The organism is Kitasatospora sp. NPDC088783 (assembly GCF_044750705.1).
GTDB lineage: Bacteria > Actinomycetota > Actinomycetes > Streptomycetales > Streptomycetaceae > Kitasatospora > Kitasatospora fiedleri.
On record NZ_JBIVKJ010000005.1, the window covers coordinates 278,010 to 507,011 of the forward strand.

A 229,002-nucleotide genomic window follows, 5' to 3' on the forward strand; every position below is an offset into this window, starting at 1 on the left:
CCGCCCGTCGCACCGTCCCCCGCCGCGGTGCGGGCCGCCCGCGGGCTGCTGGAACTGCCCGGCGGGACGTTCCTGATGGGCGGGCAGGACCCGGACGGCGTCCCGGCCGACGGCGAGGGGCCGGTGCGCGAGGTGCGGCTCGGGCCGTTCGCGATCGCCGCGACCACCGTCACCAATGCCGAGTTCGCGTCCTTCGTCCGGGAGACCGGGTACGTCACCGACGCCGAGCGCTTCGGCTCCAGCTTCGTCTTCGAGGGCTTCCTCACCGACCGGCTGCGCGCCGCCTCCCCGCCGGTCGCCGCCACCCCGTGGTGGCGGGCCGTCGAGGGGGCCGACTGGCGCGCCCCCGAGGGCCCCGGCAGCGGTTTCGCCGCCCGCCAGCAGCACCCCGTGGTGCACGTCTCCTGGAACGACGCGCAGGCGTACTGCGCCTGGTCCGGCACCCGGCTGCCCACCGAGGCGCAGTGGGAGTACGCGGCCCGCGGCGGACGCACCGGCACCCGCTACCCGTGGGGCGACGAACTCGCCCCCGGCGGACGGGAGATGCTCAACATCTGGCAGGGCGAGTTCCCGATCCGCCACACCGGCCGGCACCGCTCCACCGCCCCCGTCCGCTCCTACCGCCCCAACGGGCACGGCCTGTACAACGTGCTCGGCAACGTCTGGGAGTGGTGCGCCGACCGCTTCAGCCCCGACCACCACCGCCCCGACACCCCAGCCACCCGCCGGGACCCGCTCGGCCCGCCCACCGGTCCCGCCCGGGTGATGCGCGGCGGCTCCCACATGTGCCACGCCTCCTACTGCAACCGCTACCGGCTGTCCGCCCGCTCCTCGAACACCCCGGACAGCTCCAGCGGCAACATCGGCTTCCGGGTGGCTCGCTGACCGCCCGCCGGGGCGCCCCTGGGGCGCGGCGCGGCGCACCCTTGACCGGCCCTTGCCGGGCGGCGGGGGCATGTCGCGGGGGCGGTCCGCGGTCCTAGCGTCCTGCCGCCGAGCCGAACCCGGCCGCGACACCACACCCCATCGGTGCCGCGGCCGTCCCCCATCAACCCCGGCCCGGCGGGAGGAAACCCGATGAACCGCAAGACCGCGCTGGCGGCAGCCGTTGCGGCCGCCCTCACCCTGGGCACCGTGGTGGCGGCGAGTTCGCAGTCCCCCGCACTGGCGAGCGGCACCACCGCGAACGGTGCGGGCTTCCAGTCGATGACCGTCGTGGGCCGCCTCGCGGTCATGGAGCGGGCGGAGAAGGAGGCCGGGGCACTGGCGAAGACACTGGGCCTGGGCCCGGACGAGCGCCTGCTGCCCAAGGACGTGCTGGTCGAGAACGACGGCGCCCGGCACGTGCGCTACGACCGCACCTACCGCGGACTGCCCGTGGTCGGCGGCGACCTGGTCGTGCACTACGCCGCGAACGGCAAGCCCACCTCGACCACCTGGGCGCACGAGGGCGCCGTCAAGGTGGCCGGCGTGACCCCGAAGCTGACCGGCAAGGACGCCTCGGCCACCGCCGAGCGCAGCGCCAAGCACGTCACCTCGGCCCGCACCACCACCCTCGACACCAGCCAGCTGGTGGTCTGGGCGGTCGGCAAGGTGCCGGTGCTGGCCTACCGCAACACCGTCACCGGCACCGGCGACGCGGGCCCCGGCTCCCACGAGGCGGTCGTGCTCGACGCGGCCAGCGGCGCCGTCCTCGACCAGTACGAGGTCGAGCAGACCGTCACCGGCACCGGCAACGGCGTCAACGTCGGCCAGGTCGGCATCGAGACCAGCCAGGGCGGCAGCGGCTACACGCTGACCGACGCGGCGCACGGCGGCACCATCGTCTACGACTCGTACAACAGCCCGCAGTCGAACCCCGCGCAGAACGCCCGGACCTTCTCCAAGTCGTCCAACTCCTGGGGCAACGGCTCCACTTCGAGCCGCGAGAGCGCCGCCGTCGACGCCTCCTACGGCCTGGCCAAGACCTGGGACTACTACAAGAGCACCTTCAACCGCAGCGGCATCCGCAACGACGGCCGCGGCGCCCCGGCCTACGTGCACGTCGACAACCAGCTGCTGAACGCGTTCTACGACGACTCCTGCTTCTGCATGTCCTTCGGCGACGGCTCCTCGCAGAACGGCAACACCCCGCTGACCGCCCTGGACGTCTCCGGCCACGAGATGAGCCACGGCGTCACCGCCGCCACCGCCAACCTGAACTACTCCGGCGAGTCCGGCGGCCTCAACGAGGCCACCAGCGACATCTTCGGCACCATGGTCGAGTTCTACGCCGGCAACAGCACCGACCCCGGCGACTACTACATCGGCGAGAAGCTCCACATGGGCAACGGCTACCTGCGCCGGATGGACAACCCGGCCGCCGACGGCTCCTCGCTCTCCTGCTACAGCAGCCGGGCCGGCCAGGTCGACGTGCACTACTCCTCCGGCATCGCCAACCACTTCTTCTACCTCGCCGCCGAGGGCACCGGCGCCAAGACCATCGGCGGCCTGCCGCACAACGGCACCCCGTGCAACGGCGACAGCTTCGGCGGCATCGGCCGGGACAAGGCCGCCGCGGTCTGGTACCGCGCCCTGTCCACCTACATGACCTCCACCACCACCTACTCCGGTGCCCGCACCGCCACCCTGCAGGCCGCGGCCGACCTGTACGGCGCCAACTCGCAGGAGCGGTACCTGGTCTCCAAGGCGTGGGCCGCCGTCAGCGTCGGCACCGCCCTGCCCGACCCGGGCAACGGCACCCCGACCCCGTCGCCGTCCGGCTCGCCCAGCCCCTCGCCCACCTCCTCGCCCACCGGCAACCCCAACCCGGGCAACGCGCTGACCAACGGCGGCTTCGAGCAGGGCGCCACCGGTTGGACCCAGAGCGCCGACGACATCACCAACTCCACCCAGCAGCAGGCCCACGGCGGCTCCTGGTACGCCTGGATGATGGGCTACGGCTCCACCGCCAGCGAGACGCTGGCGCAGAACAACGTCGCGGTGCCGTCCACCGGCAGCCCCAAGCTCACCTTCTGGCTCAAGGTCACCACCCAGGAGTCCGGCTCCACCGCCTACGACACGCTCAAGGTCACCGCCAACGGCCAGGCCCTGGCGACGTACTCCAACGCCAACGCCTCCGCCGGCTACGTGCAGAAGACCGTCGACCTGAGCGCCTTCCGCGGCCAGAGCGTCAACCTGGGCTTCGTCGGCCAGGAGGACGCCTACCTGTCGACCGTCTTCCTGGTCGACGACGTCAGCGTCGGCTGACCGGAGCCGACCGCCGTAGCCGACCGGCCGGAGCCGACCGCCGGAGCCGGGAAGCGTCCGACCGGCTCCGGCCGGGCCGCCCCAACAGGCGGTCCTTAAAGGGGACTTAACGGCGGGTCGTGAGGGTGTCGCGTTCAGGTGACACCCTCGCGCAGCCGGTTCCGAGGCGGCACACTGACCGCCATGACCGGCATCCTCCCCGGCCCGGCCGCAGCCGCCACCACCCCGGCGGGCCCGACCGAGCCCCCACTCGTCGACCGCGCGCACCTGCTCGCCGACATCCGCGCCGCCCTCGCCGCCACCGGCGGCGTCCTGCTGCACGGACCGGCCGGCATCGGCAAGACCGCGCTGCTCGACACCCTCGCCCAGGACGCCGGCCCGGCGGGCGGGACCGTCCTGCGCAGCAGCCCCACCGCCGCCGAGGCGGACCTGCCGCACCTCGCCCTGATCGACCTCCTCGGCGAGGCCCTCCCCGGCCTCGCCGAGGACCTGCCCGACCACCTGCGCCAGGCCCTGGAGTGCGCCCTGCTCCACCGCGCCCCCCAACCCGGCACCCCCACCGACCCGTTGGCCGTCCGGGTGGCCGTCCTCGAAGCACTGCGCCGACTCGCCCAGCGCGGCCCCGTCCTCGTCCTGCTCGACGACACCCAGTGGCTCGACGAGGCCAGCCGCCAGGTCATCGCCTTCGCCGCCCGCCGCCTCACCGACCGCCGGGTCCGGATCGCCGTCACCGAACGCACCGAACACGCCGCCGCCGCACCCGAGCGGGGCGCGCTCTGCCCGCCCGGCGCCCGCGAGATCCCGGTCGGCCCGCTCGGCGAACGCGGCACCGGCGCCCTGCTGCGCGAACGGCTCGGCCTGCGGCTGAGCGGACTCACCCTCACCCGGGTGCACGCCGTCAGCGGCGGAAACCCCTACTACGCGCTGGAGTTGGGCCGCTCGCTGGCCGCCGGCGGCGGCGAGAGCGCGCTGCCCGCCGACCCGGCCCGCCCGCTCGACGTCCCGCACCGGCTGCGCGCCCTGGTCTCCGCCCGGCTCGGCGAACTCCCCGACACCGCACGGCAGTCGCTCACCGTCCTGGCCGCCGCCCGGACCGGCACCGGCCTGCCCGCCACCGTCACCGAACCGCTCGCCGCCGCCCGCCGCCACGGCATCGTCCAGCAGACCCCCGCCGGCACCCCCCAGTTCAGCCACCCCCTGGTCGCCGAAGTGGTCCTTGCCGACGCCGCCCCCGACACCCTGCGCGCCGCCCACCGGCTGCTCGCCGAACTCACCGCCGACCCGGTCGAACAGGTCCGCCACCAGGCCCTCGCCGCCGACGCCCCCGACCCCCGCCTCGCCTCCCGGCTGCACCGCGCCGCCGACACCGCGCTCACCCGCGGCGCCCCCGGCACCGCCGCCGAACTGCTCCGCCTCGCCGCCGAACACACCCCCGACCCCGACACCGCGAGCCGCCGCCTGCTCGCCGCCGCCCGCAACGCCGCCGCCGCCGGCCTGCCCGACCTCGCCCGCGCCTGCGGCGAACCCCTCGCCGCCGCCCCCGCCGCCGACGTCCGGGTGCACGCCCGCCTGCTGCTCGCCCGCCTGCTCGGCCCCGACCACCCCGGCGCCGAACCCCTGCTCACCGCCGCCGCCGAGGACACCGGCGGCCACCCCGCCCTCACCGCCGCCGTCCACCAGGAACGCGCCGTCCGCGCCCTGCACCGCGGCGACCGCGCCGAAGGACTCGCCGAACTCGCCACCGCCGAGAAGCACGCCGACCACGCCGACGACCCCGACCTGCTGGTCGAACTCCTCGCCCAGCGCGCCCCGCTGACCCTGCTCACCGACCCCGCCCTGGGCCTGGCCCAACTCGAACGCGGCTGCCGCCTCGCCGCCGGCCGGCCCCCCACCGCCGCCGCCGTGTTCTGCCGCGAAGGACTCGCCGTCGCCGCCCTGCGCAGCGGCGACCTGCCCCGCGCCGTCGCCGAGGTCGAGGCGCTGCGCGCCGAGGTCGAAGCCGCCGGCCGCACCGAGGACCTCGCCAACGTCCTCTACATCGCCGCCTCCGTCTACGAGCGGGCCGGCCGCTGCGCCGAGGCGTACGCCGCCGGCCGCGCCGCCCACGACCTGCGCGAACGCATCGAACCCAGCCCCGGCCCGGCCCGCGTCCTGGGCGGAGCCGCCGAACTCAACGGCGGCACCGCCGACCGCGCCGCCCACCTCCTCGACTCCGCGATCCGCGCCGCCGAGAGCGACCACGACCGCGAATGGCTCGCCTACGCCCACGGCCTGCGCGGCCGCGCCGAACTCCTGCGCGGCAACCACCCGGCCGCCGCCGACCACCTCGCCCGCTGCCGGCTCCTGCTGCGCCTGATGGAGTTCACCGACCCCGCGCTCTTCCTGGTGGACGCCGACCTGGCCGAGGCACTCGCCCTCTCCGGCCGCCCCGAGCAGGCCGCCGCCGCCCTCGCCGACGCCCGCGACCGCGCCGCCCGGCTCGGCCGCGACGTCCTCACCCTGGGCCTGCACCGCGCCGAAGCCCACCTCACCGCCGCCACCGACCCCCGCCGCGCCGCCGACACCCTGCGCGCCCTGCTCCCCGACACCCACCCCTACCCCCTCGAACTCGCCCGCGCCCACCTCGCCCTCGGCACCCTGGAACGCCGCGCCCGCCGCCGCGCCGCCGCCCGCACCGCCCTCCAGGAGGCCCACACCCGCTACACCGCCGCCGGCTGCCGCCCCTGGCAGCAGCACACCGCCGCCGCCCTCGCCGCCCTCGACGCCCTGGAGGCCGACCCCACCCCCATGCAGCAGCAGATCCTCACCCTGATCCGCTCCGGCGCCACCAACCGCGAGATCGCCGCCCGCCTCCACCTCTCCGTCAAGGCCGTCGAGGCCAACCTCACCCGCCTCTACCGCCAGTACGGCGTCCGCGGCCGGGCCGAACTGGCCCGCCACCGGGACTGACCCGGGGCCGGGCCGACCCGCGGCCCAGTGGCAGGATGGGCGGCATGAGCGAAGAAACCCGGCCCCTGCTCGTCGACCGCACGCCCTTCCCGGAGGGGCTGGACGAGCGGCTGCGCGCCCAGTTGACCTTCCTGGTGGAGGTGGACCGGCTCAAGACCGTCCTGCGCCAGTCGCCGCTGGCCGCCGCCGACCGCCGCGAGAACGACGCCGAGCACTCCTGGCACCTGGCGATGATGGTGACCGTCCTGGCCGAGTACGCCGACGAGCCGATCGACGTCGGCCACACCGTCCAACTGGTCCTGCTGCACGACCTGGTGGAGATCTACGCCGGGGACACCCCGCTGTACGACGACGCGGGGGCCGTCGACCAGGCGGAGCGCGAGGCCGTCGCCGCGGACGAGCTGTTCGGGCTGCTGCCCGCCGACCAGACCCGCCTGCTGCGCGCGCACTGGGACGAGTTCGAGGCCCGCCGCACCCCCGAGGCCCGGTTCGCCAAGGCGATGGACCGCCTCCAGCCCCTGCTGCTCAACTGGCTGGCCCGTGGCGGCACCTGGCGCACCCCCGGCGTCACCGCCGCCGACGTCCGGGCCCGCAAGGCCGTCATCGGCGACGCCTCCACCCCGCTGTGGGAGGCCGCCCGCCGGCTGATCGACGAGGGCGAGGCCCGCGGCTGGTCCCGCCCCGCGCCCTGAGTCCGCCGCCCGGGCCAGGGGTCCGCCGCCCGGGCCGGTGGTCCGGACCGGCGGCCGTGCCACGGGTGTTGACATGTTCAGTGTCGGTCGGGATGCTGCGGAGGAGCGCTCCTCCAACGTTGCAGAGCCCGACGAGCCGCCACCGGCCGGGCCGGTGCCCGGCCCCGGGCCCCACCACGGATCGGGACACCATGAAGCCTTCCCGCCGCCTGTCCGGCGCCGTCGCCCTCACCCTGTCCGCCGTCCTCGCCGCCGCGCTGTCCACCGCGGTCACCGCCCCGGCCGAAGCGTCCCAGACCGCCCTGCGGGCCGCGGACCCCAGCGTGCTGCGGGTCGGCGGCACGTACGTCTCGGTGCAGTCCACCGGCGCGGGCATCGCCGTCCGGCAGGCCGCCTCGACGGCCGCGCTGGCCTCGGCGCCCGCCCGGCAGGTCTGGTCGGACACCGCCGGGCGCGGCGAGGTGTGGGCGCCGGAGATCGTGGTGGACGGCGGCCGCTACTACATCTACTTCTCGGCCGGCCGCGGCGCGGCCCACCGGATGTACGCCATCAGCTCCGCCACCCCCGACAGCGGCTACGGCGCCGAGACGAAACTGGCCCTGCCGGACGACAGGTGGGCCATCGACGGCACCCTGTTCACCTTCAACGGGCAGCGCTGGTTCGTCTGGTCCGGCTGGGCCGGCGACACCAACGTCGAGCAGAACCTCTACATCGCCCGGATGAACACCCCGACCGCGCCGACCGGCGCCCGCTACGTCATCTCCCAGCCCCGGGAGGGCTGGGAGCGGGTGGTCGGCAACCCGTTCATCAACGAGGCGCCCGAGGCGATCAAGGACCCCAACGGGCAACTGCACGTCACGTACTCCGCCAACGGCAGCTGGAGCGACCAGTACTGCCTGGCCGACCTGCGGCTGCGGGCCGGCGGCGACCCGACGTACGTGTGGGACTGGTACAAGTCCAACGGCTGCCTGTTCGGCTCCCACCGCGAGACGATGATGTCCGGCTGGGACCCGACCCTGCACGTGGACGGCCCCGGCCACCACAGCTTCGTCCTGCTGAACGGCGACATCAACACCAGCCCGCCCGCCGGGCCGACCTTCCCCCTGATGTTCCACGCCGTCCCCAAGGGCACGCCCTACTCCTGGGCCGAACGGTACTGGTACACCGGCACGTTCGCCTGGTGGGGCGGCGCCACCTACCGCCGCGCCAACGTCCCCGGACCCACCGCCGACACCGGCTGGAGCCTGAAGTTCTTCGAGTGACCGGCCCGGGGCCCGGCCCTCCTCAGACGCGTTCGAGCGGGCGGTGCGGCTCGGGCGGCAGCGTGACGGTGACGGGGTCGCCGGGGCGGATCTCGCCGCCGGAGCGGACCACGCCCATGACGCCCGCCCTGCGGACCACCGCCCCGGTCTCGTCCCGCCCCACCACCTGCTTGAGCAGGCCGTGCCGGAAGCGGTCGATCTGCCCGCACGGGTTGCGCAGCCCGGTCACCTCGACCACCGCCTCGGCGCCGAGCCGCAGCAGCGTCCCGACGGGCAGGCCCAGCAGGTCCACGCCCCGGGTGGTGACGTTCTCGCCCAGCTGCCCGGGCCCGACGGTGTAACCGGCCTGCGCCAGCTCCTCGAACAGTTCGGCGTGCATCAGGTGCACCTGCCGCAGGTTCGGTTGGGTCGGGTCCTGCGCCACCCGGGAGCGGTGCCTGACCGTCACCCCCGCGTGCACGTCCCCCTCGACCCCGAGACCCGCCAGCAGGCGGATGCCGTCCCGGTTCGGCTTCGTGAACGAGTACTCCCCGCTGCTGCTGACCGCCACCACGCTCCCGGACACCCGGACCACCCCTCGTCGCACCGATGTTCCGTGCACCCACCCTACGGGCAGCCCGTCGGCGGCCCGCGGCGGGGGCCCGGCCGCGGCGGTCAGGGCAGCAGCCGGGTGCCGGGCGGGAGGGAGTCGGTGCGGTCGGCCTCGTGGAGGTGGGCGAGCAGGGTGTCGCGGAAGGCGCTCGCGGCGCGGGTCAGCGGGAGGTCGCGGCCGTGCGCGACGGCGATGGTGCGGCCGAGGCCGGGCGGGGCGAAGGGGGTGGTGGGGAGGTTGGCGCTGGCGGCGACCATGCCGGGGACGACCGCGGGCCCCAGGCCGGCCCGGACGGCGGCCAGGACCGCGTCCATCTCGCCGCCCTCGACGGCGTAGACCGGCTCGAACCCGGCGGCGCGGCAGGCCGCGAGGGTGGTCTCGCGCAGGTCGTAGCCCTCGCGGAACATCACCAGGCCCCGGCCGCGCAGGTCGGTGATCCGGGCCCGGCCGCGGGGGAGCGGGTCGGCCGAGACCAGCACCAGGTCCTCGTGCAGCAGCGGGGTGACGGCGAGCGGGGCGGGCGGCGCGGAGGCCGGGGTGATGACCAGCGCGAGGTCCAGCTCGCCGGCCTCCAGGTCGCGGACCAGGTCCCGGGAGCCGCCCTCGGTGAGGTGCAGGTCGACGCCGGGGTGCCGGGCCCGGTACGCGCGCAGCACCTCCGGGACCAGGCTGGCGCAGAGCGAGGGCGGGGCGCCGAAGCGGACCCGGCCCCGGCGCAGCTGCACGGTCTCGGCGACCGCCCGCCGGGCGCTGTCGGCGTCCGCGAGGATGCGCCGGGCCAGCGGCAGCAGGGCCTGTCCGGCGTCGGTCAGGGTCGTCCCGGAACGCGAGCGGTGGAACAGCTCGGCGCCCAGCTCCCGTTCCAGGGCGCGGACCTGCTGGGAGAGCGAGGGCTGCGAGACGTGGCTGAGCTCGGCGGCCCGGGTGAAGTGCCGGGCGTCGGCGACCGCGACGAAGTAGGCGAGCTGCTGCAACTGCACACCAGCCATCATAGGCACTGCCTATCGTGATCGGCGGTTCCATGTCTTGGACACCCGTGACACGCCCGGCTTACGGTCATGGCCATGGCTTCCGCACCCCCGGCGAACCGGGCGAAACGGACGGGCCGGGCCCCCGCCCCCGGCCGGCACCCGTCCTCCCTGGCGGCGCTCTGGCGCAGCTCCGTCGGCAAGAAGGCCGTGATGGCGGTCAGCGGCCTGGTGATGCTGGCGTACCTGGTCGCCCACATGCTCGGCAACCTCAAGATCTTCTTCGGTCCGGACGACATCAACGGGTACGCGCACTGGCTGCGCACCCTCGGCGAGCCGCTGCTGCACCACGGCTGGTTCCTCTGGCTGGCCCGCCTCGTCCTGGTGGCGTCCGTGGTCGCCCACGGCACCGCCGCCTACCAGCTCTCCCGCCGCGATCTGAAGGCCCGCCCGGTCAAGTACGCGCACCGGCGGCAGCGGGCCACGTACGCGACCCGGACGATGCGCTGGGGCGGGGTGATCCTCGGGCTGTTCATCGTCTGGCACATCCTCGACCTGACCACCCTCACGGTGAACCCGGCCGCCGAGGAGGGCCACCCGTACCAGAACGTCGTGGCCTCGTTCTCGACCTGGTACTCGGGCGTCATCTACTGCCTGGCGATGCTGGCGCTCGGCCTGCACGTGCGGCACGGCTTCTGGAGCGCCGCGCAGACCCTGGGCGTCAACAACCCGCGCCGCGACCGGGCGCTGAAGGTCGGCGCGAACGCGCTGGCGCTGCTGCTGACCGCCGGGTTCCTGTCGGTGCCGGTGGCCGTGATGGCCGGACTGGTCCGGTGACCCCGATGGACCCCGACACCGCGAAGGACGGAGCGGCCCCGATGAGCTACCTCGACTACACCCTCGGCGACCCGGTCGCCGACACCACCGCCCCGGCCGGGCCGATCGAACAGCGGTGGGAGCGGCGGCGGTTCGAGGCCAAGCTGGTCAACCCGGCCAACCGCCGCAAGCACACCGTGATCGTGGTCGGCACCGGCCTGGCCGGCGGCGCGGCCGGCGCCACCCTGGCCGAACAGGGCTACCACGTCGTCCAGTTCTGCTTCCAGGACTCCCCGCGGCGGGCCCACTCGATCGCCGCGCAGGGCGGCATCAACGCGGCCAAGAACTACCGCAACGACGGCGACTCGGTGCGCCGACTGTTCTACGACACCGTCAAGGGCGGCGACTTCCGGGCCCGCGAGTCCAACGTGCACCGGCTGGCCGAGGTCTCGGTGGAGATCATCGACCAGTGCGTGGCCCAGGGCGTCCCGTTCGCCCGCGAGTACGGCGGCCTGCTCGACACCCGCTCCTTCGGCGGCGTCCAGGTCTCCCGCACCTTCTACGCCCGCGGCCAGACCGGCCAGCAGCTGCTGCTCGGCGCCTACCAGGCGCTGTCCCGGCAGATCGCCGCCGGGAACGTCGAGATGCACCCGCGCACCGAGATGCTCGACCTGCTGGTGGTCGACGGCCGGGCCCGCGGCATCGTCGCCCGCGACCTGGTCACCGGCGAGATCCGCTCGTACACCGCGGACGCCGTGGTGCTCGCCACCGGCGGCTACGGCAACGTCTTCTACCTCTCCACCAACGCCAAGAACTCCAACGCGACGGCGATCTGGCGCGCCCACCGGCGCGGCGCCCTGTTCGCCAACCCGTGCTTCACCCAGATCCACCCGACCTGCATCCCGCGCTCCGGCGACCACCAGTCCAAGCTCACCCTGATGAGCGAGTCGCTGCGCAACGACGGCCGGATCTGGGTGCCCAAGGCCGAGGGCGACACCCGCCCGCCCGGGCAGATCCCCGAGGACGAGCGCGACTACTACCTGGAGCGGATCTACCCGGCGTTCGGCAACCTGGTGCCGCGCGACATCGCCTCCCGGGCCGCCAAGGTGGTCTGCGACGAGGGCCGCGGCGTCGGCCCCGGCGGGCAGGGCGTCTACCTGGACTTCGCCGACGCCGTCGCCCGGCTCGGCCGGGACGCCGTCGAGGCCAAGTACGGCAACCTGTTCGAGATGTACGAGCGGATCACCGCCGAGGACCCGTACACCGTCCCGATGCGGATCTACCCGGCGATCCACTACACGATGGGCGGCCTCTGGGTCGACTACGACCTGCAGACCACCATCCCCGGCCTGTTCGCGATCGGCGAGGCCAACTTCTCCGACCACGGCGCCAACCGGCTCGGCGCCAGCGCCCTGATGCAGGGCCTGGCCGACGGCTACTTCGTGCTGCCGCCCACCCTCAACGACTACCTGGGCCGCACCAAGCTCGCCGCCGTCCCCGCCGACCACCCCGAACTCGCCGCCGTGGAGGCCGAGTCCGCCGACCGGCTGAACCTGATCCTGGCCGTCGACGGCGACCGCACCCCCGACTCGTTCCACCGCGAACTGGGCGAACTCCTCTGGGAGGAGTGCGGCATGGCCCGCGACGAGGCCGGGCTGCGCCGCGCGCTGGCCCGCATCCCGCGGATCCGGGACGAGTTCTGGCGCCGGATCAAGGTGCCCGGCACCGGCGAGGAGCTCAACCAGGCGCTGGAGAAGGCCAACCGGTTGGTCGACTACTTCGAACTCGCCGAACTGATGTGCCTGGACGCGCTGCACCGCGCCGAGTCCTGCGGCGGCCACTTCCGCACCGAGTCCGCCACCCCCGAGGGCGAAGCCGCCCGCCGCGACGAGGAGTTCGGCTACGCCGCCGCCTGGGAGTTCACCGGCACCGGCACCGCCCCCGTCCTGCACCAGGAACAGCTCGTCTTCGAGCACGTCCACCCCACCCAGCGGAGCTACGCGTGAACCTCACCCTGCGCATCTGGCGCCAGCAAGGCCCGGACACCCCGGGCGAGATGACCGAGTACCGGGTCTCCGGCATCAGCGCGGACATGTCCTTCCTGGAGATGCTCGACACCCTCAACGAGGAACTGATCCTGCGCGGCGAACGCCCGGTCGCCTTCGACCACGACTGCCGCGAAGGCATCTGCGGCGCCTGCGGCATGGTCATCAACGGCCGGGCCCACGGCCCCGAACGCACCACCACCTGCCAGCTGCACATGCGGCACTTCGACGACGGCGACACCATCGACGTCGAACCCTGGCGGGCCGGCGCGTTCCCCGTGGTCCGCGACCTGGTGGTGGACCGCTCCGCGCTCGACCGGATCATCGGCTCCGGCGGCTACATCACCGCCCCCACCGGCTCCGCCCCCGAGGCGCACGCCACGGCCGTCCCCAAGGAGGCCGCCGACCTGGCCTTCGAGCACGCCGAGTGCATCGGCTGCGGGGCCTGCGTCGCCGCCTGCCCCAACGGCTCCGCGATGCTGTTCACCGCCGCCAAGGTGGTCCACCTCAACGTCCTCCCGCAGGGCGCCCCCGAACGCGCCTCCCGGGTGCGGACCATGGTGGAGACCATGGACGACGAGGGCTTCGGCGGCTGCACCAACACCGGCGAGTGCGCCACCGCCTGCCCCAAGGGCATCCCGCTGTCCGGCATCGCCCGCCTGAACCGCGAGTTCCTGCGCAGCTGAGGAAGCCGGACCCGCCCTCCCCGCCAGCATCCTGACGCCGCGTCAGATGTCGCGCGGGGAGGCCAGCGGCAGCGGGCCCGGGCCCTTGACGATCCGGATGGTCGGCGCGGTCTCCAGGTGCTGCACCCCCGGCAGCGCCGCCACCCGGCTGGTCAGGTAGGCGTACAGCTCCCGCACGCTGCGGGTGATCACCACCGCGTGCAGGTTGCTCGGGCCGGTGGTCGCGCAGGCGTACGCCACCTCCGGATGGGCGGCCAACGCCGCACCGGCGGCGGCGAGTTCGGACGGCACCACGTTCAGCCACAGCCAGGTGTGGGTGCGCAGCCCGAAGATCCGCCAGTCCACGTCCAGGTCGTAGTAGAGCACCCCCGAGCCGGCCAGCTCCTCCAGCCGGCGGCGCGCCGTGCTCTCCGACTTCCCGCAGGCGGCGGCCAGTTCGGCCAGCGGGGCCCGCCCGTCCACCGCCAGCGCCGCCAGCAGCCGGCGGTCCGCCGCGTCCAACTCCGGCACCGGGCCGTCCGGTTCGGCGACCCGCGGACCGGCCGCGGTCAGCTCCGCGACCTGCCCGGCGGTCAGCGCCCCGGACTTGACCGCCAGGCTCTGCGCGCCGCCGAAGAAGGTGTGCAGCACGCAGTGCGCGCTCACCCCCAGCACGCTCGGGGTGCGCGGCAGGTGCTGGAGCAGCAGCGAGTGGTCCGAGCGGTCCGGCGGGGTGCGGGTCGAGCAGGCGATCTCGGTGCCGCCCGAGTTCAGCGACACCCACACGGTGTCCTCCCGGCGGGCCAGCGCCGCGGCCACCGCCCCCGCCGAGTCCGGCGAGCAGCGCACCCGCAACTGCCAGCGCACCTCGCCCAGCCGCTCCGGGTCGGGCAGCCCCAGCACCCGGATCACCCCCGCCCCGCGCAGCCGCCCGTACCGGCGCGCCACCGTCTGGTCCGACACCCCCAGCACCGCCGCCAGCCGGCTGAACGCCGCCCGCGGCGCCAACTGCAGCGCGTGCACCAGCTGCCGGTCGAGCGCGTCGTAGCCGTCGGATTCCACCGCACCATCGTAGGACGTGTCGAGAACCGCCGCGAACCGCGTACCGGCTAGGGGAAAGCGGCGGTCCGGAGCGAGAGTACGGAAGGAAACGACAACCCCGTCCCGGAAGGACGACCCCGCCCGTGCGCAAGTGGATACCCCTGACGGCGATCTGCGTCGGCGCGTTCATGCTGCTGGTCGACGCCAGCATCGTGAACACCGCGCTGCCCGAGATGTCCGAGGACCTGCATTCCACCTTCACCGCCCTGCAGTGGGTGGTGGACGTCTACGCCCTCACCCTCGCCGCCCTGCTGATGGCCTTCGGCTCGCTCGGCGACCGCCTCGGCCACCGCCGCCTCTACCTGGCCGGCCTCGCCGTCTTCGGCCTCGCCTCACTGGCCTGCGCGCTCGCCCCCGACGCCGGTACCCTGATCGCCGCCCGCGCCGCCCAGGGCCTCGGCGGCGCCGCCATGATGACCTCCACCACCGCCCTGCTCAACGCCGCCTACCAGGGCCGCGACCGGGGCACCGCGTTCGGCGTCTGGGGCGCGGTCAACGGCGCCGCGGCCGCCGCCGGGCCGGTGCTCGGCGGGCTGCTCACCCAGCAGTTCGGCTGGCGCTCGATCTTCCTGGTCAACCTGCCGATCGCCGCCGTCGCCGCCTGGCTCACCGTCCGCCACCTCACCGCCGACCGCCCCCGCGCCACGGAGGCCGAGGCTGCGGGCCGGTCCGGAGCGGTGGCGGGCCGGTCCGCCGGACGCTTCGACCTGCCCGGCGCCGCCACGTTCACGCTGTTCGCCGCCGCCCTCACCTACGGCCTGATCGAGAGCGGCGAACGCGGCTGGAGCGACCCCCTGGTGGCCGCCACCCTGATCGCCGCCGCCCTCGCCCTCGCCGCCTTCACCACCGTCGAACTGCGCACCGCCCGGCCCCTGCTGGACCTGCGACTGCTGCGCAACCCCGCCTTCGTCGGCCTCGCCGCCGCCGGGCTGCTGCTCACCGCCGCCGCCTTCGCCCAGCTCACCTACACCGGCCTCTGGCTCCAACAGGTCCTGCACCTCAGCCCGTTGAACGCCGGACTGGCCGTCTGCCCGCTCGCCGCCGCCGCCTTCCTCACCGCCCCCGCCGGCAGCCGCCTGCTGCGCGGCGCACCCCCGCGGCTGCCGATCGCCCTCGGCCTGGCCCTGATCGGCGGCGGCACCCTGCTGCTCACCCTGGTCTCGCCCACCACCGGCTGGACGGCCCTGCTGCCCGGCCTGCTGGCCACCGGCGTCGGCGTCGGCCTGGCCACCCCGCCGATGATGGCCGCCGCCCTGGCCGCCGTCCCGCGCGAACGCGCCGGCATGGCCTCCGGCGCGTTCAACACCGCCCGCCAACTCGGCCTCGCCCTGGGCATCGCCGTCCTCGGCACGGTCTTCCAGAACACCCTGCGCGAACGCCCCGGCACCGATCCGCGCCACGCCTACGCCGCCGCCCTCGACCACGTCTACCTCACCGCCGGAGCGGCCGGACTGCTCGCCGCCGCGCTGGTCGTCCTGCTGGTGCGCCGCCCGGCCCCCGCCGCGCCTGCACCCGTTCCGCAGCCTCACGTCGTCAAGGAGCCGTCCGGGCAGCCGTCCTGACGGATCGTCAGTTCGACGGCAGGGAGTCGAGCCAGGAGGTCAGCAGCCCGTTGACCTCCTCGGCGCGCTCCTGCTGCACCCAGTGGCCGCAGCCCTCCAGCAGGTGGGCGGAGACCAGTCCGGGCAGCGTGGCCGGGAAGGCGTCGATCGCCTCCGCCATCCAGGTGGTCGAGGCGTCCCGCGTCCCGCCGACGAACAGCGCGGGCTGCTCCAGCGGACGCCCGGCGAAGGGGGCCAGCTCCGCCCAGTCCCGGTCCATGTTCCGGTAGCGGTTCAGCGCGCCGGTCAGGCCGGTGCGCTCGAACTCGCCCGCGTAAAAGTCGAGATCGGCCTCCGACAGCCAGGACGGCCGCACCCCGCGCGGGAAGCGCTCGCGCAGCGTCCCGCCCGCGGCCCGGGAGACGAAGTGCGGGTCCGGCGCGTCCGGGCCGGGCATGGTGTCGGCGGACAGCGCGGCGAAGAACCCCGCCAGCCAGCCCCGGACGTCCGGCTCGATCTCCGCCTCCGCCCGGCCCGGACGCTGGAAGTACGAGACGTAGAACTCCTCCGGCCCGCCCATCCCGGCGAACACCTCGCCCGGCCGCGGCCCGCCCGGCGGGGCGTACGGCACGCTCAGCAGGCCCACCGCGCGGAACACCTCCGGGTGCAGCAGGGCGGACGCGGCCGCGATGTTCGACCCCCAGTCGTGCCCGACCACCACCGCCGTCTCCGCGCCCGACCCCCGCACCAGCGCCAGGTTGTCCGCCACCAGCTCCCGCATCCGGTACGCCGCCGGATCGTCCGGCCGGCACGACCGCCCGTACCCGCGCACGTCCGGCGCCACCGCCCGGTACCCCGCCGCGGCGAGCGCCGGCAGCTGGTGCCGCCACGAGTACCAGGACTCCGGGAACCCGTGCACCAGCAGCACCAGCGGCCCGTCCCCCTGCTCCACCAGGTGCAGCGGCCCCGCGGGCCCGGCGACGGTGCGGTGCCGGGCCCCGGCGGCCGGGCCGGACCCGACGGTCTCCTGCGGTACGGACATGACGACTCCTCCAAGGGGCTGGACCGGGGACCGGACAAGGGGCTGGACGACGGGGGGAACGCCCCGGCGCCGGGTACAGGTCGATCATGCGCCGTCCCGCCCCGCCCGGGCGACTACTCTTGCCGGATCGGCAACACCGCAGCTGAGGGGAGTGCCCGGGATGACCGGCAACGAGGAGGTGGCGCACCTGCTGGCCACCATGGGCCCACGGCTGCGCGCCGCCCGGGCCCGCGACGGCCGCGGCCTCGGCGAGGTGTGCCGGGCCACCGGCCTCACCCCCAGCACGCTGTCCCGGATGGAGAACGGCCACCGCCACCCCACCCTGGAGGTGCTGCTCCTGCTGGCCCGGGAGTACCGCGTCCCGCTCGACGAACTGGCCGGCACCGCGCCCGCGCGACCGGCACCGCTGCGGGGCGCGGACGACAAGGCGGTGCTCCCGCTGACCCGCTACGTCGGCGGCCTGCACGCGCACAAGCACGTCCTGCCCGCCACGGCCGCCACGGCCGCCGCCACCGACACCACCGCCACCGCCGCCACCGCCGCCACCGCCGCCGACGGGCCCCCGCCCCGGCCGCGCCAGGTCTCCCACCCCGGCCACGAGTGGCTCTGCGTGCTCTCCGGGCGGCTCCGGCTGGCCCTCGGCGACCGCGAGCTGGTGCTGGCCGCCGGGGAGGTCGCCGAGTTCGACACCCGCACCCCGCACGGGGTCGCCAACGCCGCCCCGGACCGCCCCGTCGAGTACCTGGTGATGTTCGGCCCGCAGGGCGAACGCCTGCGCGTCCGCAGCTGACGCCGGGCGGCCGAAATCCCCTGTCGCCGAAGGGGGTTCAGGCCGCCCCGCTCGGCGCGCCGCTCGGCACCCCGCCCCGCAGGCCGTCGCCGGACAGCGCCTCGGAACGGCCCAGCTGGTAGGCCATCTGAACCCGGCTCTGGGCGTCGTACGCCTTGAGGATCTTGGCGATGTGGGCCCGGCAGGTGCGGACGTTGAGGCTCATCCGGCGGGCTATCGCGTCGTCCGGTTCGCCGTCCACCAGCATCCGCAGGATGGTCTGCTGGACTTCGTTCAGCCCCCGCCCGGCCGAGCCGCCGCGGTAGCGGACGTCGTACGGGCTGGCCCGTCGCCAGTCGCGCTCGAAGGCGTCGGCCAGGTAGGCGACCAGGGCGGGGTGGCGGACCAGCACCGCGCGGCGGCTGTCCTGGGCGGCCGAGACGAAGGCCGTCCTGCGGTCGAAGATCATCAGCCGTTTGGGCAGCTCGTCGAGGGTGCGGACCTCCGCGCCCAGCGAGGACACCTTGGTCACGTAGTCCCGGATCGGCTCGCTGAACCGGGCCGGGTGCTGGTAGAGCGTGCGCAGGTGGGCGCCGCGGGCCAGCAGCTCCTCGGCCTTGCCGAGCGCCCGGGCCAGCGCGTCCGCCCGGCGGCCGTTGCCGGGCTGGGCGGTGAGCGCCTCCTCGGTGCAGTCGCGCATCGCCTCGTCGATCGCCGAGGTGATCATGTCCAGGCCGACCAGGTCCTGCACGGGCGCCGCCTGCGGGCCCTCCTCGGACGCCTGGTCGTAGAGGTGCGAGAGCCGGGTCAACTCCCCGACCAGGCGCGAGCCGTACTCCTCGATCCGGGCGGACTGCAGCCGCACCCGGCGGCGCACCGAGGCCGCGGCCAGCTGCGGGTCCACCGGGACCAGGCGGGCGGGCTCGGCGGCGTCGGCGGCGAGCAGCCCGAGCCTCAACAGCTGTTCGCTGGCGGCCAGTTCGTCGGGGGAGAGGCAGGCGGCGGAGAGGCCGACGGGACCGCCGCCGACCGCCGGGTTGGGCAGGCTGCCGCTGCTCAGCGAGCGCACGTAGAGCCGCTCGGCGGCGGGGCTGAGCCGGGGGACGTCCTCCTGACCGGGATCACCGGTCCGGTGTTCGGTGTTCATGACCACCCTCATGTTCATGCTGTTCATCAACATGAGCCAGCTGATCGCTTGCTCGACTCGGCCGGTCGGCCAAGAATTGTGTGTGCGGACGGACACGGGTTCTCCGCAACCACCCACCTGACAGAAGGATGTGACCGATGATCAGCCATGCCTCCAGCCACCTGCGGCGCTGGGTCGCCCTGCTCCTCCTGCCGGCCGCCGCCGTGATCGGCGTGGCGGCGGTCGGAACCGGCGCCGGGCACCCCGGTACCGGGCACGGCACCCGGGTGGTCGCGGACCTGGAATGGGACGTCACCCCCACCGGCGGTCACTGACCTCCGGACCGGCGGACGCGCCCCACCGCCGACGGCTCAGCCGCCGTCGACCGATCTCCCGGGGCAGGAACGCCGACATCGGACCGGAACGCGCACGGTCGGCCCGCTCACGACCGGGACTCTCGCAGCCGGGACTCTCGCAGCCGGAACGCGCACGACCGGGACTCTCGCAGCCGGAACGCGCACGACCGGAACCCTAGGAGCCGGGACTCTCGCAGCCGGGGCGCCCACGACCGGGAATGCCGCCGCCGGGAATCCCGCCACCGGGAATCCCGTGCCCGCGGCGGGCCCGCGGCCCGCGTCGACACCGATGCCGTGGCAGACCGGTTGCCGGAGCGTCGAGTACGTCCCCGACCTTCCTGGCACACCGCACATCCCAGCTCCCCATGTAGCTGCCGCCCCCGGCGCGGCATGAACCGTCGCGCTCATGACCAGGGCTGATCGTAACCAATGGAACGGCCCGATGCGCCGTTGTTCGACACTTCCGCACGCCGATCTACGCGCGTTCACGTGCGGAAAGACCTGATGCACCGTCAATTGTCCATGTAATCAAAGCATTTGCCCCCATCGCCGCTCCGGCCTGCCCGTCCAGGAGGACATCCATGAAGAAACTGCTGCTGATCGAGGCCAACGGCATGGTCGGTGGTGACCTGCTCGACGCGGCGCGGGAGTTGGGCGTCGAGGTGCACGTCGCCACCCACGAGGAGCTGTACCGCGACTACCGCCCCGAACTGAAGGAGAGGATCGACGGCACGGTCTTCACCGACCTCGGCGACACCGAGACGGCCGTCCGCGACCTGCTCTCCTTCGCCCGCGAGCGGGGCGTCGACGGCGTCGTCACCGGCTGGGAGTTCTTCTCCCCGCTGGTCACCCGGGTGGCCGCCGAACTCGGCCTGCCCGGCCACGACCCGGAGAAGGCCGCCGCCGCCCGCAACAAGCGGGTGATGGCGCAGGTCTTCGACGCCGCCGGCGTCCCCGCGCCGCGCACGGCCGTGGTGGCCGGCCCCGCCGAGGCCGCCGAGGCGCTGGCCCGGACCGGCCTCGACTACCCCGTGGTGGTCAAGCCGTGCGAGAACGCCGGTTCGGTCGGCGTCTCGGTGGTGCGTGGCGAGCAGGAGCTGGCCGCGGCGGTCGAGTTCGCCCAGGGCTGGCCGCGGGAGTTCCCGCACGGCACGCCGCTGGAGACCACCGTGCTGATCCAGGAGTACATCGGCGGGAAGGAGTTCAGCATCGAGACGGTGGTCTTCGAGGAGAAGTACCACCACCTGGCGATCACCGAGAAGTTCACCACCGACGACGCCACCCGCGCCGAGGTCGGCCACACCGTCCCCGCGGCGCTGGACGCGGCGGCCACCGAGGCGGTGCTCGCCACCGTCGAACAGGGCCTGGCCGCGTTGGGCTTCCGGTACGGCGTCGCGCACACCGAGCTCAAGCTGCTGGAGGACAACACCGCCCGAATCATCGAGGTCGGCGCCCGCCCGCCGGGCGACCACATCGTCAAGCTGGTCCGGCAGGCGACCGGCGTCAGCGAGGCCCGCGCCTACCTGCAGGCCGCGCTCGGCGAGCACCCCGACGTGCTGCCCACCCACCAGAGGGCCGCCGCGATCCGCTTCCTCACCCCGCCGTCGGCCGGCGTGCTGCGCTCCGTCGAGCACCTCCCCGAGGGCCCGCACACGGTGGCCACCGCGCTGTACGCCGAACCCGGCAAGGAACTCGCCCGCCCGCAGGACAACATCTCCCGGGTCGGCCACTTCATCCTGACCGCCGAAACGGCCGAGGAGGTCAACCGGCTCGCCGCCGAGGCCCTGGCCGCCGTCCGCATCGAGCTGGCCTGAGATGGCCCGCATCGCGCTGCTGCGCTCCATCGAGATCCAGCAGACCGACCCCTACGTCCGGGAGCTGGCCGGCCCGGCCGCCGAGGCCGGCCTCACCCTCAAGCTGTTCCACACCGACGGCGAGTGCGGACCGGACGACTTCCCCGGCGAGTCCGAGAAGCTCCCGCCCGGCCTGAGCTGCGAGCAGATCGCCGACCGGATCGCCGCCTGGGGCGCCGACGGCGTCGTCTCGCTCTCCATACCCGACGAGAACGCGCTGCGCGACGCCGTGGTGCGCGAGAAGCTCGCCGCCCGCGGCATCCCGATGGTCATGCACAGCCCGGACGCCACCTGCGTGCTGGCCAACAAGTGGGAGACCAAGCGGCTGCTCGCCGCCCACGGCCTCGACACCCCCGACGGGCTGCTGGTCGACGGCGACCTGCTGCGCGGCCGCAGCGTCCAGGCCCCGGCCTACCAGGACCTGCTGCTGGCGCAGGCCGAGCGGATCGGCTACCCGCTGCTCTCCAAGCCGCTGTGGGACTGCCTCGCCACCGGCATCCGCTTCCTGCCCGACCGGGCGGCCCTGCGCGCCTACCTCGCCGACCCGTACGACGGCAGCACCGTCCTGGAGCACTGCGTCACCGGCGAACTCTGCTCGGTGGAGGTGGTCGGCCGGCCCGGGCACTACGCCCTCCAGCCGCTGATCTGGAAGGGGCCGACCGGCGGCGCCCCGTCCTTCGTCTTCGACACCGTCCGCTACACCGCGCCGCGCCCCGGCCCCGACCGGGACTTCCGGCCGGTCGCCGAGCGGCTGCTGCGGCTGTGCGAGGACCTCGGGATCGAGGGCGCCATCGAGGTCGAGATGATCCACGTCGACGGCGGCTACCAGGTCATCGAGATCAACCCCCGGGTCTCCGGCTCCACCACGCTCTCCATCGCCGCCTCCGGCGACAACACCTACGCCGCGCTGCTCTCGCTGCTGCTCGGCACCTGGGAGCAGCAGGCCCCCGGCTTCGGCCGCCGCCGCCGGCTCGCGCTGCAACTGCCGATCCGCCGGGCCACCCCCGCGCTCACCGCGCTGCTGCGCGAACGCCTCGACCTGGTCCGGGCCAGCGAGTTCCACATCGACGGCCAGGCGTACGCCAACACCGTGCTCACCTGCGAGTTCGACCGTCGGGACGAACTCGCGGCGACACTGCGCGAGTTGACGGCCGAGCACGGACTGCTCACCCCCGGCGTGCTCGAACTGGCGGAGCAGCTCCTGGCCGCCCCCGCCCCGCTGGCCGCCGCCACGGCCTGACCGGCGCACCACCGCGCACCACCCGTACCGCCCCGTCCCACCGCGAACCCACGAACCACGCGCACCACGCGCACCACGCGACCGAACCGAGAGGAACCGCCACCATGCTGGTCAGCGAGCAGGGCTCCGTCCTGGACACCGCCCCCGGCGTCGAACTGCGCAGCGACATCTCCGTCGAACTGGTCGACCACCGGGCCAGCGACGCCGGCGTCGTCCGGGCCGCCCGGGTCTCCACCATCGGCGAGGACGCCCAGATCGAGGACAAGGGCGAGGGCTACAGCGCCGGACTCCTCAACTACCTGATGAAGAGCCGCCACGGCAGCCCCTTCGAGCACAACTACATGACCTTCCTGATCACCGCGCCGATCTTCACCGTCCGCCACCTGATGCGCCACCGCACCTGGTCGTTCAACGAGGAGAGCGCCCGCTACCGGGAGCTGCGCCCGGTCTTCTACGTCCCGGACGGCGAGCGCCTGCTGCGCCAGAAGGGCAAGCCCGGCCACTACCAGTACGTCCCGGGCACCGACCAGGACCACGAGCAGATCCTCACCTCCGCGCACGCCGTCTACGCCAAGGCGTACGAGGAGTACACCGCGATGCTGGAGTCCGGCATCGCCCGCGAGATCGCCCGCATGGTGCTGCCGGTGGCCACCTACTCCTCGGTGTACGCGACCTGCAACTCCCGCGGCCTGATGCACTTCCTGAGCCTGCGCACCAACCGCGCCGACGCCACCTACCCCTCGCACCCGCAGCGCGAGATCGAGCTGGTCGCCGAGCAGATGGAGGACGCCTGGAAGGCCCTGATGCCGGTCACCCACGCGGCCTTCGAGACCTACGGCCGGGTCAGCCCCTGATGCGGGTCACCGTCTACGCCGGCTCCTCGGCGGGCCGGGACGAGGTGTACGCCCGGGAGGCCGCCGCCTTCGCCCGCGAACTCGCCGAGGCCGGGCACGAGATCGTCTACGGCGGCGGCAGCGTCGGACTGATGGGCGTGGTCGCCGACAGCGCGATGGCGGCCGGCGGCCGGGTCACCGGCGTCATCCCGCGCTCGCTGCACGACGCCGAGGTCGCCCACCTCGGCCTCACCGAACTGCACGTGGTCGACACCATGCACGAGCGCAAGGACCTGATGGCCCGGCTCGGCGACTGCTTCGTCGCCCTGCCGGGCGGCCTGGGCACCGTCGAGGAGCTCTTCGAGGTCTGGGCCTGGCTGATCCTCGGGCACCACGGCAAACCGGTCACCGTCCTGAACACCGACGGCTACTGGGACGGCCTGCTCGACACGGTCGAGGGCATCGCCCGGGCCGGGTTCATGCGGCCCGAGGAGAGCGCCTCGCTGGTCCCGGTCCGCAAGGCCGGCGACCTGCTCGCGCTCTGCGACAGCTGGCGGCCCCCGCCGCCGCGCTGGGCCTGACCGGCCCCGGACACCACCACGGGCACCCCCCACCGGCACCGCGGCACCACCCGCCGTCACCACCCACCGACCGAGAAAGGCAGTCCGTGCAGCAGCGCATGGCCACCCCCGCCTTCTCCCGACTGCCCCGCTCCGCCCGGCTGGACGGCGACTTCGACGTCGTCCGGCTGGGCGCGGAGCTGGCCGCGCTCCGCCAGGTCCACTGGCACCGCCGCCGGCGCTACCCGGCCCAGGCCCTCACCGCCGTCCCCGAGCAGTGGCGCACCCTGCCGCTGCGCAGCATCGGCGGCGACCCCGAGCGCACCGACGCCGGCGGCCCCGACCGGGACGACTTCGCCGACACCCCGTGGCTGGCCGGCGCCCCGTACCTCGCCGAGGTGCTGGGCGCCCTACCCGCCGCCAAACGGGCCGTCCGGCTGATGGCGCTCACCCCCGGGGCCAGCGGCGCCCCGCACCGCGACACCAAGAACGGCCTGGCCTGGGGCACCGTCCGGCTCTACCTGCCGCTCACCGCCCACCCCGGCGCCGGACTGGTCATCGAGGGCGAACCGCAGCAGTGGACGCCGGGCACCCTCTGGTACGGCGACGTCAGCCGCAGCCACCGGCTGCTGCACCCCGGCACCGACGGCACCCCGGTCCACCTGGTCGCCGACCTGCTGCCCAACCGCGCCCTGCTGGACCTCTTCCCGCCGGTCTTCCGCACCCCCGAGGTGCTGGCCGAGAGCATCCTGGCCCGGCCCCCGGCCCCGCTCGACGCCGCCGCCCGGGCCGCCCACGGCCTGCGCTTCGACGTCCCCGAGTCCTTCACCGACCGGGACGAGGCGGACGGCGCCTTCCTGCGCCACCAGCGCCGACTGCCCAGCACCGTGCTGCTCCGCGCGGACCGGCTGTTCCTGACCGCGCCCGGCGAACCCGAGCTCGGCCTGGTCCACCTCGGCGGCGGCGAGTTCCGCTTCGCCGGCTGGACGGAGGAGCGCACCCTGCGGCTGCCCCGCCCCGGCGAGGTCCCGGCCGTCGTCCTGCGCACCCGCTGCGGCAGCACCGTCCGCGAAACGGCGGTGCCCGCCCGGCACGACACCTGACCGACCCCGGGCCCCGGCCCGGCCGACCGCGGCCCCGGCCGCCCCACCGACAGCAGACAGCAGACAGCAGAGAGGTGAGAACCGTGCCGACCCTGGCAGCGACCGCCGCCCCGACGGGCACCCCGGTGACCCTGGTGGACGGCTACGTGCCGGTCATCGACCTGAGCGGCGCCCGCACCGACCCCCGCCGCCGCGCCGAGGTCGCCGCGGCCGTCGACCGGACCTGCCGCACCAGCGGCTTCCTGGTCATCGTCGGCCACGGCGTCCCCGAGCAGGCCATCACCGAGATGTACCGCGCCACCCGCGAGTTCTTCGCGCTCCCGCCGGAGGTCAAGGCCGCCCACCTGGCCGACCCCGCCGACCCGCTGATGCGCGGCTTCGGCCGCAGCGGCAGCCTCGCCGCGTCCAACCCGGACGCCTCGGTGGCCACCGAACGGGCCCGCCCCGACGTCTCGGAGACCTTCACCGTCAACCGGCTCGGCGAACCCGAGGGTGCCCGCGCCCTGCCCGCCGACGCCGCCCCGGCGCTGCGCACCCCCAACCCGTGGCCCGACCTGCCGGGCTTCGCCGACGCGTACCGCGGCTACTACGCCGAGATGGAACGGCTGGCCGGCGAGCTGATGCGGCTGTTCGCCCTCGGACTCGGCCTGCCCGAGGACTGGTTCGAGGACAAGATCGACCAGCACATGACCAACCTGACCGCCAACTACTACCCGGCGCAGCCCGTCCCGCCCGCACCCGGACAGCTGCGCAAGGGCGAGCACAGCGACTGGGGCAGCCTCACCATCCTCTACCAGGACAACGGCACCGGCGGCCTCCAGGTGCTCGACCGCACCGGCGACCGCTGGCTGGACGTCCCCGTGGTCGAGGGCTCCTTCGTCGTCAACATCGGCGACCTGATGGCGATCTGGACCAACGACGCCTGGGTCAGCACCGTGCACCGGGTGGTCAACCCGCCCCGCGAAGAGGCCCACAACGAGCGCTACTCGGTGCCGTTCTTCCACCAGCCGAACTACGACGCCCTGATCGAGTGCATCGCCACCTGCACCGACCGGGACAACCCGCCGCGGCACGCCCCGGTCCGCTCCGGCCCCTACATCACCGGCAAGTTCGCCCGGGCGTACGGAAACTGACGCCCCCACACCCAAGCGGCGGCCGCCACCGGGGCGGCCGCCGCGCGCCCGCAGGAGAGTCATGGACAACAGCGCACCCCGGCCGTCGCAGTCCGCACGGCCGCCGCAGCCGCCGCGCGGACTGCGACACCTCCTCGGCCTGCCCGACCTCACCGGCAACGGCCGGTTCCTGGCGGCCAACGTCATCGACAGCCTCGGCAACGGACTGGTCCTCGCCTTCACCGTCGTCTACTTCACCCGGACCACCGACCTGCCGCTGGTCGAGATCGGCGCGGCCCTGACCCTGGGCCACCTGCTCTCGCTGCCGGTGCCCGCCCTGGTCGGGCCGCTGCTGGACCGGATCGGCCCGCGCGCCGTGGTCGCGGTGGGCAACCTGGTGTCGGCCGGCGGCTTCCTCGGCTTCCTGTTCTGCCGCCAGGCCTGGATGATCGTGCTGTTCCAACTGGTCGTGCAGACCGGCTCGAACATCTACTGGACCTCCAGCCGCCCGCTTGTCGTGCTGGCCGCCCGCGAGGGCGAACGGCAGCGCTGGTTCGCGCTCACCAGCTCGCTGCGCAACATCGGCGCGGGCTTCGGCGCGGCCGTCGCCGCCCTGCTGCTCCAGTTCGCCGGCACCACCGGCCTGCGGGCCGTGGTGGTCGCCAACACCGCGACCTTCCTGCTCGCCGCCTGGCTGATCTCCTCCTGGCGCCCGACCGGCGAACAGCCCCGCCCCACCGCCGCCGCCCCCGCCGACCGCCCGGCCGGCAGCTACCGGGACGTCCTGCGCGACCTGCCCTACCTGCGCCTGGTCGCCGCCAACCTGGGCTTCGTGCTGGCCGCCATGGTGCTGCCGGTGCTGCTCGCCGTCTACGCCACCGGGACGCTGCACGCCGCCGCCTGGATCGTCGGCGCCCTGGTCGTGCTGAACACCGGCCTGGTCGCGCTGGCCCAGACCACCGTCGCCCGCTGGGGCGAACACCGCAACCCCGTACGGGTGCTGGCGCTGGCCGCGATCCTGAACGCGGTGGCGTTCGCGCTGTTCGGCGCGCTGTCGGCGGTGCCCGGCTGGGCGGTCGAGGCGGGCCTGGTGCTGGCCGTGCTGGTCTACACGCTGGCGGAGATGGTCGGCGGCCCGCCGTCCAACGAACTCAGCGTGGCGATGGCCAAGGAGCACATCCAGGGCCGCTACCAGGCCGCCTTCCAACTCTCCTGGACGATCGGCGGCGCCGTGTCGCCGGTGGTCCTGACCGCCCTGCTGGGGCGCGGCCCGCTGTGGCCGTGGGTGTTCCTGGCCGCGTTCAGCCTGCTGTCGGTGCTGCTGGTGCAGGGGCTCGGCGGACGGCCCGCGAAGTCCGCCGAGCCCGCCGAGCCCGTCGCGTCGGCCGAGCCCGTCGCGTCCGCAGACCCCGCCGCCACCGCCCCCGCTCCGGCGGCCCCCGCTCCGGTCGCGTCCGCGGAGGTGTCCGGTGCTGCGTGAACGGCTCGGCCTGACCTGGGAGTTGCACGGCGACGGCCGCGAACCGCGCCCCGGCGCCGCCGTCCGGCCCGACCAGCGACTCAGCTGGCCCCGGACGGTCGGCCTCGGCGCCCAGCACGTGGTGGCGATGTTCGGCGCCACCTTCGTCTTCCCGCTGGTGATGGGCCTCGACCCGAACCTCGGCATCATGATGTCCGGCATCGCCACCGCGCTCTTCCTGCTGGTGGTGCGCGGCCGCATCCCCAGCTACCTCGGCACCAGCGCCTCGTTCGTGGGCGCGGTCGCCGCGATCCGGGCGGCCGGCGGCTCCAGCGCCGTCGTCACCGGCGCGGTCGCGGTGTCCGGCATCGCACTGGCCCTGGTCGGCCTGGCCGTGCACCGGGCCGGCAGCGCCGTCGTCAACCGGCTCTTCCCGCCGGTGGTGGCCGGCGCGGTGGTGCTGCTGATCGGCTTCAACCTGGCCCCCGTGGTCGCCCGGATCTACTGGCCGCAGGACCAGTGGACGGCGCTGGCCACGATGGCCGTGGTGCTCGCCTCCGGCGTCCTGCTGCGCGGCTTCTGGGGACGGATCTCGGTCTTCGTCGGCCTGGTCTTCGGCTTCGCCCTCTCCTGGCTGCTGGACCTCACCACCGGCCCGATCACCGCCCCCGACGCCACCGGCGCGGTCACCACCCACTTCCGGGTCGACCTCGGCGCGGTGGCGCACGCCGACTGGATCGGCCTGCCCTCCACGCACGCGCCGGAGTTCCGGCTCTCCGCGATCCTGCTCGCGCTGCCCGCGGTGATCGCCCTGGTCGCCGAGAACACCGGCCACGTGCGGGCGGTCGCCGAGATGACCGGCAGCGATCTGGACGGCAGCCTCGGACGGGCCCTGTTCGCCGACGGTCTGGCCACGGCGGTCGCGGCCGGCACCGGCTCCGCCCCGACCACCACCTTCGCCGAGAACATCGGCGTGATGGCCGCGACCCGGGTCTACTCCACCGCCGCGTACTGGGTGGCCGCCGGCACCGCCGTCCTGCTCGGCCTGTGCCCCAAGTTCGGGGCGATCGTCGCCGCCACCCCCGGCGGGGTGCTCGGCGGCATCACCGTGGTCCTCTACGGCATGATCGGCCTGCTCGGCGCGAACATCTGGGTCCGGAACCGGGTCGACTTCGGCGACCCCGTCCACCTGGTCCCCACCGCGGCGGGCGTGGTCGCCGGGATCGGCGGCGTCTCGATCGGCGTCACGGGCGGCTTCTCGCTGAGCGGCATCACGCTGGGCACCCTGATCGTCCTGGTCGGCCACCACGCCCTGCGCCACCTCGCCGCCCGCCGCCGCACCGCCACCGGCCCGCACCCCGCGCCCGCCGCACCCGTTCCCGTCTCCGTCTCCGCACCCACCGCCGCGGACCCCCAGCCCGTCCCCGCCGCACCCGCCCCCGCCGCACCCGCCCCCGTCGCCGCCAGCCGAGGAGCAGCCCGATGACCAGCCCCGCGCCGACCCGCCCCGCCACCAGCACCCCCCCGGTCGCCGAGAACGCGCTGACCGCCGCCTACCTGGCCGGCCGCCCGAGCGCCGAGTCGCTGGCCCGGCGCTGCGCCGAGGACACCGCGCTGCGGGCGGCCCTGGGCGGCAACTACCTGACCCGCCCGGTCTTCCTGGAGGGCGCCACCGCCCGCGACCTCGGCGTCCGCCTCAGCGGCCTCTACGACCTGCTGCTCTCGCTGCCGCACCGGCTCTTCGACGGCGACGTCCGGGCGTTCGCCGCGGCGGCCGGCTGGTCGCCGCTCCAGATCGCCACCTCGCTGCGCCCGGACGGCAGGCCGCGCACCGTGCCGCGGATCGCCCGCTCCGACCTCTACCAGGAGGCCGGCGGCTTCAAGCTGCTGGAGCTGAACGTCGGGAGCCCGCTCGGCGGCTTCGACACCCCGCTGATCAACCGGGCCATGCTCGGCGACGAGCAGCTGCGCCGCTTCGTGGCCGAGCACCGCCTGGAGTACGCCGACACCCTGCACCTGCTGGTCGCCATGTGGCGCGAGGCGTTCCCCGAGCTGGACTTCGACGCCGCCCCGCTGGTCGCCCTGGTGGACTGGCCGACCAGCTTCCCCAGCCTGGAGCCGCGGCTGCGGGTGATGGCCGAGATGCTCGCCCCGCTGGGCATCGAGGCGGTCCCCTGCCACGCGGGCCAGGTCGAGACCCGCGCCGACGGGGTGTACGTGCACGGCCGGCGGATCGACCTGGTGCACCGCTGGTTCGTCAGCGAGGACCTGGTCGACCCGGCCGACGCCGCGCTGGCCGCCCCGATCCTGGCCGCCGCCGACGCGGGCCTGGTCGCGCTGTTCGCCACCCTGGAGACCGAGCTGTACGGCGCCAAGGGCTGCCTCGCGCTGGTCAGCGACGAACGCCACCGCCCGGCCTTCGACGCCGCCGAACTCGCCCTGGTCGACGGTCTGTTGCCGTGGACGCGGATGCTCGCCGACCGCAAGGTCGAGGCCGACGGCGAACAGGTCGACCTGCTGCCGTACGTGCTGGCCCACCGCGAGGAGTTCACCCTCAAGGCCACCGCCGGGCACGGCGGACTCGACGTCCTCCCCGGCTGGCAGACTGGGGAGGCGGAGTGGCGGGCCAAGGTGGCCGCCGCCGCGGGCGGCCCGTACGTGGTGCAGCGGCGGGTGCGGCCGGTGGTGGAGCGCTTCCCGGTCGGCGACGGGACGGGCCGCACCGAGCCGGTGGTGGTCAACTGGGGCGTCTTCATGATCGGCCACGGCTACGGCGGCGCCTTCAACCGCGGCATCGCCAACCCGGAACCCGGCGTGATCAGCCTCGCCAACGGCGCCAGCTTCACCACCGCCTTCCACACCCCGCTGGACTGACGCCCCGTCCGCCCCGCCCCGTCCGCCCCGCCCCGCCCCGTCCGCCCCGCCCCGCCCGTCCGCCCCGCTGCTCCCGTCCGCTACGCCGCCGCTACCCCGCCGCCGCTACGCCTCCGGCGCGAGCGCGGCGGCGGCGGCCCGGGCGAAGCCCTCCGGGTTGTCCAGCATGATGTTGTGCCCGCAGTCCGGGACGGCCACCACCGACACCCCGGCGGCGGCCAGCGCCTCCGCGCCCGGCAGCGGGGTGTCGGACGCCGGCAGCAGGAAGGTGCGCGGCACGGACAGGCCGCTCAGCACCTCCCGCACCGTCGGCGAGGTGTTGCGGGCCAGGTGGACGGCGCTGCGGTACAGCCCCTCCCGCCCGGCCAGCCGCATGGTGGACCACCAGTGCGGCCCCACCCGGTCCGCGACCTCGGCCCAGCCTCCGGCGAGGAACTCCTCCTCGGTGTACGCGGCGATGCCGCTCCCGCCGCCGTGTCCGGGCCGGGGCGGCACCGGGTCGAGGTTGGCGTCCACCAGCAGCAGCCGGGACACCAGGTGCGGGTGGCGGTCGGCGAGCACCACCGCCACCGAACCGCCCATGCTGTGCGCGACCAGCTCCGCGCCCGACACCCCCGCGGCGGTCAGCAGCGCGGCCAGCGCGTCGGCGTGCGACTCCAGGGTGTAGTCGAAGCCGGTCGGCCGGTCGCTGAGGCCGTGCCCCAGCAGGTCCACCAGCAGCGACCGCCGCCCGGCCAGCAGCGGATGGACCGCCGAGGCCGCGAAGTACGCGGGCGCGCTGGCTCCCAGCCCGTGCACGTAGACCCGGGCCGCCTCCCGTCCCTCGAACTCCACCCAGCGCATCTGATCGCCCTCGGGCGTCACGGTCGCGGTCCGCACCGTCCCAGCTCCCTCCGTCTCGCAGCCTGCCGACGGAGCAAGACCCTAGTGCGTCCCGACGCCCCGTCAGGACCGCCCGCGCTGATCCGGCACGATTCCGGAGCGCCGCACTAGGCTGACCGCCATGAGCCCTTCGATCGCCACCAACACCCGGGTGGAACTCGCCGAGTTGCTGGACTTCGTCCGCCCCCGCCACCGTGCCCTGCTGCTCACCCGGCGCGCCGACGGCAGCCCGCAGGCGTCCCCGCTGACCTGCGGCGTCGACGACGCCGGCCGGATCGTGGTCTCCACCTACCCGGAGCGGGCCAAGACCCGCAACGCCCGGCGCGACACCGCGGTCAGCGTGGTCGTGCTCTCCGACGAGTGGGACGGCCCCTGGGTGCAGGTCGACGGCGAGGCCGAGGTGCTGGACCTGCCGGAGGCGCTGGAGCCGCTGGTCGAGTACTACCGCACCATCTCCGGCGAGCACCCGGACTGGGACGAGTACCGCGCCGCGATGCGCCGCCAGGGCAAGTCGCTGATCCGGATCACCCCGCGCCGCTGGGGCCCGATCGCCACCGGCGGCTTCCCGGCCCGGCTGGCCACCACCGACTGACGCCGCGCCCGGTCCGTGCCGCCCGCCGGACCCGTTCCGTCCGGGGACGGGCACGGGCACGGGGACGGCCCCGGTCTCCGTGGGGTGGGACCGGGGCCGTCGGGGGAGTGGCGGTGCGTCAGCCGGTGAAGCCGGCCGTGATGGAGCTGAACTGCCAGTCGGACTGGGCGATGCCGGAGCAGGTCTCCTGCAGGCCGCCGCCCGCGCAGCCGCGGTCCCGGTTGACCGACCAGAACGCCAGGCGGGCGATGTGGTTGGTGTTGGCCCAGTCGCGGATCGCGGTCCAGTTGGCGACGGTGGTGGTCTCGTTGGTGTCGCTGAGGCCGTTCATGCCGGAGATGCCCAGGTGCGCGTAGGCGGTGGCGTCGTCCCAGCCGTAGACCGACTTGAGCTTGTTCTTCAGACCGGTGGCGGCGCTGACGGTGGCGGCGTACATGTCGGTGGACGCGTTGCCGAAGTCGAACGGCATGATGGTGAAGACGTCGATGTCCGCGCCGAGCGCCTTGGACTGCTCGATCAGCCGGTTGCCGGGGGCGGTCGGGCCGCTGGTGGAGGTGCCGAAGGTGACGATCGTCCGGATGCCGGGGTTCTTCTGCTTGACGATCTTCAGCGCGTTCAGGATGCGGTCCTGGACGGTGTAGTTCTCGAACTCGTCGGTGTTCTCGATGTCGATGTCGATCGCCTTCAGGTTGTAGGCGTCGATCACCTTCTGGTAGGCACCGGCCAGCGCGGTCGCGTCGGCGCAGTTCGGGCCGAGCTTGTTGCCCGACCAGCCGCCGAAGGACGGGACGACGTCGCCGCCCGCGGCGCGCACCGCGTTGATGGTCTGCTGGTCCACGCCGCCCAGCAGCGGGCGCTGGCTGTCCCAGGCCGGGTTGCAGCCGTTCTGCGCCAGCACGAAGGCCAGGGTGAACCACTTGACGCCGGTGGCGTTCATCACGGTGGTCGCGGCCGGCGGGTTGCCCCAGCCGTTGTACAGGTACGGCGCGGCCTGCTTGAAGCCGCTCGGGGTGGTGGTCGGGGGCGTGGTCACCGCCAGCGCGTTGGACGCGGCGGAGGCGTTGCCCGCCGCGTCGCGGGCCTTCACGGTGAAGGTGTACGCGGTCGAGGCGGTCAGGCCGGTGACGGTCGCGGCGGTGCCGGTGACGCTGGTGGCCAGCGTGCCGTTGCGGTACACGTCGTACGCGGTCACGCCGACGTTGTCGCTCGACGCGCCCCAGGAGAGCGAGACCTGGGTGGCGGCCGTCGCGGTCGCGACCAGGCCGGTCGGCGCGGTCGGCGCCTGCTGGTCCCCGCCCGAAGGCGTGGTCACCGAGAGGGAGTTGGACGCGGCGGAGGCGTTGCCCGCGGCGTCGTGCGCCTTGACGGTGAAGGTGTACGCGGTCGAGGCGGTCAGGCCGGTGACGGTCGCCGTGGTGCCGGTGACGGTGGTGGCCAGCGTGCCGTTGCGGTACACGTCGTAGCCGGTGACGCCGACGTTGTCGCTCGACGCGCCCCAGGAGAGCGAGACCTGGGTGGCGGCCGTCGCGGTCGCGGCCAGGCCGGTCGGCGCGGTCGGCGCCTGGGTGTCCGGCGTGCCGCCGCCCGGACCGTCCAGGCTGATGTCGTCCGCGTAGTACGTGCCCTGCCCGAACCAGCCGTTCAGGTACACCTCGGCGCTGGTCTGCGAGGCGCCGGTGGTGAAGCTGACCGTCAGCTGCTTCCAGTCGGCCGCGGCCGGCGTCCAGGTCGAGGCGCCGCCGGTGACGCCGAGGTACACGTAGTTGCCGCGCACCCAACTCGACAGCGAGTAGGTGGTGTTGGGCTGCACCGCGACGGTCTGCACGCACTTGGCGTTGTCCGAGGCGCTGGCCGCGCCGGCCAGCGCCTTCGAGCCGCCGTGGACGGGGGTGGAGACCACCGAGCCGAGGCCGCCGGAGCAGGACCAGCCGCTCAGCGTGCCGGTCTCGAAACCGGGGTTGGTCAGGATGTTCGCGGCGCTCGCGCTGCTCGGGACGGCGGCGACGGCGGCCGTCGCCAGCAGCAGCGCGGCGGCGCCGACCGCGGTGGCGCGGCGGTTGGGGGCGTGCACGGGGACCTCCAGTGGGGGATGGGGGCGGAGGTGCGTAGGGAGCGCGCACAACAAAATGGACTGGACCAATCCCGAATGTCAAGGCTAGGTCAAAACCCGGACACCCGGCTGACCCGCCGTCAGCCACCCGCCGACCACCCATCGGCCGCCTGCGGGCCTCCGCCCAGCACCCCCCTCGGCCCCCTTCGGCACCGCCCGGACGCCCCCGCGTCGCTGCTCCGTCCGGGTGTCTTGCGGCACGCCGGAGCCGGACCGGCGGCCCGGCTCGGGCACGATCGTTCAGCCCAGCTGTGGCACCCGTTAAGAATTCCTCGATGGACCGAACCCACCGTGACCGGGCAGATTTCACCCTGCCGGGCCGGTCACCGCCGCACGCCGGGCCGCCCCACCGGGCTGCGAACCGCCGCACGCCCGCACCCGGGCCTGCCGACCCGCAGGCCCGCCGAACCCCGCGTCAGGAGCGCTCGCCGTGAAGGCACTCGTCAAGCTGAACGCCGAACCCGGACTGTGGATGACCGACGTCCCGGAACCGGAGATCGGCCCCGGCGACGTCCTGATCAAGGTCCTGCGCACCGGCATCTGCGGCACCGACCTGCACATCCGCAAGTGGGACGGCTGGGCCCAGCAGACCATCAAGACCCCGCTGACCGTCGGCCACGAGTTCGTCGGCGAGGTCGCCGCCGTCGGCGCGGCCGTCACCGACGTCAACGTCGGCGACCTGGTCAGCGGCGAGGGCCACCTGGTCTGCGGCAAGTGCCGCAACTGCCTGGCCGGCCGCCGCCACCTGTGCCGCAACACCGTCGGCCTGGGCGTCAACCGCGACGGCGCGTTCGCCGAGTACGTCGCGCTGCCCGCCTCCAACGTCTGGGTGCACCGCGTCCCCGTCGACCTCGACGTCGCCGCGATCTTCGACCCGTTCGGCAACGCCGTGCACACCGCGCTCTCCTTCCCGCTGGTCGGCGAGGACGTCCTGGTCACCGGCGCCGGGCCGATCGGCATCATGGCCGCCGCCGTCGCCAAGCACGCCGGCGCCCGCAACGTCATGATCACCGACGTCTCCCCGTACCGCCTCGACCTGGCCCGCGAGCTCGGCGTCACCCTCGCCCTGGACGTCTCGCAGCACACCATCGAGGACGGCCAGCACCGGCTCGGCCTGCGCGAGGGCTTCGACGTCGGCCTGGAGATGTCCGGCCGCCCCGAGGCCATGCAGTCGATGATCGCCAACATGACCCACGGCGGGAAGATCGCCATGCTCGGCCTGCCCGCCGACGACTTCCCGATCGACTGGGCCCGGGTGGTCACCTCGATGCTCACCATCAAGGGCATCTACGGCCGCGAGATGTTCGAGACCTGGTACGCGATGTCCGTGCTGCTCGAGGGCGGACTCGACCTCACCCCGGTGATCACCGGCCGGCACGCCGCCCGGGACTTCGACGCCGCCTTCGACGAGGCCGCCGGCGGCAACTGCGGCAAGGTCATCCTCGACTGGACGACGCTCTAGGGACTGTCCTCGAACTCCCTTCCCCGGCAAGCCAGCTGATCCATCGTTAGGAGCGACACCCCGTGTTCGAGAACGTCCGCGACGACCTCGCCGCCACCCTCGCCGAGATCCGCGAAGCCGGCCTGTTCAAGCCGGAACGCGTCATCGGCACCCCGCAGTCCGCCGAGATCACCGTCACCTCCGGCAACGGCGGCCAGGTGCTCAACTTCTGCGCCAACAACTACCTCGGCCTCGCCGACCACCCCGCCGTGGTCGCCGCCGCCAAGGACGCCCTGGACCGCTGGGGCTACGGCATGGCCTCGGTGCGCTTCATCTGCGGCACCCAGGACGTCCACAAGGAGCTCGAGCAGCGGCTCTCCCAGTTCCTCGGGCAGGAGGACACCATCCTCTACTCCTCCTGCTTCGACGCCAACGGCGGCGTCTTCGAGACCCTGCTCGACGAGCGCGACGCCGTCATCTCCGACGCACTCAACCACGCCTCCATCATCGACGGCATCCGGCTCTGCAAGGCCCGCCGCCACCGCTACGCCAACCGCGACCTCGCCGACCTGGAGAAGCAGCTCCAGGACACCCAGGACGCCCGCCGCCGCCTCATCGTCACCGACGGCGTCTTCTCGATGGACGGCTACATCGCCCCGCTCGCCGAGATCTGCGACCTCGCCGACCGCTACGACGCCATGGTCATGGTCGACGACTCGCACGCCGTCGGCTTCGTCGGCCCCACCGGCCGCGGCACGCCCGAACTGCACGGCGTCACCGACCGGGTCGACATCATCACCGGCACCCTCGGCAAGGCCCTCGGCGGCGCGTCCGGCGGCTACGTCGCCGCCCGCCGCGAGATCGTCGCCCTGCTGCGCCAGCGCTCCCGCCCCTACCTGTTCTCCAACTCGCTCGCCCCGGTGATCGCCGCCGCCTCGCTCACCGTGCTCGACCTGCTGGAGACCGGCGACGACCTGCGTGACCGGCTGCGCGCCAACACCGAGCTGTTCCGGACGAAGATGACCGAGGCCGGCTTCGAGATCCTGCCCGGCGAGCACGCCATCGCCCCCGTCATGGTCGGCGACGCCGCCAAGGCCGGCCGCCTCGCCGAACTCCTGCTCGAACGCGGCGTCTACGTGATCGGCTTCTCCTACCCCGTGGTCCCGCACGGCGCCGCCCGGATCCGGGTCCAGCTCTCCGCCGCCCACAGCACCGAGGACGTCGAACGCGCCGTCGCCGCCTTCATCGACGCCCGCACCGCCCTGGACGCCTGACCCCGTCCCCTCCCGCCAGGGCGCGGACCGACCCTCGACCGCGCCCCCCTCCGGGCCGCCCCCCCCCCCCCCCCCCGGGCCGGGCCCCCCCGGGGGGGGGGGGCCCCCCCCCCCCCCCCCCCCCCCCCCCCGCCCCCGCCCCCCCCCGGGGGCCGCCCCCCCCCCCCCCGGGGGGGGGGCCCCCCCCGGGGGGGGGCCCCCCCCCGGGCCCCCCGCGCCACCCCCCCGCCCTCCGGCCTCCGCGCCGGGGTTCCCGAGCCGCCCGGCCGCCCCGTCCCGGCCGCCCCCGTCCCGGTTGGCTCCGCCGCGCTGGCAGAATTGACCCGTGATCGACGCACGACGGCTGCGGACCCTCCGGGCCGTGGCCGACCACCGGACCGTGACCGCCGCCGCGGCCGCGCTCTACCTCACCCCCTCCGCGGTCTCCCAGCAGCTCGCCGCCCTCGAACAGGAGACCGGCCACACCCTGCTGGTCCGCGCCGGCCGGGGCGTCCGGCTCACCGCCGCCGGGGAGATCCTGCTCACCCACGCCGACGCCGTCCTCGCCCAGCTCGAACGCGCCGAGGCCGACCTGGCCGCCTACAGCTCCGGCGCGGCCGGCGAGGTCACCGTGGCCGCCTTCGCCACCGGCATCGCCCTCGTCCTCGCCCCCGCCGTCACCGCCCTCGCGGACACCGCCCCCGACCTGCGGGTGCGCGTCCTGGACGCGGAGGGCGACGCCAGCCTGCCGATGCTGCTCGACGGGCGCGCCGACATCGCCGTCGCCGTCGAGTACCGGGGCGCGCCGCGCCCCGACGACCGCCGCCTGACCCGCCTGCCGCTGTACGCCGAACCCTTCGACGCCGTCCTCCCGCTGCGCCACCCGCTGGCCGCCGGGAGCGGGCCCGTCGCGGTCGCCGCCCTCGCCGCCGAACCCTGGATCGGCCCCTACCCCGGCAACCCCTGCCACGACGTGGTCCTGCTCGCCTGCGAGCACGCGGGGTTCCAGCCGCGGCTGGTCCACTCCTCCGACGACTTCCGCGCCGTCACCGCGCTCGCCTCGGCCGGCGCCGGAGTCGCCCTCGTCCCGCGCTCCGCCCTGCGCGGCGCCGAACTCGCCGCCGTCGCCGTCCGCCCCGTCGACAGCGCCCTCGCCACCCGCAGGGTCTTCGCCGCGACCCGGGCCGGGGCCGAACTCCACCCCCTGATCAGCCCGGTCCTCACCGCCCTCGCCGAGGCCGCCGCCCCCCTCGACCACCCGGCCTGACCGCCCCGCGCCCCCGACCCTCCCCGATAACCGGTCGAAAGCCACCCCTCCCACCTGCTAGTTTCCGTTTCCGAACCGACCGGGGGGAGGCCCGAGATGCCGCACGACCGCAACCAGCTCCAGCTCCAGCTCCAGGACCAGAACCAGGGCCAGGACCAGGACCGGCGATCCGACGCCGAGCAGCGCGCCGCACGACGGGCCGCGCTGGTGGCCCGGATCCGGGCCGCGAACGCCGAGACGCTGGAGAGGCTGGCCGAGCTGTGAACGCGCCCCACCAGCACACCACCGACCACCTGGACGAGGACGACATCGCCTACCTGCTGGGCGACGTCGCGGTGGTCCGCGAGCGCTCGCTGCTGCGCTCCGCGCTCGGCCGCCCGCAGTCCTCCGCGTTCGGGGCGGACGCGTACCCGGACGCGTGGACCAAGGCGGTCGCGCTCGGCGAGTCACTGGCCCGCAACCACCCCATGACGGACCGGAACAAGCGCACCGCCTTCGAGTCGATGCTGCTCTTCCTCGACTACAACGGACAGCCCTACACCGACCCGCAGCCGGACGACGCGGTGGCCTTCATGCTGCGACTGGCCCAGGGCGGCTACCGCGACCGGTTCGACACCGCGGTGGCCGACTTCCGCCGGATCCTCGGCGCCGCTCCCGACCCTCCGCTCCCTCGCTGCCCTCCTGCCGCACCGACGCGAATCGGCCGATCCACCACGTCCTGACTGCTCAACACCCGTCCTGGCATATGCTGCCGGGTGGCCAGGGACCACCACCACCCACCCTCGCAGGAGTGCCCGATGAGCGATCACCAGACCGAACCCGGCACGACCCCGATCCCGATCGGCGTCGTCGGACTCGGCGACATCGCGCAGAAGGCGTACCTGCCCGTCCTCACCGCCCAACCCGGCATCGACCTGCGCCTGATGACCCGGGACCGGGCCAAGCTCGACCGGATCGGCGACGCCCACCGCCTCCCGTTCCGCACCACCGACCTCGGCGAACTCATCGACTCCGGCATCCGCGCCGCCTTCGTCCACGCCGCCACCGACCAGCACGTCCCGATCGTCGAGGAACTGCTCACCCGCGGCGTCGACGTGTACGTCGACAAGCCGCTCGCCTACGACCTCGACGGCGCCCGCCGCCTGACCTCCCTCGCCGAGCGCACCGGCCGCTCCCTGATGGTCGGCTTCAACCGCCGCCACGCCCCCGGCTACCTGCTCGCCGCCGAGCGCCCGCGCGACCTGATCGTGCTCCAGAAGCACCGCGAGGGCCTCCCCGAACGCGCCCGCACCCTGGTCTACGACGACTTCATCCACGTCGTCGACACCCTGCGCTTCCTCGTCCCCGGCGAGATCGAGCACGTGGACGTCCGCTCCCGCACCCGCGACGGCCTGGTCGAGCACGTCGTCCTCACCCTCGCCGGCCACGGCTTCACCGCCCTCGGCATCATGAACCGGGTCTCCGGCTCCACCGAGGAGATCCTCGAAGTCTCCGGCGCCGACTCCAAGCGCGAGGTCCACAACCTCGCCGAGGTCGTCGACCACCGCGGCCAGCCCACCGTCCGCCGCCGCGGCGACTGGGTCCCCGTCGCCCGCCAACGCGGCATCGAACAGATCGTCCTGCACTTCCTCGACGCCCTCCGCGCCGGCAAGACCCTCGACGCCGCCGACGCCCTGCGCACCCACGAACTCTGCGAACTCATCGTCGACCGCATCGAAACCGACCCCAGCTGACCCCGCCTCGGGTCCGACCCGCCCGTTCGGCCGCCACCGACGCAGTGGCTGACGCCACGTCAACCACCCTGCGGAAAACGGGATGCGGACCACCGGAGACCCGGGCTAGGTTGATCCGATGCGCCTGACGAAGTACGCCCACGCCTGCGTCCGGATCGACTCACCCGACGGGGAGCGCTCCGTCCTGATCGATCCGGGCTGCTGGATGGAGCCGGAGGCGTTCCAGGGCGTCCGGGCGGTGCTCTACACGCACGCGCACGCCGACCACCTCGACGAGGGCCTGCTCGCCGCCGCCCGCGCCGCCGACCCGGGCCTGGAGGTCTACACCCACCCGGAGCTCGCGGCCGAACTCGCCGGGCACCCCGCCCTCGCCGGCCTCCCGCCCACCGCCGTCCGGGCGGGGGAGGGCTTCGAGGCGGGCGGCTTCGCGGTGCGCGCGGTCGGCGGACGGCACGCGCAGGTCATCGACGAGTACCCGGACTGCGCGAACCTCGGCTACCTGGTCGAGGGCGTCTACCACCCCGGCGACGCCCTGCACGTCCCGCACGGCCCGGGGGAGGACGTCCGCGCCCTGCTGCTCCCCGCGTCCGGCCCGTGGCTGAGCCTGCGGGAGGCGATCGAAATGGTGCGCGCCATCCGCCCGGAGCGCACCTTCCCGATCCACGACGCCAACCTGAGCGCGATCGGCGCCGAGAACTTCGACGGCTGGCTCGGCGGGGAGGCGGCCACCCGCTACGCCCGGATCGCGCTGGGGGAGTCCGCCGTCCTGGACTGACACCGGCCGTCGATCACCGGCCGTCGATCACCGGCCCCCGGTCGCCGGCTCCCGATCACCGGCCCGTCGACCGCTCGACCGCTCGACCGCTCGATCACTCGATCACTCGATCACTGGCCCATCACGTAGCGGACGGTCGGGCCGGTGGTCCAGCCGCCGTCCACCGCGAGCTCGGCGCCCGTGATGTAGGAGGCCGCGTCGGAGAGCAGGAAGACGGTGGCCGAGGCGATCTCGGGCGCCTCGCCGACCCGGCCCATCGGGGTGTTGGGGTAGTTGCCCTCACCGCGCCGGATGCCGGTGGACGCCGTCATCGGGGTGTAGGTCATGCCCGGGTGGACGGAGTTCACCCGGATCCGGTCCACGCCCAGCTCCACCGCGCCGATCTTGGTCAGCCCGCGGACGCCCCACTTGGACGCGCCGTAGCCGGCCGTCAGCGCCAGGCCCATCAGGCCGGCCGCCGAGGAGATGTTCACCACCGAACCGCCCCCGGCCTCCCGCAGCGCCGGGATGACCGCCTTCATGCCGATGAACACGCCGGTCAGGTTGACGTCCAGGACCTTGCGGAAGTGCTCCACCGATTCCTCGGCCAGGAAGCTCCCGGTGGAGATGCCCGCGTTGTTCACCAGCCCGTGCACCGCCCCGAACTCGGCCCGCGCGTACGCGACCACGTCCGCCCAGTCCTGCTCCGAGGTGACGTCGTGGTGGCGGTAGCGGACCCGCTCGCCCAGCGCCGCGGCGGTGGCCTCGCCGTCCGCGTCCAGGACGTCGGTGATCAGCACGTTCGCCCCCGCCTCGACCGCCTGCTTGGCGGTCTCCGCGCCCAGGCCCCGGGCCCCGCCGGTGATGACGACGGTCTTGCCGGACAGCTCGTTCATGACTTGCTCCTCGCTCACTCGCTCCGCGGGGCAGACGCCCCGCGGGCGCTCGTTCCAGTGGTACGTCCTCCGCCGACATCCGACATCCGGCGCCCGGCGCCCGGCGCTCGCCGCCCGACGCCCGGTACCCGGCGGCGGAGGTCAGGGCACCGGCGCGGTCAGCAGGCCGGTGCAGACGGAGACGAGGTCGGCCAGGTACGCGCGGTCCTCGCTCAGGGTGGGCTCGCCCTCGGCCAGCTGCCGGGCGCGCTCGGCGAGCGCGGCCCCGATCAGGGTCAGCGCCAGGTCGATCCGCTCCAGCCGGACGGGCTCGGGCGCCAGCGCGACCAGCGGCTCCTCCAGCGCGAGGATCAGCCGCCAGTACAGGGTGCCCGCGAGCCCGGCGTGCGGACGCCGCTCCCGGATGCCGCTGCGGTGGCTGACCTGGGTGGAGATCCGCAGGCAGTCCCGGCCGCGCTCGGTGCGCAGCTCGGTGGACTCCGCGTCCACCAGCGCCCCGAGCAGCTCGCCCAGCCCGCACCCCTCGGGCCGCGGCAGCCGCTCGGCGAGCGCCCGCTCGGTGCGCCGCTGCCGCTCGGCCATCACCGCGTCCAGCAGCCCCTCGCGCGAACCGAAGTGGTACTGCACCGCGGACGGGTTCGCCTGCCCGGCCCCCCGCACCACCTCGCGCAGCTGCGCCCCGTGCACGCCCCGCGCCGCGAACGCGCGCTCGGCGGAACGGATCAGTCGCGCCCGGGTGGAACCGCCGTCGCCGCCGCGGTCGTCATCGACCGGTTCGGGGCCGCTCCCGGCGCCCGTCGCCTTCCTCGTCATGCCACCACATTAATACTCGACATTATTAATGTCGAACATTAGGGCAGTTGGCGGAGCCCTCGACCCGTCCGTGTGCCGCCTGGGAACTCGCTGGGAACCCCGGCGCGCGGCAGGAGGAATCTCCAAGCCGCAGTTGCTAGCTTCGTGACGCATGATCGACTCGTCCCACCTGGCAGCCCGGTCACGCTCCCTGGCGCTCCACCTCCTGTCCCGGCTCAGACTCCGCCACCTCGCCTGGCCGCTGTTCGCCGTGGCGTTCTGGCGCTACCTGGTCGTCTACGGCCTGCCGTACGCCAACGACGTGGTCTTCCTCTGGCTGATCGCCGCCCTGATCGCGGCGTCCGTGCACAGCGGCGGTCGAAAGGGGTGGCTGTACGTCCTGCGCGACTGGGTCCCGGTGATGGCCGTGGTCTGGACGTACTCGCTGCTCCGGGGCTACGGCTCGCACACCCCCTGGAAGCCGCACTACGCCCCGCAGCTCGCCTTCGACAAGGTGCTCGGCTTCGGCGAGACCTGGACCGTCCGGCTCCAGGACTGGCTGTACCACCCCGGCCGGCCGCAGTGGTACGACTACGCGGCCGTCACCGTCTACATGTCGCACTTCTTCGCGGTGTTCGTGATCCTCGCCGTGCTGTGGAAGCGCAACCGCGCGCGGTTCCGGCACTTCCTCGGCTGCTACCTGGCGATCACCGCGATCGGCTTCGTCACCTACGTGCTCTACCCGGCCGACCCGCCGTGGCTGACCGCGCTGGAGGGCCACATGCCGGCCGTCAGCCGGGTCGTCTCCACCGTCCTCGACAGCAGCGGCCTGCACCGGGCCGGCACCGTCTTCGAGAACGGCAGCAAGTTCGCCAACGACGTCGCCGCGATGCCCTCGCTGCACGCCGCCTACCCGATGATGATCGCCCTGGTGTTCTGGCCGAAGGCCGGCCGCACCCTCCGCGTCCTGCTCGCCGCGTACCCGCTGGCGATGGCCTTCACGCTGGTCTACGGCGCCGAGCACTTCATCATCGACATCCTGGTCGGCTGGGCCTACGCCTGGGCGATGGTCACCCTGGTCAACCGCTTCATCGCCCGCCGCGCGGCGGCCCGGGCGGTGCGGGAGGCGGCGGCCGCCCCCGCCGTCGAACCGGCCCCGACCGTCCCGGTCGGCTGAGGCCGCTCCTCCCCGCTCCCGCGGGCCCCGGCCCCGGCCCCGCAAGGTGGCCCCGGCCCGGCAAGGTGGTGCCGGACCGGGGCCCTTCCACGTCCCCCGCCCGCCGCCGCCGTCCGCCGTCGCGCCCGGGGAGGTGCCGGCGAGACCCTCCGGAGGCGGCTGAGCGGATGCCGGGAACTCGCTGGGCGTTCCCTGTGAATCGAACTGTTCCGCGTTCGCGCTGATGGGCCGCCCGGGTGAACCTGACGTCCCGTCAGAGGTGGTGGCCCCGAGGCGATCCGGTGGGAGCGGGGAAGGCTTTGCCAATCCGTGGCGGAGTCTTGTTGCGCCCCCGGGTAGCGTCGTGCGGAACACCGCAGGAGGACCCGCCATGGCCGCACCCCACGCCCCGTCAGCGCCCGGCGCGCGCCCCCGACCCGCCGGCGGGCCGACCGGCCGATGATCTCCGGCCACCTCGCCGCCCCCGTCCTGTGGGCGGTCCTGACGCCGCTCGGCGTCCTGCTCTCCGGTGCGGGCCTGGCCTCCACCATCCGCATCCGCCCGGGCACCGACCGCCCCCGCGACCACCTGCTCGGCCCCCTGCTGATCGCCGCCGGCATCCTGGTCGCGGGCTTCGGCCTCTGGATGCTCTGAAACCCCGCCACCCCCGCACGCGCGCGAACGTGGCTCGACCGCAGCGACGGTACTCAGCCGCCGTCCGCGATTCGGTCACCGGTGTCCGTGCACCAGTGGCCGATGCCGGTCCAGTCGAACCCCGACCGCCCCTCCGGCTGCCCACGCGACCAGCCGACCAGCGCGTTCACCACCTCGGCGAGGGAGGGCGTCAGGGTCCGGTAGTGCTCGGCGGGGACGCCGTCGCGGTACTCCAACTGGTAGCCGCCGTTCTCCCGGAGACGGACCTGCACGTACCAGTCGCCCGCCGGCTCGTCCGCGCCGAACCGTTCGACGACCAGGTGGGATTCGCCCCGCTGCGTGTTCGCCACCAGCCGGCCCGGGGCGGCCGGCCCCGGGTCGCGCATCGACAGTCCGCGCTCGGTCATCGCGTGAAGCATGCCGCACCTCGCCGACAGCGGCCCCACCGGGGACCACGGGAACGCGCGCCACCCCGACCCGTCCTGCCCCGCGCCCCCACCCCTGGTCCGCTCGTCCTCCGCCGACCAAAAACAAGCACGCGTGCTTGATTTGTCTTCGGGATGCTGCCACGCTCGGTCCCGACCGGACGCGCTCCGTTCCCGGAAACCGCCGTCAACGGCAGCCGGGCGCGGCGGAGTTGGGGAGGTTTCGTGCTGCGGATCGGCAATGCTTCGGGGTTCTACGGGGACAGGTTCGGCGCGTTCCGCGAGATGCTGACCGGCGGACCGCTGGACGTGCTGACAGGGGACTACCTGGCCGAGCTGACCATGCTGATCCTGGCCCGGGACCGGCTGCGCGACCCGTCGCTGGGGTACGCGCGGACGTTCCTGCGGCAGGCCGAGGAGTGCCTCGCCGAGGCGCTCGACCGCGGGGTGCGGATCGTGGTGAACGCGGGCGGCCTCAACCCGGCCCGGCTGGCCGAGGCGCTCGGCGAACTCGCCGCCCGGCAGGGCCTCCGAGCCCGGATCGGCCACGTCACCGGCGACGAACTCCTCCCCAGGGCCGACGAGTTCGGCTGGACGGAGGAGTGGGACGCGCACCGTCCGCTGCTGGCCGCGAACGCCTACCTGGGGGCGTTCGGGATCGCCGCGTGCCTGCGCGCGGGCGCGGACGTGGTGGTGACCGGCCGGGTGACGGACGCCGCACTGGTGGTCGGGCCGGGCATCGCCCACCACGGGTGGACGCCGGACGACCTGGACGCGCTGGCAGGAGCGGTGGTGGCGGGCCACGTCCTGGAGTGCGGGGCGCAGGCGACCGGCGGGAACTACGCGTTCTTCACCGAGCACGACGTCGACCACCCGGGCTTCCCGATCGCCGAACTGCACGCCGACGGCAGCAGCGTGATCACCAAGCACCCGGGCACCGGCGGCGCGGTGACCGTGGAGACCGTCACCGCCCAACTCCTGTACGAGACGGGCGGACCGCGCTACCTCGGGCCGGACGTCACGGCCCGGCTGGACACCGTGACGCTCACCGCGCAGGGCGCCGACCGGGTCCGGATCGACGGCGTGCGCGGCGAGGCCCCGCCCGCCACCCTCAAGGTCGGGCTGAACCGGCTCGGCGGGTACCGCAACGAGCTGGCGTTCGTCCTCACCGGCCTGGACGCCGACGCCAAATCCGTCCTGGTGCAACGGCAGTTGAGCCGGGCGCTGGCCGCCGACCCGCCGGTCGAACTGCGCTGGACCGAGACCCGCACCCAGCACCCGGACGCCGACACCGAGGAACGCGCCAGCACCCTGCTCCGGCTCACCGCCCGCGACCCGGAGGAGCGCAGGGTCGGACGCGCCCTCACCGCCGCCGCCGTCGAACTCGGCCTGGCCGGCTACCCGGGCTTCCACCTCACTGCCCCGCCCGGCCGCCCCAGCCCCTACGGGGTGTTCGAGGCGAGGGAGTTGGACCAGAAGGCGGTCGACCACACCGCCCACCTGCCTGCTGGCCACCTGGCCGCCGCCGGCCTGCCCGTCGATCGCCCGGCCACCGGCCGACGTATCTCCATCCCGCCCCCGACGGCCACCACCATCCGCCAACCCCCGCTCCCGCCCGTGTGGTTGCCGCTACCCCCGCCCCCCGGCCCGACCCGCCGCGCCCCGCTCGGCCTGGTCGCCGGAGCCCGCAGCGGCGACAAGGGCGGCGACGCCAACCTCGGCCTCTGGGCCCGCGACGAAGCCGGATGGCCCTGGCTCGCCCACACCCTCACCGTCGCCAGACTGCGCGAACTCCTCCCGGAGACCGCCGAACTGGAGATCGAGCGCCACCTGTTCCCGAACCTCCGGGCGGTCAACTTCACCCTCCGCGGCCTGCTCGGCGAAGGCGTCGCCGCCCAGGCCAGGTTCGACCCCCAGGCGAAGGCGCTGGGGGAGTGGCTGCGCTCCCGCCACCTCGACATCCCGGAACCCCTTCTCCCGCCCGTCCGGCCCGAGCCCCCGGAGGCCCCGCTGTGACCGTCCTGCCCACCCGGCTCGACCCGGACGCGCCCGAGTACGCGGCCAACCGCGACGCGATGCTCGCCAGACTCGCCGACCTGGACGCCGAACACGCCAAGGCACTGGCCGGCGGCGGACCCAAGTACCTGGAACGGCACCGCGGTCGGGGCAAACTCGCGGCCCGCGAACGGATCGAGCTGCTGCTCGACCCGGACTCGCCGTTCCTCGAACTCTCCCCGCTCGCCGCCTGGGGCAGCCCGTACCAGGTCGGCGCGGCACTGGTCACCGGCATCGGCACGGTGGCCGGCACCGAGTGCGTGATCACCGCCAACGACCCCACCGTGCGCGGCGGTTCGTCCAACCCGTGGACGCTGCGCAAGGCCCTGCGGGCCAACGAGATCGCGCTGCACAACCGGCTCCCGCTGATCAACCTGGTCGAGTCCGGCGGCGCCGACCTCCCCAGCCAGAAGGAGATATTCATCCCGGGCGGCGCGCTGTTCCGCGACCTGACCAGGCTGTCGGCGGCGGGCATCCCCACCGTGGCCGTGGTGTTCGGCAACTCCACGGCGGGCGGCGCGTACGTGCCGGGGATGTCCGACCACGTCATCATGGTCAAGGAGCGGGCCAAGGTGTTCCTCGGCGGCCCGCCGCTGGTGAAGATGGCCACCGGCGAGGAGTCCGACGACGAGTCGCTCGGCGGCGCCGAGATGCACGCCCGCACCTCCGGCCTCGCCGACCACCTCGCCCTCGACGAACCCGACGCCCTGCGCCTGGCCCGCCGGGTCGTCCACCGCCTGCACTGGCGCAAGTCCGGCCCCGAACCGGCGCGTCGCCCCGAGCCGCCCAAGCACCCGGAGGACGAACTGCTCGGCATCGTCCCCGGCGACCTCAAGGCGCCCTTCGACCCCCGCGAGGTGATCGCCCGGATCGTCGACGCCTCCGACTTCGACGAGTTCAAGCCCCGCTACGGCACCAGCCTCGCCACCGGCTGGGCCACCCTGCTCGGGTACCCCGTCGGCATCCTGGCCAACGCCCAGGGCGTGCTGTTCAGCCAGGAGTCCCAGAAGGCCGCCCAGTTCATCCAACTCGCCAACCAGCTGGACCGCCCGCTGGTCTTCCTGCACAACACCACCGGCTACATGGTCGGCCGGGAGTACGAGCAGGGCGGCATCATCAAGCACGGCGCGATGATGATCAACGCGGTGGCGAACAGCACCGTCCCGCACCTCTCCGTCCTGATGGGCGCCTCCTACGGCGCCGGCCACTACGGCATGTGCGGCCGGGCCTACGACCCCCGCTTCCTGTTCACCTGGCCGAGCGCCAAATCCGCGGTGATGGGCCCCCAGCAACTCGCCGGCGTCCTCTCCCTGGTCGCCCGCCAGTCCGCCGCCGCCAAGGGCCAGCCCTACGACGAGGAGGCCGACGCCGCGATCCGCGCCGCCGTCGAGCAGCAGATCGAGGCCGAGTCCCTCCCGGTCTTCCTCTCCGGCCGCCTCTACGACGACGGAGTGATCGACCCGCGCGACACCCGCACCATTCTCGGCCTCTGCCTGTCCGCCATCCACAGCGGACCGATCGCGGGCACCAAGGGTTATGGCGTTTTCCGAATGTGACACCCCATCACAGTTGCAGCGTCCTGCAACCGTTACACCCCATCACCACCGCAAGGGCATCTCGCTGCTGCACCTACTCGCAACCGTGACACCCTCTCGCGATTGCACCGTCTCGCAACCGTGACACCCTCTCACCGCTGCACCGGCCTGCAACCGCGAGTACCTCTCACCGTCCCGCCCCACGACCTCTCCGCCCCCGCCCCGCTCCTCCCGCGAGAAAGCGAACTGACGGATGATCACCTCCCTGCTGGTGGCCAACCGAGGCGAGATCGCCCGCCGGGTCTTCCGCACCTGCCGCACCCTCGGCATCGCCACCGTCGCCGTGTACGCCGACCCGGACGCCGGTGCCCGGCACGTCCGGGAGGCCGACACCGCCGTCCGGCTGCCCGGCGCCGCGCCCGCCGACACCTACCTGCGCGCCGACCTGCTGGTCCGGGCCGCCCTCGACGCGGGGGCCGACGCCGTGCACCCCGGGTACGGGTTCCTCTCCGAGAGCGCCGACTTCGCGCAGGCCGTGCTGGACGCCGGGCTGCGCTGGATCGGCCCGCCGCCCGCCGCCATCGCCGCGATGGGCTCCAAGACCGCCGCCAAGCGGTTGATGGCCGCCGCGGGCGTCCCCGTCCTGGAGGTCGGCCCCCACCCCACCGAGGCCGACCTGCCGTTGCTGGTCAAGGCCGCGGCGGGCGGCGGCGGACGCGGCATGCGGGTGGTGCGCACCCTCGCCGAACTCCCCGACGCACTGGCTGCCGCCCGGGCCGAGGCCGCCGCCGCGTTCGGCGACGACGAGGTGTTCTGCGAGCCCTACCTGCCCGCCGGCCGGCACCTGGAGGTCCAGCTGCTCGCCGACGCCCACGGCACCGTGTGGGCGGTCGGCGACCGCGACTGCTCGCTCCAGCGGCGGCACCAGAAGGTGATCGAGGAGGCCCCGGCCCCCGGCCTCGCCCCCGAGTTGCGGGCCCGCCTGCACGCCGCCGCCGTCGCCGCCGCCCGCGCCGTCGGCTACCAGGGCGCCGGCACCGCCGAGTTCCTGCTCGCCCCCGACGGGCGCCTCGCCTTCCTGGAGATGAACACCCGCCTCCAGGTCGAACACCCCGTCACCGAGTGCGTCACCGGACTCGACCTGGTCGCCCTCCAACTCGCCGTCGCCGAAGGCGAACAGCTCCCCGCCGACCCGCCCCCCGTCCGCGGCTGCGCGATCGAGGCCCGCCTGTACGCCGAGGACCCGGCCCGCGACTGGCAGCCCGCCACCGGACCGCTGCACCTCCTCGAACTCCCCGGCACGGACGTCGAGTTCGCCACCCTCCCGAGCCCGGCCGGGCTGCGCCTGGACGCGGGGGCCGGGGCCGGTGACCAGGTCACCGTCCACTACGACCCGATGCTCGCCAAGGCCGTCGCCTGGGCCCCCACCCGCACCGCCGCCGCCCGCCGCCTCGCCGATGCCCTCGCCCGCGCCCGCCTGCACGGCCCCACCACCAACCGCGACCTGCTGGCCCGCGCCCTGCGCCACCCCGACTTCCTGGCCGGCCGCGTCCACACCGCCCTGCTCGCCGACCACCACGCCGAACTCACCGCCCCCGACGACAAATCCACCCCCCTGGCCGCGCTCGCCGCCGCCCTCGCCGACGCCGCCGACCGCCGCGGCCCCCTGCGCGAACTCCCCTCCGGCTGGCGCAACCTGCCCTCCCAACCGCAGACCAAGCGCTACCGCGCCGCCGACGGCACCGAGTACGACGTCCACTACCGCCTCACCCGCGACGGACTGCGCGCCGACGACCACCCCGACGTCCAACTCCTGCACAGCACACCCGAATCCGTCGACCTGGTGATCGGACCGCTGCGCCGCCGCTACCGGATCGCCCGGTACGGCGACCAGGTCTTCGTCGACGCGCCCACCGAGCACCACACCCTGACCGCCGTCGACCGCCACCCCGCCCCCACCGCCCCGCTCGCCCCCGGCACCCTGCTCGCCCCGATGCCCGGCACCGTCGTCCGGATCGACGCCCGGCCCGGCGAACGCGTCACCACCGGCCAAGTCCTGCTCAGCATCGAGGCGATGAAGATGGAGCACCGGGTCACCGCCCCCGCGGACGGCACCCTCACCGACCTCCCCGCCACCCTCGGCCGCCAGGTCGAAACCGGCACCGTCCTCGCCGTCGTCCGCCCCGACCACTGACCCGCCCCGACCACTGACCCGCCCCGACCACTGACCCGCCCCGACCACTGACCCCGCCCGCCGCCACCGCCGCGCCCCGCCGCCACCGCCTCGCCACCCACGACAGACAGGACCCCGCCATGTCCACCCCCCTGACCCCGTCGCGTCCGCCCACCCCGCCGAGCCCGTCGACCTCGCTCACCGACACCGAGGACCAGCGCGACCTGCGCGCGGCCGTTGCCGCCCTCGCCGCCCGCTACGGCCGCGACTACTTCCAGCAAAAGGCCCGCGCCGGAGAGCCTGTCCGCGAACTCTGGTCGGAAGCCGCCAAGTTGGGCTACCTCGGGGTCAACCTCCCCGCCGCGTACGGCGGCGGAGGCGCGGGCATCGGTGAACTCGCGACCGTCCTGGAGGAGTTGGGCGCGGCAGGTTGCCCGCTGCTGATGCTGATCGTCTCCCCGGCGATCTGCGGCACCGTCATCGCCCGGTTCGGCACCGACCCGCAGAAACAGCGCTGGCTGCCCGGACTCGCCGACGGCACCGCCGTCATGGCCTTCGGCATCACCGAGCCCGACGCGGGTTCCAACTCGCACCGCATCTCCACCGTCGCCCGCCGCGACGGTGCCGACTGGCTGCTCACCGGCCGCAAGGTGTTCGTCTCCGGCATCGACCAGGCCGACGCCGTCCTCTTCGTCGCCCGCACCGAGGACGCCCGCACCGGCAAGCTCAAGCCCGCCCTGTTCGTCGTCCCGCGCGACACCCCCGGCTTCGAGTACCGGCCCATCCCGATGGAACTCACCGCCCCGGAGAAGCAGTTCCAGGTCTTCCTGGACGACGTCCGGCTGCCCGCCGACGCCCTGGTCGGCGACCAGGACTCCGGCCTGCTGCAACTCTTCGCGGGCCTCAACCCCGAACGCATCATGACGGCCGCCTTCACCCTCGGCATCGCCCGCCACGCCCTCGACACCGCCGTCTCCTACGCCCGCACCCGCACCGTCTGGGACCGCCCCATCGGCGCCCACCAGGGCATCGCCCACCCCCTGGCCCAGTGCGCCATCGAGGTCGAACTCGCCCGCCTGATGACCCGCAAGGCCGCCCAGCTGTACGACGCGGGCCACGACCTGGCCGCCGGCGAAGCCGCCAACATGGCCAAGTACGCAGCCGGCGAAGCCTCCTGCCGCGCCGTCGACCAGGCCGTCCAGACCCTCGGCGGCAACGGCCTCACCCAGGAGTACGGCCTGGCCGCCCTCATCACCGCCACCCGGGTCGGCCGGGTCGCCCCGGTCAGCCGGGAGATGATCCTCAACTACGTCGCCCAGCACACCCTCGGCCTGCCGCGCTCCTACTGACCCGCCCCGCCCGCCCGGGCAGCACCACCCCGATCACCCGCCACCACCACCCGCCACCACCACCCGCCGCCGGCCACGCGGAGGGCGCCGCCGTACTCTTCCACCAGCCCCGCGCCCGGGGACCGGAAGCCCGGACGGACCCCCGACCGGGCCCGAGCCGCCCACCGACCGGAAGGATCCCCGTGCGTGACGCCGATCTCGCCCGCCAGGCCGCCGAGCTCGGGGCGGAGGTGGTGCGGAGCCGGGCGTGGCAGGGCGTCGAACGGCAGGACAAGGGCGGCGGCGACTTCGCGACCGCGGTGGACGTGGAAGCGGAGCGGGCCATCCTCGACCTCCTCCGTGCCGCCCGCCCGGACGATGCGTTCACGGCGGAGGAGAGCGGCCGCACCGGCGCGCCCGACGCCGCCCGCCGCTGGCTGGTCGACCCGCTGTGCGGGACGCTCAACTTCGCGGTGGGCACCCACCTGGTGGCCGTCAACGTCGCACTCCAGGAACGCGGCCGGACGGTCGCCGCCGCCACCGCCGACCCGTACACCGGCGAGACGTACTGGACCGACGGCGCCCGCGCCGCCCTCCGCCACCACGGGGAGGACACCCCGCTGGCACCGTCCGCGGGTTCCCGGCTGGTCGACCTCAACCTCGACCCGCCCTACCCGAACGCCCCCGCGCTGCGCGTCGCGCGCCTGCTCACCGACGCCGACTTCGAACGCGCCTTCCGCCCCCGGGTGGTCTCCAGCACCCTCGCGGTGGCCTGGGTCGCCGCCGGCCGCCGCGCCGCGTACCTGACGGACGGGCAACTGGCGGGCAGCGTCCACTTCGCGGCCGGCATCGCGCTCTGCGAGGCCGCCGGCTGCACCGTCACCGACCTGCGCGGCAGACCGGTCCACCACGGCGACGGCGGCCTGATCGCCGCAGCCGACGAGGAGACCCACGCCCGCCTGCTCGACCTGGTCACCCGACAGGAGAACCCCGGCGTACGCCGGTAAGCCGGGCACGCGCCCTGGTGGCGGCCAGCCATCCCCGGCACGCTTGCACCGCGACCGCGATCACGACCGCAACACCATATCTCAATCATTACGCCTTATTACTCATGCAGTAAGCACTCGTGTTCGTGATGCCCACTCACACTTTCAACAGCGCCTCACATTGGTAACGGCCTATCGCATGTGTGAGCAGCCATCGCGTTGGCAGTACCAACCCGCACCCCGCACCCCGCACCCCTCACCTGCACCTCGCGACCGCACCCCCGCGATCGCGCCCGCGCCCGCCGAGCCGCCCGGAGGCCCGCATGGTGTTCCACAGCGACTACCCGTCCGTCGCTCCGCTCGACCTGCCGATCCACGACGCCGTCCTCGACGGCTGCGCCACGGGCGAGCACGCCGACCGTCCGGCCCTGATAGACGGCCTGACCGGGCGCAGCGTCAGCTACCGGGAGCTGGAGACGGGCAGCCGCCGGGTCGCGGCGGGGCTCGCCGAGGCCGGGGTCGGCAAGGGTGACGTGGTGGCGCTGTTCAGTCCGAACTCGATCGCCTATCCGCTGGCGTTCTACGGCACCACCCGCACCGGCGCGACGGTGACCCCGGTCAGCGCGCTGGCCACCGCCGAGGAGCTGGCGGGGCAGTTGCGCGACTCCGGTGCCCGCTGGATCATCACCGTCGCCGCGTTCCTGCCGGTGGCCCGGCAGGCGGCCGCCGAGCACCCGGTCGCCGAGATCTTCGTCTGCGACGAGGCCGAGGGCCACCGCTCGCTCGCCGAGCTGGCGGCCGGCTCGGCCCCGGAGCCCGCCCCGTCGATCGACCCGGCCACCGACCTGGCGGTGCTGCCGTACTCCAGCGGGACGACCGGCCTGCCCAAGGGCGTGATGCTGACCCACCGCTCGGTGTCCACCAACCTGGCCCAGGTCGACGCGCTGCTCGGCCCCCGCCCCGGCGAGCGCACCCTGGCCGTGTTGCCGTTCTTCCACATCTACGGCCTGACCGCCCTGCTCAACCGCCCGCTGCGGGCCCGCGCCACCGTGGTCGTGCTGCCCCGCTTCGAGCTGGAGCAGTTCCTGACGGCCATCCAGCAGCACCGGATCGAGGCGGTGTACGTGGCCCCGCCGATCGCCCTCGCACTGGCCAAGCACCCGCTGGTCGACCGCTTCGACCTGTCCTCGATCCGCTACGTGCTGAGCGCCGCCGCCCCGCTGGACGCCGAACTGGCCGCCGCCTGCGCCCGCCGCCTGGGCCTGTCGCACCTGCTGCAGGGCTACGGCATGACCGAGCTGTCCCCGGTCACCCACGTCCTCCCGCCCGGCGACCCGAACCCTCCGGTCGGCACCGTCGGCCGCCTGGTCCCCGGCACCGAGCTGCGGATCCGCTCCCTCTCGGCCCCGCACCACGACCTCGGCCCCGGCGAGGACGGCGAACTGCTGTTCCGCGGCCCGCAGGTGATGCGGGGCTACTTCGGCAAGGAGTCCGAGACCTCCGCGACCGTCGACCCGGACGGCTGGCTGCACACCGGCGACGTCGGCCACGTCGACGACGCCGGCTACCTGTTCGTGGTCGACCGGGTGAAGGAGCTGATCAAGTACAAGGGCTACCAGGTCGCCCCGGCCGAACTGGAGGCCGTGCTGCTCACCCACCCGAGCATCGCCGACGCCGCGGTGATCGGCGTCAACGACGCCCACGGCGCCGAGCACCCCAAGGCGTACGTGGTGCCCGCGTTCGGCTGCGACCTGGCCGAGCAGGAGGTGATCGAGTACGTGGCCCGCCGGGTCGCCCCGTACAAGAAGGTCCGCGAGGTGGAGTTCCTGGACGCGGTGCCGAAGTCCGCCAGCGGCAAGGTGCTGCGCCGCGAACTGCGGGCCCGCGGCGCGCAGCCGGCCCGGCACCCCGCCGACGGCGCGCAGGGCGCGGGAGCGGCGTCGCCCGGGAACGGCGGCGCGTAGGAACGGCGGCGCACGGGGCGGCGACGTGGAGGAACGACCGCGCACGGGAACGGCGGTGCGCGAAACCGGCGGTGCATAGGATCGGCACCCGGAGCCCGCCCGCGCAGACCAGGAGCCGCCGATGACGACCAGCGCACCCGCCGCCCGCACGCCCCGGCAGGACCGCAGCCGCGCCACCCGCAGACGGCTGCTGGAGGCGGCGGTGGAGTGCCTGGCCGAGGTCGGCTGGCACGGCTCCACGGTGCTGGTGGTCGCCGAGCGGGCCGGGGTCACCCGCGGCGCCGCCCAGCACCACTTCCGCACCCGCGAGGACCTGTTCACCGCCGCCGTCGAGCACGTCGCCGCCGAGCGGCTGGCCGCCGCCCTGGCCCGGGTCGAGCAGCTGCCGCCGTCCGGCCCGGCCCGCACCGAAGCGGTGGTGGAGATGATCGTGAGCCTCTACACCGGCCCGCTGTTCCGCGCCGCGCTGCACCTGTGGGTGGCCGCCGCCACCGAGGAGCCGCTGCGCAGCCGGATCACCGGCCTGGAGAACCACATCGGCCGGGAGGCGCACCGGGCCGCCGTCGAGTGCCTGGGCGCGGACGAGTCCGCCGCCGGCGTCCGGGAGACCGTCCAGGCCACCCTCGACCTGGCCCGCGGCCTGGGCCTGGCCAACCTGCTCACCGACGACGGCCCGCGCCGGGCCGGCGTGGTCCGCCAGTGGTCCCGCCTGCTGGACGCCGCACTCGCCGGCTGACCCGGCCCGGGCCGCCGTTCCGGCCCGCCGCCCGCCCGGAGGTCCCACCCGGAGCGCCCGCCCGGCCGCCCCCGCCCGCCGCCCCCCCGCCCGACGCCGCACCGCGGACCGGCAGTTGGGAGTAGCACTCTTGCCCGAACCGGTCCGTATCCAGCACACTCGCATCTTCGGTCCGACCGCCCGCACGACCACCAGTCGCCAGCGTGCGGCGAGCCGTGCAGTCTGGTGGAAGCCGGAACGACCGGCAGAACCGGGGAAGGTACCGGGCAGGTGGCCAACTGAGCACGCACGGGTTCGAACAGAAGCCCGGCCGCGACGCGGCAGGTGCCGCTTCCGCGCGCCTGGCCGGGCACCGCCTGGTCCCGCTGGCCACCGCGCTGGTCCAGGAGGACGGCCGGATCCTGCACTGGAGCCAGGAGGCCGAGGCGCTCACCGGCTGGCCCGCCGACGAGGCGATCGGCGCGCACCCGGTCCGGCTGCTGCTGCCCGAGCAGGAGCGGGCCGCCGCCGAGCGGCTGTTCGAGCGGCTGGTCGCCGGACGCGGCTGGTCCGGCACCCACCCGGTGCGCCGCCGCGACGGCTCCACCGTCGAGCTGGAGTTCCACACCTACCCGGTGGCCGGCCCCGACGGCAGCACCCTGCTGCTGGCCACCGCCTCCGACACGCACGCCCTGCACGAGGTCGAGTCCGACCTGGCGATCCTGGACGGCTTCTTCGACCAGTCCCCGATCGGCCTGGCCGTCTACGACACCGACCTGCGCTTCGTCCGGCTGAACGCGGCGCTGGCCCGGATCAACGGCCTCAGCGCCGAGCAGCACCTCGGCCGCCGGCTCTCCGCCGTGCTGCCCGGCATCAACGCCGCCGAGATCGAGAACGTGATGCGGCAGGTGATCACCACCGGCAAACCGGTGGTCGACGCCCGCTCGTACGGCCGCGTCCCCGGCGACCCGCGCCGCGACCGGGCCTGGTCGGCGTCCTACTTCCGGCTGGAGGACTCCACCGGCAAGGTGCTCGGCGTCTCCTCCTCGATCATCGACGTCACCGAGCGCTTCCAGGCCGAGGCCCGCGCCTCCCGCGCCCAGGAGCGGCTGACCCTGCTCGCCTCGGCCGGCGCCCGGATCGGCACCACCCTCGACCTCAGGCGCACCGCGGAGGAGATGGTCGAGGCGATCATCCCGAAGTTCGCCGACTTCGCCACCGTCGACCTGCTGGAGCCCGTGCTGCGCGGCGAGGAGCCCGCCCCGATCCAGCCCGAGCGGGCCATCCAGGTCCGCGCCGTCGCGGTCGGCGAGGCGTACGGCTCCGGGCTGACCGGCGCCGCGGACGCCGTCGGGGGCACCACCGAGTACGGCCCGAACCGGGTCTACACCCAGTGCCTGCGCAGCGGCCGCCCGCTGCTCAAGCCGCACGTCGACGAGGAGGTGCTGCGCGGCCTGGTCCCCGACCCCGACCGGGTCGCCCCCGGCATCGCGGCCGGCATCCACTCGTACCTGCTGGTGCCGCTGATCGCCCGCGGCATGGTGCTCGGCGGCGCCGAGTTCGTCCGCACCCGCAACCCCGAGCCGTTCGGCGCCGCCGACGTCTCGCTCGCCGAGGAGCTGGTCGCCCGCACCGCCCTGGCCATCGACAACGCCCGGCTCTACCGGCGCGAGCGCGAGACCGCCCTCACCCTGCAGCGCAGCCTGCTGCCGCAGGAGATCCACCGCACCCTCGGCCTGGAGATCGCCCACCGCTACCTGCCCTCCAGCGTGGTCAGCGAGGTCGGCGGCGACTGGTTCGACGTCGTCCCGCTGTCCTGCGGGCGGGTCGCCCTGGTGGTCGGCGACGTGATGGGCCACGGCATCCGGGCCGCCGCCACGATGGGCCAGCTGCGCACCGTCGCCCGCACCCTGGCCACCCTCGACCTGCCGCCCGAGCAGGTCCTCGGCCGGCTCGACGAGACCGCCTCCGCGATCGGCGAGGGCCAGTTCGCCACCTGCGTGTGCGCCGTCTACGACCCGGTCGACCGCAGCGTGGTGATCTGCTCGGCCGGCCACCTGCCCCCCGTCCGGGTCGACCCCGACGGCACCGCCCAGGTCATCGACCTGCCGCCGGGCGTCCCGCTCGGCGTCGGCGGCGGCGCCTTCGAGTCGATCGAGTTCACCCTGCCGCCCGGCGCCACCTTCGCGCTCTACACCGACGGCCTGGTCGAACGCCGCGGCCGCGACCTCGACGAGGGCATCGACCTGCTCGCCCGCACCCTCGCCGCCCCCGGCCGCACCCTGGAGGAGAGCTGCGACGCCGCGCTGTCCGCCCTGGTCACCGACGGCACCGAGGACGACATCGCGATGATCATGGCCCGCGTGCTGCCCGTCCCCGCCGACCGGATCGCCACCCTGCTGCTGCCCAGCGAGGGCCCGCTGCCCGCCCGCGCCCGCCGCTTCACCCGCGCCACCCTGGACGCCTGGGGCCTGTCCGGGCTCACCGACTACGCCGAACTCGTGGTCAGCGAACTCGTCACCAACGCCCTGCTGCACGCCGACGCCCCGCGCCGCCTGCGGATCTTCCGCGACCGCACCCTCACCCTGGAGGTCTCCGACGCCGGCGGCCAGCCGCCCCGGCTGCGCACCTCCGCCGAGGAGGACGAGGGCGGCCGCGGCATCCACCTGGTCAGCGAACTCGCGCACCGCTGGGGCAGCCGCCCCACCCGGCACGGCAAGGTGGTCTGGGCGGAGATCGAACTCCCGTACCGGGCCGGCTGACCCGCCCGCCCGTACGACGGCCACCCCCTCGTACGACGGTCACCCCCTCGTAGGACGGCCGCTCGCCCGTACGACGACCACCCATCCGGACGACGGCCGCTCGCCCGGGTGACGGCCACCCGCCCGGACGAGGACCGCTCGCCCGGGCGGCGGGACTGACGGACAGTCGGAGGCAGTCCCCGCCGCCGACCGAAAGGCCCCCCGTGCCCGTCCGCCTCCTCCTCGCCGCCGCCGGCCTGCTCGCCCTCGCCGCCGCCGCCCCGGCCGCCGCCGCCGACACCCCCACCGGTACGCCCGCCGACCCGCCCGCGGCGACCGCCGCCGCGACCACCGTCACGATCACCGGCGCCGCCATCGACCCGAAGATCCCCAGCCGGGTCCGGGTCGCCCTCGCCTACACCTGCGCACCGACCGACCAGCCCCGCTCGCTGAACACCTCCGTCGAGCAGACCGACCCCGAGGACCCCGCCACCATCGCCTTCGGCTCCACCCGCACCGCACCGACCCAGGTGGTCTGCGACGGCACCCCGCAGACCCAGACCGTCACCGTCCAGTCCAAGACCAGCAACTGGCTGCCCGGCACCGACTCCGTGGTGATCACCACCCTCACCGACCTCGGCGCCACCCCGACCGCCGCCGCCGACGCCCGCCTGATCGCACTGGACCAGCCGCCCGCCCCCTGACCCGCCGTCAGCCGACCGGCCCCCCTCCCCGGCGCGCCGCCCGCCCGCCGCCGCCGTCGCCTCCGAGACTGGACGCCGGACGGAAGGGAACCCGGATGACCCAGCCCACGACAGCCACCGCACCGGCCCCCGAGGTGCGCCGCTGGCGGGCCCTCGCGGTGTGCCTGGTCGCCGGGTTCATGACCCTGCTCGACGTGTCGATCGTCAACGTCGCCCTGCCGTCCGTGCGCAGCGGACTGCACCTGTCCGAGGCCGGGCTCCAGTGGGTGCTCTCCGGCTACTCGCTGGCCTTCGGACTCGTGCTGGTCCCGGCCGGACGGCTCGGCGACGCGATCGGCCGCCGCCCGGTCTTCCTGACCGGACTGGGCCTGTTCACCGCCACCAGCGCCCTGGCCGGCGCCGCCCAGAACGAGACCTGGCTGGTGGTGGCCCGGCTGCTCCAGGGCATGGCCGGCGGACTGCTCGTCCCGCAGGTCTCCGGCTTCATCCAGCAGCTCTTCCGCGGCGGCGAACGGGCCCGCGCGTTCGGCATGCTCGGCACCACCATCGGCTTCTCCACCGCCGTCGGTCCGCTGCTCGGCGGCCTGCTGATCGCGGTGTTCGGCACCGCCGAGGGCTGGCGCTGGGTCTTCTACGTCAACCTCCCGATCGGCCTGGTGGCCCTCCCGCTGGCCCGCCGGCTGCTGCCCGCGCCCACCCCCGACACCTGCGCCCGCCGCGACTTCGACCCGGTCGGCGTGCTGCTGCTGGGCGCCGGCACCGTCCTGCTGCTGCTCCCGCTGGTCCAGACCCAGTGGCACGGCACCGGCAAGTGGCTGCTGCTGGCCGCCGCCGTCCTGGTCCTGGCCGCCTTCGCGGGCTGGGAACGCCGCTACGCCCGGCACCGCGAACCGCTCGTGCACCCCGAGCTGTTCCGCACCCGTTCCTTCACCTACGGCGCGCTGGTCTCCCTGCTCTACTTCGCCGGGTTCACCGCGGTCTTCTTCGTCTTCACCCTCTACCTGCAGTCCGGCCGCCACTACAGCGCCCTGCAGGCGGGCCTCGCCATCACCCCCTTCGCCCTGGCCTCCGCGGTCGCCTCCACCATCGGCGGACGCCTGGTCACCCGCCACGGCCGCCGCCTGATCGCCGTCGGCCTGGCCACCGTCGCCGTCGGCCTCGCCCTCGCCGCCCTCGCCGTGCACCTCTTCGACGGCCCCGAGGTCGGCTGGGCCACCGCCCTCCCGCTCCTGCTGGCCGGCCTCGGCAGCGGCCTGGTGGTCTCCCCGAACCAGGCACTCACCCTCAACGAGGTCCCGGTCGCCCGGGCCGGCTCCGCGGGCGGCGTCCTGCAGACCGCCCAGCGGATCGGCTCCGCCGCGGGCATCGCCACCGTCGGCGCCACCTTCTTCGCCCACCTGCACACCCCCGCCGACTACCCCACCGCCTTCCAGCTCAGCATCGCGGTGGTCCTCGCCTTCGTCCTGCTCGCCCTGCTCGCCGCGACCGAGCCCTTCGGCCGCAAGCCCCGCGAGAAGGCCGGATGAGCGGCGGGTCCGCGGCCGGGGCCGGTAGGACAGGTAGGACAGGTAGGACGGTAGACCGACAGGGCGGTGGGAACGGGGAACGGCGGAACGCTCCCGGCCGGTGGACCCCGGCCGTTCGCGCCCGCCGTTCCCCGTGCTCCCGGCGCTCCCGGTGCTACAGCCCCGCCACGCCGCGCGCGGCGACCCGCAGGGCGGCCACCGGGTCGCCGACCGAACTGCCGGCCCGCCAGCCGACGAAGCCGTCGGGGCGGACCAGGACGGCGCCGCCCTCGCGCAGGCCGTAGACCGCGGGCCAGCCGCTCGGCCCGGCCGGACGGGGACCGGCCGGGAGGTCGGGCACGGGCTCGGGCACCAGGTCCCCGTCCTCGCCGACCAGCAGGCAGCGGATCGGCACCCCGGTCTGCTCGGAGACCGCCCGCGCCGCCTCCGGCCACCCCGCCCCGCCCGCCACGGGCGCCAGCAGCACCGGCTCGCGCCCGAACAGGTCGAGCGTGGACAGCCGGACGCCGTCCGCGTCGCGCAGCCACAGGTGCGGGGCCCGGGTGCCGACCTCGCCGGTCGCGGCGAAGCGCTCCGGGATCACCCCGGCGGTGGCGTCCGCGCCGACCAGCGCGCCCTCGGTGTAGCGGTAGCCGAGCGCCACCGCCAGCACGTTGGTGCGCGGCCCGCCCACCGGCGCCGCGTCGAAACCGGGGTGCTGGTGCTCCACCGACCGGGCCGCCGCCCGGGCCGCGGTCTGCACGGCGACCGGCCGCCGCTCCGCCCCGTACGACTCCAGCAGGCGCGGCCCGCCCCAGCCGTCGAGCACCGCGGCCAGCTTCCAGGCCAGGTTGTGGGCGTCCTGGATGCCGGTGTTGGAGCCGAACGCCCCGGTCGGCGGCATCTCGTGGGCGGAGTCGCCGCACAGGAAGACCCGCCCGGCGCGGTACCGGTCGGCGACCCGCTCGGCGGCGTGCCAGGGCGCCCGGCCGGTGATCTCCACGTCCAGGTCGGGCACCCCGGCCGCGGCCCGGATGTGCGCCGCGCACCTGGCGTCGGTGAAGTCCTCGACGGCCTCGCCGCGCTCCGGGTGCCAGGGCAGGTGGAAGACCCACTCCTCGCGGTTGTCGACGGGCAGCAGCGCGCCCGCGCCGGCCGGGTCGGTCAGGTAGCAGGCGATGAACAGGCGGTCGCCCACCACCTCGGCCAGCCGCTTGGCCCGGAAGGTCACCGAGACGTTGTGGAACAGGTCGCCGCGCCCGGACTGCCCGATCCCCAGCTGCTCCCGCACCGGGCTGCGCGGCCCGTCCGCCGCGATCAGGTAGTCGGCCCGCACCTCGCGCTCCTCGCCGCCGGCCCGGTCCCGCAGCCGGGCCGTCACCCCGTCGGCGTCCTGCTCGAAGGAGAGCAGCTCGGTGTTGAAGCGGACGTCGCCGCGCTCGGCGGCGTGCCGCAGCAGCACCGGTTCGAGGTCGTTCTGGCTGCACAGGCACCACGAGGACGGGCTGAACCTGGCCAGGCCCCCGCCCGGGTCGATCTCCCGGAACAGCCACTCCTGCTCCCCGCCGGAGAGCGTCTCGGCCTGCAGGATGCCGTGGTTGTCGGCCAGCACGGACGCCGCGGCGCGGACGTCCTGCTCGACGCCGGCACCCCGGAACAGCTCCATGGTGCGCAGGTTGTTGCCGCGCCCCCGGGGGTGCCGGGAGGTCTCGGCGTGCCGCTCCACCAGCAGGTGCGGCACACCGAGCCGACCGAGGAAGAGCGAGGCGGACAGTCCGACCAGCGAACCGCCCGTGATCAGGACCGGGACCCGGTCGGCCATCTGTGTGTTCATCAGCTCTGCTCCATCCGTGCGGGGCGCTGGAAGCGCCAGACCCGACATCCATCCCCCGCCGCGGGCGGCCACGCAGGGTGCGTCGCCCGGATGGCCGTGAAGTCTCGCGCGGCCGTCCGTCCCGCCCTGACGATCGAGGACGAACCGCCGCCCGCTCCGCCGACCGGCCCGGCCGCCCGAGGCCCGTCCGTGAAACCGGCGAAGGGCCCTTCGCGGGCAGACCGCGGAGGAAGCGCGGACGAACCACGAACCGACGACAGGATCCGCCGCCATGACCCTGCTCTCCGCAGCCGAGGAGACCACCACCACCGGCCGGCCCACCCCGGGCCGGCTCCGCGTCGTCCTGATGCTGGACGTCCACGACGGCGCCCAGGACCGCTTCCTGGACGCCTACGAACTGCTGCGCTACCAGGTCTCGTCCGTCCCCGGCCACGTCAGCGACCAGCTCTGCCAGTCCATCGACGACCCGTCCCGGTGGCTGATCACCAGCGAGTGGGAGAGCGCCGAGCCGTTCCTCGCCTGGGTCGACAGCCCCGCCCACCGAGAGATGGTCAAGCCCATGCACGGCTGCGTCAGCGACACCCGCTCGCTGCGCTACACCGTGCTGCGCGAGACCCACGGCGTCACCGCCACCGACACCCCCGCCCCGCCGCTGCGCCCCGGCGAGCACCACCCCGGCGTCCCCGGCGTGCCGCGGCCCGGCCCGGACGGCGTGGTCCGGCACGCGCTCAGCTTCACCGTCAAGCCCGGCACCGAGGCCGAGGCCGCCGCACTGCTGGCCGGCTACCGCTCCCCGCAGGCCCGGGTCGACGACACCACCCGCCTGCTGCGCACCTCGCTGTTCATGCACGGCAACCGGGTCGTCCGCTGCGTCGAGGTGGCCGGCGACCTGCCCACCGCGCTGCGGCACGTCGCCCGGCAGCCCGAGGTGCGGGCCGTCGAGGAGGCGCTCAACCCGTACCTGGAGGAGAACCGCGACCTGGACGACCCGCTGTCCGCCCGCGACTTCTTCCAGCGCGCCGCGCTGCCCGTCATCCACCACCACGCCGGCCTGAAGAGCGGCCCGGTGCAGCGGCACGCCTACCGCTACCCCGTCCGCCCCGGCGCCGGCGCGGCCCTCGTCGAGCTGCTGTCCGAGCAGGACGAGCACGCCGCCGCCGACCCCGGCAGCCCGCTGGTGCGCGCCACCGTCCACCGGCACGAGGACCTGGTGGTCCGGCTGGTCGACCTGCTCGTCGACCCCGCCGACGACCCGGCCGCCGCCCTCGGCCTGGCCGGCCCGCTGGCCGCCGCCGTCCTCGGCAAGCTCACCGAGCCGGTCGAGCACACCCGCGAGGGCCTGCGCCACCTGCTCGCCGAGTGCGCGATGACCCCGGTCACCGACCGCACCTCGGCCGAGGACTGACCCGGCGGGTCCTCGCCCGCCCCGTACGACCCGTACACCCCGCACACCCCGCACGAGAGGAACCAGCACCGTGACCACCGAGACGCCACGAGTCGTCCACGTCGACGACGCGCCCCCCAACCGCAAGCGCGGCGGCGACCTGCGGGCCATGCTCACCCCGCCGGCGGTCGGCGCGACCAGCGGATTCATGGGGGTGGCGATCGTCGAACCGGGGGACCGGATCGGCGAGCACTACCACCCGTACTCCGAGGAGTTCGTGTTCGTGATCTCCGGCGAGCTGGAGGTCGACCTGGACGACGTCACCCAGCGGCTGCGGCCCGACCAGGGGCTGATGATCCCGATCGGGATGCGGCACCGCTTCCGCAACGTCGGCAGCACCCAGGCCCGGATGGTCTTCCACCTCGGACCGCTCGCCCCGCGCCCCGAGCTCGGGCACGTCGACACCGAGGAGGACGCAGCCGAGGCGGGCCCGCCCGAACCGGCGGAGGCCGCCTCGTGAGCCGCCGGGTCGCGGTGACCGGGATCGGCGTGGTCGCCCCCGGCGGCATCGGCGTCCCCCGGTTCTGGTCGCTGCTCACCGAGGGCCGCACCGCCACCCGCGGCATCACCCTGTTCGACCCGGAGGGCTTCCGCTCCCGGATCGCCGCCGAGTGCGACTTCGACCCCGCCGCCCACGGCCTGACGCGGGACCAGGTCGCCCGCAACGACAGGTACGTCCAGTTCGCGCTGGTCGCCGCCGCCGAGGCGGTCGCCGACGCCGGGCTCGACCCGGAACGCGAGGACCCCTGGCGGATCGGCGTCTCGCTCGGCACCGCCGTCGGCGGCACCACCCGGCTGGAACGCGACTACGTGCTGGTCAGCGAGCGCGGCGAGCACTGGGGCGTCGACCACGCCCCCGCCGCCCCGCACCTGGAGCGGGCCTTCTCCCCGTCCACCCTGGCCTCCGCGGTCGCCGAGCAGATCGGCGCGCACGGCCCGGTGCAGACCGTCTCCACCGGCTGCACCTCCGGCCTGGACGCCGTCGGCTACGCCGCCCTCGCCATCGAGGAGGGCCGCGCCGACGTGATCGTCACCGGGGCCTGCGACTCGCCGATCTCCCCGATCACCGTCGCCTGCTTCGACGCGATCAAGGCCACCTCGGCCCGCAACGAGGACCCCGAGCACGCCTCCCGCCCGTTCGACGCCGGCCGCGACGGCTTCGTGCTCGGCGAGGGCGGCGCCGTCCTGGTGCTGGAGGAGTGGGAGCACGCCAGGCGGCGCGGCGCCCGGATCTACGCCGAACTCGGCGGCTTCGCCACCTTCGGCAACGCCTACCACATGACCGGGCTCACCCAGGACGGCCTGGAGATGTCCCGGGCCATCGACCGGGCCCTGGCGCACGCCGGGGTCCCCGGCGAGGCCGTCGACTACGTCAACGCGCACGGCTCCGGCACCAAGCAGAACGACCGGCACGAGACCGCCGCCGTCAAGCGCTCGCTCGGCGAGCACGCCCGGCGCACCCCGATGAGCTCCATCAAGTCGATGGTCGGGCACTCGCTCGGCGCGATCGGCGCCATCGAACTCGTCGCCTGCACCCTCGCCCTGCACCACGGCGTCGTCCCGCCCACCGCCAACTACACCGAGCCCGACCCCGAGTGCGACCTCGACTACGTCCCCCGCACCGCCCGCGAACTGCCGCTGCGCCACGTGCTGTCGGTGGGCAGCGGCTTCGGCGGCTTCCAGTCCGCGGTGGTGCTGAGCAAGGTGGAGGCGGCCGCATGAGCGAACGAAGCGCGGTGATCACCGGCGTCGGCGTGGTCGCGCCCAACGGGATCGGCGCCGACGACTACTGGAAGGCCCTGGTCGAGGGCCGCTCCGCACTCGCCCCGATCGACCGGGAGGGCTGCGCGCACCTGCCGCTCAAGGTGGCCGGCCTGGTGCACGGCTTCGACGCCGAGGAGTACGTCGAGGCCCGCTACCTGGTGCAGACCGACCGCTTCACCCACTTCGCGATGGCCGCCGCCGAGCTCGCCACGGCCGACGCCGACCTCGCCGACCACCCCGACGACCCGTTCGGCGTCGCCGTGGTCACCGCGGCCGGCTCCGGAGGCGGCGAGTTCGGCCAGCGCGAACTGCAGCACCTGTGGGCCGAGGGGCCCCAGCACGTCGGCCCCTACCAGTCGATCGCCTGGTTCTACGCCGCCTCCACCGGCCAGATCTCCATCCGCGGCGGCTTCAAGGGCCCCTGCGGCGTGGTCGCCTCCGACGAGGCCGGCGGCCTGGACGCCCTCGCCCACGCCGCCCGGGCCGTCGCCCGCGGCACCGACGCGGTGCTGGCCGGCGCCACTGAAGCACCCATCGCCCCGTACTCGATGGTCTGCCAGCTCGGCTACCCCGGGCTGTCCACCGTCGAGGACCCCGAACGCGCCTACCGCCCGTTCGGCTCCGACGCGGCCGGGTTCGTCCCCGCCGAGGGCGGCGCGATGTTCGTCGTCGAGGACGAGCGCACCGCCCGCCGCCGCGGCACCCGCCCGCGCGCCCGGATCGCCGGCCACACCGCGACCTTCACCGGCGCCGCCCGCTGGAGCGAGAGCCGCGAAGGACTCGCCCACGCGATCCGCGGCGCCCTCGCCCAGGCGCGCTGCGCCCCGGACGAGGTCGACGTGGTCTTCGCCGACGCCCTCGGCGTCCCCGAAGCCGACCGGGCCGAGGCGCTCGCCCTGGCCGACGCCCTCGGCGAGCACGCCGAGCGCGTCCCCGTCACCGCCCCCAAGGCCGGACTCGGCCGCGCCCACAGCGGAGCCCCCGCCCTGGACGTCGCCGCCGCCGTGCTCGCCCTCGAACACGGCCTGGTCCCGCCCACCCCGCACACCGCGGACTGCCCGCACGGCCTCGACCTGGTCATCGGCCACCCGCGCGCCGCCGAGCTGCGCACCGCCCTGGTGCTCAGCCGCGGCCTGATGGGCTCCAACACCGCCCTGGTGCTGCGCCACCCCTGACCGTTCCGACCGCAAGGAGCACGACATGGCCTCCGAGATCACCTACGAGGAACTCGCCACCCTGATCAAGACCCGGGCCGGGGTGTCGGTCACCGTCGACGAACTCGCCGACCCCGGCTGCATGTTCCTCGACCTCGGTGTCGACTCGCTCGGCGTGCTCGGCGTCCTCGCCGACGTGGAGAACCGCTACGGCGTCTCCATCGACTCCTCCGACCTGCTCGGCCGTCCCGTCGCCGAGTTCCTGCAGACCGTCAACTCCACCGTGAAGGCTGGTGCCTGAGATGCCCGGACACACCGACAACACGATCGTCATCGACGCCCCGATCGACCTGGTCTGGGACATGACCAACGACCTGGAGAACTGGCCGGAGCTGTTCAGCGAGTACGCCTCCGTCGAGATCCTCGACCGGCAGGACCAGCTGGTGCGCTTCCGCCTCACCATGCACCCCGACGAGAACGGCCAGGTGTGGAGCTGGGTCTCCGAGCGCGAGGCCGACCGCGACAAGCTCACCGTCCGGGCCCGCCGGGTCGAGCCCGGCCCGTTCGAGTTCATGGAGATCCGCTGGGAGTACGAGGAGCTGCCGCGGGGCACCGGCATGCGCTGGATCCAGGACTTCGCGATGAAGCCCACCGCGCCCGTCGACGACCTCGGCATGACCGACCGGATCAACCAGAACTCCAAGGTCCAGATGGAGCTGATCCGCGCCAAGGTCGAGCACCGCGCCGGAGCGGCCCGATGAGCGACCTGGCCACCGACCTGCACCGCACCCTGATCGTCGCCCGGATGAAGCCCGGCACCGCCGACCACATCGCCGGCGTCTTCGCCGACTCCGACCGCGGCGACCTGCCCGGCCTGATCGGCGTCCGCGGCCGCAGCCTGTTCCAGTTCGGCGACGTCTACCTGCACCTCATCGAGTCCGAGCGCCCCGCCGGACCGGAGGTCGCCAGGTACGCCCAGCACCCCGAGTTCCGCGACGTCAGCGAACGCCTCGCGGTCTACGTCGACGCCTACGACCCGGCGACCTGGCGCAGCCCCAAGGACGCCATGGCGCACGAGTTCTACCGCTGGGACCGCTGACGCTGACGCTGCCGCTGAACCGCCGCGGCGCGGAGCGCAGAGCGGAGGGGCCGCCCGGAACTCCGGGCGGCCCCTCGGTGTCTGCTGGCGTCGGCGTCGGCGTCTGTCGGCGTCCGTCCGCGCGCGCCGTCTGCGGGGCTGTTTACGGGACGGTGCAGGAGAAGGCGTGCAGGTACGGGTTGACCGGGGCGACCGCGTCCAGCCGCAGGCCGGACTCCGCGATCAGGGCGGTCAGGCTGCCCAGGGTGTGCTTGGCGCCGCCGACGTTCAGCAGGAGCAGCAGGTCCATCGCGGTGGTGAACCGCATCGAGGGGGAGTCGTCCACCAGGTTCTCCACGATCACCACCCGGGCGCCCGGACGGGCCACCTGGCGCAGGTTGCGCAGCGTCCGGCGGGTGGAGTCGTCGTCCCACTCCAGGATGTTCTTCACCAGGTACAGGTCCGCCTGCACCGGCACCGCGGTGCGGCAGTCCCCGGGCACCAGCCGGGCCCGGTCGGCCAGCGACCCGCCGGGCAGCAGCCGCGGGTCCGCGTGCTCGACCACCTTCGGCAGGTCCAGCAGGGTGCCGTGCAGGTCGGGGTGGCGCTCCATCAGCTCGGCTAGCACCTGCCCCTGGCCGCCGCCGACGTCCGCCACCGAGGCGACGCCCGCCAGGTCGAGGAAACCGGCCAGGTCCTGCGCGGACTGCCGGCTGGACTGGGTCATCGCCCGGTTGAACAGGGCGGCGGACTCCGGCGCGTCGTCGTGCAGGTACTGGAAGAACTCCTTGCCGAAGGCGTCGCCGAAGACGCTGCGCCCGGTGCGCACCGCGTCGTCCAGCCGGGACCAGGACTGCCAGGTCCACGGCTCGGTGCACCACAGCGCGATGTCGCGCAGGCTGCCCGGCTCGTCGGTGCGCAGCAGGCGCGACAGCGGGGTGTGCCGGTAGCGGCCGTCGGCGTCCTCGGCGAACACCTCGTAGCAGGCCAGTGCGCGCAGCAGCCGCCGCAGCGGGCCGGGCTCGACGTCCAGCCGCCCGGCCAGCTGCTCGGCGGTGGCGGGCTCCTCGTCCAGCGCGTCCGGCAGCCGCAGGCTGGCGGCGGCGCGGACCGCGCCCGCGCAGGCGGCGCCGAACACCAGCTCGCGCAGCAGCATCGCGGGCGGGACGGCCGGGGCCGCGACCGACTCCGGCGGACTCTGCGGGCTCTGGGAGGTCTGCGGGCTCTGCGGGTTCGGCGAGGTGGTCGGGTTGGGCGGGGCGGTCGGGGCGGAGGTCACGGGGACGGCCTTTCGTCGGTGGGTCGGAGGATGGTCGGGGGACGTGCGTGGGGGCTGCGTGGGGGAGCGGGGTGAGAGTGGCTCAGCAGTGGCCGGCGGGCTCGGAGGTGCCGCAGACGTTGCCGGCGAACGTGTGGCCGGTGCCGTGCGGGTCCCGGTCGGCCAGGTCGGCGGGGACGTTGTCGCGCAGTGCGTTGCCGGTGACGGTGGCCCGGGCGTTGGGGGCGCCGACCACGCTCGGGTACAGCACGATGCCGCCGGACATCGGGGACGCCCCGGTGTGGTCGGCGACCTGGTTGCCGGAGACCGTGACGTCCTCGGTGCCGGTCAGCAGGATTCCGGTGCCCTGGACGAAGTCGAGCCGGGGATTGGGCGGGCAGTACCGGTTGTTCGCCCGCACCACGTTGTCCCGGAGGGCCAGCGCCCCGGCCCGGGGCACCCCGTCGTCGCCGACCACGAACAGGCCGCCGCAGTTCCCGGACGCCAGGTTGGCCTCCACCGTCAGCCCGCGCACCCGGCGCAGTTGCAGGCCGATCCGGTTGCCGGTCAGCCGGTTCTCGGACACCTCGGTGCCCAGGGTCTCCAGCGCGCCGCCCTTGCGGTCGTACCAGTTGGCGACGAAGATCCCCGCCTGGCCGTTGTCCCGGGCCTCGTTGTCGGTCAGCACGGTACGGGTCGACATCTCGACACTGATGCCTTGCAAGCCGTTGTCGTGCACCGCCACCCCGCGCACCGTCAGCCGGTCGGTGACGGCCGCGCCAACGCCGTTGCGGGCGAAGCCCGCCACCGTCAGCGCCTCCACCACCACGCCCGAGACCGGGTGCACCGGCACGCCCTGCGGGTCCGAACCGCCCGTCACGCACACGCCGTCACCGGCCTGTGCGCAGGCGCCGCGGTCGGCCGGATCGGGCACCAGGACGGTGCCGGTGCCCTGGCCGCGCAGGGTCACGCGGTCGGTGGTGAGCGTCACGCTGCCCGGGTAGCGGCCCGCGGCGAGCTCCACCACGTCACCCGGGGCGGCCGCGTCCAGGGCGGCCTGCACGGACGCGCCGGGCGGGACCCGGAACACGGTCGGACCGGTGGGCGCCGCCGCGGCCGGGGCGGCGGCCAGCGCGGCGGGCACCGAGGCGGCGCAGGACAGCAGAACGGCGGCGACCCGGATCAGCGGGCGCGTCGGAGCGAGGAGAGCAGTCATCGAGAGCAGCCGGCTTCCAGACGTCGCGGTCGCGGACGGCATGAGGAGCACGTCCGCCGCCTCGAAGCTATGGTCGCGCCCCCGGCCCGGCCAGCCGGGTTGGCTCGCACGGGTTGCCCGCACCCGCCGACCGGGTGGCGGCGGGCCGGAAGAGCGAGGCAGGTACCACCCGTACACCCGATCGGGGGCCTCTGCGGCCGGGCACCGGGCCCGCACCGGCGGGCCGAACCACTATGGACCCATGGACACGCAGAATGGACGAACCACCGAGCAGACCGAACTCCTGGCCGCCGACCTGCGCCCCACCGGCGCCGACGGCACCGATCTCCGCACCGGACCCTGGTCCGGCCTCCGGCTGGTGGAACCCGGCGCCGACGCCTTCGGCGGGCCCGACGCCGGCGCCTTCGCGGAGGCCATCGGCGAGGCGGCCGACGAGGCCGTCGCCGGGCAGGACGCGGAGGGCGCGGACGACCCGGCCTGGGACTACGAGGACGTCATCCTCCGCTCCGTCAACTGACCCGGTGCCGGGGCGGAGCGCGCACGGACATACGGACATACGGACATACGGACATGCCGGCACACGGAGATGCGGGCACGCGGATGCCGGTGGGTCCACCGCTCTCGACTCGTGCGGTGGACCCACCGGCATCCGCGTGCCCGGTCAGTAGCGGTAGGACTTCACCACCACCGGGATCAGGTTCACGCCCTGGCCCGCCTTGCTGAACGCCATCGGGTTGGCGGTCGCTCCCGCCGCCAGGTTCTCGATGCCGACCGCCTGGCTGTCCACGCTCTTGCCGGTGCTGTCGGTGAAGTCGACCTGGATCGCGTAGGAGCGGGTCTCGGTGGTGCTGTTGGTGACCGTGACCATCGCTGCCGTCAGGTCGCCGGAGGTCGAGTTCGGCACGCCGGTCAGCGTCACGTCCGAGATCGCGTTGCCCGCGTCCGGGACGGCCGCCAGGACCTCCGCCGCCTTCGCCCGGGTGGCCGCGAGCTGGGCGTTGACCGAGGCCTCGAACGAGGCGGCGCGCTCGGACGCGCTGGCCTGCGCGGCCGAGACCGAGGCCAGCGCCGACTCGTGCGCGGACGCGAAGGCGGACGGCGGCTCGCCCGAGAAGCTCGCCGTCTCCGGCGGACCGACCGTGAACGTCGACATCGCCGCCTGCACCGGGTTCTCGCCCGAGCTGCCGCCGCAGGCCGCGACCACCGAGATCCCGGCCACCGCGCCGGCCAGCGCCAGCGAGACCCGCAGGCCGCGCCGGACCGGCCGCCGACGCGCCGGGTGCCGCTGCGGCGGCCCCACCCGGCCCTGCCGGACCAGCCCCCGGCCCGAACCGTTCCGCTCCGCGTCTCGCATCGCGATGCACCCTTTCGCTCAGAACCGCGCCGGGCCCGTGCGCGCCGCGGTCGTTCCGGCAGGCCCACGGCCCGCGCCCGGACGTGCGGAACCGGACGTCCGCCTCCGCCCTACGCCCCCATCGTCCGAGCCCGGCGCCACCCGGGGCCAGCGGCGCTGCGCCATTGGGGGAGCCGGACGTCCCGTCAGACCGGCGGTGCGGGCGGCGGGATGGGTACGGCGGGCGCGCGGCGGCGGCCGCGGGTGGCGGTCAGCGAGTGGCGGTCAGCGGTGGGCGGGGGACCTGGCGGGTTCCGCTCCGGGCCGCGGGGCGGGGCGGTCGGCCGGCTGCGTGGGGCCGGCGGAGGTGGCGTCGGCGGCGGTGGCGCCGACGGTGCCGGTCGTGGTGCGGTCGGGCCGGTCGCGCAGCAGGTGGCGGGCGAGGGCGGCGGAGGCCAGCAGCAGGGCCGCCGAGACCCAGGCCGCGACCGTGACGCCGTGCACGAACGCGTCGTTCGCACTGGCGAGCAGTTGCCCGGCCGGGCCCGCGGGCAGGGCGGCCGCGGACTCCAGGGCGCCGCCCAGCGACTGGCGGGCCTGCTCCGCGAGCGCCGGATCGACGCCCGCCGGAACGGACAGCGAACCCGCGTACAGGGCCGTCACGATCGAGCCGACCAGGGCGATGCCCAGCGCCGCGCCCAGCTCGTACGCCGTCTCCGACACGGCCGAGGCGGCGCCCGTCCGGTCGGCCGGGGCGGCACCCAGCACCAGGTCCGAGGAGAGGGTGTACACCACGCCCTCGGCGGTGCCCAGCGCCAGGAAGGACGAGCCGAGCAGCAGGTACGCGCTGTCCACCCGGACGAAGCCCAGCACGCCGATGCCCAGGCCCATCACGAACAGGCTCGCCGTCAGCACCCGGCGGGCCCCCGCGCGCCGCACCAGCCGGGCCGTCAGCAGACCGCCCGCCACCGAGCCGACGAAGGCCGGCATCTCGGCGAAGCCCGCGTGGAGCGGGGAGTAGCCGCGCACCAGCTGGAGGTACTGCGACATGAAGAAGATCACGCCGGACAGGCCGATCAGGCAGATCAGCGAGGAGACCACCGCCGCCGTGAACCGCGCGTTCCGGAACAGCCGGACGTCCAGCAGCGGGGTCTCCAGCCGGAGCTGGCGCCGCACGAACACCACCAGCGCGACCGCGCCCAGCGCGAACACCAGCGGGGTCGTCCACCGCTCCAGGCCGTGCACGGCGAACTCCTTGACGCCGTACACCGCGCCGATCACCCCGGCCATCGACAGCAGCACGCTCAGCACGTCCCACCGGCCCGGACGCGGATCGCGGGACTCCGGCAGCAGCCAGCCGCCCAGCGCCAGCAGCAGCACCATCACCGGCAGGTTCAGCAGGAACACCGACCCCCACCAGAAGTGCTCCAGCAGCACGCCGCCCACCAGCGGGCCCAGCGCGGCGCCGGCCGCCGCGCCCGCGCCCCAGACGCCGATCGCGGTGGCCCGCTCCCGGGTGTCCGGGAACAGCGTGCGGATCAGCGAGAGCGTGGACGGCATGATCGTCGCCCCGGCCACGCCGAGCAGCGCCCTGGCCAGCACCAGCCAGCCCGGGCCCGGCGCGTACGCCGCCAGCAGCGAGGCCGCGCCGAACGCGGCCGAACCCGCCAGCAGCACCCGCTTGCGGCCCAGCCGGTCGCTGAGCGCGCCCATCGACACCAGCAGGCCGGCCAGCACGAAGGAGTAGACGTCGCCGATCCAGAGCAGCTGGGTGCCGGACGGGCGGAGGGTTTCGGTGATCGAGGGGATGGCGAGGGAGAGCACCGTCGCGTCCACCGCCACCAGGGTGACGGCGAGCACGAGGACGCCGAGACCGGCCCAGCGGTGGCCGGGCCGGGCGACGGGGGTGGGACTCATCAGGTATCAGATCTCCGTAGAGCACCGCCGAGGAACAACTCGGCGAGCGAGAACGCGCTTTCGCGGGGGGCGAGCCGGCCTTCCTGCACGGCCCAGCCGATGCCGGCCACCAGGTCGAAGAACGCCTCGCTCAGCCAGGCGGCCGAGAGCTCGACGCGGAACACCCCCTCCTGCTGGCCGCGCAGGAACAGCGCGCGGACCCGGGCGTCCTGCGTCTCCCAGAGGTCGTTGATCTCCTCGTGGTCGTACAGCTGGTTCTCACCGGCCAGGAAGGCGCACAGCGCGGCGTCCGGCACCACCGCGTCCACCAGCCGGCGCAGCGCGGCCTCGGCGTTGCCCTCCTCCACCCGTGCGGCATCGAGCGCGGAGGAGAAGCGGCGCAGACCGAGGGCGCCCACCTCCAGGATCAGCGCCTCGCGGCCCGGGAAGATCCGGTGCAGCGTGGCCCGGCTGATCCCGGCGGCGCGGGCGATCTCGTCGAGATGGGCCGTCGGGCGCCGGGACAGGATGCCCACGGCTGCCTCCAGGACGGAGTCGCGGTCGGTTGCCATGAGAAGAGGATAGCGCAACTGAGACATCCATGTCTCATAATTTCGATGTGCGTCTCACCGGCGGGGTGCGGATGCGGGCGCAGGAGGGGGCGGGGGAGTGCTTCCGGGCATGCCGAAGACCCCGCGCGGGGCGCGGGGTCCGTGGGTGTCGGTGGGGCTTGCGGCCGGGGCCGGGCGGTCAGCTCTGGTTGTAGAAGCCCGACTCGTCGAGCGGGCGGTCGATGACCGTCACCTCGACGTCGGCCGGGGTCAGCAGGAACACCCGGCGGGCGATCCGCTCGATGCCGCCGCAGGTGCCGAAGATCAGGCCGGAGGCGAAGTCGACCATGCGCTTGGCCTCGGCGTCGTCCATCTCGGTGAGGTCCATGACCACCGGGGTGGCGGCGCGGATGTGCTCGCCGACGGTGCGGGCGGCCTCGAAGCCCGTCGGTCGGAGCGAGACGATCTTGGAGGGGCCGGTCTGGACGCTGCTCGGCAGCGTCTCCTCGCCCTCCCACGGTTCCTCGTACATCGCGGCCGGGTAGCTTCCGGAAGGCATCAGCCACCCGTTGTGGTGCTCGTCGCGAAGTGCTCCCATTAGCCGCGCCTCCCTGTCTCGTTCCGTACTCGTCCCCCGGGGGACGACGGGTCGTTTTGACACGTCATCCACTTGTTGGAACTGTCCGAGTATCGCACTGATCACCGTGGATGTGCCCGCTTGTACCCGCTGGACGAGTTGTGGCGCGGGGGGAAATCCGTGGCTCCCCGGATGTCCGCAACGACGCCACCGGCAGGTGAACGGTTGCGCGGGACGACCCTATCGGTGCTACCCGGAAGCTAGTTGACTATGTGTCAACAATCATGTAACGGCTTCACCCGGGAGTGGCGGGTCGCGAACGGGGGGCGCGCGCGAGGGGGGTGGCGCGCGGCGCGGCGTGCGTCACACGGGCGTGGCGTCCCGCGCGGCGCGGGCGGGCTACTCGCCGGTGGAGCCGTCGATTCGTTCCCGAAGCAGGTCGGCGTGGCCGTTGTGACGGGCGTACTCCTCGATCATGTGCACCAGGATCCAACGGAGCGTCACCTCGTTGCCGCGCCACCGGCCCCTGCCGGCCGTGTCCAACGACGCACCGGCGGCTGCGGACCGGGCGAACGCCACCTCCTCCTGCCAGACCGCGGTGTCGGCGACCGGATCGGCCCCGTCCACCAGGTCGAAGTCGCCGTCCGGGAACTCCTCCGTCCAGTAGCGGCCGGACGGCCCCAGGTCCTGGCCGTCCAGCACCTCGCGGAACCAGTGGCGCTCCACCTCCGCCATGTGCCGCACCAGGCCGAGCAGGGACAGCGAGGACGGCGGACAGGCGCGTCGGCGCAGTTGACCGGGTGACAGCCCCTCGCACTTGAGGGCGAGCGTGGCGCGGTGGAAGTCCAGCCAGGCGCCGAGCATGGTCGCCTCGTCGGCGGCGAAGGGCGGGCTGGTGCGGGTGGTGGCGGGGGCCGTGTTCGTCATGCGGACATGGTGGAGCAGCCCGGGCGGGGCGGGCGAACCGTTTTCCGGCGGCCGTTCCCTTTCCCTTTCCCGTTTCCGTTTCCCGTTCCTGGGCCGGGCCGGGTGGGGCGGGGTTGTGGTGGGAGGATCGGATCATCGTGAGGGCTGGTGCCGCTGGTGTGGCGGGGAACGGGTGGAGGCGAGCGTGCGCAAGGTGGTGACGGGCACTCAGCTGGCGCTGCGCCTGCTGCTGGAGCTGGCCTCGCTGGCGGCGCTGGCAGTCGGCGGGTACGGGGTACGGGCGGACGGCCCGGTCGTGCTACGCACGCTGATCGCGCTGGTGCTGCCGGTGCTCGCGGTCCTGCTGTGGGGCCGCTACGCGGCGCCCCGGCGGCCGGTGCGCGACTCGGCCCTGCTCTGGTACGGGGTGCAACTGCTGGTCTGGGGCGGCGCGGTCGCGCTGCTGGCGGCCGGCGGGCACCCCGGGTGGGCGCTCGGCCTCGGCGTCGTGATGGCCGTCAACACGGTGGTGCTGTGGTCGCTCGGCGAGTGGTCGCCCGCGATCGAGCGCTAGGTGGACGGTCTGAGCCGAGGGAGCGGCCCGTTCCGGGGAGGGCGTGCCGTCGGCGCCGTACCGCGTCGTACCCACCGCGCGGTGCGCTGCCCGAGGACGGATTCGCTGCGGAGGGCCTCGGCGCGGGGGCTCCGGCGCGGCCGGTCCTGCGCGGCCGGTGAGACGGGCGTCGGGTACTGGGGTGCGGCGGCGGTCAGGCGGAGCGGCGGGGGCGGGCGCGCCAGAGCGAGACGGCGCTGAACACGCACATCGCGGTGATCACGCCTGCGGAGATCAGGAAGGCCGGGGAGGTGGGCGAACCCGCGCTCGCCCCGGCGACCACGTACGCGGCGGTAGTCGGCACCACGCCGAGGACGGTGGCCGCCAGGTACGGCCAGAACCTGACGCCGGAGAACGCGCACGCGAAGTTGCCGGCCTGGAACGGCGCACCCGGGAACAGCCGGATCAGCAGCACGCTGCGGAAGCCCTGTTCGGCCAGGCGCCGATCGATCTCCGTCAGCACCCGGCCGCGCACCAGCGGCCGCAGTGCCTCGCGCCCCAGCGAACGTCCGAGCGCGAACGTCACCGCCGCGCCGATCGCCGACCCCGCGATCGCCAGCGGCACGCCCCACAGCGACCCGAACAGCACCCCCATGCCCGCGTTCAGCGCCGGACGGGGCAGGAAGGCCACCGTCCCGAAGCCGTACGCGGCGAGTGCGATCGGGATCCGCCACGGCCCCGAGGCGGCGGACAGGACGGCGGACGGGTCCCACAGCAGCAGCGAGCCCGCGGCGGCGGCCAGCACGGCGAGCAGCGCGCCCAGGCGCAGCAGCGCCCCGCGGTGCGGGCGGCGCGCGGTCCGGTGCGGCGGGGCGGCGGCGGGGAATTCCGGGGCGTCGGCGCGGGGCGCGGGGGCGGTGGCGGGGTCCGCCGGGGTGCCGGTGCCGGCCTCGGCGGGGGTGGCGGTTCCGGCCGGGGTGGCGGGCGCGGCTATCGGCTGCGGAGCGTGCACCCGGGGAGCTTAACCCGCGCCGAGAGCCGTACCGCCCGGGAGGTACGCCCCCGGCCGGGTGGGCGGGCGCTCACGGGTTGGCCGGGCGGCGCAGTCGCTTGAGCAGGGCGATGTCGGCGGCGTGCCGGGCACCCTCGACCCGGGCGGGGTCGTGGCGGCCGTCCGGGGTCTCGATGATCAGGGGGACGCCGGCGGTGGCCGGATGCGCGAGCAGCGCCTCGAACGCGGCCGCGCCGATGTGACCGGCGCCGATGTTCTCGTGGCGGTCCTTGCGGGCGCCCGCGACGTCCTGCGAGTCGTTGGCGTGGATCAGCCGCAACCGGCCGGGCCCGATCGCCCGGTGCAGGGCGTCGAAGAGCTCGTCGGCCCCGTCCGGCGCGGCCAGGTCGTGGCCGGCCGCGAAGGCGTGGCAGGTGTCCAGGCAGACGCCGACCAGCGGGTGGTGGTCGAGGGCGTCCAGGTAGGCGGCGAGGTCCTCCATCCGGGAGCAGAGCGAGCTGCCCTGGCCGGCCGTCGGTTCCAGCAGCAACCACGGGGCGTCGGCACCGTACCGGTCGAGACCGTCCAGGATCGGCAGCACCTGCTCGCGGACCTGGGCGAGCGCCTCCGCGCGGGTGCCGCAGAGCGCGGACCCGGTGTGCACGACCGTGCCGAGGGCGCCGATGGCCGCCGAACGGTGCAGCGAGTGCGTCAGCGACTCGGCGGAACGCTCCCGGGTCGCGTCGGAGTCGGAGCCGAAGTTGATCAGGTACGGCGCGTGCACGTACGCCGGGACGCCCCGCTCGGCGCAGGCCGTCCGGAAAGCCAGGTCGTGCGCCGGATTCCCGGCCGGGGTCGCCCACCCGCGCGGGTTGGCGACGAACACCTGGACCGCCTCCGCCCCGACCTTCTCGGCGTAGGCCAGCCCCGTCCCCACCAGGCCCTTACCGGCGACGGGGACGTGGGCACCGATCGGGTTGCGCGGGGCGGAATCCATGACCACGAGCATCGCACGGCAGGACGGAGGCGCAGATCATCGGGTCGACGCGCTCTCGGTGGCAGGTGGCAGGTGGCTGGTGGCGGATGGGTGGCGGCGGTCGCAGCGGGCGGCGCGCGCGCCGGGGGCGGGGCGGTGCCGGGGCTCCGGACGTGTCGAGGGGCGCGGGAGTGGATCTCCCGCGCCCCTCGACGGACGTCCGTCCGCCCATGCTCCGGCCGTCCGTCAGTGGGTCGGCTCCAAGGAGCCGGAGGTCGCGACCGGGACGTCCACCGACTTGCGGTGGCGCATCGCCGTCGCGGAGGGGACCAGCGCGGCGACGAGCAGCGTGACCGCGACGAAGGAGACCGTGAGCGAGCTGGCCTGGGCGATGCCGCCGACCACGGCCGGGGCGACCAGGCCGGAGGTGTACGTGATGGTGGCGACGCCGGCGATGGACTGGCTCGGGTTGGTGCCCGCCCGGCCCGCCGCGGCGAACGCGAGCGGAACGACCACGGCGATGCCGATGCCGATCAGCGCGAAGCCCGGGATGGCCAGGTACGGGGAGTCGGCGAGCACCACCAGCAGACCGCCGACGGTGGCGACCATGCCGCTCAGCCGGACGGCGCGCACCGGGCCGAGCCGGCGGACGACCGCGTCACCGGCCAGGCGGGCCGCGGCCATGGTGGCGGCGAAGGCGGTGAAGCAGGCGGCGGCGACGGAGGAGGAGGCACCGGTGATGTCACGGAGGTAGACCCCGCTCCAGTCCATCGACGCACCCTCGGCGAACACCGCGCAGAACCCGACCAGGCCGATGACCATCGCTTCCTTCGGAGGCAGCGCGAAACGCGGCGGGGCTTCCTCCTCGGCTGCCTGCCGGACGTCCAGCACCCCGCGCGACACCACCTGGGCGAGCAGCGCCAGGACCGCCGCGGTCACCGCGTACTGCACCCGGGCGTCCGCGTGCTGATGGGCCGCCAGGACACCGAACGCGGAGGCGACCAGGCCGCCGACGCTCCACATGCCGTGCAGGCCGGACATGATCGACCGGCCGATCCGCTCCTCGACCTCGACACCCTGCGCGTTCATCGCTACATCCGACATGCCGGCCGTCGCGCCGTAGAGGAACAGCGCCAGACAGAAGACCGCCAGATTGGGGGAGAGTGCCGGCAGCGCCAGCGACAGGCACCACAGCGTCAACAGGCCCTGCAACGCCGTCCGGGCGCCGAGGCGGTGCACGATCCGACCGGCCAGCGGCATCGCCACCGACGCGCCGATCGCCGGGAACACCAGGGCGAGACCGAGCTGGCCCGGGCTCAGGTGGAGGTGGTCCTTGATCCACGGGATGCGGCTGACGAAGGTGCCGGTGACGGCACCGTGAACGGCGAACACCAGCGCCACGCTCATCCGTGCGCGCTGGACGTCCTTGAGAGTCTCGCCCATGCTGGGCTCCCCCTTGGGTCGGTCGGATGGCAATAAACTATCAGGGACCCTGCCTGATAGAAACCTCTGGAAGGATGCAGGCTCATGACGACCGCTCGCACCGCCACGCCGAGCACCGCCCGGGCCATCAACGACCGGCTTGCCCTCGACCTGCTGCTCGAACGGGGCCCGCTCACCGCATCCGATCTGCGCGCGCTGACCGGACTCTCCCGGCCCACCGTCGCCGACCTGCTCGAACGACTCCAGCGCAGCGGCCTGGTCGCCCACGCCGGCGAGAGCGCCGCGCTGCGCCGCGGCCCCAACGCCCGCCTGTACGGACTGGTCGCCGACCGCGCGCACCTCGCCGGCATCGACATCCGCGCCAACGGCGTCAGCCTGGTGGTCGCCGACCTGACCGGCCGGACGCTCGGCACGGCCACCATCGCCGCCTCCACTCCTGCCCCCGCTGTGGACGCGCCTGGGGGGCCGGCGGACGGCGACCAGCTGGTGGAGCGGACCGTCGAGGCACTGCTCGCCACCGCCGCCGAGGCCGGTGCCGGGGAACTGCACACCGTGGCCGTCGGCGCTCCCGGCCTGGTCGACCCGGCGACCGGCGCGCTCAACAACTCCGGCAAGCTGCCCGAATGGCACACCAAGCTGCTCGCCGCCCTGCGGGCGCGCCCCGGGACGGAGGTGATCCTCGAGAACGAGGTGAACCTGGCCGGGATCGCCGAGCACCGCATCGGCGCGGCCCAGGGCCGACGGGACTTCGCGCTGATCTGGCTCGGACACGGCGTGGGCGCCTCCGTGGTGCTGGACGGTCGCCTGCGGCGCGGGGCCTCCGGGGGCACCGGCGAGATCGGCTTCCTGCCCGTGCCCGGGACCATCGGGCTGCCGGACTCGAAGAAGTGCGACAACGGCTTCCACTCCACGGTGTCGAGCGCGGCGGTCTGCGAACTCGCCGCCCGCCACGGGCTCAAGGTAGATATCGGTGCCGGGGCTGGTGTCGGGAGCGCAGGTCGAACCCGAGCCGGGGGCGTGGCCAAGGACCAGGAACCCGCCGCCGAGGCGGTGGTCCGCCGGGCCGTCGAGACCGGCGCCGACGACTTCCTGGACGAACTCGCACTGCGGATCGCCGTCGGGGCCTCCGCGATCTGCGTCGTGCTCGACCCGGGATGCGTGGTGCTGGGCGGCGAGATCGGACAGGCCGGCGGCTCCGAACTGGCCGGTCGGGTCGAGCGCCACCTCACCCGACTCTCCCCGCTCGCCACCGAGGTGCGGGCCGGTACCGCGGGCGGCGGCGCCGTCCTGGCGGGCGCCGTGCTGACCGCCGGGGACGCGGCGCGACGGGAGCTGTTCGGGGGCGACTGAGAGCGCGACCTGGCGCGCGCCGCACGGAGCGCCGTGCCGGGTGCCGGGGCCGATGACCCGTCGGCGCTGCCGAACCGGGGCTCTGCCCTTCGCCGTGGTGGCACCGGGGCGTAGCGGCCCTGCTGCCGCGCGGCGCGCTGGTCCGCAGCTCGTGTCGGCCGAATCGGTCGTGTGAGGCGGGCGCGGTGAGTCATGGTGCGTTGAGGTGCGGTCGTGGCCAGGGCCGCAGCGGCGGGCGGCGGGCGGCGGGTCGGGGACGGGCCGGTTCCCGGTCGGAGGGTGGGGCGTGCTGGGGAAGTGGTGTCGGTACGGCAGGATGGCGGGGTCCGCCAGTCCGTTCTTGAATCGTCCGGGAGCCGCATCGATGGTCACGTCCGACCGGCCCGTCCACCCGTACCGCATCGGCGAGGCTGCCTCGATGCTGGGGGTGAGCGCCGACACCATGCGGCGATGGGTGGATGCGGGCCGACTGCCGGCGACGCGCGACGAGCACGGACACCGGATCATCGACGGGGCGCAACTCGCGGCGTTCGCCCGGGAACTCGCCCGACCGGAGAACGGCGAGGTGGAGGGGCGTTCATCGGCCCGGAACCGGTTCCCCGGGATCGTGACCGCCGTCGTCCTGGGCGACGTCGCGGCGCAGGTGGAGATCCAGGCGGGCCCGTTCCGGGTGGTCTCCCTGATCAGCCGTGACTCGGCGGAGGAACTCCGGCTCGTCCCAGGGGCGCCCGCCACCGCGGTGATCAAGTCGACCAACGTCGTGGTCGAACGGCGCTGAGGCCGGTTGAGGCCGAGCGGACCCTCGCGCAGCCTCAGGCAGGCTCCCACTCCCGCCCCTTCTTCCGCTCCGGTTCCTGCACCGATCAAGCCCGAGCCCGTGTGTGAACCCGAGCTGTGGCCCATAGCAGGGAGCGGGTCGTTCGTGCGGTACCGATGGCCAGCGGCGGGGCGTGAACTGACGCCGCCTAGGATGCGGAGACCTGCGGTCGACCGGTAGCGGGACGGCCAGCGTTGTGAGTGCCCTGACCGTGCGAGAGGACGATCCCGTTGAAGAGCCGCGTGCGCGCCGTTGCCCATCGTGGTGACCCGTACCTGCACCGCGAGAACACCCTGCCGGCGGTCAGCGCCGCCCTCGCCGCGGGGGCCGACGCCGTCGAGGTCGACGTCCAGCTCACCCGGGACGGGGTGCCCGTGCTGCTGCACGACCGTAGCCTTGAGCGGCTGTGGAACGACCAGCGCCAGATCAACCGGGTGACGCTCGACCAGTTGGAAGAGCTGGCCACTCCCGGGCTCCGGATCCCCACCCTGGCCGAGACCTTGCAGGCCGTCGCCGCGACGGACGGGGCGCGGCTGATGATCGACCTGGACGACAGCGCCCCGGCTGCCGTCACCTGGCAGGTCGTCAGCGAACTCGGGATGGAGTCCCGCGTCGCCTTCTGCGGACCGGTGGTGGCCATGCTGGCCGTCCGTGAACTCGCGCCCGACGCGGAGATTTCGCTGACCTGGAAGCGTCTCCAGCTGCCGAAACAGCGACTGCTCGCCGAGCTGCGCCCCAGCTACCTCAACCCGCCCTTCGGGCTGGTGGACGAGCGGCTGGTGGCCTCCGTCCACGACGCCGGCCTGGGTCTGGCCACCTGGACCGTGGACCTGCGCCGCACCATGCGACGGATGATCGCGCTCGGAGTCGACTCGCTGACCTCCAACCGAATCGCCTTGCTGCGCCGAACGATCGACCAGCAGCAGGCCTGATCCACCGGTGCTGACCGTCCGCACCCGCACAACCGAGACGGGGGAAGCGAAGGGCGCGCGGGGCCACCGGTGGCGGCGTTCCGACCGCGCCGGTCGGCTGCTCCGACCGCCACGCCACGCCGCCGGCTCCTGCCAGTCGATATGACCGTTATCTGTTGAAATAAGACGATCATGGCGACGGGTTGGCTGCGGAGGTGGCGGTGACGGCTGAGGGCTCTCCGAATCCGCAGGAACCGGACGACGGTCAGAACTCGTCGACGCCCTCCAGGGGCGGAGACGGCGAAGGGGCCGCCAGGGGCACCTCAGAGAAATCCGCATCAAGTGAGAGTCCTTTCACGGGGGACGAGAGAGCCTCGGGGACGGCGCCCGTGATCATCGCTGGTGGTACGCAGCCAGAACTGGACGATCGGCGGCCGGCCCAGATGCTGCCCGCGCCGGTTCGATCTGCTGCTGCCTGGTCCGCGGCGGTGATCCTCTTCATCACCGTGGCCGCGTTCGCCGTCTTCGTGGTGGTGGAACTGCGGGCCGCAACGATCCCGATGCTGATCGCCCTGCTGGCCACGGCCCTGCTCTACCCGGTGATGCCCTGGTTGGTGGACCGGGGCGTCAAGCGAGGTGTGGCGGCCGGACTGACCTGCACCATCCTTGTACTCGTGGTCACGGGAGGGATCGCGCTGCTGGTCAACTCCCTGGTGAGCAGCGCGCCGCAGATCGTCTCCGGGCTCCAGCAGGCGGGCGACCGCATCGCCTCCTGGCTGGGGCCGTTCGGTGACAAGATCCAGTACGCGCTCAAGGAGAGCTCGGGGTCCGGTAGCACCCTGGTGGATTCACTCGCGGACGGAGTCCTGTCCGGGCTGGGGCTGGTCACCCAACTGCTGACCGGGGGAGTGCTCGCCCTCGCGCTGGTCTTCTTCTTCCTTCGCGACGGGCACCGCTTCGGCGACGCTATGCACGAACTGATGCCGGGCAGGCACGCCGACACGGTGATCGCGTGCGGTCAGCAGGCTTTCACGGCGATGGCCGGTTTCATGCGGGGCACCACCCTGATCGCGCTGATCGATGCCACGTTCATCTCCATCGGGCTGCTGGCCCTGGGGGTTCCCGGGGCGGCCGGACTCGGAGCGCTCGTCTTCATGGGTGCCTACATCCCTTTCGTCGGTGCCTTCCTCTCGGGAACGGTGGCCGTTCTGGTGGCCCTTGCGAACGGCGGACTGGGCACGGCCCTGTGGACCCTCGGGGTGGTGCTGGCGGTGCAGGCGATCGAGGGGAACATCCTGCAACCCCTCATCCAGAGCCGGACCGTCGAACTCCACCCCGCCACCATCATGATCGCGGTGGTGGCGGGCTCCGGGATCGCCGGAATCATCGGTGCTCTGCTGGCGGTGCCGGTCAGTGCGGCCGGACTCGGCGTGGTGTCCGTCCTCCGGGGTGAGGCGGAGGGGCCGGGGCTGCCGGGTAGCCGTCGGAAGCGTCAACGACCCGAGTCCTGAGTGGCCGTGCTGCGGGTGCGGGTGCGCCCGGCTCCGGTTCGTGGCTGCGTCGGGTCCTCCGAATTCGGTCGAGCGGTCAGGGGGCAGGGAAGTAGGCGGCCATCCAGCGGTCCAACTCGGCGAAGACCTCGGCCCGGACCTGGTCGGCCGACAGGACCAGGTCGTGCATGCCGCCTTCGATCCGGATGGTGGTGACGTGCCGACCCAGACGCGGTGCGAGTGCGGCGATGTCGTCGGCGCGCAGGACCGCGTCGGTGCGCATCAGCGCCGGGTCCCACCGGTTGGTGACGGTGGAGGCGGTGGATGCCATCAGCAGGACCGGGCAGTCGATCGAGAGCCCTTGGCGCACCTTCCGTTGGCCGCGCTGGACCGCGGCCAGCCAGCCGGCGAACAGTGGAAAACCCTCGGCGGGCTTCAGGGCGAGATCGAACTCCCAACTGCCCCGGTGGCTCAGGTGGAGGCTGTGGACGTAGTGCGGATTGAGCGGGGCGGGCAGCTTCCGGGTGGGGGCGGTCCGACCGATGGCTTCGAGCGCGGGGGCGCCGAGGGCCCGTACGGCCGGGGCGGCGGGCATCGACAGGAAGGGACTGTTGAGGAACAGGCCGTCGACCACCCCGTGGCCGACCCGCCGGGCCGCCCACAGGGCTGCCACCAGCCCCCCCGTCGAGTGCCCGTTCACCAGGAGCCGGGTGTGGCCGTCGAGCTCCCGGATGATCCGGACCGCCTCGTCCACCTCCTCGTCGTAGGCGGCGAGGTCCGTCACGAAGTTGGGGGAGTGGTGCGGGCGGAGCGACCTGCCGTACTTGCGGAGGTCCAACGCGTAGAAGGAGAAGCCGGCCGCCGTGAAGTGGTCCGCGAGGTGGGTCTGGAAGAAGTAGTCGGTGTAGCCGTGCAGGTACAGCACCGCTTGGCGGGACCCCTCGACCAGTCGACGGACCAGGGTGGCACTGACCTCGCCCTCCTCGTCGGGGAGCAGTGGGAGCTCCGCCGCCTCGTACGGGGCGCCCAGGATGTCTTCACGGAACTCCACGCCAGCCACGTCCATTTCCTGCTCTGCCGTGCCGCCCGGGACCACCCCGCGCGGTACCACTCCCGCGACCATACCGGTCGGTAGGATCCTTCGTTTGGGAAGACTGCCCTGGTGGGGCCTAAGCTGCCCGCATGGCTGTCCCTTCGTCGATCGTTCTTCGCCCCGTCACTTCCCGGAGGCCCGGCCGATGAGCGGCATCACCGCCGACGGGGCGGATCCGCGGCCGGCGGAGCGCGAGGTGGCGCTCGGCACCGCCAAGCTGATTCCCGACATCGACGTCGAAGGCGGCTGGCTGCTCACCCTCGACGGCACCCCGCAGTCGTATGTCGACCTCCAGGACCCGACACATCTCGAGTTCGAGTACGTGCAGCGGATCGCGCACCTGCTGGACGTGGTCGCGGACCCCGGTGAACCGTTGGACACACTGCACCTCGGCGGCGGCGGGCTCACCCTGCCCCGCTACCTGGCGCGGGCCCGTCCCGGCTCGCGCCAGCAGGTGGTCGAACTGGACGGCCCGCTGACCGAGTTCATCGCCGAGCACCTTCCTTGGCCGTCCGGTATCGAGGTGACGGTCGGCGATGCCAGGGCCGCACTCGGGTCCGTGGCACCCGCCAGTGTCGATGTGGTGGTGGCCGACGTGTTCCGCGGCTCGCGGACGCCGGCTCACCTCACCAGCGTCGAGTTCGTACGGCTGGCTGCCGCCGTGCTCCGGCCAGGGGGCTGCTACGCAGCGAACCTGGCGGACGGCCCGCCGCTCACCTTCGCCAAGGCCCAGGCTGCCACGGTCGCGGCCGTCTTTGCCCACGTCTGCCTGGTGGCCGAGCCCGCAGTGTTGAGGGGCCGGCGCTACGGGAATGTCTTGCTGGTCGGCTCCGATGCGCCGCTCCCCACCGGGGAGTTGACCCGGCTGCTCGCCGCGGACCCGTTCCCCGCCAGGCTCACGGAAACGCCGGAGCAAGCGGCAGAGCCGGTCACGGATGCGACGGCCGAAGATTCGCCGCCCCCTCCCAACGGAGCTTTCTCGCTGGGCTGAGCCGGAACGGTGGCGTGGCGGAGCACTGTGCTGGAAGTCGTACCTGATGGGAGGCGCTCCTTTCGGTGACGGGACGGCAGGTGCCTTTCGGCCCTGGGCAGACCGCAGACCGGCAGTGGAAACGCCGGGCCGCTGGGCGGTCGGTCAATGCTGCTGCCGACATGGGCGGCGCGGCCGGTCAGACGGCGGAGAGGACCAGTCGGCGATTGCGGTTGCGGTAGCCGACCAGTTCGAGAGCGGCGACCACCGGGTGGTTGGAGAGGCTGGTTTCGGCGCGGACCACCTCGGCCTGGTTTTCGGCGGCCAGGATCCGGGTGATCTCGGCGATGATCTCGGCAGCGAAGCCCCGTCCTCGGAATTCGGGCAGGACTCCGAGGTAACCCACCACCGGCACGACGGAGTTGTGCGAGGGGATGGCGAAACCGGCCACCTGCCCCGTTGATGTCCTGGCTATTCGCCACCAGGAACGCTTGCCGTACATCTCCCAGCGGTAGAACGCGACCTCGTTCCTGGCGTGCGCTTCTGAACCGATCAGGAGAGCCTCCCGGGTGCACATCGCGTCCAGGCTGTTCGGCAGGACCCGGCGGAACAGGTCGACGAAGACTTCGTCGTCGGGCTCGGACGTGAAGAACAGTCGACCGGACAGGGAGGGGACAGGATGATCGGTCTCGCGTTCGAAGCGGAGCCGTTCGGCGGCGAGGCGCAATCCTGCGGCTTCGGCCGCGTGGCGACGCCACGCCACCGAAGCGGCGACCTCGGGGTGATCGCGCCAGTCGGGCGGTAGGAAGAGGTGGTAGTCGGGTGCGGGTACCAGCCCATCTGCGGCGAACACCTGATGGGCGGCGGTCAGCAGCGCGGCGGCGACCGCACTGCGCGGATCCACGGGCGGACTGGGCACCCGGGGCGTTCGCCTGCGCGGATCGATGGAGGGCCGGGCCGGATCGGACCGGGCGAACAACGCATCCAGATTGCTCGGATGGACGTCGGTGGGAGCGCCCCACCAGATGGCGACGGCCAGCGGTGCTCGGCCAGGGCCAGGCTCCGCCACCCAGATCCAGCCGGGACGGTACTCCCCGCTGGCCAGACGCGCGCGCACCATCTCTGCGGAGAGCGAGGTGGAAGGGTCGGGCCGGATCTGAGCCAGCACGGCGTTGAGTTCCTGCGGAACGATCGGACGGAAGATCACAGTGCCTCCAGGAAGGGGTGGGAGACGCTGAACCCGATCGTGGCGATCCGCCGCGACTGCTACGCGAGAACGGACCGGCGGGGTGGAGCAGCGATCGGGAGCGCCGCGGAACGGTCGCGGATTATCGGAACCATTGCGGGACTCCCTTCGAAGAGTGGCACTGCGAGACCTCGGTGCCCGGACGAGCGAACGCCGGGAGAACCAACGGCGGGACCTGATCCGCCGTCAGCTGTGCCCAAGAGTAGGAGGGACAGCGGATCGCCTGCAAATTATTATTCGAGGCCGGGATTCCTCGGATCCGCAGCACCGAGTGGAGAGACCGATGGGATCGGAGGACTGCTCGGAAAGCGAGGAATCGGGCTGATGAAAGGTGGCCGCAGGCGGGAGCCGGAGGTCCTTCGTGCCTTCAGCAGTGATGCCTGCTCCGCCTCGGAGACATACACCCTGGGGATGGATTGATCCGGCTTCAGCGGTGGTAACTAGATTCAGGCGAAGAAAGCGCCGCGCCCCTGCGAGGTGCGTGGCAGGAACGCGGCGGGATCGAAGGAGGGTGGGGCTTTCCGGGGCCGGTGCCCGGCCGGTGGATCAGACTCGACCGACCAGGGCGAAACCGGCGTCGGTGACGGCGGAACGAATCTGGTCGTCCTGGAGAGGTTCGGCGGATTCGACCGTCACCTGGCCGGACTTCGCGTCGGCGGTGACGTTGGTGACGCCGTTCAGCGCGGTCAATCCGGCGGTGACGGTTCGCTCGCAGTGGCCGCAGCTCATTCCTTCGACGGTGAAGACAGCGGTGGTGGACATGGATACCTCCAGAGAACATGCGGGACTGGGCGGGCGGCCGAGCGGGGCCGAAGGACGCCGTACAGCACAACGCACTCGATCGTGATGGGACACCGGGACACGCCGGTGAGTGCCCCCAACGGGTGGTGTGCTGAATGGGAGTTCGCCAGTGGCAGGCGCGGCCGGCCGCGGTTTTCCGGGGGGTGGCGTCGCGGTGCCGGGGTGGCGTCGCGGTGGTGCAGCACCCCGCTTGGGCCGAGCGGCGGGTAGGGCTGGCATCCGGATGTGCGCGGTGCGCCGCCTTGCCGTCGGCGCTCCCCGCCCTGCCGGGCGCCGGATTTTTCAGACTAAATCCGAATGGGCCGGGGAGGTTTATTTCTTGAATTCATAAAAATCTCTCGCTACGGTCGGCCGCGTCGATATCGCCGACGCTCGGTGGAGGGCTGTCGGCATGACCACGAGGGGGAAGCATGGCTGTGGAGTCCACGACCGCCATCGAGAAACAACAGCCCGTGCCGGCGTCACTGAACGTGTCAGCCGCGCGGTTCGCCGTATCCATCCTGCTCGGATTGGTAGCAGGGCTGGTGCTGCAGACCTGGACGGTGGCCTTCCTGGGGCACCTGGGCCCAGAGGCGCTCTACGTCCGCTCGGTGTACACCCCGGTCGGTTACCTCGTGCTGGCGGTGACCGAAGGGCTCGTGGTGGCTGCTCAGGTCTCTGCGGGCATCGCTGCTCGGAACGGCAGAGAACGGGACTCGCTCAAGTCCGTACCGACGTTCCTCACCATCGGCGCGGGCCTGCTGATACTGCAAGCCGTCACCGCGGTAGCGGCCTCGGGCCCCTTCCTGTCCGCTCTCGGGGTCGCGCCCGGCGCCCGGCACGAGGTGCTGGTCTTCGTCGTCGCCGTCGCTCTGACCGGAGTGGTCGGGCTGATCCCCTACCTCGGTACCGGAGTCCTACGCGGTCTGGGCCACACCGGTCCGGCCGCCTGGCTGGGGGTGCTGTTCACCGTGCTGTCCATCGTGGGCATGGTCGCGCTCCGCGCGGTCACGGGCCTCGGCGTACTGGCGGTGCCGATCGGGGGCCTGCCCGCCACCGTGATCGTCGGGACGGCTGTCGTGCGCGTTCTCCGGCGGAAGCAGGTGGCCTGGCCCGTGCTGACCCTCGACCGGGGTGCGATACGTGAACTCCTGGGCCTGGGCGCCCCGGTGGCGGGCACGTTCCTGCTGCTGTCCACCGTGACCTTCGGCTACCTGCGGGTACTGCACGAGGCCGGGCCGACCGAGGTCGCGGGATTCGCCCTCGGGCAGATGGCCGTCGGACTGCTGATGGTGATCGCGATGGCCGCCGGCTCCGGTGCGGCCGTCGCCGTGACCTTGCGACCCGGCGAGAACCGGCGAAGTCTCAACCACACGGGCCTGGTCACCGCCTTGCGGCTGGCGACCCCTCCGTACCTCCTGCTCGGGGCGGCGGTATTCCTGCTCCGGGAACCGATCGCCCGGGCGCTGACCACGGATCGGGCCGCGGCCTCCGTCACAGCCGACTACTTCGCCTGGGTCGGCCCCACCCTGGTGCTCTTCGGCGGAACGCTCGCGCTGCTCAGCTACCTGGAGCAGATCGGTCGAGCGGGGGTGGCCTTCCTGTTGAACGTCGTCTACTTCGCGGCGATGCTGGCCGCCGCGTTCCTCATGCCCGGGCCCGTACGCGCCGGGGACCTGTCGAAGCTGATAGCCGCAGGCAACGTCCTGGGACTCGTCGGGCTCTGGTTCAGCGCACGCTTCCTGGTGCTGCGTCGGTGACGCCCCGCCGTCGTGGCCGGGAGGGCTGAAACCGGCTGCGGCACTACGGGCTCGGGGCTGTCCACCACCGCGTTGACGGCTGGACAGCCCCGCTGGCGGGAGGCGCGGCGGGTCAGATTCCCGACAGGTCGTCGGGCACGAGCGAGAAGACGAACAGGTCGACCCGGCCGGTGCGGATGTAGCCGGCGTTTCGGAGGACGCCCTCCTGGAACCCCGCCTTCTCGGCGATCCGCTGGGAGGCGGTGTTGCCGGTGGCGGCAAACAGCTGCAACTGTTGGAAACCCCGCTCGCCCAACAGCCACTCACCGAGGGCCCGCGTTGCCTCGACCGTCACCCCGCAGCCCCGTGCCCACGGGGCGGTCCAGTAACCGACCTCGCTCACCCGGGCCGGCCAGTCGGTCTTCTTGAGGCCGCTGGTGCCGAGCAACTGCTCGGAGTCGCCATCGGTGACGGCGAAGTGCATGCCGTCGCCGGAGGTACGCAACCGGTGAGACACATCGGTGCACCAGGAAGCCGCGTGCTCGGTGGTGTACGGGTCGGGCAGTGGCAGCCACCGCTGGGTCAGCTCGTCGGAGCAGGCGGCCCGGGTGTCGTTCACGTCCTTCGCGGTGAAGGGGCGGAGCGGTAGCCGATCGGTGCGCAGGACAGTTTCGAGAAAGATCGGCGGCACAGGGGAGCTCCCGGTCGAGAGGCGGACAGAACGAGACGCGGCCACCGGCGGACCGGGCCGGAACGGACAGCCGCCCCGTTCGAACCGGCCGACGGAAGGGGACCGGACGGACACGGGCGAGTGTGGGCCGGATTCGGCACGCTCCGGTGTGCCGAAGCTTCGGGTGGGCGCGGACAACGGGGTCAACCTCATAGAACCCCAGAAATGTCCAATTGGTTGGTTTAGTACCTGTTATGCCCTTTTCGGGTGTGGGCTCAGTGAGGCTCGGGCATCTTCCGGATCGTCAGCTCGCGGCAGTGCGAGCCCAGATCCAGCAGGAGGCCGAAGTGATCGAGCAGTTCAGGACGGGACTTGACGCGCAGCGCGGTGTAGAACGCTGCGGCAGCCTGCTCGGGGGCCAACGGCTTCCCGTCAGCGGAACGAACCACGAACCGCGGTCCGCTCGCCAGGCCGACGAGGGCGCCGTCGGGCAGCGACACGGCGATCAGCAGGCAGACGTAGTGAGCCCGGAGTTCGAGGACCCGGTGGTGAGCCGCGTCGAGCGAGGCGGACGGGCGCCGACAGACCAGAACGGAGGCGCTGTCGATGAGGTGCGTATCGGGTTCCTCGGCATCACTCGCAAGATGTCAGAAGGTCTGCTCCGATTCCTCACCCGGCTCACGCGCCGCTGCCGGGTAACGGCGCACCGACACGCGGAGGGACGGACTGTCGGTGCCGAGAAGAGCCGTCTCCACGTAGAAGGAGGTGACAGGTGGGGCATCGGCCTGCGGTACGGGCGGGAAAGCCATCGGCCGGCCACCCGTCTCCGCCGGCGGAGCCAGTTTCAGCAACTGGTACAGCAGCCGACGGAGTTCCGGAAAGGCCGACCCGGGCTCCATGAATGCGCGCTGGGCGACAGCCATGAGCCGATCGGAGCGATGGCCCGAGACCGCCGCGTCGATCTGTGGGCGCAACGGAGCCGACCGGTCGAGCATCGGAACGGAACGGCCGAGCGTGTGTCCGGCCGTCCCGGGCACCATCTCCTCACCGAAGGCGGCGAGCACGACGGGCCCGCCGAGCGCAGCCCCCGTAGAGGGTCACCGAACCGTGGTCGCCGACCACCACGTCGGAGGCGGTCAGCGCCTGCTGCCAACCCGCCGTCGGATCGATCAGCAGAGCACCGGCAGCCAGTGCCGAACGCTGTGCCACCCGGATCTGCCACGCCCCGTGGCCGGACCAGACGTTCGGATGCAGCACCAGGACGAGTCAGTGCTCGTCTGCGGGCAGCTCGGCCAGCAGCCGGGCCGGCAGGTCCGGGTGACGGCCGATCAGCGCGCCGGGCCCCCAGGTGGAGGTCACGAAGACCAGCTGTTGGCCGGCTTCGACCCCGAGCGAAGAGCGGTAGCGGTCCCGCCAGCGCAGACTGGCGTGCAGACGGTCCAGGCACGGGTCGCCCACCAGGACGGTCCGACCCGCAGTGGCCGGATGGGCGGCGGCGAGCTGGCTCTCCTGATCGGGGTGCGACACGGTGAGCCAGGCCCGACCCGCCGACAACAACCCGTCCGGCACCAGATCGGAAAGCCGGGTATTCGAAGACGCCGAATCCGGAACGAGCTTCTGGAAACCGATCCCGTGCGGAAGGACGAGCACCGGGTAGTCGTCGGACGGAACGCCGATGTTCTCGCTCGCCGAGATCAACAGATCAGGTTCTGCCTCGGCGAGTTGAGCCCAGGGTAGGGTTCGGCAGCGCAGTGAGCGGAGCAGTTCCGGAACGCCTTCGCCGAAGGCGGAAGTGGGATCGTGGGCGAATACGATCGCCAACCGGGGATCATTGCCCACCAGATCCGGCAGGACTTCCAGAACACGAACGAGGGAGGTCACCGTTCGGGCCGCGACCGCTACGGTGCGCTCGCTGTCGAGGTGCGCCAGTGCCAGGCATCCGGACCGACCGGCACGAGGATGGGCCTATCGAAGTCCACCGGACACCTTCGCCCTTGCGGGCGATCGTACCGAATCGATCAGCGCCGGGCGCTCAATGACGCGGTTCGCGGCAAGGTAGATAGCGGATCGAAGGGGCTGAGACAAGGTACTCACCACCTGTTTCTCCGCATCTGCCGGGTCTGCTCTTGAAGGCTACTGGAGTGTGGAAGGTGGTTTCGACGGCCGGGACCGCAAAGGAAACGGACCGGAGAGCGGGCGATAGCGTCCGGGCAGGCGATGCGATGGGAAGGGGAGCCAATTGGTGCGGATACGGGTGGCAGCGGCCCAGTTCGAGTGCGTTGCGGGTGACGTGGTGGCCAACGTGCGGCGGATCGCCGGTCTGGCGCGGGAGGCGCGGGAGGCGGGCAGCGTGGTGATGGTCTGTCCGGAGTTGGCGCTCACCGGGTACGAGCCCGAGCTGATCGGTGCGGACCGGACGCTGTGGACCGAGGCGGAGGACGTACGTCTCGACCCGCTGCGTGAAGCGGGGATCACGGTGGTGGTCAACGGGGCTGCGGCAGGGCCGGGAGGCCGACCACGGATCACCAGCACCGTGTACGCCCAGGACGGCTCCGTGGTGGAGGTGTACACGAAGGAACATCTGTACGAGAACGAACAGGAGGTGTTCGAGGCCGGAAGCAGGGGTGGCCGCTTCTGGCTGGACGGCATCGGCTACTCGTTGGGGACGTGCTTCGACAACCACTTCCCCGAGGTGGCCGCACGGAACGCAGCCCGGGGCTGCCAGGTGCACCTGGCGAGTTCGCTGTACGGGACCGGAGGGGGACGTGAAGAACGCCGAGTCCTTCATCCGGCGATAGCGAAGGCCACCGGAATGTACGTGGTGCTCGCCAACCACGTCGGCCCCGCCGGACCGTGGACGGGCTGCGGGGGCAGCGCTGTGTGGGCACCGGACGGGACCGTGACGGCGGAGGCCGACGAGAGCGGACCCCGACTGCTGGTGGCCGACCTGGAGGTGGAGGTGAGCGGTTGAGGCCGGGGGCCTGGCGGAACCGAAGGGGCGGCTCAGCGGTAGTCGTCGTCGGGGACGCGATCGGCCAGGTCGTCGAGCACGGTGAACCTGACCGCCTCGCGCAGCGGCTCGTCGGGTTCGGCGTCGTCGAACTCGGCTTCGGCGTCCTCGTCCGGGTATACCAGGTGCACAGCGGCCTCTTCCGCGCTGGCGGCCCCGGCGTCCGGCCCGACGTCGGTGCCCTCGGTGTCGATGCCGTCCTCGACCAAGCGGCCGGACCGGGGCGAGGGCCCGTCGGCCCAGCGGTCGTCGACCGCCTCGGGGCTGTCGTCGGGCTCCTCCTCGGACAGCAGCTGGTCCAGGGACTCGCCCCGCTCGGCCTCCTCGGGCGTGGTGCCGTACGCGGTGGCCCCGCGGTAGCCGTCCGGCGGGATGACTCCAGTGTCGAGCGGGTCGTCGTCCAGCCGGTCCGTGAGCAGGGAGTCGGCAGGTTCGAGAACGCCGTCGTCCTCGGCGGGCTCCGGGTCCTGGGCGTCCCAGTCGGTCATGACAGCACCTGTCCTCGTCGCTCGGAGTGAGGTCGCACGCAGTTTCTTCATGCTCGCCAGGGAGTCACCCGGCCCGCAACACGGCGCGGCGCCGAAGCGCTCGGGGCAGGAGCCGGGACGGGCGGTCTCCGTGGGCCTGGCGGGAGCAGGTGGAACGGCTGTCAGCAGGGAAGTTGCCTGGCCGGGGCACGGCAGCAGGTGCGTTGCCGTGGAGCGGAAGTGTTGGCAGAAAGGCAGGACGGGAAGCGGTGCCGGGCCGTGGCCCAGGCCGGTGAGCAGGCAGGTGGGTGCGGTGGAGGGATTTCAGGTGGGAGAGGAGGTGGGAATGAAGGGTTCCGGTGAGGAGGCAGCCACGGGTGGAGCGTCGGCGGGCGGCTGCCGGGGTGTGCGTGCGGCACGGCATGATGGGGCGTATGGAACGTACGTGCTCTCGCCGGCTGGTGCGGTCGGGTCGGGCGTGCGGATGGGGCGTGCGGAGATGAGGCACGGCGGGGGAGCGCCGGGCTTCGTCGGGCGGCGGCGGGAAGTGGCGCGGTTGGTCGAGGTGCTGCGCACTGCGTCGGCGGTGATGCTGGTGGAAGGCGATGCGGGAGTCGGGAAGACCGCGCTGGTCGAGCGGGCGCTGGCGGAGGCCGGGATCCCGGGGGAACGGGTGCTGACCGCACGGTGCCACCCAGTGGCCGAGCCGCCGCCCTACGGGCCGTTGCTGGACGCCTTCCGGCACAGCCGCCCGGCCCTGGCGGAGACCGCCGGAGTACCGTCGAGCGCCGGTGCGCTCCGCGCGTGGCTGCCGGACCTGGCCGACCTGCTGCCGGCGGACACCGCCGGGCCGGGAGCCGACGAGCGGTACCGGCTGGCACAGGGCCTGCGGGCGCTGCTCGGAGCGCTGGGCGAGGTGGTGCTGCTGGTCGAGGACGCGCAGTGGGCCGATCGGGCGACCAGGGAGCTGTTGCTGCTGCTGGCCAGAGACCCGAACCCCGGCCTGTCGTTGGTGGTGACCTACCGGTCGGAGGAGCTGCCGGACGGGGTGTCCGTGCTGGGAGCGGCCTACCGCTGCCCGCCCGGGGTCTTCGGTGGGTTGCTCAGGGTCGAGCCCTTGGACGAGGCGGAGGTCCTGGAGCTGGCCCGTGCCGAGCTCGGTGCCAGTGGCGGGAGCGGTTCGGCCGCTGGTAGCAGCCCCGCCGCCGGGAGCGTGCCCGCGGTGGCGGCCCTGCTGCACCGGCGCTCGGGTGGGTTTCCGGCGGCGATCGTCGAGGACCTGGCGGTGCTGCGGGAGGACGATCGGCGGACGGACCCCGTCGCCCTCCTGGCCGGGGCGGACCTGCCGCGCAGCCTGCGGGACGCGGTGGCCGAGCGACTGGCAGGGCTCGGCCCGGAGGCGCGTGCGGTGGTGGAGACGGTTGCCGTGCTGGACGAGCCGGCCGGGGAGGAGCTGATCGCCGAGGTCTCCGCGCTGCCCTCCGAGCAGGTCTCCGCCGGGCTGGTGGAGGCCCTGCGCGCGGCGGTGCTGAGCGAGCCCGCCCCGGCCAGGTACGCGTTCCGCCGGGAGCCCGCCCGGCAGGTGGCGTACCGGCGGATACCGGGCCCGACGCGCTCCGCGCTCCACCGTCGGGCCATCGAGGCGCTGCGCGCCGGGCAACCGCGGCCACTCGCCCGGATCGCCGTGCACACCCGCGCGCTCGGCGACCGGGACGCCTGGCAGCAGGCCGCCGAGGCGGCGGCCGAACAGGCCGCGGAGCAGGGCCACACCGCGCTGGCGGGCTCGTTGCTGCGCGAGCTGCTCGCCGAGACCGACCTCGCGCCGGAGCGCCGCGGGCGGGCCGCCCGGGCGCTGGCCGGCCTGGCCGCGAACGCCGCCTACGACGAGGCCAGCACCGAGGTGCTGGCCGACATCATCGCGGACCCCCGGCTGCCGGTGGCCGACCGCGGTGAGGTCCGGCTGACCCTGGGCCTGCGGGTGGCCGTCCAGGGCGGCGACCGGGCCGGGTTCGCCCTGGTCGAACAGGCCGCCGACGAACTCATCGCCGAACGGCCGGCCCGCGCCGCCCGGGCCTTGGTCGCGCTTGCGATGAACGAACGCGACGGCGCGGGCGCGGCCGTCCGGGAGCGGATGGCCAAGGCCGCCGCCGCGCTGGAGATCGAGCCCGACGAGGAGGTCGCCGCCGCCTACCGCGCCACCAGGCTCACCTTCCAGGCCCGCGAGGGCGACCCCGAGCTGTGGCCCGAACTCGACCGGCTGCCGCGCGGCGCCTCCAGCCCGGAGCTCGTCCGGCAGACCACCAGGGCCCTGTTCAACGTCGGCGAAATCGCGATGGAGACCGGCCACGACCAGCGGGCCGGACGGCTGCTCGCCGAGAGCCGCGCCCTGGCCCGGCAGGCCGCGATCTCCTACCTGGAGTGCTACAGCCGGATCGCCCTGCTGCGCCTCGACGGCCTGGCCGGGCGCTGGCAGGGCTTGGAGGAGCGGTTCGAGGCGCTCGGCACCGAGTACCCGGACGTGGCGATGGCCCGGGTCGAACGCGCCCTGCTGTTCGGTCGGATGGCCGCCTCGCGGGGTCGGCTGGCGGTCGCCCGGGCCGAGTTCGAGTCCGCCGCCGGGTACGGGGAGCGGGAGTCACAGGTCACCACGGCGATCAGGGCCGCCGCCGGTCTGGGAGCGGTGGAGCTGGTGGAACGCGGGGCGGAGGCGGCTGCCGCGCTGCTGGCGCCGGCGGTGGCGATCCTGCGCCAGGCCGGGGCGTGGGCCCGTGCGGGGGAACTGCTGCCGATCGCCGTGGAGGTCGTACGGGGCGTCGGTGACGAGGGCGCGGCCCGGCACCTGGTCGAGGAGGCGGCGGAGGCGATCGGGAGGACGGACGCGCCCGCCGCCCACGCGGGGCTGGCCCTGGCCCGTGGCGTCCTGCTGGAGGGGGCGGAGCCGTGCGGTGCGATCGAGTCCTACCGCCGGGCCCGGGACGCCTGGCGGAGCATCGGCCGCCCCTACGAGGTCGCCAGGGCGGAGGAGCGGCTGGCCCGGGCACTCGCGGAGCGCGACCCGCAGACCGCGGCCGAGCGGTTGGCCGCCGCCGAAGCCACCTACACCACCCTCGGAGCGGCCTCCGACGCGGCCCGCTGCCAGCACGTCCGGCGGGACCTCGGACTCGGGCGGATGGCTTCGCCCGGACGGCGCGGATACGGCGAGGCGCTCTCGCCGCGCGAGCGGCAGGTCGCGGAGCTGGTCGGGCAGGGGGTCAGCAACCAGGACATCGCCCAGGCGCTGTTCCTGTCGCCGCGCACGGTGGAGCACCACGTGGCCAGCGTGCTGAGGAAGTTGGGTGTGGGACGGAAGGACGTGGCGGAGGCGCTGGCGGAGACCGAGAGCTGAGTTCGAGTGGAGGGGCGGGTGGTGGGTGGGCGCTCGGCGGGGAGTGCGGCCGGGGGCGCGGAGGGGAGGAGAGCTGCGGGTGGGCATCCGGCCGGGCTGGGCCCACCGGTTCGCGGCGGGATGGTGGTCGAGCGGGCCGGGCGGGCTCTGCGGCAGGTCGCTCCAGGGGCCGTTTCGGCGGGTGCTTCGAGTAGCGGTTCGAGCGGTGGGAGACACCGGGCAGCCAGGAGCGTTCGGCTGGGGGTGGGTGACGCCCGGGGGAGAGCGGTGGACGGCGTGTCAGTGGTGCAGGGCGGCGCGGGCGGCGGCGGTGTCGAGGCGGGCGCCGCGGCGGTGGCGGAGGGCCGGATGGGTGTGCGCGGTGGTGGCGGCTGCGGCGAGGGCCTCGACGTGGGTGAGGGCGCGGACGGCGAAGGTCTGCTCGCCGCAGGCGCCGGTGGGGCCGGGGTGGGCATGGTGACCAGCCAGAGCGGGAGGTCGACTGTGGGGAGACGTCGCGGGGTGGGGAGGGTGGCGGCCGGGGGCGGAGTCAGGCACGGGGGTGGTGGGTGAGACGGGGGTGGTGGGTGAGACGGGCGAGTCGGGAGAGCGTGGCGCGGCGGGTCTGGCGTTCGACGGTGCCGCGGCGACGTCCGATCGTGGGCCGGTCGGCGCGGGCGGTGAAGTGTTCGCCGGTGTGCAGGCGGAAGCGTTCGCGGTGGGTCATCCGGGCCTCCGGGTGAGGGTGGGCGGAGAGGGAGTGCCAGCCAACCGGGGGTTCATTACGGTGATCAATGCGTGGCGGTACCCATCGCGGCGGGCGAAGGGCAGGTGGTGGCCGGTCGGGGGTGGGGATACCCAGGGTTCGGGGCGGATGTTGGGTAGGGGATACGCATTGTTCGGCCCGCGGGAGTGGCGCTTTGCTTGGGGTGTTCCCGATGACGGCTGCCAGCCGGCCCCCGGCTGCTCAGGAGGTTTCGATGACCCGCCGTGAACTCTTCCGTCGTTACGCCGCCGAGCACTTCACCGCCCCGGACGTGTCGGCCGCCGGCCGGGCTCGCTGCCGGGGGGCGGTGGAGCGGCAGACCAGCCGGGCCCGGTTGGCCTCGCTGGCGCGGATCACCCCCCGCCACCCGCTGCCGGGGACGGCTGGGAGCGAGATGGCCGGTGCCGGGATGCCTGCTCAGCGCTGGTCGCCGGCGGTCGGGGGAGTCGAGGCTCTGCGGATTCCGGCGCAGCGTTCGCGCGGCAGCCGTCCCGGTACGTCAGACAGTTGAGGATGGGGGAGAGGGAAGAGAGAAAGACGCCCCCTGACGGACCGTCAGGGGGCGGGTGGGGGTGGGCTCAGCGGATCAGGTGGGGGAGGAAGCGGGCGCCCTGGTGGGTGATGGGGCTGTCGTCCGTCTCGCGGATGCCGAGGCCGGCGGATTCGCCGTCGACGACCCAGGTACCGAGGACGGGGCGGTTGCCGTCGAAGTCGGGGAGCGGGTGGTACTGCTGGTAGCAGTAGCCTTCGGCGCCGTAGCGGTCCGGGTCGCCGGCCCAGTCGGCGAGCCGGGTCTGGCTGCCGTCGGGTTCGACGATGCGGATGCCGGCGCCCTCCCGGCCGAGCAGCGGCTTGGCGGCGTAGCCGGGGCCGTCGGGGTCGGCGAGTTCGCGCGGGCCGTCGAGGTAGGCGGGCAGCAGGTTGGGGTGGCCGGGATTGAGCTCCCACAGCACGGCCAGCAGGGCCTTGTTGGAGAGCAGCATCTTCCAGGCGGGCTCGATCCACAGCGTGGAGCCGGTGCTGCCGCCGAGGTCGATGACGTCCAGCAGGTGGTCGGCGAACTCGTCGTCGACCAGCCACTCCCACGGGTAGAGCTTGAACGCGGAGCGGATGAAGCGGTGCTCCAGGTCGACGAAGCGGCCGGACAGCTCGTCCCAGCCGATGTCCTCCACGGCGATGCCGACGGTCCGCAGGCCGGCCTGTTCGGCGCACTCCTGCAGGTAGAGGGTGGTGAGCCAGTCCTCGCCCTCGGTGTCGCCACGGGAGTGGGCGAAGTGGACGGGGCCGGGCGGCAGGAGGTGCTTCTGGCGGGACCAGGACTCGATCAGCCGCTCGTGCAGGGAGTTCCACTGGTCGGCTTCGGGGAAGCGCTCCTCCAGCCAGAACCACTGCGGTCCGGCGGCCTCGATCAGCGAGGTCGGGGTGTCGGCGTTGTACTCGAAGAGCTTGGCCGGGCCGGTGCCGTCGTAGGCGAGGTCGAAACGACCGTACACGCTGGGCTGTTCGTCGCGGCGGCGCCAGGACTCGGCGACGACGGCGGCCAGGCGCGGGTCGGTGATGCCGAAGTCGGCGAAGCGGCCGGTGCGCACCACGTGCTCGGCGGCGGCGAGGGAGAGCTCGTGGAGTTCCTCGACGACCTCCTCCAGGGCCTCCACCTCGGGCAGCGAGAACTCGTAGTAGGCGCTCTCGTCCCAGTAGGCGTGCGGGCCGCCCTGGTTGCACGGGTCGGAGCACATCGCGTACACGAGGCCCTGGGACTCGACGGTGGCCAGCCAGTCGGGGCGCGGGGCGATGGTGTGGCGGCGCATCCGGATCAGCCTCCGCCCGAGCCGCTGCTGCTGCCCTTGGGGCAGCCGAAGCCGCCGCGCTTGGCGGCCGACTTGCTGAAGGTGCCGCCGCTCGCGGTGGTGGTGCCGGAGCCGCAGTAGTACCACTGGCCCGCGCCCGAGCCGCCCGCCGAACAGGAGTGCGCGTCGAGGACCTTGAGGGTGCCCGGATCGACGCAGCGGCTGGGGGTCTTGCTCGACGAGGAGCAGCCGGCCAGCGTCAGGGCGAGGGTGCCGACCATCCCCAGGGCGACGAAGCCGGAGCGGCGGCGGGCACCGGGGGTCGGCCGGTCCGGTCCGGTGGCGGGGGAAGGCGGCGGTGTCATGGCGGATCATCGTACGCGGGCCGCCGGACGGTGGGGGAGGTGCCCCCGGAAACTGACGGGACGCCAGTGCCCCGGGCCGTCCGTGGGATATCTTTTGCCGATCCTTGACCACGAGGCGGCCCGCACGGGCGCCCGACCTCCGGGGAGCCCCCGCAGATGAACGACATACTCCACGGCCTCGGCGCGGCCGCCGTCTACGGCCTGGTGGGCCTGGTCCTGCTGCTGCTCGGCTACCTGCTGATCGACCTGCTGACGCCCGGCAAGCTCGGCCGGCTGATCTGGGCCGAGGGCAACCGCAACGCGGCCGTGCTGCTCAGCTCCGCGCTGCTCGGCGTCGGCGGCATCGTCTACACCGCGATCCGGTACACCTACGACGACTTCGGCAAGGGCCTGCTGTCCACGCTCTGCTTCGGCGTGCTCGGCCTGCTGCTGATGGCGCTCGCGTTCTGGCTGCTGGACCTGCTCACCCCCGGGCGGCTCGGCACGATCCTGGTCTCCACCGAGCCGCACCCGGCGGTGTGGGTGTCGGCCAGCTGCAACCTGGCCGCCGCGGCGATCGTGGCCGCCTCGATCGCCTGAGCACCTGAGCGCCCCGACCCGGGCGGCCTCCCGGAAGCAACACGTCAGCGCCGTTCGGCCGGCAGCAGTTCGGCGAACAGCGGCGCCACCTGCCCGGCCTCCAGCAGGAACCCGTCGTGGCCGTGCGGCGAGGAGATCGTCCGCAGCGCGTCGGCGTCCGGCAGCAGCGCGGCCAGTTCGGCCTGCTGGGCGGGCGGGTACAGCCGGTCGGAGTCGACCGCGGCGACCAGCGCCGGGACGGCGGCCCGGCGCAGCGCCGCCGCGGTGCCGCCCCGGCCGCGCCCGAGGTCGTGGGCGTTCATGGCCTCGTTGAGGACCACGTAGCTGCCCGCGTCGAAGCGGTGGGCGAGCTTGGCGGCGTGGTGGTCCAGGTACGACTCGACGGCGAACCGCCCGCCCCGCCAGGGGTGTTCGCCGGACTGCGGGTCCCGGCCGAAGCGGGCGGCCAGCTCGGGCTCGCTGCGGTAGGTGATCTGGGCGAGGCGCCGGGCCAGGCCCAGGCCGCGGTGCGGGCCGCCGCCGGGCGGCAGGTGGTGGTAGTCGCCGCCGTGCCATCCCGGGTCCGCGCGGATCGCGTGCAACTGCGCGGAGGCGTGCGCGATCTGCTCGGCGGAGGCCGCCGCCGCGGTGGCCAGCACCAGCAGCGCCCCGACCCGCTCCGGGTGGGTCACCGCCCACTCCAGCGCGCGCATCCCGCCCATCGACCCGCCGACCACCAGCGCCCAGCGCTCGATGCCCAGGGCGTCGGCGAGCCGCACCTCGGCGGCGACCTGGTCGCGCTGGGTGAGGAACGGGAACCGGCTGCCCCAGGGCCGCCCGTCCGGCGCGGTGGCGGACGGTCCGGTGGAGCCCTGGCAGCCGCCGAGCACGTTCGGCGCGACCACGAACCAGCGGTCGGTGTCCAGCGCCCGCCCCGGCCCGACCAGTTCCGTCCACCAACCGGCCGTCCGGTGCCCCGGTCCGGCCGGCCCGGTGAGGTGGCTGTCACCGGTCAGGGCGTGCAGCACCAACACCGCGTTGGAGCCGTCGGGGTGCGGCGTGCCCCAGGTCTGGTACGCCAGCCGGGCCCCCGGCAGGGTGCCGCCCGCCTCCAGGGCGAGCGGCCCGGGCAGCGCGAACCAGCGCCGCCCGCCGACCAGATCGCCGTCCCGCCAGGCCCCGGAGGACGGCGGGACGGCGAGCTGCGGCAGGCCGTTCAGGACGCCGCGCCCTTCGCCGCGCGGAAACCCGCCTCCAGGTCGGCCCGCAGGTCCGTGACGCTCTCCAGCCCGACCGACAGGCGCACCAGGCCCGGCGCCGTCCCGGTGGCCACCAGCTGCTCGGCGTCCAGCTGGCTGTGCGTGGTGGACGCCGGGTGGATCACCAGGCTGCGCACGTCCCCGATGTTGGCGAGGTGGCTGAACAGCTCCAGCCCGTCCACGAACCGACGCCCCGCCTCGACGCCGTCGCGGAGCTCGAAGGAGAGCACCGCGCCCGCGCCGCGCGGCAGGTAGCGCTGGGCCGCCGCGTACCAGCGGCTGGAGGGCAGTCCCGGGTAGTGGACGACCGACACCTCGTCGCGCCGCTCCAGCCAGCGGGCCAGCTCCAGGGCGTTCGCGGTGTGCCGCTCCAGCCGCAGCGACAGCGTCTCCACGCCCTGCAGCAGCAGGAACGCCGAGTGCGGGGAGAGCGCGGGCCCGAGGTCGCGCAGCAGCTGGACCCGCAGCTTGGCGGCGAACGCGCCCGGGCCGAGGGCGTCCCAGAAGCGCAGGCCGTGGTAGCTCGGGTCGGGCTCGTTGAAGCCGGGGAAGCGCTCGGGGTGGGCGCCGAAGTCGAAGCTGCCGCCGTCCACGACCACGCCGCCGATGGTGGTGCCGTGCCCGCCGAGGAACTTGGTGGCCGAGTGCACCACGACGTCCGCGCCGTGCTCCAGCGGCCGCAGCAGGTACGGGGTCGGCACGGTGTTGTCGACGATCAGCGGTACCCCGGCAGCGTGCGCGACGTCCGCGACCCCGCGCACGTCCAGCACGTTGCCGCGCGGGTTGCCCAGCGACTCCGCGAACAGCGCCTTGGTGTTCGGGCGGACCGCCGCCCGCCACGCCTCCAGGTCGTCCGGGTCCTCAACGAAGCTCACCTCGATGCCGAACCGGGGCAGCGTGTGGCGCAGCAGGTTGTACGTGCCGCCGTACAGCGAGGCCGAGGACACCAGGTGGTCGCCCGCCTGGGCCACCGTCAGCAACGCCAGCGTCTCGGCGGCCTGCCCGGAGGCCAGCGCGACCGCCGCCACGCCGCCCTCCAGCGAGGCCAGGCGCTGCTCCAGCACGTCGGTGGTCGGGTTGTGGATGCGGGTGTAGATGTTGCCCGGCTCGGCGAGCGCGAACAGGTCGGCGGCGTGCGCGGTGTCCCGGAAGGCGAACGAGGTGGTCTGGTAGATCGGCACCGCCCGCGCCCCGGTCGCCGGATCGGGCTGCGCGCCCGCGTGGATCTGCCGGGTCTCGAACGACCAGCCGGGAACGGCCTCGGGGCTCTGCTCGGACATGCTGCTCCTGTACGGGATCGCGGGCGCGCCGCGGGCACGGCGGAGCCGTCGCTCGGACGCGGGAGGGCGGGGAGACACGGCACCGCCGGCGGATCTGCGCGGCCGGGGTGCCCGCCGTACCGGCGGTGCGGCGGCGCCGCCGGACGGTCACGGCGTCAGGTAAGCACAGGCCGCGAACGCCCCGCCAGCGGGTCGCCGAAACGGAAACGGGAGGACACGGGGCGCAATGTCCCGGCGACCTGACGGGTCATCATCCGATGGTCGTACCAGCGGATTCGGCCTGCTCCGGGACGGTGCCCGGGACGCCGAGCAGGGACAGGAACGCCGCGGTCGCCGGAGTGGGACCGGAGCGCGGCCAGACCACCGTCTCGATCCGGGTTGGCGCGTCCGTGACCTCCACGACGGCGACGCCGGTCAGCCGCGGGGCGTACGCGGCGGGCAGCATGGCCACCGCCAGGCCCGGGCCCACCAGGCGCGGGATGTAGGACGCCTCGTCGACCTCGAAGGCCACGTCGCGCACCAGCCCCGCGGCGGCGAACGCCAGATCGGTCTGGGCCCGCCCCGCACTGCCCGCCGGCAGGTCGACGAAGGGCTCGGCGGCCAGCTCGCGCAGCGGGACCCGGCCGCGGGAGGCCAGCGGGTGGTCCGGTGCGACGGCGGCGACCAGGGGGCCGCGGGCCAACTCGCGGGCCGTCACCCCCTCGGGCCGGAAGGTGGTCGGCAGCCCGAGGAAGGCGACGTCCAGCGCGCCCTGGCGGACCTGCTCGACCAGGTCCTTGCTGGCGCCCACCCGCAGGCTGATCCGCACCCGCGGGTGCCGGCCGCGGAACTCGCGCAGCCCGACCGGGATGTCCACCGCGGTGACGGTCGAGATCAGCCCGACCGCCAGCCGCCCGCGCACCTCGCCGACCGCCGCCGCGACCTCGGCGGCGGCCCGCTCGGCCGCCTCCAGGCACTGCCGGGCGGCCGGCAGGAAAGCCTCCCCGGCGGCGGTCAGCCGGACCCGGCGGCTGGTGCGCTCGAACAGCCGGGCGCCCAGCTCCTGTTCGAGCCGGGCGATCTGGTGGCTGAGCGCCGACTGCACGACCAGGCAGCGCTCGGCGGCCCGGGTGAAGCTCAGCGTCTCGGCGACCGCGAGGACGTAGCGCACCTGCTGGAGTTCCATGCGATCCATCATGGAACGAGATCGATGAGCTGACAAACATGTGTTGGACTCATCGATCGGGCCGGAGCCAGACTGCTGCCCATGAGAGCGAACCCCGGCACCACCCCCACCGTCAGCCCGCTCGACACCCGCGCCCCGTCCCCGGGTTCGCCCCGCCGCGCCGGTCTCGGCACCCTGCCCCGCACCGCGCTCACCGCGCTCGCCCCGATGGTCTGGGGCACCACCTACGTGGTCACCACCGAACTGCTGCCCCCCGACCACCCGATGTCAGCCGCCCTGCTGCGCGCCCTGCCCGCCGGTCTGATCGCGCTGGCCGTCACCCGGACCCTGCCGCGCGGCAGTTGGTGGGGCAAGGCCGCGGTGCTCGGCGTGCTGAACATCGGCCTGTTCCTGCCGCTGCTGTTCACCGCCGCCGAGCGCCTCCCCGGCGGCGTGGCCGCCACCCTCGGCGCCGTCCAGCCGATGGCCGTCGCCCTGCTCGCCGTCCCGGTGCTGCGCCAGCGGCTGTCCGCCCGGCGGCTGGGCTGGGGACTGGGCGGTGTGGCCGGCGTCGGGCTGGTGGTGATCGGACCGAGCGCGGGGCTGGACGCCGTCGGCGTGGCCGCCGGGCTGGGCGGCGCCGCCACCATGGCGCTCGGCGTCACGCTCACCAAGCGCTGGGGCCGCCCCGAAGGCGTCGGCCCGCTCGCGCTGACCGGCTGGCAGCTCACCGCGGGCGGCCTGTTCCTGCTGCCCACCACCTTCCTGTTCGAGGGCGCGCCCCCGGCGGTCGACGGCCGGGCCGCGCTCGGCTACCTCTGGCTGGGCCTGGTCGGCGGACTGCTCACGTACGCCCTCTGGTTCCAGGGCATCGGCAGCCTCCCGGTCACCGGCGTCGCGGTGCTGAACCTGCTGTCGCCGCTGGTCGCGGCGGTGCTCGGCGCGCTGCTGCTGGACCAGACGCTCGGGTTGGTGCAGTTGCTGGGCTTCGCGCTGGCGCTGGCGTCGATCGTGGCCGGCCAGCTGCCCGACCGCCGTACGGCCGGCGGGCTGCCCGGACGGTCCTGAGCGGTCGTCGAACGCCCGTGCCCGTCGAACGCGCACGGCCGCCCGGGAGCCGGGCGGCCGTGCGTCGGTGGATGCGGGGGCCGGTCAGATCCGGCGGATGGTGCTGATGCTCAGCGCGTCGACCGCCATGGTGCGGACCGGGGCACCGGGCTTCGGCGCGTGCACCACCATGCCGTTGCCGATGTACATGGCGACGTGGTCCTGGGCGCCGTGCACGTTGTAGATCACCAGGTCGCCGGGCTGGGCGTTGTGCCAGTCGCGGCCCACGCTGCTGCCCGCGTGCGCCTGCTCCTGCGAGGTGCGCGGCAGGTGCACGCCGGCCTGGGCGTACGCGTACACCATCAGCCCGGAGCAGTCGAAGCTGCTCGGCCCCTCGGCGCCCCAGACGTACGGCTTGCCCCGCTGGGCGAGCGCGGTGGTCACGGCGGCCTGGGCGGCACCGCTGGAAGCCTTGGGCAGGCCGGCGACGTCCAACCGGTCGGCGCCGCGCGAGGCGGTGCCCCCGTTGTCCGCGAGGATCGCCGCACGGTCGGCGGCGCTGAGCTGGTTGAGCAGCCGCTGCGACTCGGCGAGCTTGGACTGCACCTCGCCCTTGGTGTCGTTCAGCGTCCTGGTCTCGGTGTCCAGCTCGGCCAGGATCGACGAGGTCTCCTGCTTCTGCTGGTCCAGGCGGCGCTGCTGGTCCTTGAGCGCCTTGAGGATCTCGCTCTGGGTGCCGGCGGCCTGGTTGAAGGAGGACGCCTTGGTGAGGTACTGGTCCGGGTCCGCGGAGAGCATCAGCTGCATCGACGGGTCGACGCCGCCCTGCCGGTACTCGTCGGCCGCCACCTCGGCCAGCCCCGAGGCCAGCGCGGTCAGCTGCTCCTGGCTGCGGGCCACCTGGTCCTGCAACTGGCCGGCCTGCTGGCGCAGCTGGTCGGCCCGCTCCTTGGCCCCGTTGTACTTCTCGGTGGCCTGCTCCATCTCGCCGGTGAGCTTGTCGACCTGGGCCTTTACCTCGTCCTTGGACGGCTGGGCGGGCGCCGCGTGCGCCCCGGCCTGGGCCGAGAGGGCGACCACGGTCGCGGCGGCACCCGTGAGCACGGTCACCCGCGCTCGGCTCGGCTGCTTGGGGCGGCGGTGGGAGGCCATCCGAGGTTCCTTCTTCCGGTTCTGCCGGGCGAACTCTTCGCGCTTCGTTCGTCGTTCGAGTGATCATCCGAAGACGGGTTCGATGCCAGACCGTAATGAAAACCCGGCTCCGCGTCCACTCCTCCCCTCCGAACCCGGCAGGGAGAGGAGTGGCTGACTGTATGTCAGCCTGACGGCGACGCCTCGACAGGGGGCAGGTGGTATGTCACATGTGGTGGTGATGACTGATGGACGCACTACCGCAGGAGGACCGGACTCCCCTGACCAGGGCGAACGCGGCGCCGTCACCCCGGGGCGGGGCGGGGCGGACGGACAGTGCGGCGCAGAATGGCTCCGTGCTCGAACTGACCACGGAGGAGCGACTCCGCACCGCCACCGGCGACGACAGCGTGCTGGTCTGGGCCGCGCAGGGACTCGCCGGCGGCGCCCGCGCCTGGACCTCCGCCTCCGGCCGGGCCGTCGCCGTCGCCTCGCCCGCGCTCTCCGGGCGCGACCGGATCGCCGTCCGCGGGCCCGTCGCCGAACTGCTGCCGCTGCTGGACGGGGTGACGGCCCTGGTCGGCCCGAGCTACCGCCCGTTCGGGGACGCCGAACTGCTCGCGGAACTCTGCGCGCGCCACGACGGGCTGGAGTCGCGCGGGCGGTTCGGCTGGATGCAGCGCGACGGGACCGGCGCTCCACCGCTCGGTGCCGGGGCGGCGGGTGGCGGTGGTGGCGCGTACTGGCTGGCTCCCGACGAGTGGGACGAGGCCGCCGAGCTGATCGACCGCCACTTCCCCGCCTCGTACGCCCACCCGCACCGGCCGGGCGTCCGTGCCTGGGCGGGCGTCCGCGACGAGGCCGGGCGGCTCACGGCGCTCGCCGCCGACGCGTGGCCCGCCCCGACGGTCGGCCTGCTCGCCGGTGTGGTCAGCGACCCCGTGCACGGGCGCGGACGCGGGCACGCGGCGGCGGCCTGCCGACTGGTGCTCGGCGGGATCCTGGCGCGGTCGCCGCGCGCGGCGCTGATGGTGGACGACTGGAACACGGCGGCGATCGGGCTCTACCGGCGGCTCGGCCTCGACCACCGGTTCCTCGGCGCGGCGGCGCAGCGCGGGGCCGACGCGGCGGCGGTGCCCGGACGGGAGGGCGGGTCCCGTCCGGGCGCGGTGCCGGAACTTGTCACCCGCGGTCGCTAGCGTGTTCGCATGACCGATGCCGAGCACGATCTGCGCCGTCTGCTGCCCAGTGGGGACCCGAGTACCGTCGCCGGACTGCTGCCCGCCGGGCGCCTGGTCAGCCCCCGGCAGGGAGGGGAGGAGGCGGCGCCGGTGCTCTGGCTGAGCGACGGGCCGGCACCGCTCGGGCTGTGGGAGAAGCTCCACCGGGAGCACCCGCGCAGCGGGCTGTGGCCGCTGCTGCTCGCGCCGCTGCGGGTCGGGGAGGAGGAGTTCCGGCCCTGGGCGACGGGCGAACTCGACACCGTCTCCGCCAGCGAACCCGACTGGTACGACCCGGGCGCGCTGCTGCGCACCGGCTGGGAGTACTCCACGGTCGTGGACTCCGACGGCGAGCCGCTCGACCCGGAGGAGATGTCCGAACTCGGGCGGTCCGTCGCCCCGTTCCTCGACGGCTGGCCCGGCACCGCGCCCGCGGCCGAGCAGGCCGGCGACCCCGACGGGGCGGCCCGCGCGCTCGCCCGGGAACTGCTCGCGGGCAACGCGCACCTGCGGATCGGCCTGGTCGCCGCGGCGAGCGGGGCGGAGGCGCTGACCGCCTGCGGCTGGTCGGGCCCGGTCAACCACGAGGACGACATCGCCAAGGTGTCCGCCGTCCTGCTGGACTGGGAGCGCCGTTACGGCACCCGGCTGGTCCAGGTCGGCTTCGCGGAGCTGGAGTTGAGCGTGGCCGCCCCGCCCGGCGACGGGCGGAGCGCGCTGCGGATCGCCGCCGAGCACCTGGCGTTCTGCCCCGACAACATCTTCCAGGGCGCGGGCACGCTCACCGAGTACGCGCCCGGGCTGGTCGGAGCCGCGCAGTGGTCCTTCTGGTGGGACTGACGGGCACCCGCCGCTGGTGCGTTCCCCGGGAGAACGTCAACTCCGGTTGATCACGCCCCACTCGTGCGAGCGAAGAATCGCACAAGAATTCGCTCCGGCGGGTGGTTTGGCCTCCGTAGCGCCGAGTTCCCGTCTCCACGGACCCTAGGGTTGCCGACAAGACAGGGACGGAGCGGTACGGATCGGGCCGAAAAGCCCAGGGGGGAGCAGACCATGACGGAAAGCACGCGGACGGGCACCGGCGGATCGGGAGCAGGCTCGATGCTCCGCCGCACCCTGGGCGAACAGCGGATCGCCCTGGTCGCCTGGCGGCTGCTGGTGCTGCAGAACGCGCACCCGGCGGTCGCCGCCGGGGTCAGCCAACTGTCGACCTACCGCAGCCACCCGTGGCGGCGGATCGAGCACACCATGGACAGCGGCCGACGCCTGTTCTCCGCCGACCGGGAAGCCCTGCACCTGGAGGTCCAACGACTCGCACGGAGCCACCGCCGGATCGCCGGGGTCGACGACCGGGGCCGTCCCTACACCGCGCTCGACCCCGCCGTCCGGGTCTGGGTGCTGGTGACGCTGTACGAGGCGATGACCGCCCTCCACGCGCTCACCGGGCGCCCGTTGCGCCCCGCCCAACTGGACCGGCTCTATCGGGAGTTCCGCACGGTCTGCGCCGCCTTCGAACTCCCCGACGAACTGTTCCCGCCCACCGCCGCCGACGTGCCCGACTACATCGGCGCCACCATCCGGGACACCCTGGAGTTCACCGAAGCGGCCCAGGACATGCTGTACACCGTCCTGACCCGCGCACCGGCCCCGCGCCGCCTCGGCCGACTCCGCCCCGCCTGGCCGCTGCTGCGCAGACTCGTCGCCCGCTTCCTGACCACGCTCACCCTGGCCGACCTGCCATCGGAGTTCCGCGCCAAGTTCGGCCTGCCGCGCAGCCGGGGCGCGGCCGTGCTCTCCTGGGTCGTCCACCGCGGCGCCCGGGCGGTGGCGCTCCAACTGCCGGACCGGTTGCGCTACCGCACGCTGTCGGACGGCGGGCGGGCCCGACCACAGCAGGCCAGGCCACCGCGCCCGGCGCGCACCCCGCGCCGGGACAACCGGCCGGCGCGGATGGCCGCGTTCTACCGCCAGGTGATGGACCAGACCGGGGACGGACGGCTGACCTCGGCCGACTTCCAGGCGATGGCCCACAACATCTGCTGGCCGCTGGAGCTCGACCAGGCCGGTGAGTCCGCCGTGTACGCCGCCTTCGACACCTGGTGGCACCACCTGCTGGCCACCGTGGACGCCGACGGCAACGGCGAGATCTCCTGCGAGGAGTTCGTCACCGCGATGCTCGCCGGCATCGACCGGGACCCGGACTACCTGGACCAGGGACTGCACGTCGCCGTCCGCGCCATGTTCCGCGCCGCCGACCTCGACCACAGCGGCCTGCTGGACGCCGAGGAGTACCGCACCCTGTTCGGCGGCTCCCGGGTCCATCCCGCCGAACTGACCCACGGCTTCCGCCAACTGGACACCGACGGGGACGGACAGATCACCGAGGAGGAGTTCGTGAGGGGATTCGCCGAGTTCTTCACCGCCCGGACGGAGAGCACCGCCGGTACCCAACTGCTGGGTCGACCATGACGGCACGGCGCTGAGCCGTGACGTCGGTGCCGGTACTGCCGCGGGCGCGGGCGGCGGTGCTGGTCGGGGCCGGGTGCGGAGACCGCCCCGGGGGGCAGTTCCTTGACAACTGGAGAGAGGGTGAACCGCCGGTCGGGCGGATCGAGGAACTGGTGCGGACCCAGGGCCCGGTCGCCGAGGCCGCCGTCGCGCCGCTCAACGCCAGGACCGGCCACGGCCGCGTGCCGTACGACTTCCTCGCGTACGGCGGCAGCCGCAGCCGGGCGGACTTCCCCTCGAACTCGCCCGCCCGGTCAGACCGGCTTCGCCACCGCCTGTAGCGACTGGTTGGTGGCCGCCAGCACCTCGCCACCGGACCGCGTTCCCAGCGGGCGGCGTAGTTCGGCGATCTCCGGATCGGCCGCCGACACGGTGAGGGTGTAGGGGGCGGGGCCGGTGACGTTCTGGCCGGCGTCGGTCCGCGGGGTCAGCCCGGCGGCCAGCGCCGGTGCGTCGACGCCGGGGCACAGCGCCGCGGCGGGCAGCACCACGTGGGCGGTCGCGCCGCCGTCGGTGATCAGCCAGCCCCGGCCGTCGGGAGTGTGCGCGGCGCCGTCCACCGTGGTGGGCAGCCCGTGGGCGGCGGCCACCACCCCGTTCGGGCCCTCGATCTCGACCGCGACGCCCGCGCTGCCCAGCGGGGCGGCGAGTACCAGCGGGGCGTCCGAGCCAGAGCCGAGCTCCAGGTCGAAGACGAACTCGCCGGGCCGGCCGGCGTCCAGCCGCTGGTAGCCGTAGGAGGCGAAGCGCAGCCAGGGACCGGTGGGCTTCCCGGCGGACTCCCCGGCGGGGAGCGCGTCGGCGGTGGTCGGAAAGTGGTGGTAGCCGTGCTGCCCGCACTTGCTGCCGGCGAACGTCCCGCCGCCGGGAAGCGCCTGGTCGACGGTGGGACGGGGGCTGCCAGGGCGGGTGCCCGGGGACGCGATCTGCGGGGTGTGCGCCCGGTTCGGTCCGAACAGCAGCCCGCCGACCACGAGGAGGACGATCAGCACACCGAGCACCACCGTCCAGCGCTCGCCCCGGCTGAGCGTGCGGAACCGGGTGCCGAACCGTCCGGAGCCGGAGCGGCGGGCGCGGCGGGCACGGGCCGGGCCGTCCTGGGACCAGCGGCGGCCACCCGGATCGACCGGAGGCTCGTGGCGCCAGCGCTCGCTGAGCATCCTGGTCCGGGCGGACGGCTCGCTCACGGTGGCGGAGCGGATGAACTCCTCGTCCAGGACCAGACCTTCGAACGGGTCCGGAGGTTCGACGGCATCGGGCGGGCGGCGGTCGGGCATTGCGCCAGTATGCCCGCCGGGAGTGTCGCCGCGGGGCTATGTTCTGGATCACGGACGCGGCAGACCCGGGAAGGCCCCGGTGCGGCCCGCCGTCCGGGAAGGGCGACCGCCGTGCCGCAGATCCTGATCGACCACTCGCCGGGCCTGGACTTCGACGCCACGGGCTTCGCCAAGGAGGTGCACCAGCTGATTCCCGCCGTCGTCGACACCCGGGTGGAGGACTGCAAGACACTGGTGCGCGAGGCTGCGCAGCACCTGGTGGGCGACGGCGCGTCGACGGAGGCGGTGGTGCTGGTCGAGATCAAGCTCCTGGCCGGTCGCAGCGCAGAGATCCGGAGCACGCTCACCACCCGGGTGACGGAGCTGCTGCGCGCGTACGTCCGGGTGCCCGCCGCGTTCTGCGTGGAGGTCACCGAACTCGACCGGGAGACCTACGTGTTCGTGCAGCACCCCGGACAGTGAGGGCCGGGGGGAGGACCGGAGAGTAGGACCGAGGGAGTGGGGGCCGGCGCCCGCCGGGCGGTAGCCGTGGCGGTGACGGCGGGGGTGGCGCCGATGGCGGGGCCGGGGTGGATGTGGGGGTCGAAGGAGGGCGATGGCCGGGGCGGCGGGGCGTCAGAGTCCGGGCGTGGATTCGTCGAAGAGTAGGCAGCGGGCCCGGTGGTTCAGGTCGAGGGTGCGTCCGGAGACCACCTGGCGGCCCCGTTCGTCCACCTCCCGGGCGGTGTGGTGGATGCCCTTCGCACGGCTCAGGTCGGGGACGCGAGCGGTGCGGTCCGGGTAGCCGCTGTCCGGGATGAAGATCAGGTACTCCCAGTCGCGGGCCGGGTTGTGCACGGTGGAGCAGGGGTCGGGCGACAGGCGGATGGTGACGAAGTCCTTGTCGTTGGCCACCGCGGAGCGGCCGAACCCGAACGCCCCGGTGCGGGGCAGGTCCAGCCGGGGGGTGGTGACGCCGCGCTTCGCCTGCTGGAACACCCAGATCTCGCCGTTCTGCTGTCCGTTGTCATCCTCGCGCTCGTAGAGGCAGAACGCGTCGGCGGGACAGGCCGCGACGCCGTGCCCGCGCGCCAGGTGAGCGCCGGACCGCTGGGTGGTGGCCGCCCCTGCGGGGCTCGCGGCGGCGGCCAGGACGAGTAGCCCGACCGCCGCACAAGTGATCATCTTCTTCATGCCCCGCCCAACGAGCCCCGGCCGGGCCGGGTACGCGCCCGCCCGCCTTTCGTGACGGTTCGTCACTCGGGCGGTGGATCTTGATACTCAGCGTGACGATTTGGCGTTGATGTGTCACTCGGGAGCTGTGGAATTCACCTGGAGGGAAATGGAGGTCTGACCCCCGGCACCCGGCCGGACGGGGGCGGGGCCGGACGGGGGCGGGGCCGGTGACCGAGCGCTCCGGTCGGCGAGTGAGCACGCGGGTCGGCGACTCGGGCGGGCGTTGTCGGTGGCGCCGAGGAGCCGGGACGCGGTGGTCGGAACCCGGCCGCGGATGGTGGAGCCGGGCGGCTCACGCCCCCTGGCGGGTGTGACCCGGCCCGCGTTGTCCGCCGGCCCGGTAGCGGCCCGGGGTCGTGCCGACGAGGTCGGTGAACGCCGCGATGAAGCCGCTGGGGTTGGCCCAGCCGCAGGCGTGGGCGGTGTACGTGGTGTCGTGGCCCTCGGCCAGCAGCACCAGCGCGTGGTGCACGCGCAACTGCGTGCGCCACTCGTAGAACGTCATGCCGAGCTCGGCGCGCAACAGCCGGCTCAGGGTGCGGGCACTGGTCCCGACCTGCCGGCCGAGCCCGGCCAGCGTGGTGGTGTCGGCGGGCGTCCGGGACAGGATCCGCTCGATCGCCCGCAGCCGGTCGTCGCGCGGGTGCGGCAGGTGCAAGGGCTGTTCGTCGGCCTCGCGCAGTTCCTCGACCAGGACCCGCAACAGACGCCCGCGCGCGGCGCGGCCGTAGCCGGGCACCGCCCCACCCCCACCGCCCGAGCCGTGGTGGCCGTCGCCGCGCGGGCCGGTCAGGGCGAGCAGCACCTCCCGCGCCAGGCCGGAGACGCCGAACACCGCCGGACGCCCCGGCACCAGCCGGGCCAGGGACGGCGGCAGGAAGACGATCCGCATGTCCGTGTCCCCGTGGGCGCGATGCCGGTGGGTGAACCCGGCCGGTGTCCACGCGACCCGGTTGGCCGGGACGATCGACGTCCCGGTCTCGGTGTGCAGCGCCAGGACACCACTGGCCGCGTACACCAGGTGCCCGCGCGCGTGCGCCTGGACCCCGCTGCCGCCGCCGGAGGGCCACAGGTGGCGCCCGCCGGAGGGCCACGTCAGCGACGTGGCGCCGGCGTCCGGGCGGGCTTGGCGGCGAACGGGCATCGGTTGGCAGCCTATCGGTGGCAAGCCACGACGTGCGTCGACGAGGCTTTTCGTCGTGAGCGGTGGCCCCCGACGCCACGGCCGAGCAGGTGAGGGGAAGTCCCATGGCAACGTTCGTCCTTGTTCCCGGCGGTTGGCACGGCTCCTGGGCGTTCGAGGCCGTGGTCCCGCTGCTGGAGCGGGTCGGCCACACCGTCCACACCCTGACCCTGACCGGCCTCCGCCCCCACGACGACCCCGCCACGATCGCCACCGCCAACCTCGACACCCACACCGACGACGTGTTGCGCCTGCTGGAGCGCACCCACCTCGACGACGTGACGCTGGTCGGCCACAGCTACGCCGGGATGGTGATCACCGCCGCCGCCGACCGTGCCGACCGGCGGGTCCGCCGCCTGGTGTACCTGGACGCCTGCGTACCGCGCGACGCCGAGTCGTGCTGGTCCCTCATGAACGAGGGCTACCGGGAGTCGTTCGTCGCCGGTGCGGCCACCAGCGGCTACGCCGTCCAACCCCCGTGGCGGCCGGACGGCGACCCGCGCCGTCGCCCCCACCCGCTCGCCGCCCTCCTGCAGACGGTCCGCCTCACGGGCGCCCACGCCGACGTCCCCCGCCGCGAGTTCGTCTACTGCTCGGGATGGGAGGACCGCACACCGTTCGCCGACCAGCGCACCCGGCTGCTCGCCGACCCGGGATGGACCGTCCACGACCTGCCGACCGCCCACAACGCCATGCGCGAAGACCCGGGGGCGGTCGCCGCGCTCCTGCTCCACGAAGCGGACGACCCCGGTGGACCTGGTGGACCCGGCTGAGACGCCGCCCTCGCCCAGGGACGGACGGCCCGGTCGAGGTCGTGGCGTGCCCGGTCGAGCCGGGTGGCAACGGACACCCCCGGCCGGACAGCGCGACGGGCCGGGTGATCGCCGCCCGGCTCTGCCCGACCCGCCGCACCGCGCGTTCGGTCACAGGGCCGCGGGAGGGCTTCCGGAACAGTCCCGGCCGGTGCGCGGGCACGTGCTGCGAGGACGGGAGGAAGGGCTGTGAAGAGGACTCGCTCGTACGGTCGCGGTTACGGGCCGAGGTGCACGGACGCCGGTCCCGGCCGGTGGTGCGGGTGGGCGGTCGGGTGCCGGTTGCGTGCCGGGCTTGAACCGGGCGGGCGGGGCGAGGCAGCATCGTTGGTGGACAGCTTCCCCCGTGCGCAGGAGGCCCGCTCATGTCCGTCGAACAGCTGCTCCGTTCCCTGCCCGCCGAGGCCCCCGCCCCCGTGCTCAGGCCGACCGTGGTGGAGGTCCCCGGCCGGGCCCGGGTGCTGCGGTTGGACGGGGAGATCGACCTCGACCAGCGGCGCCTCCTGCGCCGGGCGTTGGAGCGCGCCCTGCGCGCCGCGCCGGCCCGCCTGCTGGTGCTGGACCTGTCCCGGCTCGTGTTCTGCGACGTGACGGGGCTGAACGAACTGCTGCGGGCCCGGGAGGAGGCCGAGGCCGCCGGGTCCGGGCTGGTGCTGGCCGGGCCACTCCCGCAGACGGCCCGGCTGCTGGAGGCCACCGGCACCCGGGCGGTGTTCGAGGTGCACGACAGCGTCGCCGACGCCCTGGCCCACCGGGGGCGGCGATGAGCACCGACAGCCGGACCCAGCCGGAGCGGTACGTCGTCACCCTGCCCGGCCGTCCGGGCGCGCACTGCCGGGCGCGGACCGTCACCGTGTACCGCACCGGCCGGACCGGCCCCGGGGGAGGAGCCGTGTACGCGGACGCCGACGGCACGTTCCTGGTGGAGGTCACCGGTCAGGTCGCCAGCCCGCTGTCCCCGTCGCGCGGGTCCGGGCTGCCGGTCGTCCTGCACGCCCACCCCATGCCCTGACCGGCGAGGCCCTGGTCGGAGAGGTCGGGCGCGGAGCGTCCTGCCGCCGGTCGGGTGAACCCGGCGACCCTGCTGCCTTGGGCTCCGGCGGGCGGGGTAGGCGCGGATCATGCGCGCACTCATCCTCAACTGCACCCTGAAGCCCTCGCCCGAGCCGTCCAACACGGACGCCCTCGCCTCCCGCGTCGCCGACGCCCTGGCCGAGCGCGGGGTGGAGGTCGGTACCGTCCGGGTTGTCGACCTGGACATCCGGCCCGGCGTGAAGACCGACATGGGCGGCGGCGACCAGTGGCCCGCCGTCCACGAGCGGCTGCTCGCCGCCGACATCCTGATCGTCGCCTCGCCGACCTGGGTCGGTCGGCCGTCCTCGGTCGCCCAGCGGGTGCTGGAGCGGATGGACGCGATGATCTCCGAGACGGACGACGACGGCGTCCCGGTCGCGTTCGGCAAGGTGGCCGGCGTGGTGGTGACCGGCAACGAGGACGGTGCCCACCACGTGATCAGCGAAATCTGCGGCGGCCTGGTCGACATCGGCTACACGATCCCCGCCCAGGCCTGGACGTACTGGCACCTGGGCCCCGGCCCCGGCCCCGACTACCTGGACGAGGAGAAGGGCCACGACTGGGCGCACACCACCGGCCGCACCATGGCCGCCAACCTGCACCACGTCGCCTCGGCACTCGCCACCCGAGCCTGGCCCGCCCCCGCGCAGTGACCACCGACGCCGGCACCGCCCCGCCGCGGTCCCCGCTCCGGGGACCGGGCGGGCGGAGAGGAAGGAACGAGCGATGACCCGCGACCGGTCCGCGTCGAGCGACCCCGTCGAGCAGTACCCGAAGCCCGACTTCGCCGAGCAGCAGCAGCCGCACCCCGGGAGCAGCGCGGAGATGGACCCGGAACCGGACTACGGCGAGGACACCTACCGCGGCACCGGCCGCCTGGCGGAGCGGGTCGCGCTCGTCACCGGCGCGGACTCCGGCATCGGCCGGGCCGTCGCGCTCGCCTTCGCCCGGGAGGGCGCCGACGTCGCGTTCTGCCACCTGCCCGAGGAGGAGGACGACGCGCGGGAGACGGTCCGGCTGGTCCGCGGCGCCGGACGGCGCGCCCTGGCGGTGGCGGGGGACGTCCGGGAGGAGCGGTTCTGCACGGACCTGGTGGCCCGCTGCGTCGCCGAACTCGGCGGCCTGGACGTGCTCGTCAACAACGCCGCCTACCAGATGTCCCAGCCGGACGGCCTGGCCGCCATCACCACCGAGCAGTTCGACCGGGTGGTGAAGACCAACCTGTACGCGATGTTCTGGCTCTGCCGGGCGGCGCTGCCGCACCTGAAACCGGGGTCGTCGATCATCAACACCGCGTCCGTCCAGGGCTACAAGCCGAGCCCGCACCTGCTGGACTACGCGACCACCAAGGGCGCCGTCGTCACGTTCACCCAGGGCCTGGCCCAGCAGCTCGCCCCCGAGGGCGTCCGGGTCAACGCCGTCGCCCCGGGCCCGGTGTGGACGCCGCTGATCCCCGCCACGATGGACGCCGAGAAGGTCGCCGGGTTCGGCAAGCAGTCCCCGCTGGGCCGCCCCGCCCAGCCCGCCGAGATGGCCCCCGCCTACGTCTTCCTGGCCTCGGCGGAGGCCGGCTACATCACCGGCGACATCGTCAACGCCACCGGGGGCACCCCGCTGCCCTGACCGCCCCGCTGCCCCGACCCCCGCAGAGCCGCAGAGCCGCAGAGCCGCGACCGTGACGGAAGGACCTCGACCGTGCGCCTGAGAACCAGCGACCCCCACCGGCCGGGGTACCGGCGGGTGCGGCACGGCCGGGGCTTCCGGTACCTCGCCCCGGACGGCCGGCCGGTGGGCGACGGGGAGCGGGCCCGCCTCAAGGCGCTGGCGGTGCCGCCCGCCTGGACCGAGGTGTGGATCTGCCCGTACCCCAACGGGCACCTCCAGGCCGTCGGCACCGACGCGGCCGGCCGCCGCCAGTACCTCTACCACCCGGCGTTCCGGGCCCGGCGGGACGAGGCCAAGCACGAGCACGTCGTGGCGGCGTCGGCGGCCCTCCCGAAGCTGCGGGCCGCCGTCGAGCGGGACCTCGCGGCGCGCGGACTGGGCCGCGAACGGGTGCTGGCGTGCGCGACCCGCCTGCTGGACCTCGGGCTCTTCCGGATCGGCTCCGACGCCTACGCCCGGGAGAACGGCTCCTACGGCCTGACCACCGTCCTGCGCTCGCACGTCACCCTGGCCCGCGGCGAGGTCCGCTTCGACTACCCGGCCAAGTCCGGCCGGCGGCGGATCGCGGCCCTCGCCGACCCGCCGACCCACGCCGTGGTCCGGTCCCTGCTGCGCAGCCGGTACCCGGGCGAGCGGCTCCTGGTCCACCGGGAGGGCCGCTCGTGGCACGAGGTGCACGGGAGCGACCTCAACGCGTACCTGCGCGAGACCGGCGGAAGCGACCTCACCGCCAAGGACTTCCGGACCTGGAACGCCACCGTCCTGGCCGCGGTCGGGCTCGCCGTCTCGCGGCCGGCGGCCGCGAGGTCCGAGGCGGCCCGGCGGCGGGCGGTGACGCGGGTGGTCCGGGAGGTGGCCGACTACCTGGGCAACACCCCGGCCGTCTGCCGGGCCTCCTACATCGACCCGCGCCTGATCGAACTGTTCGAGGAGGGCGTCACCATCGCCCCGGCCCTCGGCGGACTGGGCGCCGACGGCGGGCCGGTCGCCACGCACGGCCCGGTCGAGGACGCGGTCCGCGCGCTCCTCTCCTGATCGCCCGCCCGCCAACCCGCCAGCCCGCCAGCCCGATCGCCCGATCGCCCGATCGCCGGACCGGCTCGCGGCGGAGGTGCGGGCCGGACGCGTGGGCGGACGCGGTGGCGCGTCGGGATCAGGGCGCGGCGGCGGCCGGGGGTGCGTCGCGGTCGTGGACGAGGACGCCGGCGGCGTAGGTGGCGCGGACGGCCCGGTCGTCGCCCAGCACGGCGAGCACGAAGAGCAGTTCCTCGACGTCCTCGGCCCGGGCGGTGCGCCGGGCCAGCAGCGGGGTGGCCTTCGGGTCCAGCACCACGAAGTCGGCCTCGTGGCCGGGTTCCAGCGAGCCGACCGTCCCCTCCAGGCCCATCGCCTGCGCGCCGCCGCGGGTGGCGAGGTGGAACGCCTCGACCGCGTCCAGCGGGTAGCCGGTGAGCTTGGCGACCTTGTGGGCCTCGTTCATGGTCGCCAGCATCGAGAAGCTCGTCCCCGCGCCGACGTCCGTGCCCAGGCCGAGGCGCACCGGCCGGGCCGGGTCCTTGGCGGCGCGGACGCGGAACAGGCCGCTGCCGAGGAACAGGTTGGACGTGGGGCAGTGCGCGAGCGCCGTCCCGGTCTCCGAGCAGCGGGCCCGTTCCCGCCCGGTCAGGTGGACGCCGTGGGCGAGCACCGCGCGCGGGCCGAGCAGCCCGTGGTGGTCGTAGACGTCCAGGTAGCCGCTCCGTTCCGGGAACAGCGAGCGGACGCGGGCGACCTCGTCGGTGTTCTCCGAGACGTGCGTGTGCACCAGCGTCCCCGGGTGCTCCCGCCACAGGGCCCCGGCCGCCTCCAGCTGTTCGGGGGTGCTGGTGGGGGCGAAGCGCGGGGTGATCGCGTAGAGGTTGCGGCCCTTGCCGTGCCAGCGCTCGATCAGTGCCTTGGAGTCGTCGTAGCCGCGCCGGGCGGTGTCCAGCAGCGCGTCGGGGGCGTCCCGGTCCATCAGCACCTTCCCCGCCGCGATCCGCAGGTCGCGCCGGGACGCCTCCGCGAACAGGGCGTCCACCGACTGCGGGTGGACCGTGCAGAAGGCCAGCGCGGTGGTGGTGCCGTTGCGCAGCAGCTCGTCGCAGAACGCGGCGGCCGTGTCCGCGGCGTACCGGGCGTCGGCGAAGCGCCGTTCCTCGGCGTAGGCGTAGTGGTCCAGCCAGTCGTCCAGCCGCGAGCCGAACGCGGCGATGACGCCGGTCTGCGCGTAGTGGACGTGGGTGTCGACGAACCCGGCGCTGATCACGTGGTCCGGGTAGTGCACCGGGGTGGTGCCCGCGGGGAGCCGGTCGCGCAGCGCGGTGTGGTCGCCGATCGCGGTGATCCTGCCGTCCTCGCAGATCAGCAGGCCGTCGGGCTCGTGGACGAAGGACTCCGCCCGGTCGGTCAGGAACGGGTCGGCCCGGAACCAGACCATCCGCCCGCGTACCGCCGTCGTGCCCCGTGCTCCGGTTGCCGTTGCCATGGGGGAGTATCCCCACGTCGCTCCGCGGATGGTCAAACCGGCTAGACGACCTGGTGCGGCGTCATGCGGCCTGCCGGGGGCGCGGGGTGAGGGCGGCGTGCTCCAGCGGGGCGGACGGGTCGACGGAGAGGTCGAGCGGGGCGGGTGCGGCGCCGGAGCGGGCCAGCAGGTCGCCGATGGCGGCGACCATCGCGCCGTTGTCGGTGCACAGGCGCGGTGGCGGGACGCGCAGGGTGATGCCGGCGGCGGCGCAGCGCTGCTCGGTCAGGGCGCGGACGCGGGAGTTGGCGGCGACGCCGCCGACCACGACGAGGGTGGTGATGCCGTGGTCGGTGCAGGCGCGGACGGCCTTGCGGGTGAGGGTGTCGGCGATCGCCTCCTGGAGGGAGGCGGCGGCGTCGGGCACGCGGGGGGTGGTGCCGGCGGCGCGGTGGGCCTCGACCCAGCGGGCGGCGGCGGTCTTCAGGCCGGAGAAGGAGAAGGCGTACGGGTCGTCGTGCGGTCCGGTGAGCGGGCGGGGCAGGCGGACGGCGGCCGGGTCGCCGGTGCGGGCGGCGCGGTCGACGGCGGGGCCGCCGGGGTAGGGCAGGCCCAGGACGCGGGCGGTCTTGTCGAAGCACTCGCCGGCCGCGTCGTCCAGGGTGTCGCCGAGGTGGACGATCGGGTCGCGGGCCAGGTCGTGCACCAGCAGCAGCGAGGTGTGGCCGCCGGAGACGATCAGCACCACGCAGGGGTTCGGCAGCGGCCCGCCGTCCAGGGCGGCGGCGGCGACGTGTCCGGCCAGGTGGTGCACGCCGTACAGCGGCACGCCGAGCGAGAACGCGTAGCCCTTCGCCGCCGCCACGCCGACCTGGAGCGCGCCGGACAGGCCGGGGCCGGTGGTGACGGCCACCGCGCCGACGTCGGCGAGGGTCAACCCGGCGCGCTCCAGGGCCTCGTGCACCACCGGGGCCATGGCGTGGACGTGCGCGCGGGCGGCGATCTCCGGGACCACGCCGCCGTAGCGGGCGTGCTCGTCCATGCTGGAGGCCACTGCCTGCCCGAGCAGCACCCCGTCCCGCACCAGCCCCGCGCCCGTCTCGTCGCAGGACGACTCGATCCCCAGCACCACCGGCGACTTCGCCACCAGCCCGCCCTCCACTCCGCAATAGGTTCGCACTTGCACACAGTGTGCAGTAAGGGGCCGTGAAGCGCGTACTCCCCGCCCTCCCGGGCTTTCCGGACCCGGGCGCTCCGGGGGTGCGTTTTCGGCCAGGCGCTTGACCTCTCCGAAGATGACGGGACATGCTCAAGCCGCGTCGGACGCAGGGGGACATCCGGAGCAGAGCGACTTCCGACCCGCACTCCAGGGAGGTGTGAGACCGTGCGTTCCGTTGCTCCTCCGGCGGTGGCGCCCGTCGCGTCGGGCCGGCTGCCGCTCCTCGGGCACCTGCCGCACCTGGCCGTCCGGCGGGTGGAGTTCCTGCAGTCGGTCAGGGGCCAGGGCGACATCGTCAGGATCTTCCTCGGCAACCGGCCGGTGTTCGTCCTGAACTCGCCCGAGGCGGTCCACGAGGTCATGGTGACGCAGGGCCGGAAGTTCGGCAAAGGGCTGCTGTTCGACGTCGCGCGCCCCTTCATCGGCAACGGCATCATCACCTCCGACCGGGACCTCCACCGGCGCCAACGGCGGGCGCTCCAACCCGCCTTCCGCCGCGACGGCATCGCCGCGTGCGTCGGCACGATGGCGGGCATCGCGGAGGAGCAGGTGGCGGCCTGGCGGCCGGGCGAGGTGATCGCCATGGACCTGGTGCTGCGCCGGATGATGACGGCCATGCTGGTCGCCACCCTGTTCAGCACCGGACGCCCGGACGGCGCCGCCGCGGTGGCCGCGCTCGGGGAGCGGGTGGCCGAACACCTGACCACGGTGATGCGCGGGGTCTTCGTGGGCACCGTCCTGCCCGCGCGGATCGCGACCTCGCCCGCGCTCGGGCACCGCAGGTACCTGGCCGCGGCCGCCGCGCTGCGCGAACTCGCCGACACCGCCGTCCGGCAGGCCCGGCAGGACCCCGCCGACCACGGCGACCTGCTGTCGGCCATGTTCGCCCCGACCCCCGGCAACCCGGACGGGATGACCGACACGGAGGCCCGCGACGAACTGCTGTCCCTGCTGATGGCCGGCGCCGAGACCACCTCGACCACGCTGGCCTGGGCGCTCCACGAACTCGGACGGCGCCCGGAGATCACCGATCGGATCAAGGCGGAGTGCGACGCGCTGCCCGCCGACGCCCTCCCCGGCGCCGCCGCGCTCCCCTTCACCGACCGCTTCCTCCGGGAGGTGCTCCGGCTGCACCAGCCCAGCTGGATCCTCATGCGGCGGGCCCTGGAACCGGTGCGGGTCCGCGGCGTCGAACTCCCCGCGGGCGCCGAGCTGATCTACAGCGCGGTGACGATGCACCGGGACCCCGCGCACTTCCCCGACCCCCTGCGGTTCGACCCGGACCGGTGGCTCGACCGCCCCGAGAAGGACCTCCCGCCGGGCGTCTACGTGCCGTTCGCCCTGGGCAACCGGAAGTGCATCGGGGACCACTTCGCGATGACCGAGATGCTGGTCGTCCTCCGCTCGATCGTCACCCGCTGGCGCCCGCACCCGGTCCAGGGGCACCGGGTCCGGCCGGTGGTCCAGGCGCTGATCCGGCCCGACGCGCTGCCCATGCGCGTCTCGCCCTGGCCGACCCGCTGAACCCACCCCCCCACGCCCACGGAGGCGCGCCCCACCATGACACCGACGGCAGAGACGACCGCGCCCGCCGACGCCCCCCGGCACCCGGCCCCGGCGCCCCTCGCCCTCCCCTTCCCCGGCCGGACCAGCCCCGACCTGCGCGCCGCCCACGACCGCCACCTCGGCTGGCCGAAGTCCTTCGGGTTCCTCGCCTCGGAAGCGGAGGAGTCCCACCACCTCAAGGGCCAGTTCCCGCTGATCGCGGCCATGTTCTACCCGAACGCGACCGGAGCCGAACTGGACCTGGGCGTCGACCAGCAGAGCTGGTACTTCCTGTTCGACGACGCCCTCGACGAGCGGTGGGGCCGGTCGCCCGACCGGGTCCGGCACCTGGTCGGACTCGTCAAGGAGGGCGTCACCGGCGAGGCGTCCCCGCTCCCGCTGGCCGCCGCCTTCGCCGACATGCGGCGGCGCAGCTGCCGGGGCATGCCCGAGGACTGGCGCCGGAGGTCGGCCGCCCACTGGTCCTCCTACCTGGACCACCACGTCCACGAGGCGCGCAGCCGCCGGGACGGCGTCCCGATGCCGCTGAGCACCTACCTGCGGGTGCGGCGCCACACCATCGGCGTGGCACCGGTCATCGACCTCGCCGAGCGGCTCTCCTCGTGCGTCCTGCCGGACCACCTGTACACGCTGCCGCACCTGTCGGTCATGCGCGAGATGGCCAAGACGTTCGTCATCTGCGACAACGACCTCGTCTCGCTGGACAAGGACGCGGCCCTGGGGGAGCCGAACAACCTCGTGCTCTGCCTGGAACGCGAACACGGCCTCTCCCGGCCGGAAGCCCTGGCGCGCACCCGCCGCCGCCGCGCCGAGGCGCTGGACCTCTTCACCGCCGCCCAGCGCGCCCTGCTCGACCCGGCGGCGACCGGCCACCTCGACCCGGCCGAACGCGAACTGCTGCGCCGCTACTGCACCGAGGCGCTGCAGACCACCGTCCGCGGCGCCCACGACTGGCACCACGCCTCCACCCGCTACCACGGGTAGCGCGGGCACCCGCCAGCCCGACGAGACGGCCCTCCCGGGGCCGACCCAACCGAGGAGCACGCACCGTGTCCGACCAGCGCCCGGCATCCTTCGTGGCCTCCGAACGGGACCGCCGCCGCCCCTTCGACCCGTCACCCGACCTGCTGCGCCTGCGCGGGGAGAGCGGCCTGCCGCGCCTGCGCGTCGTCCACCCGGTGCGCGGGGAGATCGAGGCCGCCGTCCTCACCCGGTACGAGGACGTCCGGGCCGCCTTCGCCGACGAACGCCTGGTGACGGGCGACGGCATCGACCCGGAACTGCCGCGCACCCTGTTCAACCACCCCGGCTTCCTGCCCGCCTACAGCGGACCGGAACACGCCCGCCTGCGCCGCATGCTCACCGGCAGCTTCACCGTCCGCCAGGTCGAACGGCTGCGGCCGGCGATCCGGGAGACGGTCGCCGCCCACCTCGACGCCATGGCCGAACACGGCCCCGTCGTCGACCTGGTCGAGGCGTTCGCCCTGCCCGTCCCCTCCCTGGTGATCTGCGAACTGCTCGACGTCCCGTACGGGACGCGGTCGGTGTTCCAGCGCTGCGCACAGGTGATCATGGACGGGACGGCCGGAGCCGACCGGCTGGTGGCCGCGTCGGCCGAACTGAACGCAGCCATGGCCGACACCGTCGCCCGCCACCGGGCCGCCCCGGGCCACGGCGTGCTGGGCGCGGTGGTGCGGCAGCACGGCGCCGAACTCACCGACGACGAACTCGTCGGATTCGGCACCACCCTCCTGGTCGGCGGACACGAGACCACGGCGACCATGCTCGCCCTGAGCGTGCTGGCCCTGCTCCGCCACCCGGACCAGCTCGCCGCCCTCCGCGACGACCCCGCGACCACCGGCCCGGCCGTCGAGGAACTCCTGCGCCACCTCGCCATCCCCGCCCCGCTGCTGCGCACCGCCGTGACCGACGTCGAGGTCAACGGCCAGCGGATCGCCGCCGGCGAGCACGTGCTGCTCTCCCCGCTGACCGCGAACCGCGACCCCGCCCTCGTCCCCGAACGCCCCGACGAACTCGACGTCCACCGCCGCCCGGTCGCCCAACTCTCCTTCGGCTTCGGCGTCCACCAGTGCCTGGGCCAGCAACTGGCCCGGCTGGAGCTGAGGATCGCCCTGCCGGCCCTGCTACGCCGTTTCCCCGCCCTCCGGCTCGCCGTCCCCGAAACGGCCCTCCGGTTCCGCCGGGGCTCGACGGTCTACGGCGTCGAGCAACTCCCGGTCGCCTGGTGACCGTACGGGCCGGATGACCGTACGGACCGGGTGACCGCGCGGGCCGGGTGACCGGCCGGAGCGGCCGGGGGCGATTTCGGCCGCGGGTTCCGGCGGCATGGTTGACCAAGTTGAAGCGGGCATGGCATTTTCGTGCGGCGCGGGCGTGCGCCGACCGGTCGCACGTCTGCAATCCCCCACAAGGAGAGCCATGTTCAAGAGATTCGCCGCCGCGCTGGGCGCGGGCACGGTCGTCGCGGGCGCCCTGACCTTCGGTGCCGCTCCCGCGCAGGCCGTTCAGGCGGGCGATCTGACCTCCACCATCGCGCTGAGCAACTGCTCCGCCTCGCTGGTCCGTTACCCCAGCTCGGTGGAGACCGACCGGGCGCTGATGCTGACCAACGGCCACTGCCTGCCGACCATGCCGACGGCGGGTCAGGTCATCCAGAATGCGAGCGCCAGCCGCAGCGGCACGCTGCTCAACTCCGCCGGCACCTCGCTCGGCACCGTCCAGGCGGACAAGGTGCTGTACGCGACGATGACCGGCACCGACGTCGCGCTCTACCAGCTCACCGACACCTTCGCCTCGATCACCTCCAAGTACGGGGCGACGGCGCTGACGATCAGCGACACCCACCCGGTCGACGGGTCCTCGATGTACATACCCTCCTCGTACTGGAAGCAGGTGTGGAACTGCTCGATCAACGGGTTCGTCCCGACCCTGCGCGAGGACCAGTGGACCTGGCACGACTCGCTGCGCTACAGCGCCGGGTGCAACACCACGCACGGCACGTCCGGTTCGCCGATCGTCGACGCCGCCAGCCGGAAGATCGTCGGCATCAACAACACCGGCAACGACGACGGCGCGACGTGCACCCTGAACAACCCGTGCGAGGTGGCCGCGGACGGCACCACGACCGTCACCAAGGGCCAGAGCTACGGTGAGGAGACCTACTGGTTCACCACCTGCCTGGGCACCGGCCGGGTCATCGACCTGAACGTCAGCGGCTGCCTGCTGACCAAGCCGGCCGGCGCCGCCGTGTCGGTGACCAACCCGGGCAACCAGTCCACCGCGGTCGGCGGCGCGGTCGGCCTCCAGATCACGGCCGGCGGCGGCACCGCGCCGCTGACCTACTCGGCCACCGGCCTGCCGGCCGGCCTGTCGATCAACGCCTCCACCGGCCTGATCAGCGGGACGCCCACCGCCGCAGGCGGCTCCTCGGTGACCGTCACCGTCAAGGACGCGGCCAACAAGACCGCCTCCACCACCTTCTCCTGGACGGTCACCGCCACCCAGGGCTCCTGCACCCCGGCCCAGCTGCTCGGCAACCCCGGCTTCGAGACCGGCACCGCCAGCCCCTGGACCGCCAGCTCCGGCGTGGTCAACAACTCCACCTCGCAGGCCGCCCACGGCGGTTCCTGGAAGGCCTGGCTGGACGGCTACGGCTCCGCCCACACCGACAGCCTCTCGCAGACCGTCACCATCCCGGCCGGTTGCAAGGCGACCCTGAGCTACTGGCTGCACGTCGACACCGCGGAGACCACCACCTCCAGCGCGTACGACAAGCTGACCGTCACGGTGAACGGCACCACGGTGGCCTCGTACTCGAACCTCAACAAGGCCACCGGCTACGCGCAGAAGACCGCCGACCTGTCGGCCTACGCCGGTCAGAGCGTCACGGTGAAGTTCAACGCGGTCGAGGACTCCTCGCTGCAGACCAGCTTCGTGATCGACGACACCGCGATCCAGACCGGCTGAACCCGGTAGCCCCCGGCGGAGGAAGCAGGACGCCGCCGGGTTGCGCGCCCCCTCACACCGGCCCCCGAGACCCGATCGCGGTCTCGGGGGCCGACGCCGTTCGGGTCGGGAAACCTTGGAGAGCGCTCTCCGGAGATGGAGGGGGGATGGCGTTCAAAGCGGTTTCGATCGCGGCTCCTCCGCCCGGGACGTGGGTGCGCGAAGCCCCGGATGTGGCGCGCAGGAACAGGTGTGATCCCTTGACAGGTTCAGGTGGGGGTCAGGAGAATCCGGGAGAGCGCTCTCTCTTCTTGCCGCCGTGGCCCACCCCACCCCGCGAGCCGCCGGCTCGCGTCCCCCACCGCCGACTGGAGCCGTCGTGCGCCGTTCCGATCACCGACCAGCCCTCGCCGGGCCCCTCGCCGCCCTGCTGGTGGCCGGGGCCCTCGCCGCCTTCGGCAGTCCGGCGGCGCGGGCCGCCGACCAGCCGTGGACCAACGCGTCCCAGACCCCGGACCAGCGCGCCGACGAACTGCTCGCCGCGATGACCCAGACCGAGAAGCTGACCATGCTGCACGGCGGGCCGTCCTGCGGCTACGCGGGCTGCATCCCGGCCAACACCCGACTCGGCATCCCCGCGCTGCACTTCCAGGACGGACCGGTGGGCGCCGGTGACGGCCTGACCGGGGTGACGCAGCTGGCGGCCCCGGTGGCCGGGGCGGCCAGCTGGGACCCGGACCTGATGCGCGCGTACGGCCAGGTGCTCGGCGCCGAGCAGTGGGGCAAGGGCACGAACGTGGTGCTCGCCCCGACGGTCAACATCGTCCGCGACCCGCGCTGGGGCCGGGCCTTCGAGTCGTTCGGCGAGGACCCGTACCTGGCCGGGCAGATCGGCGCCGCCGACATCGCGGGCATCCAGAGCCAGGGCCCGATGGCGCAGGTGAAGCACTTCGCGGTCTACAACCAGGAGACCAACCGCAACTCGCTCGCCGACAACGCGGTGGTCTCCGACCGCGCTGAGCGGGAGATCTACCTGCCCGCGTTCGAGGCCGCCGTCCGGCAGGGCGTCGACTCCGCGATGTGCTCGTACTCGGCCGTCAACGGCGCCTTCGCCTGCGAGAACGGGCCGCTGCTGAACGGCGTGCTCAAGGGCGACCTAGGCTTCAAGGGGTTCGTCACCGCGGACTGGGGCGCCACCCACTCCACCGTGGCCTCGGCCAACAACGGCCTGGACGTGGAGATGCCCGGCAGCGACTACTACGGCAGCGCGCTGACCAACGCCGTCGGCGCGGGCCAGGTGTCGCAGGCGACCGTCGACGACCACGTCCGCCGGGTGCTGGTGTCGATGTTCCGCCGCGGGCTCTTCGACCGGGCGCAGAACGGCAACCGGGACGCGGTCGTCACCACCGCCGCGAACGCCGCCGTCGCGCAGCGGGTCGCGCAGGAGGGCAGCGTCCTGCTGAAGAACAGCGCCTCGGTGCTGCCGGTGGCGCCGTCGGTGAAGTCGATCGCGGTGATCGGCGAGGACGCCGGGGCCGGGGTGATGACCCAGGGCGGCGGCAGCGCCGCCGTCAACGCCCCGCACGTGGTGACGCCCTACCAGGGCATCAAGGCCCGGGCCGGGGCCGGGACCACGGTGACGTTCGCCCAGGGCGGGCCGTCCGCCGACGGCTCGCTGCCGCCGGTCCCGGCCACCGCGCTCAAGCCGTCCTCCGGCAGCGGCAGCGGCCTGTACGGTGAGTACCACAACAGCACCGACCTCTCCGGGCCGGTGGTGGCCAGCCGGGTCGACGCGGGCGTCGACACGGTCTGGGGCGGGCAGTCGCCCGCCGCCGGGGTCAACGCCACCAACTGGTCGGTGAAGTGGACCGGCACGCTGACCCCGCCCGCCAGCGGCAGCTACCAGTTCTCGCTGAACAGCGACGACGGCAGCCGACTGCTCGTCAACGGGCAGCAGGTCATCAACAACTGGTACAACCAGGGCCCGACCACCCGCACCGGCAGCATCACCCTGACGGCCGGTCAGCCGGTGAGCGTCGAGGTCGACTACTACCAGGCCGGCGGCGGCAGCAACGCCACGCTCGGCTGGTCGGTGCCCGGCCAGAGCGCCCACGACCAGGCCGTGACGGCGGCCCGGAACTCCGAGCTCGCGCTCGTCTTCGTCAGCGACTTCCAGTCCGAGGGCTCCGACCTGCGCGACATCGACCTGTCGGCCGCGCAGAACCAGCTCGTCGCGGACGTGGCCGCCGTCAACCCGCACACCGTCGTGGTCGTCAACAGCGGCTCCGCGGTCACCATGCCCTGGGCCGGCGCGGTGCAGGGCATCGTGGCCAACTGGTACCCGGGGCAGGAGGCGGGCTCGGCGATCGCCGCGCTGCTCTACGGGGACGTCAACTTCTCCGGCAAGCTGCCGGTGACCTTCCCTAAGTCGCTCGCCGACGTGCCCGCCGCGAGCACCGCGCAGTGGCCCGGCCAGAACGGCAGCGTGCAGTACTCGGAGGGCGTGAACGTCGGCTACCGCTGGTACGACGCGAAGAACAAGGAGCCGCTCTACCCCTTCGGGTACGGCCTCTCCTACACCACCTTCGGCTACTCCGGCCTCACCGTCTCCGCGCCGGACGCCGCGGGCGACGTGGCCGTCGGCTTCGACGTCACCAACACCGGCACCCGGGCCGGCTCCGAGGTCGCCCAGGTCTACGTCGGCCAGCCCGCCGCCAGCGGCGAGCCGCCGAAGAGCCTGCGCGGCTTCCGGAAGGTCACCCTCGACCCCGGCCGGACCGAGCACGTCGCGCTGACCCTGGACGCCCGCAGCTTCCAGTACTGGGCGGGCTCCTGGACGACCGCCCCCGGCACCCACACCGTCTCCGTCGGCTCCTCCTCCCGCGACCTGCGCCTCACCGGTCAGACCACCGTCACCGGCGGCGGCACCGGCGGCGGTCTGACCCTGCTGCCGCGGACGGGGTGGTCGGCGTCGGCGTCCTCGACGGGTGGGGGCGACGTTCCGGCGAACATGCTGGACGGGGTGGCTGGTTCGCGTTGGTCGTCGGGCGCGCCGATGGCGGCGGGGCAGTCGGTGACGCTGGACACCGGTGCGGTGCGGTCGCTGGCGCGGATCACGATGGACTCGGGCGGTAGCGCGAACGACTACGCGCGCGGCTACCAGGTGTTCCTGTCCTCGGACGGGGTGTCGTGGGGTTCGGCGGTGGCGTCGGGCAGTGGCACGGGGGCGTTGGTGACGGTGGACTTCCCGGCGCAGAACGCCCGGTACGTGAAGGTGGTGCAGACCGGGGCGTCCACCTCCTGGTGGTCGATCGCCGAGTTCAACGCCTACACCAGCGGCGGGAGTTCCGGCGGCGGCGGGACGAGCGTGCTGCCGCGGACGGGGTGGTCGGCGTCGGCGTCCTCGACGGGCGGGGGCGACGTTCCGGCGAACATGCTGGACGGGGTGGCTGGTTCGCGCTGGTCGTCGGGCGCGCCGATGGCGGCGGGGCAGTCGGTGACGGTGGACACCGGTGCGGTGCGGTCGCTGGCGCGGATCACGATGGACTCGGGCGGTAGTGCGAACGACTACGCGCGCGGCTACCAGGTGTTCCTGTCCTCGGACGGCGTGTCCTGGGGTTCGGCGGTGGCGTCGGGCAGCGGGACGGGGGCGCTGGTGACGGTGGACTTCCCGGCGCAGAACGCCCGGTACGTGAAGGTGGTGCAGACCGGGGTGTCCACCTCCTGGTGGTCGATCGCCGAGTTCAACGCCTACGGCTGAGCCGGTCCTGACGCCGCGGGGGCTGCCTCCCCCCGCGGACCGGAGGTGGCCAGCGCCTTCCCGACGCCGCTCGGGGAGGCGCTGACCGGTCCGGTGCCCCGGCGGCGGGGGAGCCGGTCTCCCGCCCACGGGTGCGGGCGGGTCGTGGCACCCGGTCGCCACCGGGTTTTACAACGTTATACAGATCCTGAGGGTCGTCGGCAAGGGTGCGTCGGTGCCCGTCGGCGGCCCTCCGGCCTTTCCGGTGAGCCGCCCGCTGCCGCCGCTGATCATGGGAATTGATCCGCGACGATCCCTGCCGGAGCACTGGACACCGCTCCCGCCGCATGCTGTCATGCCGTTGCCCCCAGGTTTCTAACGTTGGAATTCTCCTCGGAAGGAGAATGTCATGCCCATGAACCGCAGGCAGTTCGTCGGCAGCGCCGCCGCCGTCGGCGCCGGCCTCTCGTTGCCCGCACCGGCCGACGCACTCGCCACCCCCGCCCGGCCCGCCCCCGCCGCGACGGCCGCCGCCGCGACGGTCGCCCCCGCCCCGGGCGGCCTCTACTTCCCCAACGCGGCGCCGCTGGCCCCCGTCGCGTTCCTGCGCCTGCCGCCCGGCAGCATCACCGCGGCCGGCTGGCTCGACGGCCAGCTCCGGCTCCAACTCGCCGGCCTGTGCGGCCGCTACGACCAGCTCTCGCACTTCCTCGACCTGAACACTAGTGGCTGGACCCACCCCGACCGGGTCGGCTGGGAGGAAGTCCCGTACTGGCTGCGCGGCTACGTCGACCTGGCCGTCGCCACCCGCGACGCCACCGCCCTCGCCACCGCCCGCCGCTGGATCGACGCCATCGTCGCCACCCGGCAGTCCGACGGCTTCTTCGGGCCGACCGCCCTGCGCACCTCGCTCAACGGCGGACCGGACTTCTGGCCGTTCCTGCCGCTCACCTGGGCGCTGCGCAGCTGGCAGGAGTACAGCGGCGACACCCGGATCATCCCGCTGCTCAGCGCCTTCTTCCGCTACATGAACGCCCAGGGCCCCGGCGCGTTCAACAGCAGCTGGGTCTCGGTGCGCTGGGGCGACGCGCTGGACAGCGTCTTCTGGCTCTACAACCGCACCGGCGACGCCTTCCTGCTGTCCCTGGCCGACAAGATCCACACCTACGGCGCGAACTGGACCGACAACCTGCCCAGCCTGCACAACGTCAACATCGCGCAGGGCTTCCGCGAACCCGCCCAGTACGCGCTGCGCTCCCCGTCCGCCACCCTGACCGGGTCCGCGTACCGCACCTACGACACCGTGATGGCGCGGTACGGCCAGTTCCCCGGCGGCGGCTTCGCCGGCGACGAGAACGCCCGGCCCGGCTTCGGCGACCCGCGCCAGGGCTTCGAGACCTGCGGCGTCGTCGAGTTCATGGCCAGCCACCAGCTGCTGAACCGGATCACCGGCGACCCGCTCTGGGCCGACCGCTGCGAGGACCTCGCCTTCAACTCGCTGCCCGCCGCGCTCGACCCGGCCGGCCGGGCCGTGCACTACATCACCAGCGCCAACAGCGTCGACCTCGACAACACCCCCAAGAGCCAGGGCCAGTTCCAGAACGGCTTCGCCATGCAGGCGTACCAGCCCGGCGTCGACCAGTACCGCTGCTGCCCGCACAACTACGGCATGGGCTGGCCCTACTTCCTGGAGGAACTCTGGCTCGCCACCCCCGACAACGGACTCGCCGCCGCCATGTACGCCGCCTGCTCGGTCACCGCCAAGGTCGCCGACGGCACGGCGGTCACCTTCACCGAGACCACCGACTACCCGTTCGCCGAGACCGTCACCCTGCGCCTGAGCGCCCCCGAGCCGCTGGACTTCCCGCTCTACCTGCGCGTCCCCGGCTGGTGCGCCGCGCCCGCCCTCACCGTCAACGGCGCCGCCGTCAGCGCCCCCGCCGGACCGGCGTACACCGTCGTCCGCCGGACCTGGCGCGACGGCGACACCGTCGTGCTGCGCCTGCCGCAGCGCACCACCGTCCGCACCTGGGCCGCCAACCGCGGCAGCGTCTCGGTCGACCACGGCCCGCTGACGTACTCGCTGCGGATCGGCGAGAACTACCAGCAGTACGCCGGCACCGCCGCCTTCCCCGAGTACGCCGTGCACGCCACCACGCCCTGGAACTACGGCCTCGCACTGGACGCCGGGAGCCCCGCCTTCACCGCCGCCGGGGGAGCGCTGCCAGCCAACCCCTTCACCCAGGCCGGCACCCCGGTGCGGATCACCGTGCCCGCCCGCCGCATCCCCGAGTGGCAGGCCGACGGCCAGCACGTGGTCACCCCGCTGCAGAACAGCCCCGCCCGCAGCACCGCGCCCGTCGAGACCGTCACCCTCATCCCGATGGGCGCGGCCCGGCTGCGGATCTCCGCCTTCCCCACCACCTCCCCGAACGGCACGCCCTGGACCACCGGCGGCGCCTCGTTCCGGCTGCGCAACCGCAACTCGGGCAAGGTGCTGGGCGTGGACGGCATGTCGACGGCGGACAGCGCGCGGGTGGTGCAGTTCGCGGACAGCGGGACGGCCGACCACCTGTGGCAGCTGGTCGACAACGGCGACGGCTGGCTGCGGATCCGCAACGTCAACTCCGGCAAGGTGCTGGGCGTGGACGGCATGTCGACGGCCGACAGCGCCCGGGTGGTGCAGTTCGCGGACAACGGCACCGCCGACCACCTGTGGCAGCTGGTCGACAACGGTGACGGCTGGTTCCGGCTGCGCAACCGCAACTCCGGCAAGGTGCTGGGCGTGGACGGCATGTCGACCGCCGACAGCGCGCAGGTGGTGCAGTTCGCCGACAGCGGCACCGCCGACCACCTGTGGCAGCTCCAGCCCGACGGCCAGGTGCGGGTCCAGAACCGCAACTCGGGCAAGGTGCTGGGCGTGGACGGCATGTCGACCGCGGACAGCGCGCAGGTGGTGCAGTTCGCCGACAGCGGCACCGCCGACCACCTGTGGACCTTCCTCGCCGACGCCGACGGCTGGTTCCGCATCCGCAACGTCAACTCGGGCAAGGTGCTGGGCGTGGACGGCATGTCGACGGCGGACAGCGCCCGGGTGGTGCAGTTCGCCGACAACGGCACCGCCGACCACCTGTGGCGCCTGGTCGACAACGGTGACGGCTGGTTCCGGCTGCGCAACCGCAACTCGGGCAAGGTGCTGGGCGTGGACGGCATGTCGACCGCCGACAGCGCCCGGGTGGTGCAGTTCGCCGACAGCGGCACCGCCGACCACCTCTGGCAGCTGCGCTGACCCCGCCGCACTCCGCACCACCGCAACCCCGCACCGCCCTTCCCCACCCCTTCGTTGGAGGAGCACCGATGCACCGACCGCCCCCCGCCGCAGCAGCCGCAGCCGCGCTCCGCAGCCGGACGGCCGCCCTGCTCGCCGTCCTCGTGACCGCCGCCGCCCTCCTGCTGGCGGCCGGGCAGGCCCCGGCCCGGGCCGCCGCCTGGACGCCCAAGTCGCCGCCGATGACCACCCCGTGGACCGGCCAGGTCTCCGTCGACCACCCGCTGCCGGAGTACCCGCGCCCGCAGCTCACCCGCCCCGACTGGCTCAACCTCAACGGCATCTGGGACTTCGCCGTCACCCCGGCCGGCGCCGGCCAGCCCGCGACCTTCGGCGAGCAGATCCGCGTGCCGTTCGTCGCCGAGTCCGCGCTCTCCGGCATCCAGCGGCAGATCACCCAGAACGACCGGCTCTGGTACAAGCGCACCTTCACCGTCCCGGCAGGTTGGTCCGGCCGCCGCGTCCTGCTCAACTTCGGCGCCTCCGACTGGCAGACCACCGTCCGGGTCAACGGCACCCAGGTCGGCGCCGTGCACAGCGGCGGCTACGACGCCTTCGGCTACGACATCACCCCCTACCTCAACGGCGGCACCAACACCGTCGTGGTCTCGGTCTGGGACCCGACCCAGACCGGCGGCGGCGCGGTCGGCAAGCAGCGCAACACCAACGGCGTCCTGCCGCACTCCGGCGGCGGCATCTTCTACACCGCCGCGTCCGGGATCTGGCAGACCGTCTGGCTGGAGCCCGTGGCCGCCGCCCACCTCAGCCGCCTCGACCTGGTGCCCGACCCCGCCGCCGGCACCGTCCGGGCCACCGCCCTCGCCGACGGCGCCACCGGCCAGAGCGTGCGGGTCACCGTCTCCACCGGCGGCACCGTGGTCGGCACCGCCACCGGCCAGGCCGGCGCGCCGATCACCGTGCCCGTCCCCGGCGCCCACCTGTGGACCCCCGAGGACCCGTTCCTCTACGACGTCCGCGCCGACCTGCTGTCCGGCACCACCACCGTCGACTCCGTCGGCAGCTACACCGGCATCCGCTCGATCGCCGTCGCCACCGTCAACGGCGTCCAACGCCCGGTCCTGAACGGGAAGTTCGTCTTCCAGACCGGCACCCTCGACCAGGGCTACTGGCCCGACGGCATCTACACCGCCCCCACCGACGACGCCCTGAAGTCCGACCTCCAGGCGCACAAGGACCTCGGCTTCAACCTGGTCCGCAAGCACATCAAGGTCGAGCCGCAGCGCTGGTTCTACTGGGCCGACCGGCTCGGCCTGCTGGTCTGGCAGGACATGCCCGCGATGGACACCCGCACCCCCGACGCCGCCGCCCGCACCCAGTGGGAGGCCGAGTACCACCGGATCATCGACCAGCACCGCAGCTCGCCCGCGCTGATCCAGTGGGTCGACGAGAACGAGGGCTGGGGCCAGTACGACCAGGCCCGGATCGCCGCCGACGTCAAGGCGTACGACCCCTCCCGGCTGGTCGACAACATGAGCGGCGTCAACTGCTGCGGCGCCGTCGACGGCGGCAACGGCGACGTGGTCGACAACCACGTCTACGTCGGCCCCGGCGCCACCACCCCCACCGCCACCCGGGCCGCCGTCCTCGGCGAGTACGGCGGTCTCGGCCTGCGGGTGGCCGGCCACGAGTGGTACCCCGGCGGCGGCTTCAGCTACGAGGACCAGCCCAGCGCGGCCGCCCTCAACGACCGCCTCGTCAACCTGCTCGACAGCCTGCGCACCGGCCAGATGCCCGCCGGGCTCTCCGCCTCCGTCTACACCGAGATCACCGACGTCGAGAACGAGGCCAACGGCCTGCTCAGCTACGACCGCCAGGTGGTCAAGGTGGACGCCGCCCGGGTCCGGGCCGCCAACCTCGCCCTGATCGCGGCCTCCCGCACCACCCCCGCCAACCCCACCCTGCCCACCGGCCAGTACAAGTCGCTGCGCGCCACCACCGCCTGCTGCACCGACCGCTACCTGCGCCACTACGACGGCCTCGCCAACACCGAGCACGTCGACGCCGCCAGCAGCGCGCTGCTCAAGGCCGACGCCACCTGGAAGGTCGTCACCGGCCTGGCCGACCCCGCCTGCTACTCCTTCGAGTCGCGCAACTACCCCGGCCAGTACCTGCGCCACCGCGACAGCCGGGTCTACCGCGAGGCCGGCAGCGACGCCCTCTTCCGCGCCGACGCCACCTTCTGCGCCCGGCCCGGCACCGGCGGCGTCCGCCTCACCGCCTACAACTACCCCGACCGCTACCTGCGCCACTTCGACTCCCAGGTGTGGATCGCCACCTACGGCGGCGGCAACCCGTGGGACGGCAACACCCCCTCGTTCGTCGCCGACACCACCTGGTCCGTCGACGCCCCCTGGGCGCCCTGACCGACCCGGCAGCACCGACCCGGCAGCACCGACCCGGCAGCACCGACCCGGCAGCACCGACCCGGCAGCACCGACCCGGCAGCACCGACCCGGCAGCACCGACCGACTCCCGCAGCACCGACCGCTTCCGCACGGCACCGACCGGCTGCGGCCGGGCCGACCCCGGCCCGGCCGTCGCCGCGTTCCCCCGCCCGTTCCCCCGTCCCCCAGCAGCACCAGGAGACCCCCGTGACCGTGTCCCGCCCCCTGCGCGCCGCCCTGCTCTCCACCGCCGTGCTGGCCGCGGCGCTGCCCGCCGTCAGCGCGGCCACCCCCGCCGCGGCCGTCACCGCCGCGATCTGCAACAAGTACTGCGACACCCGCGACCCCGCCCTCAGCCCGCAGGACCGGCAGCCGGTCTCCGCGGCGCTCTCGGGCCGCACGCTCGTCCTGCACTTCGACGACAGCGACGCCATGGGCTGGGCCTCGATCGCCGGCGGCGCGGCCGGCGACGAGGTGTGGCTGGACCGCTCCATGGACGGCGGCCGGACCTGGACCGGCGGCAGCAAGCTCGGCGACACCAAGGTCCCGGCGGGCGGCAGCGGCTGGCGCACCCTGATGTACAACGTGGACGACTGGAACACCCGCGGCGTCGGCGCGCTGCGGGCCTGCGGACAGGTCGGCACGGCCCTGGCCTGCACCCCCTGGGCGCGCACCACCTGGAACGCCTGGGACCGGCGCACCGCCGCCGCCACCGCCCTGATGGCCTCCTTCGACCGCACCACCAAGCTCTTCGGCGGCAACGGCTGGTGGACCGGCGCCAACGCGCTCACCGCGATCATCGACAACGCCCGGCTCACCGGCATGGGCAGCTACACCTACGCCATCGCCGAGACCTACGACAAGAACATCAACGCGCAGGGCGGCAACTTCACCAACGAGTACCTGGACGACACCGGCTGGTGGGGCCTGGCCTGGGTGGCCGCCTACGACCAGACCGGCGACGGCCGCTACCTGGCCACCGCCCGCGCCGACGCCGACCACATGAGCGCCAACTGGACCGGCTCCTGCGGCGGCGGCGTGCGCTGGAACACCGGCAGCACCTACAAGAACGCCATCACCAACGAGCTGTACCTCCAGCTCACCGCCGCCCTGCACAACCGCATCCCCGGCGACACCGCCTACCTCCAGCGGGCCCGCGACGAGTGGACCTGGTTCCGGGGCAGCGGCATGGTCAACGCCGACCACCTCGTCAACGACGGCCTGAACGACGCCTGCGCCAACAACGGCCAGCCCACCTGGACGTACAACCAGGGCGTGGTCCTCGGCGGCCTGACCGAGCTCTACCGGGCCACCGGCGACGCGAGCCTGCTCACCACCGCGCGCACCCTCGCCGACGCCTCCACCACCCGGCTGACCAGCGGGGGAGTGCTGCGCGAACCCGGCGAGGGCGACGGCTGCACCGGCGACGGCCCCTCCTTCAAGGGCGCCTACGTCCGCGGCCTGGGCCGGCTCAACACCCAGCTGTCCGACCACCCCTACGCGCCGACCCTCACCGCCTGGGCGAACTCCGCCTCCACCAAGGACCGCAACCCGCTCGACCAGTACGGCCCGCACTGGGCCGGCGGCCCCGGCAGCACCGACTACGGCTGCCAGCAGAGCGCCCTCGACCTGCTCAACGCGGCCGGCTGAGACCTGCCCCGACGTGCCGCCCGCCCGTCGCCCCGACGTACCGCCCGCCGGGCACGGCGGTGCCGCCCGCCCCGGTCGGGGGCGGGCGGCACCGGGCGGACGGCCCCGCTCGCTACGCGGAGGCCGGCGGGTTCCACTTCTGGGCGGCGGTCCCGTTGCAGTCCCAGATCTGGAGCTGCACGCCGTTGGCGGTGTTGGAGGACGGGATGTCCAGGCAACGGCCGGAGTTGGGGTTCACCAGCGTGCCGTTGACGGCCTGCCACTGCTGCGCGCCGCTGCCGTTGCAGTCCCAGAGCTGGACCGGGGTGCCGGCGGCGGTGCCCGAGGAGGTGACGTCCAGGCACTTGCCGAGCGCCTGGAGGGTGCCGCCGGTGGACGTCCACTGCTGGGCGCCGCTGCCGTTGCAGTCCCACAGCACGACCTTGTTGCCGTTGGCGGTGCCGGAGTTGGAGTCGTCCACGCACTTCGCGGTGTTCAGGCCCGAGGTGACCGGACCGGACCCGGCGCCCGGCCCGGCGGCGTAGACCTCCAGTTCGTAGAGCCGGGCGGCGGTGTCGCCGCCGGTGTTGGTCGGGGTCGAGACCACCACCCGCACGTACCGGGCCGAGCGGACCGCGAACGGGCTGTAGGTGCGGCTGGAGCGCGAGCCCGTGACGGTGGCGGCGCTGGTCCAGGTGGTGCCGTCGGTGCTGGTCTGCACCTGGAAGGCGCCGGTGTTCCAGGCGGTGTTCTCACCGCCGAGCCCGGCGTGCTCGAGCACCACCGAACCGACCGGCTGCGCCGAGCCCAGGTCGACCTGGAGGCTCGCGCCGGCCGCCTTCGAGCACCACTTGCTGTTGTTCTGCAGGCTGCCGTCGACGGCCTTGTCCGCGCCCTCGGCGGTGGCGCACGCGGCCGAGGAGCTGGTCGCCTTCCCGCGCGCCAGGTTGGTGCCCAGCTCCGGGGCGGCGGGCACCGGGCTCGCGCCGTCCTGGAAGGAGGGCGGCACGTCGCCTGCGCCGGTGCCCCAGCTCGTGCTGGGCGCCGACCCCATGGTGAAGTCGAGGGTGCCGCCGGCCGCGAGGTCCGGGTAGCGCAGGTAGTTGTGGCTGGTGGCCGTCCCGTTGACCTTCAGGCCCTGCACGTAGGAGCCGGTGCCGGACGCGTTGACGGTGATGTTGCCGCCCGGGCGCTGGATCAGCACGGACGGGAAGGACGGGCCGTGCACGGCCAGGGTGTCGGCGCCGGGCGTCGACGGGTACAGGCCGAGGGCCGCCCAGACGTACCAGGCCGAGGTCGCCCCGAGGTCGTCGTTGCCGGGCAGTCCGCCCGCGCCGGTGGTGAAGGACTCGGTCATCACCTTGCGGACGGCCGCCGAGGCCCCGGCCGGGTAGCGGGCGTAGTTGTAGGCCCACGGGACGCCGTGCTCGGGCTCGTTGCCGATGTAGTAGTACGGCAGGCTCTGCCCGGCGTTGACCTGGGTGAAGTGGTGGTCGAGCCGCTGGACGGCGGTCTGCCGGCCGCCCATGTCGTTGATCAGGTCGGCGAAGTCGTAGGGGACCATCCAGGTGTACTGGGCGGCGTTGCCCTCGGTGAAGTCGGCCTGGGCGGCCGGGTCCAGCGGCCACTTCCAGCTGCCGTCGGAGTTGCGCGGCTGCACGTAGCCGGACTCGGGGCCGTAGGTGTTGCGCCACCACTGGGCCCGGGTCATGAAGTCGGTGTAGTCCGCGGTGCTGCCGAGCGCCTTGGCGAACTGGGCGACGGCGAAGTCGGAGGCCGAGTACTCCAGCGAGTCGGACGGCGCGCCGGGGATGTAGTGCAGGTTGGTGTAGGTGCCCTGGTTGCCGCGGATCGGCGAGCCCTGCGCGGTGCCGCCGGCCGAGGACTTCTTCATCAGCGCCAGTGCGGCGGCGGTGTCGAAGCCGCGGGCCCCGAAGGCGTACATGCTGGCGACGATGATCGGGCCGGGGTCGCCGGTCATCACGAAGTCCTCGTTGGTCTGCTGCGACCACTTGGGCAGCAGGCCGCCCTGCTGGCCGTCCAGGACCATCGAGTTGGCGATGTCGGCGGCCTCGTTCGGCGCGATCAGTGCGATCAGCGCCGCCCAGGAGCGGTAGATGTCCCAGCCGGAGTAGTTCTGGTAGACCGGGCGGGCGGAGTTGTGCACCGCGCCGTCGAAGCCGCGGTAGTCGCCGTTGACGTCGCTGGCGACGTTCGGGCTCTGGAAGACGTGGTACAGGGCGGTGTAGAACTTCTTCAGGTCGGTGGCCGAACCGCCGCTGACCTGGGCCCGGTTGAGGATCTGGTTCCACGCGGCGTCGGCGCCGGAGCGCACGGCGGCGAAGTCCCAGCCGTTGTTCTCGGCGGTCAGGTTGGCCTGGGCGTTGGCGGTGCTGACGTAGCTCAGCGCCACCTTGAACTGCACCGTCCGCGAGCTGCTGGTGTCGAAGGTGAGGTAGGCGCCGGTGTTGGTGCCGGACGCGCTCGCCGAACCGGCGCTGACGGTGGAGCCGGACCAGGTGCCGAAGCCGGTCGGGGCCCGGTCGAAGCGGATGTCGAAGTAGATCTGGTAGGTCTTCGAGGAGCCGCAGAAGCCGCCGGCGGTGACGCTGCCGGTCACCTCCGAACCGCTGACCTTCACCGAGCCGCTGCGGTTGCCGGTGGCGCTGCGGCCGGTGTTGACCAGCAGCTGGGCGGCGTTGGTGGCGGGGTAGGTGAGCCGGCCCATGCCGGTGCGGGTGGTGGCGGACAGCTCGACGTCGGTGGCGTACTTGTCGAGCCGGTTCTTGTAGTAGCCGGGGGAGGCGGCCTCGTTGGACTTGGTGTAGCCCGAGGCGTAGCCGGTCCAGCTGCTGCCGGGCGAGGCGCCCAGCGCGCCGGTGACCGGCAGCAGCGGGAGGTCCTCGTTGTTCGGGCAGCCGGCCCCGTCGAAGTGGGTGAGGCTGAAGTCCTCGATCGAGGTGTCCGAGTTGCGGTAGCCGGACGGCGAGGCCGTCGGCGTGTCGGGGCTGAACTGGACTCCGCCGAAGGGCACCACGGCGCCCGGGTAGGTGGAGCCGCCGGCGCCGCCCCCGACGGGGTTCGGCGCGTTGCTGTCGTCGGTCCCGATGAACGGGTCGACGTACGGGGTGAGGTTGGCCGCCGCCGTCGCGGCGTGCGCGACGGGGGCGGTGGCGAGGAGGCCGGGGCCGAAGGCGGCGAGCAGGAGCGCGCCGGCCGCGACGGCGGCCCGGGACTTGAGAGCGGGCAGGGGCACCGTGAGCACCTTCCGGTAGCGATGTGAACGTTACCGAGCGAGTGGCATTGTTCCGACGATGTCGAACGCCAGTCAAGGTCATGACACAACGTCAACTTCGGTTTTTTCCGGGGACTTTGCGCGGGACATCGAGGTGTGACGAAGCTATTGACAGTCCGCCGCCACGCCATCAGACTCCCAACTCTTGCGTGAACGTTACCAATTGCGGCACGGAGGCCGGCCCGATGACACAACCCCTCCTGGAAGCCAGGCAGGTGAGCAAGCGCTACGGCCAGGTGCACGCCCTCCAGGGCGCCGACTTCACCGTCCACCCCGGCGAGGTGGTCGCCCTGATCGGCGACAACGGCGCCGGGAAGAGCACCCTGGTCAAGACGCTCTCCGGCTCCGCCGCCCCCGACGGCGGCGAGATCCTGGTGGACGGCACACCGGTCCGGTTCGCCGGCCCGCTCGACGCCAGGCGCCACGGCGTGGAGACGGTCTACCAGGACCTGGCCCTCGCCCCCGACCTGGACGCCGCGGCCAACCTGCACCTGGGCCGCGAACTGCACCGCCCCGGCCTGCTGGGCCGGCTCGGCGTGCTGGACAACACCGCGATGCGCCGCGCCGCCGTCGCCGCCTTCGCCGAACTCGGCGTCGACCTGCGGGACGTGTCCGTCCCGGTGGCCGCGCTCTCCGGCGGCCAGCGGCAGTCGGTGGCGGTCGCCCGCGCGGTCGCCTTCGCCAGCCGCGTCATCTTCATGGACGAGCCCACCGCGGCCCTCGGCGTGGTCCAGCGCGGCCGGGTGCTGGAGACCGTCCGGCGGGTCCGCGACCGCGGCATCTCGGTCGTCCTGATCAGCCACAACATGCCGGAGGTGCTCTCGGTCGCCGACCGGGTCGAAGTCCTGCGCCTGGGACGGCGGGTGGCGGTCTTCGACGCCGCCGCCACCTCGGTCGAGGAACTGGTCGGCGCGATGACCGGGGCGCTGGACCCGGTGCCCACCTCCACCAGGAAGGACGGTACGGCGTGAGCACGCGGATGCCCGGAGCGGCCGGCGGCGAGACGGCCGGTGTCGGCGAGGCGGTCGAGGGCGGTGGGGCGGCCGGTGTCGGCGAGGGGGTCGCGGTCGAGGGTGGCGAAGGCGGCGAGGGCGGCAAGGCGGTCGGCGGTGGCGCGGTGCGGCGTTCCCCGCTCGCCGTCCCCGGGTGGGCGCGCCGGCTCGCCGCGGCGAACGAGGCGTGGACCTTCGGCGTCCTGCTGCTGCTGGTGGCGTTCTTCACCGCCGCCCGGCCCGACACCTTCCTGACCCGCTACGACCTGACCCAGATCGCCACCAACGCCGCGATCTACCTGGTGCTGGGCGTCGGCATGACGTACGTGGTCATCGTCGCCGGGATCGACCTGTCGGTCGGCTCGGTCCTGGTGCTCTCCGCCGTGCTGTCGGCCGAGTACACCATCCACCACGGCGGGGCGGCGGCCGGCTGGGGTGCCGTCGCGGTGTCCACCCTGATCGCGCTCGTCACCGGGCTGCTCTGGGGCGCGCTGCAGGGCTGGCTGGTGGCCAAGGCGAAGGTGCCGCCGCTGATCGTCACGCTCGGCGGCTTCGGCGCCGCCCTGGGCATCGCCCAGATCGTCACCGGCGGCCAGGACCCGGCCGGGGCGGTCTCCGGGAAGCTCCAGCGCGGCGTCGGCTTCGGCAAGCTCCTCGGCCAGGTCCCCTGGCTGGTCGTCATCGCCTTCGCCACCACCGTGGTGTTCGGCCTGGTCCTGGCCCGCACCCGGTTCGGCCGGCACACCTACGCGATCGGCTCCAACCCGGAGGCCGCCCGCCGCTCTGGCATCGACGTGGACCGCCACCTGGTGCGGGTCTACGCCCTGACCGGGCTGCTCGCCGGACTCGGCAGCACGATGTGGCTGGCCTACTTCGGCACCACCTCGATCGCCGGGCACTCCACCGACAACCTGAAGGTCATCACCGCGGTCGTGCTCGGCGGCGCCAGCCTGTTCGGCGGGCGCGGCAGCGTGCTCGGCACGGTGATCGGCGTCTTCATCCCGGCCGTGCTCACCACCGGGCTGATCATCATGGACGTCCAGCAGTACTGGCAGGACGTCGCGATCGGCGTGGTCCTGGTCGCGGCGGTCTACCTCGACCAGTTCCGCCGGCGCGGCCGCGAGCGCGGCTGACCACCCGGCCGGTCCGCCCGGGCGCCGCAGCACGTCCGGGCCCCGCTCCCGTACGCCGGCTCCCGCCGCCCGTCCGCTCCCGCTCCCGCACCTCTGCTCCCACCCACCCGCAGTTCCCCCCGCAGGAGGAGACCCGCCATGCCCGGAACCAGCAGATCGCGCACCCTCGTCCGCTGCTGCGCCGTCCTCGCCCTGGTCGCCGCCGGCACCGCCACCGCCGGCTGCGGCAGCGACGGTGGCGGCGGCGCCAAGAGCGTCACGCTGAAGCTTGTCACCGGCGTCAAGAGCGACCCGTTCTACATCACGATGGCCTGCGCCGCCCAGGCGGAGGCCGAGAAGCGGGGCGTGAAGCTCACCGTCGACGGCTCGGCGCAGTGGGACGTCGCGGTGCAGCGGCCCATCGTCGACGCGGTCGGCGCCAACCGCCCCGACGGGCTGCTGATCTCGCCGGTGGACACCGCGGCCCTCACCCCGTCGCTGACCCAGGTGCAGAGCGCCGGCACCAAGGTCGTCCTGGTGGACACCGCGGTCAGCGACGCCTCCGTCGGCGTCTCCCGGATCTCCTCCGACAACGAGGCCGGCGGGCGGACGGCCGCCAAGGCGCTGGCCGAGCTGATGGGGGACCGGGGCTCCGCCCTGGTGATCAGCGTCAAGCCCGGGGTCTCCACCACCGACGCCCGGATCAAGGGCTTCACCGAGGAGATGAAGGCGAACCACCCGGCGATCACCCTGCTGCCCGTCCTCTACGACAACGACCTGCCCGCGACCGCGGCCTCCCAGCTCCAGGCCACCCTGGCCGCCCACCCCGACCTCGGCGGTGTCTTCGCCGGCAACACCAACACCGCGCAGGGCGTCGCCACCGGCCTCCAGGCCGCGGGGCGCCAGGGCGCGGTCAAGGTCGCCGCGTTCGACGCCGAGCCCGACGAGGTCGCCGCCCTGAAGAGCGGCACCCTGGACGTCCTGGTCGCCCAGGACCCGGCCGGCATCGGCACCCAGGGCGTCGACCAGGCGCTCGCCGCCGTCGCCGGGCAGCCGGTCACCGCGCAGATCGGCACCACCATGGTGGCCATCACCAAGGCCAACCTGGACGACCCCGAGGTCGGCAAGTACGTCTACCGGGAAGCCTGCTGACCCCGGGCCGGGGCGGCTCCCGGCCCCGGTGGGAGCCGCCCGGCGGCCGGCCGGGGACGGGCCGGCGGGCGTCGTAGGATGCACTCTCCGACGCCCGCGCCGACCCGCGGGCGCCCGGGACCCCGTCGTCCGATGCCCCGGTACGCCGCGCGCGCACGCACCGGACGCCGCGGGGCCGCGGCAGGGGCTCGACGGCGGGCCCCGGGGGAGTGCGCCGAGGAGGAGCCCTGTTGAAGCGCCCGACGATGAAGGACGTGGCCGAAGCCGCGGGGGTCAGTCTGATGACGGTCTCCCGGGTGGTCTCCAACACCCCGGGCGTCTCGCCCGACACCGCCGCCAAGGTCGAACAGGCGGTGCGCCGACTCGGCTACCAGCGCAACGACAACGCCCGCAACCTGCGGCAGAAGCGACTCGGCACGTCCACGATCGGGCTGGTCGTCGACGACCTCGCCAACCCCTTCTACGCCCTGATGGCCCGTTCGATCGAGGACGAGGCGCACCGGCGCGGCTGCGTCGTCCTGGTCGGCAGCACCAACGACGAACCGCGCCGGGAGCGCGAGGTGATCGCCGCCTTCACCGCCCGGCAGGTGGACGGTCTGATCATCGTCCCGACCATCGGCAGCCACGGCTTCCTGAAACCCGCCATGGAGGCGGGCACCCAGGTGGTCTGCGTCGACCGCCCCGCCAAGGACCTCGACGTGGACACCGTCACGGTCGACAACCGCGACGGCGCCCGACGGGCCGTCACCCACCTGCTGGACCACGGCCACACCAGGATCGCCTACCTCGGCGACCGCTACGACATCTGGACCCAGCGCGAACGCCACGCGGGCTACCTGGACGCGCTCCGCGCCCGCGGCCTGGCCCCCGACCCCGCCCTGGTGCGGCACGGCCTGCGCTCCCACCTGGACACCCGGCTCGCCCTCGCCGCCCTGCGCGCCCTGCCCGAACCGCCGTCCGCCCTGTTCAGCAGCAACGACCTGATCACGCTCGGCGTCCTGGACCGCGCCGACGGCCCGGACGGCCCGGACGGCCCGGAGACCGCCGACGTCCCCGCGCCGATGGCCATCGTCGGCTTCGACGACCTGCCGCTCGCCAAACGCCTCAACCCGCCCCTGACCGTCGTCAGCCAGGACCCGGTCGCGGTCGGCAGCACCGCGGCCAACCTCCTGTTCGCCCGGATCACCGGCGACCGCTCCGCCCCGCGCCAGGTCGTCCTCCTCACCCGCTTCGTCGAACGCCGCTCGGGCGAACGCCCCGCCCACCGGACCGACCACCGCACCGACAGCCCGGCCGCGGCACCCTGAGCGGCCCGGGCTCCGGCCCGGGGGGTGGGGCGGGGGGTGCGGTGGTTAAGGTCGGGGCATGAGCGCTCGTTACCTCCTTCCGTACGCACCCGATGTGATCGGCGGTCTGCCCGCCGGACTCGACGCCCTGGTGTGGGACGGGGACGGGCCGGTGCCGCCGGACGAGGCGCTGCGCGAGGTGGAGTTCTTCTGCCTGCCGTACATGCGGCACGCCGTCGCGCTGCCGGTGATCGGGCGGCTGCCGTCGCTCAAGGTGGTCCAGACGCTCACCGCCGGGATGGACGACGTCCTGCCGCACGTGCCAGCCGGGGCCGTCGCGTGCAACGCGCCCGGGCTGCACGACGCCAGCACCGCCGAGCTGGCGGTGACGCTGATCCTCGCCTCGCTGCGCGGCGTCCCGCACTTCACCCGCCTCCAGGACCGGGAGCGCTGGCAGCAGGAGTTCCACCCGTCCCTCGCCGACCGGACGGTGCTCATCCTCGGCTACGGCTCGATCGGCCGGGCGCTCGCCGCGCGGCTGGAGCCCTTCGAGTGCGAGGTGGTCCGGGTCGCCCGCCGCCCCCGCCCCGAAGAAGGGGTGCACGGCGTGGCGGAGCTGGCCGAGCTGCTCCCGGCCGCGGACGTCGTCGTGCTGCTGACGCCGCTGACCCCGGAGAGCCGCCACCTGGTCGACGCCGGGTTCCTGGCCCGGATGAAGGACGGCGCGCTGCTCGTCAACGTCGCCCGGGGCCCCGTCGTCGACACCGGGGCGCTGCTCGCGGAACTCTCCGCGCAGCGCCTGCGGGCGGCGCTCGACGTCACCGACCCGGAACCGCTGCCCGCCGGGCACCCGCTCTGGCACGCCCCCGGGGTGCTGATCACCCCGCACGTCGGCGGCCCCAGCAGCGCCTTCCTGCCGCGGGCCAAGCGCGCCCTGCGCCGGCAGGTGCTGCGGTTCGAGCACGGCGAACCGCTCACCCCCGGACACTGACCCGCACCACCCGGCCCCCGGCCGCCCCTCGCGCCTGCGCGGCACTTCCTTCGGACGACCACCCGATCCGGGGTGCACGACGTGGTGCGCGCGCCCACTCGGCCCGGGCGGACCCGCAGCGGCCGTCGCGGGTTCAGCCCAGGTCGAGGAGCTGCTCGTGGAAGCCGCCGAAGCCCCGCGCGGTGTCGACGAGGTGGATCTCCAGGATCCAGTGGCAGACCCGTCCGGCCCGGTCGGTGCGGCGCATGGGCGTGGTGTTGCCGGGCGCGATGTAGGACTCGATCTCGGCGGCGTCGATCTTCTCGTGCGGGAACTCGCCCACCAGGTGCCCGGCGTGGCCGGTGCCGCCGAGCGTCCAGCCCGCGGCCCGGGCCAGGCGGTCGACCTCGGCGTGCAGCCGGGCGCCGGTGACGTCCGGGTGCTCGGCGAAGTAGCGGCGACCGGCGTCGAACACCGCGGGCAGGTCCGCGGCGAGGCGCAGCTTGTCCGGGTCGTCGCCCAGGACGTAGGTGCGGCCGAGGTCGGCCTCGAACTCCTCGAAGATCGGGCCGAAGTCGGCGAAGGCGATGTCGTCGGCCCCGAGGACCCGGTCCGGCGGGTTCTCCCGGTAGGGGAACAGGGTGTGCGGGCCCGAGCGGACGATGCGCTTGTGCCAGTGCTTGGTCGTCCCGAACAGCTCGTTCGCCAGGTCGCGGATGCTGTCGCTGACGGCCTGTTCGCTCCGGCCGGGGGCGACCAGGCCGCGCCGGGCCACCTCCTCGAACAGGACGGTCGCCTTGGCCTGGGCGTCGAGCAGCCGCCGGGCGCGGAACTCCTCCGCGGTGGCGGTGTCCACGTAGGCCCAGGCCCGGGCGCCGGAGCGCAGGTCGGCCCGGATGCGCAGGTAGTCCTCGACCTCGTAGTGATCGGCCGCCGCCAGCTCCGCGGCGCTGAGCGTGAAGACGGTGCCCTCGATCGCGTCCGCGGGGTCGTCGGAGCGGACGGCCACCGGGTGCCGGTCGCTGCCGCTGTCGGCGATCACGTCCGGGTCGGTGATCGTCACGGTGTCCAGCCGGAAACCGGTCAGCGCGTCGGGGCGGCCCGCCAACTCGCGCCCGAACCGGGCCCGTTGGACCTGCGGGAGGCGGAGCGTCCCGTACGAGAACAGCAGCTGGTCGGACACGGGACCCCCATCGCGGTGTGGCATCTGCCAGTGGTTTCGCCACTCTACCGTGGCAGTTGCGAGGTCCTCCGGTGATTTCACCCACGCCCGGGGCGGCTCGCGCGGGGGTGCTCCCGGTGTGGCGGTCAGCGTGCGACCGGGCCGATCCAGACCTCGGTGACACCGCCGATGTAGCGCCCGCCGCAGCGGTCGGCGGGCACCACCAGCTGCGGACCGGCACCGTCCAGCGCCGCACCGTCGGCGCTGGTGGCGAGGAGGACCTGCTGGCCGCCGAAGTCCGGGTCGATCTCGGCCCAGGACAGGACCGCGCAGTGGCCGTCCGCGCCGGTCACGGCCAGCAGGAAGCGCAGGCGCTGCTTGCGGCCGCGCAGGTCGATCCGCGGACGGGCCTCGCGCACCGCGTCCCACAGCTTCGGGCCCTCGAAGCTGTGCCGCCGCTCGCCGTCGGCGAGGCAGTCGAAGCTCACCTCGGCCCGGTGGGCGGGCAGCGCGCGCAGCTGGGCGACGGTCAGCCGCAGCGGTGCGTCGACGCTGCCGTGGAACCGTACGGCGGGTGGCGCAGTGGTGGCGGTCACGGTGGCTCCTTCCCGGCCGCCGCGGCGGGTCCGGTACCGGCCGGGCGGGGCGCGGCACCCTCGCAACTGCGCGCCGCTGGCGGTATTTTCGCCAGCAGATGCGGGGATCATGCGCCGGACGGGCCGGCAGCTGCCGCAAATCCGGCTCCATGGCGCGGACGGGGTCGGGCGGGCCGGGCGGGTCGGGCGGACTGGGCGGGCCGAGCGGACTGGGCGGGTCGAAGATTCGGGCACGGGCGGCGTCGTTCCCGCCCGCCGGGAAGTCCTCGCTGTGCGGGGCGCGGACGGAGTGGTTGCCGAACCGGGTGCCGAGTCCCGGCCGACGTGGCGCGCGCACAGGGCGGGTGCACAGGGCGGGCGATCGCCCCTCCACCGCACCGGATCAGCCGGTCGCCCGCCGGTTGCGGGCCGGGCGGATTCCGGCGGGGACGCGCTCCACCAGGGCCGCGGCCTCCGGTGTGCGCACCACGAAGTGCACCTCCCAGGACGTCCCGCCCGCCAGTTCGGCCTCCACCGCGGCCCACACCGCGGCCAGCGCGGTCTCGCGCGGCAGGCCGCCGCGGCCCGAGCCGAGCAGCGGGAAGCACACCGAGCGCAGCGGCGGGTCGAACCGTCCGCACTCTTCGGCGAGCAGCGCGAACACCCGGGAGGCGGCCCGGGTGACGTCGGCGGGCAGCACGTCGTAGTCGTTGGTCCCGGCCCGGGGGACGGCCACCGCCGCGTGGTAGATCCGGCGGACGCCCCGCTCCGCCAGGACGCCGGGGCCGGTGGCCGCCACCGTCCCGGGCAGCACGGCGCGTCCGGCCACCCCGCGCCGGGCCGCCCAGGCGCGCAGCTCCTCGCGCAGCGGGTCGGCCAGCACGTCCCCGGTCACCCCGCGCCGGGCGGCGGCCCGGCGCAGCGAGGCGGCCACCGAGGACTTGTACGACTCGGGCAGCGCGAAGTACACGTTCGACGGGGAGACGACCACGTCCACCCCGCGCAGCAGGTCCACCGGGTGCACGTGCAGGGCGAGTTCCACCGGCCGCCCGCCGGCGGTGACGCGGACCGTCCGGTGCGTGCCGGAGCCGGCCCCCGCGGGGACCGGCTCCGGCTCCGGCTCCGCGACCAGGCGCAGGACGTGCTCGGCGACCTGCTCCAGGACCATCACCTCCTGGTTCCGGCGGAACCACTCCACGCCCACCCCGTACACGCGGGCCGCCCGGGCCCGGCGGTCGGCGGGCGGCCAGTCCCGGGTGCCCTGCGCCAGCCCGAGGGTGTACTCGGCGGCGGTGCGCAGCGTCCCCGCGTCCAGCCGGGAGACGGCCAGCCGCAGCAGCGCCTCGATCCCCGCGACGGGCGTCGCGGCGGCGGCGCCGGTGGACACCGCCCCGGCCGCGGCCTCCAGGGCGGGCAGCGCCCGCCCGCGCAGCCGGACCAGCCCGTTGAGCCTGACTTCCTTCAGTTCCTTCACAAGTGACGCCGCGTCAGGGAGGGGTGTCATGTCCCCACGATGGCACCGTGCTCCGAGGACGCACAAGTTGCGGGGGGATCGCCGCTCCCCGGTCCGCCGCGCTGCTCACTGCCCGGTCCCCTGGTCGGCCCCCTGCCCGGTCCTCTGGCCGGTCCACGTCGCGGGCACCGAGACCCTCGCCCGCAGGGGCGCGAGCACCTCGTTGGCGCGCGCGAGGCCCTCCGGGGAGCCCAGGTCGGGGACGCTCCGCTCCGGCACCGCCTCCAGCGGCCCGTCCGCGCCCTGCCCGACCCGGTCCCGGTAGAGCACCATCACGTCGTCGCGCCGGTTGCGCCGGGAGTCCCAGAGCAGGCCCTGCGCCCGGGGCTCCTGCGCCCGGATCTCGCTCGACCAGCGCCGCGACACGGCGTAGTTGCGCTCGTCGTCGAGGAGGGTCTCCTGGCAGCGCACGGCGGCCAGGTCCGCGCCGGTCAGCAGCGGGACCAGGACCAGGTCGCACCGGGAGCGCAGGCAGCTCAGCGCCCGCCCCTCGGCCGCGGCGTAGCCGACCTCCCGCACGCCGTCCCCGCCGTAGGGCACGGAACGCAGCAGGCTCTCGGCGAGCGCCGTGAGCGGTGTCGCCGCGAGGTAGAGGTAGTGGTACGGGTCGAGGACGGTGCCCTCGAAGCGGCCGCCGCCGAAGTGGATGTCCGCGAGCCGGTCGTTGAACTCGTCCGGCGCGTACTTGGACTTGTGCACCCGCCACAGCTCGGTCCCGGCCGGGACGGTGGTGAGGTGGGGGCTCAGCTCCGTCCCGGCCCGGGGGAAGAAGCCGGTGGGGTCGAAGGGACGTCCGCTCGTCATTCGCCCTCCACCAGTTGGGCCGCCGCCCCGACCAGCTCGGCATCGGGCAGTCGGCCGAGCAGCGACACGGGCCGACCGCCCAGCCAGCTGTTGCCGCCGAGCCACCAACTCGCGGCCCCCCAGGGGTCGATGTCCGCCAGCAGCAGCCGGTTGACCGCCAGGACCACCCCGTGCGGGGCGCCGTCGCCCGCGAACTGGAACCGCGGGTACCGCGCGCTCTCCGGAGAGCCGGGCACCCGGATCAGCTCGGGCGGCGGCGGACCGCCGCAGCGCTCCCGGGCCTCCCGCGCCGAGATCGCCGCCTCGCCGAGCAGCGGGTGGCCCGGCCTGGCCCCGCCGGACCGGACGGGGGAGGGCTCGCGTTCCGGCGCGGGCTCGGGCGCCGGTACGGGGGAGGGCTCCGGTACGGGGGAGGGCGCGGGTACGGGGGAGGGCCCGGGTTCCGGCGCGGGTACCGGTGTCGGTTCCGGTTCCGGTGCGGACAGCCAGGCCAGCAGCTCCCGGGCGGCGGCCACGTCCGCCGGCCCGGGTACGTCGGCGACCAGCCGGGAGGACTCCAACGCGGCCCGCACCGGATGCTCGAAGGACAGCCGCCGCAGCGCCAGCCGGACGCCCTGGAGCGCGTTGCGCCGACCCCGGTCGTCGTCCGGGGGCACCGCGGCGAGCGCCGCCAGACTGCCCAGCAGGACGGCGTACCGCTCCTCGCCGAGCTGCGCGCGGATGCTGTCGCGGTGTTCGCGGATCAGGCCGAGCAGCCGTGCCGTCGCCCGTCCGCGGCCCTCGTCCGCACCGTCCTCACGCATGTGCCCCTCCCTCGCTCCCGTTCTTCGGCCCGCCGGGCCCGGCCGGCCCGGGGTGGCCCTGGTGGATGAAGGCCGCCCAGTGCGCGATCCGGTCCAGCCCCGGGCGCCGCAGTTCGTCGACCAGCTCCTCGTGCAGCGACTCCGGGGCCCGGCGGTCCGGGTCGAGCATCCACAGCTGGGCGGCCCGCAAGGCGTCGACGGGGCTGAGCCGGTCGACGTTCAGGTGGTGGTGGAACACCGCCATCAGCAGCGCCGACACGCCGTCCGAGACGGCCCAGCGGGAGCCGACCACGTCCCGCGCACCGGCCGCGCAGAAGCCGGTGGTGAGGGTCAGCGCCTCGTCGTGGTCACGGGACGACAGGTCGGTCCGGCAGGCGCTGAGCACGACCAGCGGGCCGTCCTCGGCGGTGCCCCGGGCACCCGGGTGGTCGAGCAGCCGGGTGACCGTGAGCCGCCCCGCGGCGGGGTCCGGGTCGCCGTCGGGGCCGGCCAGGTGGAGGGCCGAGGCGGTGGGGTCGGTGCCCTCCGAGCCGTGCGCGCTCAGGTGGAGCAGCGAGGCGCCGTCGGCGAACCGCCCCAGGACGGCCCCGGGCGTGCCGGGGGCCACCTCGTCCGCGGCCAGGTACGAGACGCTGCCGTACAGCCGGGCCCCGGGGTAGAAGGAGTCCCGCAGCGCCGTCACCTCGATCTCGGCGTACATCAGGCTCTGGCCCGGGTCGGCCAGCAGGACGGGCGCGGCCGTCGGCGGCCGGGGCGCGCGCCGCACCGAGCGCAGGAACTGGCTGCCCGAGGCGGCGTAGCTGACCACCGCGGCCTGGCAGAGGTACCCGCGGGGCGGCCCGCCGGGGAGGCGGCCGGCGTGCCAGGGCACCAGGCCCAGGCGTCCGCACGGCACCAGGACGATCCGCAGCGGCCGGCCCCCGGCGCCCAGGTCCCGCTCCAGATCGGCCAGCAGCGGGCCGAGCACCCCGCCTGCCCAGTCGCAGAGCGCGTCGAGCGCGTCCTCCCAGGCCCGCCGCAGCGCGGGGTCCTCGCCGTCCGCCCGCACCGTGGCGTCGAGCGCCGCGGCGGCGTCCAGGTAGTCCTCCAGCGGTCCGCTCCCGGCCCGGGACAGCTGCTCCAGGACGACCATCGCCACCCCGAGCCGCGGGCTGACGACGATGACCACCCCGGGGCTGACCCCGTCGCCGGGGACCAGGTACAGCAGGGCGTCCGCACCGCCGTCCGCGAGCCCGTCCGAGAGGTCCGCCAGCGTGGGGGTGGCGAGCAGGCCGTCCTCCGCGCGGTAGCCGAGCGCCCGGAGCGCCCGCCGGCGCAGGGCGCTGGGCAGCTCGCCGGGGACCCCGCCGTCGGCGTCGCCGTCGTCGCCCGTCGTCGCGGTGGCCGCCCTCGCGGTGGCCGCCCGCCAGGCGTCGGCGAGTTCCCGGTGCCCGCGCCGCTCCAGGAGTTCCGGGACGGCCGCGGAGGTCGACGCCGCGTGCAGCACCAGCGCCCGTCCCGCCTCCAGCGCCGCCACCGCCTCGGGCAACCGCCCCTGCGACCCGGCCCACAGCGCGGCCTGCACGCCCCGGCTGGCCCCGGCCCGGGCGGCCACCAGCCCGTGCTCGGCACCGGTCTGCAACAGGACGTCCGCGGCGAGCGCGGTCAGCGACTCCTTCGCCGCCCCCAACGCCCTGAGGTCCGCCACGTCCCCGTCCTCGACCGCGCGCACCCGGTACGCCTCGGCCAGTTTCCACAGCGCCTCGGTGGCGATCCGCGGCGCCCGCCCCTCCCGGACGCCCGTCCGGACCCGCTCCAACTCCCCGATCAGCAGGTCGAGGACGCCCCGGTCACGGGTCATGCCGTACCGGAGGGCCAGCGAGAGCGCGGAGCTGTGGACCTGCTCGGTGGAGGCGTGCGGCGGCGGGGTGCGGTGCTCCCGCATCGGCGGCGGCGGGGTGCCGCCCAGACCGGCCCGCAGGAGGTCGAAGTCCGAGGTGTCCGGGATCGGGATCCGCTCGCCGAACGGCGCCCCCGTCGCCCTCAGCTCGGACACCCCGTCCTCCAGGACGGACAGGCTGTCCAGCAGTTGCTGCCGGTCCCGGGCGAGCACGCCGAGCTTGGCGCGGGCCGCGCCGACCGTCAGCGTGACCAGCCCCCGGAAGAAGCCGTCCGGGACCTCCTCGGCCAGCCGCTCGGCCTCGGCCACCAAGCCGCGCGCCGTCCGCACGTCCTCCTCGGGATCCCCGCCCGCCCTGAGGTCCACGACCTGCTGGTACAGGCCCGTCACCCGGCCCAGGACGGTCGGGTCCCCGACGCCGGGCGGCAGCGAACCCTTCATCTTCTCCAGGCCGTCCCGGAACGCCGCCAGGTGCCGGAGGCCGGCCTCCTGGTCCTGGAACGTGCCGCCGGTGCGGCCGCCGACGTTGAGCAGGACCGCCCGGAGCGCCTCCAGGTGGTGGGACCAGTCGGCTCCGGCGGGCGGCCGGCCCTGGACGGTGCGCAGCCGGTCGAGCAGCTCGTCGATCCGCTGCTGCGGGTCCGTGCTGTCCAGCGCCTCGCCGAGCCCGGCGGAGGTGGCGTTGACCGCGTCCACGGTGGCGGCGATGCGGCGCAGATCGGCGGGGTCGGTCGGGGTGGCAGGGTCGGTCGGGGTGGCGGGGGGCTCGTCCGGGGTGGCGGGGTCGGCCGGGGTGGTGGGGTGCTCGGCCGTGGCGGGGTGCTCGGCCGGGGTGGCGGGGTCGGCCGGGCCCTGCGCGGTGGGCGTCGGCGCTGCCGCTCCGAAGGTCCGGTCGAGCAGCTGCCGGAACTGTTCCGCGAAGGGGTCCCCGTCCGGAAGCGCGCCCGTCAGGACGTCGTGGAGGCCCGCCGTCGACGGAGCCGCCATCCCCGCCCGCAGGCGGCCCAGCAGATCGCCGTGCTCGGGCGGCAGCGGCAGGTCCCCGATCTCCGCGAACAGGGTCTGCACCTCCCGGGCGAAGCCCATCAGCTCCGCCGGCGTGGAGCGCGTCGTCCAGTCCAGGAAGGCCGAGAGGTCGGGCACCGAACGGAACCCGCTCTGCGGCGGGACGGGCGCGATCAGTCCGACCAGGTGGAACGCCGCCCACTGGCGGTGCTCCCCGCTCGCCGTCGCCCCCAGCACCGTGGCCGGGTCCCGCACCTCGCGCAGCAGGGACTCCGCCCGCTCCCGGTCGCCCGGTGCCCCGGTGGCGGCCCACCGGGTGGCCAGCGCGACGCCCAGCCACAGGTGCGCCGCACTGCGCAGCGCCGGGTCGTGGTCCAACAGCCCCGCCAGCTGCTCGAGTTCCCGGACGGACGCCTCGCACGCGGGCAGCAGCGGCAGCCCGCCGCCCGGGGCGGGCAGCAGGCGCCTGGCCCGCTCCTCCGCCTCCGCGACCCAGGTGCGCAACCCCCGTACGCCGCCGTCCTCCGTGTCCTCGTGCTCGACCTCGCCGTTCTGCGTGCCGCCGTTCTGCGTGCCGCCGTTCTGCGTGTCGCCGTTCTGCGTGTCGCCGTGCTCGCCGTCGCCGTTCCGCGTGCCGTCGTGCTCCACGTCGTCGTGCTCCACGTCCCCCACCGGCTGCCTCCCGCCTCTCCGCGTTCCCTCCGTGACACTCCGCCACTATGCCGAGACCCGGACCCCGGCCGCAGTCGATCCCGGGACCCGCCCGCTCAACGTCCGGAATCCGACCGGGAGACGCCCAGTTGGGCCCGCATCTCGTCCCGGACCCGGCGCAGCCCGGCCCACCCGGTGTCGATGCCCTGCTGCGCGGCGGCCGGGGAGTCGCCGGCCCGGGGCGTACCCGCGTCGAGGCGGCGGACCATGCCGTAGAGCGCGCCCAGGCCGTGGCTGAACGGCCCGGCGAGGTCGAGCACGGGCTCGGGCACCCGCAACTGCGCCTCGGCGTACACCGCCCGGTACCGGTCGCGCGCCTCGGCCAGCCGCTGCCGGGCCGCCGGGACGTCGCCGTTCCGGCCCAGGGCGTGCACCTGGTCGGCGAGGGCGGCCAGGTACTGCCGGGCCGTCGTGTTCAACGCGACGTAGCACGCGCGCAGTTCGTGCTCGCGCCGCTGCCGCTCCGCCGCCGCCCCGGCGCGTTCCTGCTCGCGCCGTCGCCCGTCGTCCGCCGCGCGTTGCGTCAGCAGCGCGGACAGCAGCGTCCCGAGGACGCCGACCACCGCGACGCCCAGCGCGCCGGTCCCCTCGATGTCCACCCCGGCCCTCCGTCCGCCGCGCTCCGCCGTACGGCCAGCGAAGCAGCGGGCCCGGGGGCGGGGGAAGGGCAGGTCCTGGGTTCGCCCGGGATCCGCCCGGAGTCCGGCCGGGGTTCGACCCGGGGCCGGGCCGGTGTCAAGCCGTCGCTCGGGAAGGGGCGTTCGGGCGGCGGGCCAGGAAGACGTGTTCCCGGCCGGGGCGGTCCGGGGCGTCCCGGACCTCGACCGGATCCAGGCCCGCCGCGCGCAGGTCGGCCTCGACCTCGGCGCGTTCGCGGAAGCGCAGGGTCGAGTCCGAGGTGAGGTGCTGCCCGTCCGCCGCGAACACGTAGTGCCAACGGAACGTCACCAGCGGCCCGGAGACGTCCAGCAGCTCCACCCAGTTCTCCACTGCACCGACGTCCGGCAGCTCGCTCACCCGGTGGGACGCCTCCCGCGTCCAGGACTCCCAGGCCCGGCGGGCCGGCACCCGGCTCTCGAACACCAGGTGCCCGCCCGGGCGCAGCGCGCCGCGCACGCCCAGCAGGGTGGCGTGCCACTGCCCGGGACCGGTGACCGCCTGGGCGGCGTTGGCGGTCATGGTGACCAGGTCGACCTCCAGCGGGGGCAGGCCCGTCGCGTCCCCGACCAGCCAGCGGACCCGCTCGGCACCCGGCTTGCGGCGGGCCACCGCGACGGACGCGGCGGCCGGGTCGACACCGAGCACGCGCACGCCGCGCCCGGCCAGCAGCAGGGCGAACACCCCGGTGCCGCAGCCCAGGTCGAGGACGCGGGACGCGCCGAGCTCGTCCACCAGGGCGAGGTAGGGCGGCAGGTCGTCGCGCACCGGGTCGAGAGCGTCGTAGATCGCCGCCAGCCGGGGCAGGGTGAAGCATTCGTCGGCCATCCGCGCGACGGTAGTGCCGACGGCGCTCCGGCCGCGCCCGGTTTTCGGTGCGGCCGGGACGGGGGGAGAGGGGAGCGGCGGCACCGGGAAAAGGAGTTGTCGGGGGAGGAGGGGGTTCCGTACGGTGTCCGGGTGAACACCGGAACGGCCATGGGCCACGCACGGATCGGTGACCCGGTGGGCGACTGACCGCGCCCCGGGTGCCGCAGGGTCGCCCGCACGCCAGAGGACCACCACCTCCTCCGCGCAGTGCGCGTACCGCCCCCCTGCCGACCACATCCGGAACGAGGTCAGACCCGAACCATGCCCGCCGCCTTCAACCACACCATCATCGCCTCGCGGGACCGCACCGTCTCCGCCCGCTTCTACCAGGAGCTGCTGGAGGCCGAACAGGCGCCCTCCTGGGGCCCGTTCACCAATCTCCAACTCGCCGACGGCGTGCTGCTGCAGTTCGCCGAACCGCCGGTGGAGATCCAGCGGCAGCACTACGCCTTCCTGGTCGACGACGAACTCTTCGACCGCGCCCACACCATGCTGCGCGAACGCGGCATCGACCACTGGGCCGACCCGCAGATGCAGCGCCTCGGCGAGACCAACACCGAGCACGGCGGACGCGGCGTCTACGTGCTCGATCCGGCCGGTCACGGGCTGGAGCTGATCACCCGCCCCTACCTGTGATCTGTCGACCCGCCGACCCGCTGACCTGTCGACGCGGGTCAGCGGGCCGACGGGTCGGCAGGTCAGCGGGTCAGCAGGTGGGCGGAGCGGCGAATCGCGGGTGCGAGGATGGGGCGATGGACCATCGGGAACTGCGTGCGGCCCTGACGGAGACGCGAAGCGTCCTCACCCCGCAGCTCGGCCTGGACTGGGGCGTCCCGGCCGGCCCCCTGGAGTGGAGCTGCCGGGACACCCTCGCCCACATCGGCCACGACCTGCTCGCCTACGCCGGGCAGCTCGCCGCCCGGCCCACCGACCGCTACCTGCCCTTCGACCTGACGGTACGTCAGGACGCATCCCCCGCCGACCTGCTGGCGACCGCGCTGGCCTGCGGCGACCTGCTGGCCCTCGCGCTGGCCGCCGCCGACCCCGGGCTGCGCGCCTGGCACTGGGGCCCGACCGACCCGAGCGGTTTCGCCGCGATGGGCGTCGCCGAGACGCTGCTGCACACCCACGACATCACCACCGGCCTGGCCCTCGACTGGACGCCGCCGCCCGCGCTCTGCGCCGCCGTCCTGGCCCGGCTCTTCCCGGACGCCCCCGCCGGAGAGCCCGCCCCCGTCCTGCTCTGGTGCACCGGCCGCGGCGAACTCCCGGGTCGGCCGCGCCGGGAGTCCTGGGCCTGGCGGGCGGCGCTCGCCGAATAGCCGTCGGAGCTGTCGGGGCCGTCGGAGCCGGTGTGGCTGTCGCAGTCGGCGGAGGCGTGCGGGCGCCGGGTGCGCCTTCGCTAGAGTCGGGGCATGAGCGAGCAGACGGAGCAGCTGGAGCAGGCCGGGTCGACCGAGGAGTCGGTGCGGGCGCCGTTCGGGAACTTCCCGCAGGTGCGCCGGGCGGTGGACGCCGTCGGGGAGTTGGCGGCCCCGGTGGCCGAACTGCTCGGGCGCTGGGACGCGGAGCTGGCCCGGCAGGTGCTGTACGTGGACACCGATCCGGAGCTGGCCGACACCGCCGTGTTCTGCGCCGCGTACGACGTCCCGGCGGAGGCGTCCGCGAACTGCGTGGTGGTCGCCGCGAAGCGCGGCGGGGAGACCACGCTGGCCGCCGGGCTGGTGCTGGCCACCACCCGGCTCGACGTCAACAAGGCGGTGCGGAGTCACCTGGGCGCGCGCAAGGCGTCGTTCGCGCCGATGGACACCGCCGTCGGCGAGAGCGGCATGGAGTACGGCGGCATCACCCCCGTCGGCCTGCCCGCGCACTGGCCGCTGCTGGTCGACGCCGCGGTCGCCGCCGCCCCGTACGTGCTGGTGGGCAGCGGTCGGCGGCGCGGGAAGCTGATCCTGCCCGGTGCGGTCGCCGGTGCGCTGCCCGGGGCGCAGGTGCTGGAGGGGCTGGCCGGCTGAGCGAGGCGGTGCGCGGGTCGGCGCACGGGCCGGGCGGGGAACATCGGGGGTGTCCGGGCGGTTGGACCGGATGGTCCCCCGGGGCGGTACCCCGGGCGGACGAGTCGACGTCCCATGCGAGGAGTGAGTACTAGATGACCACGGACCGTGCCGTCCTGGCCGGCGGCTGCTTCTGGGGTATGCAGGAGCTGATCCGCAAACTCCCCGGCGTCCAGTCGACCCGCACCGGCTACACCGGCGGCGAGAACGCGCACGCCACCTACCGCAACCACCCCGGCCACGCCGAGGCGCTGGAGATCGTCTACGACCCGGAGCGGATCAGCTACCGGACGCTGCTGGAGTACTTCTTCCAGATCCACGACCCGAGCACCCTGGACCGGCAGGGCAACGACATCGGCAGCAGCTACCGCTCGGCGATCTTCTACGCGGACGAGGCCCAGCGCGCCACCGCCCTCGACACCATCGCGGACGTCGACGCGAGCGGCCTGTGGCCGGGCAAGGTGGTCACCGAGGTGACCCCGCTCGGCGACTTCTGGGAGGCCGAGCCCGAGCACCAGGACTACCTCCAGCACTACCCCAACGGCTACACCTGCCACTACCCGCGCCCGGGCTGGAAGCTCCCGGTCCGCGAAGGAGCGTAAGGGCCCGAGCCCCGGCCCCTGCGGGGGCTGAGGATGGGTACGGCGGCGGTCATCGGTTTCGGTGGCCGCCGTTCGCCGTGTGCGGGGGCCGGGGTGGGCGCCGTTCGTCGCGGGCGTCTACGGGGCCGGTGCGGGGTGACGAGGACCCTCGAAATCGGCGCTGACCGGAGTGCTGTGAAAGACCGGGTCGCAGACGTGAATGCGGAAGCGTTCCGCTGCGGGACGAAACGCCCGGCTTCGTTCACGGCATGGTGGCGGGGGTGTTGAGCTCGGTCGTCCTGCGCAGGAGTTCACGGTCGGTGCAGTAGCTGTCCCGATCGTCCACGGTGCACAGGACGTATTCGCCGTGGACGCGGAAGACACTCAGTGTGAACTCGCAGTCCCATGACTTGCCGAAGCTGGCAAATGCCTCCTGCCCCTCGGCGGCGCTCCGTTCACTGACGAAGACATCGGATTCGCTCCGGGCGTAGAACATCCAGGTGCCCTCGCGTTCACACGAGGCCGTGCCCGGAATGCCGTCGGCGGTGGCCCGGTGGTCGAGGCCCAGGTGCAGCGTCATGCCGAAGCCGTCCTGCCACGTCCCGAGCATGTCGCTCTGGCCGACCACGACTTCGTCGGGCCGCTGGTAGCCGATCAGGCCGGCACGAGCTGCCGAGAGGAGGGCCAGCGGCGCGAGAAGTACCGCCACGATGAGCCCGACCCACCCCCAACGCGCCAGTGCTGTCTTCTTGATCATGGGTACCCGCCCTGTTTCGTTCGACGCATACGAACGCACCCGGCCGACGGCATCCCAGGACGGACGATCGGATGAGATCGCCTCATCATGGCATCGAATTTGAACATGTTCAATCTTGTGATGCCGTCCCGGAGGGATGGCAGCGCGAACCCGGTCCTCTGCCGACCGGGTACTGCGGCCCGGGACGTGCCCACTGCGCATTCTGACGGCTCGGCGGACTTTCGGGGGAGCGGTGCACGAGGTGACCGGGGAAGACGGGAAAGGAGGGCTCGTGAGCCCCGCCGACTTCTCCACCGAACCGAACAGTCACCCGCCACGCGCCGCACTACTTGGCGGTGCGGCTTTCTGTGGCTGTGCCCGGAATTGCGTGACAGGCCAGGTCGCCGGCCTGAATGTGGGACCGTTTCGCGGGGATGGGTTTGCCTACTCGGAAACGGGCGAGTCGGCACCCCTCCTCGATCGTTCGCGGGCCCCCGGCCATAGCCTCGGAATTCTCCTGGTTCTGCCCGGATTCCCGTGCGGTTGAGCGGTTGAGCGGTTGAGCGGTTGAGTGGTTGAGCGGTTGAGTGGTTGAGCGGCGGACGGCGAGGTCGGGTCGCGCTCCGGATCGCCGTGGCTCAGCTCGGCGAGTGCATCAGGGAGGTGAGGTAGGCGTTCAGCCGCTCCTCCACGGTTTGTGTCGTCAGCTCGGTTCGTCCGGCCTCCCGCCACGGCTGTGCCACCCACTGGACTTCCTCCGAGAACGCCAGGGGGGCTCGCACCTGCCAGTACAGCCGTTCGGGCGCGGTCGGGGCCAGCGTTCCGCCGGCCTCCTGGTAGGTCTCGGTGAAGCGCAGGCCCCACTGCGGGCCGTGCAGTAGCGCGAGATTGGTGGAGCAGTGCGCCACGTCGAGGTCCGTCGGGCCCCAGGAAGCCGCCGCCCAGTCGACGACACCGGTGATCCGGGGGTCGGCGGTGCCGGTCGGATCGTCGGCCGGTGGGCCGAACAGCACGTTGCCGGGCTGGAAGTCGCGGTGCAGGAAGCGCCCTTCGTGGCGCGGCGCGGGCGGGCGGATCACGTCGATCGCGGCGTTCCAGACCGCGGTGTCGGCGGTCTCGGGGGTCACGACCGTGTCGGCGGTCGTCAGCGCCACGTACTCCCGGGGTCGGACGGCGGGCCGTACCGCGTGGATCGCCACGAGTTGACGGGCCAGCAGGGGCAGGCGCGTCTCCAGCCCTTCGTCGGCGAGGACCGTTCGGCCCGGCAGATGGGTCATGAGGAGCGAGGGGTACGCGCAGTGCGCCGCGGTCGGATCGACGGCCACCAGCGCGGGCGCCGACACGTCGGTGCCGGTCAGCGTGGTCAGGGCGCCGGCCTCCCGGTGCAGGAGGTCCTCGGCCGGCCCCTGCCGGGTCGGGGCGACGAAGGAGCGGAGCACCAGGTGGCGGGTTCCTCCGTCTCGCGTGCCGATGGTCAGCCTCCGCATGTCGGCGGTGGCGCCACCGTGCAGCGTCTCCGCTCGGACGATCCGTTCGCCGGACCCCAGGTGCCGACGCACCCAGGCCAGTGTCGACGGTCGGACGGGCGCCGCCTCGTCATGGTTGGTCACCGTGCCACCTCATCATCCGGTCGGCGGTGCGCGCGAGTCTTTGCGGGCCGGTCCGCGAGTGATGGGTGGGGATTTTCAGGGCTCTGACCGGAATTCCGTGAAGGCTCCCTTGGCGTATGTGATCTACTCGCGGCATGGGCAGCTCGAACATGGACTACCGCGGTTCCGGGTTCTGGGTCCGCGACTACCAGGTCGAAGTGTGGCTGTACCTCTTGGCGCAGGAAGCCAAGGCGGTCGCTGACGCTCCGGCATGGTTGGCCGGCGCCCGTGATGAGTGGGAGGCGCAGGCCACGGCCGGCTTCATGGGATGCGTCTCGTCACGCTTGGACGAGCACCTTGGAACGGACCCTGATCGCGTCGCGCTCACGCTTCATCTTTCGGAGCGCGCCGTCCAGCGACTACTCGCATGGGCTCCGGCCATCCCGAAGGATCTCGTGAATTCCTTTGGCACTGGCGGTGATCAGGAGGCGTTCGACACGGACCTGCCCACCGACCCTTTGCTGGCATGTGGTCGTGCCTTCATCAGCCTTCTTCGTGGAGAGGTCCCGCCCGGATACGACAGGTGGGCGTCCTGATCTCGCTCGGGCACAGGCTCACGCCCTTTTGGGGATGTGTATCCGAAGGAGTCGGAACGAAGCCCGGCCGTACATGGCTCTTTTGAGCGTTTTGACCCGGTTCACGTTGCCTTCGACCTTGCCGGAGCTCCATTCGAGGGTGAGGCCGGCGGTGGCGGCGGCGAGGTCCTGGCGGAGGAAGTCGGCGAACGAGCGCATCGGCGCGGGGGCGCCCTGCTCGGCCTGGTCGATCCAGTCCGGCAGGAGGGTGCCGAGGCGGTTGGTCATGAGGTCGTGGAAGCATCGGGCCAGGTCGTAGGCGCGGGCGATGTCCGGGCAGGCGGTCCTGACGTCCAGCAGCTCGTCCTGCTCGCGTTCGGTGAGGGTGCCGGTGGGCCGCATGATCCAGGAGGTGATCCGGCGCGGGCTGGGGATGTCGGTGCGGACGGGTTCGGCGGTTCCCTCGCGCAGGGAGGCGACGTGGCGGCGCACGGCCAGGACGCTGCCCTGGTAGCCGCGTTCGGTGATTTCGCGGGAGAGCTGCTGGGCGCCGGTGCACCCGGCGGTGAACCGGCTGTTCAGGTAGGGCTTGGACGGGTCGATCAGCCCCTGCTTGCTGGCCCCGAACTCCCGCTTGGAAGCGATGAGTTCGTCCAGCGGGGTGGTCTTGAAGCGGCGGACGGTCTTGCGGTCGAGCCCGAGGTGGCGGGCGATCGCGCTGATCGTCCACTTCTGCTCCAGGAGGCGGTGGACATCCGTGTAGCGGTCGCGGGTCCGCTCGACGATCGGGGTGCGGGGCAGTTGGAGGATCGGCAGGTCGATCGCGGGCAGCTCGGGAGGCGCTTCCTGGTCTGCGTGTTTGCGCAGGCAGGCATGGTGCTGGTGGCAGGTCTTCTCGACCGCGGCGGACAGGTTCTGCAGCAGATGCCAGCGGTCGGCGACCTCGATCGCGCCGGGTGCGGCCGGCCGCGACACTGAGCTTGCGGCACAGCCGCTCGCCCGCGCGGCCGCCGAGTTCGACGGCCACCGCTCGCAGCCAGTCCTTCAGTCCGGCACTGGAGCGCAGGTCTTGGACCTGCTCGACGAACGTCCGCCGCGCGCAGCGGACGCGGTCGCAGAAGTACCGGCGCACCCGCAGCCGTATCAGCAACTTCCGCCCCGCCAACGGGCTTTCGGCCACCATGCGCCAGTACGTGGAGTGGACCCGCCGACCCCGGATCCCGCAGTCCGGGCAACGGACGGTCGGACCGCACGCGGCGACCTCGACCAGCACCAGGTCCAACCCGGCGGTCACCCGCTCCAGTTCAACATCGACTCCAGGGAACAGCACGCCTTCGATCGCGTCGAGAGCCACGTGAAGGTCGTCCCGTAGCGAAACGATCCTGCATTCATGCCGATGACCTGGTCTTTCACGGAATTCCGGGCGGAGCCATTTTCAGCCAGTCCGCTCGGGGGTGCTGCGGGCGCGGAGGAGGGTGTCGAGGGAGTCGACGATCCAGTCCCAGGACTCCTGCGGGGGGACGGGGGTGTGAGCGAAGCCGCCGGCGGATTCCAGGCCGATGTAGCCGTGGAAGACGCTGCCGAGGAGGCGGACCGCGTGGGTCTGGTCGGGCTCGGGGAGGTGGTAGCCGCGGAGGATGGCCCTGGTGAGGTGGGAGTGGCGGGGAGCGGCACTGGCGGCGGCGGTCTCGGGGTCGAGGCGGAGGCGGGCGGCGTCGTAGCGGCCCGGGTGTTCGCGGGCGTAGCCGCGGTACGCCTCGGCGAAGGCGGCGAGGGCGTCGCGGCCGGACCGGCCGGCGATCGCGTCGGTGGCGCGGTCGGCGAGTTCGGCGAGGGCCAGCAGGGCGATCCGGACCTTGAGGTCGTGGGAGCTCTTGACGTGCGAGTACAGGCTGGCGACCTTGACGTCGAAGCGGCGGGCCAGCTCGGTCACCGTCACCTGGTCGAAGCCCACCTCGTCGGCCAGTTCCGCGCCCGCTCGGGCCAGTACCTCGGGGGTCAGACCTGCACGTGCCACCGCACCCACCCGTCCCTTCCTCGTCGTCGTCCGGTCGTGCTTCCTGAGTCGATTATCCATTTGCCTAAACGACTTAGGCAAATTAGCGTGGTGTTTCGTGAGAGAGCTGACCGATCCCGAGATCCGCGCCGCGTTCCTGAACTGCTCCAAGGGCGAGGCGAAACGTCTGAACCTGCCCCGTGAGCTGCACGAACAGCCCTGGCCGGAGCTGGACTTCCTCGGCTGGCGCGACCTGCAGGCCCCGGACCGGGCCTACCTGGTCGCCGAGCTGGAGGGCCGCCCGCAGGCCGTCGTCCTGCGGTCCTCCTCCGGCGCGTCCTGGCAGCCGCGCCGCAGCATCTGCTCGCTGTGCGTCACCACCCACACCGGCGGGGTCTCGCTGCTGGTGGCCCCGCTGGCCGGTCCCGCCGGGCGGCAGGGCAACTCGGTCGGCGCGTACATGTGCAGCGACCTGGCCTGCTCGCTGTACGTCCGCGGCCTGCGCGAGACCGGCACCAAGATCTACGAGTCGCTGACGCTGGAGCAGCGGATCGAGCGGATGCGCGGCAACCTGGCCGCCTTCCTGGCGAAGGTGCGCGGGGAGGCTGCGGCGGGCTGAAGCCCCGTCGGGGGTGCGCGGCCGGGCTCAGGGGAGTTCGACGGAGAGCTGGGTGCCCAGTTCGCGGAAGCCGACCCGGGCGGCGACCCGGCGGGAGGCCGGGACGCGGGCGCGCCACTGGGGGAGCAGCCCGGCGGCGAGGGCGTGGGCGGCGGCGGCCGTCGCGGCGACGCGGGCCAGGCCGCGGCCGCGGGCCGCCGGGTCGGTCAGTGCGCTGAACTGGGCGGTCTCGAACGGCCAGGCACGGTAACCGCAGGCGGCCAGGACGCGGCCGTCCCGGAGGACGGCGAACGCGGGCGAGGTGATCTCGCCGAGCGCGGCCTCGTCGCGTTCCATGGCCGGCACCCTGGCCTCCAGGGCGCGCAACTCCTGGTGTTCGTTGGGGAGTTCGTGGATGGGTGGGCGTCGGGCCGCCGACGCGAGGTCGGTCGGGGCGAGGTAGGCGAGCGCGGCGGGGCCGAGCACCCGGCCGACCGGCAGTGCGGCGCGCAGCCGGTCCGCGTCCCACCCGGCCTCCGGGCAGGACCGCAGCGCGGCGCGGAGCAGTTCGGCGCGCCGGGCATCCGGGACGGTCGCCAGCACCGCGCCGCCCAGCGTCAGCAGGCCGACCCAACCCGGCGGGCACAGGCCGGAGTTCGGTGACACCACGACACTCGCGGCACCCGGCGCGGGGAAGGCCGCGGACACGTCGGCCAGCCCCGTCCAGAGGCGGGACGCCCGGCGGAGCAGGTGGTCGTCGGTCATCGCCCGATTCTGGCAGTGCGGTCGGCTCCGCCGCACCGGGATTGCGGGCTGGGGACGGGGGAGTCGGCGGGTGTGCCGGTCGGTCCTGGCCTGGTTGCGGCAGTGCGGTCGGCTCCGCCGCACCGGGATCGCGGGCCGGGGGCGGGGCGGAGGAGGGAGGCTCAGTGGCCGCCCTTCGGGAGTGCGCAGCCGCCCTCCAGGTACGGGCCGTGCACCTCGATGTGCGGCGGGTCGGACAGCACGCCCGTCAGGCAGGGGCCGAGCTGCGGGACGGAGAAGGTGAAGTGCACGCCGTCGCCGCCCTGGTCGACGGTGGCGTCCGGGTAGCCGAGGCGGGTGAGCAGGGCCTTGGCCTGCTCGGGGCCGGTCGGGGGCTGCGCGGCGGCCTCGGCGGCGATGCGGGCGGCGTGTGCCTCGCCGCGGCACTGGGCGGCGGGGTTCAGCGGGGCCGTCCGCAGGTAGGCGTGGTTCTCGGCGTACTTGGGGTTCTCGGGCTGGGGGCCGGACGACGGGGTGTCCACCGGTGACGGCTGCGCGGTGGGCTTCCCCGCACAGGTCCTCGCGACGCTCGGGAACGCCCGGTCGTGGTCGGCCACCGCCTGTGCGTACTGCTGCTCGTACTCCTGCTGGGCCGCCTGCGCGGCATCCGGCGAACCGGCGGCGGCACCCGCGGCGGAGCCGGAACGCGCGGCGGAGCCGGAGCCCGTGACGGAGTCGGAGCCGGGGGAGTCGGAGCTGCGGGTGGAGCCGCAGCCGGCGAGCAGGGTGCCCGCGGCGAGCACGGTGGCGGCCACGGCCAGGGCGGGACGTTTCACGGTGGGGCGCTCCGGTCGGCAGGGACGGGCCCCTGCGGCCCGTCGCGCCGATCATCATTCCGTATGCGGTGGACCGGCGGCCTGAGTACCCGTACTCAGGCCCGCGACGCGGGGGCGGGCGGCAAGGGCGTTCCGGTGCGAGTCAGTTCGAGACGGCCGTGGTCAGGGCAGTCGGAGGGCCGCGCGGAAGGCCGGCAGGTGGTCGGCGAGGAAGGCGTCCACCGTGCGGGCGGGGCGGCCGAGCAGGTCGGGGACGGCGGTGGTCACTCCGGCCAGCGAGCCCGCGGCGACCTGGCGCAGCAGCTCGGCCAGGCCCGCGGTGAAGCCGGCCGGGAGGCCCTGGGCGGCCAGTGCGGCGGAGACCTCGTCCGGGGTGAGGGGCGCGAGGCCGACCGTCCGGCCGAGGACGTGCGAGATCCGGGCGGCCAGCTCCCGGTCGGTGACGGCCTCCGGCCCGGTCAGGACGAAGGACTCACCGGGGCGCGGCGGCCCCGTCAGCAGGACCTCCGCGCACTCGGCGATGTCCCGGCAGTCGATGTGCGAGACGGGCGCGCCGCCGTAGCGGCCGACCAGGCGCCCGTCGGGGGTGAACGTGCCCGGGGCCAGCAGGTTCTGCAGGAAGCCGGAGGGTTGCAGGAGCGTCCAGGCGGCCGGGCCGGACTCGGCGAGGCGGCGGTCGAGCACGCCGTGCACGCCCTCGGAGAGCGGGCGGCCGGGCGCGGCGTGCCACACCGAGACCTTCACCACCCGTTCGACGCCCGCCGCCGCGGCCGCGTCGATGACGGAGCCGAGCTGACGGACCATCGGCTGCTCCCCGTCCACCGGCGCCGCGCCGGGCCCGTTCAGGAACAGCCGGTCGACGCCGTCGAACGCGGCGGTGAGCGAGCCCGGATCGGCGAAGTCGCCCACGACGTACGCGCAGCCCAGGGCGCGGCCCTTGGCCTCGTCCCGGACCAGGGCGCGGAACTCGGCGCCCCGGTCGGCGAGTCGGCGGACCAGGTGGCGGCCGATCGAGCCGGTGGCTCCGGTCAGCAGGATCACGGCGGGTTCTCCCCTGTCTGGTGTTCCGTGGCGCGGCGGACGGCGCGCCGATAAGCTGAGGCATCCTCGGTTTCGAGGTGAGTCGAGGATGCCTCGACTTGACGGCCGACCGCAAGAGCCGACGGGCAGGGGCCGGCCACCAGGGCCGGGCGCAGGGACCGACCGCGAGGACCGGTAGCAAGGGCCCGGCCGGGAAAGGGAGATGACGTGACCGAGACCGTCCGCCGCCGTCCGCGCGCCGACGCGCGGCGCAACCGTGAGCGGCTGCTCGCCGAGGCCGACGCCGTCTTCCGGGAGGAGGGCACCGGTGCCTCGCTGGAGCGGGTGGCCCGCCGCGCCGGGGTGGCCATCGGCACGCTCTACGGCCACTTCCCGACCCGCGCCGCACTGATCGCCGCCCTGCTGGACGCGCGCAACCAGGAGCTGTTCGCCCACGGGGACGGACTCGCCGAGCACCCCGACCCGGCCCGGGCGCTGGCCGACTGGATCCGCGCGGTGGTCCGGCACGCCGCCGCCTACCAGGGCCTGGCCGCCGCGCTGGCCGCCCGTTCCGACGAACTCCAGGACTCCTGCCACCGGTTGACGGCCATCGGCGACCGCCTGGTCGACCGGGCCCGTCGGGCGGGCGCCCTGCGCGGCGACACCACGGGCGCGGACGTGTTCACCCTGATGAACGCCGCCGCCTGGGCCCGCGAGCACGACACCGAGGCTCAGGCCGACCGGCTGCTCGACCTCGCGCTGGCGGGGATGATCGCGCGGTGACGCCGGGACGGGGGCGGGCGGTGGGCGGGGTGGACGGGGTGGACGGGCGGTGGCCACGGAGTGTCGGAGCCGGTGAGTTCGCGCGGGTGTTCAACGGTGACGGAACTTTCAACACATTCACCGGTCATATGACTGGATGGTGGGCGTACTGATTGGGCACTGTGGTGACGGGCCGGACGCCGGCCGCGCCGAGGGGAGTCGGTGCGGGGCCGGGCGTGGTGCGGCCCGTACCGGATCGGCCCTCTCGCTGCTGCGGAGCGTGCAGTCATGCCCGTGTCGGTTCACATGTTCCCAGGTCAGGGAGACTTCCCCGTGCAGACGCTGTACCGGGCCGCCGCCCGGGACGGTGCCCTGCGCCGCGCGCTGCGGGCCGTCTACGAGGAGATCGACGCCACCGTCGCGACCGACACCGCCACCGTCGATGACGCCACCGCCGATGACGCCGTCCCCGCTTCCGACACCCCCGCACCCGCCTCCGTCCCCCCGCTGGCCGCCCTGCTGCTCGGCGAACACCCGCCCGGCGGAAGGGAATTGGCCGAGGGCCCGGTCGGCCTCCAGCAACTGGTCCACTACGGTGCGGCGGTGGCCTGGCAGCGGGTGCTGGCCGAGCGGTACGGGCCGCCCGACGCGCTGCTGGCCGTCAGCTTCGGGGAACTCGCCGCGCTGACCGTCGCCGGTGCCTGGACGGTCGGGGCCGGCGCGCGCGCCGCGTACGGTCTGGCCCGAGTGCTGGCCCGGACGCCCGGCGGGCTGACGCTGATCGGCTGCGGGGAGCGGCGGGCTGCCGCGCTGGCCGCCCGCGCCGGGGGCGGCCGGGTCGCAGTCGGCTGCGTCAACAGCCCCGGGGAGTGCGTGCTCGGCGGGCCGGTCGACCGGCTGGCCGCCGTCGAGCGGCTCGCTGCCGAGCAGGGCGTCACCGCCGTCCGGCTGCGCCTGCCCTTCACCTCGCACCACCCGGAACTCGACCGGCAGCGACGGCAGTTCGAGGAGATCCTGCGCGGCGGCCCGGCGATCAGGGAGCCCGCCGTCCCGGTCTACTCGGCCGTCGCCGGACGCCGCTACACCCCCACTGACGACCTGGCCGCCCGCGCCGCCGACTGCCTGGTCCGCCCCGCCCACCTGCCCCGGCTCCTCGCCCTGCTCGCCGCCCACGGCCACACCGACTACCGCGAGGCCGGTCCGGGCGGCGCGCTGAGCCGCAACGCCGCCGACTGCCTGCGCGGCACCGGCGCCCGGGTGCACGTCCCACCGACCGGCCAGCCGTTCGCCCCACCGCTCGACGAGCTGCCCGATCAGCTGCTCGCTTCAGCGCCCGGTCGGCCGCTTGCTTCACCGTCCGGCCTGCCGCTCGACCAGCTGCTTGCTTCACCGTCCGGCCAGCTGCCCGTCCCACTGCCCGTCCCACTGCCCGTCCGGCCGCCCGCCCCACTGCCCGTCCCACTGCCCGTCCGGCCGCCCGCCTCACCGTCCGGCCAGCCGCCCGCCCCACTACCCGACCACCCGCCGACCCCCGCAGCGAGAAGGACCGTGACGATGGCCGAGGAGCCGACGAGGACCCTGGACGAACTGCTGCACGGTCGCCACCACCCCGGCTACCTGCCCCGCCTGCACCGCGCCCTGGCCCGGCACCCCTACCGGGTCGCCGAGTCCGCCGCCGAGCGCGAGCCCTACCTGTACCGCCGCCTGCGCGCCCTGCTGCGCGCCCTGCCCGCCGCCGCCGACCTGCACGCCGACGCCGACGCGCTGGCCGCCGCCCTGGCCTGGGCCACCGTCGCCGACCCCCGGCTCGGCATGACGGTGGTCACCCAGAGCATCCTGGGCCAGGGCTCGTTGCTGCGGCTGGCCGGCGGGCCCAAGGACGTCCGGCCGGAGCTCGACGCCGTCGACGCCGGTGCCCTGCGGATCGGCTACCTGGTCACCGAGGCCGGCCGCGCCAGCAGCCACCTCGGCGCCGGGACGGTGGCCGAATTCGACCCCGGGCGGCGGGAGTTCGTGCTGCGCACCCCCACCGCGGCGGACCGGAAGTTCGGCGGCGTGGCCGGGCACCCCGGGCCGCGCGGAGCCGTGGTGATCGCCCGCGCGGTGGACGGGCGGGGCCGGGAGGGCGGGGTGTTCGCCTTCCTGGTGCGGCTGGCCGACCACGACGGCCCGCGCCCGGGCGTCACCCTCTCCCCGCCCGTCCCGGTCGGTGCGCTCCCGCTCGGCTACCACCGGATCGGGTTCGACGGCGTCCGCGTCCCCGAGGCGCACTGGCTGCGCGACGACGCCGACCTCGACGAGCACGGCCGCCTGCGCGACCCGCGCACCCCCGAGGACCGGCTGCGCCGCACCCTCGCCGTCGGCCAGGACCTGTGGGGCGTCCTGCCCACCGCGCTGGCCGCACTGGCCCGCCAGTCCGCGGTGCTCGCCGTCCGGCACTCCCGCCACCGCGAGACCCGCGCCGCACTCGCCCCCGGCAGCCCCCTGCTCGCCCACCGCAGCCAGCAGCGCGCCCTGCTCGGCGCCCTCGCCGACGCCTTCGCGCTCAGCTGCGCCGCCGCCCGCGCCCGCGAACTGCTCGCCGCCGCCCGGGAGTCCGACACCGCCGACGCCGAGGCCGGGTTCGCGCCCTGGTCCGCCGTCAGCCGCCCGCTGTCCGCGTACAAGGCGCACTGCGCCGACGAGGCCGAATGGATCGTCGCCGAGTGCCAGCGCCGCTGCGGCCACGCCGGACTCGCCGACGACAACCGGCTGGCCGGCTACCACGGCTTCGCCCGCTCCTTCGACCCGGCCGGCGGCGACAGCCGGCTGATCCGCTACGACCTCGGGCGCGCCCTGCTCGACGACCCGCCCGCCACCGGCATCGGCACCGCCACCGGCGCCCTCCCGCCCGTCCCGGCCGACCTCGCCGACCCCGGCTGGTGGCCCGCCGTGCTGGCCCGCCACCAGCACACCCTCACCGGGTGGCTGCGCCGGGCCCGCACCGAGCACGCGCCCGGCTCCGCCACCCCTTTCGAGGTGTGGAACCCGCTGCTCGACCGGGCGGCCGAACTCGGCGCCACCTACGCCGCCCGGCTCGCCGCCGAGGACCTCCCGCGCGCCCTCGCCACCCTCCCCCCGGACGAGGCCACCACCGCCCTCGCCCACCTCGCCGCCCTGCGCGCCGCCGACCGGACGGCCGGCGCCCTGCTGCGCCACCGCACCCTCACCCCGGGCGACCTGGTCGGCCTGGAGAACGCCCTGGAGCGCGGCTACGACCGGCTGCTGCCGCACCTGGAGCGGATCGAACGCGCCTTCGCCTTCCCGGACGACCTGGTCCGGGCCCGCGACGGCGCACCCGAGGCCCGGTCGGCCGCCACCGACTCCGCCGACCCCGCCGACTCCGCCGACCCTGCCGAGCGGAAGGAGCCGGGGCCGTGAACGCGGTGGGCGTGTGGGGCACCGGGCGGTACGTGCCGGCCCGGGTGCGGAGCAACGCGGAGGTCGCGGCCGGGACGGGGGTGACGCCGGAGTGGATCGCGGAGCGCACCGGCGTGCGCCGTCGGCACGTCGCGGACGGGTCGCAGGCGGCCTCGGACCTGGCTGCGGAGGCGGTGCGCCGGGCGCTGGCCTCGGCGGGCGTGACGGCCCGGCAGCTCGGGCTGCTGGTCTGCGCGACCTCGACGCCGGACGAACTGGGCCCGGCGACGGCCTGCCGGGTGCAGGCCCTGGTCGGGGCGGCGGACGCCGTCGCGCTCGACGTCTCCGCGGCCTGCTCGGGCTGGCTGTTCGGCGCGAAGGTCGCGCACGACTGGCTGCGGGAGGCGGACGGGCCGATGCTCGCGGTGGTGGTCGGGGTGGAGGCGTACTCGAAGTTCCTCGACCCCGCGGACCGGGCCACCGCCGTGCTGTTCGCGGACGGGGCCGCCGCCACCGTGCTGGGCCCGGTCGAACCGCCGGGCGGGCTGGGCGGGTTCCGGCTGGGCTCGGACGGCAGGCTCGCGGACCGGGTGCTGATCCCGGCCGGCGGCAGCCGGCGCCCGGCGACCCGGCAGACCCTCGCGGAGGGCGCCCACCGGATCCGGATGGACGGGCGGACGGTGAGCCGGTTCATCCGGGACGCCTTCCCGCGGATGCTCGGCGAGACGCTGGAGCGCCACGGCCTGACCACCGACGACATCGACCACGTGATCACCCACCAGCCCAACCCCGTCCTGGTGCGCAGGCTCGCCGCCGAGGCGGGCCTCGCCGACCGGATGACCGTGGTCGGCGACCTGGTCGGCAACATCGGCGCGGCCAGCGCCCCGTACGCACTGGCCACCGCGCACGCCGAGGGCCGGCTGCAACCCGGCGACCTGATCCTGCTGACCGTCTTCGGCGCCGGCATGACCTGGGGCAGCGCCCTGCTGCGCTGGTCCGAGACCCGCCCCGAGACCTGTCCCGAGACCTGTCCCGAGGCCCGCCCCGAGGCCCGTCCAGAGACCCGCCCCGGCGGCCGCACCGACACCGCCGACACCGGGGCCGGCACCGGGGCCGACCCGCACCGCACCGAACGGAAGGAAGAACTGTCATGAGCAGCAGCACACTGCCGGGCGCGTTCCGGCTGGACGGCGCCCGCGCCCTGGTGACCGGGGCCTCCCGGGGCATCGGGCGGGCCTGCGCGCTGGCGCTGGCCGAGGCCGGGTGCGAGGTCGTGCTGACCGCCCGGTCGGCGGCGGCGCTGCACGCGGTCGCCAAGGAGGCCGAGGCGCTCGGCGCCCGGGCCCGGGCGCTGCCCGCGGACCTGGGCGCGCCGGGCGCGCCGAGCGCCGTGGTGGCGGAGGCGGCCGCCGCGCTGGGCGGGATCGACGTGCTGGTGCACAACGCCGGGGTGCTGCCCACGGCGGCGGACGGCAGCCCCGTCCTGGTGCCGTTCCAGCACTCCGCGCAGGACGACTGGGAGCACGTGATCGCCGTCAACCTGAACGTCACGGCCGAGCTGTGCCGGGCCGCGCACCCGCACCTGGCGGCCTCCGGGCGGGCCTCGCTGATCCTGATGTCCTCGGCGGCCGGGCTGATGGGTACCCCGATGCTGGAGGCGTACGCGGCCTCGAAGGCCGCCCAGATCTCGCTGGCCCGCAGCCTGGGCGTCGGCTGGGCGCGGGAGGGCATCCGGGTGAACGCGGTCTGTCCCGGCTGGGTGACCACCGACATGACGAGTTTCGCGTCCGACGCGGAGCCGGTCTCGCAGTGGCTGATGAGCCACGTCCCGCAGGGCCGCTGGGGCACCCCCGAGGACGTCGCCGCGGCGGTGCTGTTCCTGGCCTCGCCCGCCGCCGACCTGGTCACCGCGCAGACCCTGGTGCTGGACGGCGGGCTCAGCACCCCGGACGGCGGACTGGCGGGCGTCCCCAAGCCGCCGTCCCCGTTCGCGGCCTGAGGGGGCGCCGGATGCCCCGCGCGGCCGTCGTCGGCCTCGGCTCCTGCCTGCCCGCCCGCAGCGTCGACAACGAGGAGGTGATCGCCGAGGGCGGGCTCGACAGCAGCGACGAGTGGATCCGCCGGCGCACCGGCATCCACCGCCGCCGCCGCGCCGCGCCCGGCACCGCCACCGGCGACCTCGCCGTGTACGCCGCCGCCGCCGCGATCGAATCCGCCGACGCCGCACCGGACTTCGTCCTGCTCGCCACCACCACCCCCGACCACCCCTGCCCCGCCACCGCCCCCGCCGTCGCCCACCGGCTCGGCCTGCCGCACGTCCCCGCCCTCGACCTGGCCGCGGTCTGCTCCGGCTTCCTGTACGCGCTGGCCACCGCCGACGCCCTGGTGCGGGCCGGGGCCTGCCGCCGTCCGCTGGTGATCGGCGCCGACACCTACTCCACCATCGTCGACCCCGCCGACCGCGACACCGCCGCCCTGTTCGGCGACGGCGCCGGGGCGGTGCTGCTGGCCGCCGCCGAGGACGGCGCGCCCGGCGCCCTGCACGCCGCCGACCTGGGCAGCGACGGCGGCGGGGCCGCCCTGATCGCCATCGGCGCGGGCGGCTCCCGGCACCCCGACCGGCAGCGGCGGGACCCGGACGCACACTGGTTCCGGATGCGCGGCCGGTCGGTCTACGGCCAGGCCGTCCGCCACCTCACCGACTCCGCCGCCCGGGCGCTGGCCGCCGCCGGGTGGAGACCCGCCGACCTGGGCGCGTTCGTCGCCCACCAGGCCAACCAGCGCATCCTCGACTCGGTCGCCGACCGCCTCGGCCTGCCGCCCGCCGTCCGCTTCGGCAACCTGCGCGACCTCGGCAACACCGCCGCCGCGTCCATCCCGCTGGTGCTCGCCGACGACGGCCCGCAACGCGCCCTCGCCCCCGGCACCCCCACCCTGCTCACCGCCTTCGGCGGCGGCCTCACCTGGGCGTCCGTCGCCCTCACCTGGCCCGCCGCCACCCCCGTCCGCCGCACCCTGGGCTGACGCCCCGCCACCAGGAGGAGACCCCGTGGACCAGGTCGCCGCACGCATCACCGCCGTCCTCACCGAGAAGTTCGACGTCCCCGCCGAGCTGATCACCGCCCGGGCGAGCTTCCAGGAGCTCGACCTCGACTCGCTGTCCGTCGTCGAGCTGTACGTCACCCTCCAGGAGGAGTGGGGCGTCCCGCTGGACGCCGAGGCCGCCACCGGCGAGGTGACGGTCGGCGAACTCGCCGACGAGGTGCGGAAGTCGCTGGAGGGGAGGCGACCCGACGATGACTGACCGGATCGTGGTCACCGGCACCGGGACGGTCACCGCCGGGGGCGAGGGGACGGACGCGACCTGGCGCACCCTGTGCGAGGGCCGCGGCACCGCCCGGCCCGACCCCGGCCTGGCCGGCACCCCGGTGCCGATCAGCTGCCGCCCGCCGCACCCCGACCGGGCCCCCGTCCGGCAGGGCTGGCGGCTGGACCGCTCCACCCGCTACCTGCTGACCGCCGCCCGGGAAGCCCTCCGGGAGGCCGGGATCGAGGCGTTCGGCGAACGGCCCCCCGACTGGGACCCGGGCCGGGTCGCCGTGGTGGTCGGCTCGGCCGCCGGGGGCGTGGCCGTCCTGGAGGACGCCCACCGCCGGCTGCTGGAACGCGGACCGGACGCGCTCTCCCCGCTCACCCTCACCGGCTACCTGCCCAACCTGTCCGCCGCCGGCCACCTCGCCCTCGCGCTGCGCACCACCGGCCCCGCCCTGCACACCTCCACCGCCTGCGCCTCCGGCGCCAACGCGATCGCGCACGCCGCGCTGCTGCTGGCCACCGGCGCCTGCGACCTCGCGGTGGCGGGCGGCACCGACGCGATGGCGACCCCGCTGTGCGCCGCCGCCTTCGCCCGGACCGGCGCGCTCTCCCGGCGCACCGACCGGCCCGCCACCGCGTCCCGCCCCTTCGACCGGGACCGCGACGGCTTCGTGCTCGGCGAGGGCGCCGGCGTCCTGGTGCTGGAGCGGGCCGCCGACGCCGCCGCCCGCCGCGCCCCCGCCCTCGCCCGCCTCGCCGGGTGGGCCACCACCTCCGACGCCCACCACCCCGTCGCGCCCGACCCGGCCGGCCGCGGCCTGCGCGCCGCCGTCACGCTCGCCCTGCGGGCCGCCGACGCCGGGCCCGAGCAGGTCGACCACGTCAACGCGCACGGCACCGGCACCCCGCAGGGCGACCGGGTCGAAGCCGCCGCGATCCGCGACCTGTTCGCCCGCACCCCGCCCAGCGTCACCTCCGCCAAGGGCGCCCTCGGCCACACCATGGGCGCGGCCGGCGCGATCGAGGCCGCCCTCACCGTCCGCACCCTGCTCACCGGCACCGTCCCGCCCACCGCCAACCACGACGCCCCCGGCCCCGACACCGCCGGGATCGACCTGGTCACCGGCGCACCCCGCCGGCACGCGCCCCGGCTGGCCCTCAGCCACTCGATCGGCTTCGGCGGCCACAACACCGTGCTGGCGCTGCGCCGCTGACCGGCCGTCCGGCGCTCGGTCACAGGCGGCGCGGGCCGACCCCGCCCTCGGCCAGGCTGTCGCCCGGGTTCAGCAGCGCGCACGCCTTCATCGACAGGCAGCCGCAGCCGATGCAGCCGGTCAGTTCGGCCTCCAGCCGCTCGATGGTCTGCCGGCGCTCCTCCAGGCGGCGCTTCCAGCCGCGCGAGGCGCGCTGCCACTCCTGGTGGCTGGGCGGCCGGTCCAGCGGCACGTCGGCGAACGCCGCCCGGACGTCCTCCAGCGGGACGCCGATCCGCTTCGCCACCGAGACCAGCGCGATCCGGCGCAGCATGTGCCGCGGGTAGTGCCGCCGCCCCCGCCCGTCGCGCTCGGAGGCGATCAGGCCCAGCTCCTCGTAGAACCGCAGCGCCGACACCGCCACCCCCGTCCGCGCGCTGACCTCGCCGATCGCCAGCCAGTCACCCGCCGCGGGCCGCCCGCCACCGGACCGATGGGTCGTCATCCCCGCCTCCCCGCCTCCCCTGTTGACCTCAACCTTACTTGAGGACCTACGGTCGGCTGCGCCAGCGCGGCGAGCACCACCGACCGGAGAGGACCGCACCCCGATGACCTTTGTGATCGCCCTGCCCTGCGTCGACGTCAAGGACAGGGCCTGCGTGGACGACTGCCCCGTCGACTGCATCTACGAGGGGGAGCGGATGCTCTACGTCCACCCCGACGAGTGCATCGACTGCGGCGCCTGCGAACCGGTCTGCCCGGTCGAGGCGATCTTCTACGAGGACGACCTCCCGGAGGAGTGGCAGCCCTTCACCCCCGCCAACGCCGAGTTCTTCGACGACCTCGGCACCCCGGGCGGCAGCGCCAAACTCGGCCTGATCCCCAAGGACCACCCCGCCGTGGCGGCCCTCCCCGCCCAGCACACCGCCTGACCGACACCCCCCGCCCCGCGTCGCCGCGTCAGGCCCCGTACCGGCGCCTGCGCGCGGCGTACGCGCGCACCGCCCGCAGGAAGTCCACCTCGCGGAAGGCCGGCCAGTACGCCTCGCAGAAGTACAGCTCCGCGTAAGCGCTCTGCCACAGCAGGAAGTTGGACATCCGCTGCTCGCCACTGGTGCGGATCACCAGGTCCGGGTCCGGGCTGCCCGCCGTGTACAGGTGGCGGGCGATGTGTTCGGCGGTCAGCTCCTCGGCCAGGTCCCGCACCGGGCGGCCGGTGTCGGCGTGGGCGTGCAGCAGGCCCCGGACGGCGCCGACCAGTTCCTGGCGGCCGCCGTAGCCGACCGCGAGGGTGAGACGGGCGCCGGTGGCGCAGTCGGCGGTGGCCCGCACCGCGTGCTCCAGGGCGCGGGCCGTCGACTCCGGCAGGGCGTCCAGGTCGCCCGCCACCTGCACCCGCCAGCGCGGGTTCGGCCCGGACAGGGGCGCGGCCAGCACCTCCTCGATCACCCGCATCAGGAACGCGACCTCCCCGTCCCCGCGCTGCTGCAGGTTCTCCGCCGAGCAGACGAACACCGTCACGTGCCGCACCCCCAGCGACTCGCACCAGCCGAGCACCGCGCCCGCGTGCTGCGCGCCGTAGCGGTGGCCCAGCCGGGCGTCCGCGAAGCCGCGCTCGCGGGCCCAGCGACGGTTGCCGTCCATGATCAGCCCGATGTGCCGGGGGAGCTCGGCCCCGGCCAGGCGGCGGCGCAGCCGTCCGGCGCGCAGCGCGGCCAGGGCGCGGAAGGGGGAGGGCCGCGGCGTGCGCGGCGGAGTGGTGGAACGCAAGGTGACGGCCTTTCGGACGGGCGGACCGCATGGTGCACAATGAATAGCACGCGTCGCGTGTCATGGAGAAGCGCGGCCGGACGGAGGAACGGAGCCAGGTGCGCACCAACGACGCCCAGATGCTGGTGCTGTCCGCCCTCGCGGACGGGCCGCTGCACGGCTACGCCGTCAACACCGCCATCGAGCGGATGACCGGGACCAGGCTCGGCCGCGGCAGCCTGTCCGGCGCCCTCGCCCGGCTGCGCGACAAGCAGCTGATCGAGTACCTGCCCGGCGAGGGCCGCCGCCGCCCGGTCCGGCTCACCGCCGAGGGGCGCGGCGCCCTCGACCGGGAGCTGCACGCCCTCGCCGACGTCGCCGGACAGCTCTTCGAGACAGTCGTCCCCGACCGGATCGCCTACCAGGAGCGGCTCAACCGCACCGACCAGGCCCGCGCCTACCAGCGGGTCCTGCTGGACGCCCTGGACGCCCGCCCCGGACAGCTCCTGCTCGACTGGGGCTGCGGCACCGGCGCCGCCCTGCCCGCCCTGGCCCGCGCCGCCACCGCCCGCGGCCGCGTCCTGGGCATCGACCACGACCCGCGGATGGCCCGTCGCGCCGCCGAACGCACCGCGGACCTGCCGGGCACCGCCGTCCTGCGCGCCGACGTCCACCGCCTCCCGCTGGCCCCCGGCAGCGCCGACCGGATCCGCACCGACCGGCTGTTCCAGCACCTCGCCGACCCGGCCGTCGCCCTCGCCGAGGCCCACCGCGTCCTGCGCCCCGGCGGCCGGCTGGTCGCCGCCGAACCCGACTGGGACACCCTCGCCGTCGACCACCCCGACCCCGAGCTGTCCCGGGCCTTCACCCGCCACCTCACCGACCGGATCGTCCGCAACCCGCTGATCGGCCGCCAACTGCCCCGGCTCGCCGAACACTCCGGCCTCGCCGTGCGCACCGTCGCCCCCGTCACCACGCTCTTCCGCGACGTCCGGGAGGCCGACCGGGTGCTCGGCCTGCGCCGCAACACCGAACGCGCCGTCACAGCCAACCACCTGACCGCCCGGCAGGCCCGGGACTGGCTCGACCACCTGGCGCACGGACCGTTCCTGGCCGCCGTCACCGTGTTCGTGGTCACCGCCGAGCGGACGGCGGCCGGGGCGGAGGGCGTCGGCGCGGGGCGCCGGAGTCCCTGGGCATGAGCGAGGGTGGGGCGGGCCGTCCGGTGATCAGTCGGCTGGTGGACGGTGAGATCCGTGCCCACGACCCGGCCGGTGCGCAGGCGGGGGTGCTGGTGCCCGTCGCGCGGTTCCGGCCGGGGCGGGGGACGAGGTGGTCGGGCACGTGGTGGGGCGCGGCGCGGCGCGGGCGTACTGCACCACGCTGGACGGGGTGGTGTGCGTGGCGGCGGACGGGGCCGAGCCGTGGCGGTCGGTGATCGAGCCGGAGCGGACGCACGCGCGGGGGCACCGCCCCGGGTGCGGGCTCTCGGCGGACGGGCGGCGGCTGTGGCTCTACCGGCCCGACGCGATGGCCGGCCGCGGCTGCCACGACCACTGGACGGTGCTGGACGCCGGGACCGGCGCGCGGCCCGCGCCAGGCGGGCTGCCCACCGTCGGCCACGGCGGCGAGCACTTCGCGCACCCCGACGGGGAGATGCTGCTGTGCGTCGGCGAGGGCCAGGACGGCATCGCCGTCTTCCGGGGCACCGTCGCCGACGGCGTGCTGCGACCCGTGCCCCTCCCCTGGACCGACCGCTGCCTGATCGCCCTCTCCCCGGACGGCTCGCCCTTCCTGACGGTCGACCACGGGCAGACGGACTTCGCCGTGCACGCCCACCCCGGCGGCGAGGTGGTGCGCAGCGCCACCGTCGACGACTTCGGCCACGACGGCGAGCGGTGGGAGGCCGTGGTCGAGTGGAGCGGCGGCCACCTGGACCGCGACACCCTCGCGGTGGTGCTGTACGGCGAGGACGCGGAGACCGGGCGGGAGTGGTTCCGCAGCCACCGGGCCGACGCGCGCACCGGCCGCGACCTCGACGCGTTCGACTCCGGGGCCCGGGACTGCTACGACCTGTGCCCGCTCGGCGACGGCAGCCGGCCGACCACCGACGAGTCCGGCCACCCCGTGCGCGGCTTCCCGCCCGCGGAGCCGGACTGACGGGCGGTCAGGAGACCCGCCGGGCCGGGCCCGTCCGGTGCGCGGCGGCGGAGTCCGTCAGGGAGCGGACGGGGCGAGTCCGGTGGGCTTGCGGGCCTCGAACAGGGTGCGGGACATGGTGGAGACGAACACGCCCTCGCGCTCGATCAGCCCGTGCAGCGCGCGCAGGCGCTCGCGGTAGCGGTCGACCGAGAAGTCCGGCACCGTCCAGACCACCTTGCGCAGGAACCAGACCACCGCGCCGACGTCGAAGAACTCCAGGCGCAGCCGCTCGTTGCGGCACCGCACCACCTCCAGCCCGGCCGCCCGGGCCCGTTCGGCCTCCACCTCGTGCTCGCGGGCGGTGGGCACCGGGAACGGGCCGAGGAAGAACGCGCTCAGTTCGACGTTGGTGCGTCCGCCCACGTGCTGGGCGAAGTAGGTGCCGCCCGGGGCCAGCACCCGGGCGATCTCCGGGAAGTCCACCGCGGCCGGGTGGCGGCTGGTCACCAGGTCGAACGCGCCGTCCGCGAACGGCAGCGGCGCGTCGGCCGGGGAGGACACCAGCACGGCGCCCATCGGGTGCAGCCGCCGGGTGGCCAGCGCCGCGTTCGGCGCCCAGCCCTCGGTGGCCGCCATCGTGCGCGGGAAGTGCGGGAAGTCCGCCGCGCCCGCGCCCGCGAGCACCTCGCCGCCGCCGGTCTGCAGGTCGAGCGCCGCGCGGGCGGCGGCCAGCCGCTCGCCCAGCAGCCGCTGGTAGCCCCAGGAGGGGCGCTGCTCGGTGGCCCGGCCGTCGAGCCAGGCGAAACCCCAGCCGTCGACGGGGGCGGCCCCGGCCTCGTCGACCAGGGCGTCGAATGATCGGTCCATGGCGATCATCCAAGCACGTCAGGGCCGGTGGACCGAGGGATTCAACGCCCCGTGGAATCTTCCCGACAGGGCGTCGGCAACAGCTTGACTTAGGTGAGCCTCACCTAAATAATCGTAGGGATTCGATCTTTGGAGGCCCTTCCCGATGTCCAGCCCCGACCAGCAGCCCGCCGCCTTCTCCGCCCTGCTCCGCACCGCCAGCGCCGAGGAGCACCAGGCGGCCGAGCAGTCCTCCTTCATGAGCGACCTGCTCGGCGGGCGGCTCGGCGTCCAGGCCTACACCGACCTCACCGGCCAGCTCTGGTACGTCTACCGCGCCCTGGAGTCCCGCCTGGACGCCCTGGCCGCCGACCCGCTGGCCGGCCCGCTGATCGACCGCGCCCTGCTGCGCACCGCCGCCATCGAGCGCGACCTCGACCACCTGGCCGGCCCGGACTGGCGCAGCACGCTCGCCCCGCTGCCCGCCACCGAGGCGATCGCCGCCCGGATCGAGGAGCTCGCCGACACCTGGCCGGCCGGCTACCTCGCCCACCACTACACCCGCTACCTGGGCGACCTGTCGGGCGGTCAGATCATCCGCGGCGTCGCCGAGCGCACCTGGGGCTTCGAGCGCAAGGGCGACGGCGTCCGGTTCTACGTCTTCGAGGAGATCGACAACCCGGCCGCGTTCAAGCGCGACTACCGGGCCAAGCTGGACGCCGCGGGCGCGCTGATGGACGAGGTCGAGCAGCGCCGGGTCGCCGAGGAGTGCAAGCGCGCCTTCGTCCTCAACGGCGCGATATTCAGCGAGCTCGGCGGGCGGTACCCGCTGAGCGCCTGAGCGCCTGAGCGGCTGGACACCCGGGCGGCTGGACACCCGGGTGCCCGAGCGAGCGGAGTGCCGAGAGGCCCGGTGCGGGAACGGTTCCCGCACCGGGCCTCGTCGTCGTCCGTACCGGGTCGGGACGAGGGCGTACCGGGTCGGGGCGGGTGACGGGGCGGCCGTGCGCTCGGGCATCATCGTCCGCATGAGCGACACGCACAACGACCAGTTGGACACCCGCTGGCAGGGCTTCCTCGGCCTGCCCTTCCCGCAGAGCTGCTACCGGCGTTCGCCCGCCGGCGAGGACCTGGTGCTGCTGGACAGCCACCTCGCGGGCTGCGTGTCCGCCGCGTTGACCGGCCCGCTCGACCAACGCCGCAGAGCGGCCCTGCGCACCGGCATAGCGACCGTCGACCGCATCCTGCCCGAACTGGCCGACGACCCCGGGGCCGCCGACTACTTCACCCGCCTGCGCGAACTGGCCGTCCTGGCCGCCGCCCGGTAGACCCTGTCCGCCGGGAGCCGGTGAGGACGCGGTCGGGCCCGCGCGGAAGTGTCCGCGCGGGCCCGAAAGGGGGTCAGCGGCCTTACTCGGCCGCGGCGGTGTCGGCGGTGGCGGTGCCGGAGGAGCGGCGGCGGACCAGGACGGTGGTCGCCCCGCCCACCAGCAGCAGCCCGGCCGCGGTGGCCAGCATCGGCACCGTGCCGGTGCCGCCGCCGGTGAAGGCCAGCTCACCGCCGGTGCCGCCGGAGGTGGTGAGGGTGGCCCCACCGGTCCCGCCGGTGCCGGTGCCCGCGCCCGTGCCGGTGCCCGTTCCGGTGCCGGTGCCGGTGGTCGGGGTGCCGGACGGCAGGGTCGCGTTCCGGTCGAAGGAGAGGACCGCCGTCACCGGGGCCAGCTCCTTGCCCTCCTTGTACTGGCCGAACACCGGCACGCCCTCGGCCGTCAGCGTCGCCGGGACCTGGCGCAGCGTCACCACGCCGTCGACCGGGGTGAAGTCGGCCTTGGCGAGGTCCAGCTTGGCGATCTTCGCCCCGGTCAGCCGGACCGGTGCCCCGCCGGAGAGCGAGTTGGCGGTCACGTCGGCCACCAGGTACGCGCCGGAGGCGTCCACCCGCAGGCCCAGGTGGGAGAGGGCGGTGTCCAACTGGTAGTGCCCGTCGGCCGCCTGGTGCCCGAGGAAGCGCACCGACCCGGCGAAGCCCGCCGACAGCGCGTGGGTGTCCGTCCGGTAGCTGCCGCTGCCCGAACCGAAGCGGAACTCGGCCGCGCCGCCGCCGAACTCCACCTTGCCGTTGGCGATCGGTCCCGTCACGTAGGCCAGGAAGTCGGACTGCACGTTCCACTCCAGCCGGCCGTCGACGATCGCCAGCTCGTTGCCCGCCGGGGTGGAGGCGGACGCGGAGGGCGAGGGGGAGGAGGACGGCGCGGCGGAGGCGGACGCGGAGGCCGAAGGGGAGGGGGAGGAGGACGGCCCGGTGGAGGCGGACGCGGACGCCGAGGGCGAGGGCGAGGAGGACGGCCCGGGCGAGGCCGAAGCGGAGGCCGAAGCGGAGGCGGAGGCCGAGGGGGACGGGGCGGGCGTCTGCTTGAGGACGATCGACAGCGGGTCCAGCGCGGTGCCCTCGGGGTAGAACCCGGCGAACGCCTTCGCGCCGTCGGCGGTCAGGGTGGCGGCGGTGGCCCCGCCGTTGGTGGTGTCGCGGGCGACGGTGAAGGTGGCCAGCGCGACGTCCTGGCGCAGCGTCGGGGCGGTGGCGCCGATGCTCTCCTTCGAGGCGGTGTCCGCGGTGAGGGTGCCGGTGGTGCCCTCGGTGACGATCCGCAGGTCGCTGATCGCGATGTCCAGCGCGCCGTCGTGGGCGAGGAAGCGCACCCCGCCGTCGAAGGCCGCGTTCAGCCGGTGCGTCGTCAGGTCGTAGCCCGCGGAGGCCAGGTTGAAGTGGTAGGAGCCGTCCGCGTTGGTGGTGGCCCCGCCGCTCGGGGTGACGCTCCCGCCGCCGGCCGGGCCGGTCACGTAGGTGCGGAAGCTCGCCTTGACGCCCCAGTCCAGCGAACCGGTGTCGTAGCTGACGGTGGTGGGGGCGCCGGCGCCGAAGGCGAGCGAGGGCAGGCCGAAGGCGGTCAGGCCGAGACCCGCGGTCGCGGCGGCCAGCGCGGCCAGCCGGGTGCGGTTGCGGTGGCGGACGGCAGGGGTGTGGGACATGGATCGGACTCCGGAATCGGTGGGGTGGGGCGGGAGGAGGGGCCGGGGGAGCGGCCGGGGACCTGCCGGGGGCGTTCGGGAACGGGGGCGTTCAGGAACGCCTGCGGCGCCGGACGACGAGGGTCGTGGCCGCCGCCACCGCCGCGGCGAGCACCAGGGCGAGGGTGGTGATCAGGGCGGTGTGGGAGGAGGAGGACGTGGCGGCGGCGACGGGCGCGGTGGCCGGGGGCGGCGTGGGCGTGGGCGTCGCGCCGAGGTCGGGCAGCGGCGGGACGGCCGCGGCGGGGGTGAGCGGGAGGTTGACGGTGAGCGGGTCCATCTCGGTGCCGGCCGGGTAGAGGTTGCCGAAGGCGCCCGCACCGGCGGCGGTGAGGGTGAGCGGCAGGTCGGTGGCGGTGAGGAGGTCGTTCTCGGTCTTCAGGGCGCTCGCGTCGAAGGTGGCGATCTCGGTGGTGGCGGCGGTGCGGGTGGTGCCGTCGGGGGTGCGGCCGGAGACGTCGACGGTCAGGTGGCCCTCGGTGCCGGCGGCGGTCAGGCGCGGGTTGGCGAGTGTCAGGTCCAGGCCGAGGGTGTCGCCCTCGCGCAGGCCGGTGAAGCGGACGGTGCCGGTGAAGCCCGCGTCGAGGGTGCGGGCGGCCGGGTCCCAGGTGCCGCGGGCGGGCGTCCAGCGGAAGAACGCCCCGCCGTCGGCCGCGCCGTCGCCGAGCTGCCAACCGCCCTGGGCGATCGAGCCGGTGACGTAGTCGCGGAAGGTCCGCCGGACGCCCCAGTCGAGCGTGCCCCGGTCGAGGGCGGTGGCGGTGGCGGTGGCGCTCGGGGTGGCTCCGGCCGCGCTCTCCGCGGGCTCCGGGGCGGCGGTCGGGGCGGCGGTCGGGGTGGGCGTCGGCGTCGGGGAGGGCGCGGCGGCCGGGGACTTGAGCGTCACGGAGAAGGTGAGCGGGTCGAGCGCGGTGCCCGCGGTGTAGAAGCCGCCGAAGGCACTGGCCCCGGCCGGGGTCAGCGTCGCGGGGACGTTGCTGAGGGTGAGGGTGCCGGAGGCGTTCTTGAGCGAGACGCCGGAGAGCGAGAGGTCGGCCAGCCGGGCCTGGCCGGTGCTGGAGGTCTTGCCGGTCTCGCGGGACTTGGAGCTGACGTCCGCGTACAGGGCGGCGCTGCCGTCGGCCGCGGCCTTGACGGTGAGGTGGGAGATCGAGAGGTCGAGCGCGTTGCTGCCGTTCTCCTGGTGGCCGGTGAAGCGGACCCCGCCCTGGAAGGCGGCGGAGAGCGCGCCGGTGGCCGGGTCGTAGCTGCCGGCCGCGGAGTGGAAGCGGAACGCCGAGCCGCCGACGGTGGCCGCGCCGCCGGTCAGGGCCCACTTGCCGTTGGCGATCGGGCCGGTGACGTAAGTGAGGAAGGACTGCTTGATGCCCCAGTCGAGTCGGCCGCCGGAGACCGCCGGATCGGCCGCGGCGGCCCGGCCGGGGAGCCAGGCCAGGGCCAGCAGCAGGGCGAGCGGCAGCACGAGGGCGGTGCGCAGCCGGCCGGCCGGGCGGCGGGGTGGTACGGGGGGCCGTCCGGGGACGGGCATGGCGGATCACTCCTCGGCGGAGGGGAAGCGGGCAGGTGGCAAGGGGTGCGGGGGGAGGCGACCCCCTTGCTCAATTGAGGTAAGGCTAACCTAATATATGAGTCAAGTGTCCCGACCACGACCCCCCTGGGCGACCTCGACGGGACGTCAACGCACCGAGAAAGGCCCGAGGTTGACCCGCACCCTCCGCGACCGGACCAGAACCGCCCCCGCCGTCCTGCTCGCCGTCCTCGGACTCCTGCTCGCCGTCCTCGGACTCCTGCTCGGTGCCGCCGCCTGCTCCACCGGCGAGGCCGCCCCCGGCACACCGGCGGCCTCCGCCTCCGCCTCCGCTTCCGCCACCGCCGACCCCGACCGGATCGAGGCGCTGCCCGACGCCCCCGCGCCCCGCCTGCCCGTCACCGTCCCCTCCGCCGACGGCCGACAGGTCACCGTCACCAGCGCGGACCGGATCATCCCGCTCAACGGCAGCCTGGCCGAGCTGGTGTTCAGCCTCGGCCTCGGCGACCGCGCGGTCGCCCGGGACGTGTCCACCACCTTCGAACAGGCCGCGAAACTCCCCGTCATCACCCAGGCCCACGAGGTCTCCGCCGAGGGCGTGCTCTCCCTGCACCCCACCGTGGTGCTCGCCGACCGCAGCACCGGCCCCGCCGAGGCCGTCGACCAGATCCGCGCCGCCGGCGTCCCGCTGATCGTCCTGGACGACGCCAAGAAGCTCGACGACGTCGGCCCCCGGATCGACCGGGTCGCCGCCGCCCTCGGCGTGCCCGAGGCCGGTGCCCGGCTCAAGGAGCGCACCCAACGTCAGATCGCCGACGTGCAGGCGCAGCTCCCGGCCGCCGGGGCCACCCGCCCCAAGGTCGCCTTCCTCTACCTGCGCGGCAGCGCCTCCGTCTTCCTGCTCGGCGGCCCCGACTCCGGCGCGCCCTCGCTGATCGAGGCCGCCGGCGGCGAGGACGCCGGCACCGCCGCCCACCTCACCGGCGACTTCACCCCGCTCACCAGCGAAGCCCTGGTCAAGGCCGCCCCCGACGCGATCCTGGTGATGAACAAGGGCCTGGAGTCGGTCGGCGGCGTCGACGGCCTGCTCGAACTCCCCGGCGTCGCCCAGACCCCCGCCGGACTCGACCGCCGGATCATCGCCGTCGACGACGGCCGCCTGCTCTCCTACGGCCCGCGCACCCCCGAGGTACTGCGCGACATCGCCACCCAGCTGCACCGGGACGCCGAATGACCGCCATCCTGCCCGAGACCGGCCCGACCGGCGGGACCGGCGCCGCCGCGCCCCCGCCGGTGAAGAAGGCCGCCCGCGACCGGCGCCCGCTGCTGCTGGCCGGGCTCTGCGCCGCCCTGCTCGCCTGCGCGCTGCTCGCCGCCGGCACCGGCGCCTACGCCATCCCGCTCGGCGACATCCTCGCCTCGCTCGCCCACCGCGCCCACCTCGGCGGCCACGCGCTGGAGCGGGTCCCCGAATCGGTGCTGTGGAACGTCCGGCTGCCCCGGGTGGTGCTGGCCCTGCTGGTCGGCGGCGCGCTCGGCTGCGCCGGGGCGCTGATGCAGGGCGTGTTCGGCAACCCGCTGGCCGAACCCGCCGTGATCGGCGTCTCCTCCGGCGGCGCGGTCGGCGCCGTCAGCTGCATCGTGCTCGGCCTGGACGCGCTCGGCTCCTGGACGGTCACCGCCGCCGCGTTCGCCTCCGGCCTGCTCACCGTCGGCGCCGTCTACGCCATGTCGCGCAGCGGCGGCCGCACCGAGGTGGTCACCCTGCTGCTCACCGGCATCGCCGTCAACGCGTTCTGCGGCGCGCTGATCGGCCTGCTGCTGTTCACCGCCGACACCGCCGCGATCAGCCAGGTGACGTTCTGGCAGCTCGGCTCGCTCTCCCAGGCCAGCTGGACGAAGGTGCTGGCCGTGCTGCCGTTCGCCGCCCTCGGCCTGGCCGTCGCCCCCCGCTACGCCCGCCGCCTGGACCTGCTCGCGCTCGGCGAACGCCCCGCCCGGCACCTGGGCGTGGACGTCGAACGGATGCGGATCGTGCTGATCACCGTGGTCGCGCTGCTCACCGCCGCAGCCGTCGCGGTCAGCGGCATCATCGGCTTCGTCGGCCTGGTCGTCCCGCACCTGCTGCGGATGCTGGCCGGCCCCGGCCACCGCTTCCTGCTGCCCGCCTCCGCCGTCGGCGGCGCGCTCGTCCTGGTCGCCGGCGACCTCGCCGCCCGCACCCTCGCCGCACCCGCCGAACTCCCGCTCGGCGTCCTCACCGCACTCATCGGCAGCCCGTTCTTCTTCTGGCTGCTGCGCCGCACCCGACGCCGCCAGGGAGGCTGGGCATGACCGTGCTGCTGGAAGCCGACCGGATCGGTTTCGCCGTCGGGGGACGGGAGTTGCTGGCGGACGTCGACCTGACCGTGCGGGCCGGGGAGATCCTGGCGCTGCTCGGCCCCAACGGCGCCGGCAAGTCCACCCTGCTGTCCGTCCTGGCGGGCGACCAGCGCCCGGCCCGCGGCGAGGTGCGGATCGACGGCCGCCCGCTGGCCGGGCACCGGCCCGCCGAACTCGCCCGCCGCCGCGCCCTGCTGCCGCAGACCCACGAGGTGTCCTTCCCGTTCCCCGCCGTCGAGGTGGTCCGGATGGGACGCGCCCCCTGGGCCGGCCGCTGCACCGCCGACCAGGACGAACGGGCCGTCGCCCGCGCGATGGCCGCCACCGACTGCGCGCACCTGGCCGAACGCCCGTTCACCGCGCTCTCCGGCGGCGAACGGGCCCGGGTCGCGCTGGCCCGCGTCCTCGCCCAGGACACCGCGCTGCTGCTGCTCGACGAACCCACCGCCGCGCTCGACCTGCGCCACCAGGAACTCGTGCTGCGGGTCGCCCGGGAACGTGCCGACGCCGGACACGGCGTGGTCGTCGTCCTGCACGACCTGACGCTGGCCGCCGCGCACGCCGACCGGATCGCACTGCTGGACGCCGGACGCACCGTCGCCGTCGGCCCCACCGCCGAGATCCTGGACGCCGACCTGCTCAGCCGGGTCTACCGCCACCCCGTGGAGGTCCTGGCGCACCCGCGCGGGGGCGCGCCGATCGTGCTGCCCGAGCGCCCCCGGGAAGCAGATTGACGGATCGTCTGCCCGGGAAGATCCACGGTTGGTGGGCGACCGACCGGGCGAGATCCGGGCCGCAAGGCGGTCCGGGCGGGTGACCCGGGAGGGCGGTCCACATGTCCGCGCCAGGTGTGGGTACCCGCACCAGCAGGAACCGGACCACCCGGAGGCACCACATGCAACTCACCATGCTTCTGCTGCTCACCCCCCTGATCCTCGCCGCGGCCGTCACCGCGACCCGCGCCCCCGCCCGTCGCGGCCGCCACCGCGCCGCCCCGCGCGGCCGGGAATCCTGACAGGCCGTCACTCCTCGTACCGGACGGTGAAGCGGGTCCCGCCGCACCGGCCCGGCCCGCCGAGGCGCAGCACCAGCAGGGTGCCGTACCGGGCCCGCGCGTCCGCCAGCCGCGCCCGGTCGGTCCGGGCGGTCCGGGCGGTCCGGGCGGTCCGGGCGGACCGGGCGGACCGGCCCGGCGATCGGGGCGGGACGCTCCAGCGGCGGTGGCGCAGTCGGCCGGAGCCGATCCCCCGGCGCGGCGCCCGCACCCCGTCCCGGAGCGGGAGCGGCGCCCCCGGCCGGTCCCAGTCGATCCGCAGCTCCGGAGTGCCGAACTCCGGGCCGGTGGATCGGGCCGGGCCGCACTCCGGGGGCGGCATCCAGTCCGCGATGCCGTACCGCCGGAGCTCGTCCAGGACGTCGGCCACCTCGCCGCGGACCCCGAAGTAGGCGACGGCCCGCAGCTCGCAGGTGACCTTGCGGGCGGCGGGGGAGCCGAAACCCGCGAACTCGGTGCGCCGGGAGAAGGTCTCCGCGCAGTGCGTCAGCACGTGCTCCAGACCCCCGAACGCGCCCACCCGCTCGACCACCGCCCCCATCCCGCGCTCCGCCGCCGCCCGGCGCGACTCCACCCCGGGCGACTCGACCAGCCGCCGCAGCTTCCGCTTCGACGGCCCGCTGAGGTTCGTCCCGCCGAACCGCACCAGGACGAGCGCCCCGACCAGCCCCAGCGTCCTGGCGCACTCGGCCGCGAGCGACCTCCGCTTCCCCGTCATCCCGCACCTCCGGCTCCACCATCGGCGAGCCGGGGGCCGGACGCATGAGTACGGGTGCTCAGCCGGCACCGGCCGCGGCGGCGTTGCTGTGCGCCTGGCCCGGGCGCGAGGGGGCGCCGGGCGTCCGGGGGACGGGGGCGGGCGTCAGGCGGGCGGTTTCTCCCGGACCGGGACGTGCTGGGTGCTGTGCTCGGTGAACGGTGCCCGCGTCCACCCGTCCCAGCGGTCGCGGAGCCGCAGGCCGGCCGGTCGGGTCATCAGGTCCGGTTCGGCGGGCCAGGCGTAGCGGAAGGGGACGGTCCGGGCGGTGCCGCGGCCGTCCGGGATGACCTGGAGGTAGTGGCAGGTCGCGTCCTGGGTGACGGTGTCGTAGGCGGTGCAGGCCCACTCGCCGGGGCCGGTGCGGAACGGGACGGTGTTCTGCCCGGCCGGGATCTTGCGCAGCTCCGGGACCATCGCCTCGACGGGGAAGCGGCCGCCGGGCGCGAGGTGGGCGGCGGCGGCGGTGCGGAAGCAGGCGACCTGGGCCTCCTGGCCGGTCAGGTTCATGAGGGTGCGGAAGACCGGGAAGACCAGGGCGAAGGGCCCGTCGGCCGTCAGGTCCGCCTGCGCGGTGGCGAAGTCCCCGAGGGTGACGCCGATCGACTCGCCGCCGGGCTCGGCGCGCAGGCGCCGCACCATCGCCCGGGACGGCTCGATGCCGTGCACCGGGACGCCGCGGCGGGCGAGCGGCAGGGCGATCCGCCCCGTCCCGACCCCCAGCTCCAACGCCTTTCCGCCGCCCGCCAGTTCGGCGAGGACGTCGACCGTCCGGGCGATGGCGTCCGCCCGGAACTCGGGCCCCGAGGACTCGTCGTACCGCTCCGCCACCTGCTCGCCGAAGTACCCGTCCGCGTCGCTCGCCGGCCGACCGTGCCGCGCGGGCGGCGCGGGGGACCGGCATTTTTCCGGCCGCAACTCCCGCCGCCCGAAAGGCTGTTCGGCCTGCGGGGGGGCGGGGGAGGGTCAGCGGGTGCGGTGGTCGATCAGGGCGGCGATGCCGTCGAGGATGCGGGCGATGCCGAAGTCGTAGGCGTCGTCGCGGCCGCCCGGGGGTTCGGCGAGGGCGGCGGCGAGGGCGGGGTAGCGGTCGGCGTGGGTGTGGACCAAATCGCCGAGGGCGCGCAGGAGTTCGGCCTCGGGGGAGCCGTCGCGGGACTGGCGGTGCTGGGCGGCGATGGTGCGGACGTGGCCGACCAGCAGGACGGCGGCGTCCATGCGTTCCGCGCCGGACAGGCCGTGGCCGTCGAGGGCCGCCACCACCCGTTCCAGCCAGGCCAGTTCGCGCGGGCCGGTGGGGCGCGGGGCGGCGAGGGCGTCCAGCAGCCAGGGGTGGGCGGCCAGCACGGCGGACATCCGGTGGGCCCAGTCGGCGAGCTGCTCGCGCCACGGGGCGTCGCTCGCGGGCGGGGGGTCGCCCGCGGCGTGCTCGACCATCAGGGCGACCAGTTCGGCCTTGCCCGGCACGTACCGGTACAGCGCCATCTTGGTGTGGTCGAGCAGCCCCGCGACCCGCTGCATGGACACCGCCGCCAGGCCCTCGGCGTCCGCGATGCCGACCCCGGCGCGGGCGATCGACTCCAGGCTCAGGGACGGCTTCGGCCCCCGGGTGGGCCGGGCGGGCGGGCCCCACAGCAGCCGCAGCGCCGCGTTCGGTTCCGGCACGGCCCCTCCTCGCTCCGCGGGCCGGCCTTGTGCGCGGCCCGGAACTGTGTCTACCGTACACAGCAATGAACCGCGTCCGCTGGACGCAGTTTCTCGGCGGTGACGCCACCCGAGGAGGAAGCACGTGCGGATACTGATCTCCGGCGCCGGCATCGGCGGCCCCGCGCTCGCGTACTGGCTCGCCCGGTACGGACACCGGCCCACCGTGGTCGAACTCGCCCCCGGACTGCGGGCCGGCGGGCAGGCCGTCGACTTCCGCGGCCCCACCCACCTGACCGTCCTGCGCCGGATGGGCCTGCTGGACGAACTGCGCGCGCACCGCACCGGCGGCACCCCCATGACCTTCACCGACCCGCGCGGCCGGACCAGGCTGCGGCTGCCCGCCGAGTTCGCCGGCGGCGAGGTGGAGATCCCGCGCGGCGACCTCGTCCGGCTGCTGCACCGGCACAGCGCGCCCGGCACCGAGTACCTGTTCGGCGACACCGCCACCGCCCTGCGGCAGCGGCCCGACGGCGTCCTGGTCTCCTTCCGGCACGCCCCCGAACGGCACTTCGACCTGGTGGTCGGCGCCGACGGCCTGCACTCCCGGGTCCGCGCCCTCGCCTTCGGACCGGAACGGCGCTACGTCCGCCACCTCGGCTACTACGCCGCCACCTGGCCCTTCCCCAACCGCCTCGGCCTGCCCGCCGGCAGCACCGGCGTCAACACCCCCGGCCGGCTCGCCGCCGCCGGGGCCGACCCCCGCGACCCCGACCGGGCCGGCGCCTTCCTGCTGTTCGCCTCGCCCGAACTGCCCCTCGACCGGCACGCCCCCGCCCGGCTCAAGGCACTGCTGCGCGAACGCTTCGCCGACCTGCCGCACCCCGTCCCGCACCTGCTCGCCACCCTGGACGAGGTCGACGACCGCGACCTGTACGTCGACTCGATCAGCCGCGCCGACGTCCCCGCCTGGTCCGACGGCCGGATCGCCCTGCTCGGCGACGCCGCCTGCGGCGCCACCATCGGCGGCATGGGCACCGGCACCGCCCTGGTCGCCGCGTACGTCCTGGCCACCGAACTCGCCCGCGCCGACGGCGACCACCGCGCCGCACTCACCCGCTACGAACGCACCGTCCGCCCCTACGCCCGACGCTGCCAGCGCGGCGGCGACCGCACCGGGCCCTTCCTCGCCCCGCGCACCGCCCGCGGCCTGTGGCTGCGCAACACCCTGCTCGGCCGGCGCCCGCTGCTGGACCGGATGCTCGCGATGGGGGAGGACATCGCCACCCTCGACCTGCCCGAGCCCGCCCGGGCGCGGCAGGGGTGAGGGGGCGGCCGTCGGTCCCGTTCCGTCGCGGGTGAAAGTTTCGCGGGGCCGGCAGGCTCCTCGGGGCGGCCGGGCGCAGGTGGGACGGGCGCGAAGGGCCTGTTCGACAGCGGTTCGACGCTGGTACGGCCCGGTGGCGCGGAGTCAGGGGCGGTCGGGGCGGCGGGAGTTCGCGGTGTCCGGGGCCTGCCGTGAGGGAGGGGCGGGCCGCTAGCATCGGGCGCGGTTCGTTGCGGGAGCGCTCCCACGTTCCGGTTCCCGCATCGGTCCCGGTCAGCATGCCCCCCACCCGGCTGCCGTCCGCCTCTCCCACCCGAGAGCACCCCACCGGAGGACACCGTGCACACCCCCGACCCGCACCGGCACACCCCCGTCCCGCCCGTCCGGCCGACCCGTCGGGCCGCCGCCCTCGCCCTCGCCGCCGCGACCGCGGCCGTCGGCCTGGTGGTCGCCGCCCAGGGCGGCGCGGGCGCGGCCGTGCAGGGCAGCCTCGCCGCCGACACCCAGTTCTACAAGGACCCGACCTCGCAGGTCGTCAAGTGGGTCGCCGCCAACCCCGGGGACTCCCGCACCCAGGTGATCTCCAAGCGGATCGCCAGCCAGCCGCAGGGCATCTGGTTCTCCAACTACCGCCCCGACAGCGTCACCTCCGACGTCCGCACGGTCACCTCGGCCGCCGCCCAGGCCGGCCAGGTGCCGGTGCTGGTGGCCTACGCGATCCCCAACCGGGACTGCGGCGGCGCCTCCGCCGGCGGCGCGCCCGACCTGCCCTCGTACGACGCCTGGGTCGGCAAGTTCGCCGCCGGGCTGGGCAGTTCGCGCACCATGGTGGTGCTGGAGCCCGACTCGATCGCGCTCACCACCTGCCTGAGCGCCCAGCAGCAGAACGACCGGTTCGCCTCGCTGGCCCGCGCCGTCACCACCATCCACGCCGCGAACCCGAACGCCAAGGTCTACCTCGACGGCGGCCACTCCACCTGGAACTCCGCCGCCGAGCAGGCCAACCGGCTGCGCGGCGCGGGCGTGCTGAACGCGGACGGCTTCTTCACCAACGTCTCCAACTTCAACACCACCGCCAACGAGAGCTCCTTCGCCCGCAACGTGCTGAACGCCCTCGGCAACCCCGGCAACCTGCACGCCGTCATCGACACCAGCCGCAACGGCAACGGCCCGGCGGGCAGCGCCTGGTGCGACCCGTCCGGCCGCCGGATCGGCAACTACCCGACCGCTGCGACCAACGACAGCGCCGTCGACGCCTTCCTGTGGATCAAGCCCCCGGGCGAGGCCGACGGCTGCGCCGCCGCGGCCGGGACGTTCGTCCCCGACATCGCCTACCAGCTGGCGCAGAACGCGCCCGACCCGAGCACGCCGTCCCAGCCGCCGTCCTCGCAGCCGCCGACGTCCCAGCCGCCCACCTCGCAGCCCCCGACGTCCCAGCCCCCGACCTCGCAGCCGCCCACCTCGCAGCCGCCGGCCGGGAACGCTGCCTGCTCGATCGCGTACCGGGCCAACTCCTGGGCGGGCGGCTTCACCGCCGACGTGACGGTGAAGAACACCGGCTCCGCCGCGATCTCCGGCTGGACGCTCGGCTGGACCTTCCCCGGCGACCAGAAGGTCACCAGCGCCTGGAACGCCAAGGTCACCCAGAGCGGGGCCGCCGTCACCGCCACCGACCTCGGCTACAACGGCACCCTGGCGGCCGGCGCGTCCACCGCCTTCGGCCTGCAGGCGACGTACGGGTCGAACAACACCACCCCGACCGCCTTCACGCTGAACGGCACCGCCTGCACCACCTCCTGAACCACCCTCCCCAGCCCCGCAGGCCACCCCTCACCCGAGGGCCGGCGGGGCACCCTTCCGTTCCGCCCCGCCCGCTCCGCGCGGGTCAGGGCCGGAGCTGGACGGCCGTCACCATCACGTAGCCGACCAGCAGTCCGAACAGGCACACCGCGGTGATGTACCGGGGGGTGAACGGCAGCCCCGCGAGCGACGGGTAGAGCAGGACGGCGCCGCCCGCCGCGAGGTCGGCGATGTACAGGCCGTCGGGCGGGACGATGCCGGTGCTGCGGGCGGCCCAGCCGGTGGCGATCAGGAAGCCCGTCAGCAGGGTGAACCCGGACAGCAGCCCGGACCCGATCGCCCCGAGCGTGGGGTGCGGTTCCGGGAACGGCTCGCCCTCCGGGACCTCGGGGCGCAGCCGGTTCGCCACCGCGAGCGCGCCCACCGCGAGCACCAGCGCCCCGAGGGCGCCGAGCAACGGAGCAAGGTTCAACGTCTCCTCCTGGAGAACACGAAGTGCTGTCCGGCGAGGGCCGCGAGCGCGGCCGGCAGCAGGACGGTGACGAGCAGGACGGTCGCCCAGACCGAGGGTTCGAGCGGGCCCGGCCCGGCCGGGGCCTCCGGCGGCGGGGCGGCGACCAGGGTCGAGGGGGCGGTGCCGGGTGCCGGGACGGGGGCGGGTGCCGGGGGCGGCGGGCTCGCCGCCCGGGCGACGGCCGTCGAAGCCGGAGCCGGAGCCGGGGCCGCGGTCTGGGACTGCGGGTGGGGGGAGGCGGACGGGGTGCGGAGGGGCGTCGGGTGCGAGGCGGCGGGAGACGCGGTCGGGGCCGGGGCCGGGAGCGGCGTCGGGTGCGCAGTGGGTGCGGGGGTGGGAACGGGAGTTGGCGACGGGTGCGGCGTGGGTGTCGGCGTCGGGGTGGGTGTCGGGACGGGGATGGGTGTCGGCGTCGGGACGGGGGTCGGGGTGGGCGTGGGTGCCGGGTGGTGGCAGTGCCACGGCCACGGCCAGGGCGGGTGGTGCGGCAGGGGCAGCGAGGGCAGCGAGGGCAGCGGAGGCAGGGGCGGGAGCGACGGGAGCAGGGGCAGGGGCGGCGGGTACGCGCCCGCGGCATGGTCCATTGCCCGATCATCGGACCGTTCCGGTGGTGCGCGGTAGCCGTTCGGGGTCAAACCCCACCGGCCGGTGAACCCTCCCGGGCTGCGGCGGAACGTTCGAACGCGGATCGGTCGCCCGTTCGGTCGGTGGCGGCCGCGGTCAGGGCCACCGCCGCCGCGGCGAGCACCGGCAGGCCGGTCCCGAGCAGCAGGGCCAGGACCGCCGGGCAGCTCACGGCCGCGGCCAGGCGCGGCGCGCCGGTCAGGACCCGGACCGCCGAGACCGTGCAGGTCAGGTAGACGGTGAGGAACAGCGCGGTGGGGACCGCCACCAGCTGAGCGGTGGTCAGCACGCCCCAGCCGACCAGGGCGAACAGCGGGACGCCGATGAGCGCGGTCGCGGCCGGTACCGCGAGCGCACCGCGTCGTCCGGCCGCCGCACCGGACGGGAGCAGGGCGTCCAGCAGGGCGGCGGCACCGGTCAGGTAGGTGTTGGTGGCGGCCAGGGTCAGGACCAGGGCCGCGCCCGCGGCCAGCAGCGGGCCCCGGTCGCCGATCGCGGCGCGCAGCAGGTCGGCGAGCGGCACGGAACCGCCCGCGCCCGGGCCGAGCACGGCGACCGTCGCGGCCACCAGGCCCAGGCAGAGCAGCGAGGTGACGGCGAAGGCGATCAGCACCACCCGGCGCAGCTGGCGGCGCGGGTCGCGCAGCCGGGTGGTCAGCGAGGCGGCGGCCTCCCACCCGACGAACGCGAACATCAGCGGCGGCGCGGCCCGCGCGACGCCCGTCCAACCGTGCGGCAGGAACGGCGTCCAGTGCGCGGCCCGGGCCGCCGGAGCCGCACCGATCACCGCGAACAGCACCAGCCCCACCAGCGCGGACACCAGCACCAGTTGCAGCCCGGCACCGGTGCGCACCCCCAGCAGCCGCACGGCCAGCACCACCGCCAGCAGCACCAGCCCCGCCCGGACGGCCGCGCCCCCGTCCGCGCCGACGGCCGCCGCCGCGTAGCTCCCGCCGATCAGGCAGACCACCGGCGCCCCCGCGACCACCCCCGCCAGGAAGCACCACCCCGCGGCCCGGCCCGCCCGCGCCCCCAGCCCGGCCGCCGTGTACCCGGCCACCCCGCCGGACGACCCCAGCCGGGTGCCCAGCCCGCAGAACACGGCCGCGATCAGCCCGGACAGCGCCAGCAGCCCCAGCCACGCCACCAGCGAGGCCGGGCCCGCCGCCCGCGCCGCGAGCCCCGGCAGGAGCAGCAGGCTCGGCCCGAGCAGCGCACCGATGTACAGCGCGGACGCCCCGGCGGTGGACAGCAGGGCGGCCGGGCGGGAGGAGCCCCGGCGGGAAGCCCGGGAAGCCCGGGAAGCCCGGGAGGCTCGGGAGGTTCGGGAGGCCCGGGAGGCTCGGGAGGCTCGGGAGGCTCGGGAGGTGAGGAGGCGGGGACGGGGGTGGGGGCGGGTCGCGGACGGGGTGTCGGTCATGCCCCGATCCTGGCCCCGATCGCGCGGCACCCGCTGGCGAAATCCGCGCCGCGACGGGGCCCGGACGGCACGTGCTGCCGCGCGGCGTTCGTTTCGCGGCACCGCGTGCCGGGGCTAGGGTGCGGGGCATGCCGAGTCCGCAGTACGACCGCATCGACCGCGCCATCCTGGCCCACCTCCAGCGCCACGGCCGGACGCCCAACGTCGACCTCGCCGAGGCCGTCCGGCTCTCGCCCTCCTCCGCGTTGCGCCGGACGAAGGCGCTGGAGGCGGACGGGGTGATCGCCGGGTACCGGGCCGAACTCGACCGGGAGCGGGTCGGGTTGGGGCTGACGGTGTTCGTGGCGCTGCGGGTGGAGCAGCACTCGCGGGAGACCTCCCGGCACATCGAGGAGTCGCTGTGCGCGATCCCGGCGGTGGTCGCCTGCCACGTGGTGTCGGGCGAGGCGGACTTCCTGGTGGAGATCGCCGTCCCGGACCTGGCCACCTACGAGCAGGTGCTGCTGGACGAGATCCTCGCGGTCGGCCCGGTCCGCGACGCCCGCTCCACCTTCGCCATCCGCACCGTCCGGTCCCGGGGGCCGCTGCCGCTCGACCACTGGCCGCCCCGACGGGGGTAGGGCGGGGGCGGGTACCCGGGCTACCGGTGGGTACGGAAGACTGGGCCGGGGCGGTGAGCGCCGTCGTCCCACCGCTCCGCCGTACCGTCGTTCCGTCGTCGCGTCCGTCCCGTACCGGAGGTGCCACCGTGGCCGAACCCCTGATCGCCGCCGTCGGCGGACTGCACCCGCAGGTCGACCCCGAGGCGTTCGTCGCGCCCGGGGCGGTGGTGGTCGGGGCGGTGACCGTCGCCGCCGGGGCCAGCGTCTGGTACGGGGCGGTGCTGCGCGGGGACGCCGAGCGGATCAGCGTCGGCGCGCTGACCAACATCCAGGACAACTGCACCGTCCACGCCGACCCGTCCTTCCCCGCCGTCCTCGGGGAGCGGGTCTCGGTCGGCCACAACGCCGTCCTGCACGGCTGCACGGTCGAGGACGACGTGCTGATCGGGATGAGCGCCACCGTCCTCAACGGCGCCCGGATCGGGGCCGGTTCGCTGGTCGCGGCCGGCGCGGTCGTCCCGCAGGGCATGCAGGTGCCGCCCGGGTCGCTGGTCGCCGGCGTCCCCGCGAAGGTCAAGCGCGAGCTCACCGAGGAGGAACGGGCCGGCATCCGGGCCAACGGCGAGGGCTACCAGCTGCTGGCCGCCGCCCACGCCCGGGACGTCCCCGGGGCGGGCCGCTGAGACCCGGCCGCCCTCGGACCGGTTCCGGGCGGCGGCTCAGGAGACGAAGCCGACGACGCCGAAGCCCGGGCGCTTCTCCACCTGGCGCAGCCAGCCGACGACGTCGGAGACGGCGTCCGCCACGGCGGGCTCCAGCGGCGGGGCGTGGTCGTCCCGCTCGGTCCGCTCGAACTGCTCCAGCGCGGCCAGGCACTGCTCGTGCGTCCACTCGCCGCAGCGCGGCAGGTCGTCCGAGGGGATTCCGCTCGGCAGGCCCCCGTAGTAGCCGAACTCGGCCACCGAGACCGCCGTGATCCGCAGCGCCCGCAGGCCCTCGTCGACCATCTCCAGCCAGGAGCCGCGGAACGGCGAGAAGCCGGAGTTGTCCAGGAAACTGCCGGTCAGCTCGCACAGGCGCTTGTAGGCGTAGCCGTACTGGAAGACGTACGGGGAGTCCGCCGGGTAGGGGCCGCCGTGCACCACCGCGTGCAGCGCCTCCGCGGCGGTCGGCGCGCCCTCCGCTATCTCGTCGGAGAACCAGTCGTCGTCCGCGGCGAGGCGGGCGCCGAAGCGCTCGCCGATCAGCCGGAGCATCTGATCGTCGCCGGAGCCGACCAGGCCGCGCACGGCGGCGGTGTCGATCAGGAAGGGACTCAGGGAGGAACTCATGTGATCACCCTAGGCGCCGTGACCGACAGTCAACTCGGGCGTCCGGCAGTCACAGCAGGCCACGTCCGGGCGCGGCGTCCGACGGCCAGTGGCCGGAGCGGGCCAGGGTGAGGACGAGGGCGGCGATGTTCCAGGCGTCGTCCGCGCCGCTGTGGTGGCGGCCCTCCAACGGGAGGCCGGCCAGCTCCAGGGCCTGCGCCATGCCCGGGCGCCGGCGCAGGCCGCGGGCGTCCGTGAAGACCGCCTTGGCGTTGGTGTGCCGGTGGCCGAACGGGTACGCCGTGCCCGTGGCCCGGCACTGGCGGGCGAACTGCCGCTGGTCGTAGTCGCCCCAGCTGGCCCAGGGCCGCTCGCCCGCCCGGTGCTCGGTGGCCAGCAGGCGGCAGGCGGCGGAGAACGGCAGGCCGGTGTCCACCTCGGGCCCGGTCAGGCCGGTCAGTTCGGTGCAGAAGGCGCTGACGGTCGAACGCCGGGGGCGGACCAGGACGCGGTGCCGACCGACCCGCTCCAGGGAGTCGAGGTCCACCACCGTCAGCCCGATCTCGATGATCTCGCTGACCTGGCCGGGCGGCGGCTGCCCGTCCCAGCAGGTGGCCTCGATGTCGACCACGTTCAACAGCCCCTGCGGCAGCCCGTGTTCCATGGGGGGATGATGGGCGGAGCCCGCCGCGCCGGTCAATCGGATATCGCCGCCGCCGCCGACCGGCCGCAGTCAGTGGTGGCCGGGCGTCGCGACGGGGGGTGTGCTGTCCGGTGAGGTCGGGGACGCGGCACTGACTGATCGTTGCTCTGCGCGGGGACATCGAGCCGTGCGGCACCGGTCCGCAGCACGTGGATGAGACCGGCCAGGGCCGTCCGGTCCGGGATGCGCGGTCGCCCGGGGGCCTGTCGGCCCCGGCCGACCCTCGGCGGCGTCGCCGGCGGGTTCGGCGGCACCCGCTCCAGCTTCACCCGGCCCGGCCGGAACGCGGAGGTCTCCTCCACCCGTTCCAGCGCCTTGCCCCGGCTTCGGTGACCTGGCCGCGGCATCCTCGTTGGAACGATCATGATGTTGACCCATGACCCGCACCGCGGCCCGTCCGAGAGCGCTCCCGCGCGGCGCGCACTCCCACCAGTGACAGCCGGAGGCGCCGGCACCGGGCAGGAAGGGCTGGACCGCATGATCGCGCTCCCCGCCGCCGCCACCCTGGGCACCGACCACCACATCGACGGCGCCCAGACCCTCGCCCGGCTCGGCGCGGACCGCGTCTACATGATGGGCGACAACCCGGCGCTGCCACCGATGCCCGCCAGGCCCACCCTGGCGGACTTCTTCCGCCTGCGGCTCGCGCAGGATCCTTTCACCGCCCTGCACCTGATCCACAGCGCCCGCCGCGCCCGCGCCCTCGACCTCGGCGACGCGGTGGTCACCGCCTGCCTGCTGCACGACATCGCCGTCGGCGGCCTGCTGCGCAGCCACCACGGGCACTGGGGCGCCCAGCTGGTCGCCCCCTACGTCAGCGAGGAGGTCGCCTGGGCGATCCGCCAGCACGAGGTCCTCCGCTTCTTCCCCGACCCCGCGGTGGGCTATGACTACCCGCAGGCCTACGACGCGTTCTTCGGCGCCGACTACCGTCCGCCCGAGCACGTGCGGCACGCCTACCGTCAGGCCCGTGCCCACCGCTGGTACATGACGGCACGCCTGGTCACCCTCAACGACCTCTACACCTTCGACTTCGACCCGGCCGAGGCGATCGACATCGGCGAGTTCGAGGACGAGCTCGGCCGCTGCTTCCGGCAGCCCCGCGAAGGGCTGGGGTTCGACGACTCGCCCTCGGCACACATGTGGCGCACCATGATCTGGCCCAACAACTTCCTGTAGCGCGGCTCGGCGGCGCCGCGGACTCCGGCCGGCCGTGGCGGTCTCGGTCCCCTGGTCGCGCAGAGCTGCCTGACACAGCCGCTCGACCATGACGGGACGAGCCTCGGGGTGGCTGTCGACCGAAGGGGGGCGGCGGACGGCCGACGTCGCGGAGCTGATCTGCTATCCCGTGAAGGGGTGCGCGGGCACCTCGACGACCGAGGCGCTCCTGACGCCGGCGGGCCTCGCGCACGACCGCAGCTTCATGGTCATCGGCGAGGACGGCACCTACCGCACCCAGCGCCGCCACCCCCGCCTCGCCCTGGTCCGGCCCGCCGTCAGCCCCGACGGCACCCGGCTCACCCTCGACCCGGCCGACGGTACGGACCGCTTCGGCACGGTGCGCCTCGACGTGACGACGACCGCGCCCCGCCGCGACGTCGACCTGTTCGGCACCGCCTTCCGGGGCATCGACCGGGGCGACGAAGTCGCCGCCCGGCTCTCGGAGTTCCTCGGCACCCCCAGCCGCCTGGTCCGGGTGCCGCCCGAGCACGACCGGATCGCCGACGGCCTGACCCCCGGTCCCGCCGGCTACGCGGACAGCAGCGCCGTCCACCTGCTGTCCCGCGCCTCGCCGGCCCTCCTCGACCGGCGACTGGCCGAACGGGGCGCCCCGCCCCTGCCGATGAACCGCTTCCGCCCGGACACCGTCGTCGGCAGCCACGGCCACGACGACGAGGGCCACGGCGACGACCGGGCGGCCGTCCCGCACGCCGAGGACCGGGCGCGCCGCCTCACCATCGGCGCGGCCGAGTCGGGCTACGCCGAACTCGCGGTGCGCTGCGCCGTCACCCTGGTGGAGCAGGAGACCGGGGCGCGCCGGGGCCCGGAGCCGCTGCGCACCCTCGCGGGCTACCGGCGGGCCGCGAGCGGCGGCGTGGTGTTCGGGACGAAGTTCTCCGTGCTGACACCGGGAAATCTGTCGGTCGGCGACGAGGTGGCCGTCCGGGAGTGGGAGGAACCCGAACGGATTTCCTGGGCCCTGTCCGGCAAGACCGGCCGGACGGGGTCCAACGGGGTCCAACGGGGCCTAGCGCCAGAGCGGTTCCTCGGCCCGGTGTTCGGCCTCGCGCAGCACCCGCAGCACGTTGCGGCCGGTCAGTGCCTCCAGCTCCGTTGCGGACCAGCCGCGTTCGGCCAGTTCGTCCAGGAGGAGGGGGTAGCCGGACACGTCGGGCAGGTCGACCGGCTGCCGGTCGACGCCGTCGTAGTCGCCGCCGAGGCCGATGTGGTCCAGGCCCGCGACCTCCCGGGCGCGCTCGACGTGGTCGGCGACCTGGGCGGCGGTGGCCTCGGGGCGCGGGTGGGCGTCCAGCCAGCGCTTGAGCTCGGGCGGCGGGGGCCCGCCCGGACCGGCGGCGAAGGCGGCGGCGATCTCCTCGGCCGCGGCGGCCGGGCTCTCGCCCGGGGCCGGGTGCCGCGGCCAGCTCCAGGACGCCGGGGGCAGGCCGAGGCGCTCCCGTTCGGCGGCCGACTCGGCCCGCCAGGAGGCGACCTCGGGCGAGATGAAGTCGGGCACGAAGGTCAGCTGGACCACCCCGCCGTTGGCCGGGAGCAGCGCCAGCACCTCGTCGGAGACGTTGCGGGGGTGGTCGTTCACGGCGCGGCAGGAGGAGTGGCTGAAGATCACCGGGGCGGTGGAGGCGGCCAGGGCGGCCCGCTGGGTGGACTCGGCGGTGTGCGAGAGGTCGACCAGCACGCCGATCCGGTTCAGCTCGGCGACCACGGCCAGCCCCGCCGCGGAGAGGCCGCCGACACCGGGGGAGCCGGGGTCGGTGGCGGAGTCGGCCCACGGCGTGTGGTGGTTGTGGGTGAGCGTCAGGTAGCGGACGCCCAGCCGGGCGTAGGCGCGCAGCACGCCGAGCGAGGAGGCCAGCGAGTGGCCGCCCTCGATGCCGAGCAGCGAGGCGATCCGGCCGTCGGCGATCGCCGCCTCGACCTGGTCGGCCGTCACGGCCAGCCGCAACTGCCCCGGGTAGTGGGCGATCAGCCGGTGGGTCAGGTCGATCTGCTCCAGGGTGGCGACGGCGGCCACCGGTTCGGGCAGGTCGGAGGGGACGTAGACCGACCAGAACTGCGCGCCGACCCCGCCCTCGCGCAACCGGGGCAGGTCGGTGTGGAGTTCGGGCCGGTGCCGGTCCAGCCCGGCCACCGAACCGCCGCTGCGGGCCCGCAGGGCGACCGGCAGGTCGTTGTGGCCGTCGAACACCGGGCTGCGGCGCAGGACCTCCCGGACGACGGCCTGCGGGGAACCGGCCGAACCGGCGGAGCCGTCGGAGCCGGCGGAACTCTCAAGGTGGGCCGGGTCGGCGGGGCCCGGATCGGCGGGGCCCGGTGCGGTGCGGTCCGTCATGGGGCGGTGGCTCCTGTTCGCGGGAGGGGGAGGGCGGCGCGGCGCCGGGCCTGGCGGTCCGGGTCGGGCACCGGCAGCGAGGCGATCAGCCGCCGGGTGTACGGGTGCTGCGGGTCGCCGAGCACCCGGGCGGTGGGCCCGGACTCGACCACCCGGCCCCGGTGCAGCACGGCGACCCGGTCGGCCACCCGCTCCACCACGGCCAGGTCGTGGCTGACGAACAGGGCGGCGAAGCCCAGCTCGCGCTGGAGCCGGGTGAACAGCTCCAGCACCTGCGCCTGCACCGAGACGTCCAGCGCGGAGGTCGGCTCGTCGGCGATCACCAGCGCCGGGTCGAGGGCCAACGCCCGTGCCAGCGAGGCGCGTTGGCGCTGGCCACCGCTGAGCTCGTGCGGGTGCCGTTCGGCCGTCCCGGCCGGCAGCCGGACCTGCTCCAGCAGCTCCCGGACGCGCGCGGCGACGGCGGCCCCGTCCAGCTCGGGCCGGTGCACCCGCAGCGGCTCGGCCACGCAGGCGCCGATGGTCAGGTGCGGGTTGAAGCTGGTGGCCGGGTCCTGGAAGACGTAGCCGAGCCGGCCGCCGCGACCGGCCGCGGTGCCGCCGGCGCGGCGGCGCGGGCCGGTGCGGAGCGTCTCGCCGAGGACGGTGAGGGTGCCGCCGCTGACGGCGGTGAGCCCGGCGAGGGCGCGCCCGATGGTGGTCTTGCCGCTGCCGCTCTCGCCGACCAGCCCCAGCACCTCGCCCGCGCCGATCTCCAGGTCCACCCCGTCCACGGCCCGGAACGCCCGGCGGCCCAGCCGCCCCGGGTACTCGACGGTCAGGCCCCGGGCCGCGACCACCGGCGCGGCGCCTCCGTCGGCGGGCCGGGCCGGGCGGGGTGCGGCCTTCCCGAAGTCCGGTACCGCCGAGAGGAGTTGGACGGTGTACGGGTGCTGCGGCGCGGCGAACAGCTCGCGGACGGGGGCCTGCTCCACGATCCGGCCCTCGCGCATCACCGCGACGCGGTCGGCCAGGTCGGCCACCACCCCCATGTTGTGGGTGATCAGCAGCAGCGCCGTGCCCAACTCGTCCCGGCAGCGGCGCAGCAGGTCGAGGATCTCGGCCTGCACGGTCACGTCCAGCGCGGTGGTGGGCTCGTCCGCGACCAGCAGCCGGGCCCCCAGGGCGAGGGCCATCGCGATGACGGCGCGCTGCTGCTGACCGCCCGACAGCTGGTGCGGGTAGTGGTCGACCCGCCGCTCGGGCTCGGGGATGCCGACCTGCCCCAGCAGTTCGACCGCGCGGGCGCGCCGCTCGGCGCGGGTGCCCCGGCCGTGCGCGCGCAGGCCCTCGGTGAGCTGCCAGCCGATCGGGTGCACCGGGTTCAGCGCGGTGGCGGGCTCCTGGAAGACCATGGCCGCGGCCGTCCCGCGCAGCGCCCGCAGCGTGCGGCGGTCCGCGGTCAGCACGTCCACCGGCCCGGCGTCCCCGTGGTCGAGCAGCACCCGGCCCCGGGCGGCGGCCGACTCGGGCAGCAGGCCGAGCACGCTGCGCGCGGTGACGGTCTTCCCGCTGCCGCTCTCGCCGACCAGCGCCACCGCCTCCCCGGCCGCCACCGCCAGGTCCACGCCCCGGACGGCGAGGGCCGGTCCGCTGTCGGTGGCGAACGACACGTGCAGGTCCTCGATCCGGAGCAGCTCCGTGGGCGGCGTCTTGGGCTCAGGCACGGCTCTGCTCCGGGGTGTCGGCGAGCGGGACGGCGGGCGGGGCGGGTGCGACCGCGGGCGGGGCGGCGGGCGCGTCGACGACCGCGTCGACCACCGCGGGGGCGGCGGCGACCGGCGCGGCGGTCCCGGCGGGGGCGGTGCGCGGCGCCCGGCGGCGGCGCAGGCGCGGGTCGGCGAGGTCGTTGAGGCTCTCGCCCAGCAGGGTCACGCCGAGGACGGCGAGGACCGTGGCGGTGCCCGGGGCGAGCGCCGTCCACCAGATGCCCGAGGTGACGTCGGGGACGGAGCGGTTCAGGTCGTAGCCCCACTCGGCGGCGGAGTTGGGCTCGATGCCGAAGCCGAGGAAGCCGAGGCCGGCCAGGGTGAGGACGGACTCGGCGGCGTTCAGGGTGAGCAGCAGCGGCAGGGTGCGCACCGAGTTGCGCAGCACGTGCCGGAACATGATCCGCAGGCGGCCGGTGCCGATCACCCGGGCGGCCTCCACGAAGGGCTCGGCCTTGACCCGCAGCACCTCGGCGCGCACCACCCGGAAGTACTGCGGCACGAAGACCAGCGCCACCGAGCAGGCCGCCGCCGTCAGGCCGCCGACCAGGCTGGAGCGCCCGCCGCTGATCACGATGGACAGCACGATGGCCAGCAGCAGCGAGGGGAAGGCGTACAGCGCGTCGGCGACCCCCACCAGCAGCCGGTCCGGCCAGCCGCCCAGGTACCCGGAGACCAGGCCGAGCAGGGTGCCGGGCAGCGCCGACAGCACCAGCGAGAGCGCGATGACGGCCACGGCGGTGCGGGTGCCCCACAGGGTGCGCGCGAGCACGTCGTAGCCGCCGACGGTGGTGCCCAGCGGGTGGCCGTGGCCGGGCGGCTGCTGCGAGCCGAACAGCGCTCCACCGTCCTGGAGTTGGGCGTGGCCCCAGGGCGCGAGCCAGGGCGCGAGGAGGGCGGCGAGCAGGAACAGCGCGGTGAGCCCGGCCCCCGCCAGCAGCATGCCGCGCTGCAGGCCGACGCTGCCGCGCACCCGCTGCGGCACCAGCCGGGACAGCCGGGACGGACGGTCCGCACCGGGTGGACGGGAGGGCTCGGAGGGGCGGGACGGCTCGGGCGGACGGGACGGCGAGGACGGGGAGGACTCGCGGGACGGCTCGGACATCAGTACCTCACCCGGGGGTCGATCAGCGCGGCCAGCGCGTCCACCAGGAAGTTGACCACCGCGACCACCACCGCGAACAGCGCGACGATGCCCTGGACGGCGGCGAAGTCGCGCACTGTCAGGTAGTGGGCCAGCTGGTAGCCCAGGCCCTTCCACTCGAAGGTGGTCTCGGTGAGCACCGCCCCGCCGAGCAGCCCGGCCACCTGGAGGCCGAGCACCGTCACCACCGGGATCAGCGCGGGCCGGGCGGCGTGCCGGGTGATCAGGCGCAGGCCGCCGACGCCGCGCGAGCGCGCCGCCGCCACGTACTCGGTGTCCAGGGTGGCGATCAGGTGGGTGCGCACCAGCCGCAGCAGCACGCCGGCCAGCAGCAGGCCGAGGGCCAGCCCCGGCAGCACGCCGTGCCGCAGCACGTCGGCCACCGCCGCGCCGTCGCCGCTGCGCACCGCGTCGACCAGGTAGAGGCCGGTGGTGCTGGACAGGTTCTGCAACTCCAGTTCGACCTGGATCGAGGCGCGGCCGGAGACCGGCAGCCAGCCGAGCCCGACCGCGAAGACCAGTTTGAGCAGCAGCCCGACGAAGAAGACCGGCGTGGCGTAGCCGAGGACGGCGGCCAGGCGCAGCACGGCGTCCGGGGCGCGGTCGCGGTAGCGGGCCGCGACCGCGCCCAGCGGGACGCCCACGGCGACGGCCACCAGCAGGGCCCAGCAGGCGAGTTCGAGGGTGGCCGCGCCGTAGGTGCGCAGCACCGCGGAGACGGCCTGGTTGTCGGTGGCGGTGCGGCCGAAGTTGCCGGTGGCGGTCTGCCGCAGGTAGTCCAGGTACTGGGTGAGCAGCGGCCGGTCGTAGCCGGCCGCGTGCAGTTTCTGCTGGAGCTGGGCCGGGGTGAGCCGGTCGGCGAAGGCGGTGGTGACCGGGTCGCCGGTGGCCCGCATCAGGAAGAAGACCGTCGTGAGCAGCAGGAAGACGGTCGGGACGACGAGCAGGAGGCGGACGGCCAGGTAGCGGGCCAGCGGCGAGCGGAGCACGGCCGACAGGGGTCGGCCGTGCTCCTGGCGTCCGCGTCCGCCCAGGGGTGGGGCGAGCGTCATGGCGGGATCTCTCGGGTGTTCGGGGTGCGCCGGTCGGCGGGGGTCAGCTCTTGCTGAGCTCGGCCCAGCGGAACCGGTAGGCGCTGTTCAGCCGCTCGGGCACGCCCTGCACGCCGGCCCGGGTGACGATCGCGGTGGACCCCTGGAGCAGCGGCAGCAGCGGCACCTGCGCGGCGGTGGCCTCCTGCACCTGCTCGATCTGCCGGGTGCGGGCGGCCGGGTCGGTCTCGGTCTCCTCCTGCTTGATCAGGGCCTGCACGGCCGGGTCGTCGTAGCCGCTGTTGACCCAGCTGTCGTGGGAGAAGAACGAGCCGACGTAGTTGTCGGCGTCCAGGTAGTCGGCGTACCAGCCGAGCTGGTAGAGCGGGTAGAGGTCGGCGACCCGGTCCTTGCCGTACTGGGACCACGCGGTGGACTGGAGGTCGACCTTGAACAGGCCGGTGGCCTCCAGCTGGGTCTTGATCAGGGCGTACTCGTCGGCCGAGGAGGAGCCGTAGTGGTCGGTGTTGTACTGGAGGTGGAGGTCGACCGGGGTGCTGACGCCGGCGGCGGCGAGCACGGCGGCGGCGGCGTCCTTGGAGGGGCCGCCGTTCTTGTCGCCGTAGAGCCTCTTGAAGGACGCGGTGGCGCCGGTGATGCCGTCCGGCACCGAGGTGTAGAGCGGCTCGAAGGTGTTCTTGTAGACCTGGGAGGCGAGTTGGGCCCGGTCGACGGAGTGGGCGACGGCCTGCCGGACGGCGAGCGCCTTGGCCGGGTCGGCCTGGCCGGTCGCGCTGCCGTAGGGCTGGGTCTTGAAGTCGAAGACCAGGTAGCGGATGCCGTTGCCGGAGCCGGTGTGGACGGTGACGTCCTTCTTGCCGGAGAGGTCCTGGAGGTCGGCGGTGGGCAGGGTGCGGTAGACGGCGTCGATGCCGCCCTGCTGGACGTCCAGCTTCAGGTTGTTCGGGTCGGTGTAGTACTTGAGCCGGACCTGCGCGGTCTTCGGCGTGCCCAGCTGGCCCCGGTAGGCGGAGTTGGCCTCGAAGGCGACGAGTGAGTTCTTGGCGTAGCTGGTGATGCCGTAGGGGCCGTCCCAGGGCTTGCCCTTGACCACGGCGTCGTCGTCGAGGACCTTGTCGGCGGGGAAGACCTCCTCGTCCAGGACGAAGCCGGCGCCGGTGGAGAGCACCTGCGGGAAGAGGCTGTCGTTGGCCGACTTGAGGGTGAACACGACAGTGGTCGGGTCCGGGGCGGCGACCGAGGCGAGGTTGTAGAGCAGCGAGGACGGGCCGTTCTTGTCGGCGATCCGCAGCTGCCGGTCGAAGCTGAACTTGACGTCGGACGAGGTCAGGTCGTGGCCGTTGGCGAACTTCAGGCCGGGCTTCAGGGTGGCCGTGTACTGGGTGGGCGCGGTCAGCTTGACGTCGGTGGCCAGGTTCGGCGAGACGTCCGAGGTGCCGTTCCTGGCGCTGAGCAGCGGGGAGTAGACCTCGTCCGCGATGGTGCCGGAGCCGGCGTCCCAGGAGCCGGCCGGGTCGAGGCTGACGATCTGGTCGGTGGTGCCGATGGTCAGCACGGAGGCCGCGCTGCCGCCGGAGGCGGAGCCGCCGGCCTTGGCGCTGGTGCAGGCGGTGGCGGAGACCAGGACGGCGGCACTCAGCGCGAGCGCGGCGGTGGCGCGTCGGCGGGGCGCCGGGGTGGGTATGGCGACGGTCGAACGGCCGTGTCGGGCAGGGGACTTGTGCATGGACGGTCTCCGGGTTCGCGGGTGCGCGGGTGCGGCGGCGGTCGCCGGCGACGCGGCAGCGGTGCGGGCGCGGGATGCGGCGGGCACGCTGGGCGCGGGGCGGGCGCGGGGCCTGGTGAGCGGCGGGACGGGCACCGCCGGGCCGCCGGTGGGCGGGGGGCGGCTGTCGTGCTCAGCGACAGAGCGAACTGGAGACCATGAGCAGGTCGATGTGGCGGCGGCTGTACAGAGCCGTGGGCACCCTCGTCCTCCCGGTCGTGGTCGGTCCGGGCGTGGCACCGGAACTCGTGGCGAGGCACGAAGGTAGATCAACGGCCGGGGCCGGTCAAGGGGAGCGGTCGGCGCTCCGGGGGTGCTCCACCGGTCGCCCGGTGGGCCGCAACTCTCCTGCGGCACAGGATAGTTAACTGATCATCAGGCAATATTGCCGGGGCCGTTCCGGTGACGGGCGTTCACCTCGCGTGCCGGGATCGCCACACGGTGGCAATGCAATCTTCACGACACGGTATCTACCCGCATAGACAATCGGCTGCCACGCTGGCTCGGAACCGCCGACAGGGCCCAACGCGCCTTCCCGCAGCGCCACTTGCGCGTTGGCCCTGCTCTGCTCTGCCCGCTGCGCCGCGCCGCCCCTGTTGCCCCCGTCCCTCCGTCGAGTCCAGGAGTGCCCCCGTGCCGAATCGTTTCCTCCGCCGTTTCGCCGCCTTCGCCACCACCTCCGTCCTCGCCGCCGGAGCCGTCACCATCGGCACCGGCACCGCCGAGGCCGCGCTGCCCACCCCGGTCTCCGCCGCCACCGCCCGCAGCTACCTGGCCCAGTTGACCGTCAAGGCCGAGAACCGCACCGGCTACAACCGCGACCTGTTCCCGCTCTGGATCACCATCTCCGGCACCTGCAACACCCGCGAGACCGTGCTCAAGCGCGACGGCTCCGGCGTGGTCACCGACGCCAACTGCGCCGCCACCTCCGGCACCTGGTTCTCCCCGTACGACGGCGCCACCTGGCACGCCGCCTCCGACCTGGACATCGACCACCTGGTGCCGCTCGCCGAGGCCTGGGACTCCGGCGCCTCCGCCTGGACCACCGCCCAGCGCCAGGCCTTCGCCAACGACCTGACCCGCCCCCAGCTGCTCGCCGTCACCGACAGCGTCAACCAGGCCAAGGGCGACAAGGACCCGGCCGAGTGGCTGCCCTCGGTGACCGGCTACCGCTGCACCTACGTCCGCGCCTGGGTGCAGGTGAAGTACTACTACAAGCTGTCCGTGGACAGCGCCGAGAAGACCGCGCTCACCAACGTCCTCAACGGCTGCTGAGCGCCGCGCCGTTCGACCCGGACCGTCCGCGCGGAACTCCGCGCGGACGGTTTGGGCGCTTGCGCACGCGAATGACCGAAATGTCCGATCGGCGCGCCTTCGTCCTGGTCAACGCGGTTCTCCGGCATCCTTGCTGACGGAACGACGGACGGCTGGACACGGGCGGAGGGCTGACGGATGGACAGGCGGAGCTTCCACCGGGCGGGGGTCGCGGCCGGCGCCGGGCTGTTCACGGCCGCGGCGGGCGGACGGGCCTACCCGGCCCAGGAGTACGGAACCCAGGCGTACGGGCCCCAGGCGTACGAGGCCCAGGGCTACCCGGCACCGGCCTACGCGGTGCCGACGTACGAGCCGCACGGGTACGAGACCCAGGGCTACGGGGCGCACGGCTACCCGGCACCGGCGTACATGGTGCCGACCTACTCGGCGCCGGCGCACGCGGCGCCCGCGTACGTCGTGCCGCCGCGCACGGCGCCGTACGGGGCGGTGCTCTCGGACGGGCTGGCGGTGCCGTGGACGCTCAGGCAGGTGGTCGCCGGGGACCTGAACGTCTGCTACGCGGAGTGCGGCCCGCCCGACGGCCCGGTGGTGGTCTGCCTGCACGGGTGGCCGTACGACATCCACAGCTTCGCCGAGGCGGCCCCGCTGCTGGCGGCGCGCGGCTACCGGGTCCTGGTGCCCTACCTGCGGGGCCACGGCCGGACCAGGTTCCGCTCCGAGCAGATCCCGCGCAACGCCCAACAGGCCGCCGTCGCCCGGGACCTGATCGCCCTGCTGGACGCGCTCGGGGTCAGCAGCGCCCTGCTGGCCGGGTTCGACTGGGGCGCCCGGACGGCCGCGATCGTCGCCGCGCTGCGGCCCGACCGGGTCAAGGCCCTGGTGTCGGTGGGCGGCTACCTGATCACCGACGTCCACGCCCAGGCCGACCCGCTGGGCGCGGAGGCCGAACACGCCTGGTGGTACCAGTACTACTTCACCACCGAACGCGGACGCCGTGCCCTGCTCGACCGCCGGCTGCGCCGCGACCTGTGCCGACTGGTGTGGCAGACGGTCTCGCCCGGCTGGCAGTTCGAGGAGCAGGTCTTCGACCGCACCGCCACCGCCTTCGACAACCCCGACTACCCGGAGATCGTGGCGCACAACTACCGCTGGCGCCTGGGCCTGGCCGGCGGCGAGCGCCGCTACGACGCCGACGAGCGGCGGCTCGCCGACCGGCCGGTGATCACCGTGCCCGCCGTGGTGCTCGACCCCGCCCTCGACCCGTTCACCGCGCCCGGCCGGGGCCGCAGCTACCGCGACCGGTTCGTCGGGCCGTACCTGCACCGCACCGTCGACGGCGTCGGCCACAACCTGCCGCAGGAGGCGCCCGGCGAGTTCGTCCGGGCGGTGCTCGACGCCGACCGGCTGTGAGCGACCCCGTGGACGGGGCGGGCCGGGCGTGGGGCCCCGTTGGGCTCCGCGTCACCGGGTGAAGGATTGACGAACAGTCAGACCGCCCCCTGGACAAGCCGTTACCCGTCGGTAAGTCTCGTGTGACGTGACCGACACCACCAACGCCACCGCCGCGCCCCGCCCGCCGCGCCGCCGGGTGATCCAGGCCGCCGCCCTCACCGCCGGGGCCCTCGCCCTGCCGCTCACCGCCCCGGCCGGCCGGGCCGACGCCGCCGACACCCCCCGGTTCCTGCACGGCGTCGCCTCCGGCGACCCGCTGCCCGACGGCGTCCTGCTGTGGACCCGCCTCACCCCCACCGCCGACGCCCTGCCCGGCTCCGGGCTCGGCCCCGACACCGCCGTCCGCTGGCAGCTCGCCACCGACCGCGACTTCACCACCGTCGTCGCCACCGGCACCGTCACCACCGGCGCCGCCACCGACCACACCGTCAAGGCCGACGTCCGCGGCCTGCGGCCCGACACCGCCTACTGGTACCGCTTCCTCGCCGACGGCGCGACCTCCCCCGTCGGCCGCACCCGCACCACCCCCGCCGCCGACGCCGCCCCCGACCGGCTGCGCCTGGGCGTCGCCTCCTGCGCCAACTGGGAGGCCGGCTACTTCGCCGCCTACCGCCACCTCGCCGCCCGCGGCGACCTGGACGCCTTCCTCTTCCTCGGCGACTACATCTACGAGTACGCGAGCGGCGCGTACGGCACCCGCGGCACCGTGGTGCGCCCGCACGCCCCCGCCCACGAGATCCTCACGCTCGCCGACTACCGCACCCGGCACGGCCGCTACAAGACCGACGCCGACCTCCAGGCGCTGCACGCCGCCGTCCCCACCATCGCGATCTGGGACGACCACGAGTTCGCCAACGACGCCTGGTCCGGCGGCGCCGAGAACCACACCCCCGGCACCGAGGGCGACTGGTCCGCCCGGGTCGCCGCCGCCAAGCAGGCGTACTTCGAGTGGATGCCGGTCCGCCCGTCCGTGGCCGGCACCACCTACCGGCGGCTGCGCTACGGCAAGCTCGCCGACCTGCACCTGCTCGACCTGCGCTCGTTCCGCTCCCAGCAGGCCGCGGTCGGCGACGGCCGGGTCGACTCCGCCGACCGCACCCTCACCGGCCGGGCCCAACTCGACTGGCTCAAGGCCGGGTTGGCCGCCTCCGACACCACCTGGCGGCTGGTCGGCAACGAGGTGATGATCTCCCCGGTGGCCTTCCTCTCGCTGCCCGACTACCTGCTCCGACCGCTCGCCCAACTGCTCGGCCTGCCCGGCGAGGGCCTCGCCGTCAACGTCGACCAGTGGGACGGCTACACCCACGACCGGCGCGAACTGCTCGCCCACCTCAAGGACCACCGCATCACCAACACCGTCTTCCTCACCGGCGACATCCACTCCGCCTGGGCCTGCGACGTCCCCTACGAGGCCGCCACCTACCCCGCCTCCGGCAGCGCCGCCACCGAGTTCGTGGTCACCTCGGTCACCAGCGACAACATCGACGACATCCTCAAGGTCGCCCCCGGCACGCTCTCCCTGGTCGCCGCCGCCGCGATCCAGGCCGCCAACCGGCACGTCAAGTGGACCGACCTCGACTCGCACGGCTACGGCGTCCTCGACATCACCCCCGAACGCGCCCAGATGGACTACTACGCCCTCTCCGACCGCACCAGGACCGACGCCACCACCCGCTGGACCCGCTCCTACCGCACCCGCACCGGCACCCAGCAGATCGAACGCGTCAACTCCCCGGTCGCCTGACGCACTGTCCGCCGTCCGCCGCCGCCGTCCACCCTCGTCCGCCGCCCGGGGGCGGCGGACGAGGTCACCGGACGTCACCCCGGTAGGGTCGGCAGCCACGCCGTTGGAGACGTGCCCTCCGGGGCGGAAGGGCGGCCCGACCGTGCGCTCCGCACCGCACCCGCTGTGGCGCACTTCCTGGCCGCCGCCGAGGGCTGCTTCCCGCCCGCGGACGGGCGGGTGACGGTGCTGCCGCCGCTGCCCGGCGGGCTGGAGTGCTCGGTGGCGTTCACCGGGCACGCCGTCGTCGCCACCGCCCTGGACGCGCGCCAGGTCGCGGACGGCGGCGCGGACGGCTACGGGGGCTCGCTCGACCCGCGCTTCCTGCTGCGCCTGGCCGGGCCGGACGGCTGGATCGGCGTCACCGACGCCACCCTCACCGCCCGCGCCACCGGCGGCCCGCCTCGCCTCGGCCCGCTGCCCGGCCTCGACGACCACCCGCGGGTGCGCTTCGCCCGCTCCCAGCGCACCCGCGTCACCGTCCACGGCGACGGACGCGGACTGGTCACCCTCGCCCACGGCCTGGCCGGCCGCCACGAACTCAGCGTCGAACTGCACGACACCCGCCCCGACGGCCGGGGCCACGGCCGCACCCTGCTGCGCGACGCCCTCACCCTGCTCCCCGCCGGCACCCCCGTCTTCGCCGCCGTCGCCCCGGGCAACGCCCGCTCCCTGCGCGCCTTCCTCGCCGCCGGCTTCACCCCCGTCGGCAGCGAGGTCGTCCTGCGCCCCGGTCAGTCCAGGTCGTCGGGGCCGGGGACGCCACCGTAGGCCGGGGCGAAGAGGACCAGGGCGACCAGGTCCTCGGTGATGTCGTGGAAGCGGTGCGGTTCGCGGGCCGGGACGAAGAGCGAGCTGCCGGGGCCGACGTCGACGGTGCGGTCGCCGGAGGTGAAGCGGGCGCGGCCCCGGGTGACGACGTACACCTCGTCCTGGAGGTGCGGGGACTGGTCGTCGGCGGAGCCCGCCGGGAGCGAGTAGGTGCCGAAGCTCAGGGCGGGCACGCTCAGGTGCTCCGCGTAGTGGGGGGAACCGTCCGGGGCGGGGCGGAAGCGGCCGCTGTCGATGATCTCCATGACGGCCGATCCTCGCACGGGGGACGGGTGTCGGGGGAGGGGTGTCGGGGGGAGGGTCGCGGGGGAGTCGGCCGGGGCGGTGAGCGGGGTCAGCCGAGGCGGGCGAAGGTCGCGGGGACCGGCAGGGTGGTCCAGCGGTCGAGGGGCCAGACCAGGACGCGGGCCCGGCCGATCACGCTGCCGACCGGGAGGAAGCCGCCCGCCGGGTTGTGGAGCTGCTGGTAGCGGGAGTCGAGCGAGTCGTCGCGGTGGTCGCCCATCACCCACAGGAACCCCGTCGGGACCTCGACCGTGCCGACCGGGAAGTCGTCGCAGGGGGTGGAGCCCGGGTACAGGTAGGGCTCGTCCAGGGCGGTGCCGTTGACCTTCAGGGGCTGGCCCGCGTCGCACTCGACGGTGTCGCCGCCGACCGCGATCACCCGCTTGATCAGGTCCTTCTCGTCGGCGGCGGGCATCAGTCCGAGGTGGCTCAGCACCCCCCGCACGATGCCGCCGGAGCCGGTCGGCTCGGTCAGCCAGCCGCCCGGGTCGCGGAAGACCACCACCTCGCCGCGGTGCGGCTGCTCGCCCAGCCAGGGGCTGAACTTGTCGACCGCCACCCGGTCGTCCTTCTGCAGGGTGCCCATCATGGAGCCGGACGGGATGACGAACACCTGCACCAGGAAGGTCTTGACCAGCAGCGACAGCAGCAGCGCCGCGACCACGCAGCCCGCCACCGCCCGCCCCCGGGAGGGGCCGAGCCCCCGGCGCAGCCGCTGCCGCCACCCGGAGTCGGAGCCGGACGGCCCGTCGGCCGACGAGGTGCCGTCGGCGGAGGTGGCTGCGGTGGTCACGGCGGCTCCCGGGGCGGACGGTGGCGGGCTGCGGGTGATGACGGCTGACAGGTCGACAGGTCGACGGAGCGGGCGGTCGGCAGGTCGGACGGTCGGTCGGAACGGCCGTCATCGTACGTGCACCGTGCGTGTGTTCGGCGTAAGGTGACGCCCCCTCAGGCCGCGCCTCCCGCCCCCGGACGCGGGTGTGCCGCGACCGGTACCCGACCGGTCGCGGCACACCCGCTCACGCGCTCACCCGCTCGCGCCGCTCACCGGCGCCCGGCGGCTACAGGCGCTGCCACAGGGCCGGGACGACGTCGGGGGTCCAGGTGCTCTGCGAGGTGTGGGCCTGCAGGCACTTGTAGCTGACGCCGTTGTAGGTGACCACGTCGCCCGCCTTGTAGGCCACGCCCGCGGCCCAGGTGCCGCCGCCGGTGCCGCCGCCGTCGACCACCAGGGTGTAGCCGGTGCCGTGGGTGGCGGAGGGGCCGGTGCCGGTGACCGTGATGGTGTAGGTGCCGGCGGGAGTGGTGGCGGAGGTGGAGACCGTCAGGGTCGCGCTGCCGCCGCTGGTGACGGAGGACGGGCTGAACGAGACGGTGGCGCCGGACGGGGCGCCGCTCGCGGTCAGCGCCACGCTCTGCGCGCTGCCGGAGCTGGTCGAGGTGGAGACCGTGGCGGTGGCCGCCGAACCGGCCTGGACGGTGCCGGTGGCCGGGTTCACCGCGAGGGTGAAGTCGTTGGCCGGGGTGGTGGTCCCGCCGACCGAGGTCTTCCAGATCGCGTACGCCACCCCGTCGGCGTTCCGGTTCAGCACCGTCGCGTCCACGTTGGAGGTGGTGTCGCACGCGGAGTGGTAGCAGGAGTCGTAGGCGCGGTTCGCGGTGCCGCCCCACTTGGCGGCCTGCGCCGCGGTCTTGACGGCGCTGGCGCCCGCGGCGTAGCCCGAGGTCGGGATGCCGCCCTGCTGGAAGGAGTAGTCGTCCGAACGGCCCTGGCCCTCGACGTTCTCCTCCGGCTGGAGGTTCAGCGAGTCCCAGTACGCCTTGAGCGGCGCGGCGGCGGCCGAGTTGAGGTTGTTGACGAAGTAGCCGGCGTTGGGGGAGCCGACCATGTCGAAGTTGTAGTAGCCCTTGATCGCCGAGCGCTGGGCGGAGGAGAGCTGGCCCACGTAGTACTGCGAGCCCTGCAGGCCCTGCTCCTCGCCGGCCCACCAGGCGAACCGGACGTGCCGGCTCATGGTCGGGTTCTGCTGCGCCAGCACGAGCGCGTTCTCCAGCAGGACGGCCGAACCGGAGCCGTTGTCGTTGATGCCCGGGCCGGCCGCGACCGAGTCCAGGTGCGCGCCGAACATGGTGACCTGGTCGGACGGGCCGCCGGGCCAGTCGGCGATCAGGTTGTTGGCGGTGTAGGTGCACGAGGTGCAGGTCTGTTCGGTGACGGTGTAGCCCGCCGCCTGGAGCCGGCCCTTCACGTACGCCAGCGACTGGGTGTAACCGGCGCTGCCGGCCCGGCGGTTGCCGCCGTTCTGCTGCGCGACCGCGTACAGCTGGCCCAGGTGCGCCTGCACGTTCGCCACGTCGATGTCGGGCGCCGAGCCGCCCGGGTTGCCCCCGCCGCCGACCGTCAGCTGGTACTGCGCGGTGTGGGTGGCCGGACCGGAGCCGGTCACCGTCAGGGTGTAGCTGCCCGCCGGGGTGTTCGCGCCGACGTTGACGTTCAGCGTCGCCGAGCCGCCGGACTGCACGGTGGCCGGGGAGACCGTCGCCGTGGTGCCGGACGGCGCGCCGGTCACGGCCAGCGAGACGTTCGCCGCCGAGCCCGCGGTGACGGCCGTGGAGACGGTCGCGCTGGTCGAGCCGCCCGCCTGGACGGTGCCCGCGGCCGGGTTCAGCGCCAGCGAGTAGTCGCTGGTCGGGGCCGCCGCGCAGGTCGGGTCGCCGGTCTGGGCCGGGACGCTGACCGCGTCCCAGGCGGCCTTGGCGCGGTTGAAGAAGGTGCAGGTCGGATCGAGGTTCTTGGCCGCGGTCAGGGTCGCGGTCCGGTACTTCTTGTACGTCATGCCGCTGGTCTTGAGCAGCATGCCGCCGTAGAAGACCCGGCCCGCGTCGCGGATGCCGAGGCCGGTGACGGACGAGGAGTTGCAGGTCGGGCTGGACGGCTTGCCGCCGCCCGGGCTGGAGCCCTCCGCCAGCAGGTAGAACCAGTGGTTCAGCGGTCCGGCCGCCGCGTGCTCCTCGGTGTTCGGGATCGAGGCCGAGTAGCAGTTCGGGTTGCCGGAGACCTGCGAGGGGTTGTACATCACCCGGATCGGGCCCTGCCCGACCAGGTTGATCATCTCGCCGACCGTGTAGTCCGGGGAGTCGTACGGGGCCGGCTCGTTGGCGTACGCCTCGGTCAGCGCGCCCATGATGTCGCCGGTCGCCTCGCCCAGGCCCGACTCGTTGTTCGCGCCGCCCGGGGTGTACTGGTCGATGCCGTGGCCGAACTCGTGGCCCACCACGTCGATCGCCGCGATCCACTCGTTGGACTGGCTGTGGCCGATCGAGATCGACGAGCCGTCCCAGTACGCGTTGACGTCGTTCAGGCCGACCTTGACCGGCCAGCTGCCGCCGTTGCCGTTGTGGCCGTTGCGGCCCAGCCAGTCCCGGAGCATGTCCCACTCCTTCTGCGCCGCGAACATCGCGTCGGCGCAGCCGGTCTCCTTGGAGGTGGCGGCCCCGGTGCCCCAGGAGTCGGTGGACTTGCCGAAGACCTGGCCGGTCGAGTAGTCGGCGCAGCTCAGGCCCGGGCGGCCCGGGTCGCGCAGCGAGTACGAGCCGCCCGAGCCGGTGGTGTTGATGGTCAGGCCCGCCGGGCCGTTCCACTTGCTGTTGATGGTGCCGGCCCGGACGTCGTCGTACCGGTCGGCGACCTCGCCGGTCACCGCGTCCACGAACACGTGCAGGTGGCTGGGCCGGTCCGCGGTCGCACCGGTCAGCACCGACTCCCAGGCCAGCCGCGAGGTGCCGTCCTTGACCCGCACCACCAGGCGCGGGGCCTCGGCCGAGTCGACCCTCGCCAGCTCGGCGCGGGCCGTCCTGGCCGCGGCCGCCGCACTCACCTTCGCCGCGGTCGGCACGCCGACCGGCCCGGACGCGGCGTTCTGCACCGCCCGGACCCTGCCCTGGCCGTCGGCGAGCACCACCGCGTCGCCGCCGACCACCGGCAGGCCCCGGTAACTGCGCTCGTAGGAGACCGAGTACAGGCCGTTCAGGAACGGGGTGACGGCGCGGCGCTCGTAGCTCTCGTCCGGGCCCTTGGCCAGTGCGTCCGACCCGGCCGACGCCGCCAGGTCCGCCGCCGAGACGGCGGCGGCCAGCGGGGTGGGGGCGAGCGGGGCGGGGGGAGGCGCGGCGTTCGCCTGTCCGGCGAAACCACCGAGCATGCCTCCCAGCACGGCCAGGGTGGTGCCGGCGGTCAGCAGTCTGCGTTTCATCAGAGCTCCTCAGCTCCTCGGATGTGGGGGTGCCCGGAACCCTCACACCGCCGCCATGGCCCGGTCAACGGACCTGACAATCCCCGCAGCGGGATGGCAAATTCCGTCAAATACATTGATCGGGAAGGGAATTGACCTGCCATCGGCAAGGGTCCGGGGCGCTCCGGGCCAGGGTCACGGCAAGGGCGATGGCAAAGAAGAGGTACAGACCACACCATGTACGGGCCCGCCCCGGCCGGGTACCGTCTCGACAGCAGGAACGCTCGACGGCAGGAACGCTCGACGGTGGGGACGTTCGAGGGACGGAGCGTTCGACGGCAGGGACGGAAGCGCAACCGGGGGAGGTGTCGGCGCATGCTGGGAGCACCCAACCCGGTCGAACTGCCGGACGGCGGCAGCTGGCAGGAGTTCGGCGCCCTGCTGCGCCACTGGCGCCGCGACGCCGGCTGGACCCAGGCCCAACTCGGCGCCGCCGTCGGCTACGACCACACCGCCGTCAGCCGGCTCGAACACGGCATCCGCCGTGCCACCCCCCGACTGGTCCGCCGGATCGACGAACTCCTCGGCAGCGGCGGCGAACTCACCCGCTGCTACCACCGCGCCGAGAGCGCCGAGGGCGACCGCCCCGCCCTCCCCCCGCACCTGCTGCGCCCCCCGCTGCCCCCCGGCACCGGCACCCTCCCCGCCGGACCCGCCACCGTCCCCGCCGACGACTGCCCCGCCACCCTCCCCGGCTACGACGTCCAGTGCCCGCTGCACGGCGCCACCGGCTGCCACCTCCCGCCCCCCGCCACCGCCGTCGCCCTGCACGCCGCGTTCTGCGCCGACCCCGCCGCACCCCTCGACACCGACACCGTGCACGCCCTCGCCGCCGTCCTCGGCGCCCAGCTCAACGGCGCCGAACGGGCCATGGCCGGGTCGGCGGCGGGTGGGCGGGTTCCGAGTGGCCGGGGTCCGGGCGAACAGGGGCCGGGGGAACGGGCGTTCGGCGGGAGCGGACCGGGCGCCGTGATCGAGGGCACCCTGCGCGCCGTCGTCGCCCGGCTCGCCGACGCCCCCGCCCGGCACCGCCGGGTCCTGGCCCGCCTCGCCGCCGAGTACGCCCACGCCGCGGGCAGCCTGCGCCTGCACGGCGGACGCCCCGCCACCGCGATGGCCTGCTTCGACCGCGCCCTCGGCTGGGCCGCGCTGGCCGGCGACGCCACCACCCAGGTCGCCGCCCTCAGCGACATGGCCGTCCTCGGCCTGCTCGACGACGACCCCGCCTCGGCCGGCGACTACGCCCGCGAGATCCGCCGCGCCGCCCCCGGACGCCACTGGTCCGACGCCCTCGCCACCCTCGGCGAAGCCCGCGCCACCGCCCTCGCCGGCGACATCCGCGCCACCGTCCGGCACCTCGGCCGCGCCCGCCAGCACCTCGACCGGCCCGCCACCGCCGTCGACACCGAGGAACACGTCCCCTGGCTCGCCCCCGCCGCCCTGCGCCTACGCGTCGAATCCGGCTCCTCCGCCGCCCTGCGCGACCTGGCCGCCGCCACCGCCGACCCCCGCCTCGCCCACCGCGCCCTGACCGCCGCCACCGCCGCACTCGACCTGCTCGGCGACGACCGACTCCCGGCCGCCCGCGCCATGCTCACCGTCCGGATCGCCGACTGCCACCTCTGCGCTGACGACCCGCACACCGCGCTCGCCACCCTCACCCCCGTCCTCGACACCGACGGCACCCCGCTCCCCGCCCTGGTCCGCCACGAACTCCGCGGCCTGCGCACCCGCCTCGCCGCGGGCGCCGACCGCTGGGGGTCGGGGGCGGTGGAGGCGGTGGTGCGGGTGGGGGCGGCGATCTGACGCTGCCGCGTGGGTGGATGTGGGGGCGGACGGTGTTGGTGGGGCGGGGGCGGGTTGTGTGGTGTGGGTGTCTGCCGGGCTGCGGGTGCCGGCCGCTGGGGGGCGGTGGAGGTGGTGGCGCGGTTGGGGCAGCGATCTGATGCTGCCGCGTGGGTGGGTTGTTGTTTCGGCTCTGGTCGGCTGCGGGCTGTGTGGTGTGGGTGTCTGCCGGGCGGCGGGCGCTGGCCGCTGGGGGTCGGGGGTGGTGGAGGCGGTGGTGCGGGTTGGGGCGGCGATCTGATGCTGCCGCGTGGGCGGGTGAGGGGCGGACGGTGTTGGTGGGGCGGGGGTTCGTTGCTCTCCGCCTTGGGCCGCGGCGCACTGCCCGACGTGTGCGGTCAGGGCCGATCGCCGGGGGCGGGGTGGCGGTCGGTGCGGGACGGCGGCGGCGACAACTGGGCGGGCGTGGGCGGGAATTCGGGTGCGGGTGGGTGGGGGCGGGCGGCAGACTCGGCGGATGGGAATCGACGGCGTCGCGGTGGCAGCCGCTTTCGGGCTGGGGCGGCCCTCGGGGCCCTGGCGTTCGCTCGACAACGGGGGTGCCCCGACCGACAGTCGGCTGCTGGTCACCTCGCGGGGGAGGTGGACGGTGCGGACGGGACGGCTGCTGAGCGACTGGCACCTGGAGCAGGCCCGCCGGGTGCACCGCCTGCAGCGGGCGGCGCTGGCGGCCGGGATCGCCATGCCGCGCCCCGTCGAACCGCCCGCTCCGGCCGTCGGCTACTGGCACCGGCCGTCCGTGGACGAGCGGACGGTGGTCCGGGTCAGCGCCTGGCTGGACGGGCACGACCTCCGGCAGGCCGGAGTCGATGCCAACGCCGACGCCACGGCGGCCACCGGGTGGGTCGGCCGTACGCTGGCCCGGATCGCGGGCCTGGACACCGGTGGCGGCGAGCCCGACCCGCCGCACCCCGTGGCGGAGTGGCGGGAGTGGGTGGCCGAGGCGGAGGCGGGCGGGCTCCCGGTGGCCGCACCGGCCCGCGCCCTGCTCCCGGTGGTCGCCGACGCCACCGCCCTGGTGCACGACGCGATGCGCGCGGCCCCCGCCGCCGTCCTGGTGCACGGCGACACCTCCCGGGCGAACGTGCTGCGCACCCCCGACGGCTACGCGCTGATCGACTGGGAGACCGCCCGGGCGGAAGTCCCCTGGTGGGAGGCGGTGGACGTGGCCTTCCGGTTCGCCACCCCCGTCAACGGCCCCACCGTCGCCCCCGACCCCCGGCTGGTACGCCCCCTGCTCGCCGCCTACCTGCACGCCGACGGCCCGCCCGGCCCCGCCGACCCGTCTGCCTTCGCGGGCCTGCTGCGCAGCCAACTCGCCTTCACCGCCTGGTCCCTGTGGCTGGCCCTGGGCCACCGCGCCGCCACCCCCGAACAGCGGGCCCACGGACTGCGGATCGTCACCGCCACCGCCCGCGACCTCCCCGGGATCATCCGCTCCCTCGACGGCTGGACCACCCTGCTCCACTGAACCGCCCCGCCACCGTCCCGCCACCGTCCCCCAGCCAGCCAGCCAGCCAGCCAGCCAGCCAGCCAGCCAGCCAGCCAGCCAGCCAGCCGACCGGCCCGAGGCCCGTACCGCCCTCCCGTCACGGAGGTGGTGCGGGCCGCTGGCGTTCCCGTCGGGCCGTCAGGGGGCCGCGAGGCGTTGGAGCAGGGTGTTGAGGGTGGCGCGTTCGGTGGGGGAGAGGGGGGTGAGGAGGTCCTCGGTGACGCGGCGGCTGTCGTGGTCGGCGGTGCGGAGCAGGGCGTGGCCGGCGGGGGTGAGGACGACCTGGCGGCTGCGGCGGTCGGCCGGGTCGGGGCGGCGTTCGGCGAGGCCCAGGCGCTGGAGGTCGTCCAGCAGGGAGACGATCGCGCTGGGGTCGTAGCCGAGGCGGTCGGCGAGTTCGCGTTGGCGGGCGCCGTCGACGGTGGCGAGGTAGCGCAGGATCGCGTGGTGGCGCAGCCGGAGGCCGTGCTGTTCCAGGGCGGCGTTGAACGCGCTGCCGGAACGCAGGCCGAGGCGGTACAGCAGGTAGCCGGTGTCGGCGTGCAGGCCGTGCATCCAGGGGTCGTCGCTCATGGGGGTCATCATGCCAGAGCGAAGATGTTCGGAACAATCATTGACATCAACAATGATTGTTCCTAGCTTCAATGGCCATGAGCAACGAAACCTCCCAGAACCCACCGGCCGCCCCGAACGGCCGTCAGCCCCTCGACCTGACCGGCAAGGTCGCCGTGGTCACCGGCAGCGGGCGCGGTCTCGGCCTGGCCTACGCCACCGCGCTGGCGGCGGCGGGCGCCGCCGTCGTGGTCAACGACCTGGACGCCGAGGTCGCCGACGCCGCGGCCGCCACCCTCACCGCCGCGGGCGGCCGGGCCGTCGCGGTGGCCGCCGCCGTCGGCACCGCCGAGGCCGCGCAGGCCCTGGTGGACCGGGCCGTCGACGCCTTCGGGCGGCTGGACGTGATGGTCACCAACGCGGGCATCCTGCGCGACCGGGTGCTGTGGAAGATGACCGACGAGGACTTCGATGCCGTCGTCGCCACCCACCTGCGCGGCACCTTCACCTGCGCCCGGGCCGCCGCCGTCCGGATGCGCGAACAGGGCGAGGGCGGCCGGCTGATCCTGATCGGCTCCCCGGCCGGGCAGCGCGGCAACTTCGGCCAGACCAACTACGCCGCCGCCAAGGCCGGGATCGCCGCGATGGCGCGCACCTGGTCGATGGAGCTCGGCCGGTCCGGCATCACCGTCAACGCCGTCGTCCCGGTCGCGGCCACCGCGATGACCGAGACCGTCCCCGCCTTCGCCCCGTACGTCGAGGCGATGCGGCAGGGCGCCCCGCTGCCCGACTTCCTGCGCAAGGGCGAGGGCTTCGGCACCGCCGAGGACTGCGCCGCGCTGGTCCCCTTCCTGGCCTCCGACGCCGCCCGCGAGGTCACCGGCCAGTGCATCGGCATCGGCGGCGACAGGCTCGCCCTCTGGTCGCACCCGCAGGAGGCGGCCGTGGCCTACGCCGACGGCGGCTGGCGCCCGGAGACCATCGCCGCCGCCTGGGCCACCTCGGTCGGCCGCGAGCCGCAGACCGTCGGCATCCCCGCCCCCGCCGTCCCGGCCGCCGCCGCCCCCGCCGTCCCGGCCGCCGCCCCCGCCGTCCCGGGCGGAGCGGAGTGAACCCCGCCGAGCTGACCGCGATCGACGTCCACACCCACGCCGAGGTCTCCGCGCACGGCCACACCGCGCTCGACGAGGAGCTGAACGCGGCCTCCAGCGGCTACTTCAAGGTGGCCGGCGACCGCAGGCCCACCGTCACCGAACTGGCCGCGTACTACCGCGAGCGGCGGATGGCCGCCGTGGTGTTCACCGTCGACGCCGAACACGCCACCGGCCGCCCGCCCGTCCCCAACGAGGAGATCGCCGAGGCCGCCGCCGCCAACGCCGACGTGCTCATCCCGTTCGCCTCGATCGACCCGTTCCGCGGCAGGGCGGGCGTCCGGCTGGCCCGCCGCCTGGTCGAGGAGCACGGCGTCCGGGGCTTCAAGTTCCACCCCAGCATCCAGGGCTTCTTCCCCAACGACCGGCTCGCCTACCCGCTGTACGAGCTGATCGAGGAGACCGGCACCGTCGCGCTCTTCCACACCGGCCAGACCGGCATCGGCGCGGGCGTCCCCGGCGGGGGCGGCATCCGGCTCAAGTACTCCAACCCGCTGCACGTGGACGACGTCGCCGCCGACTTCCCGCACCTGAAGGTGATCCTCGCCCACCCGTCCTTCCCCTGGCAGGACGAGGCGCTGGCCGTCGCCACCCACAAGCCCGGCGTGCACATCGACCTCTCCGGCTGGTCGCCCAGGTACTTCCCGCCGCAGCTCGTCCGCTACGCCAACACCCTGCTCCAGGACAAGGTGCTGTTCGGCTCCGACTACCCCGTGCTCACCCCCGACCGCTGGCTCGCCGACTTCGCGCAGCTGCCGATCAAGGACGAGGTCCGGCCGAAGATCCTCAAGGACAACGCCGCCCGGCTGCTCGGACTCGCCCAGCCGTGACGCCATGAGTGGAAAGGCAGTCACCCGCCCCATGCGCAACCAGGGAACCGGCTCCTGGCCCGCCCGCCGGGCCCGGAAGACCCCGCACCGCACCGCCCTCGTCCACGACGGGCGCCGCCACACCTACGCCGACCTGCACGACCGCACCACCCGGCTGGCCCACGCCCTGCGCACCGCCGGCGTCCGCCGCGGCGACCGGGTCGCCTACCTCGGCCCCAACCACCCCGCCCTCCTGGAGACGCTGTTCGCCACCGGCCTGCTCGGCGCGCTCTTCGTCCCGCTCAACACCCGCCTGGCCCGGCCCGAGATCGCCCACCAACTCGACGACTGCGGGGCCCGGGTACTGGTCCACGCGCCCGGCTGCGCCCCGCTGGTCCCGCCCGGCGCGGTGCCGGTGGCGGTGGAGGTCGGCGCGGCGTACGAGTCCTGGCTGGCCGGGGCCGACCGCACCCCGGTCGACGAACCCGTCGGCCTGGACGACACCTGCCTGATCATGTACACCTCGGGCACCACCGGCCGTCCCAAGGGCGCCCTGCTCACCCACGGCAACCTCACCTGGAACGCCTACAACGTCCTGGTCGACACCGACCTGCGGGCCGACGACCGGGCCCTGGTCAACGCCCCGCTGTTCCACACCGCGGGCCTCAACATGCTCACCCTGCCCGTCCTGCTCAAGGGCGGCACCTGCCACCTGGTCGAGTCCTTCGACCCGGCCGGGGCGCTGGAACTCATCGCCCGGGAACGGATCACCTACACCTTCGGCGTGCCGACCATGTACGACCTGATGGCCCGCCAGCCCGGCTGGGCCGACGCCGACCTGCGCAGCCTGCGCATCCTCAACTGCGGCGGCGCCCCCGTCCCGCGCCCGCTGATCGACACCTACCTGCGCCGCGGCCTCTCCTTCCAACAGGGCTACGGCATGACCGAGACCGGCCCCGGCGCCCTCTTCCTGGACGCCGAGCACGCCGTCGCCAAGGCCGGCAGCGCGGGCGTGCCGCACTTCTTCACCGACGTGCGGCTGGCCGCCCCGGACGGGCGGGAGGCGGGCGTCGGCGAGACCGGCGAGATCCTGGTCAGCGGCCCGCACGTCGGCCCCGGCTACTGGGGCCTGCCCGAGGCCACCGCGCAGTCCTTCCGGGACGGCTGGTTCCGCAGCGGCGACGCCGCCCGGGCCGACGTCGACGGCTACCTCACCATCGCCGACCGGATCAAGGACATGTACATCTCCGGCGGCGAGAACGTCTACCCCGCCGAGGTCGAGGAGGCCCTGCTCGCCCTGCCCGGCGTCGCCGAGTGCGCCGTCTACGGCGTCCCCGACGCCAAGTGGGGCGAGGTCGGCCGGGCCGTCGTCGTCCCCGCCGCGGGCACGGCGCCCGACCCGGACGCGCTGCTCGCCGCCCTGGCCGGGCGGCTCGCCAGGTACAAGCTCCCCCGGACGCTGGTGCTCGCGGACGAACTGCCGCGCACCGCCTCCGGGAAGCTCCTCAAGCACCGGCTCCGCGCCCGGTACGGCAACTGACCCCTCCGTCCCCCTCCCCGAAAGGCCCACCCCCCATGGCACGCACCGTCGACGGGCTCGACGCCCTCAAGGCCCTGGCCGGCACCGACCTCGGCAGCAGCTCCTGGCTCGACGTCACCCAGCGGCGCATCGACACCTTCGCCGACGCCACCGACGACCACCAGTGGATCCACACCGACCCCGAACGCGCCGCCACCGGCCCGTTCGGCGCGCCCGTCGCGCACGGCCACCTGACGCTCTCCCTGTTCATCCCGCTCTTCACCGAACTGCTGGAGGTCGAGGGCGTCACCACCAAGGTCAACTACGGCCTCAACAAGGTCCGCTTCCCCGCCCCGGTCAGGGTCGGCTCCCGGATCCGCCTGACCGCCCGCCTCGCCGCCGTCGAGGACGTCCCCGGCGGCGTGCAGGTCACCGTCGACGGCACCGTCGAGATCGAGGGCGCCGCCAAGCCCGCCGCCGTCCTGCAGAGCGTCTCCCGCTTCTACGCCTGACGCCCTGACGCCCTGACGCACCCGGCGCCCTGACGCGCCGACGCCCTGACGCGCCGTCAACCGGGCCGGGCCGACCGCCGACCGCCGGCGGCCGGCCCCGCCGATATTCGGACGACCCCGACCGGGCCCGCTGTTAGGGTGGCCCGATGGCAGTGCTCAGACAGTTCCAGGTCACCTTCGACTGCGCCGAACCCGCCCGCGTCGCCCGCTTCTGGTGCGAGGTGCTCGGCTACGAGTCCCACCCGCCCAAGGGCTTCGACAGCTGGGAGCGGTACGAGGACTCCCTCCCGCCCGCCGAACGCGGCTCGTGGTCCGCCTGCACCGACCCCACCGGCGTCGGCCCCCGCCTCTACTTCCAGCGCGTCCCCGAGGGCAAGACGGTCAAGAACCGCGTCCACCTCGACGTCCGGGTCGGCACCGGCCTCCTCGGCGAGGAGCGCCTCGCCGCCCTGGAAGCCGAATGCACCCGCCTGCTCCCCCTCGGCGCCGTCCGGGTCCGGCTCCTGTACGACGGCGGTGACGACTCCTGCATCGTCATGCAGGACGTCGAGGGCAACGAGTTCTGCATCGACTGACCCCCGTCCCCGTCCCCGCCCCCGACTCCGGCCCGACGAGCGGGGGCACCGACCCGAAACGGTGAACGCCCCCGGGCGCGCGCGGCCGTGCCCGCCCCGGCCGGAGGAGAATCGGACGGGAGCAGAGGAGGCGGCGCGTCACGAGTACGGCGGCCCGCGTCCCCCGGGACCACAGCGTCAGTGACCCCGAGCGGGCCCTGAAGTACGCGATCCAGCACGTCGCGGGGGGCCGCGCCGAGATCATCGAGGGAGTCATCACCCCCGGGTCGCCGTCCCGGGCGCACGAGAACGCGGCCGAGGCGGTGCGCCGGCAGCTGACCCCGCGGCTGGAGGAACTCGGCCTGGTCTCCGGCTCCGGCACCCTCGACCTGCCCGGCAGCGAGAACTGGTCCACCCCCGACCCGGCGGTCGTCCCGGCCGGACTCGCCGCGAAGACCGAGGGCGCCCTGCTCCCGGACCGGACCCTGCCGGTGGTCGAGGTCACCTCGCCGTCCAACGGCGAGACCGACCGCCCCGCCAAGCGCCGCCGCCACGGCCGGTACGGTACCCCCGTCCGCCTGCTGGTGGACCGTCAGCAGCGCGAGTGCACCGTCTTCTCCGGCCCCGGCCGCCTCGGCCACGCGGAGGTCGACGGCCCCCACCCCTTCGGCAGCCCCGTCCGCCTCCCCGCCCCGTTCGACCCGGACCTGGACACCGGCCGTTTCTGAACCGGACCCGCCGCCTCCGGCCCGATGGCGGGGGGAGTGGCGGACGCCCGCGGTGGGGAGGGGTACGGTCGAGGCAGACGCACGGGAGGGCAGGGGCATGACGGCGACAGCGGAGACCGGGGCGTTGCGCGTGCCGCGCAGCATCAACGGCATCGAGCAGGCGCTCACGTACGAGGAGCGGGCCCGGTTCTACGGCGAGCTCGGGCCCGTCGAGGACCCGGCGGACCGGGAGGCCGTGATCACCACGTGGTGGCTGCGGGCCATGTCCGGCGCCTACGGGAGCGATCGGAGCGGGTTCCGGGCGGCGGTCGCGCCGGTGCTCGCCACCGGGCGGGCGCAGCAGGCCGGGGCTGCCGCGTGAGCGGTTGGCGGATATGGCTCCAGGACCAACCCGCGCACACCATGGTCGCGATCTCGAAGGCGGACGACATCCTCTTCGCGCTCGTCACCGCCTCCCTGGTGCTCCTCGACGACCGGGCCGGCAGCCCCGTCGACGAATGGGGCGACCTGCGCAACGTCGTCCTGGCGCCCTCCGTCACCGCCGAGGTCTTCGTCAACCCCGACCAGCGCACCATCGACGTGGTGCGCCTGGTCTGGCTCCCCGGCTTCGACGGCTGACCGGCCGGCGAGACCGGTGGGCCCCCGGCCCGGGGGCCGGGGGCGGTGGGGTCAGAGGGCGGTGGGGTCAGAGGGCGGGGGTCAGGCGGGGGGTGCGGTCCTCGACGGCCTGGGCGGCGTCCAGGACGAGTTCCTCCTCGAAGCGGCCGCCGATCAGCTGGACGCTCATCGGGAGGCCGTCGACCAGGGTGGCGGGGACGGTGGCGGCGGGGAAGCCCAGGATCGGGACGGCCGCCATCGGCCACTGGGCGGCGACCAGGGCGGCGGCGCGTTCGGGGGAGGCGAGGTCCGCGTCCTGTTCGAAGGGCGGCTCGGCGCTCACCGGGGTGAGCAGCAGGCGTTCGCGGCCCAGGAGTTGCTGGAGTTCGGTGATCAGCGCGGCGCGCCGCGACCAGCCGTGGATGTACGTGGCCAGCGAAGGGGCCTCGCCCCACTCGGCGGCTGCGGCGGCGAAGGAGTGGGCCAGCGAGGTGCGCACGCCCGGGTCGCCGACCCGGTCGACCAGCGGCATGGTCGGGCGGAAGTCCTCGTAGATCAGCAGGGACCAGAGCCGGGCCGCCTCGGCGAGCAGCGGGAGGCCGTCCAGTTCCTCGACCCGGTAGCCGGCTTCGGTGAGCTTGCCGACGGCCGCGTCGATCGCCCGTTCCACCGCCGGGTGGTTGGGGACGGTGCCGATCGAGCGCACCACCGCGACCGCCGGGAGGGTGCCGGGCGCGGGGCGCTCCGGCAGGGCGGGGACGCCGGCCGGGTCGCGCAGGTCGGGTGTGGTCATCACGCGCAGCGCGAGGCGGGCGTCCGCGACGGTGCGGGCCAGCGGGCCCTCGACCGCGCAGGACTGCACGGTCAGCGGCATCACCAGCTGCTGGCGCCCCGCCGGGGTGTCGACGAAGACCGGCGCGGCCCAGTTGGAGACCCGGCCGACCGTAGGGCGGATGCCCACCACGCCGCAGCAGGCGGCCGGGTAGCGGATCGAGCCGCCGATGTCGTTGCCC

The 229,002-nt window shown here is 74.5% G+C and carries 205 protein-coding genes and 5 pseudogenes (2 of these 210 running past the window's edge); 126 read left to right on the plus strand and 84 right to left on the minus strand.

The window, feature by feature from the left end:
* The 5 genes from ACIP60_RS17125 to ACIP60_RS17145 form a co-directional block, all read left to right on the plus strand.
* On the plus strand, positions 1-885 hold the 3' portion of the coding sequence (locus ACIP60_RS17125) for a formylglycine-generating enzyme family protein (protein WP_400684850.1). Its footprint begins 78 nt before the window's first position; 885 of the gene's 963 nt are visible here — the last part of the coding sequence; its start codon lies off the left edge, out of view; the stop codon is at positions 883-885.
* A gap of 192 nt (positions 886-1,077) precedes the next feature.
* A complete protein-coding gene (locus ACIP60_RS17130) occupies positions 1,078-3,249 on the plus strand; it encodes a M4 family metallopeptidase (protein ID WP_400684853.1) in 2,172 nt (723 codons plus the stop codon).
* 183 nt (positions 3,250-3,432) lie between these two features.
* On the plus strand, positions 3,433-6,198 hold the full coding sequence (locus ACIP60_RS17135) for an AAA family ATPase (RefSeq protein WP_400684856.1): 2,766 nt from the start codon (positions 3,433-3,435) through the stop codon (positions 6,196-6,198).
* Between the two features lie 44 nt (positions 6,199-6,242).
* Positions 6,243-6,890 carry an HD family hydrolase gene (locus ACIP60_RS17140; protein ID WP_400684859.1) on the plus strand — a complete coding sequence of 216 codons (648 nt, stop codon included), beginning with the start codon at positions 6,243-6,245 and terminating at the stop codon, positions 6,888-6,890.
* Between the two features lie 191 nt (positions 6,891-7,081).
* Complete coding sequence (locus ACIP60_RS17145) at positions 7,082-8,152, plus strand: glycoside hydrolase family 43 protein (RefSeq protein WP_400684862.1); 1,071 nt, start codon at positions 7,082-7,084, stop codon at positions 8,150-8,152.
* 22 nt (positions 8,153-8,174) lie between these two features.
* Here ACIP60_RS17145 and ACIP60_RS17150 read toward each other — a convergent pair whose 3' ends face one another.
* Entirely contained in the window at positions 8,175-8,705 is a 531-nt protein-coding gene (locus ACIP60_RS17150; protein ID WP_400685375.1) for an MOSC domain-containing protein, read from the minus strand.
* A gap of 101 nt (positions 8,706-8,806) precedes the next feature.
* Entirely contained in the window at positions 8,807-9,724 is a 918-nt protein-coding gene (locus ACIP60_RS17155) for a LysR family transcriptional regulator (protein WP_400684865.1), read from the minus strand.
* 78 nt (positions 9,725-9,802) lie between these two features.
* On the opposite strand from ACIP60_RS17155, the gene ACIP60_RS17160 reads away from it, so the two are divergent.
* Genes ACIP60_RS17160 through ACIP60_RS17170 form a run of 3 tightly spaced genes read left to right on the plus strand, consistent with a single transcriptional unit; the run spans position 9,803 to position 13,259 of the window.
* Positions 9,803-10,549 (plus strand): succinate dehydrogenase cytochrome b subunit, encoded by a 747-nt coding sequence (locus ACIP60_RS17160; protein WP_400684868.1) that lies wholly within the window; start codon positions 9,803-9,805, stop codon positions 10,547-10,549.
* A gap of 41 nt (positions 10,550-10,590) precedes the next feature.
* Positions 10,591-12,534, plus strand: coding sequence for a fumarate reductase/succinate dehydrogenase flavoprotein subunit (locus ACIP60_RS17165; RefSeq protein ID WP_400685378.1), 1,944 nt, complete (start codon positions 10,591-10,593; stop codon positions 12,532-12,534).
* On the plus strand, positions 12,531-13,259 hold the full coding sequence (locus ACIP60_RS17170; RefSeq protein ID WP_400684871.1) for a succinate dehydrogenase/fumarate reductase iron-sulfur subunit: 729 nt from the start codon (positions 12,531-12,533) through the stop codon (positions 13,257-13,259). The genes ACIP60_RS17165 and ACIP60_RS17170 overlap by 4 nt, the downstream gene beginning before the upstream one ends.
* Before the next feature lie 42 nt (positions 13,260-13,301).
* On the opposite strand, the gene ACIP60_RS17175 is transcribed toward ACIP60_RS17170, so the two are convergent.
* A complete protein-coding gene (locus tag ACIP60_RS17175) occupies positions 13,302-14,300 on the minus strand; it encodes an Lrp/AsnC family transcriptional regulator (protein WP_400684874.1) in 999 nt (332 codons plus the stop codon).
* Positions 14,301-14,422: 122 nt separating this feature from the next.
* Between ACIP60_RS17175 and ACIP60_RS17180 the strand changes: the two genes are divergently transcribed.
* A complete protein-coding gene (locus ACIP60_RS17180; RefSeq protein WP_400684877.1) occupies positions 14,423-15,901 on the plus strand; it encodes an MFS transporter in 1,479 nt (492 codons plus the stop codon).
* Positions 15,902-15,908: 7 nt separating this feature from the next.
* On the opposite strand, the gene ACIP60_RS17185 is transcribed toward ACIP60_RS17180, so the two are convergent.
* Positions 15,909-16,922: an alpha/beta fold hydrolase gene (locus ACIP60_RS17185; protein WP_400684880.1), complete on the minus strand. Its 1,014-nt coding sequence runs from the start codon at positions 16,920-16,922 to the stop codon at positions 15,909-15,911.
* Positions 16,923-17,082: 160 nt separating this feature from the next.
* Between ACIP60_RS17185 and ACIP60_RS17190 the strand changes: the two genes are divergently transcribed.
* Complete coding sequence (locus tag ACIP60_RS17190; RefSeq protein WP_400684883.1) at positions 17,083-17,712, plus strand: helix-turn-helix domain-containing protein; 630 nt, start codon at positions 17,083-17,085, stop codon at positions 17,710-17,712.
* A 37-nt stretch (positions 17,713-17,749) separates the two neighbouring features.
* Here ACIP60_RS17190 and ACIP60_RS17195 read toward each other — a convergent pair whose 3' ends face one another.
* Complete coding sequence (locus ACIP60_RS17195; RefSeq protein WP_400684886.1) at positions 17,750-18,838, minus strand: LuxR C-terminal-related transcriptional regulator; 1,089 nt, start codon at positions 18,836-18,838, stop codon at positions 17,750-17,752.
* 137 nt (positions 18,839-18,975) lie between these two features.
* On the opposite strand from ACIP60_RS17195, the gene ACIP60_RS17200 reads away from it, so the two are divergent.
* The 10 genes from ACIP60_RS17200 (at position 18,976) to ACIP60_RS17245 (ending at position 30,207) form a co-directional block, all read left to right on the plus strand.
* Complete coding sequence (locus ACIP60_RS17200) at positions 18,976-19,152, plus strand: hypothetical protein (RefSeq protein ID WP_400684889.1); 177 nt, start codon at positions 18,976-18,978, stop codon at positions 19,150-19,152.
* A gap of 602 nt (positions 19,153-19,754) precedes the next feature.
* Positions 19,755-20,987, plus strand: a complete 1,233-nt coding sequence (locus tag ACIP60_RS17205; protein ID WP_400684892.1) for an ATP-grasp domain-containing protein — start codon at positions 19,755-19,757, stop codon at positions 20,985-20,987.
* Position 20,988: 1 nt separating this feature from the next.
* Positions 20,989-22,266, plus strand: coding sequence for an ATP-grasp domain-containing protein (locus ACIP60_RS17210; RefSeq protein WP_400684895.1), 1,278 nt, complete (start codon positions 20,989-20,991; stop codon positions 22,264-22,266).
* A 104-nt stretch (positions 22,267-22,370) separates the two neighbouring features.
* Positions 22,371-23,120, plus strand: coding sequence for an FAD-dependent thymidylate synthase (gene thyX / locus ACIP60_RS17215; protein ID WP_100838921.1), 750 nt, complete (start codon positions 22,371-22,373; stop codon positions 23,118-23,120).
* Entirely contained in the window at positions 23,120-23,680 is a 561-nt protein-coding gene (locus tag ACIP60_RS17220; protein WP_100838920.1) for a TIGR00730 family Rossman fold protein, read from the plus strand. The genes thyX and ACIP60_RS17220 overlap by 1 nt, the downstream gene beginning before the upstream one ends.
* 86 nt (positions 23,681-23,766) lie before the next feature.
* Positions 23,767-24,762, plus strand: a complete 996-nt coding sequence (locus tag ACIP60_RS17225; protein ID WP_400684900.1) for an aspartyl/asparaginyl beta-hydroxylase domain-containing protein — start codon at positions 23,767-23,769, stop codon at positions 24,760-24,762.
* Between the two features lie 83 nt (positions 24,763-24,845).
* Complete coding sequence (locus ACIP60_RS17230; protein WP_400684903.1) at positions 24,846-25,895, plus strand: isopenicillin N synthase family dioxygenase; 1,050 nt, start codon at positions 24,846-24,848, stop codon at positions 25,893-25,895.
* Positions 25,896-25,956: 61 nt separating this feature from the next.
* A complete protein-coding gene (locus ACIP60_RS17235; protein WP_400684906.1) occupies positions 25,957-27,354 on the plus strand; it encodes an MFS transporter in 1,398 nt (465 codons plus the stop codon).
* Complete coding sequence (locus ACIP60_RS17240) at positions 27,344-28,819, plus strand: uracil-xanthine permease family protein (protein WP_400684909.1); 1,476 nt, start codon at positions 27,344-27,346, stop codon at positions 28,817-28,819. The genes ACIP60_RS17235 and ACIP60_RS17240 overlap by 11 nt, the downstream gene beginning before the upstream one ends.
* Positions 28,816-30,207, plus strand: a complete 1,392-nt coding sequence (locus ACIP60_RS17245) for a hypothetical protein (RefSeq protein WP_400684912.1) — start codon at positions 28,816-28,818, stop codon at positions 30,205-30,207. The genes ACIP60_RS17240 and ACIP60_RS17245 overlap by 4 nt, the downstream gene beginning before the upstream one ends.
* 105 nt (positions 30,208-30,312) lie before the next feature.
* Here ACIP60_RS17245 and ACIP60_RS17250 read toward each other — a convergent pair whose 3' ends face one another.
* The gene (locus tag ACIP60_RS17250) at positions 30,313-31,086 is read right to left on the minus strand and encodes an alpha/beta fold hydrolase (RefSeq protein ID WP_400684915.1); all 774 of its coding nucleotides are present in this window, start codon (positions 31,084-31,086) and stop codon (positions 30,313-30,315) included.
* Between the two features lie 124 nt (positions 31,087-31,210).
* On the opposite strand from ACIP60_RS17250, the gene ACIP60_RS17255 reads away from it, so the two are divergent.
* Positions 31,211-31,681 carry a PPOX class F420-dependent oxidoreductase gene (locus ACIP60_RS17255; protein WP_400684918.1) on the plus strand — a complete coding sequence of 157 codons (471 nt, stop codon included), beginning with the start codon at positions 31,211-31,213 and terminating at the stop codon, positions 31,679-31,681.
* A 118-nt stretch (positions 31,682-31,799) separates the two neighbouring features.
* On the opposite strand, the gene ACIP60_RS17260 is transcribed toward ACIP60_RS17255, so the two are convergent.
* Complete coding sequence (locus tag ACIP60_RS17260) at positions 31,800-33,752, minus strand: fibronectin type III domain-containing protein (RefSeq protein WP_400684921.1); 1,953 nt, start codon at positions 33,750-33,752, stop codon at positions 31,800-31,802.
* 469 nt (positions 33,753-34,221) lie between these two features.
* Here ACIP60_RS17260 and tdh point away from each other — a divergent pair, with 469 nt between their 5' ends.
* The 7 genes from tdh to ACIP60_RS17295 all read left to right on the plus strand — a co-directional run bounded on the left by tdh (position 34,222) and on the right by ACIP60_RS17295 (position 40,260).
* On the plus strand, positions 34,222-35,253 hold the full coding sequence (gene tdh, locus ACIP60_RS17265) for an L-threonine 3-dehydrogenase (RefSeq protein WP_400684924.1): 1,032 nt from the start codon (positions 34,222-34,224) through the stop codon (positions 35,251-35,253).
* A gap of 62 nt (positions 35,254-35,315) precedes the next feature.
* A complete protein-coding gene (locus ACIP60_RS17270; protein ID WP_111551628.1) occupies positions 35,316-36,506 on the plus strand; it encodes a glycine C-acetyltransferase in 1,191 nt (396 codons plus the stop codon).
* A gap of 325 nt (positions 36,507-36,831) precedes the next feature.
* Complete coding sequence (locus ACIP60_RS17275; RefSeq protein WP_400684928.1) at positions 36,832-37,752, plus strand: LysR family transcriptional regulator; 921 nt, start codon at positions 36,832-36,834, stop codon at positions 37,750-37,752.
* Positions 37,753-37,848: 96 nt separating this feature from the next.
* On the plus strand, positions 37,849-38,016 hold the full coding sequence (locus ACIP60_RS17280; protein WP_400684931.1) for a hypothetical protein: 168 nt from the start codon (positions 37,849-37,851) through the stop codon (positions 38,014-38,016).
* Entirely contained in the window at positions 38,013-38,474 is a 462-nt protein-coding gene (locus ACIP60_RS17285) for a type II toxin-antitoxin system death-on-curing family toxin (RefSeq protein ID WP_400684934.1), read from the plus strand. Before ACIP60_RS17280 ends, ACIP60_RS17285 begins: the two co-directional genes overlap by 4 nt.
* Positions 38,475-38,549: 75 nt before the next feature.
* On the plus strand, positions 38,550-39,485 hold the full coding sequence (locus tag ACIP60_RS17290) for a Gfo/Idh/MocA family protein (RefSeq protein ID WP_400684937.1): 936 nt from the start codon (positions 38,550-38,552) through the stop codon (positions 39,483-39,485).
* A 118-nt stretch (positions 39,486-39,603) separates the two neighbouring features.
* Complete coding sequence (locus ACIP60_RS17295) at positions 39,604-40,260, plus strand: MBL fold metallo-hydrolase (protein WP_400684940.1); 657 nt, start codon at positions 39,604-39,606, stop codon at positions 40,258-40,260.
* Positions 40,261-40,370: 110 nt separating this feature from the next.
* Here ACIP60_RS17295 and ACIP60_RS17300 read toward each other — a convergent pair whose 3' ends face one another.
* Both ACIP60_RS17300 and ACIP60_RS17305 read right to left on the minus strand, forming a co-directional pair.
* Positions 40,371-41,135, minus strand: coding sequence for a glucose 1-dehydrogenase (locus tag ACIP60_RS17300; protein WP_400684942.1), 765 nt, complete (start codon positions 41,133-41,135; stop codon positions 40,371-40,373).
* A 141-nt stretch (positions 41,136-41,276) separates the two neighbouring features.
* On the minus strand, positions 41,277-41,948 hold the full coding sequence (locus tag ACIP60_RS17305; protein ID WP_400684944.1) for a TetR/AcrR family transcriptional regulator: 672 nt from the start codon (positions 41,946-41,948) through the stop codon (positions 41,277-41,279).
* Between the two features lie 151 nt (positions 41,949-42,099).
* Here ACIP60_RS17305 and ACIP60_RS17310 point away from each other — a divergent pair, with 151 nt between their 5' ends.
* Entirely contained in the window at positions 42,100-43,104 is a 1,005-nt protein-coding gene (locus ACIP60_RS17310) for a phosphatase PAP2 family protein (protein ID WP_400684946.1), read from the plus strand.
* Between the two features lie 438 nt (positions 43,105-43,542).
* The gene (locus ACIP60_RS17315; protein WP_400684949.1) at positions 43,543-43,737 is read left to right on the plus strand and encodes a hypothetical protein; all 195 of its coding nucleotides are present in this window, start codon (positions 43,543-43,545) and stop codon (positions 43,735-43,737) included.
* A gap of 53 nt (positions 43,738-43,790) precedes the next feature.
* Here the strand turns inward: ACIP60_RS17315 and ACIP60_RS17320 are convergent, their stop codons facing one another.
* Positions 43,791-44,144 (minus strand): hypothetical protein, encoded by a 354-nt coding sequence (locus tag ACIP60_RS17320; RefSeq protein ID WP_400684951.1) that lies wholly within the window; start codon positions 44,142-44,144, stop codon positions 43,791-43,793.
* 243 nt (positions 44,145-44,387) lie between these two features.
* Here ACIP60_RS17320 and ACIP60_RS17325 point away from each other — a divergent pair, with 243 nt between their 5' ends.
* The 10 genes from ACIP60_RS17325 (at position 44,388) to ACIP60_RS17370 (ending at position 59,889) form a co-directional block, all read left to right on the plus strand.
* Positions 44,388-46,178 (plus strand): acyclic terpene utilization AtuA family protein, encoded by a 1,791-nt coding sequence (locus ACIP60_RS17325; RefSeq protein ID WP_400684953.1) that lies wholly within the window; start codon positions 44,388-44,390, stop codon positions 46,176-46,178.
* Positions 46,175-47,773 carry an acyl-CoA carboxylase subunit beta gene (locus ACIP60_RS17330; protein ID WP_400684955.1) on the plus strand — a complete coding sequence of 533 codons (1,599 nt, stop codon included), beginning with the start codon at positions 46,175-46,177 and terminating at the stop codon, positions 47,771-47,773. Before ACIP60_RS17325 ends, ACIP60_RS17330 begins: the two co-directional genes overlap by 4 nt.
* A 232-nt stretch (positions 47,774-48,005) precedes the next feature.
* Positions 48,006-49,946 carry an acetyl/propionyl/methylcrotonyl-CoA carboxylase subunit alpha gene (locus ACIP60_RS17335; protein WP_400684957.1) on the plus strand — a complete coding sequence of 647 codons (1,941 nt, stop codon included), beginning with the start codon at positions 48,006-48,008 and terminating at the stop codon, positions 49,944-49,946.
* Between the two features lie 119 nt (positions 49,947-50,065).
* Positions 50,066-51,274, plus strand: a complete 1,209-nt coding sequence (locus ACIP60_RS17340; RefSeq protein ID WP_400684960.1) for an acyl-CoA dehydrogenase family protein — start codon at positions 50,066-50,068, stop codon at positions 51,272-51,274.
* Positions 51,275-51,456: 182 nt separating this feature from the next.
* Entirely contained in the window at positions 51,457-52,260 is an 804-nt protein-coding gene (locus tag ACIP60_RS17345; protein ID WP_400684962.1) for an inositol monophosphatase family protein, read from the plus strand.
* 302 nt (positions 52,261-52,562) lie between these two features.
* Entirely contained in the window at positions 52,563-54,203 is a 1,641-nt protein-coding gene (locus tag ACIP60_RS17350; protein ID WP_400684964.1) for a 4-coumarate--CoA ligase family protein, read from the plus strand.
* A 121-nt stretch (positions 54,204-54,324) separates the two neighbouring features.
* Positions 54,325-54,939, plus strand: coding sequence for a TetR/AcrR family transcriptional regulator (locus ACIP60_RS17355; protein ID WP_100838892.1), 615 nt, complete (start codon positions 54,325-54,327; stop codon positions 54,937-54,939).
* A gap of 215 nt (positions 54,940-55,154) precedes the next feature.
* The gene (locus tag ACIP60_RS17360) at positions 55,155-57,680 is read left to right on the plus strand and encodes a SpoIIE family protein phosphatase (RefSeq protein ID WP_400684968.1); all 2,526 of its coding nucleotides are present in this window, start codon (positions 55,155-55,157) and stop codon (positions 57,678-57,680) included.
* A 203-nt stretch (positions 57,681-57,883) separates the two neighbouring features.
* Positions 57,884-58,363: a hypothetical protein gene (locus ACIP60_RS17365; protein ID WP_400684970.1), complete on the plus strand. Its 480-nt coding sequence runs from the start codon at positions 57,884-57,886 to the stop codon at positions 58,361-58,363.
* A 95-nt stretch (positions 58,364-58,458) separates the two neighbouring features.
* A complete protein-coding gene (locus ACIP60_RS17370; RefSeq protein WP_400684973.1) occupies positions 58,459-59,889 on the plus strand; it encodes an MFS transporter in 1,431 nt (476 codons plus the stop codon).
* Between the two features lie 154 nt (positions 59,890-60,043).
* On the opposite strand, the gene ACIP60_RS17375 is transcribed toward ACIP60_RS17370, so the two are convergent.
* A complete protein-coding gene (locus ACIP60_RS17375; protein WP_400684975.1) occupies positions 60,044-61,702 on the minus strand; it encodes an FAD-dependent oxidoreductase in 1,659 nt (552 codons plus the stop codon).
* A gap of 271 nt (positions 61,703-61,973) precedes the next feature.
* On the opposite strand from ACIP60_RS17375, the gene ACIP60_RS17380 reads away from it, so the two are divergent.
* From ACIP60_RS17380 to ACIP60_RS17410, 7 genes are all read left to right on the plus strand, one after another.
* Complete coding sequence (locus ACIP60_RS17380; protein WP_400684977.1) at positions 61,974-63,107, plus strand: SchA/CurD-like domain-containing protein; 1,134 nt, start codon at positions 61,974-61,976, stop codon at positions 63,105-63,107.
* A 70-nt stretch (positions 63,108-63,177) separates the two neighbouring features.
* Positions 63,178-63,606, plus strand: coding sequence for a cupin domain-containing protein (locus ACIP60_RS17385; RefSeq protein ID WP_111551611.1), 429 nt, complete (start codon positions 63,178-63,180; stop codon positions 63,604-63,606).
* Entirely contained in the window at positions 63,603-64,868 is a 1,266-nt protein-coding gene (locus ACIP60_RS17390; protein ID WP_400684980.1) for a beta-ketoacyl-[acyl-carrier-protein] synthase family protein, read from the plus strand. The genes ACIP60_RS17385 and ACIP60_RS17390 overlap by 4 nt, the downstream gene beginning before the upstream one ends.
* Positions 64,865-66,085 (plus strand): beta-ketoacyl synthase N-terminal-like domain-containing protein, encoded by a 1,221-nt coding sequence (locus ACIP60_RS17395; protein ID WP_400684983.1) that lies wholly within the window; start codon positions 64,865-64,867, stop codon positions 66,083-66,085. Before ACIP60_RS17390 ends, ACIP60_RS17395 begins: the two co-directional genes overlap by 4 nt.
* Before the next feature lie 25 nt (positions 66,086-66,110).
* Positions 66,111-66,365: an acyl carrier protein gene (locus ACIP60_RS17400; RefSeq protein WP_400684985.1), complete on the plus strand. Its 255-nt coding sequence runs from the start codon at positions 66,111-66,113 to the stop codon at positions 66,363-66,365.
* Between the two features lies 1 nt (position 66,366).
* Positions 66,367-66,825 carry an SRPBCC family protein gene (locus ACIP60_RS17405; protein WP_111551607.1) on the plus strand — a complete coding sequence of 153 codons (459 nt, stop codon included), beginning with the start codon at positions 66,367-66,369 and terminating at the stop codon, positions 66,823-66,825.
* 17 nt (positions 66,826-66,842) lie between these two features.
* Positions 66,843-67,163, plus strand: coding sequence for a TcmI family type II polyketide cyclase (locus ACIP60_RS17410; protein ID WP_100840511.1), 321 nt, complete (start codon positions 66,843-66,845; stop codon positions 67,161-67,163).
* A gap of 142 nt (positions 67,164-67,305) precedes the next feature.
* Here ACIP60_RS17410 and ACIP60_RS17415 read toward each other — a convergent pair whose 3' ends face one another.
* Positions 67,306-68,298 carry a methyltransferase gene (locus ACIP60_RS17415; RefSeq protein ID WP_400685382.1) on the minus strand — a complete coding sequence of 331 codons (993 nt, stop codon included), beginning with the start codon at positions 68,296-68,298 and terminating at the stop codon, positions 67,306-67,308.
* Between the two features lie 205 nt (positions 68,299-68,503).
* Positions 68,504-69,616, minus strand: coding sequence for a nitrous oxide reductase family maturation protein NosD (locus ACIP60_RS17420; RefSeq protein ID WP_400684987.1), 1,113 nt, complete (start codon positions 69,614-69,616; stop codon positions 68,504-68,506).
* A 241-nt stretch (positions 69,617-69,857) separates the two neighbouring features.
* Between ACIP60_RS17420 and ACIP60_RS17425 the strand changes: the two genes are divergently transcribed.
* Entirely contained in the window at positions 69,858-70,133 is a 276-nt protein-coding gene (locus ACIP60_RS17425) for a hypothetical protein (RefSeq protein WP_400684989.1), read from the plus strand.
* A gap of 144 nt (positions 70,134-70,277) precedes the next feature.
* Here ACIP60_RS17425 and ACIP60_RS17430 read toward each other — a convergent pair whose 3' ends face one another.
* The 5 genes from ACIP60_RS17430 to ACIP60_RS17450 all read right to left on the minus strand — a co-directional run bounded on the left by ACIP60_RS17430 (position 70,278) and on the right by ACIP60_RS17450 (position 74,900).
* Positions 70,278-70,970: a hypothetical protein gene (locus ACIP60_RS17430; RefSeq protein ID WP_400684991.1), complete on the minus strand. Its 693-nt coding sequence runs from the start codon at positions 70,968-70,970 to the stop codon at positions 70,278-70,280.
* A gap of 264 nt (positions 70,971-71,234) precedes the next feature.
* Entirely contained in the window at positions 71,235-72,866 is a 1,632-nt protein-coding gene (locus ACIP60_RS17435) for an MFS transporter (RefSeq protein ID WP_400684993.1), read from the minus strand.
* Positions 72,866-73,417 (minus strand): TetR/AcrR family transcriptional regulator, encoded by a 552-nt coding sequence (locus ACIP60_RS17440; protein ID WP_100838878.1) that lies wholly within the window; start codon positions 73,415-73,417, stop codon positions 72,866-72,868. The genes ACIP60_RS17435 and ACIP60_RS17440 overlap by 1 nt, the downstream gene beginning before the upstream one ends.
* Before the next feature lie 178 nt (positions 73,418-73,595).
* On the minus strand, positions 73,596-73,994 hold the full coding sequence (locus tag ACIP60_RS17445; protein WP_400684995.1) for a cell division protein SepF: 399 nt from the start codon (positions 73,992-73,994) through the stop codon (positions 73,596-73,598).
* Between the two features lie 378 nt (positions 73,995-74,372).
* Positions 74,373-74,900 (minus strand): DinB family protein, encoded by a 528-nt coding sequence (locus ACIP60_RS17450; protein ID WP_400684997.1) that lies wholly within the window; start codon positions 74,898-74,900, stop codon positions 74,373-74,375.
* A 196-nt stretch (positions 74,901-75,096) separates the two neighbouring features.
* On the opposite strand from ACIP60_RS17450, the gene ACIP60_RS17455 reads away from it, so the two are divergent.
* A complete protein-coding gene (locus tag ACIP60_RS17455) occupies positions 75,097-75,453 on the plus strand; it encodes a YrdB family protein (protein WP_400684999.1) in 357 nt (118 codons plus the stop codon).
* Positions 75,454-75,646: 193 nt separating this feature from the next.
* On the opposite strand, the gene ACIP60_RS17460 is transcribed toward ACIP60_RS17455, so the two are convergent.
* The 3 genes from ACIP60_RS17460 to ACIP60_RS17470 all read right to left on the minus strand — a co-directional run bounded on the left by ACIP60_RS17460 (position 75,647) and on the right by ACIP60_RS17470 (position 78,842).
* A complete protein-coding gene (locus ACIP60_RS17460) occupies positions 75,647-76,444 on the minus strand; it encodes a TVP38/TMEM64 family protein (RefSeq protein ID WP_400685001.1) in 798 nt (265 codons plus the stop codon).
* A gap of 70 nt (positions 76,445-76,514) precedes the next feature.
* The gene (locus ACIP60_RS17465; RefSeq protein ID WP_400685003.1) at positions 76,515-77,420 is read right to left on the minus strand and encodes a deoxyribonuclease IV; all 906 of its coding nucleotides are present in this window, start codon (positions 77,418-77,420) and stop codon (positions 76,515-76,517) included.
* Between the two features lie 225 nt (positions 77,421-77,645).
* Positions 77,646-78,842 carry an MFS transporter gene (locus tag ACIP60_RS17470; RefSeq protein ID WP_400685006.1) on the minus strand — a complete coding sequence of 399 codons (1,197 nt, stop codon included), beginning with the start codon at positions 78,840-78,842 and terminating at the stop codon, positions 77,646-77,648.
* 84 nt (positions 78,843-78,926) lie between these two features.
* Here ACIP60_RS17470 and ACIP60_RS17475 point away from each other — a divergent pair, with 84 nt between their 5' ends.
* The 4 genes from ACIP60_RS17475 to ACIP60_RS17490 all read left to right on the plus strand — a co-directional run bounded on the left by ACIP60_RS17475 (position 78,927) and on the right by ACIP60_RS17490 (position 83,431).
* Complete coding sequence (locus tag ACIP60_RS17475) at positions 78,927-80,192, plus strand: ROK family transcriptional regulator (RefSeq protein WP_400685009.1); 1,266 nt, start codon at positions 78,927-78,929, stop codon at positions 80,190-80,192.
* Positions 80,193-80,556: 364 nt separating this feature from the next.
* Positions 80,557-80,970, plus strand: a complete 414-nt coding sequence (locus ACIP60_RS17480) for a molybdopterin-binding protein (RefSeq protein ID WP_400685011.1) — start codon at positions 80,557-80,559, stop codon at positions 80,968-80,970.
* Between the two features lie 269 nt (positions 80,971-81,239).
* Entirely contained in the window at positions 81,240-81,941 is a 702-nt protein-coding gene (locus tag ACIP60_RS17485; protein WP_400685013.1) for a glycerophosphodiester phosphodiesterase, read from the plus strand.
* A gap of 368 nt (positions 81,942-82,309) precedes the next feature.
* Complete coding sequence (locus ACIP60_RS17490) at positions 82,310-83,431, plus strand: AI-2E family transporter (RefSeq protein WP_400685015.1); 1,122 nt, start codon at positions 82,310-82,312, stop codon at positions 83,429-83,431.
* A 76-nt stretch (positions 83,432-83,507) separates the two neighbouring features.
* Here ACIP60_RS17490 and ACIP60_RS17495 read toward each other — a convergent pair whose 3' ends face one another.
* Positions 83,508-84,461, minus strand: a complete 954-nt coding sequence (locus ACIP60_RS17495; RefSeq protein ID WP_400685017.1) for an alpha/beta hydrolase — start codon at positions 84,459-84,461, stop codon at positions 83,508-83,510.
* Positions 84,462-84,648: 187 nt separating this feature from the next.
* On the opposite strand from ACIP60_RS17495, the gene ACIP60_RS17500 reads away from it, so the two are divergent.
* On the plus strand, positions 84,649-85,494 hold the full coding sequence (locus tag ACIP60_RS17500) for a spermidine synthase (protein WP_400685019.1): 846 nt from the start codon (positions 84,649-84,651) through the stop codon (positions 85,492-85,494).
* A gap of 178 nt (positions 85,495-85,672) precedes the next feature.
* On the opposite strand, the gene ACIP60_RS17505 is transcribed toward ACIP60_RS17500, so the two are convergent.
* Both ACIP60_RS17505 and ACIP60_RS17510 read right to left on the minus strand, forming a co-directional pair.
* Positions 85,673-86,680, minus strand: coding sequence for a GNAT family N-acetyltransferase (locus ACIP60_RS17505; RefSeq protein ID WP_400685021.1), 1,008 nt, complete (start codon positions 86,678-86,680; stop codon positions 85,673-85,675).
* A gap of 585 nt (positions 86,681-87,265) precedes the next feature.
* The gene (locus ACIP60_RS17510) at positions 87,266-87,481 is read right to left on the minus strand and encodes a heavy-metal-associated domain-containing protein (RefSeq protein WP_380240019.1); all 216 of its coding nucleotides are present in this window, start codon (positions 87,479-87,481) and stop codon (positions 87,266-87,268) included.
* Between the two features lie 449 nt (positions 87,482-87,930).
* Between ACIP60_RS17510 and ACIP60_RS17515 the strand changes: the two genes are divergently transcribed.
* On the plus strand, positions 87,931-89,259 hold the full coding sequence (locus tag ACIP60_RS17515) for an MATE family efflux transporter (RefSeq protein WP_400685024.1): 1,329 nt from the start codon (positions 87,931-87,933) through the stop codon (positions 89,257-89,259).
* 112 nt (positions 89,260-89,371) lie between these two features.
* Here the strand turns inward: ACIP60_RS17515 and ACIP60_RS17520 are convergent, their stop codons facing one another.
* The 5 genes from ACIP60_RS17520 to ACIP60_RS17540 all read right to left on the minus strand — a co-directional run bounded on the left by ACIP60_RS17520 (position 89,372) and on the right by ACIP60_RS17540 (position 91,789).
* Positions 89,372-89,974, minus strand: a complete 603-nt coding sequence (locus tag ACIP60_RS17520) for a GNAT family N-acetyltransferase (RefSeq protein WP_400685026.1) — start codon at positions 89,972-89,974, stop codon at positions 89,372-89,374.
* Positions 89,975-90,183: 209 nt separating this feature from the next.
* A complete protein-coding gene (locus ACIP60_RS17525; protein WP_400685028.1) occupies positions 90,184-90,408 on the minus strand; it encodes a hypothetical protein in 225 nt (74 codons plus the stop codon).
* A 147-nt stretch (positions 90,409-90,555) separates the two neighbouring features.
* Positions 90,556-90,972 carry a hypothetical protein gene (locus tag ACIP60_RS17530; RefSeq protein WP_400685031.1) on the minus strand — a complete coding sequence of 139 codons (417 nt, stop codon included), beginning with the start codon at positions 90,970-90,972 and terminating at the stop codon, positions 90,556-90,558.
* The gene (locus ACIP60_RS17535) at positions 90,953-91,165 is read right to left on the minus strand and encodes a hypothetical protein (protein ID WP_400685034.1); all 213 of its coding nucleotides are present in this window, start codon (positions 91,163-91,165) and stop codon (positions 90,953-90,955) included. The genes ACIP60_RS17530 and ACIP60_RS17535 overlap by 20 nt, the downstream gene beginning before the upstream one ends.
* Positions 91,166-91,174: 9 nt before the next feature.
* Positions 91,175-91,789, minus strand: coding sequence for a hypothetical protein (locus tag ACIP60_RS17540; RefSeq protein ID WP_400685037.1), 615 nt, complete (start codon positions 91,787-91,789; stop codon positions 91,175-91,177).
* A 361-nt stretch (positions 91,790-92,150) separates the two neighbouring features.
* Between ACIP60_RS17540 and ACIP60_RS17545 the strand changes: the two genes are divergently transcribed.
* Positions 92,151-92,879: a carbon-nitrogen hydrolase family protein gene (locus tag ACIP60_RS17545; RefSeq protein WP_400685039.1), complete on the plus strand. Its 729-nt coding sequence runs from the start codon at positions 92,151-92,153 to the stop codon at positions 92,877-92,879.
* A gap of 32 nt (positions 92,880-92,911) precedes the next feature.
* Here ACIP60_RS17545 and ACIP60_RS17550 read toward each other — a convergent pair whose 3' ends face one another.
* Positions 92,912-93,406 (minus strand): DUF5709 domain-containing protein, encoded by a 495-nt coding sequence (locus tag ACIP60_RS17550; RefSeq protein ID WP_400685041.1) that lies wholly within the window; start codon positions 93,404-93,406, stop codon positions 92,912-92,914.
* Between the two features lie 478 nt (positions 93,407-93,884).
* Between ACIP60_RS17550 and ACIP60_RS17555 the strand changes: the two genes are divergently transcribed.
* Positions 93,885-96,770 (plus strand): ATP-binding protein, encoded by a 2,886-nt coding sequence (locus tag ACIP60_RS17555; protein ID WP_400685043.1) that lies wholly within the window; start codon positions 93,885-93,887, stop codon positions 96,768-96,770.
* Between the two features lie 279 nt (positions 96,771-97,049).
* Here the strand turns inward: ACIP60_RS17555 and ACIP60_RS17560 are convergent, their stop codons facing one another.
* Positions 97,050-97,307, minus strand: a complete 258-nt coding sequence (locus tag ACIP60_RS17560) for a hypothetical protein (protein ID WP_400685045.1) — start codon at positions 97,305-97,307, stop codon at positions 97,050-97,052.
* Complete coding sequence (locus tag ACIP60_RS17565; protein WP_400685048.1) at positions 97,300-97,476, minus strand: hypothetical protein; 177 nt, start codon at positions 97,474-97,476, stop codon at positions 97,300-97,302. Before ACIP60_RS17565 ends, ACIP60_RS17560 begins: the two co-directional genes overlap by 8 nt.
* Positions 97,477-97,729: 253 nt before the next feature.
* On the opposite strand from ACIP60_RS17565, the gene ACIP60_RS17570 reads away from it, so the two are divergent.
* Positions 97,730-98,026, plus strand: coding sequence for a hypothetical protein (locus tag ACIP60_RS17570; protein ID WP_400685050.1), 297 nt, complete (start codon positions 97,730-97,732; stop codon positions 98,024-98,026).
* A 67-nt stretch (positions 98,027-98,093) separates the two neighbouring features.
* Here the strand turns inward: ACIP60_RS17570 and ACIP60_RS17575 are convergent, their stop codons facing one another.
* Both ACIP60_RS17575 and ACIP60_RS17580 read right to left on the minus strand, forming a co-directional pair.
* Positions 98,094-99,323 carry a glutathionylspermidine synthase family protein gene (locus ACIP60_RS17575; protein WP_400685053.1) on the minus strand — a complete coding sequence of 410 codons (1,230 nt, stop codon included), beginning with the start codon at positions 99,321-99,323 and terminating at the stop codon, positions 98,094-98,096.
* 5 nt (positions 99,324-99,328) lie between these two features.
* Complete coding sequence (locus tag ACIP60_RS17580; RefSeq protein ID WP_400685055.1) at positions 99,329-99,667, minus strand: hypothetical protein; 339 nt, start codon at positions 99,665-99,667, stop codon at positions 99,329-99,331.
* A gap of 156 nt (positions 99,668-99,823) precedes the next feature.
* On the opposite strand from ACIP60_RS17580, the gene ACIP60_RS17585 reads away from it, so the two are divergent.
* Positions 99,824-100,246, plus strand: a complete 423-nt coding sequence (locus ACIP60_RS17585) for a DUF350 domain-containing protein (RefSeq protein WP_100838857.1) — start codon at positions 99,824-99,826, stop codon at positions 100,244-100,246.
* A 44-nt stretch (positions 100,247-100,290) separates the two neighbouring features.
* Here the strand turns inward: ACIP60_RS17585 and ACIP60_RS17590 are convergent, their stop codons facing one another.
* The 3 genes from ACIP60_RS17590 to ACIP60_RS17600 form a co-directional block, all read right to left on the minus strand.
* Entirely contained in the window at positions 100,291-101,445 is a 1,155-nt protein-coding gene (locus tag ACIP60_RS17590; protein WP_400685385.1) for a homoserine O-acetyltransferase, read from the minus strand.
* A complete protein-coding gene (locus tag ACIP60_RS17595; RefSeq protein ID WP_400685058.1) occupies positions 101,442-102,764 on the minus strand; it encodes a bifunctional o-acetylhomoserine/o-acetylserine sulfhydrylase in 1,323 nt (440 codons plus the stop codon). Before ACIP60_RS17595 ends, ACIP60_RS17590 begins: the two co-directional genes overlap by 4 nt.
* 250 nt (positions 102,765-103,014) lie before the next feature.
* Positions 103,015-103,929, minus strand: a complete 915-nt coding sequence (locus ACIP60_RS17600; RefSeq protein WP_400685061.1) for a LysR family transcriptional regulator — start codon at positions 103,927-103,929, stop codon at positions 103,015-103,017.
* 207 nt (positions 103,930-104,136) lie between these two features.
* Here ACIP60_RS17600 and ACIP60_RS17605 point away from each other — a divergent pair, with 207 nt between their 5' ends.
* Positions 104,137-104,976 carry an EamA family transporter gene (locus ACIP60_RS17605; protein ID WP_400685388.1) on the plus strand — a complete coding sequence of 280 codons (840 nt, stop codon included), beginning with the start codon at positions 104,137-104,139 and terminating at the stop codon, positions 104,974-104,976.
* Positions 104,977-105,060: 84 nt separating this feature from the next.
* Here ACIP60_RS17605 and ACIP60_RS17610 read toward each other — a convergent pair whose 3' ends face one another.
* Positions 105,061-106,107 (minus strand): NlpC/P60 family protein, encoded by a 1,047-nt coding sequence (locus ACIP60_RS17610; RefSeq protein WP_400685063.1) that lies wholly within the window; start codon positions 106,105-106,107, stop codon positions 105,061-105,063.
* A gap of 335 nt (positions 106,108-106,442) precedes the next feature.
* On the opposite strand from ACIP60_RS17610, the gene ACIP60_RS17615 reads away from it, so the two are divergent.
* The 4 genes from ACIP60_RS17615 to ACIP60_RS17630 all read left to right on the plus strand — a co-directional run bounded on the left by ACIP60_RS17615 (position 106,443) and on the right by ACIP60_RS17630 (position 110,095).
* Positions 106,443-107,285, plus strand: coding sequence for a GNAT family N-acetyltransferase (locus tag ACIP60_RS17615; protein ID WP_400685066.1), 843 nt, complete (start codon positions 106,443-106,445; stop codon positions 107,283-107,285).
* 9 nt (positions 107,286-107,294) lie between these two features.
* Positions 107,295-108,146: a DUF4253 domain-containing protein gene (locus ACIP60_RS17620; protein ID WP_400685069.1), complete on the plus strand. Its 852-nt coding sequence runs from the start codon at positions 107,295-107,297 to the stop codon at positions 108,144-108,146.
* A 213-nt stretch (positions 108,147-108,359) separates the two neighbouring features.
* Positions 108,360-109,775, plus strand: a complete 1,416-nt coding sequence (locus ACIP60_RS17625; RefSeq protein ID WP_400685072.1) for an oxygenase MpaB family protein — start codon at positions 108,360-108,362, stop codon at positions 109,773-109,775.
* Positions 109,776-109,927: 152 nt separating this feature from the next.
* Entirely contained in the window at positions 109,928-110,095 is a 168-nt protein-coding gene (locus tag ACIP60_RS17630; RefSeq protein ID WP_400685075.1) for a hypothetical protein, read from the plus strand.
* Here ACIP60_RS17630 and ACIP60_RS17635 read toward each other — a convergent pair.
* Positions 110,069-111,091 (minus strand): hypothetical protein, encoded by a 1,023-nt coding sequence (locus ACIP60_RS17635; protein WP_400685077.1) that lies wholly within the window; start codon positions 111,089-111,091, stop codon positions 110,069-110,071. The two genes, ACIP60_RS17630 and ACIP60_RS17635, sit on opposite strands and share 27 nt — an antisense overlap.
* A gap of 111 nt (positions 111,092-111,202) precedes the next feature.
* On the opposite strand from ACIP60_RS17635, the gene ACIP60_RS17640 reads away from it, so the two are divergent.
* Positions 111,203-111,553 carry a 5-carboxymethyl-2-hydroxymuconate Delta-isomerase gene (locus tag ACIP60_RS17640; RefSeq protein WP_400685080.1) on the plus strand — a complete coding sequence of 117 codons (351 nt, stop codon included), beginning with the start codon at positions 111,203-111,205 and terminating at the stop codon, positions 111,551-111,553.
* Positions 111,554-111,706: 153 nt separating this feature from the next.
* On the opposite strand, the gene ACIP60_RS17645 is transcribed toward ACIP60_RS17640, so the two are convergent.
* Together ACIP60_RS17645 and ACIP60_RS17650 are read right to left on the minus strand one after the other, a co-directional pair.
* Positions 111,707-112,264, minus strand: a complete 558-nt coding sequence (locus tag ACIP60_RS17645) for a hypothetical protein (RefSeq protein WP_400685082.1) — start codon at positions 112,262-112,264, stop codon at positions 111,707-111,709.
* A gap of 334 nt (positions 112,265-112,598) precedes the next feature.
* Positions 112,599-113,450: an AraC family transcriptional regulator gene (locus tag ACIP60_RS17650; protein WP_400685085.1), complete on the minus strand. Its 852-nt coding sequence runs from the start codon at positions 113,448-113,450 to the stop codon at positions 112,599-112,601.
* 104 nt (positions 113,451-113,554) lie between these two features.
* On the opposite strand from ACIP60_RS17650, the gene ACIP60_RS17655 reads away from it, so the two are divergent.
* The 6 genes from ACIP60_RS17655 (at position 113,555) to ACIP60_RS17680 (ending at position 118,075) form a co-directional block, all read left to right on the plus strand.
* Positions 113,555-114,262 (plus strand): alpha/beta fold hydrolase, encoded by a 708-nt coding sequence (locus tag ACIP60_RS17655; protein WP_400685088.1) that lies wholly within the window; start codon positions 113,555-113,557, stop codon positions 114,260-114,262.
* Between the two features lie 404 nt (positions 114,263-114,666).
* Entirely contained in the window at positions 114,667-115,068 is a 402-nt protein-coding gene (locus tag ACIP60_RS17660; RefSeq protein ID WP_400685091.1) for an STAS domain-containing protein, read from the plus strand.
* Entirely contained in the window at positions 115,065-115,313 is a 249-nt protein-coding gene (locus ACIP60_RS17665; protein ID WP_400685094.1) for a DUF6296 family protein, read from the plus strand. Before ACIP60_RS17660 ends, ACIP60_RS17665 begins: the two co-directional genes overlap by 4 nt.
* A gap of 109 nt (positions 115,314-115,422) precedes the next feature.
* Positions 115,423-116,028: a flavodoxin family protein gene (locus tag ACIP60_RS17670; RefSeq protein ID WP_400685096.1), complete on the plus strand. Its 606-nt coding sequence runs from the start codon at positions 115,423-115,425 to the stop codon at positions 116,026-116,028.
* 73 nt (positions 116,029-116,101) lie between these two features.
* A complete protein-coding gene (locus ACIP60_RS17675; RefSeq protein WP_400685098.1) occupies positions 116,102-116,998 on the plus strand; it encodes an SDR family oxidoreductase in 897 nt (298 codons plus the stop codon).
* Between the two features lie 72 nt (positions 116,999-117,070).
* Positions 117,071-118,075, plus strand: coding sequence for a DNA topoisomerase IB (locus tag ACIP60_RS17680; RefSeq protein WP_400685101.1), 1,005 nt, complete (start codon positions 117,071-117,073; stop codon positions 118,073-118,075).
* A 118-nt stretch (positions 118,076-118,193) separates the two neighbouring features.
* Here the strand turns inward: ACIP60_RS17680 and guaD are convergent, their stop codons facing one another.
* On the minus strand, positions 118,194-119,546 hold the full coding sequence (gene guaD, locus ACIP60_RS17685) for a guanine deaminase (RefSeq protein WP_400685103.1): 1,353 nt from the start codon (positions 119,544-119,546) through the stop codon (positions 118,194-118,196).
* Positions 119,547-119,607: 61 nt separating this feature from the next.
* Positions 119,608-120,705, minus strand: a complete 1,098-nt coding sequence (gene tsaD / locus ACIP60_RS17690; RefSeq protein ID WP_400685106.1) for a tRNA (adenosine(37)-N6)-threonylcarbamoyltransferase complex transferase subunit TsaD — start codon at positions 120,703-120,705, stop codon at positions 119,608-119,610.
* A 204-nt stretch (positions 120,706-120,909) separates the two neighbouring features.
* On the opposite strand from tsaD, the gene ACIP60_RS17695 reads away from it, so the two are divergent.
* The 9 genes and pseudogenes from ACIP60_RS17695 (at position 120,910) to ACIP60_RS17735 (ending at position 137,398) form a co-directional block, all read left to right on the plus strand.
* Positions 120,910-122,268 carry a cytochrome P450 gene (locus tag ACIP60_RS17695; RefSeq protein ID WP_400685109.1) on the plus strand — a complete coding sequence of 453 codons (1,359 nt, stop codon included), beginning with the start codon at positions 120,910-120,912 and terminating at the stop codon, positions 122,266-122,268.
* Between the two features lie 36 nt (positions 122,269-122,304).
* On the plus strand, positions 122,305-123,294 hold the full coding sequence (locus ACIP60_RS17700) for a pentalenene synthase (RefSeq protein ID WP_400685111.1): 990 nt from the start codon (positions 122,305-122,307) through the stop codon (positions 123,292-123,294).
* A 65-nt stretch (positions 123,295-123,359) separates the two neighbouring features.
* Positions 123,360-124,559: a cytochrome P450 gene (locus ACIP60_RS17705; RefSeq protein WP_400685113.1), complete on the plus strand. Its 1,200-nt coding sequence runs from the start codon at positions 123,360-123,362 to the stop codon at positions 124,557-124,559.
* 370 nt (positions 124,560-124,929) lie between these two features.
* A pseudogene (locus ACIP60_RS17710) lies at positions 124,930-125,367 on the plus strand (serine protease); the annotation flags it as partial.
* Positions 125,368-125,568: 201 nt separating this feature from the next.
* Positions 125,569-126,297 (plus strand): annotated as a pseudogene (locus ACIP60_RS17715) (putative Ig domain-containing protein); the annotation flags it as partial.
* Between the two features lie 358 nt (positions 126,298-126,655).
* On the plus strand, positions 126,656-130,036 hold the full coding sequence (locus tag ACIP60_RS17720) for a glycoside hydrolase family 3 C-terminal domain-containing protein (RefSeq protein WP_400685116.1): 3,381 nt from the start codon (positions 126,656-126,658) through the stop codon (positions 130,034-130,036).
* Between the two features lie 388 nt (positions 130,037-130,424).
* Positions 130,425-133,304: an RICIN domain-containing protein gene (locus ACIP60_RS17725; RefSeq protein WP_400685118.1), complete on the plus strand. Its 2,880-nt coding sequence runs from the start codon at positions 130,425-130,427 to the stop codon at positions 133,302-133,304.
* Between the two features lie 68 nt (positions 133,305-133,372).
* A complete protein-coding gene (locus tag ACIP60_RS17730) occupies positions 133,373-135,727 on the plus strand; it encodes an AbfB domain-containing protein (RefSeq protein ID WP_400685120.1) in 2,355 nt (784 codons plus the stop codon).
* A gap of 273 nt (positions 135,728-136,000) precedes the next feature.
* Entirely contained in the window at positions 136,001-137,398 is a 1,398-nt protein-coding gene (locus ACIP60_RS17735) for a glycoside hydrolase family 76 protein (RefSeq protein ID WP_400685391.1), read from the plus strand.
* Between the two features lie 112 nt (positions 137,399-137,510).
* On the opposite strand, the gene ACIP60_RS17740 is transcribed toward ACIP60_RS17735, so the two are convergent.
* Entirely contained in the window at positions 137,511-140,633 is a 3,123-nt protein-coding gene (locus ACIP60_RS17740; protein ID WP_400685122.1) for a GH92 family glycosyl hydrolase, read from the minus strand.
* Between the two features lie 224 nt (positions 140,634-140,857).
* On the opposite strand from ACIP60_RS17740, the gene ACIP60_RS17745 reads away from it, so the two are divergent.
* From ACIP60_RS17745 to ACIP60_RS17765, 5 genes are all read left to right on the plus strand, one after another.
* Positions 140,858-141,643 carry an ATP-binding cassette domain-containing protein gene (locus ACIP60_RS17745; RefSeq protein WP_111551561.1) on the plus strand — a complete coding sequence of 262 codons (786 nt, stop codon included), beginning with the start codon at positions 140,858-140,860 and terminating at the stop codon, positions 141,641-141,643.
* Complete coding sequence (locus tag ACIP60_RS17750) at positions 141,640-142,797, plus strand: ABC transporter permease (protein WP_400685126.1); 1,158 nt, start codon at positions 141,640-141,642, stop codon at positions 142,795-142,797. The genes ACIP60_RS17745 and ACIP60_RS17750 overlap by 4 nt, the downstream gene beginning before the upstream one ends.
* A gap of 138 nt (positions 142,798-142,935) precedes the next feature.
* Positions 142,936-143,928: an ABC transporter substrate-binding protein gene (locus ACIP60_RS17755; RefSeq protein ID WP_400685129.1), complete on the plus strand. Its 993-nt coding sequence runs from the start codon at positions 142,936-142,938 to the stop codon at positions 143,926-143,928.
* A 230-nt stretch (positions 143,929-144,158) separates the two neighbouring features.
* A complete protein-coding gene (locus ACIP60_RS17760) occupies positions 144,159-145,235 on the plus strand; it encodes a LacI family DNA-binding transcriptional regulator (RefSeq protein WP_400685132.1) in 1,077 nt (358 codons plus the stop codon).
* 58 nt (positions 145,236-145,293) lie between these two features.
* On the plus strand, positions 145,294-146,205 hold the full coding sequence (locus ACIP60_RS17765; RefSeq protein ID WP_400685135.1) for a 2-hydroxyacid dehydrogenase: 912 nt from the start codon (positions 145,294-145,296) through the stop codon (positions 146,203-146,205).
* Between the two features lie 133 nt (positions 146,206-146,338).
* On the opposite strand, the gene ACIP60_RS17770 is transcribed toward ACIP60_RS17765, so the two are convergent.
* The 9 genes and pseudogenes from ACIP60_RS17770 to ACIP60_RS17810 all read right to left on the minus strand — a co-directional run bounded on the left by ACIP60_RS17770 (position 146,339) and on the right by ACIP60_RS17810 (position 156,121).
* The gene (locus tag ACIP60_RS17770) at positions 146,339-147,040 is read right to left on the minus strand and encodes a M24 family metallopeptidase (RefSeq protein ID WP_400685394.1); all 702 of its coding nucleotides are present in this window, start codon (positions 147,038-147,040) and stop codon (positions 146,339-146,341) included.
* Positions 147,041-147,046: 6 nt separating this feature from the next.
* Positions 147,047-147,391 (minus strand): annotated as a pseudogene (locus ACIP60_RS17775) (gamma-glutamylcyclotransferase family protein); the annotation flags it as partial.
* A 101-nt stretch (positions 147,392-147,492) separates the two neighbouring features.
* On the minus strand, positions 147,493-147,942 hold the full coding sequence (locus ACIP60_RS17780) for a hypothetical protein (protein ID WP_400685138.1): 450 nt from the start codon (positions 147,940-147,942) through the stop codon (positions 147,493-147,495).
* 382 nt (positions 147,943-148,324) lie between these two features.
* Positions 148,325-149,425 (minus strand): hypothetical protein, encoded by a 1,101-nt coding sequence (locus tag ACIP60_RS17785; protein WP_400685141.1) that lies wholly within the window; start codon positions 149,423-149,425, stop codon positions 148,325-148,327.
* Between the two features lie 75 nt (positions 149,426-149,500).
* A complete protein-coding gene (locus ACIP60_RS17790) occupies positions 149,501-150,238 on the minus strand; it encodes an RES family NAD+ phosphorylase (RefSeq protein WP_400685144.1) in 738 nt (245 codons plus the stop codon).
* A complete protein-coding gene (locus ACIP60_RS17795; RefSeq protein WP_400685147.1) occupies positions 150,235-151,041 on the minus strand; it encodes a hypothetical protein in 807 nt (268 codons plus the stop codon). The genes ACIP60_RS17790 and ACIP60_RS17795 overlap by 4 nt, the downstream gene beginning before the upstream one ends.
* Complete coding sequence (locus ACIP60_RS17800) at positions 151,034-154,588, minus strand: CHAT domain-containing protein (RefSeq protein WP_400685149.1); 3,555 nt, start codon at positions 154,586-154,588, stop codon at positions 151,034-151,036. Before ACIP60_RS17800 ends, ACIP60_RS17795 begins: the two co-directional genes overlap by 8 nt.
* 104 nt (positions 154,589-154,692) lie before the next feature.
* A complete protein-coding gene (locus ACIP60_RS17805; protein ID WP_400685152.1) occupies positions 154,693-155,235 on the minus strand; it encodes a hypothetical protein in 543 nt (180 codons plus the stop codon).
* 136 nt (positions 155,236-155,371) lie between these two features.
* The gene (locus ACIP60_RS17810) at positions 155,372-156,121 is read right to left on the minus strand and encodes a class I SAM-dependent methyltransferase (RefSeq protein WP_400685154.1); all 750 of its coding nucleotides are present in this window, start codon (positions 156,119-156,121) and stop codon (positions 155,372-155,374) included.
* Positions 156,122-156,424: 303 nt separating this feature from the next.
* On the opposite strand from ACIP60_RS17810, the gene ACIP60_RS17815 reads away from it, so the two are divergent.
* From ACIP60_RS17815 to msrA, 4 genes are all read left to right on the plus strand, one after another.
* A complete protein-coding gene (locus ACIP60_RS17815) occupies positions 156,425-156,799 on the plus strand; it encodes a VOC family protein (RefSeq protein ID WP_400685157.1) in 375 nt (124 codons plus the stop codon).
* A 116-nt stretch (positions 156,800-156,915) separates the two neighbouring features.
* Positions 156,916-157,485, plus strand: coding sequence for a maleylpyruvate isomerase N-terminal domain-containing protein (locus tag ACIP60_RS17820; protein WP_400685159.1), 570 nt, complete (start codon positions 156,916-156,918; stop codon positions 157,483-157,485).
* A gap of 93 nt (positions 157,486-157,578) precedes the next feature.
* Positions 157,579-158,178 carry a YbaK/EbsC family protein gene (locus ACIP60_RS17825; RefSeq protein ID WP_400685161.1) on the plus strand — a complete coding sequence of 200 codons (600 nt, stop codon included), beginning with the start codon at positions 157,579-157,581 and terminating at the stop codon, positions 158,176-158,178.
* Positions 158,179-158,312: 134 nt separating this feature from the next.
* A complete protein-coding gene (msrA, locus tag ACIP60_RS17830) occupies positions 158,313-158,819 on the plus strand; it encodes a peptide-methionine (S)-S-oxide reductase MsrA (protein WP_100838825.1) in 507 nt (168 codons plus the stop codon).
* A gap of 241 nt (positions 158,820-159,060) precedes the next feature.
* Here the strand turns inward: msrA and ACIP60_RS17835 are convergent, their stop codons facing one another.
* Positions 159,061-159,555 (minus strand): hypothetical protein, encoded by a 495-nt coding sequence (locus ACIP60_RS17835; RefSeq protein ID WP_400685164.1) that lies wholly within the window; start codon positions 159,553-159,555, stop codon positions 159,061-159,063.
* A 617-nt stretch (positions 159,556-160,172) separates the two neighbouring features.
* A complete protein-coding gene (locus ACIP60_RS17840) occupies positions 160,173-161,144 on the minus strand; it encodes a phosphotransferase family protein (protein ID WP_400685166.1) in 972 nt (323 codons plus the stop codon).
* Between the two features lie 134 nt (positions 161,145-161,278).
* Between ACIP60_RS17840 and ACIP60_RS17845 the strand changes: the two genes are divergently transcribed.
* Positions 161,279-161,719, plus strand: a complete 441-nt coding sequence (locus tag ACIP60_RS17845; RefSeq protein WP_400685168.1) for a hypothetical protein — start codon at positions 161,279-161,281, stop codon at positions 161,717-161,719.
* An 18-nt stretch (positions 161,720-161,737) separates the two neighbouring features.
* Here ACIP60_RS17845 and ACIP60_RS17850 read toward each other — a convergent pair whose 3' ends face one another.
* The 3 genes and pseudogenes from ACIP60_RS17850 to ACIP60_RS17860 all read right to left on the minus strand — a co-directional run bounded on the left by ACIP60_RS17850 (position 161,738) and on the right by ACIP60_RS17860 (position 163,715).
* Positions 161,738-162,673: a transposase gene (locus ACIP60_RS17850; RefSeq protein ID WP_400685171.1), complete on the minus strand. Its 936-nt coding sequence runs from the start codon at positions 162,671-162,673 to the stop codon at positions 161,738-161,740.
* Positions 162,674-162,821: 148 nt separating this feature from the next.
* Positions 162,822-163,052: pseudogene (locus ACIP60_RS17855) on the minus strand (transposase family protein); the annotation flags it as partial.
* A gap of 81 nt (positions 163,053-163,133) precedes the next feature.
* Entirely contained in the window at positions 163,134-163,715 is a 582-nt protein-coding gene (locus ACIP60_RS17860) for a TetR/AcrR family transcriptional regulator (RefSeq protein ID WP_400685173.1), read from the minus strand.
* Positions 163,716-163,812: 97 nt separating this feature from the next.
* On the opposite strand from ACIP60_RS17860, the gene ACIP60_RS17865 reads away from it, so the two are divergent.
* Positions 163,813-164,313 carry an FBP domain-containing protein gene (locus ACIP60_RS17865; RefSeq protein ID WP_400685176.1) on the plus strand — a complete coding sequence of 167 codons (501 nt, stop codon included), beginning with the start codon at positions 163,813-163,815 and terminating at the stop codon, positions 164,311-164,313.
* Between the two features lie 27 nt (positions 164,314-164,340).
* Here the strand turns inward: ACIP60_RS17865 and ACIP60_RS17870 are convergent, their stop codons facing one another.
* The 3 genes from ACIP60_RS17870 to ACIP60_RS17880 form a co-directional block, all read right to left on the minus strand.
* The gene (locus ACIP60_RS17870; RefSeq protein ID WP_400685178.1) at positions 164,341-165,057 is read right to left on the minus strand and encodes a GNAT family N-acetyltransferase; all 717 of its coding nucleotides are present in this window, start codon (positions 165,055-165,057) and stop codon (positions 164,341-164,343) included.
* Between the two features lie 161 nt (positions 165,058-165,218).
* Positions 165,219-165,872: a hypothetical protein gene (locus ACIP60_RS17875; RefSeq protein ID WP_400685181.1), complete on the minus strand. Its 654-nt coding sequence runs from the start codon at positions 165,870-165,872 to the stop codon at positions 165,219-165,221.
* Between the two features lie 162 nt (positions 165,873-166,034).
* Positions 166,035-166,913 carry an NAD(P)H-binding protein gene (locus ACIP60_RS17880; protein ID WP_400685184.1) on the minus strand — a complete coding sequence of 293 codons (879 nt, stop codon included), beginning with the start codon at positions 166,911-166,913 and terminating at the stop codon, positions 166,035-166,037.
* Between the two features lie 207 nt (positions 166,914-167,120).
* On the opposite strand from ACIP60_RS17880, the gene ACIP60_RS17885 reads away from it, so the two are divergent.
* From ACIP60_RS17885 to ACIP60_RS17915, 7 genes are all read left to right on the plus strand, one after another.
* Positions 167,121-167,675 carry a TetR/AcrR family transcriptional regulator gene (locus tag ACIP60_RS17885; protein WP_400685186.1) on the plus strand — a complete coding sequence of 185 codons (555 nt, stop codon included), beginning with the start codon at positions 167,121-167,123 and terminating at the stop codon, positions 167,673-167,675.
* A gap of 312 nt (positions 167,676-167,987) precedes the next feature.
* Positions 167,988-171,074, plus strand: a complete 3,087-nt coding sequence (locus tag ACIP60_RS17890; protein ID WP_400685189.1) for an acyltransferase domain-containing protein — start codon at positions 167,988-167,990, stop codon at positions 171,072-171,074.
* Positions 171,071-172,207, plus strand: coding sequence for a 3-oxoacyl-ACP synthase III family protein (locus ACIP60_RS17895; protein WP_400685191.1), 1,137 nt, complete (start codon positions 171,071-171,073; stop codon positions 172,205-172,207). The genes ACIP60_RS17890 and ACIP60_RS17895 overlap by 4 nt, the downstream gene beginning before the upstream one ends.
* Entirely contained in the window at positions 172,204-173,052 is an 849-nt protein-coding gene (locus tag ACIP60_RS17900; RefSeq protein WP_400685193.1) for an SDR family NAD(P)-dependent oxidoreductase, read from the plus strand. The genes ACIP60_RS17895 and ACIP60_RS17900 overlap by 4 nt, the downstream gene beginning before the upstream one ends.
* Positions 173,053-173,063: 11 nt before the next feature.
* Positions 173,064-174,077 (plus strand): beta-ketoacyl-ACP synthase 3, encoded by a 1,014-nt coding sequence (locus ACIP60_RS17905; RefSeq protein WP_400685195.1) that lies wholly within the window; start codon positions 173,064-173,066, stop codon positions 174,075-174,077.
* 25 nt (positions 174,078-174,102) lie between these two features.
* Positions 174,103-174,357, plus strand: a complete 255-nt coding sequence (locus tag ACIP60_RS17910; RefSeq protein ID WP_400685197.1) for an acyl carrier protein — start codon at positions 174,103-174,105, stop codon at positions 174,355-174,357.
* A complete protein-coding gene (locus ACIP60_RS17915) occupies positions 174,350-175,582 on the plus strand; it encodes a beta-ketoacyl-[acyl-carrier-protein] synthase family protein (protein ID WP_400685199.1) in 1,233 nt (410 codons plus the stop codon). Before ACIP60_RS17910 ends, ACIP60_RS17915 begins: the two co-directional genes overlap by 8 nt.
* A gap of 19 nt (positions 175,583-175,601) precedes the next feature.
* Here the strand turns inward: ACIP60_RS17915 and soxR are convergent, their stop codons facing one another.
* Positions 175,602-176,066: a redox-sensitive transcriptional activator SoxR gene (gene soxR, locus ACIP60_RS17920; protein WP_400685201.1), complete on the minus strand. Its 465-nt coding sequence runs from the start codon at positions 176,064-176,066 to the stop codon at positions 175,602-175,604.
* A 103-nt stretch (positions 176,067-176,169) separates the two neighbouring features.
* On the opposite strand from soxR, the gene fdxA reads away from it, so the two are divergent.
* Complete coding sequence (gene fdxA, locus ACIP60_RS17925) at positions 176,170-176,493, plus strand: ferredoxin (RefSeq protein WP_400685203.1); 324 nt, start codon at positions 176,170-176,172, stop codon at positions 176,491-176,493.
* A gap of 28 nt (positions 176,494-176,521) precedes the next feature.
* Here fdxA and uppS read toward each other — a convergent pair whose 3' ends face one another.
* Entirely contained in the window at positions 176,522-177,331 is an 810-nt protein-coding gene (uppS, locus tag ACIP60_RS17930) for a polyprenyl diphosphate synthase (RefSeq protein WP_400685205.1), read from the minus strand.
* Positions 177,332-177,429: 98 nt separating this feature from the next.
* Between uppS and ACIP60_RS17935 the strand changes: the two genes are divergently transcribed.
* On the plus strand, positions 177,430-178,512 hold the full coding sequence (locus ACIP60_RS17935) for a methyltransferase domain-containing protein (protein WP_400685207.1): 1,083 nt from the start codon (positions 177,430-177,432) through the stop codon (positions 178,510-178,512).
* A gap of 142 nt (positions 178,513-178,654) precedes the next feature.
* Entirely contained in the window at positions 178,655-179,470 is an 816-nt protein-coding gene (locus ACIP60_RS17940) for a hypothetical protein (protein WP_400685209.1), read from the plus strand.
* A gap of 57 nt (positions 179,471-179,527) precedes the next feature.
* Here ACIP60_RS17940 and ACIP60_RS17945 read toward each other — a convergent pair whose 3' ends face one another.
* Positions 179,528-180,319 carry a methyltransferase domain-containing protein gene (locus ACIP60_RS17945; RefSeq protein WP_400685211.1) on the minus strand — a complete coding sequence of 264 codons (792 nt, stop codon included), beginning with the start codon at positions 180,317-180,319 and terminating at the stop codon, positions 179,528-179,530.
* Positions 180,320-180,464: 145 nt separating this feature from the next.
* On the opposite strand from ACIP60_RS17945, the gene ACIP60_RS17950 reads away from it, so the two are divergent.
* Together ACIP60_RS17950 and ACIP60_RS17955 are read left to right on the plus strand one after the other, a co-directional pair.
* Entirely contained in the window at positions 180,465-181,139 is a 675-nt protein-coding gene (locus ACIP60_RS17950) for a heme oxygenase (biliverdin-producing) (protein WP_400685213.1), read from the plus strand.
* Positions 181,140-181,326: 187 nt separating this feature from the next.
* Positions 181,327-181,626 carry a hypothetical protein gene (locus ACIP60_RS17955; protein ID WP_159073218.1) on the plus strand — a complete coding sequence of 100 codons (300 nt, stop codon included), beginning with the start codon at positions 181,327-181,329 and terminating at the stop codon, positions 181,624-181,626.
* An 82-nt stretch (positions 181,627-181,708) separates the two neighbouring features.
* Here the strand turns inward: ACIP60_RS17955 and ACIP60_RS17960 are convergent, their stop codons facing one another.
* Together ACIP60_RS17960 and ACIP60_RS17965 are read right to left on the minus strand one after the other, a co-directional pair.
* Positions 181,709-183,328: an HtaA domain-containing protein gene (locus ACIP60_RS17960; RefSeq protein ID WP_400685215.1), complete on the minus strand. Its 1,620-nt coding sequence runs from the start codon at positions 183,326-183,328 to the stop codon at positions 181,709-181,711.
* A 91-nt stretch (positions 183,329-183,419) separates the two neighbouring features.
* Positions 183,420-184,895: an HtaA domain-containing protein gene (locus tag ACIP60_RS17965; protein WP_400685217.1), complete on the minus strand. Its 1,476-nt coding sequence runs from the start codon at positions 184,893-184,895 to the stop codon at positions 183,420-183,422.
* Between the two features lie 172 nt (positions 184,896-185,067).
* Here ACIP60_RS17965 and ACIP60_RS17970 point away from each other — a divergent pair, with 172 nt between their 5' ends.
* From ACIP60_RS17970 to ACIP60_RS17980, 3 genes are read left to right on the plus strand one after another with little or no spacing between them, the layout of a single operon-like run.
* On the plus strand, positions 185,068-186,129 hold the full coding sequence (locus tag ACIP60_RS17970; RefSeq protein ID WP_400685219.1) for a hemin ABC transporter substrate-binding protein: 1,062 nt from the start codon (positions 185,068-185,070) through the stop codon (positions 186,127-186,129).
* Positions 186,126-187,229 (plus strand): FecCD family ABC transporter permease, encoded by a 1,104-nt coding sequence (locus ACIP60_RS17975; protein ID WP_400685221.1) that lies wholly within the window; start codon positions 186,126-186,128, stop codon positions 187,227-187,229. Before ACIP60_RS17970 ends, ACIP60_RS17975 begins: the two co-directional genes overlap by 4 nt.
* The gene (locus tag ACIP60_RS17980; RefSeq protein WP_400685223.1) at positions 187,226-188,011 is read left to right on the plus strand and encodes a heme ABC transporter ATP-binding protein; all 786 of its coding nucleotides are present in this window, start codon (positions 187,226-187,228) and stop codon (positions 188,009-188,011) included. Before ACIP60_RS17975 ends, ACIP60_RS17980 begins: the two co-directional genes overlap by 4 nt.
* A 288-nt stretch (positions 188,012-188,299) precedes the next feature.
* Here the strand turns inward: ACIP60_RS17980 and ACIP60_RS17985 are convergent, their stop codons facing one another.
* The 3 genes from ACIP60_RS17985 to ACIP60_RS17995 form a co-directional block, all read right to left on the minus strand.
* A complete protein-coding gene (locus ACIP60_RS17985) occupies positions 188,300-189,049 on the minus strand; it encodes a hypothetical protein (RefSeq protein ID WP_400685225.1) in 750 nt (249 codons plus the stop codon).
* Positions 189,050-189,193: 144 nt separating this feature from the next.
* Positions 189,194-189,919 (minus strand): class I SAM-dependent methyltransferase, encoded by a 726-nt coding sequence (locus ACIP60_RS17990; protein WP_400685227.1) that lies wholly within the window; start codon positions 189,917-189,919, stop codon positions 189,194-189,196.
* Between the two features lie 135 nt (positions 189,920-190,054).
* Positions 190,055-190,753: a TetR/AcrR family transcriptional regulator gene (locus tag ACIP60_RS17995; protein ID WP_400685230.1), complete on the minus strand. Its 699-nt coding sequence runs from the start codon at positions 190,751-190,753 to the stop codon at positions 190,055-190,057.
* A 124-nt stretch (positions 190,754-190,877) separates the two neighbouring features.
* On the opposite strand from ACIP60_RS17995, the gene ACIP60_RS18000 reads away from it, so the two are divergent.
* Together ACIP60_RS18000 and ACIP60_RS18005 are read left to right on the plus strand one after the other, a co-directional pair.
* The gene (locus tag ACIP60_RS18000) at positions 190,878-192,059 is read left to right on the plus strand and encodes an FAD-dependent monooxygenase (protein WP_400685232.1); all 1,182 of its coding nucleotides are present in this window, start codon (positions 190,878-190,880) and stop codon (positions 192,057-192,059) included.
* Positions 192,060-192,398: 339 nt separating this feature from the next.
* Positions 192,399-193,859: a glycoside hydrolase family 6 protein gene (locus ACIP60_RS18005; RefSeq protein ID WP_400685234.1), complete on the plus strand. Its 1,461-nt coding sequence runs from the start codon at positions 192,399-192,401 to the stop codon at positions 193,857-193,859.
* Between the two features lie 85 nt (positions 193,860-193,944).
* Here the strand turns inward: ACIP60_RS18005 and ACIP60_RS18010 are convergent, their stop codons facing one another.
* The 3 genes from ACIP60_RS18010 to ACIP60_RS18020 are packed head-to-tail and all read right to left on the minus strand — an operon-like array spanning position 193,945 to position 196,417.
* Positions 193,945-194,331, minus strand: a complete 387-nt coding sequence (locus ACIP60_RS18010; RefSeq protein ID WP_159073217.1) for a hypothetical protein — start codon at positions 194,329-194,331, stop codon at positions 193,945-193,947.
* On the minus strand, positions 194,328-194,957 hold the full coding sequence (locus ACIP60_RS18015) for a hypothetical protein (RefSeq protein WP_400685238.1): 630 nt from the start codon (positions 194,955-194,957) through the stop codon (positions 194,328-194,330). The genes ACIP60_RS18010 and ACIP60_RS18015 overlap by 4 nt, the downstream gene beginning before the upstream one ends.
* Before the next feature lie 47 nt (positions 194,958-195,004).
* The gene (locus tag ACIP60_RS18020) at positions 195,005-196,417 is read right to left on the minus strand and encodes an APC family permease (protein WP_400685240.1); all 1,413 of its coding nucleotides are present in this window, start codon (positions 196,415-196,417) and stop codon (positions 195,005-195,007) included.
* A gap of 128 nt (positions 196,418-196,545) precedes the next feature.
* Here ACIP60_RS18020 and ACIP60_RS18025 point away from each other — a divergent pair, with 128 nt between their 5' ends.
* On the plus strand, positions 196,546-197,037 hold the full coding sequence (locus ACIP60_RS18025) for an Lrp/AsnC family transcriptional regulator (RefSeq protein WP_400685243.1): 492 nt from the start codon (positions 196,546-196,548) through the stop codon (positions 197,035-197,037).
* A gap of 128 nt (positions 197,038-197,165) precedes the next feature.
* Positions 197,166-197,702, plus strand: a complete 537-nt coding sequence (locus ACIP60_RS18030) for a gamma carbonic anhydrase family protein (RefSeq protein WP_400685246.1) — start codon at positions 197,166-197,168, stop codon at positions 197,700-197,702.
* A 36-nt stretch (positions 197,703-197,738) separates the two neighbouring features.
* Here ACIP60_RS18030 and ACIP60_RS18035 read toward each other — a convergent pair whose 3' ends face one another.
* The gene (locus ACIP60_RS18035; protein WP_400685248.1) at positions 197,739-198,350 is read right to left on the minus strand and encodes a hypothetical protein; all 612 of its coding nucleotides are present in this window, start codon (positions 198,348-198,350) and stop codon (positions 197,739-197,741) included.
* 49 nt (positions 198,351-198,399) lie between these two features.
* Positions 198,400-198,993, minus strand: coding sequence for an exonuclease domain-containing protein (locus ACIP60_RS18040; RefSeq protein WP_400685251.1), 594 nt, complete (start codon positions 198,991-198,993; stop codon positions 198,400-198,402).
* Positions 198,994-199,509: 516 nt separating this feature from the next.
* On the opposite strand from ACIP60_RS18040, the gene ACIP60_RS18045 reads away from it, so the two are divergent.
* Entirely contained in the window at positions 199,510-200,211 is a 702-nt protein-coding gene (locus tag ACIP60_RS18045) for a hypothetical protein (RefSeq protein ID WP_400685254.1), read from the plus strand.
* 88 nt (positions 200,212-200,299) lie between these two features.
* Positions 200,300-201,220, plus strand: a pseudogene (locus ACIP60_RS18050) (MOSC domain-containing protein); the annotation flags it as partial.
* A gap of 60 nt (positions 201,221-201,280) precedes the next feature.
* Here ACIP60_RS18050 and ACIP60_RS18055 read toward each other — a convergent pair.
* From ACIP60_RS18055 to ACIP60_RS18075, 5 genes are read right to left on the minus strand one after another with little or no spacing between them, the layout of a single operon-like run.
* A complete protein-coding gene (locus ACIP60_RS18055; RefSeq protein WP_400685257.1) occupies positions 201,281-202,603 on the minus strand; it encodes a dipeptidase in 1,323 nt (440 codons plus the stop codon).
* A complete protein-coding gene (locus ACIP60_RS18060) occupies positions 202,600-204,309 on the minus strand; it encodes a dipeptide ABC transporter ATP-binding protein (RefSeq protein WP_400685259.1) in 1,710 nt (569 codons plus the stop codon). The genes ACIP60_RS18055 and ACIP60_RS18060 overlap by 4 nt, the downstream gene beginning before the upstream one ends.
* Positions 204,302-205,456 carry an ABC transporter permease gene (locus tag ACIP60_RS18065; RefSeq protein ID WP_400685261.1) on the minus strand — a complete coding sequence of 385 codons (1,155 nt, stop codon included), beginning with the start codon at positions 205,454-205,456 and terminating at the stop codon, positions 204,302-204,304. Before ACIP60_RS18065 ends, ACIP60_RS18060 begins: the two co-directional genes overlap by 8 nt.
* On the minus strand, positions 205,456-206,547 hold the full coding sequence (locus tag ACIP60_RS18070) for an ABC transporter permease (protein ID WP_282204157.1): 1,092 nt from the start codon (positions 206,545-206,547) through the stop codon (positions 205,456-205,458). The genes ACIP60_RS18065 and ACIP60_RS18070 overlap by 1 nt, the downstream gene beginning before the upstream one ends.
* Before the next feature lie 43 nt (positions 206,548-206,590).
* Positions 206,591-208,273 (minus strand): ABC transporter substrate-binding protein, encoded by a 1,683-nt coding sequence (locus ACIP60_RS18075; RefSeq protein WP_400685264.1) that lies wholly within the window; start codon positions 208,271-208,273, stop codon positions 206,591-206,593.
* Positions 208,274-209,017: 744 nt separating this feature from the next.
* Here ACIP60_RS18075 and ACIP60_RS18080 point away from each other — a divergent pair.
* The 4 genes from ACIP60_RS18080 to ACIP60_RS18095 all read left to right on the plus strand — a co-directional run bounded on the left by ACIP60_RS18080 (position 209,018) and on the right by ACIP60_RS18095 (position 213,593).
* Positions 209,018-209,587: an HNH endonuclease family protein gene (locus ACIP60_RS18080; RefSeq protein WP_400685397.1), complete on the plus strand. Its 570-nt coding sequence runs from the start codon at positions 209,018-209,020 to the stop codon at positions 209,585-209,587.
* Between the two features lie 177 nt (positions 209,588-209,764).
* Positions 209,765-210,997, plus strand: coding sequence for an alpha/beta fold hydrolase (locus ACIP60_RS18085; protein WP_400685267.1), 1,233 nt, complete (start codon positions 209,765-209,767; stop codon positions 210,995-210,997).
* 127 nt (positions 210,998-211,124) lie between these two features.
* Positions 211,125-212,783, plus strand: coding sequence for an alkaline phosphatase D family protein (locus tag ACIP60_RS18090; protein WP_400685269.1), 1,659 nt, complete (start codon positions 211,125-211,127; stop codon positions 212,781-212,783).
* A gap of 165 nt (positions 212,784-212,948) precedes the next feature.
* The gene (locus tag ACIP60_RS18095) at positions 212,949-213,593 is read left to right on the plus strand and encodes a hypothetical protein (RefSeq protein WP_400685271.1); all 645 of its coding nucleotides are present in this window, start codon (positions 212,949-212,951) and stop codon (positions 213,591-213,593) included.
* Here the strand turns inward: ACIP60_RS18095 and ACIP60_RS18100 are convergent.
* The 3 genes from ACIP60_RS18100 to ACIP60_RS18110 form a co-directional block, all read right to left on the minus strand.
* Positions 213,557-213,898 carry a cupin domain-containing protein gene (locus tag ACIP60_RS18100; RefSeq protein ID WP_400685273.1) on the minus strand — a complete coding sequence of 114 codons (342 nt, stop codon included), beginning with the start codon at positions 213,896-213,898 and terminating at the stop codon, positions 213,557-213,559. The genes ACIP60_RS18095 and ACIP60_RS18100 overlap by 37 nt on opposite strands.
* An 89-nt stretch (positions 213,899-213,987) precedes the next feature.
* The gene (gene lepB, locus ACIP60_RS18105) at positions 213,988-214,731 is read right to left on the minus strand and encodes a signal peptidase I (RefSeq protein WP_400685276.1); all 744 of its coding nucleotides are present in this window, start codon (positions 214,729-214,731) and stop codon (positions 213,988-213,990) included.
* Positions 214,732-214,999: 268 nt separating this feature from the next.
* Complete coding sequence (locus tag ACIP60_RS18110) at positions 215,000-218,191, minus strand: M28 family peptidase (RefSeq protein WP_400685278.1); 3,192 nt, start codon at positions 218,189-218,191, stop codon at positions 215,000-215,002.
* Between the two features lie 354 nt (positions 218,192-218,545).
* Between ACIP60_RS18110 and ACIP60_RS18115 the strand changes: the two genes are divergently transcribed.
* Together ACIP60_RS18115 and ACIP60_RS18120 are read left to right on the plus strand one after the other, a co-directional pair.
* On the plus strand, positions 218,546-220,036 hold the full coding sequence (locus ACIP60_RS18115; protein WP_400685280.1) for a helix-turn-helix domain-containing protein: 1,491 nt from the start codon (positions 218,546-218,548) through the stop codon (positions 220,034-220,036).
* Between the two features lie 496 nt (positions 220,037-220,532).
* Positions 220,533-221,546: a phosphotransferase gene (locus tag ACIP60_RS18120; protein ID WP_400685283.1), complete on the plus strand. Its 1,014-nt coding sequence runs from the start codon at positions 220,533-220,535 to the stop codon at positions 221,544-221,546.
* 159 nt (positions 221,547-221,705) lie between these two features.
* On the opposite strand, the gene ACIP60_RS18125 is transcribed toward ACIP60_RS18120, so the two are convergent.
* A complete protein-coding gene (locus ACIP60_RS18125; RefSeq protein ID WP_400685286.1) occupies positions 221,706-222,140 on the minus strand; it encodes a MarR family winged helix-turn-helix transcriptional regulator in 435 nt (144 codons plus the stop codon).
* A 71-nt stretch (positions 222,141-222,211) separates the two neighbouring features.
* Between ACIP60_RS18125 and ACIP60_RS18130 the strand changes: the two genes are divergently transcribed.
* The 8 genes from ACIP60_RS18130 (at position 222,212) to ACIP60_RS18165 (ending at position 228,010) form a co-directional block, all read left to right on the plus strand.
* Positions 222,212-223,231, plus strand: coding sequence for an SDR family oxidoreductase (locus tag ACIP60_RS18130; RefSeq protein ID WP_400685289.1), 1,020 nt, complete (start codon positions 222,212-222,214; stop codon positions 223,229-223,231).
* Positions 223,228-224,100 carry an amidohydrolase family protein gene (locus tag ACIP60_RS18135; protein ID WP_400685291.1) on the plus strand — a complete coding sequence of 291 codons (873 nt, stop codon included), beginning with the start codon at positions 223,228-223,230 and terminating at the stop codon, positions 224,098-224,100. The genes ACIP60_RS18130 and ACIP60_RS18135 overlap by 4 nt, the downstream gene beginning before the upstream one ends.
* A gap of 31 nt (positions 224,101-224,131) precedes the next feature.
* Entirely contained in the window at positions 224,132-225,619 is a 1,488-nt protein-coding gene (locus ACIP60_RS18140; RefSeq protein ID WP_400685292.1) for a long-chain fatty acid--CoA ligase, read from the plus strand.
* 35 nt (positions 225,620-225,654) lie between these two features.
* On the plus strand, positions 225,655-226,110 hold the full coding sequence (locus ACIP60_RS18145; protein ID WP_400685294.1) for a MaoC family dehydratase: 456 nt from the start codon (positions 225,655-225,657) through the stop codon (positions 226,108-226,110).
* Between the two features lie 146 nt (positions 226,111-226,256).
* Positions 226,257-226,685 (plus strand): VOC family protein, encoded by a 429-nt coding sequence (locus ACIP60_RS18150; RefSeq protein ID WP_111551509.1) that lies wholly within the window; start codon positions 226,257-226,259, stop codon positions 226,683-226,685.
* Between the two features lie 209 nt (positions 226,686-226,894).
* Positions 226,895-227,392, plus strand: a complete 498-nt coding sequence (locus ACIP60_RS18155) for a Uma2 family endonuclease (RefSeq protein ID WP_400685400.1) — start codon at positions 226,895-226,897, stop codon at positions 227,390-227,392.
* A 97-nt stretch (positions 227,393-227,489) separates the two neighbouring features.
* A complete protein-coding gene (locus ACIP60_RS18160; protein WP_400685297.1) occupies positions 227,490-227,753 on the plus strand; it encodes a hypothetical protein in 264 nt (87 codons plus the stop codon).
* Positions 227,750-228,010 (plus strand): hypothetical protein, encoded by a 261-nt coding sequence (locus ACIP60_RS18165; RefSeq protein WP_400685300.1) that lies wholly within the window; start codon positions 227,750-227,752, stop codon positions 228,008-228,010. Before ACIP60_RS18160 ends, ACIP60_RS18165 begins: the two co-directional genes overlap by 4 nt.
* A gap of 67 nt (positions 228,011-228,077) precedes the next feature.
* Here the strand turns inward: ACIP60_RS18165 and ACIP60_RS18170 are convergent, their stop codons facing one another.
* A protein-coding gene (locus tag ACIP60_RS18170; RefSeq protein WP_400685302.1) for an amidase crosses the window boundary here: on the minus strand, positions 228,078-229,002 show its 3' portion. Its footprint extends 533 nt past the window's final position; only the last 925 of its 1,458 coding nucleotides appear in the window; its start codon lies beyond the right edge, outside the window; the stop codon is at positions 228,078-228,080.

Coding starts and splice junctions, on each gene's coding strand:
- ACIP60_RS17130 (WP_400684853.1), top strand. CDS start 1,078: ATGAACCGCAAGACCGCGCTGGCGGCAGCCGTTGCGGCCGCCCTCACC.
- ACIP60_RS17135 (WP_400684856.1), top strand. CDS start 3,433: ATGACCGGCATCCTCCCCGGCCCGGCCGCAGCCGCCACCACCCCGGCG.
- ACIP60_RS17140 (WP_400684859.1), top strand. CDS start 6,243: ATGAGCGAAGAAACCCGGCCCCTGCTCGTCGACCGCACGCCCTTCCCG.
- ACIP60_RS17145 (WP_400684862.1), top strand. CDS start 7,082: ATGAAGCCTTCCCGCCGCCTGTCCGGCGCCGTCGCCCTCACCCTGTCC.
- ACIP60_RS17160 (WP_400684868.1), top strand. CDS start 9,803: ATGGCCATGGCTTCCGCACCCCCGGCGAACCGGGCGAAACGGACGGGC.
- ACIP60_RS17165 (WP_400685378.1), top strand. CDS start 10,591: ATGAGCTACCTCGACTACACCCTCGGCGACCCGGTCGCCGACACCACC.
- ACIP60_RS17185 (WP_400684880.1), bottom strand. CDS start 16,922: ATGTCCGTACCGCAGGAGACCGTCGGGTCCGGCCCGGCCGCCGGGGCC.
- ACIP60_RS17190 (WP_400684883.1), top strand. CDS start 17,083: ATGACCGGCAACGAGGAGGTGGCGCACCTGCTGGCCACCATGGGCCCA.
- ACIP60_RS17195 (WP_400684886.1), bottom strand. CDS start 18,838: ATGAACACCGAACACCGGACCGGTGATCCCGGTCAGGAGGACGTCCCC.
- ACIP60_RS17200 (WP_400684889.1), top strand. CDS start 18,976: ATGATCAGCCATGCCTCCAGCCACCTGCGGCGCTGGGTCGCCCTGCTC.
- ACIP60_RS17205 (WP_400684892.1), top strand. CDS start 19,755: ATGAAGAAACTGCTGCTGATCGAGGCCAACGGCATGGTCGGTGGTGAC.
- ACIP60_RS17210 (WP_400684895.1), top strand. CDS start 20,989: ATGGCCCGCATCGCGCTGCTGCGCTCCATCGAGATCCAGCAGACCGAC.
- thyX (WP_100838921.1), top strand. CDS start 22,371: ATGCTGGTCAGCGAGCAGGGCTCCGTCCTGGACACCGCCCCCGGCGTC.
- ACIP60_RS17220 (WP_100838920.1), top strand. CDS start 23,120: ATGCGGGTCACCGTCTACGCCGGCTCCTCGGCGGGCCGGGACGAGGTG.
- ACIP60_RS17235 (WP_400684906.1), top strand. CDS start 25,957: ATGGACAACAGCGCACCCCGGCCGTCGCAGTCCGCACGGCCGCCGCAG.
- ACIP60_RS17245 (WP_400684912.1), top strand. CDS start 28,816: ATGACCAGCCCCGCGCCGACCCGCCCCGCCACCAGCACCCCCCCGGTC.
- ACIP60_RS17255 (WP_400684918.1), top strand. CDS start 31,211: ATGAGCCCTTCGATCGCCACCAACACCCGGGTGGAACTCGCCGAGTTG.
- ACIP60_RS17280 (WP_400684931.1), top strand. CDS start 37,849: ATGCCGCACGACCGCAACCAGCTCCAGCTCCAGCTCCAGGACCAGAAC.
- ACIP60_RS17290 (WP_400684937.1), top strand. CDS start 38,550: ATGAGCGATCACCAGACCGAACCCGGCACGACCCCGATCCCGATCGGC.
- ACIP60_RS17295 (WP_400684940.1), top strand. CDS start 39,604: ATGCGCCTGACGAAGTACGCCCACGCCTGCGTCCGGATCGACTCACCC.
- ACIP60_RS17300 (WP_400684942.1), bottom strand. CDS start 41,135: ATGAACGAGCTGTCCGGCAAGACCGTCGTCATCACCGGCGGGGCCCGG.
- ACIP60_RS17305 (WP_400684944.1), bottom strand. CDS start 41,948: ATGACGAGGAAGGCGACGGGCGCCGGGAGCGGCCCCGAACCGGTCGAT.
- ACIP60_RS17310 (WP_400684946.1), top strand. CDS start 42,100: ATGATCGACTCGTCCCACCTGGCAGCCCGGTCACGCTCCCTGGCGCTC.
- ACIP60_RS17315 (WP_400684949.1), top strand. CDS start 43,543: ATGATCTCCGGCCACCTCGCCGCCCCCGTCCTGTGGGCGGTCCTGACG.
- ACIP60_RS17320 (WP_400684951.1), bottom strand. CDS start 44,144: ATGACCGAGCGCGGACTGTCGATGCGCGACCCGGGGCCGGCCGCCCCG.
- ACIP60_RS17335 (WP_400684957.1), top strand. CDS start 48,006: ATGATCACCTCCCTGCTGGTGGCCAACCGAGGCGAGATCGCCCGCCGG.
- ACIP60_RS17340 (WP_400684960.1), top strand. CDS start 50,066: ATGTCCACCCCCCTGACCCCGTCGCGTCCGCCCACCCCGCCGAGCCCG.
- ACIP60_RS17350 (WP_400684964.1), top strand. CDS start 52,563: ATGGTGTTCCACAGCGACTACCCGTCCGTCGCTCCGCTCGACCTGCCG.
- ACIP60_RS17355 (WP_100838892.1), top strand. CDS start 54,325: ATGACGACCAGCGCACCCGCCGCCCGCACGCCCCGGCAGGACCGCAGC.
- ACIP60_RS17370 (WP_400684973.1), top strand. CDS start 58,459: ATGACCCAGCCCACGACAGCCACCGCACCGGCCCCCGAGGTGCGCCGC.
- ACIP60_RS17375 (WP_400684975.1), bottom strand. CDS start 61,702: ATGAACACACAGATGGCCGACCGGGTCCCGGTCCTGATCACGGGCGGT.
- ACIP60_RS17380 (WP_400684977.1), top strand. CDS start 61,974: ATGACCCTGCTCTCCGCAGCCGAGGAGACCACCACCACCGGCCGGCCC.
- ACIP60_RS17395 (WP_400684983.1), top strand. CDS start 64,865: ATGAGCGAACGAAGCGCGGTGATCACCGGCGTCGGCGTGGTCGCGCCC.
- ACIP60_RS17400 (WP_400684985.1), top strand. CDS start 66,111: ATGGCCTCCGAGATCACCTACGAGGAACTCGCCACCCTGATCAAGACC.
- ACIP60_RS17405 (WP_111551607.1), top strand. CDS start 66,367: ATGCCCGGACACACCGACAACACGATCGTCATCGACGCCCCGATCGAC.
- ACIP60_RS17415 (WP_400685382.1), bottom strand. CDS start 68,298: ATGCTGCTGCGCGAGCTGGTGTTCGGCGCCGCCTGCGCGGGCGCGGTC.
- ACIP60_RS17420 (WP_400684987.1), bottom strand. CDS start 69,616: ATGACTGCTCTCCTCGCTCCGACGCGCCCGCTGATCCGGGTCGCCGCC.
- ACIP60_RS17425 (WP_400684989.1), top strand. CDS start 69,858: ATGGACACGCAGAATGGACGAACCACCGAGCAGACCGAACTCCTGGCC.
- ACIP60_RS17430 (WP_400684991.1), bottom strand. CDS start 70,970: ATGCGAGACGCGGAGCGGAACGGTTCGGGCCGGGGGCTGGTCCGGCAG.
- ACIP60_RS17435 (WP_400684993.1), bottom strand. CDS start 72,866: ATGAGTCCCACCCCCGTCGCCCGGCCCGGCCACCGCTGGGCCGGTCTC.
- ACIP60_RS17440 (WP_100838878.1), bottom strand. CDS start 73,417: ATGGCAACCGACCGCGACTCCGTCCTGGAGGCAGCCGTGGGCATCCTG.
- ACIP60_RS17445 (WP_400684995.1), bottom strand. CDS start 73,994: ATGGGAGCACTTCGCGACGAGCACCACAACGGGTGGCTGATGCCTTCC.
- ACIP60_RS17450 (WP_400684997.1), bottom strand. CDS start 74,900: ATGACGAACACGGCCCCCGCCACCACCCGCACCAGCCCGCCCTTCGCC.
- ACIP60_RS17465 (WP_400685003.1), bottom strand. CDS start 77,420: ATGGATTCCGCCCCGCGCAACCCGATCGGTGCCCACGTCCCCGTCGCC.
- ACIP60_RS17470 (WP_400685006.1), bottom strand. CDS start 78,842: ATGGGCGAGACTCTCAAGGACGTCCAGCGCGCACGGATGAGCGTGGCG.
- ACIP60_RS17475 (WP_400685009.1), top strand. CDS start 78,927: ATGACGACCGCTCGCACCGCCACGCCGAGCACCGCCCGGGCCATCAAC.
- ACIP60_RS17480 (WP_400685011.1), top strand. CDS start 80,557: ATGGTCACGTCCGACCGGCCCGTCCACCCGTACCGCATCGGCGAGGCT.
- ACIP60_RS17500 (WP_400685019.1), top strand. CDS start 84,649: ATGAGCGGCATCACCGCCGACGGGGCGGATCCGCGGCCGGCGGAGCGC.
- ACIP60_RS17510 (WP_380240019.1), bottom strand. CDS start 87,481: ATGTCCACCACCGCTGTCTTCACCGTCGAAGGAATGAGCTGCGGCCAC.
- ACIP60_RS17515 (WP_400685024.1), top strand. CDS start 87,931: ATGGCTGTGGAGTCCACGACCGCCATCGAGAAACAACAGCCCGTGCCG.
- ACIP60_RS17550 (WP_400685041.1), bottom strand. CDS start 93,406: ATGACCGACTGGGACGCCCAGGACCCGGAGCCCGCCGAGGACGACGGC.
- ACIP60_RS17555 (WP_400685043.1), top strand. CDS start 93,885: ATGAGGCACGGCGGGGGAGCGCCGGGCTTCGTCGGGCGGCGGCGGGAA.
- ACIP60_RS17565 (WP_400685048.1), bottom strand. CDS start 97,476: ATGACCCACCGCGAACGCTTCCGCCTGCACACCGGCGAACACTTCACC.
- ACIP60_RS17570 (WP_400685050.1), top strand. CDS start 97,730: ATGACCCGCCGTGAACTCTTCCGTCGTTACGCCGCCGAGCACTTCACC.
- ACIP60_RS17575 (WP_400685053.1), bottom strand. CDS start 99,323: ATGCGCCGCCACACCATCGCCCCGCGCCCCGACTGGCTGGCCACCGTC.
- ACIP60_RS17580 (WP_400685055.1), bottom strand. CDS start 99,667: ATGACACCGCCGCCTTCCCCCGCCACCGGACCGGACCGGCCGACCCCC.
- ACIP60_RS17585 (WP_100838857.1), top strand. CDS start 99,824: ATGAACGACATACTCCACGGCCTCGGCGCGGCCGCCGTCTACGGCCTG.
- ACIP60_RS17595 (WP_400685058.1), bottom strand. CDS start 102,764: ATGTCCGAGCAGAGCCCCGAGGCCGTTCCCGGCTGGTCGTTCGAGACC.
- ACIP60_RS17600 (WP_400685061.1), bottom strand. CDS start 103,929: ATGGAACTCCAGCAGGTGCGCTACGTCCTCGCGGTCGCCGAGACGCTG.
- ACIP60_RS17605 (WP_400685388.1), top strand. CDS start 104,137: ATGGTCTGGGGCACCACCTACGTGGTCACCACCGAACTGCTGCCCCCC.
- ACIP60_RS17610 (WP_400685063.1), bottom strand. CDS start 106,107: ATGGCCTCCCACCGCCGCCCCAAGCAGCCGAGCCGAGCGCGGGTGACC.
- ACIP60_RS17620 (WP_400685069.1), top strand. CDS start 107,295: ATGACCGATGCCGAGCACGATCTGCGCCGTCTGCTGCCCAGTGGGGAC.
- ACIP60_RS17625 (WP_400685072.1), top strand. CDS start 108,360: ATGACGGAAAGCACGCGGACGGGCACCGGCGGATCGGGAGCAGGCTCG.
- ACIP60_RS17635 (WP_400685077.1), bottom strand. CDS start 111,091: ATGCCCGACCGCCGCCCGCCCGATGCCGTCGAACCTCCGGACCCGTTC.
- ACIP60_RS17645 (WP_400685082.1), bottom strand. CDS start 112,264: ATGAAGAAGATGATCACTTGTGCGGCGGTCGGGCTACTCGTCCTGGCC.
- ACIP60_RS17650 (WP_400685085.1), bottom strand. CDS start 113,450: ATGCCCGTTCGCCGCCAAGCCCGCCCGGACGCCGGCGCCACGTCGCTG.
- ACIP60_RS17655 (WP_400685088.1), top strand. CDS start 113,555: ATGGCAACGTTCGTCCTTGTTCCCGGCGGTTGGCACGGCTCCTGGGCG.
- ACIP60_RS17660 (WP_400685091.1), top strand. CDS start 114,667: ATGTCCGTCGAACAGCTGCTCCGTTCCCTGCCCGCCGAGGCCCCCGCC.
- ACIP60_RS17665 (WP_400685094.1), top strand. CDS start 115,065: ATGAGCACCGACAGCCGGACCCAGCCGGAGCGGTACGTCGTCACCCTG.
- ACIP60_RS17670 (WP_400685096.1), top strand. CDS start 115,423: ATGCGCGCACTCATCCTCAACTGCACCCTGAAGCCCTCGCCCGAGCCG.
- ACIP60_RS17675 (WP_400685098.1), top strand. CDS start 116,102: ATGACCCGCGACCGGTCCGCGTCGAGCGACCCCGTCGAGCAGTACCCG.
- guaD (WP_400685103.1), bottom strand. CDS start 119,546: ATGGCAACGGCAACCGGAGCACGGGGCACGACGGCGGTACGCGGGCGG.
- ACIP60_RS17700 (WP_400685111.1), top strand. CDS start 122,305: ATGACACCGACGGCAGAGACGACCGCGCCCGCCGACGCCCCCCGGCAC.
- ACIP60_RS17725 (WP_400685118.1), top strand. CDS start 130,425: ATGCCCATGAACCGCAGGCAGTTCGTCGGCAGCGCCGCCGCCGTCGGC.
- ACIP60_RS17730 (WP_400685120.1), top strand. CDS start 133,373: ATGCACCGACCGCCCCCCGCCGCAGCAGCCGCAGCCGCGCTCCGCAGC.
- ACIP60_RS17745 (WP_111551561.1), top strand. CDS start 140,858: ATGACACAACCCCTCCTGGAAGCCAGGCAGGTGAGCAAGCGCTACGGC.
- ACIP60_RS17755 (WP_400685129.1), top strand. CDS start 142,936: ATGCCCGGAACCAGCAGATCGCGCACCCTCGTCCGCTGCTGCGCCGTC.
- ACIP60_RS17765 (WP_400685135.1), top strand. CDS start 145,294: ATGAGCGCTCGTTACCTCCTTCCGTACGCACCCGATGTGATCGGCGGT.
- ACIP60_RS17785 (WP_400685141.1), bottom strand. CDS start 149,425: ATGACACCCCTCCCTGACGCGGCGTCACTTGTGAAGGAACTGAAGGAA.
- ACIP60_RS17790 (WP_400685144.1), bottom strand. CDS start 150,238: ATGACGAGCGGACGTCCCTTCGACCCCACCGGCTTCTTCCCCCGGGCC.
- ACIP60_RS17795 (WP_400685147.1), bottom strand. CDS start 151,041: ATGCGTGAGGACGGTGCGGACGAGGGCCGCGGACGGGCGACGGCACGG.
- ACIP60_RS17810 (WP_400685154.1), bottom strand. CDS start 156,121: ATGGCCGACGAATGCTTCACCCTGCCCCGGCTGGCGGCGATCTACGAC.
- ACIP60_RS17815 (WP_400685157.1), top strand. CDS start 156,425: ATGCCCGCCGCCTTCAACCACACCATCATCGCCTCGCGGGACCGCACC.
- ACIP60_RS17820 (WP_400685159.1), top strand. CDS start 156,916: ATGGACCATCGGGAACTGCGTGCGGCCCTGACGGAGACGCGAAGCGTC.
- ACIP60_RS17825 (WP_400685161.1), top strand. CDS start 157,579: ATGAGCGAGCAGACGGAGCAGCTGGAGCAGGCCGGGTCGACCGAGGAG.
- msrA (WP_100838825.1), top strand. CDS start 158,313: ATGACCACGGACCGTGCCGTCCTGGCCGGCGGCTGCTTCTGGGGTATG.
- ACIP60_RS17835 (WP_400685164.1), bottom strand. CDS start 159,555: ATGATCAAGAAGACAGCACTGGCGCGTTGGGGGTGGGTCGGGCTCATC.
- ACIP60_RS17845 (WP_400685168.1), top strand. CDS start 161,279: ATGGGCAGCTCGAACATGGACTACCGCGGTTCCGGGTTCTGGGTCCGC.
- ACIP60_RS17870 (WP_400685178.1), bottom strand. CDS start 165,057: ATGACCGACGACCACCTGCTCCGCCGGGCGTCCCGCCTCTGGACGGGG.
- ACIP60_RS17900 (WP_400685193.1), top strand. CDS start 172,204: ATGAGCAGCAGCACACTGCCGGGCGCGTTCCGGCTGGACGGCGCCCGC.
- ACIP60_RS17905 (WP_400685195.1), top strand. CDS start 173,064: ATGCCCCGCGCGGCCGTCGTCGGCCTCGGCTCCTGCCTGCCCGCCCGC.
- ACIP60_RS17915 (WP_400685199.1), top strand. CDS start 174,350: ATGACTGACCGGATCGTGGTCACCGGCACCGGGACGGTCACCGCCGGG.
- soxR (WP_400685201.1), bottom strand. CDS start 176,066: ATGACGACCCATCGGTCCGGTGGCGGGCGGCCCGCGGCGGGTGACTGG.
- fdxA (WP_400685203.1), top strand. CDS start 176,170: ATGACCTTTGTGATCGCCCTGCCCTGCGTCGACGTCAAGGACAGGGCC.
- ACIP60_RS17945 (WP_400685211.1), bottom strand. CDS start 180,319: ATGGACCGATCATTCGACGCCCTGGTCGACGAGGCCGGGGCCGCCCCC.
- ACIP60_RS17950 (WP_400685213.1), top strand. CDS start 180,465: ATGTCCAGCCCCGACCAGCAGCCCGCCGCCTTCTCCGCCCTGCTCCGC.
- ACIP60_RS17955 (WP_159073218.1), top strand. CDS start 181,327: ATGAGCGACACGCACAACGACCAGTTGGACACCCGCTGGCAGGGCTTC.
- ACIP60_RS17960 (WP_400685215.1), bottom strand. CDS start 183,328: ATGTCCCACACCCCTGCCGTCCGCCACCGCAACCGCACCCGGCTGGCC.
- ACIP60_RS17965 (WP_400685217.1), bottom strand. CDS start 184,895: ATGCCCGTCCCCGGACGGCCCCCCGTACCACCCCGCCGCCCGGCCGGC.
- ACIP60_RS17975 (WP_400685221.1), top strand. CDS start 186,126: ATGACCGCCATCCTGCCCGAGACCGGCCCGACCGGCGGGACCGGCGCC.
- ACIP60_RS17980 (WP_400685223.1), top strand. CDS start 187,226: ATGACCGTGCTGCTGGAAGCCGACCGGATCGGTTTCGCCGTCGGGGGA.
- ACIP60_RS17985 (WP_400685225.1), bottom strand. CDS start 189,049: ATGACGGGGAAGCGGAGGTCGCTCGCGGCCGAGTGCGCCAGGACGCTG.
- ACIP60_RS18015 (WP_400685238.1), bottom strand. CDS start 194,957: ATGGACCATGCCGCGGGCGCGTACCCGCCGCCCCTGCCCCTGCTCCCG.
- ACIP60_RS18020 (WP_400685240.1), bottom strand. CDS start 196,417: ATGACCGACACCCCGTCCGCGACCCGCCCCCACCCCCGTCCCCGCCTC.
- ACIP60_RS18025 (WP_400685243.1), top strand. CDS start 196,546: ATGCCGAGTCCGCAGTACGACCGCATCGACCGCGCCATCCTGGCCCAC.
- ACIP60_RS18035 (WP_400685248.1), bottom strand. CDS start 198,350: ATGAGTTCCTCCCTGAGTCCCTTCCTGATCGACACCGCCGCCGTGCGC.
- ACIP60_RS18040 (WP_400685251.1), bottom strand. CDS start 198,993: ATGGAACACGGGCTGCCGCAGGGGCTGTTGAACGTGGTCGACATCGAG.
- ACIP60_RS18045 (WP_400685254.1), top strand. CDS start 199,510: ATGATCGCGCTCCCCGCCGCCGCCACCCTGGGCACCGACCACCACATC.
- ACIP60_RS18055 (WP_400685257.1), bottom strand. CDS start 202,603: ATGACGGACCGCACCGCACCGGGCCCCGCCGATCCGGGCCCCGCCGAC.
- ACIP60_RS18065 (WP_400685261.1), bottom strand. CDS start 205,456: ATGTCCGAGCCGTCCCGCGAGTCCTCCCCGTCCTCGCCGTCCCGTCCG.
- ACIP60_RS18070 (WP_282204157.1), bottom strand. CDS start 206,547: ATGACGCTCGCCCCACCCCTGGGCGGACGCGGACGCCAGGAGCACGGC.
- ACIP60_RS18075 (WP_400685264.1), bottom strand. CDS start 208,273: ATGCACAAGTCCCCTGCCCGACACGGCCGTTCGACCGTCGCCATACCC.
- ACIP60_RS18085 (WP_400685267.1), top strand. CDS start 209,765: ATGGACAGGCGGAGCTTCCACCGGGCGGGGGTCGCGGCCGGCGCCGGG.
- ACIP60_RS18100 (WP_400685273.1), bottom strand. CDS start 213,898: ATGGAGATCATCGACAGCGGCCGCTTCCGCCCCGCCCCGGACGGTTCC.
- ACIP60_RS18110 (WP_400685278.1), bottom strand. CDS start 218,191: ATGAAACGCAGACTGCTGACCGCCGGCACCACCCTGGCCGTGCTGGGA.
- ACIP60_RS18115 (WP_400685280.1), top strand. CDS start 218,546: ATGCTGGGAGCACCCAACCCGGTCGAACTGCCGGACGGCGGCAGCTGG.
- ACIP60_RS18120 (WP_400685283.1), top strand. CDS start 220,533: ATGGGAATCGACGGCGTCGCGGTGGCAGCCGCTTTCGGGCTGGGGCGG.
- ACIP60_RS18125 (WP_400685286.1), bottom strand. CDS start 222,140: ATGAGCGACGACCCCTGGATGCACGGCCTGCACGCCGACACCGGCTAC.
- ACIP60_RS18130 (WP_400685289.1), top strand. CDS start 222,212: ATGGCCATGAGCAACGAAACCTCCCAGAACCCACCGGCCGCCCCGAAC.
- ACIP60_RS18140 (WP_400685292.1), top strand. CDS start 224,132: ATGCGCAACCAGGGAACCGGCTCCTGGCCCGCCCGCCGGGCCCGGAAG.
- ACIP60_RS18145 (WP_400685294.1), top strand. CDS start 225,655: ATGGCACGCACCGTCGACGGGCTCGACGCCCTCAAGGCCCTGGCCGGC.
- ACIP60_RS18150 (WP_111551509.1), top strand. CDS start 226,257: ATGGCAGTGCTCAGACAGTTCCAGGTCACCTTCGACTGCGCCGAACCC.
- ACIP60_RS18160 (WP_400685297.1), top strand. CDS start 227,490: ATGACGGCGACAGCGGAGACCGGGGCGTTGCGCGTGCCGCGCAGCATC.